General features: G+C 61.3%; 203 protein-coding genes, 1 tRNA gene, 3 pseudogenes and 2 riboswitches (2 of these 209 running past the window's edge). Of the genes and pseudogenes, 107 read left to right on the forward strand and 100 right to left on the reverse strand.

Going from position 1 to position 230,686, the window contains the following annotated elements; genetic code table 11:
- The 8 genes from AB4N80_RS23460 to cobW all read right to left on the reverse strand — a co-directional run.
- A protein-coding gene (locus AB4N80_RS23460) for an amino acid ABC transporter permease (RefSeq protein WP_122568207.1) crosses the window boundary here: on the reverse strand, positions 1-623 show its 5' portion. Its footprint begins 40 nt before the window's first position; the window shows 623 of its 663 coding nt (coding positions 1-623); the start codon lies at positions 621-623; the stop codon falls past the left edge of the window.
- A gap of 54 nt (positions 624-677) precedes the next feature.
- A complete protein-coding gene (locus AB4N80_RS23465) occupies positions 678-1,526 on the reverse strand; it encodes a transporter substrate-binding domain-containing protein (protein ID WP_060738109.1) in 849 nt (282 codons plus the stop codon).
- Between the two features lie 426 nt (positions 1,527-1,952).
- A complete protein-coding gene (locus AB4N80_RS23470) occupies positions 1,953-2,294 on the reverse strand; it encodes a YdcA family protein (protein WP_305470504.1) in 342 nt (113 codons plus the stop codon).
- A 55-nt stretch (positions 2,295-2,349) separates the two neighbouring features.
- Complete coding sequence (locus AB4N80_RS23475; RefSeq protein ID WP_305470503.1) at positions 2,350-3,996, reverse strand: phospholipase D-like domain-containing protein; 1,647 nt, start codon at positions 3,994-3,996, stop codon at positions 2,350-2,352.
- 207 nt (positions 3,997-4,203) lie between these two features.
- Positions 4,204-4,758: a vWA domain-containing protein gene (locus AB4N80_RS23480; RefSeq protein ID WP_460079067.1), complete on the reverse strand. Its 555-nt coding sequence runs from the start codon at positions 4,756-4,758 to the stop codon at positions 4,204-4,206.
- Positions 4,759-4,859: 101 nt separating this feature from the next.
- Positions 4,860-5,864, reverse strand: a complete 1,005-nt coding sequence (locus AB4N80_RS23485; RefSeq protein ID WP_305492082.1) for an ATP-binding protein — start codon at positions 5,862-5,864, stop codon at positions 4,860-4,862.
- Between the two features lie 209 nt (positions 5,865-6,073).
- The gene (gene cobN, locus AB4N80_RS23490; protein ID WP_460090379.1) at positions 6,074-9,847 is read right to left on the reverse strand and encodes a cobaltochelatase subunit CobN; all 3,774 of its coding nucleotides are present in this window, start codon (positions 9,845-9,847) and stop codon (positions 6,074-6,076) included.
- A gap of 3 nt (positions 9,848-9,850) precedes the next feature.
- Entirely contained in the window at positions 9,851-10,915 is a 1,065-nt protein-coding gene (cobW, locus tag AB4N80_RS23495) for a cobalamin biosynthesis protein CobW (protein WP_122568199.1), read from the reverse strand.
- A 98-nt stretch (positions 10,916-11,013) separates the two neighbouring features.
- A riboswitch (cobalamin riboswitch) is annotated at positions 11,014-11,228 on the reverse strand.
- A gap of 196 nt (positions 11,229-11,424) precedes the next feature.
- A riboswitch (cobalamin riboswitch) is annotated at positions 11,425-11,647 on the forward strand.
- A 101-nt stretch (positions 11,648-11,748) separates the two neighbouring features.
- Between cobW and AB4N80_RS23500 the strand changes: the two genes are divergently transcribed.
- The 4 genes from AB4N80_RS23500 to cobM all read left to right on the forward strand — a co-directional run bounded on the left by AB4N80_RS23500 (position 11,749) and on the right by cobM (position 13,869).
- The gene (locus AB4N80_RS23500; protein WP_014338677.1) at positions 11,749-11,937 is read left to right on the forward strand and encodes a CbtB domain-containing protein; all 189 of its coding nucleotides are present in this window, start codon (positions 11,749-11,751) and stop codon (positions 11,935-11,937) included.
- An 11-nt stretch (positions 11,938-11,948) separates the two neighbouring features.
- A complete protein-coding gene (locus tag AB4N80_RS23505) occupies positions 11,949-12,644 on the forward strand; it encodes a CbtA family protein (protein ID WP_122568198.1) in 696 nt (231 codons plus the stop codon).
- Positions 12,641-13,045 (forward strand): cobalamin biosynthesis protein, encoded by a 405-nt coding sequence (locus AB4N80_RS23510; RefSeq protein ID WP_122568197.1) that lies wholly within the window; start codon positions 12,641-12,643, stop codon positions 13,043-13,045. The genes AB4N80_RS23505 and AB4N80_RS23510 overlap by 4 nt, the downstream gene beginning before the upstream one ends.
- Before the next feature lie 77 nt (positions 13,046-13,122).
- A complete protein-coding gene (gene cobM / locus AB4N80_RS23515) occupies positions 13,123-13,869 on the forward strand; it encodes a precorrin-4 C(11)-methyltransferase (protein ID WP_122568196.1) in 747 nt (248 codons plus the stop codon).
- A gap of 308 nt (positions 13,870-14,177) precedes the next feature.
- Here cobM and nfuA read toward each other — a convergent pair whose 3' ends face one another.
- On the reverse strand, positions 14,178-14,762 hold the full coding sequence (gene nfuA, locus AB4N80_RS23520) for a Fe-S biogenesis protein NfuA (protein ID WP_003182850.1): 585 nt from the start codon (positions 14,760-14,762) through the stop codon (positions 14,178-14,180).
- Positions 14,763-14,877: 115 nt separating this feature from the next.
- A complete protein-coding gene (locus AB4N80_RS23525; protein ID WP_460079071.1) occupies positions 14,878-17,169 on the reverse strand; it encodes a fatty acid cis/trans isomerase in 2,292 nt (763 codons plus the stop codon).
- Positions 17,170-17,325: 156 nt separating this feature from the next.
- Here AB4N80_RS23525 and metH point away from each other — a divergent pair, with 156 nt between their 5' ends.
- Entirely contained in the window at positions 17,326-21,036 is a 3,711-nt protein-coding gene (gene metH, locus AB4N80_RS23530; RefSeq protein ID WP_354336888.1) for a methionine synthase, read from the forward strand.
- A 130-nt stretch (positions 21,037-21,166) separates the two neighbouring features.
- Here the strand turns inward: metH and AB4N80_RS23535 are convergent, their stop codons facing one another.
- Complete coding sequence (locus AB4N80_RS23535) at positions 21,167-22,645, reverse strand: hypothetical protein (protein ID WP_163006835.1); 1,479 nt, start codon at positions 22,643-22,645, stop codon at positions 21,167-21,169.
- A 227-nt stretch (positions 22,646-22,872) separates the two neighbouring features.
- Here AB4N80_RS23535 and AB4N80_RS23540 point away from each other — a divergent pair, with 227 nt between their 5' ends.
- Positions 22,873-23,091 carry a DUF2970 domain-containing protein gene (locus AB4N80_RS23540; RefSeq protein ID WP_122568192.1) on the forward strand — a complete coding sequence of 73 codons (219 nt, stop codon included), beginning with the start codon at positions 22,873-22,875 and terminating at the stop codon, positions 23,089-23,091.
- An 86-nt stretch (positions 23,092-23,177) separates the two neighbouring features.
- On the opposite strand, the gene AB4N80_RS23545 is transcribed toward AB4N80_RS23540, so the two are convergent.
- Entirely contained in the window at positions 23,178-24,317 is a 1,140-nt protein-coding gene (locus AB4N80_RS23545) for an ABC transporter substrate-binding protein (RefSeq protein WP_122568412.1), read from the reverse strand.
- Between the two features lie 503 nt (positions 24,318-24,820).
- On the opposite strand from AB4N80_RS23545, the gene AB4N80_RS23550 reads away from it, so the two are divergent.
- Together AB4N80_RS23550 and AB4N80_RS23555 are read left to right on the forward strand one after the other, a co-directional pair.
- A complete protein-coding gene (locus tag AB4N80_RS23550; RefSeq protein ID WP_122568191.1) occupies positions 24,821-26,479 on the forward strand; it encodes a nitrite/sulfite reductase in 1,659 nt (552 codons plus the stop codon).
- Entirely contained in the window at positions 26,463-26,957 is a 495-nt protein-coding gene (locus AB4N80_RS23555) for a DUF934 domain-containing protein (protein WP_053121484.1), read from the forward strand. The genes AB4N80_RS23550 and AB4N80_RS23555 overlap by 17 nt, the downstream gene beginning before the upstream one ends.
- Positions 26,958-27,298: 341 nt before the next feature.
- Here the strand turns inward: AB4N80_RS23555 and sohB are convergent, their stop codons facing one another.
- A complete protein-coding gene (sohB, locus tag AB4N80_RS23560; RefSeq protein ID WP_122568189.1) occupies positions 27,299-28,330 on the reverse strand; it encodes a protease SohB in 1,032 nt (343 codons plus the stop codon).
- A gap of 226 nt (positions 28,331-28,556) precedes the next feature.
- On the opposite strand from sohB, the gene AB4N80_RS23565 reads away from it, so the two are divergent.
- From AB4N80_RS23565 to AB4N80_RS23580, 4 genes are all read left to right on the forward strand, one after another.
- Positions 28,557-29,267: a histidine phosphatase family protein gene (locus AB4N80_RS23565; RefSeq protein ID WP_460079077.1), complete on the forward strand. Its 711-nt coding sequence runs from the start codon at positions 28,557-28,559 to the stop codon at positions 29,265-29,267.
- 51 nt (positions 29,268-29,318) lie between these two features.
- Positions 29,319-29,636, forward strand: a complete 318-nt coding sequence (locus AB4N80_RS23570) for an SCP2 sterol-binding domain-containing protein (RefSeq protein WP_122568187.1) — start codon at positions 29,319-29,321, stop codon at positions 29,634-29,636.
- A 216-nt stretch (positions 29,637-29,852) separates the two neighbouring features.
- The gene (locus AB4N80_RS23575) at positions 29,853-31,571 is read left to right on the forward strand and encodes a hydrogenase maturation protein (RefSeq protein ID WP_122568186.1); all 1,719 of its coding nucleotides are present in this window, start codon (positions 29,853-29,855) and stop codon (positions 31,569-31,571) included.
- Between the two features lie 271 nt (positions 31,572-31,842).
- Positions 31,843-32,706, forward strand: coding sequence for a LysR family transcriptional regulator (locus tag AB4N80_RS23580; protein WP_305481333.1), 864 nt, complete (start codon positions 31,843-31,845; stop codon positions 32,704-32,706).
- A 149-nt stretch (positions 32,707-32,855) separates the two neighbouring features.
- Here the strand turns inward: AB4N80_RS23580 and AB4N80_RS23585 are convergent, their stop codons facing one another.
- The gene (locus AB4N80_RS23585; protein WP_122568184.1) at positions 32,856-33,098 is read right to left on the reverse strand and encodes a YdcH family protein; all 243 of its coding nucleotides are present in this window, start codon (positions 33,096-33,098) and stop codon (positions 32,856-32,858) included.
- A 216-nt stretch (positions 33,099-33,314) separates the two neighbouring features.
- Here AB4N80_RS23585 and AB4N80_RS23590 point away from each other — a divergent pair, with 216 nt between their 5' ends.
- Positions 33,315-33,836, forward strand: coding sequence for a DUF4142 domain-containing protein (locus tag AB4N80_RS23590; protein WP_354336882.1), 522 nt, complete (start codon positions 33,315-33,317; stop codon positions 33,834-33,836).
- 98 nt (positions 33,837-33,934) lie between these two features.
- Here the strand turns inward: AB4N80_RS23590 and AB4N80_RS23595 are convergent, their stop codons facing one another.
- On the reverse strand, positions 33,935-34,720 hold the full coding sequence (locus AB4N80_RS23595) for a pyrroline-5-carboxylate reductase family protein (RefSeq protein WP_354336880.1): 786 nt from the start codon (positions 34,718-34,720) through the stop codon (positions 33,935-33,937).
- Positions 34,710-35,414 (reverse strand): TetR/AcrR family transcriptional regulator, encoded by a 705-nt coding sequence (locus AB4N80_RS23600; protein ID WP_122568181.1) that lies wholly within the window; start codon positions 35,412-35,414, stop codon positions 34,710-34,712. The genes AB4N80_RS23595 and AB4N80_RS23600 overlap by 11 nt, the downstream gene beginning before the upstream one ends.
- A 654-nt stretch (positions 35,415-36,068) precedes the next feature.
- Here AB4N80_RS23600 and AB4N80_RS23605 point away from each other — a divergent pair.
- A pseudogene (locus AB4N80_RS23605) lies at positions 36,069-36,268 on the forward strand (2Fe-2S iron-sulfur cluster-binding protein); the annotation flags it as partial.
- Positions 36,269-36,338: 70 nt separating this feature from the next.
- Here the strand turns inward: AB4N80_RS23605 and AB4N80_RS23610 are convergent.
- On the reverse strand, positions 36,339-36,779 hold the full coding sequence (locus AB4N80_RS23610) for a hotdog fold domain-containing protein (RefSeq protein WP_122568180.1): 441 nt from the start codon (positions 36,777-36,779) through the stop codon (positions 36,339-36,341).
- A gap of 162 nt (positions 36,780-36,941) precedes the next feature.
- On the opposite strand from AB4N80_RS23610, the gene AB4N80_RS23615 reads away from it, so the two are divergent.
- The 3 genes from AB4N80_RS23615 to AB4N80_RS23625 all read left to right on the forward strand — a co-directional run bounded on the left by AB4N80_RS23615 (position 36,942) and on the right by AB4N80_RS23625 (position 38,127).
- Positions 36,942-37,562, forward strand: a complete 621-nt coding sequence (locus AB4N80_RS23615) for a TetR/AcrR family transcriptional regulator (RefSeq protein ID WP_122568179.1) — start codon at positions 36,942-36,944, stop codon at positions 37,560-37,562.
- Between the two features lie 133 nt (positions 37,563-37,695).
- The gene (locus AB4N80_RS23620) at positions 37,696-37,959 is read left to right on the forward strand and encodes a hypothetical protein (RefSeq protein ID WP_003203536.1); all 264 of its coding nucleotides are present in this window, start codon (positions 37,696-37,698) and stop codon (positions 37,957-37,959) included.
- 81 nt (positions 37,960-38,040) lie between these two features.
- Positions 38,041-38,127, forward strand: coding sequence for a small membrane protein YohP (locus AB4N80_RS23625; RefSeq protein ID WP_442087941.1), 87 nt, complete (start codon positions 38,041-38,043; stop codon positions 38,125-38,127).
- 134 nt (positions 38,128-38,261) lie between these two features.
- Here the strand turns inward: AB4N80_RS23625 and AB4N80_RS23630 are convergent, their stop codons facing one another.
- Entirely contained in the window at positions 38,262-38,534 is a 273-nt protein-coding gene (locus tag AB4N80_RS23630; protein WP_122568411.1) for a ribbon-helix-helix domain-containing protein, read from the reverse strand.
- Positions 38,535-38,659: 125 nt separating this feature from the next.
- Between AB4N80_RS23630 and AB4N80_RS23635 the strand changes: the two genes are divergently transcribed.
- Positions 38,660-40,681 (forward strand): DKNYY domain-containing protein, encoded by a 2,022-nt coding sequence (locus AB4N80_RS23635; RefSeq protein WP_460079085.1) that lies wholly within the window; start codon positions 38,660-38,662, stop codon positions 40,679-40,681.
- Here AB4N80_RS23635 and AB4N80_RS23640 read toward each other — a convergent pair.
- The 10 genes from AB4N80_RS23640 to thrS form a co-directional block, all read right to left on the reverse strand.
- Positions 40,678-41,718, reverse strand: a complete 1,041-nt coding sequence (locus AB4N80_RS23640; RefSeq protein WP_460079088.1) for a zinc-dependent alcohol dehydrogenase family protein — start codon at positions 41,716-41,718, stop codon at positions 40,678-40,680. The genes AB4N80_RS23635 and AB4N80_RS23640 overlap by 4 nt on opposite strands.
- 290 nt (positions 41,719-42,008) lie before the next feature.
- Positions 42,009-42,085 (reverse strand) — tRNA-Pro (locus AB4N80_RS23645).
- An 89-nt stretch (positions 42,086-42,174) separates the two neighbouring features.
- Entirely contained in the window at positions 42,175-42,531 is a 357-nt protein-coding gene (locus tag AB4N80_RS23650; protein WP_003179985.1) for a MerR family transcriptional regulator, read from the reverse strand.
- Positions 42,512-42,814 (reverse strand): integration host factor subunit alpha, encoded by a 303-nt coding sequence (gene ihfA, locus AB4N80_RS23655; protein ID WP_002553164.1) that lies wholly within the window; start codon positions 42,812-42,814, stop codon positions 42,512-42,514. The genes AB4N80_RS23650 and ihfA overlap by 20 nt, the downstream gene beginning before the upstream one ends.
- Positions 42,815-42,817: 3 nt before the next feature.
- The gene (gene pheT / locus AB4N80_RS23660; RefSeq protein ID WP_122568173.1) at positions 42,818-45,196 is read right to left on the reverse strand and encodes a phenylalanine--tRNA ligase subunit beta; all 2,379 of its coding nucleotides are present in this window, start codon (positions 45,194-45,196) and stop codon (positions 42,818-42,820) included.
- A gap of 36 nt (positions 45,197-45,232) precedes the next feature.
- A complete protein-coding gene (pheS, locus tag AB4N80_RS23665) occupies positions 45,233-46,249 on the reverse strand; it encodes a phenylalanine--tRNA ligase subunit alpha (RefSeq protein ID WP_003203624.1) in 1,017 nt (338 codons plus the stop codon).
- Between the two features lie 109 nt (positions 46,250-46,358).
- On the reverse strand, positions 46,359-46,715 hold the full coding sequence (gene rplT / locus AB4N80_RS23670) for a 50S ribosomal protein L20 (RefSeq protein WP_002553161.1): 357 nt from the start codon (positions 46,713-46,715) through the stop codon (positions 46,359-46,361).
- A gap of 30 nt (positions 46,716-46,745) precedes the next feature.
- Positions 46,746-46,940, reverse strand: coding sequence for a 50S ribosomal protein L35 (gene rpmI, locus AB4N80_RS23675; RefSeq protein ID WP_002553160.1), 195 nt, complete (start codon positions 46,938-46,940; stop codon positions 46,746-46,748).
- A gap of 60 nt (positions 46,941-47,000) precedes the next feature.
- Positions 47,001-47,552 (reverse strand): translation initiation factor IF-3, encoded by a 552-nt coding sequence (gene infC, locus AB4N80_RS23680; RefSeq protein WP_169432615.1) that lies wholly within the window; start codon positions 47,550-47,552, stop codon positions 47,001-47,003.
- Positions 47,552-49,474 carry a threonine--tRNA ligase gene (thrS, locus tag AB4N80_RS23685; RefSeq protein WP_014337550.1) on the reverse strand — a complete coding sequence of 641 codons (1,923 nt, stop codon included), beginning with the start codon at positions 49,472-49,474 and terminating at the stop codon, positions 47,552-47,554. The genes infC and thrS overlap by 1 nt, the downstream gene beginning before the upstream one ends.
- A 371-nt stretch (positions 49,475-49,845) precedes the next feature.
- On the opposite strand from thrS, the gene AB4N80_RS23690 reads away from it, so the two are divergent.
- Together AB4N80_RS23690 and AB4N80_RS23695 are read left to right on the forward strand one after the other, a co-directional pair.
- Entirely contained in the window at positions 49,846-50,148 is a 303-nt protein-coding gene (locus tag AB4N80_RS23690) for a hypothetical protein (protein WP_122568172.1), read from the forward strand.
- Positions 50,149-50,437: 289 nt separating this feature from the next.
- Positions 50,438-50,650 carry a cold-shock protein gene (locus AB4N80_RS23695; protein WP_007905882.1) on the forward strand — a complete coding sequence of 71 codons (213 nt, stop codon included), beginning with the start codon at positions 50,438-50,440 and terminating at the stop codon, positions 50,648-50,650.
- A 67-nt stretch (positions 50,651-50,717) separates the two neighbouring features.
- On the opposite strand, the gene AB4N80_RS23700 is transcribed toward AB4N80_RS23695, so the two are convergent.
- On the reverse strand, positions 50,718-51,032 hold the full coding sequence (locus AB4N80_RS23700; RefSeq protein WP_122568171.1) for an I78 family peptidase inhibitor: 315 nt from the start codon (positions 51,030-51,032) through the stop codon (positions 50,718-50,720).
- Between the two features lie 156 nt (positions 51,033-51,188).
- Positions 51,189-51,494 (reverse strand): hypothetical protein, encoded by a 306-nt coding sequence (locus AB4N80_RS23705; protein WP_305492064.1) that lies wholly within the window; start codon positions 51,492-51,494, stop codon positions 51,189-51,191.
- Positions 51,495-51,624: 130 nt separating this feature from the next.
- On the opposite strand from AB4N80_RS23705, the gene AB4N80_RS23710 reads away from it, so the two are divergent.
- Positions 51,625-51,822, forward strand: a complete 198-nt coding sequence (locus AB4N80_RS23710) for a hypothetical protein (RefSeq protein ID WP_122568169.1) — start codon at positions 51,625-51,627, stop codon at positions 51,820-51,822.
- A gap of 45 nt (positions 51,823-51,867) precedes the next feature.
- Here the strand turns inward: AB4N80_RS23710 and AB4N80_RS23715 are convergent, their stop codons facing one another.
- The 8 genes from AB4N80_RS23715 to AB4N80_RS23750 form a co-directional block, all read right to left on the reverse strand.
- Positions 51,868-52,896: a nucleoside hydrolase gene (locus AB4N80_RS23715; RefSeq protein WP_072339745.1), complete on the reverse strand. Its 1,029-nt coding sequence runs from the start codon at positions 52,894-52,896 to the stop codon at positions 51,868-51,870.
- A 30-nt stretch (positions 52,897-52,926) separates the two neighbouring features.
- A complete protein-coding gene (rbsD, locus tag AB4N80_RS23720; RefSeq protein ID WP_122568168.1) occupies positions 52,927-53,331 on the reverse strand; it encodes a D-ribose pyranase in 405 nt (134 codons plus the stop codon).
- Positions 53,328-54,242: a ribokinase gene (gene rbsK, locus AB4N80_RS23725; protein WP_305470483.1), complete on the reverse strand. Its 915-nt coding sequence runs from the start codon at positions 54,240-54,242 to the stop codon at positions 53,328-53,330. Before rbsK ends, rbsD begins: the two co-directional genes overlap by 4 nt.
- Positions 54,243-54,265: 23 nt before the next feature.
- On the reverse strand, positions 54,266-55,285 hold the full coding sequence (locus AB4N80_RS23730; RefSeq protein ID WP_122568166.1) for a LacI family DNA-binding transcriptional regulator: 1,020 nt from the start codon (positions 55,283-55,285) through the stop codon (positions 54,266-54,268).
- A 3-nt stretch (positions 55,286-55,288) separates the two neighbouring features.
- On the reverse strand, positions 55,289-56,266 hold the full coding sequence (locus AB4N80_RS23735) for an ABC transporter permease (RefSeq protein WP_018608928.1): 978 nt from the start codon (positions 56,264-56,266) through the stop codon (positions 55,289-55,291).
- Positions 56,263-57,816: a sugar ABC transporter ATP-binding protein gene (locus AB4N80_RS23740; protein ID WP_122568165.1), complete on the reverse strand. Its 1,554-nt coding sequence runs from the start codon at positions 57,814-57,816 to the stop codon at positions 56,263-56,265. The genes AB4N80_RS23735 and AB4N80_RS23740 overlap by 4 nt, the downstream gene beginning before the upstream one ends.
- A 55-nt stretch (positions 57,817-57,871) precedes the next feature.
- Complete coding sequence (locus AB4N80_RS23745) at positions 57,872-58,831, reverse strand: sugar ABC transporter substrate-binding protein (RefSeq protein WP_122568164.1); 960 nt, start codon at positions 58,829-58,831, stop codon at positions 57,872-57,874.
- 133 nt (positions 58,832-58,964) lie between these two features.
- Positions 58,965-59,417: a hypothetical protein gene (locus AB4N80_RS23750; protein WP_354336873.1), complete on the reverse strand. Its 453-nt coding sequence runs from the start codon at positions 59,415-59,417 to the stop codon at positions 58,965-58,967.
- 205 nt (positions 59,418-59,622) lie between these two features.
- On the opposite strand from AB4N80_RS23750, the gene AB4N80_RS23755 reads away from it, so the two are divergent.
- Together AB4N80_RS23755 and AB4N80_RS23760 are read left to right on the forward strand one after the other, a co-directional pair.
- On the forward strand, positions 59,623-59,922 hold the full coding sequence (locus AB4N80_RS23755; protein ID WP_122568162.1) for a DUF1654 domain-containing protein: 300 nt from the start codon (positions 59,623-59,625) through the stop codon (positions 59,920-59,922).
- Positions 59,923-59,927: 5 nt separating this feature from the next.
- Complete coding sequence (locus AB4N80_RS23760; protein WP_122568161.1) at positions 59,928-60,617, forward strand: endonuclease; 690 nt, start codon at positions 59,928-59,930, stop codon at positions 60,615-60,617.
- A gap of 149 nt (positions 60,618-60,766) precedes the next feature.
- Here the strand turns inward: AB4N80_RS23760 and AB4N80_RS23765 are convergent, their stop codons facing one another.
- Positions 60,767-61,132, reverse strand: a complete 366-nt coding sequence (locus AB4N80_RS23765; protein ID WP_305470480.1) for an SPOR domain-containing protein — start codon at positions 61,130-61,132, stop codon at positions 60,767-60,769.
- Between the two features lie 247 nt (positions 61,133-61,379).
- On the opposite strand from AB4N80_RS23765, the gene csrA reads away from it, so the two are divergent.
- Positions 61,380-61,574 carry a carbon storage regulator CsrA gene (gene csrA, locus AB4N80_RS23770; RefSeq protein ID WP_003179932.1) on the forward strand — a complete coding sequence of 65 codons (195 nt, stop codon included), beginning with the start codon at positions 61,380-61,382 and terminating at the stop codon, positions 61,572-61,574.
- 194 nt (positions 61,575-61,768) lie between these two features.
- Here the strand turns inward: csrA and AB4N80_RS23775 are convergent, their stop codons facing one another.
- The 3 genes from AB4N80_RS23775 to AB4N80_RS23785 form a co-directional block, all read right to left on the reverse strand.
- Positions 61,769-62,224 (reverse strand): DUF2214 family protein, encoded by a 456-nt coding sequence (locus tag AB4N80_RS23775; RefSeq protein WP_354336869.1) that lies wholly within the window; start codon positions 62,222-62,224, stop codon positions 61,769-61,771.
- Between the two features lie 331 nt (positions 62,225-62,555).
- The gene (cysS, locus tag AB4N80_RS23780; protein WP_460079103.1) at positions 62,556-63,938 is read right to left on the reverse strand and encodes a cysteine--tRNA ligase; all 1,383 of its coding nucleotides are present in this window, start codon (positions 63,936-63,938) and stop codon (positions 62,556-62,558) included.
- A gap of 21 nt (positions 63,939-63,959) precedes the next feature.
- Entirely contained in the window at positions 63,960-65,657 is a 1,698-nt protein-coding gene (locus tag AB4N80_RS23785; RefSeq protein ID WP_460079106.1) for a glutamine--tRNA ligase/YqeY domain fusion protein, read from the reverse strand.
- Between the two features lie 249 nt (positions 65,658-65,906).
- On the opposite strand from AB4N80_RS23785, the gene AB4N80_RS23790 reads away from it, so the two are divergent.
- Positions 65,907-66,410 (forward strand): peptidylprolyl isomerase, encoded by a 504-nt coding sequence (locus AB4N80_RS23790; RefSeq protein ID WP_122568409.1) that lies wholly within the window; start codon positions 65,907-65,909, stop codon positions 66,408-66,410.
- Positions 66,407-67,174, forward strand: coding sequence for a UDP-2,3-diacylglucosamine diphosphatase (gene lpxH / locus AB4N80_RS23795; RefSeq protein WP_460079109.1), 768 nt, complete (start codon positions 66,407-66,409; stop codon positions 67,172-67,174). The genes AB4N80_RS23790 and lpxH overlap by 4 nt, the downstream gene beginning before the upstream one ends.
- 145 nt (positions 67,175-67,319) lie before the next feature.
- Here the strand turns inward: lpxH and AB4N80_RS23800 are convergent, their stop codons facing one another.
- The 7 genes from AB4N80_RS23800 to AB4N80_RS23830 all read right to left on the reverse strand — a co-directional run bounded on the left by AB4N80_RS23800 (position 67,320) and on the right by AB4N80_RS23830 (position 78,546).
- Positions 67,320-68,849, reverse strand: coding sequence for a DHA2 family efflux MFS transporter permease subunit (locus tag AB4N80_RS23800; RefSeq protein ID WP_460079111.1), 1,530 nt, complete (start codon positions 68,847-68,849; stop codon positions 67,320-67,322).
- Positions 68,850-69,024: 175 nt separating this feature from the next.
- A complete protein-coding gene (locus AB4N80_RS23805; RefSeq protein WP_122568154.1) occupies positions 69,025-70,224 on the reverse strand; it encodes an efflux RND transporter periplasmic adaptor subunit in 1,200 nt (399 codons plus the stop codon).
- Between the two features lie 15 nt (positions 70,225-70,239).
- Positions 70,240-71,709: an efflux transporter outer membrane subunit gene (locus AB4N80_RS23810; protein WP_122568153.1), complete on the reverse strand. Its 1,470-nt coding sequence runs from the start codon at positions 71,707-71,709 to the stop codon at positions 70,240-70,242.
- Positions 71,706-72,179: a MarR family winged helix-turn-helix transcriptional regulator gene (locus AB4N80_RS23815; RefSeq protein ID WP_122568152.1), complete on the reverse strand. Its 474-nt coding sequence runs from the start codon at positions 72,177-72,179 to the stop codon at positions 71,706-71,708. Before AB4N80_RS23815 ends, AB4N80_RS23810 begins: the two co-directional genes overlap by 4 nt.
- Positions 72,180-72,419: 240 nt before the next feature.
- A complete protein-coding gene (locus AB4N80_RS23820; RefSeq protein WP_122568151.1) occupies positions 72,420-76,106 on the reverse strand; it encodes a translocation/assembly module TamB domain-containing protein in 3,687 nt (1,228 codons plus the stop codon).
- Positions 76,103-77,830 carry an autotransporter assembly complex protein TamA gene (locus AB4N80_RS23825; RefSeq protein ID WP_305492056.1) on the reverse strand — a complete coding sequence of 576 codons (1,728 nt, stop codon included), beginning with the start codon at positions 77,828-77,830 and terminating at the stop codon, positions 76,103-76,105. Before AB4N80_RS23825 ends, AB4N80_RS23820 begins: the two co-directional genes overlap by 4 nt.
- A gap of 65 nt (positions 77,831-77,895) precedes the next feature.
- Positions 77,896-78,546, reverse strand: a complete 651-nt coding sequence (locus tag AB4N80_RS23830) for a GNAT family N-acetyltransferase (protein ID WP_122568149.1) — start codon at positions 78,544-78,546, stop codon at positions 77,896-77,898.
- A gap of 177 nt (positions 78,547-78,723) precedes the next feature.
- Between AB4N80_RS23830 and xthA the strand changes: the two genes are divergently transcribed.
- The 3 genes from xthA to AB4N80_RS23845 all read left to right on the forward strand — a co-directional run bounded on the left by xthA (position 78,724) and on the right by AB4N80_RS23845 (position 81,907).
- Positions 78,724-79,536: an exodeoxyribonuclease III gene (gene xthA, locus AB4N80_RS23835; RefSeq protein WP_305470472.1), complete on the forward strand. Its 813-nt coding sequence runs from the start codon at positions 78,724-78,726 to the stop codon at positions 79,534-79,536.
- 206 nt (positions 79,537-79,742) lie between these two features.
- Positions 79,743-81,077: a substrate-binding domain-containing protein gene (locus AB4N80_RS23840; protein ID WP_460079118.1), complete on the forward strand. Its 1,335-nt coding sequence runs from the start codon at positions 79,743-79,745 to the stop codon at positions 81,075-81,077.
- A 488-nt stretch (positions 81,078-81,565) separates the two neighbouring features.
- Positions 81,566-81,907 (forward strand): DUF6124 family protein, encoded by a 342-nt coding sequence (locus AB4N80_RS23845; RefSeq protein WP_122568146.1) that lies wholly within the window; start codon positions 81,566-81,568, stop codon positions 81,905-81,907.
- A 335-nt stretch (positions 81,908-82,242) separates the two neighbouring features.
- On the opposite strand, the gene AB4N80_RS23850 is transcribed toward AB4N80_RS23845, so the two are convergent.
- A complete protein-coding gene (locus tag AB4N80_RS23850) occupies positions 82,243-83,481 on the reverse strand; it encodes a M20/M25/M40 family metallo-hydrolase (RefSeq protein WP_122568145.1) in 1,239 nt (412 codons plus the stop codon).
- An 85-nt stretch (positions 83,482-83,566) separates the two neighbouring features.
- Positions 83,567-84,652: a diguanylate cyclase gene (locus tag AB4N80_RS23855; RefSeq protein WP_122568144.1), complete on the reverse strand. Its 1,086-nt coding sequence runs from the start codon at positions 84,650-84,652 to the stop codon at positions 83,567-83,569.
- Between the two features lie 297 nt (positions 84,653-84,949).
- Between AB4N80_RS23855 and AB4N80_RS23860 the strand changes: the two genes are divergently transcribed.
- The 6 genes from AB4N80_RS23860 to AB4N80_RS23885 all read left to right on the forward strand — a co-directional run bounded on the left by AB4N80_RS23860 (position 84,950) and on the right by AB4N80_RS23885 (position 92,097).
- Positions 84,950-85,879 (forward strand): alpha/beta fold hydrolase, encoded by a 930-nt coding sequence (locus tag AB4N80_RS23860; protein ID WP_122568143.1) that lies wholly within the window; start codon positions 84,950-84,952, stop codon positions 85,877-85,879.
- Positions 85,880-86,029: 150 nt separating this feature from the next.
- Positions 86,030-87,529, forward strand: a complete 1,500-nt coding sequence (gene glcD, locus AB4N80_RS23865; RefSeq protein ID WP_122568142.1) for a glycolate oxidase subunit GlcD — start codon at positions 86,030-86,032, stop codon at positions 87,527-87,529.
- Positions 87,529-88,587, forward strand: a complete 1,059-nt coding sequence (glcE, locus tag AB4N80_RS23870; RefSeq protein ID WP_460079125.1) for a glycolate oxidase subunit GlcE — start codon at positions 87,529-87,531, stop codon at positions 88,585-88,587. Before glcD ends, glcE begins: the two co-directional genes overlap by 1 nt.
- A 1-nt stretch (position 88,588) precedes the next feature.
- A complete protein-coding gene (gene glcF, locus AB4N80_RS23875; RefSeq protein ID WP_460079128.1) occupies positions 88,589-89,809 on the forward strand; it encodes a glycolate oxidase subunit GlcF in 1,221 nt (406 codons plus the stop codon).
- 88 nt (positions 89,810-89,897) lie between these two features.
- Positions 89,898-91,280 (forward strand): 2-oxoadipate dioxygenase/decarboxylase HglS, encoded by a 1,383-nt coding sequence (gene hglS, locus AB4N80_RS23880; protein ID WP_460079130.1) that lies wholly within the window; start codon positions 89,898-89,900, stop codon positions 91,278-91,280.
- Between the two features lie 298 nt (positions 91,281-91,578).
- Positions 91,579-92,097, forward strand: coding sequence for an Hcp family type VI secretion system effector (locus tag AB4N80_RS23885; RefSeq protein ID WP_122568138.1), 519 nt, complete (start codon positions 91,579-91,581; stop codon positions 92,095-92,097).
- A gap of 507 nt (positions 92,098-92,604) precedes the next feature.
- Here AB4N80_RS23885 and AB4N80_RS23890 read toward each other — a convergent pair.
- From AB4N80_RS23890 to AB4N80_RS23915, 6 genes and pseudogenes are all read right to left on the reverse strand, one after another.
- Complete coding sequence (locus tag AB4N80_RS23890; protein WP_163006834.1) at positions 92,605-92,778, reverse strand: hypothetical protein; 174 nt, start codon at positions 92,776-92,778, stop codon at positions 92,605-92,607.
- A gap of 26 nt (positions 92,779-92,804) precedes the next feature.
- On the reverse strand, positions 92,805-93,047 hold the full coding sequence (locus AB4N80_RS23895) for a hypothetical protein (RefSeq protein ID WP_122568137.1): 243 nt from the start codon (positions 93,045-93,047) through the stop codon (positions 92,805-92,807).
- A gap of 65 nt (positions 93,048-93,112) precedes the next feature.
- Complete coding sequence (locus AB4N80_RS23900; protein ID WP_460079134.1) at positions 93,113-94,183, reverse strand: lipocalin-like domain-containing protein; 1,071 nt, start codon at positions 94,181-94,183, stop codon at positions 93,113-93,115.
- On the reverse strand, positions 94,173-96,641 hold the full coding sequence (locus AB4N80_RS23905; protein WP_460090581.1) for an ABC transporter permease: 2,469 nt from the start codon (positions 96,639-96,641) through the stop codon (positions 94,173-94,175). The genes AB4N80_RS23900 and AB4N80_RS23905 overlap by 11 nt, the downstream gene beginning before the upstream one ends.
- A gap of 231 nt (positions 96,642-96,872) precedes the next feature.
- Positions 96,873-97,385 (reverse strand): annotated as a pseudogene (locus AB4N80_RS23910) (ABC transporter ATP-binding protein); the annotation flags it as partial.
- Between the two features lie 625 nt (positions 97,386-98,010).
- On the reverse strand, positions 98,011-99,708 hold the full coding sequence (locus tag AB4N80_RS23915; protein ID WP_122568133.1) for a sulfatase-like hydrolase/transferase: 1,698 nt from the start codon (positions 99,706-99,708) through the stop codon (positions 98,011-98,013).
- Between the two features lie 375 nt (positions 99,709-100,083).
- Between AB4N80_RS23915 and AB4N80_RS23920 the strand changes: the two genes are divergently transcribed.
- From AB4N80_RS23920 to AB4N80_RS24000, 17 genes and pseudogenes are all read left to right on the forward strand, one after another.
- Positions 100,084-101,448, forward strand: a complete 1,365-nt coding sequence (locus AB4N80_RS23920; RefSeq protein WP_122568132.1) for a UDP-glucose dehydrogenase family protein — start codon at positions 100,084-100,086, stop codon at positions 101,446-101,448.
- Positions 101,445-102,500: an NAD-dependent epimerase gene (locus tag AB4N80_RS23925; RefSeq protein WP_305470460.1), complete on the forward strand. Its 1,056-nt coding sequence runs from the start codon at positions 101,445-101,447 to the stop codon at positions 102,498-102,500. Before AB4N80_RS23920 ends, AB4N80_RS23925 begins: the two co-directional genes overlap by 4 nt.
- Complete coding sequence (locus AB4N80_RS23930; protein WP_122568130.1) at positions 102,497-103,243, forward strand: sugar transferase; 747 nt, start codon at positions 102,497-102,499, stop codon at positions 103,241-103,243. Before AB4N80_RS23925 ends, AB4N80_RS23930 begins: the two co-directional genes overlap by 4 nt.
- The gene (locus tag AB4N80_RS23935; protein ID WP_122568129.1) at positions 103,244-103,888 is read left to right on the forward strand and encodes a CpsD/CapB family tyrosine-protein kinase; all 645 of its coding nucleotides are present in this window, start codon (positions 103,244-103,246) and stop codon (positions 103,886-103,888) included.
- A gap of 20 nt (positions 103,889-103,908) precedes the next feature.
- Positions 103,909-104,931: a polysaccharide biosynthesis/export family protein gene (locus AB4N80_RS23940; protein ID WP_122568128.1), complete on the forward strand. Its 1,023-nt coding sequence runs from the start codon at positions 103,909-103,911 to the stop codon at positions 104,929-104,931.
- A gap of 15 nt (positions 104,932-104,946) precedes the next feature.
- Positions 104,947-106,539: a GumC family protein gene (locus tag AB4N80_RS23945; RefSeq protein WP_122568127.1), complete on the forward strand. Its 1,593-nt coding sequence runs from the start codon at positions 104,947-104,949 to the stop codon at positions 106,537-106,539.
- Positions 106,524-107,639, forward strand: a complete 1,116-nt coding sequence (locus tag AB4N80_RS23950; protein ID WP_436278752.1) for a glycosyltransferase family 4 protein — start codon at positions 106,524-106,526, stop codon at positions 107,637-107,639. Before AB4N80_RS23945 ends, AB4N80_RS23950 begins: the two co-directional genes overlap by 16 nt.
- Complete coding sequence (locus tag AB4N80_RS23955; RefSeq protein WP_122568125.1) at positions 107,636-109,006, forward strand: O-antigen ligase family protein; 1,371 nt, start codon at positions 107,636-107,638, stop codon at positions 109,004-109,006. The genes AB4N80_RS23950 and AB4N80_RS23955 overlap by 4 nt, the downstream gene beginning before the upstream one ends.
- Positions 109,003-109,971, forward strand: coding sequence for a glycosyltransferase (locus tag AB4N80_RS23960; RefSeq protein WP_122568124.1), 969 nt, complete (start codon positions 109,003-109,005; stop codon positions 109,969-109,971). Before AB4N80_RS23955 ends, AB4N80_RS23960 begins: the two co-directional genes overlap by 4 nt.
- Complete coding sequence (locus tag AB4N80_RS23965; protein ID WP_122568123.1) at positions 109,964-111,100, forward strand: glycosyltransferase family 2 protein; 1,137 nt, start codon at positions 109,964-109,966, stop codon at positions 111,098-111,100. The genes AB4N80_RS23960 and AB4N80_RS23965 overlap by 8 nt, the downstream gene beginning before the upstream one ends.
- Before the next feature lie 9 nt (positions 111,101-111,109).
- Positions 111,110-112,126, forward strand: a complete 1,017-nt coding sequence (locus AB4N80_RS23970) for a polysaccharide deacetylase family protein (RefSeq protein ID WP_122568122.1) — start codon at positions 111,110-111,112, stop codon at positions 112,124-112,126.
- On the forward strand, positions 112,123-113,427 hold the full coding sequence (locus AB4N80_RS23975) for an oligosaccharide flippase family protein (protein WP_122568121.1): 1,305 nt from the start codon (positions 112,123-112,125) through the stop codon (positions 113,425-113,427). The genes AB4N80_RS23970 and AB4N80_RS23975 overlap by 4 nt, the downstream gene beginning before the upstream one ends.
- 242 nt (positions 113,428-113,669) lie before the next feature.
- On the forward strand, positions 113,670-115,565 hold the full coding sequence (locus AB4N80_RS23980) for a hypothetical protein (RefSeq protein ID WP_460083154.1): 1,896 nt from the start codon (positions 113,670-113,672) through the stop codon (positions 115,563-115,565).
- A complete protein-coding gene (locus tag AB4N80_RS23985; protein WP_122568119.1) occupies positions 115,562-116,251 on the forward strand; it encodes a GNAT family N-acetyltransferase in 690 nt (229 codons plus the stop codon). Before AB4N80_RS23980 ends, AB4N80_RS23985 begins: the two co-directional genes overlap by 4 nt.
- A gap of 5 nt (positions 116,252-116,256) precedes the next feature.
- Positions 116,257-117,432: a GNAT family N-acetyltransferase gene (locus AB4N80_RS23990; RefSeq protein ID WP_122568118.1), complete on the forward strand. Its 1,176-nt coding sequence runs from the start codon at positions 116,257-116,259 to the stop codon at positions 117,430-117,432.
- Positions 117,404-117,876, forward strand: a pseudogene (locus AB4N80_RS23995) (ChbG/HpnK family deacetylase); the annotation flags it as partial. The gene AB4N80_RS23990 and the pseudogene AB4N80_RS23995, both read left to right, overlap by 29 nt.
- Before the next feature lie 168 nt (positions 117,877-118,044).
- On the forward strand, positions 118,045-118,983 hold the full coding sequence (locus AB4N80_RS24000; RefSeq protein WP_305470457.1) for an alpha/beta hydrolase: 939 nt from the start codon (positions 118,045-118,047) through the stop codon (positions 118,981-118,983).
- Positions 118,984-119,172: 189 nt separating this feature from the next.
- On the opposite strand, the gene AB4N80_RS24005 is transcribed toward AB4N80_RS24000, so the two are convergent.
- Positions 119,173-119,886 (reverse strand): FadR/GntR family transcriptional regulator, encoded by a 714-nt coding sequence (locus AB4N80_RS24005; RefSeq protein WP_122568117.1) that lies wholly within the window; start codon positions 119,884-119,886, stop codon positions 119,173-119,175.
- 423 nt (positions 119,887-120,309) lie between these two features.
- Between AB4N80_RS24005 and gudD the strand changes: the two genes are divergently transcribed.
- On the forward strand, positions 120,310-121,611 hold the full coding sequence (gudD, locus tag AB4N80_RS24010; RefSeq protein WP_305471173.1) for a glucarate dehydratase: 1,302 nt from the start codon (positions 120,310-120,312) through the stop codon (positions 121,609-121,611).
- A gap of 280 nt (positions 121,612-121,891) precedes the next feature.
- Here the strand turns inward: gudD and glgB are convergent, their stop codons facing one another.
- The 3 genes from glgB to AB4N80_RS24025 form a co-directional block, all read right to left on the reverse strand.
- Complete coding sequence (gene glgB / locus AB4N80_RS24015) at positions 121,892-124,126, reverse strand: 1,4-alpha-glucan branching protein GlgB (protein WP_305492042.1); 2,235 nt, start codon at positions 124,124-124,126, stop codon at positions 121,892-121,894.
- 11 nt (positions 124,127-124,137) lie between these two features.
- Complete coding sequence (treS, locus tag AB4N80_RS24020) at positions 124,138-127,482, reverse strand: maltose alpha-D-glucosyltransferase (protein WP_305481311.1); 3,345 nt, start codon at positions 127,480-127,482, stop codon at positions 124,138-124,140.
- 181 nt (positions 127,483-127,663) lie between these two features.
- Complete coding sequence (locus tag AB4N80_RS24025) at positions 127,664-129,661, reverse strand: alpha-1,4-glucan--maltose-1-phosphate maltosyltransferase (RefSeq protein ID WP_460079149.1); 1,998 nt, start codon at positions 129,659-129,661, stop codon at positions 127,664-127,666.
- A gap of 211 nt (positions 129,662-129,872) precedes the next feature.
- On the opposite strand from AB4N80_RS24025, the gene AB4N80_RS24030 reads away from it, so the two are divergent.
- Positions 129,873-130,037: a hypothetical protein gene (locus AB4N80_RS24030; protein WP_163006832.1), complete on the forward strand. Its 165-nt coding sequence runs from the start codon at positions 129,873-129,875 to the stop codon at positions 130,035-130,037.
- Positions 130,038-130,163: 126 nt separating this feature from the next.
- Here AB4N80_RS24030 and AB4N80_RS24035 read toward each other — a convergent pair whose 3' ends face one another.
- Complete coding sequence (locus AB4N80_RS24035; protein ID WP_122568113.1) at positions 130,164-130,670, reverse strand: MgtC/SapB family protein; 507 nt, start codon at positions 130,668-130,670, stop codon at positions 130,164-130,166.
- A gap of 138 nt (positions 130,671-130,808) precedes the next feature.
- On the opposite strand from AB4N80_RS24035, the gene AB4N80_RS24040 reads away from it, so the two are divergent.
- From AB4N80_RS24040 to mapR, 3 genes are all read left to right on the forward strand, one after another.
- Complete coding sequence (locus AB4N80_RS24040) at positions 130,809-131,042, forward strand: DUF3203 family protein (protein ID WP_122568112.1); 234 nt, start codon at positions 130,809-130,811, stop codon at positions 131,040-131,042.
- Positions 131,043-131,328: 286 nt separating this feature from the next.
- Positions 131,329-132,741, forward strand: a complete 1,413-nt coding sequence (ccoG, locus tag AB4N80_RS24045; protein ID WP_305481309.1) for a cytochrome c oxidase accessory protein CcoG — start codon at positions 131,329-131,331, stop codon at positions 132,739-132,741.
- Positions 132,742-132,924: 183 nt separating this feature from the next.
- Entirely contained in the window at positions 132,925-134,334 is a 1,410-nt protein-coding gene (mapR, locus tag AB4N80_RS24050) for a GntR family transcriptional regulator MpaR (protein ID WP_305481308.1), read from the forward strand.
- Positions 134,335-134,484: 150 nt separating this feature from the next.
- Here mapR and AB4N80_RS24055 read toward each other — a convergent pair whose 3' ends face one another.
- Together AB4N80_RS24055 and AB4N80_RS24060 are read right to left on the reverse strand one after the other, a co-directional pair.
- Positions 134,485-135,231 (reverse strand): SDR family oxidoreductase, encoded by a 747-nt coding sequence (locus AB4N80_RS24055; RefSeq protein WP_122568108.1) that lies wholly within the window; start codon positions 135,229-135,231, stop codon positions 134,485-134,487.
- 78 nt (positions 135,232-135,309) lie between these two features.
- Entirely contained in the window at positions 135,310-136,188 is an 879-nt protein-coding gene (locus tag AB4N80_RS24060; RefSeq protein ID WP_354336833.1) for a Dyp-type peroxidase, read from the reverse strand.
- 228 nt (positions 136,189-136,416) lie between these two features.
- Between AB4N80_RS24060 and ampC the strand changes: the two genes are divergently transcribed.
- Positions 136,417-137,565: a class C beta-lactamase gene (gene ampC, locus AB4N80_RS24065; protein WP_460079156.1), complete on the forward strand. Its 1,149-nt coding sequence runs from the start codon at positions 136,417-136,419 to the stop codon at positions 137,563-137,565.
- Between the two features lie 167 nt (positions 137,566-137,732).
- Here ampC and AB4N80_RS24070 read toward each other — a convergent pair whose 3' ends face one another.
- The 3 genes from AB4N80_RS24070 to AB4N80_RS24080 all read right to left on the reverse strand — a co-directional run bounded on the left by AB4N80_RS24070 (position 137,733) and on the right by AB4N80_RS24080 (position 140,181).
- On the reverse strand, positions 137,733-138,281 hold the full coding sequence (locus AB4N80_RS24070; RefSeq protein WP_122568105.1) for a DUF4174 domain-containing protein: 549 nt from the start codon (positions 138,279-138,281) through the stop codon (positions 137,733-137,735).
- A 302-nt stretch (positions 138,282-138,583) separates the two neighbouring features.
- A complete protein-coding gene (locus AB4N80_RS24075) occupies positions 138,584-139,369 on the reverse strand; it encodes a sulfite exporter TauE/SafE family protein (protein WP_122568104.1) in 786 nt (261 codons plus the stop codon).
- A gap of 107 nt (positions 139,370-139,476) precedes the next feature.
- Complete coding sequence (locus tag AB4N80_RS24080) at positions 139,477-140,181, reverse strand: hypothetical protein (RefSeq protein ID WP_240998508.1); 705 nt, start codon at positions 140,179-140,181, stop codon at positions 139,477-139,479.
- Positions 140,182-140,522: 341 nt separating this feature from the next.
- On the opposite strand from AB4N80_RS24080, the gene AB4N80_RS24085 reads away from it, so the two are divergent.
- Both AB4N80_RS24085 and AB4N80_RS24090 read left to right on the forward strand, forming a co-directional pair.
- Positions 140,523-141,674, forward strand: a complete 1,152-nt coding sequence (locus AB4N80_RS24085) for an aldose epimerase family protein (protein ID WP_460079160.1) — start codon at positions 140,523-140,525, stop codon at positions 141,672-141,674.
- Positions 141,675-141,856: 182 nt separating this feature from the next.
- Positions 141,857-142,678, forward strand: a complete 822-nt coding sequence (locus AB4N80_RS24090) for an aldo/keto reductase (RefSeq protein WP_460079163.1) — start codon at positions 141,857-141,859, stop codon at positions 142,676-142,678.
- 178 nt (positions 142,679-142,856) lie between these two features.
- Here the strand turns inward: AB4N80_RS24090 and AB4N80_RS24095 are convergent, their stop codons facing one another.
- On the reverse strand, positions 142,857-145,220 hold the full coding sequence (locus AB4N80_RS24095; protein ID WP_122568099.1) for a DNA polymerase II: 2,364 nt from the start codon (positions 145,218-145,220) through the stop codon (positions 142,857-142,859).
- A gap of 312 nt (positions 145,221-145,532) precedes the next feature.
- Here AB4N80_RS24095 and AB4N80_RS24100 point away from each other — a divergent pair, with 312 nt between their 5' ends.
- The 5 genes from AB4N80_RS24100 (at position 145,533) to AB4N80_RS24120 (ending at position 149,488) form a co-directional block, all read left to right on the forward strand.
- Entirely contained in the window at positions 145,533-145,973 is a 441-nt protein-coding gene (locus tag AB4N80_RS24100; protein ID WP_122568098.1) for a CBS domain-containing protein, read from the forward strand.
- Between the two features lie 69 nt (positions 145,974-146,042).
- Positions 146,043-146,639 (forward strand): paraquat-inducible protein A, encoded by a 597-nt coding sequence (locus tag AB4N80_RS24105; RefSeq protein ID WP_122568097.1) that lies wholly within the window; start codon positions 146,043-146,045, stop codon positions 146,637-146,639.
- Positions 146,636-147,295, forward strand: coding sequence for a paraquat-inducible protein A (locus AB4N80_RS24110; RefSeq protein WP_122568096.1), 660 nt, complete (start codon positions 146,636-146,638; stop codon positions 147,293-147,295). Before AB4N80_RS24105 ends, AB4N80_RS24110 begins: the two co-directional genes overlap by 4 nt.
- Positions 147,276-148,934, forward strand: a complete 1,659-nt coding sequence (locus tag AB4N80_RS24115) for a PqiB family protein (protein ID WP_354336826.1) — start codon at positions 147,276-147,278, stop codon at positions 148,932-148,934. The genes AB4N80_RS24110 and AB4N80_RS24115 overlap by 20 nt, the downstream gene beginning before the upstream one ends.
- Before the next feature lie 17 nt (positions 148,935-148,951).
- The gene (locus AB4N80_RS24120; protein WP_122568094.1) at positions 148,952-149,488 is read left to right on the forward strand and encodes a PqiC family protein; all 537 of its coding nucleotides are present in this window, start codon (positions 148,952-148,954) and stop codon (positions 149,486-149,488) included.
- A gap of 95 nt (positions 149,489-149,583) precedes the next feature.
- Here AB4N80_RS24120 and AB4N80_RS24125 read toward each other — a convergent pair whose 3' ends face one another.
- Positions 149,584-150,213, reverse strand: a complete 630-nt coding sequence (locus tag AB4N80_RS24125) for a glutathione S-transferase family protein (RefSeq protein ID WP_460079169.1) — start codon at positions 150,211-150,213, stop codon at positions 149,584-149,586.
- Between the two features lie 232 nt (positions 150,214-150,445).
- On the opposite strand from AB4N80_RS24125, the gene AB4N80_RS24130 reads away from it, so the two are divergent.
- Complete coding sequence (locus AB4N80_RS24130) at positions 150,446-150,919, forward strand: phage infection protein (protein ID WP_460079172.1); 474 nt, start codon at positions 150,446-150,448, stop codon at positions 150,917-150,919.
- A gap of 194 nt (positions 150,920-151,113) precedes the next feature.
- Here AB4N80_RS24130 and AB4N80_RS24135 read toward each other — a convergent pair whose 3' ends face one another.
- The 7 genes from AB4N80_RS24135 to AB4N80_RS24165 all read right to left on the reverse strand — a co-directional run bounded on the left by AB4N80_RS24135 (position 151,114) and on the right by AB4N80_RS24165 (position 159,562).
- Positions 151,114-152,208, reverse strand: a complete 1,095-nt coding sequence (locus AB4N80_RS24135) for a DUF1615 domain-containing protein (protein WP_460079174.1) — start codon at positions 152,206-152,208, stop codon at positions 151,114-151,116.
- A 273-nt stretch (positions 152,209-152,481) separates the two neighbouring features.
- On the reverse strand, positions 152,482-153,456 hold the full coding sequence (hemB, locus tag AB4N80_RS24140; RefSeq protein ID WP_460079177.1) for a porphobilinogen synthase: 975 nt from the start codon (positions 153,454-153,456) through the stop codon (positions 152,482-152,484).
- A 116-nt stretch (positions 153,457-153,572) separates the two neighbouring features.
- A complete protein-coding gene (locus AB4N80_RS24145) occupies positions 153,573-154,430 on the reverse strand; it encodes a PhzF family phenazine biosynthesis protein (protein WP_460079180.1) in 858 nt (285 codons plus the stop codon).
- Entirely contained in the window at positions 154,427-155,125 is a 699-nt protein-coding gene (locus tag AB4N80_RS24150) for a glutathione binding-like protein (protein ID WP_354336816.1), read from the reverse strand. The genes AB4N80_RS24145 and AB4N80_RS24150 overlap by 4 nt, the downstream gene beginning before the upstream one ends.
- Before the next feature lie 271 nt (positions 155,126-155,396).
- Entirely contained in the window at positions 155,397-156,563 is a 1,167-nt protein-coding gene (locus AB4N80_RS24155; RefSeq protein ID WP_354336815.1) for an alkaline phosphatase family protein, read from the reverse strand.
- A gap of 9 nt (positions 156,564-156,572) precedes the next feature.
- A complete protein-coding gene (locus AB4N80_RS24160) occupies positions 156,573-158,012 on the reverse strand; it encodes an FAD/NAD(P)-binding protein (protein ID WP_354336813.1) in 1,440 nt (479 codons plus the stop codon).
- Positions 158,009-159,562 carry an AMP-binding protein gene (locus AB4N80_RS24165; protein ID WP_460079186.1) on the reverse strand — a complete coding sequence of 518 codons (1,554 nt, stop codon included), beginning with the start codon at positions 159,560-159,562 and terminating at the stop codon, positions 158,009-158,011. Before AB4N80_RS24165 ends, AB4N80_RS24160 begins: the two co-directional genes overlap by 4 nt.
- A gap of 956 nt (positions 159,563-160,518) precedes the next feature.
- On the opposite strand from AB4N80_RS24165, the gene AB4N80_RS24170 reads away from it, so the two are divergent.
- Positions 160,519-161,193 (forward strand): histidine phosphatase family protein, encoded by a 675-nt coding sequence (locus AB4N80_RS24170; RefSeq protein WP_122568087.1) that lies wholly within the window; start codon positions 160,519-160,521, stop codon positions 161,191-161,193.
- Between the two features lie 147 nt (positions 161,194-161,340).
- Here AB4N80_RS24170 and mnmH read toward each other — a convergent pair whose 3' ends face one another.
- A complete protein-coding gene (gene mnmH, locus AB4N80_RS24175) occupies positions 161,341-162,444 on the reverse strand; it encodes a tRNA 2-selenouridine(34) synthase MnmH (RefSeq protein ID WP_305470443.1) in 1,104 nt (367 codons plus the stop codon).
- Positions 162,444-163,478: a selenide, water dikinase SelD gene (gene selD, locus AB4N80_RS24180; protein WP_460079190.1), complete on the reverse strand. Its 1,035-nt coding sequence runs from the start codon at positions 163,476-163,478 to the stop codon at positions 162,444-162,446. The genes mnmH and selD overlap by 1 nt, the downstream gene beginning before the upstream one ends.
- Before the next feature lie 297 nt (positions 163,479-163,775).
- On the opposite strand from selD, the gene AB4N80_RS24185 reads away from it, so the two are divergent.
- From AB4N80_RS24185 to AB4N80_RS24195, 3 genes are all read left to right on the forward strand, one after another.
- Positions 163,776-164,726, forward strand: coding sequence for a nucleoside-specific channel-forming protein Tsx (locus tag AB4N80_RS24185; protein ID WP_460079193.1), 951 nt, complete (start codon positions 163,776-163,778; stop codon positions 164,724-164,726).
- A 46-nt stretch (positions 164,727-164,772) separates the two neighbouring features.
- Positions 164,773-165,798, forward strand: coding sequence for a purine-nucleoside phosphorylase (locus AB4N80_RS24190; protein WP_460079196.1), 1,026 nt, complete (start codon positions 164,773-164,775; stop codon positions 165,796-165,798).
- A gap of 111 nt (positions 165,799-165,909) precedes the next feature.
- Positions 165,910-166,191: a hypothetical protein gene (locus AB4N80_RS24195; protein ID WP_305470439.1), complete on the forward strand. Its 282-nt coding sequence runs from the start codon at positions 165,910-165,912 to the stop codon at positions 166,189-166,191.
- A 5-nt stretch (positions 166,192-166,196) separates the two neighbouring features.
- On the opposite strand, the gene AB4N80_RS24200 is transcribed toward AB4N80_RS24195, so the two are convergent.
- Positions 166,197-166,649: a DMT family transporter gene (locus AB4N80_RS24200; RefSeq protein WP_305470438.1), complete on the reverse strand. Its 453-nt coding sequence runs from the start codon at positions 166,647-166,649 to the stop codon at positions 166,197-166,199.
- A gap of 2 nt (positions 166,650-166,651) precedes the next feature.
- On the reverse strand, positions 166,652-167,149 hold the full coding sequence (locus AB4N80_RS24205; protein WP_305471171.1) for a DMT family transporter: 498 nt from the start codon (positions 167,147-167,149) through the stop codon (positions 166,652-166,654).
- Between the two features lie 111 nt (positions 167,150-167,260).
- Here AB4N80_RS24205 and AB4N80_RS24210 point away from each other — a divergent pair, with 111 nt between their 5' ends.
- Together AB4N80_RS24210 and AB4N80_RS24215 are read left to right on the forward strand one after the other, a co-directional pair.
- The gene (locus AB4N80_RS24210; protein ID WP_460079200.1) at positions 167,261-168,193 is read left to right on the forward strand and encodes a LysR family transcriptional regulator; all 933 of its coding nucleotides are present in this window, start codon (positions 167,261-167,263) and stop codon (positions 168,191-168,193) included.
- 143 nt (positions 168,194-168,336) lie between these two features.
- Complete coding sequence (locus tag AB4N80_RS24215) at positions 168,337-168,924, forward strand: DcrB/PsbP domain-containing protein (protein WP_460079203.1); 588 nt, start codon at positions 168,337-168,339, stop codon at positions 168,922-168,924.
- 165 nt (positions 168,925-169,089) lie between these two features.
- On the opposite strand, the gene AB4N80_RS24220 is transcribed toward AB4N80_RS24215, so the two are convergent.
- From AB4N80_RS24220 to AB4N80_RS24235, 4 genes are all read right to left on the reverse strand, one after another.
- On the reverse strand, positions 169,090-169,806 hold the full coding sequence (locus tag AB4N80_RS24220; RefSeq protein ID WP_460079205.1) for an alpha/beta hydrolase: 717 nt from the start codon (positions 169,804-169,806) through the stop codon (positions 169,090-169,092).
- Positions 169,807-169,871: 65 nt separating this feature from the next.
- Positions 169,872-170,984 (reverse strand): M14 family metallopeptidase, encoded by a 1,113-nt coding sequence (locus AB4N80_RS24225; protein WP_305470434.1) that lies wholly within the window; start codon positions 170,982-170,984, stop codon positions 169,872-169,874.
- A 103-nt stretch (positions 170,985-171,087) separates the two neighbouring features.
- A complete protein-coding gene (locus AB4N80_RS24230; protein WP_460079208.1) occupies positions 171,088-171,867 on the reverse strand; it encodes an ABC transporter substrate-binding protein in 780 nt (259 codons plus the stop codon).
- A gap of 378 nt (positions 171,868-172,245) precedes the next feature.
- Positions 172,246-172,680, reverse strand: a complete 435-nt coding sequence (locus AB4N80_RS24235) for a rhodanese-like domain-containing protein (RefSeq protein ID WP_122568079.1) — start codon at positions 172,678-172,680, stop codon at positions 172,246-172,248.
- A gap of 103 nt (positions 172,681-172,783) precedes the next feature.
- On the opposite strand from AB4N80_RS24235, the gene ftrA reads away from it, so the two are divergent.
- On the forward strand, positions 172,784-173,743 hold the full coding sequence (gene ftrA, locus AB4N80_RS24240; RefSeq protein ID WP_460079211.1) for a transcriptional regulator FtrA: 960 nt from the start codon (positions 172,784-172,786) through the stop codon (positions 173,741-173,743).
- Positions 173,744-173,888: 145 nt separating this feature from the next.
- On the opposite strand, the gene cobF is transcribed toward ftrA, so the two are convergent.
- On the reverse strand, positions 173,889-174,647 hold the full coding sequence (cobF, locus tag AB4N80_RS24245) for a precorrin-6A synthase (deacetylating) (RefSeq protein ID WP_460079213.1): 759 nt from the start codon (positions 174,645-174,647) through the stop codon (positions 173,889-173,891).
- Positions 174,644-175,222, reverse strand: coding sequence for a histidine phosphatase family protein (locus tag AB4N80_RS24250; RefSeq protein WP_460079216.1), 579 nt, complete (start codon positions 175,220-175,222; stop codon positions 174,644-174,646). Before AB4N80_RS24250 ends, cobF begins: the two co-directional genes overlap by 4 nt.
- A 299-nt stretch (positions 175,223-175,521) precedes the next feature.
- Here AB4N80_RS24250 and AB4N80_RS24255 point away from each other — a divergent pair, with 299 nt between their 5' ends.
- The 8 genes from AB4N80_RS24255 (at position 175,522) to AB4N80_RS24290 (ending at position 183,763) form a co-directional block, all read left to right on the forward strand.
- Positions 175,522-176,376: a MurR/RpiR family transcriptional regulator gene (locus tag AB4N80_RS24255; RefSeq protein WP_122568075.1), complete on the forward strand. Its 855-nt coding sequence runs from the start codon at positions 175,522-175,524 to the stop codon at positions 176,374-176,376.
- A gap of 2 nt (positions 176,377-176,378) precedes the next feature.
- Positions 176,379-177,023 carry a cysteine hydrolase family protein gene (locus tag AB4N80_RS24260; RefSeq protein WP_122568074.1) on the forward strand — a complete coding sequence of 215 codons (645 nt, stop codon included), beginning with the start codon at positions 176,379-176,381 and terminating at the stop codon, positions 177,021-177,023.
- Entirely contained in the window at positions 177,020-178,369 is a 1,350-nt protein-coding gene (locus AB4N80_RS24265) for a type I glutamate--ammonia ligase (protein WP_460079219.1), read from the forward strand. The genes AB4N80_RS24260 and AB4N80_RS24265 overlap by 4 nt, the downstream gene beginning before the upstream one ends.
- A complete protein-coding gene (locus tag AB4N80_RS24270) occupies positions 178,353-179,105 on the forward strand; it encodes an N-formylglutamate amidohydrolase (protein WP_122568072.1) in 753 nt (250 codons plus the stop codon). The genes AB4N80_RS24265 and AB4N80_RS24270 overlap by 17 nt, the downstream gene beginning before the upstream one ends.
- A gap of 73 nt (positions 179,106-179,178) precedes the next feature.
- Positions 179,179-180,528, forward strand: a complete 1,350-nt coding sequence (locus AB4N80_RS24275) for an APC family permease (RefSeq protein WP_122568071.1) — start codon at positions 179,179-179,181, stop codon at positions 180,526-180,528.
- A 110-nt stretch (positions 180,529-180,638) separates the two neighbouring features.
- Entirely contained in the window at positions 180,639-181,655 is a 1,017-nt protein-coding gene (locus AB4N80_RS24280; RefSeq protein ID WP_460079224.1) for an arginine N-succinyltransferase, read from the forward strand.
- 61 nt (positions 181,656-181,716) lie between these two features.
- Positions 181,717-182,751, forward strand: a complete 1,035-nt coding sequence (gene astA / locus AB4N80_RS24285; RefSeq protein ID WP_122568069.1) for an arginine N-succinyltransferase — start codon at positions 181,717-181,719, stop codon at positions 182,749-182,751.
- Positions 182,752-182,893: 142 nt separating this feature from the next.
- A complete protein-coding gene (locus AB4N80_RS24290; RefSeq protein ID WP_122568068.1) occupies positions 182,894-183,763 on the forward strand; it encodes an isocitrate lyase/PEP mutase family protein in 870 nt (289 codons plus the stop codon).
- 140 nt (positions 183,764-183,903) lie between these two features.
- On the opposite strand, the gene AB4N80_RS24295 is transcribed toward AB4N80_RS24290, so the two are convergent.
- Positions 183,904-185,133, reverse strand: a complete 1,230-nt coding sequence (locus AB4N80_RS24295) for an acyl-CoA dehydrogenase (RefSeq protein ID WP_122568067.1) — start codon at positions 185,131-185,133, stop codon at positions 183,904-183,906.
- A gap of 177 nt (positions 185,134-185,310) precedes the next feature.
- Here AB4N80_RS24295 and AB4N80_RS24300 point away from each other — a divergent pair, with 177 nt between their 5' ends.
- The 3 genes from AB4N80_RS24300 (at position 185,311) to AB4N80_RS24310 (ending at position 187,778) form a co-directional block, all read left to right on the forward strand.
- Positions 185,311-186,240 (forward strand): LysR family transcriptional regulator, encoded by a 930-nt coding sequence (locus tag AB4N80_RS24300; protein WP_109751673.1) that lies wholly within the window; start codon positions 185,311-185,313, stop codon positions 186,238-186,240.
- Positions 186,241-186,428: 188 nt separating this feature from the next.
- The gene (locus AB4N80_RS24305) at positions 186,429-186,830 is read left to right on the forward strand and encodes a MerR family transcriptional regulator (RefSeq protein ID WP_460079228.1); all 402 of its coding nucleotides are present in this window, start codon (positions 186,429-186,431) and stop codon (positions 186,828-186,830) included.
- Positions 186,831-186,878: 48 nt separating this feature from the next.
- Complete coding sequence (locus AB4N80_RS24310) at positions 186,879-187,778, forward strand: hydroxymethylglutaryl-CoA lyase (protein ID WP_122568065.1); 900 nt, start codon at positions 186,879-186,881, stop codon at positions 187,776-187,778.
- 653 nt (positions 187,779-188,431) lie between these two features.
- Here AB4N80_RS24310 and AB4N80_RS24315 read toward each other — a convergent pair.
- Complete coding sequence (locus tag AB4N80_RS24315) at positions 188,432-190,129, reverse strand: AMP-binding protein (protein WP_305470423.1); 1,698 nt, start codon at positions 190,127-190,129, stop codon at positions 188,432-188,434.
- Between the two features lie 329 nt (positions 190,130-190,458).
- Here AB4N80_RS24315 and AB4N80_RS24320 point away from each other — a divergent pair, with 329 nt between their 5' ends.
- The 4 genes from AB4N80_RS24320 to AB4N80_RS24335 are packed head-to-tail and all read left to right on the forward strand — an operon-like array spanning position 190,459 to position 196,019.
- Positions 190,459-191,622: an isovaleryl-CoA dehydrogenase gene (locus AB4N80_RS24320; protein ID WP_122568063.1), complete on the forward strand. Its 1,164-nt coding sequence runs from the start codon at positions 190,459-190,461 to the stop codon at positions 191,620-191,622.
- Between the two features lie 11 nt (positions 191,623-191,633).
- Positions 191,634-193,241, forward strand: a complete 1,608-nt coding sequence (locus AB4N80_RS24325) for a carboxyl transferase domain-containing protein (RefSeq protein WP_305492019.1) — start codon at positions 191,634-191,636, stop codon at positions 193,239-193,241.
- Between the two features lie 13 nt (positions 193,242-193,254).
- Entirely contained in the window at positions 193,255-194,070 is an 816-nt protein-coding gene (locus tag AB4N80_RS24330) for a gamma-carboxygeranoyl-CoA hydratase (RefSeq protein WP_122568405.1), read from the forward strand.
- Complete coding sequence (locus AB4N80_RS24335; RefSeq protein WP_305470420.1) at positions 194,070-196,019, forward strand: acetyl/propionyl/methylcrotonyl-CoA carboxylase subunit alpha; 1,950 nt, start codon at positions 194,070-194,072, stop codon at positions 196,017-196,019. Before AB4N80_RS24330 ends, AB4N80_RS24335 begins: the two co-directional genes overlap by 1 nt.
- Before the next feature lie 29 nt (positions 196,020-196,048).
- On the opposite strand, the gene AB4N80_RS24340 is transcribed toward AB4N80_RS24335, so the two are convergent.
- On the reverse strand, positions 196,049-196,696 hold the full coding sequence (locus AB4N80_RS24340) for a LexA family protein (RefSeq protein WP_460079235.1): 648 nt from the start codon (positions 196,694-196,696) through the stop codon (positions 196,049-196,051).
- 130 nt (positions 196,697-196,826) lie between these two features.
- Between AB4N80_RS24340 and AB4N80_RS24345 the strand changes: the two genes are divergently transcribed.
- Together AB4N80_RS24345 and AB4N80_RS24350 are read left to right on the forward strand one after the other, a co-directional pair.
- The gene (locus AB4N80_RS24345) at positions 196,827-197,168 is read left to right on the forward strand and encodes a DUF6124 family protein (RefSeq protein WP_122568059.1); all 342 of its coding nucleotides are present in this window, start codon (positions 196,827-196,829) and stop codon (positions 197,166-197,168) included.
- A 493-nt stretch (positions 197,169-197,661) separates the two neighbouring features.
- Positions 197,662-198,813, forward strand: a complete 1,152-nt coding sequence (locus AB4N80_RS24350) for a M14 family metallopeptidase (RefSeq protein ID WP_122568058.1) — start codon at positions 197,662-197,664, stop codon at positions 198,811-198,813.
- 187 nt (positions 198,814-199,000) lie between these two features.
- On the opposite strand, the gene AB4N80_RS24355 is transcribed toward AB4N80_RS24350, so the two are convergent.
- Positions 199,001-199,537 carry a cytochrome b gene (locus tag AB4N80_RS24355; protein ID WP_122568056.1) on the reverse strand — a complete coding sequence of 179 codons (537 nt, stop codon included), beginning with the start codon at positions 199,535-199,537 and terminating at the stop codon, positions 199,001-199,003.
- The gene (locus AB4N80_RS24360) at positions 199,534-200,616 is read right to left on the reverse strand and encodes a catalase family peroxidase (protein ID WP_122568055.1); all 1,083 of its coding nucleotides are present in this window, start codon (positions 200,614-200,616) and stop codon (positions 199,534-199,536) included. Before AB4N80_RS24360 ends, AB4N80_RS24355 begins: the two co-directional genes overlap by 4 nt.
- A gap of 168 nt (positions 200,617-200,784) precedes the next feature.
- On the opposite strand from AB4N80_RS24360, the gene AB4N80_RS24365 reads away from it, so the two are divergent.
- Both AB4N80_RS24365 and AB4N80_RS24370 read left to right on the forward strand, forming a co-directional pair.
- Complete coding sequence (locus AB4N80_RS24365; RefSeq protein WP_122568054.1) at positions 200,785-201,291, forward strand: sigma-70 family RNA polymerase sigma factor; 507 nt, start codon at positions 200,785-200,787, stop codon at positions 201,289-201,291.
- Complete coding sequence (locus AB4N80_RS24370; RefSeq protein ID WP_122568053.1) at positions 201,288-202,040, forward strand: anti-sigma factor; 753 nt, start codon at positions 201,288-201,290, stop codon at positions 202,038-202,040. The genes AB4N80_RS24365 and AB4N80_RS24370 overlap by 4 nt, the downstream gene beginning before the upstream one ends.
- Before the next feature lie 145 nt (positions 202,041-202,185).
- On the opposite strand, the gene AB4N80_RS24375 is transcribed toward AB4N80_RS24370, so the two are convergent.
- Complete coding sequence (locus tag AB4N80_RS24375; RefSeq protein WP_354336791.1) at positions 202,186-203,022, reverse strand: IclR family transcriptional regulator; 837 nt, start codon at positions 203,020-203,022, stop codon at positions 202,186-202,188.
- Between the two features lie 247 nt (positions 203,023-203,269).
- Between AB4N80_RS24375 and AB4N80_RS24380 the strand changes: the two genes are divergently transcribed.
- The 8 genes from AB4N80_RS24380 (at position 203,270) to AB4N80_RS24415 (ending at position 211,656) form a co-directional block, all read left to right on the forward strand.
- On the forward strand, positions 203,270-204,295 hold the full coding sequence (locus AB4N80_RS24380; protein ID WP_122568051.1) for an ABC transporter ATP-binding protein: 1,026 nt from the start codon (positions 203,270-203,272) through the stop codon (positions 204,293-204,295).
- Positions 204,292-205,161 carry an ABC transporter permease gene (locus tag AB4N80_RS24385; RefSeq protein ID WP_122568050.1) on the forward strand — a complete coding sequence of 290 codons (870 nt, stop codon included), beginning with the start codon at positions 204,292-204,294 and terminating at the stop codon, positions 205,159-205,161. The genes AB4N80_RS24380 and AB4N80_RS24385 overlap by 4 nt, the downstream gene beginning before the upstream one ends.
- Positions 205,162-205,167: 6 nt before the next feature.
- A complete protein-coding gene (locus AB4N80_RS24390) occupies positions 205,168-205,962 on the forward strand; it encodes an ABC transporter permease (RefSeq protein ID WP_072405341.1) in 795 nt (264 codons plus the stop codon).
- Positions 205,963-205,969: 7 nt separating this feature from the next.
- Positions 205,970-206,260, forward strand: coding sequence for a (2Fe-2S)-binding protein (locus AB4N80_RS24395; RefSeq protein WP_122568049.1), 291 nt, complete (start codon positions 205,970-205,972; stop codon positions 206,258-206,260).
- A 301-nt stretch (positions 206,261-206,561) separates the two neighbouring features.
- Positions 206,562-207,917, forward strand: coding sequence for an NAD(P)/FAD-dependent oxidoreductase (locus AB4N80_RS24400; RefSeq protein ID WP_122568048.1), 1,356 nt, complete (start codon positions 206,562-206,564; stop codon positions 207,915-207,917).
- Positions 207,914-209,029 (forward strand): NAD(P)/FAD-dependent oxidoreductase, encoded by a 1,116-nt coding sequence (locus AB4N80_RS24405; RefSeq protein WP_122568047.1) that lies wholly within the window; start codon positions 207,914-207,916, stop codon positions 209,027-209,029. Before AB4N80_RS24400 ends, AB4N80_RS24405 begins: the two co-directional genes overlap by 4 nt.
- 18 nt (positions 209,030-209,047) lie before the next feature.
- On the forward strand, positions 209,048-210,109 hold the full coding sequence (locus AB4N80_RS24410) for an ABC transporter substrate-binding protein (RefSeq protein ID WP_122568046.1): 1,062 nt from the start codon (positions 209,048-209,050) through the stop codon (positions 210,107-210,109).
- A 221-nt stretch (positions 210,110-210,330) separates the two neighbouring features.
- On the forward strand, positions 210,331-211,656 hold the full coding sequence (locus tag AB4N80_RS24415) for a leucine-rich repeat-containing protein kinase family protein (RefSeq protein ID WP_305470410.1): 1,326 nt from the start codon (positions 210,331-210,333) through the stop codon (positions 211,654-211,656).
- A gap of 189 nt (positions 211,657-211,845) precedes the next feature.
- Here the strand turns inward: AB4N80_RS24415 and AB4N80_RS24420 are convergent, their stop codons facing one another.
- On the reverse strand, positions 211,846-212,550 hold the full coding sequence (locus tag AB4N80_RS24420) for a YebC/PmpR family DNA-binding transcriptional regulator (protein WP_003183149.1): 705 nt from the start codon (positions 212,548-212,550) through the stop codon (positions 211,846-211,848).
- A 219-nt stretch (positions 212,551-212,769) separates the two neighbouring features.
- Between AB4N80_RS24420 and AB4N80_RS24425 the strand changes: the two genes are divergently transcribed.
- Together AB4N80_RS24425 and AB4N80_RS24430 are read left to right on the forward strand one after the other, a co-directional pair.
- On the forward strand, positions 212,770-214,176 hold the full coding sequence (locus tag AB4N80_RS24425) for a type VI secretion system tip protein TssI/VgrG (RefSeq protein ID WP_122568043.1): 1,407 nt from the start codon (positions 212,770-212,772) through the stop codon (positions 214,174-214,176).
- A gap of 127 nt (positions 214,177-214,303) precedes the next feature.
- Entirely contained in the window at positions 214,304-214,852 is a 549-nt protein-coding gene (locus AB4N80_RS24430) for a cytochrome b (protein ID WP_460079248.1), read from the forward strand.
- A 7-nt stretch (positions 214,853-214,859) separates the two neighbouring features.
- Here AB4N80_RS24430 and AB4N80_RS24435 read toward each other — a convergent pair whose 3' ends face one another.
- Both AB4N80_RS24435 and AB4N80_RS24440 read right to left on the reverse strand, forming a co-directional pair.
- Positions 214,860-215,768 carry a 1-aminocyclopropane-1-carboxylate deaminase/D-cysteine desulfhydrase gene (locus AB4N80_RS24435; protein ID WP_122568041.1) on the reverse strand — a complete coding sequence of 303 codons (909 nt, stop codon included), beginning with the start codon at positions 215,766-215,768 and terminating at the stop codon, positions 214,860-214,862.
- Between the two features lie 188 nt (positions 215,769-215,956).
- Positions 215,957-217,996, reverse strand: a complete 2,040-nt coding sequence (locus AB4N80_RS24440) for an oxidoreductase (protein ID WP_460079252.1) — start codon at positions 217,994-217,996, stop codon at positions 215,957-215,959.
- Positions 217,997-218,236: 240 nt separating this feature from the next.
- On the opposite strand from AB4N80_RS24440, the gene AB4N80_RS24445 reads away from it, so the two are divergent.
- From AB4N80_RS24445 to AB4N80_RS24455, 3 genes are all read left to right on the forward strand, one after another.
- The gene (locus AB4N80_RS24445) at positions 218,237-219,454 is read left to right on the forward strand and encodes a DUF3422 domain-containing protein (RefSeq protein WP_122568039.1); all 1,218 of its coding nucleotides are present in this window, start codon (positions 218,237-218,239) and stop codon (positions 219,452-219,454) included.
- 172 nt (positions 219,455-219,626) lie between these two features.
- A complete protein-coding gene (locus AB4N80_RS24450) occupies positions 219,627-220,757 on the forward strand; it encodes a carbon-nitrogen hydrolase family protein (protein WP_460079256.1) in 1,131 nt (376 codons plus the stop codon).
- Positions 220,758-220,759: 2 nt separating this feature from the next.
- Complete coding sequence (locus AB4N80_RS24455) at positions 220,760-221,797, forward strand: AraC family transcriptional regulator (protein ID WP_122568037.1); 1,038 nt, start codon at positions 220,760-220,762, stop codon at positions 221,795-221,797.
- A gap of 268 nt (positions 221,798-222,065) precedes the next feature.
- Here the strand turns inward: AB4N80_RS24455 and AB4N80_RS24460 are convergent, their stop codons facing one another.
- Positions 222,066-222,953 carry a DUF2242 domain-containing protein gene (locus AB4N80_RS24460; RefSeq protein WP_460079261.1) on the reverse strand — a complete coding sequence of 296 codons (888 nt, stop codon included), beginning with the start codon at positions 222,951-222,953 and terminating at the stop codon, positions 222,066-222,068.
- 457 nt (positions 222,954-223,410) lie between these two features.
- On the opposite strand from AB4N80_RS24460, the gene AB4N80_RS24465 reads away from it, so the two are divergent.
- Positions 223,411-224,586 carry an integrase core domain-containing protein gene (locus AB4N80_RS24465; protein WP_122567194.1) on the forward strand — a complete coding sequence of 392 codons (1,176 nt, stop codon included), beginning with the start codon at positions 223,411-223,413 and terminating at the stop codon, positions 224,584-224,586.
- A gap of 71 nt (positions 224,587-224,657) precedes the next feature.
- A complete protein-coding gene (locus AB4N80_RS24470; protein ID WP_460083212.1) occupies positions 224,658-224,783 on the forward strand; it encodes a hypothetical protein in 126 nt (41 codons plus the stop codon).
- Between the two features lie 605 nt (positions 224,784-225,388).
- Here the strand turns inward: AB4N80_RS24470 and AB4N80_RS24475 are convergent.
- The 4 genes from AB4N80_RS24475 to clpX all read right to left on the reverse strand — a co-directional run.
- Complete coding sequence (locus tag AB4N80_RS24475; RefSeq protein WP_460079263.1) at positions 225,389-227,260, reverse strand: SurA N-terminal domain-containing protein; 1,872 nt, start codon at positions 227,258-227,260, stop codon at positions 225,389-225,391.
- Positions 227,261-227,484: 224 nt separating this feature from the next.
- Entirely contained in the window at positions 227,485-227,757 is a 273-nt protein-coding gene (locus AB4N80_RS24480) for an HU family DNA-binding protein (protein ID WP_002552737.1), read from the reverse strand.
- A gap of 149 nt (positions 227,758-227,906) precedes the next feature.
- Positions 227,907-230,303, reverse strand: coding sequence for an endopeptidase La (lon, locus tag AB4N80_RS24485; RefSeq protein ID WP_122568034.1), 2,397 nt, complete (start codon positions 230,301-230,303; stop codon positions 227,907-227,909).
- A gap of 161 nt (positions 230,304-230,464) precedes the next feature.
- Positions 230,465-230,686, reverse strand: partial view of an ATP-dependent Clp protease ATP-binding subunit ClpX gene (gene clpX, locus AB4N80_RS24490; RefSeq protein WP_024778305.1) — the 3' end only. Its footprint extends 1,062 nt past the window's final position; 222 of the gene's 1,284 nt are visible here — the last part of the coding sequence; its start codon lies off the right edge, out of view — the gene reads right to left on this strand; its stop codon occupies positions 230,465-230,467.

Genomic DNA, 230,686 nt, shown 5'->3' on the forward strand with positions numbered 1-230,686 from the left:
ACCATGGCAATGAGGTAACAGGCCGCGACATACAGGGCCGTGGTCACCAGCCAGGTTTCGATCACCCGGTAGCTCTCCACGTTGATCTTGCGGGCGTAATAGGTCAGCTCCGGCACGGCAATCGCCGCCGCCAGGGAAGTGTCCTTGAACAGTGAGATGAAGTTGTTCGACAAGGCCGGCAACACGTTGCGCAGCATCACCGGCACGGTGACGTAGGCCTTCACCTGCCACTCGCCCAGGCCGATGGCCAGCCCCGCTTCCCGCTGCCCCTTGTGAATGCTCAACAACCCACCGCGAAACACCTCGGTCAGGTAGGCCCCGGCATACAGCGAGAGGGTGATGACGAACGACGGCAACTTGTCCAGGCGGATGCCCAGGCCCGGCAAGGCGAAGTAGATCAACAGGATCAGCACCAGGATCGGCGTATTGCGGATCACCGTGACATACACCGACGCCAGTACCCGCAGGACCCGATGTTTGCTGAGCAGCGCGAACGCCATCGCCAGGCCGATCACGCAACCGATGGCGATCGACACCAGCGCCAGGGAAAGCCCCAGCCCCAGCCCCGCCAGCAGGGTGTCGAAATCGCGCCAGACGGCGGCAAAGTTCAACTGATAATTCATGGTCGGCAGTACCTTCGACGGAGCGCCCGCAAGAGGCGCCCCGGGCTCACAGGGTCATTTGAATTCAACGGGGAAACCGATCGCCGGCGACGGCAGCTCGACGCCGAACCACTGCTTGAAGGACGCCGCGTAGGTGGGGAATTCCACGCCGGTCATGGCTTCATGCAAGGTGGTGTTGACGAAGTTCAGCCAGTCCTGGTCGCCGCGCTTGACCGCACAGGCGTAGGTTTGCGGGCTCCACGCGTAGGCCGGGCTGCGGTAGCGCCCAGGGTTCTGCACCATCAGGTATTTGACCGAGGACTGGTCGGTGGCGGCGGCATCGGCGCGGCCGGAGTTCACCGCCTGGTACATCAGGTCGACGCTGTCGTACTGGTCGACCTTGGCCTTGGGCAGCGCCTGGTGCACCAATTCTTCGGCGTAGACGTTCTGCAGCACCGCCACGGTGACGTCATCGCCCGCCGCCTTGAGGTCTTCGATTTCCTTGTACTTGCTGTTGGCCGGCAGCAGCAGGCCCACGCCTTCGCGGTAGTACGGCAGGGTGAACGCCACTTGCTGGGCGCGACTGGCGGTGACGGTGATGAATTGGCAGCTCATGTCGACCTTGTCGGTCAACAGGTTGGGAATCCGTGCATCGGACGACTGCACCACGAACTCGACTTTCTCCGGGTCATTGAACAGGCCCTTGGCGACCATACGCGCGATATCGATATCGAAGCCCTGCAACTTGCCATCCGCTCCCTGGAAGTGCCACGGCGCATTGGTACTGCCCGTGCCCACAATCAATTTCCCCCGCTGCAGCACGCTGTCCAGCTTGCTGTCGGCCGCCTGAGCGACCCCCATGGCAGCCGTCGTGGCCGCAAAGAGAAAAACACACGCTTTGAACAAGGAAGGTCGGCGTTGCATGGCAAGCACTCCAGAGTGAGTTTATTCCGCTATACCGGAATATGGTATGTAACAACGGAATAGACAGCAGAAAGTGTGCCACAGGCTTGAGGGCCATGGGTGAGGAAAATGGAAAGTGAGGGAAATCAGGGGGATGGGGAAAACAGACCTGCGGACGGCGGCGTCCGTGTGCAAATGCTGTTGCTACCGTTGGCCACGACGCACGGGTAACAAGGCCCCAAACCGGAGCTGCACCGGGTGGCACTGCACCGAAACGAAACGGGCGTGCGCTAAACGCAGAAGTGGAATTGTGAATGAGTACCTGTGGGAGCGGGCTTGCTCGCGAAGGCGGCGTGTCAGTCAACCAAGAAGTTGAATGTGCCGCCCCCTTCGCGAGCAAGCCCGCTCCCACATTATGTTCGGTGGTGTTGCTGAAAGGTAGGCGGCCTACTTGCGCTTGTAGCTCTTGCTGCCGCCAGGCGTGAGGCAATAGACCCCCCCCCTGGGGCCGACGCAATAATTGCCACTGCCGCATTGGCAACCGTCGGCGGACTTGAGCAACGACTGCGGCCGGGCCTCGTTCCGAAGCCCCAGCACAGCGGAACAGGACTTTTTCGAAGCACTGATGGAGCCGTCATTGCACAGGAAGGTATCCCCGTCACACCCGGCAATCCCGCCCTTGCGCCCGGAACACGGTTGATTGGCGGCAAGGGCTGAAGTGCCCAGGGTCAACAACAGGATCGCGACACAGGCGCGAAGTAAGGTGGACGGTCCGTGACAGTGCTTCATGGCAGCTTCCAGGCTGATAGATGGCCCTATGCTAGCACCGCATCAGCCACCGCGCCTAACGCCCGCAAAACCTCACCCGGGACAACATCCGCAGATCTCCCTCGCGGTAATAGTCATCGCTCCAACTGTCATCCACCGCCAGCGGCTTGACCTGCTTGAGGGCGAGTTTTTTCGCGAAGTAGCGAAAGCGGTAATGCTCATAGAAACGCAGCAGTTCCAACCCGTAGCGGTCGGCCAGGTCGGTGTCGCCCTGGATGATCAGGTAGTTCTCGTCGTTGCCGCTGCTGGCCGCGGCGCTCAGGTTATGGCTGCCGCTGAGGATGGTCGGCGTGTCGCTGGTGAAGTCGGTGACGATGGCTTTGGTGTGCACCAGCAGGTTGCCCTTCTGGCCTTTCATGTTTTCCCGTAGCCAGCCTTCCAGGCCGGTGTTGAGCAATGCGGTGGCGGCGAATTCAGCGGTGCGGTCGGCGTGAAAGCCGGTGATGCGGCTCTTGGTGTTTTGCAGGCCGTAGCGCAACACGTCGTCATTGGGTGCGCCGAGCAAGGCGTCGAGAATGCGCTCGGGCAACACAAAAGCGGTGACGAACAACAGGTCCTTGCGCGCCCCCTTGATGATGTCGACGAAGCGGTCCAGGTCGCCCTCCCCGGTGCGCGGCGAGAATCCGGCGAATAACGCCTCTTGCGGCGCCATGGCATTGTTCAGCGTCAGCCACTGGCGAGTGGCATCGACGTCTCGGGGCGTTGCCCAGATTTGCTCGAATACCTGAAGATAGCAGTGGCTAACCCGAGGGTCGTCCAACACATGCACGACGTTGGCCTGGCGGTAGATACCGTTGGCGGTGAAGTTGGTGCTGCCGCACAGCACGGCTTCAGGTTGCAATGAGCCGCCGGCCTCCACCTTGCTCAGCACAATGAATTTGTTGTGGAAAATGTTGTGGGTGACCCGTCCACGTTTGTTGGCCGCCGGCATGTGCTCGAGACTGGCCTCGTTGCGCGCCGTGGTGTCGTCTCCCGGCTCGGCGTGATACAGCACCCGCACCTGGGCGCCACGAGCGTGAGCAGCAGTCACTGCGTCGACGATCACCGGCAGCTCGTATTCATAGATGGCGACGTCCAAGGCCCAGCTGGCATCCAGCGCCCGGTCGATGAAACCGGTCAAGCGACCCAGCAAGCCGTTTTCCAACCAGCGACGCGGTGCGTCGGGCCAGTCATCGATGGACAGGTGCTTGTTGGCATCGATCAGCGCGTCCACTTCGGGAAACTTGCGCTGGAACGCCTGGCTGGCGGCTACGGCACGGTTGAAGATAACGCCCTGGTTGGCCGGCTGGCCGTCGTCGCTGGTGACGGTGACGGCCAGTGACTCGCCCAACTGCGGTGCATCGGAGCTGCCATAGGCCAGGTGCACGCGGTAGTGGATCGTCACGCCGGGGTTGACGGCGTAGTCGGCCCAGCGAAATTTCTGCAAGGGCGCCTTGTCGCTGGGGGTGGCGTGGAACTGGGGAAAGGTGTGGGCCTTGTCGGGGAAGGTCAGGCTGTTGAACAAGAACAACCAGGGCTTGTCGCCCTGCTGCTTCTCGATGGCAAAGCCCAGCAAGCCCTTGCGCCGGGATTCAGCCAGGTCCATGGCGAGCAGCACGCCATTGGTGCCGGCATAGGCCTTGACCCGAAAATCGTCCTGGGCGTTGGTGACGAGTACGCGCATGGTTCACTCCTGTGAGGGGGCTGCCTGAGCATAGTGCAGTGATGCGGGTTGAGGGGGGCAGATCCGGGACCGAGGTGATGCCTTCGCGAGCAAGCCCGCTCCCACATTTGATCTCTGTGAACAGATGATGCGTGAACACCGCAGAACCAGTGTGGGAGCGGGCTTGCTCGCGAAGGCGTCCGACGAGACACCTCGCACTCAACCCCATCACACCTCATCGATATGCCGATACTCAGCCCCCAACCGCCCCGCCAACTGCCGGGCCCGGCCCAGGCGAATCGGGCCTCTTTCGATGTCGATCAACAGGCATGGGCAATCGAGAAGCGGCGGTGAAAGCCCCTGCTTGACGCGTCCGTCGGTCATCACCAAGACCCGTTGCTGCTCCGCCGGGTAGCGCTTGCGCCGCGCCACCAGCCAGCGCCCGGCCTCGTTCAGCGCCGCCAGCAACGGCGTTCCGCCACCGGCGCCCAAGCCATCAAGCCAGTCGCGCAGACCGGCCGAGGCCTTGAGCCCTTGTACCTGCCAGTTCGGCTGCATGCCGCTGGCCGTCAACAGCGCCAGGCGGGCGCGCTGTCGGTAGGCGTCGTCGAACAGTTGCGCCAACAGGCCTTTGCCGTCACTCAAGGCGCGATGACGACGGGTCGAGGCCGACGCATCGACGATGACCAGCCACAGCTCATGGGGCGAGCGATGGCGAGCGTGCCAGCGCACGTCTTCATGGCGGCGTGGCCGGCCATTGAGCAACGTCCCCGGCCAGTTCACCGCACCGCTGGCCGCCGCTTTGCTCCGGCCCTGGCGGCCCTGGTCGAGTCGCCCGGCACGGGGTCTGGCATTCGCCCCCGCTGGCGAGCGGGGGCGAATGCCTAGGGCTTTTTTGGCCAGCTCGGCACGTCACGCCGAGCCCCGGTTGGCAACGTCCGGGCCGGCAGGTCGCCCCACTGGCCCTGGCCTTCATTGGGTTCAGCGGTTTTTTCCGCCCCCGCTCCCGTCGGCGCCTGGGACGGTGCCGGTGCCGAATGCCCCCGCCGCCGGTGACGCAAGGCAAATTCGCCGACCGCCTCGATGTCTTCATCGGCAATCGCGTCGGCACCGCGCCAGGCCGCATGGGCCCGGGCCGCCCGCAGCCAGACCAGGTCGGCGCGCAAGCCATCGACCCCGGCGGCAAAACAACGCTCGGTAATCTGCGCCAATGCCCCGTCATCCAGGGCGATCCCGGCCAAGCGGTCGCGCGCCTGCTGGCAACGTTCGCGCAGCTGCTGTTGGGCCATCTCCCACTGCCCGCAGAACGCCAGCGGATCGCTGTCGAAATCCAACCGCCGCCGGATGATCTGGCCGCGTTCAGCCGGTGCGGTGTGACCGTCAAGGGCGACGTTCAGGCCAAAACGGTCGAGCAACTGCGGACGCAGCTCGCCCTCTTCCGGGTTCATGGTGCCGATCAGCACAAAGCGCGCCGGATGCCGATGGGAAATGCCGTCGCGCTCGATCAGGTTGGTACCACTGGCGGCCACATCGAGCAGCAGATCCACCAGGTGATCGGGTAGCAGGTTCACTTCATCGACGTAAAGTACGCCACCGTCGGCCTTGGCCAGCACGCCGGGAGAAAATTGCGCGCGCCCTTCCCCCAGCGCCGCGTCCAGGTCCAGGGTGCCCACCAGCCGCTCTTCGGTGGCACCGAGGGGCAAGGTGACGAACTGACCGCTGGCCAGCAGATCCGCCAAGCCCCGAGCCAACGTGGACTTGGCCATGCCCCGCGGGCCTTCGATCAGCACGCCGCCGATTTTCGGGTCGATCGCGGCCAGACACAGGGCCAGTTTCAGGTCATCGGCACCGACCACGGCGGAGAGCGGGAAATGGGGGGTGTGGGTCATATCTAATTCTCAAGAGTGGTCGGTAACGTCAATGCGAACAGAGTACTTGTGGGAGCAAGGCTTGCCCGCGATGAACGAAAACGCGGTTTAGCTGCTAAACCGCGGCGCGACCATCGCGGGCAAGCCTTGCTCCCACAGGGTGGAGATAAATCCCTTTGCCACAGGTCAACCCATCACAGGGGTTGTGTCTCGCCTGTTGAGTAGGCACGTCAGCCATCTTCTTCTATGTCCAACAACAAATTCTCCAACGCCTCGCGATACTCCCCCGGTGCCTGCCACATCCCCCGCTGCTGCGCTTCGAGCATGCGCTCGGTCATGTCTCGCAAGGCGTCGGGGTTGTGCTGGCGGACGAAGTCCCGGGTGTCTGGGTCGAGCAGGTAGGCATCGGCCAGCAACGCGTACTGGTGGTCGTCGATCAACCGGGTGGTGGCGTCGAAGGCAAACAGGTTGTCCACCGTCGCCGCCAGCTCGAACGCACCTTTATAGCCGTGCCGCTTCACGCCGTCGATCCACTTCGGATTCGCCGCGCGGGAGCGGATGACGCGGTTGAGCTCTTCCTTCAGGGTGCGGATCCTGGGCAAGTCCGGCTGGCTGTGATCGCCATGGTAACTGGCCGCCGCGGCGCCACCGAGGGTCTCGACCGCTGCCAGCATGCCGCCCTGGAACTGGTAGTAGTCGTTGGAATCGAGCAGGTCGTGCTCGCGGTTGTCCTGGTTCTGTAGCACCGCCTGCACCTGGCTCAAGCGCCGGGAGAACTGATCGCGGGCGGCGGTGCCTTCATCGCTGGCACCGTAGGCGTAGCCACCCCAGTTCAGGTACACCTCGGCCAGATCCTCGCGGCTCTGCCACAAGCGACCGTCGATCGCGCCCTGCACGCCCGCGCCATAGGCCCCGGGCTTGGCACCGAAAATCCGCCAGCCGGCCTGGCGTGCCGCGGCATCTGGCTCAAGACCCGAGACTAGCAAGGCTTCGCGCTCACTGCGCACCTTGGCTGCCAACGGATTCATATCGTCCGGTTCATCGAGGGCGGCGACGGCCTGCACGGCGGCATCGAACAAGCGGATCAGGTTGGCAAAGGCATCCCGGAAGAACCCGGACACGCGCAAGGTGACATCGACCCGAGGCCGGTCCAGCAGGCTCAGCGGCAGGATCTCAAAGTCATCGACCCGCTGGCTGCCGGTGGCCCACACCGGACGCACACCCATCAACGCCATGGCCTGGGCAATGTCGTCGCCACCGGTGCGCATGGTGGCGGTGCCCCACACCGACAGGCCAAGCTGGCGCAAGTGATCGCCGTGGTCCTGCAAGTGCCGCTCAAGGATCAAGTTGGCCGACTGGAAACCGATGCGCCACGCCGTGGTGGTGGGCAGGTTGCGTACGTCCACGGAAAAGAAATTGCGCCCGGTCGGCAATACGTCCAGGCGCCCACGGCTCGGCGCGCCGCTGGGGCCGGCCGGCACGAAGCGCCCGCTCAAGGCATCGAGCAGACCGCGCATTTCCGCCGGGCCGCAGGCGTCCAAGCGCGGAGCGACGACGGATCGCAGGTTTTCAATGATGCTGCCCACCCCTTCCCAGCCCGGCGCGTCGAGCTGCTCGACCGTGCCGTCCAACGCCTGCTCGATCAACTGGGCAGCGAACAGCTCCAAGCGCTCACGGGTATCGCCAGCGGTGCGCCAAGGCTCGGCGCTGACCCGGCGCAACGCTTCGGGACGATCGCCGGCCCAGGGCTCGGCCAAGGCACAATCCAGCGGATCGAAACCCAGCCCGAACGCCTTGGCCAGCGCCCGCAACAAGCTCGACTGCGCGCCTTTGCCGTCGCCCCTCGGAATGCGCAGCAACGCCAGCAAGGTGTCGATGCGCAGCCGCCCGCTAGGCGATTCACCAAAAATGTGCAGGCCGTCACGGATCTGCGACTCCTTCAGATCACACAAATATGTGTCCAGGCGCGGCAGCCAGATTGCTGCGTCAGCATCGCTGTCGAGGCCGGCATCCAGTTGCAACTCGCGGTCGATATGGGTCTCGCGCACCAGGTTGAGGATGTCCCGTTGCAGCTCCCGGGCGCGACGCGGATCGAGCAATTGCGCCTCGTAGTACTCGTCCGCCAACAGCTCGAGGTTGCGCAGCGGTCCATAGGTTTCGGCCCGGGTCAGCGGCGGCATCAAGTGGTCGATGATCACCGCCTGGGTGCGACGCTTGGCCTGGGCACCCTCGCCCGGGTCGTTGACGATGAACGGATAGATGTTCGGCAGTGGCCCCAGCAGCACGTCCGGCCAGCAGTTCTCCGAGAGCCCGACACCTTTGCCCGGCAGCCATTCGAGGTTGCCGTGCTTGCCGACGTGGATCACCCCGTGGACGCCGTAGGTGTGGCGCAACCAGAAATAAAACGCCAGGTAACCGTGGGGCGGCACCAGGTCCGGGTCGTGGTACACCGCACTCGGGTCGACCTGGTAACCCCGCGCCGGCTGGATGCCGACGAAGGTCAGGCCCAGGCGCAGGCCGGCGATCATCAGGCGGCCGTCGCGGTACATCGGGTCTTTGTCCGGCGCACCCCAGCGTTCCAGCACCGCTTGGCGATTGGCCTCGGGCAGCGCGTCGAACATGACCTGGTAGGCATCCAGGGGCAGGCTCTGGTGACACGGACGCGCGTCGAGGCTATCCAGGTCGTTGCTGACGCCACCGAGCAATTGCTGGATCAGCGCAGTGCCGCTCTCAGGCAATTCGGCCGGCAGCGGATAACCTTCGGTTTGCATGGCGCGCAGGATATTCAGCGCCGCCGCCGGGGTATCCAGGCCGACCCCGTTACCGATACGTCCATCCCGAGTCGGGTAGTTGGCGAGGATCAGCGCCACGCGCTTTTCTGCGTTGGGCAGGCGCGCCAGGGTGGTCCAGCGCTGAGCCAGTTCGGCGACAAAATCCATGCGTTCGGGCACAGCGCGGTAGCAGACCACGTCGCTCTGGCTGCGCTCGCTGCGCCAGGCCAGGTCCTTGAAGCTGATCGGGCGGCTGATGATCCGGCCATCCAGCTCCGGCAAGGCAATGTGCATCGCCAGGTCCCGTGGTCCCAAGCCCTGTTCGCTGGCACGCCAGCCGGGTTCGTTGTCCTGGGCGCAAATGGCCTGGATCACCGGGATGTTGCGGCGAAACGGCCGCAAGTGCGGGGCTTCGGGGCTGGATTGAGCGAAGCCGGTGGTGTTGAGGATCACCCCTGCTTCCACTTCGTCCAGCCAGTCCTCTACCAGCGCCAGGCAAGCCGGTTCCTTGAGGCTGGCCACGGCAATCGGCAGCGGATTGAGCCCCGCCGCTTGCAGGCGCTGGCAGAACACGTCGATGAACGCGGTGTTCGCCGCTTGCAGGTGGGAGCGATAGAACAGCACCACCGCCACCGGTTGATCGACCTGCCAGTCGGCCTGCCAATCGCCGAGGCTGGCGTTGGTGTTTGCGGGATGATAGATCGCCGTGCGCGGCAGGGCCTGCGGCTCGGCCCACGGGTAGTCGCGGCCGAACCATTGACTGCCGAGGTTGTGAAACAAGTCCAGGGCATTGCCCAGGCCGCCCTGGCGCAAGAACTGCCAGAGCCGGTCGCGGTCCTCAATGGGTACGTTGCTCAGGTCACTGAGTTCCGGGTCGGGACGATCATCCCCCGGCACCAGGATCAACTTCACCCCGCGCCCGGCCAATTCCATCAGACGCTCGATGCCGTAGCGCCAATAGCCGATGCCGCCGTGCAGCGACAGCAGGATGACCTTGGCATGACGTAGCACGTCCTCGAAGTACAGATCCACCGAGGCGTGGTTCTGCACCTGCATCGGGTTGGCGAGGCGAAACTGCGGGTAGTCGTCCGGCAACTGCCGCGCCGCTTCGGCCAACAGCGCCAGGCTGGAGTCGCCACTGCACAGGATCACCAGTTCGGCGGGGGTTTGCCCCAGGTCGGCAATGTTGTCGTCCGATACAAAACCGCCGGGCTGGGTCCTGAGCAGGTGCATGGCTTAGGCGCTGAGAGCGGCGCGCAACTGCGCTTCGAGCAATGCGGCATCCAGCGCCTGGCCGATCAGCACCAGACGGGTGACCCGCACTTCGTCGGCGCCCCACTGGCGGTCGAAATGTTTGTCGAAACGCGTGCCAACGCCTTGGATCAGCAGGCGCATCGGCTTGTTCGGAATTGCCGCGAAACCCTTGACCCGCAGCACGCCGTGCTGGACCACCAGTTGCGTCAGCGCGTCCAGCAACAGGCTTTCGTCGGCCTGGGGCAGTTCGATGGAAATGGAATCGAAGGCGTCATGATCGTGGTCGTCATCGTCACCATCGTGGTGATGGTCGTGATGACTGTGGCGGCCGTCGATGTGTTCTTCGGAACCGGCCCCCAGGCCGATCAACACGTCCAGCGGCAGGCGACCGCTGCTGGCTTCGATGACCTTGACCGCCGGTGGCAGTTCTTCGGCGACTTCCAGGCGCACCTTGGCCAGGTCTTCAGCGCTGATCAGATCGGCCTTGTTGAGGATCACCAGGTCGGCGCTTGCCAGTTGGTCGGCGAACAGTTCGTGCAGCGGCGATTCGTGATCCAGGTTCGGATCGAGTTTGCGCTGGGCATCGACCTGGTCGGGGAAGGCGGCGAAGGTACCGGCGGCCACGGCCGGGCTGTCGACCACGGTGATCACCGCATCGACGGTGCAGGCGCTGCGGATTTCCGGCCATTGGAAGGCCTGGACCAGCGGCTTGGGCAGGGCCAGGCCAGAAGTTTCGATGAGGATGTGGTCGAGGTCACCACGCCGGGCCACCAGCTCACGCATCACCGGGAAGAACTCTTCCTGCACCGTGCAGCACAGGCAACCGTTGGCCAGTTCGTAGACGCGGCCGTTGGCTTCTTCTTCGGTGCAGCCGATGGCGCACTGTTTGAGGATCTCGCCGTCGATGCCCAGCTCGCCGAACTCGTTGACGATCACGGCGATGCGCCGGCCCTGGGCGTTGTCGAGCATGTGCCGCAGCAAGGTGGTCTTACCCGAGCCGAGGAAGCCGGTGACGATGGTGACGGGGAGTTTGGCCAGTGTTTTCATCGGATGCCCTTTGGCAAGGTGGCGGGCAAACGGGACGACAACCGCTGGCACAAGCGCGAGCGGAAGATTTCGCCACCGGATCACCCCGCCCGGTTGTAGTGAGAATCTGTCTCGAGGCAGGTCTCCTGGCTGACGGCGGGCCAGTCTCTCGACTGGCAATTGCTGCGCCTTCCCGTGCGCCATTGGTAAAAGGGCATGCACAGTGGCCTTGCAGAAACCTCACCGTTCACAGTTGCGGGGGCAGCCGCGGCTTGGACCGCGTTCCCTTCTTAGCTTCGGCGCATGCCGAAGAACCTCGAAGGCGCAAGGCTACGCAGGGTGTGGGGGCGGGTCAATCTCCGGAGCGTTTTGCGGTGCATGGGCTGCCGTCATCGCGAGCAAGATCGCCCCCACAGTGGATCTGCATTGGCATTGAATTTTGGGCCCGAGAAAATCCCTGTGGGAGCGAGCTTGCTCGCGATTGGGCGCAACTCGGTGCGAGATTGACGCCCTACCCCCGCCCATGCTCTCCTGTGTGCCTAGTTACGGGTGCCCTTCACAGGGTGAAACGGGAAACCGGTGAATCGTGTGCTTTACTTCAAAGCCACGTCAGTCCGGTGCTGCCCCCGCAACGGTAAGCGAGCGAAGCGTCTGAACCACTGTGTCCAAGGACATGGGAAGGTGACGCTTGCAGGCCAGGCACAAGCCCGGCCCCTCGCGAGCCCGGAGACCGGCCCATGACTCAAGCATCAACAAACCCGCGGTGGGCGGGCGCTGTTCGAACCTTGGCGGGCTTTCGCCCGGGGTCTCATTGCGCTCGCATCCCCCACGGAACAAAAACAGAGGGAAGCGCCATGTCGACCATCAGCAGCACCGCCCGCACCGCCAGCAGCACCACCACCCTGAGCCAACGCCTGAGCGCCGCGATCCTGGCTTCGATCCTGGGCGCGGGACTGGTCTATTTCGCCGGTTTCTCCCACATCGAAGCGGTGCACAACGCCGCCCACGATACCCGCCACAGCGCCGCCTTCCCGTGCCACTGAGAACTGACGACATGATCAAGCGTATCGCGCAGACCGCCGGTTTCAGTGGCTTGCTGGCGGCCCTGCTGCTGACCCTGCTGCAAAGTCTCTGGGTATCGCCGCTGATTCTCCAGGCGGAAACCTTCGAGAAAGCCCCGGCGACCGAGGTCCATGAACACGCCGATGGGGCCGCCCACAGCCATGACGCCGAAGCCTGGGAGCCGGAAGACGGCTGGCAACGCGTGCTGTCCACCACTGGCGGCAACCTGGTAGTCGCGGTGGGTTTCGCCCTGATGCTGGCGGGCCTGTACACCTTGCGCGCACCGACTCGCACCGCCCAGGGCCTGCTTTGGGGCCTGGCCGGTTACGCCACGTTCGTTCTGGCGCCGACGCTTGGTCTGCCGCCGGAACTGCCTGGCACAGCGGCGGCCGACCTGGCCCAGCGGCAGATGTGGTGGATCGGCACCGCGGCGTCCACGGCGGTGGGCATTGCCTTGATCGCCTTCGGCCGGCATTGGCTGCTCAAGGTGCTGGGTGTGGCGACGTTGCTGGTGCCCCACGTCATCGGCGCACCGCAGCCTGAAGTCCACTCGATGCTGGCGCCCGAGGCGCTGGAAAGCCAGTTCAAGATCGCCTCGCAGGTGACCAACGTCGCCTTCTGGCTGGCTCTGGGCCTGATCAGCGCCTGGCTGTTTCGCCGTGACGGCCAGGCCCGCCACGACGCATGAGCACCGAGCCGATCCTGGTGATCGGCCTGGGTTGCCAGCGCGGTTGCCCGGCCAGCACGCTGCGAGCGCTGCTCGAACAGACGCTGCTGGCCCACGGCATCGGGCTTCACCAGGTGCGGGCTTTGGCCAGTATCGACCTCAAACGTGACGAGCCCGGACTGCTGGAACTGGCCGGGCAACTAGCCCTGCCGCTGACCTGCTTCAGTGCCGAACAGTTGTCGGGCTACGAGCAACGGCTCAGTCACCGCTCCGAGATCGCCTTCGAGCGAACCGGTTGCTACGGCATCGCCGAAAGCGCTGCCCTGGCCTTGGCCGACCAGTTGGGTACGCCGCCAGCAACGCTGCTGGTTCCTCGTCAGAGAGGCCCCATGAGCACGTTGGCATTGGCGGTCGTGGCGTAAATCCCGATAATCGGCGTCCAGGATCATGAGCGTTCTTCATCTGGGCGCCACTCACCCACCTTCCACAGGAGCCGGTCATGACCGTGTACTTCATCGGCGCCGGCCCCGGCGACCCGGACCTCATCACGGTCAAAGGCCAGCGACTGATCCGCCAGTGCGCGGTGATCATCTACGCCGGCTCGCTGGTGCCGACCGCCGTTCTCGAAGGGCACTGTGCCGAACAGGTGATCAACAGCGCCGAGCTGCATCTGGAACAGATCATCGAATTGATCAGGAGCGCCCACCTCAAGGGCCAGGACGTGGCCCGGGTGCACTCCGGCGACCCGAGCCTGTACGGCGCCATCGGCGAGCAGATTCGTTGTCTGCGGGAGCTGGGCATCCCTTTCGAAATCATCCCGGGCGTGACTGCGACCTCAGCCTGCGCCGCCCTGCTGGGCGCCGAACTGACCTTGCCGGACATCTCCCAGAGCCTGATCCTCACCCGTTACGCCGACAAATCCCCGATGCCTGCTGGGGAAGAACTGGGCAGTTTGGCGCAGCACGGGGCGACCATGGCGATTCACCTGGGGGTCAATCACCTGGAAAAAATCGTCGATGAACTGCTCCCCCACTACGGCGCCGACTGCCCGATTGCGGTGATTCACCGGGCGAGCTGGCCGGATCAGGATTGGGTGGTGGGGACGCTGGCTGATATCGCCGAGAAGGTGCAGGCCAAGGGTTTTCGCCGTACGGCGCTGATTCTGGTGGGGCGTGTGCTGGGTAATGAGGTGTTCAGCGAATCGTCGCTGTACCGCGCCGGGCATGCGCATCTCTACCGGCCTTGACCCGCTAGAGAATCCACCTGCCCCCCCCTGTGGGAGCGAACCCGTGGGAGCAAGGCTTGCCCGCGAAGGCGTCGCCTCGGTCTATCAGCTACACCGAGGTGTTTGCATCGCGGGCAAGCCTTGCTCCCACAGGGTTACGGACTGATCGCAAGATGATATCGGCGCAATCTTAGTGGCGAGGGGATTTATCCCCGTTGAGGCCACAAGCAACCCATCAAAACTACCTGGCATACCTGAAACACAGGGCTTGGGGCTGCTACGCAGCCCAGCGGGGCGGTGCGACGTTTCGCTAAATCCCCTCGCCACAATCAGTAGTAAGCGTTTTCTTTCTGCGTATGGTCGGTCACGTCGCGCACGCCCTTGAGCTCTGGAATGCGCTCGAGCAAGGTGCGCTCGATGCCTTCCTTCAAGGTCACGTCAGCCTGGCCGCAGCCCTGGCAGCCGCCGCCGAACTGGAGTACGGCGATGCCGTCTTCCACCACGTCGATCAGCGAAACCTGGCCGCCGTGGCTGGCCAGCCCCGGGTTGATTTCGGTTTGCAGGTAATAATTGATGCGCTCGTTGACCGGGCTGTCGGCATTGACCATCGGCACCTTGGCGTTCGGCGCCTTGATGGTCAGTTGGCCGCCCATGCGGTCGGTGGCGTAGTCGACCACCGCATCGTCCAGGAAGGCTTCGCTGAACGAGTCGATGTACGCGGTGAAGCTCTTGAGCCCCAACGCAGTGTCTTCAGGTTTTTCTTCTCCCGGCTTGCAGTAGGCAATGCACGTCTCTGCGTACTGGGTGCCGGGCTGGGTAATGAAGATGCGGATCCCGATACCCGGGGTGTTCTGCTTGGACAGCAGGTCGGCCAGGTAATCGTGGGCGGCATCGGTAATGGTAATGGCGGTCATGGAAACTCCTCGCAGGCTTGCCGGCAGTTTACGCCAATCATGGCGCCGGACAAAGTCCTAGTATTTTTGTCAGGAAAGCGTCCGACGGCAGGGGGTCTGCCGCCGGACAGGCCGATCAAAGGTTCTGGTAGCGATTCATGTCCAGCACACCGCTTTCCACGGGCTCCGTCTCCAGGATGTACTGGCTCAGGTCATGGAAGTAGTACCAGAACTGCGGATGGCTGCGGCGAATTCCCCAGCGCTCGACAATCCGCTCGAACGCCGGCCCATCCTGGGCGCCTTGCATGGCTTCGACGAATGCCGGCACTTGCCCGGCCGGAATGTTGAACATGAAGTTCGGATAGCTGCTGAGCACGCCCGGGTAGACCGTCAGCGTGTCCAGCCCCGGCTGGTAGCGCCGCTCCTCACCCAGCAGAAACGCGACGTTGCTGTGGGCACGATTGCGCAGCAGGCTGTAGATCTCTCGGTGACCGCTGGCGGTTTCGATACGCAACAGGGTCGCTTCCGGCAGTTGGTCGATCACCTTGAGCCCCGCCGCCGGGCGTGACACCAGCCGACTGAGGGCCTGCTCGGCGTTTTGCAGCGTCGGGTCGATGTTCGGACGCGAGCAATAGGCTCCGTCGCAACGGTTGATCGGATCGGGGCGCGCGTTCAACTCGCCATAACGGGCCAGCAATTGCTGGGTGAAATCACCCTTGGGGTCGCGCTCGTCAAGCTTGAGGGCGGTCGGCTTGTCATCGTCGATGGCCTCGTAATCGAGCCACATCTTGAATTTGCCACCGGCCTGGTACCAATCGTCAAGGTAGCCTTCCCGGGAGTCGGCCGGCATCAGGCGCAGGAAGTTCTGTTCCGCACCGTTGCGGATCAAATCGAAATACAACCGGGTCTGGGCTTGATGGGAGACGTTGCCGAACACGTCGAAATTCACCGCCAACTGATAGTAAGTCCGCTCCAGCAACGGGAAGTCGAACAACCACATCGTCTGCGGCACCTCTCCGATCAGCCCCTTGGTGACCGAAGCACTGTCGAAATGCCGGAAAATGCTCAGCAGCGCGTTGTCGTTGCCGGCCCACAGCGTCGACCAGCTCGGCGCCGGCAGCTCGGCATAGTTGTCGCGGCGCAAGGCCTCGTACTCGTTGCGTTTGTCGCGGTAGTCGAGCCACAGGCTGAGGACGCTGCCCACGTCATCGTTCTGCCCCGGCATCGCCAGCAGCGGCGTGGCCTGACCGCGGTAGTTCGGGTCGGTGATGTACAGGTCGTGTTCGGGGTCCTGGAACAGCGCCCAGAAATTGTCGCGGATCACGTCGGTAGCAATCTGGCCCCGGCACACCGGCCCGCGAATGAAGGTGCGCACGAAATATTCGGCGTTATCGAGCATGAATTGGTAGCGGGCCTGGGCCGGGATCGCTTCGAAGGTGGAAAACGGATTGGCCCGGCGCTCCGGACCGTACCCCGGCAACGCGGCGACCTGCCACTTGCCGCTGTAGAACAGGCTCTTGATCCGCGCCATCTTCGCCGCGCTCAAGCCGTAGGTGATGTGGGTCTTGTGCACGATCACCCCTTGCACCGGCCAGAGCCGATAATAGACGCGGGTGCCGGGATCGTCGTTCGGGCGGCGGGTGTTGATCAGGTCGATGGGCTGGCCCGTGGGCGTGCGCGAACGCACCCATTGGAAGAAATGCCCCGATTCGCCGTCCTTGAAATAGATGTGCGCCAGGAACCAATGCTCGAATAACCAGCGAGCCACCAGGCTTTCCCGGGCACCGGGGGCGTTGAGCAGGTTTTCCCATTGCACCACTTGCAAGGCTTCGGCGGCACTTGGGGCCAGGGCCTGCTGATCGATGGGTGCGCCGGCGGCCAGCCAGCGCTGCAGGGTCTGGTATTGCTGGTCGGTCAGGCCGGTGACGGCCAGGGGCATGCCTTCCTTGGGATGGCTGCCTGCGTATTCGTCGAATTGCCCCGGCATCGGGCAGCTATTATCCCGGTTGAGCCCGAGCACGATGTCTTCCGGTAGCTTGGCGTTGGGCTGCAGCGGCGTGCGGTGGCCCAACTCCAGCATGCGCGCCATCAGCGCAGCCTGGCTGCCCTGGGCGTCGAGCACAGAATAGAAGCCCTTGCGTTGCCAGGCATGCGGGCCAGAGGCGTCATAGAACAAGCGGGTCGGATCGGCCGCCTGGCCCCTCTCGCCGTCATACACCGACAGCTTGCTCGCGCCCCGTGCCGCACCTTCGCCGCTGCCCAGGTTCAACTGGCAGGCGGAGTCATAGCAGGCATGACAGGCCACACATTTTTCCGTGAAGATCGGCTGGATGTCGCGGGTGTAGGAGATCGCGGGAGCGGGATTCCCGGCGGCTGCGCTAAAAGACAACGACAGCAACAGACTGCCGAATAAGACGCGGTACGGCATGTCTCGGGTCCCTAAGAGATAATCCGCCGATTCTACCGGGCCAGCATCGCCTTGCAAACATGAGCGATATTCATGCAAAAGTCCCTCATGATCAAATCCTACGCAGGTTTGCTATTATCCCGGCCTTCGTAATGGTCTTTTTTTCCAGGTAGTCCTATGTCCGATCGCAGCGCTCGCCTTTATCTTCTCCAGCAAGCCCTCAAGGAACGCATCCTGATCCTCGACGGCGGCATGGGCACGATGATCCAGAGCTACAAACTGGAAGAACAGGACTACCGCGGCAAGCGTTTCGCCGACTGGCCGAGCGACGTCAAAGGCAACAACGACTTGCTGGTGCTTAGCCGTCCCGACGTGATCGGTGCCATTGAAAAAGCCTACCTGGATGCCGGCGCCGACATTCTGGAAACCAACACCTTCAACGCCACCCAGGTGTCCCAGGCCGACTACGGCATGCAGGGCCTGGCCTACGAGCTGAACCTGGAAGGCGCGCGCCTGGCCCGCCAGGTAGCCGACGCCAAGACCCTGGAAACCCCGGACAAGCCGCGCTTCGTCGCTGGCGTGCTCGGCCCGACCAGCCGCACCTGCTCGCTGTCGCCGGACGTGAACAACCCCGGCTACCGCAACGTGACCTTCGACGAACTGGTGGAGAACTACACCGAGGCCACCAAAGGCCTGATCGAAGGCGGCGCCGACCTGATCCTGATCGAGACCATCTTCGACACCCTGAACGCCAAGGCGGCGATTTTTGCCGTGCAAGGGGTCTATGAAGAACTGGGCGTCGAACTGCCGATCATGATCTCCGGCACCATCACCGACGCCTCCGGCCGCACCCTCTCCGGCCAGACCACCGAAGCCTTCTGGAACTCGGTGGCCCACGCCAAGCCGATCTCCGTGGGCCTGAACTGCGCCCTCGGCGCCAGCGAATTGCGCCCCTACCTGGAAGAGCTGTCGAACAAGGCCAGCACCCACGTCTCGGCCCACCCCAACGCCGGCCTGCCCAACGAATTCGGCGAATACGACGAACTGCCGGCCGAGACGGCCAAGGTCATCGAAGAGTTTGCCCAGAGCGGCTTCCTGAACATCGTCGGCGGCTGCTGCGGCACCACCCCGGCGCACATCGAAGCCATCGCCAAGGCTGTGGCCGGCTATGCGCCGCGGCAGATTCCAGAGATTCCCCGGGCTTGCCGCCTGTCCGGCCTGGAACCGTTTACCATCGATCGCAGCTCGCTGTTCGTCAACGTTGGCGAGCGGACCAACATCACCGGTTCCGCCAAGTTCGCCCGGCTGATCCGCGAGGACAACTACACCGAAGCGTTGGAAGTGGCCCTGCAACAGGTTGAGGCCGGCGCCCAGGTGATCGACATCAACATGGACGAGGGCATGCTCGATTCGAAGAAGGCCATGGTGACCTTTCTCAATCTGATTGCCGGCGAACCGGACATTTCCCGGGTGCCGATCATGATCGACTCCTCCAAATGGGAAGTGATCGAAGCCGGCCTCAAGTGCATCCAGGGCAAGGGCATCGTCAACTCCATCAGCATGAAGGAAGGCGTGGAGCAGTTCATCCACCACGCCAAACTGTGCAAGCGCTACGGCGCCGCCGTGGTGGTGATGGCGTTCGACGAAGCCGGCCAGGCCGACACCGAGGCGCGCAAGAAGGAAATCTGCAAGCGCTCCTACGACATCCTGGTCAATGAAGTCGGCTTCCCGCCGGAAGACATCATCTTCGACCCGAACATCTTCGCCGTCGCCACCGGTATCGAAGAGCACAACAACTATGCTGTGGACTTCATCAACGCCTGCGCCTACATCCGCGACGAACTGCCGTATGCGCTGACCTCCGGCGGCGTGTCCAACGTGTCGTTCTCGTTCCGCGGCAACAACCCGGTGCGCGAGGCGATCCACTCGGTGTTCCTGCTGTATGCGATCCGCGCGGGCCTGACCATGGGCATCGTCAACGCCGGCCAACTGGAGATCTACGACCAGATCCCGGTGGAACTGCGCGACGCCGTGGAAGACGTGATCCTCAACCGCACCCCCGAAGGCACCGACGCCCTGCTCGCCATCGCCGACAAGTACAAGGGCGACGGCAGCGTCAAGGAAGCCGAAACCGAGGAATGGCGCGGCTGGGAGGTGAACAAGCGCCTGGAGCACGCGCTGGTCAAGGGCATCACCACCCACATCGTTGAAGACACCGAGGAATCGCGGCTGTCGTTCGCCCGGCCGATCGAGGTCATCGAAGGCCCGCTGATGGCCGGCATGAACATCGTCGGCGACCTGTTTGGCGCCGGCAAAATGTTCCTGCCCCAAGTGGTCAAGTCCGCCCGTGTGATGAAGCAGGCCGTGGCCCACCTGATCCCGTTCATCGAGGCGGAAAAAGGCGACAAGCCGGAGGCCAAGGGCAAGATCCTGATGGCCACGGTCAAAGGCGACGTCCATGACATCGGCAAGAACATCGTCGGCGTTGTGCTCGGCTGCAACGGCTATGACATCGTCGACCTGGGCGTGATGGTGCCGGCGGAGAAAATCCTGCAGGTGGCCAAGGAGCAGAAGTGCGACATCATCGGCCTGTCCGGCCTGATCACCCCGTCCCTGGATGAGATGGTGCATGTGGCGCGGGAGATGCAGCGCCAGGACTTCCATCTGCCGTTGATGATCGGTGGCGCCACCACCTCCAAGGCCCACACGGCGGTGAAGATCGAGCCCAAGTACAGCAACGATGCGGTGATCTACGTCACCGACGCCTCCCGTGCCGTGGGCGTGGCGACCCAGTTGCTGTCCAAGGAACTCAAGCCGGCGTTCGTCGAGAAAACCCGCCAGGACTACATCGACGTACGCGAGCGCACGGCCAACCGCAGCGCCCGCACCGAACGCCTGAGCTACCCCGCCGCCGTGGCCAAGAAGCCACAGTTCGACTGGAGCAGCTACCAACCGGTCAAGCCGACGTTCACCGGCGCCAAGGTGCTGGACAATATCGACCTGAACGTCCTGGCCGAATACATCGACTGGACCCCGTTCTTCATCTCCTGGGACCTGGCCGGCAAGTACCCGCGGATCCTCACCGACGAAGTGGTCGGCGAAGCGGCCACCGCACTGTACGCCGATGCCCGGGCGATGCTGCGCAAGCTGATCGACGAGAAACTCATCAGCGCCCGCGCCGTGTTCGGCTTCTGGCCGGCCAACCAGGTGCATGACGACGATCTGGAAGTCTACGGCGACGACGGCAAGCCACTGGCGCGCCTGCATCACCTGCGCCAGCAGATCATCAAGACCGACGGCAAGCCGAACTTTTCCCTGGCCGACTTCGTCGCGCCAAAGGACAGCGGCGTGACCGACTACGTTGGCGGCTTCATTACCACCGCCGGCATCGGCGCCGAAGAAGTCGCCAAGGCCTACCAGGAGGCCGGCGACGACTACAACTCGATCATGGTCAAGGCACTGGCCGACCGACTGGCCGAAGCCTGCGCCGAGTGGCTGCACCAACAGGTGCGCAAGGAGCATTGGGGTTATGCCCAGGAAGAGAGCCTGGACAACGAGGCGCTGATCAAGGAGCAGTACACCGGCATACGCCCTGCCCCCGGCTACCCAGCCTGCCCGGACCACACCGAGAAAGCCACCTTGTTCCGCCTGCTCGACCCCGAGGCCAGCGAACTGAAGGCCGGACGCAGCGGCGTGTTCCTCACCGAACACTACGCGATGTTCCCGGCGGCAGCGGTCAGCGGCTGGTATTTCGCCCATCCCCAGGCGCAATACTTCGCCGTGGGCAAGATCGACAAGGACCAGGTCCAGAGCTATACCGCGCGTAAAGGTCAGGACTTGAGTGTGACGGAGCGCTGGTTGGCGCCGAATTTGGGTTACGACAACTAAGTTCGCGGGGATTGGCTATGCTCTCCACACACGACCTTGCGTATGGAGAGCATCATGGACGAACCGTCTGAAAACAAGGCGCCAACCCTCTGGCAAATGCTGCACATATGCAAGACGTATAACGTCCACTCTACCTCTTGACTGAAATTGCGATATTAATGGGTACCTTCCAGCTGGTGAGATCCGGGCTTCTGGCTTCAAGTTTCAGGAGCCCATTGTAATAACCTGCCAGTCCCGGATTATCCGCAGGGTTATATCTTATCCGAAGACTCATTGCCCGTTTGCTCTTACAATTAGTCACATTCATGTTTGTTTCGCAGACCCCTCGTACCCGCTGCGCCTGCAGTACCACGGCAACATCGCTTCCTCCCGCACTTCGCAATGGCACATTCAATCGAGTCCAGGTACTGTTTGGAATCGGTATTAATTCAACGGGCCCCACAGATGAGTTCAATGCAACGACACCCGCTGGGAACAAGGAAATATCGGGCAATGGAATGTCCAGTTCCGATATCGCTTCTGTTGGCGCCCCAGATGGACTGACAAGCATCATACGCAGCCCTGGCAGCTCTGCATTATAACCAGTCAGACGCGTGGTATTTTCCCGCCAAACTCGAGCCATATCGGCAGTTTTTGCATTACCCAATGGCAAACCATGCGCATCAAGGACATCAGGCGTCGAATAATAAAAAGCACGATCGCCATAACACAGATTGGTTTTGGTCTTGCCGTTGTCATGGCCGAAATTATAGTTGACCCCATCTTGAAGGAAGCAGTGATGCCCTCCAGCGTTGTGCCCTATTTCATGAGCGAACGTCGTGGGTGCCCACCAAGCATTAACACTTGTGTATCCTGGTCGATACGCCCTACCCGCCTCGGCGTCTGATCCGGTAATGGCGGCACTGACATCGGTTTTGTATAACGCTCTGTAAGGACTTAAAAGGCTTTGCCAATTACTCAGCCCTTCAGACGACGTGTCAAGAACCCTATTGCTGTTATCAAATACAGTAACCGCAGCAAGTCTCAGGGACACGTCGGTTATCCGAGAATTGCGTAGGCTGAGATTAACAGTTTCAGTTTGTGCTAACGCATAAGCTATCGCATCGGCGTCCAATTTTCCGAGAACGTAAGGTATGTAAGCAAAAAGAATATCGACATACCGATGCTCCCCTGCTTTTTTCGAATCGAGGCCCATTGGCTCGCCTGATTCGATTACATCATTTCCCCGGGCGTCGGCATCGGTAATTGGCTCCTCAGTAAACGTGCTTTTGCCTTGAGCATTGACCGTCAACAAACCGCGCTTGTCGGGAGAATTGACTATTACAGTCACGGAACCGCTAGGTGACCGGACCACCACCAATGAGCCAGTATCACCGTCACGAGTATATAAATTGCCGCTTTCTACCGTATAACCCTGCTCAACCTTGATCGCCGAACGCTCAAAGCGTGCGCTACCGATCACATCGGCATACACGCTGGAAGACGTTGCTTGTGGCGATTCCTCACGACTATTGGTTGTCGCGCTGACGAGGCTGGGTAGAGCGAGCGCAAACGCAAGCGCAGCCAAACGGGAAAAACCCGCTGCTGCGAACGAATTTCCAATGTTCATTGCGTAGTCCTTGTATGACAAGAACCGTGAGGCTGATCCCATTACACCTGGACAGCCACTGTCAGAAATGACAGTGGCGACGAGAGGTTCACAAGATTTGGATTCCGCTATTCACCTCGGCCGGAGCAAACACCTTGAAGGTCAACGCCAGTCGTTGACGATTGGGCTACCGCAGGCTGCGATCTTTTGTCTATGCTTGTCCCAAACACATGGCAGACGAGGGATTTATGGACGATCCAGTCGACAACAAGCCGCCAACCCTCTGGCAAATGCTCCACAGCGTGGGAGCGGCGGCCTTTGGCGTGCAAAGCGGCAAGAACCGCGCCCGCGACTTCACCCACGGCAAGCCGAGTCACTTCATAGTCCTCGGCATCCTGTTTACGGTGGTTTTCGGGTTGACGTTGTATGGGATCGTCAATTTGGTGCTGTACTTTGCGGGTGTATAGAACGTATCTGCACAGTATGGAACTCGGTCTCTTTCGAACCGAAACAGTCACATTGCCCGTCTCCCCTCCCGTACTGAGCCGCCGTACTAGCGACGCCCCAGCGCATCGAGCGAAAAGGCATAGCGCTCGCCATCCGGGTGGGACACCAGGCTGAAGCGCTTGAAGTCCAGGCGGTAGTCCTTTGCGGGATTCATGTTCAACCAAATGCGGGCGCGGGCCGGATCGAGGGATTGCATCAGGTCGACCTGCTGGTTGTAGCCGCCATGGCGTGCGAGGTCGACGCCTCGGGCGTGATCATGGAGCAGCACCATGGCAAAGCCACCCAAGCTGAAATGGCCGGTGAACAGAACGCTCAAGCGCCCGTCGATACGTGCCTGGAGGGCCGCCCTGGAGCTGTTCATCGCGCTGAACAACACATCCTTGCCTGGCTGGCGACCTGCCTCCTCGAACGCCTGCATGACACCCAGGGCCATTTCATCGTTGGCCGACCAGACCAGCTCGGTCCGCGGATAGCGCTTGACCAACTGGCTCGCCTGATCATGAGCCCGTTCGCGACTCCACTCGCCATAGACCAATTGACGCAGATGCACTTGCGGGTGCTCGGCCAACGCCCGGAGCAGGCCTTTCTCGCGCAGTTGCGCCGAAGGGGTGAATTTCCTCCCGGAAAAGGCCAGCAAGTCGAGCGTCTGCCCAGGCGCCAGCGGCCCGTATTGGCGCAAGAGTTCCTTGAGCATCAGGTAACCACTGCGTTCGTCGTTGGGCACCAGGCTGCCTAGCAGCTCGGGAGGCGGGTTACCGCTCTCTGCCAGCAGGCGACTCTGGTCACTGGTCAAGGTGTTGTTCACCAGGAACAGCTTGACCCCACTGCCCTGCGCCAACTGCAAGATTCGCGGGGCGACATACTGTTCGTTGACCAATACCAGATAGTCTGGACGGTCTTTCGCCGTGACGGCTTCGCGTGCCTGGCGAATCATCGCCTGGGGATCGCGCTCGGCATATTCCACGCGCAGCCGCAAACCCAGTCCGCTTGCCGCCGCTTGCATGAATTCGGTGTAGTTGACCCAGAAGGGCTCGGTGGAGTGCCCCGGGTTAAGGAACACGACTGAAGGGGCAACCGACCCGGCGGCCAAAACCTCGGCCGAAGCGGACACCGCATTGGCGGTCTGGGCTTGAGCCCAGAATGACAGGCATAACAGCCCAAATAGCCTGCAGATAAACTTCGACATCCCGCCCGCCCCGAATAATACGCCACCCAGTATAACGACCCGGGTGGCGAACGGGCACATGAACACGAGACCTTCATGTGGCCTGCAACGGCTCGCACTTATTGATGACTGACCCAGAATACTGCGGTGCCCACCACCAGGATAATCAGGAACAAAATGGCCCAGGCATCAACAGTACTGTCGCTTTTCCTTGCTTTGGTCGGATTGCTCATTGCATCGCCTCTTGTCGGTTTTGTAGGTGATTGCATAGGGACTCGACCACAGTTAAGACGATGATTGCCCGTACGACAAATGTGGGTTAGGCAATAATCAATCTCATTAGTCGATTTGGTTCTTTACATATACTCAAACATCACTTTTGCGCATAACTCAAAACAGGTATCTTGCACCGGCTCCCCTAGGAGTGCGCGGCCGTGCGCGCAGAATTGCCGAGGCAGAACCCGATTCCAGCGAGCCAACATGCAGCTGTTTCTGATCGGCCCAAGCCTGAGACCGAGACTTATATGTACGTATATGACGAGTACGATCAGCGAATCATCGAGGACCGCGTCAAGCAGTTCCGTGATCAGACCCGACGCTATCTGGCAGGCGAGCTGAGCGAAGAAGAATTCCGCCCTCTGCGCTTGCAGAATGGCCTGTATATCCAGCGCTTCGCCCCGATGCTGCGCGTGGCTGTGCCTTACGGCCAGTTGACTTCGCGCCAGGTGCGCAAGCTGGCGCAAATTGCCCGTGACTATGACAAGGGCTATGCCCACATCAGTACCCGGCAGAACGTCCAGTACAACTGGCCGGCCCTGGAAGATGTGCCCCAGATCCTGGCCGAGCTGGCCACCGTGCAGATGCACGCGATCCAGACCAGCGGCAACTGCCTGCGCAACGTCACCACCGACCAGTTCGCCGGTGTCGCGGCCGACGAGTTGATCGACCCGCGGCCATGGTGCGAAATCGTTCGCCAGTGGACGACGTTCCACCCGGAATTCGCCTACCTGCCGCGCAAGTTCAAGATCGCCATCAACGGCTCGACCTCGGACCGTGCGGCCATCGAAGTCCATGACATCGGCCTGGAGACGGTCTACAACGCGGCCGGCGAGCTGGGCTTCCGTGTATTGGTGGGCGGCGGCCTGGGGCGTACCCCGGTGGTCGGCGCGTTCATCAACGAGTTCCTGCCGTGGCAGGACCTGCTGAGCTACCTCGATGCGATCCTGCGGGTGTACAACCGCTACGGCCGGCGCGACAACAAGTACAAGGCGCGGATCAAGATCCTGGTCAAGGCCCTGACCCCTGAGGTGTTCGCCGAGAAGGTCGAAGCCGAGATGGCTCACCTGCGTGGCGGCCAGACCACCCTGACCGAGGCCGAAGTGCATCGCGTCGCCAAACATTTCGTCGACCCGCAGTACAAAGCGCTGGGCAACCAGGACGCAGAGCTGGCGGCCCTCGACAAGGAACACCCAGGCTTCGCCCGCTGGCGCACCCGTAACACCCTGGCCCACAAGAAGCCGGGTTATGTCGCGGTGACCCTGTCCCTGAAGCCGACCGGCGTCGCGCCGGGCGACATCACCGACAAGCAACTGGACGCCGTGGCCGACCTGGCCGAGCGCTACAGCTTCGGCCAACTGCGCACCTCCCACGAGCAGAACATCATCCTGGCGGACGTTGAACAGAGTCAGTTGTTCACCTTGTGGGGCGAGCTGCGCGAGCAAGGCTTCGCCACCCCGAACATCGGCCTGCTTACCGACATGATCTGCTGCCCCGGCGGCGACTTCTGCTCGCTGGCCAACGCCAAGTCGATCCCTATCGCCGAATCGATCCAGCGTCGTTTCGACGACCTGGACTACCTGTTTGACATCGGCGAGCTGGACCTGAACATTTCCGGCTGCATGAACGCCTGTGGTCACCACCACGTCGGCCACATCGGCATCCTGGGCGTGGACAAGAAAGGCGAAGAGTTCTACCAGGTCTCCCTGGGCGGCAGCGGTAGCCGCGACGCCAGCCTGGGCAAGATCCTCGGCCCGTCGTTTGCTCAGGATGACATGCCTGACGTGATCGAGAAGCTGATCGACGTGTACATCGAGCAACGTACCGAAGACGAGCGCTTCATCGACACTTACCAACGTATTGGCATCGACCTCTTCAAGGAACGCGTCTATGCAGCGAATCATTAAGAACAACGAGGTCATCGACGAAACCTGGCACCTGCTGCCCAAGGACGCGACCTTCGATGGCATCTCCAACTGTGACGACCTGATCGTGCCCTTGGCCCTGTGGCGCGATCATGCCCACGCCCTCAAGGCCCGCGACGGCGGCCTGGGTGTCTGGCTGGACGCCGACGAGGAAGCCGAGGAAATCGGCGACGACGCCAATCAGTTGCAGGTCATCGCCCTGAACTTCCCGGCCTTCACCGACGGACGTAGCTACTCCAACGCCCGCCTGCTGCGTGACCGCTATGGCTTCAAGGGTGAACTGCGGGCGATTGGCGACGTGCTGCGTGACCAGTTGTTCTACATGCGCCGTTGCGGTTTCGACGCCTTTGCCTTGCGCGCCGACAAAGACCCTTACGAAGCCCTCGAAAGCCTCAAGGACTTCTCGGTGACCTACCAGGCTGCCACTGACGAGCCGCTGCCACTGTTCCGTCGTCGCTGAAACAGCCCCATGAAAAAGCCCTGATCCGGGTGTGCCGGTTCAGGGCTTTTTTGTTTTCGGTGTCTTGATCTACCACCGCCCCCCCTGTGGGAGCGAGCCTGCTCGCGATGGCGGTGGGTCAGCTTGCATGCATCTCTGTTGGATGTGCCGCCGCTATCGCGAGCAAGCTCGCTCCCACAAAGAGATAGCGGTGAGCCCGGCGCTTCAGCCCACCTCAGACCCACTGTGGGAGCGAGCTTGCTCGCGATGGCGGTGGGTCAGCTTGCATCTCTGTTGGATGTACCGCCGCTATCGCGAGCAAGCTCGCTCCCACAGGGGTTAGCGGTGAACCCGCTCCTGAATTACCAGAACCGCTGCTGGGTCAGGCGGCTCCACCAGCTGAGCAGCACGCGGTCCACCGAACCGCTGGCCGCCATGCCAATGCGTTCCTGCAGGCTTTTGCGTTCGGCGTAGTGCAGGTGGTACAGCTCGGCGCCCTTGGCCCGTTCGGCCAGGTACTCATCGCTGGTTTTCAGCTCGTCCACCAGATGTTTGCCCAGCGCCGCGACCCCCAGCCAGACTTCACCTGTCGCCACTTCATCGATGGCCAGTTGCGGGCGATAGTTGGACACGAAGTTCTTGAACAGCTCATGGGTGATGTCCAGGTCTTCCTGGAATTTCTCCCGGCCCTTCTCGGTGTTTTCGCCGAACACCGTCAACGTGCGTTTGTATTCGCCGGCCGTCAACACTTCGAAATCGATGTCATGTTTCTTCAGCAGACGGTTGACGTTGGGCAATTGCGCGACGACGCCGATGGAGCCCAGGATCGCAAAGGGCGCGCTGATGATCTTCTCGCCGATGCACGCCATCATGTAGCCGCCGCTGGCCGCGACCTTGTCGATGCAGACGGTCAGCGGCACGCCGGCCTGACGGATTCGCGCCAGTTGCGACGAGGCCAGGCCGTAGCTGTGGACCATTCCGCCGCCGCTTTCCAGGCGCAGCACCACTTCATCCTTGGGCGTTGCCAGGGTCAGCAGCGCGGTGATTTCATGACGCAGGCTCTCGGTGGCCGAGGCCTTGATGTCACCGTCGAAGTCCAACACGAACACCCGTGGCTTGGCCGCCGGCTTGTCCTTGCTTTTTTTCCCGGCCTTTTCAGCCTTGCCTTCGGCCTTGCGCAGGGCCTTGAGCTGATCCTTGTCCAGCAGCGTCTGCTCCAGGCGCTCGCGCAGCCCCTTGTAGAAATCGTTGAGTTTGCTCACCTGCAACTGGCCGGACGACTTGCGCCGCCCCTTGCTGCGCAGCGCAGCAAAACTGGCCAGCACCACCAGGATGGCGATCACCAGCGTCACGGTCTTGGCCAGGAAACCGGCGTACTCGATGAAAAACTCCACAGCAACTCCTTAAATGCAATGCGCCACTGAACGCAGGCGCGTAACGGTCCCAGCATACCCATGCGCCTGCGCCGCGACCAGCCAAGAAACCTATGGTTACCTTGACGCGAGCGAGGCAAGACAAGGCTGCAACGGACATTTCAAACAAGCGTATGTTTTTTCATTGACAGCTCACCGCCATCCCCATAACCTCGCCAAACCTTCAACGTACCGGGATGACGCGGACGTGGGCAGTATCTATCTGATTCGACATGGCCAGGCCTCCTTTGGTGCGGACGACTACGATGTCCTCTCGCCCAATGGCGTACGTCAGGCGCAAGTGCTCGGCGGCCATCTGGCCGAGCTCGGTGTCGTATTCGACCGCTGCCTCTCGGGTGACCTGCGGCGCCAACAGGATACCGCCGTCGGTGCGCTGGGCCAGATGTCCGCCGCCGGCATGCCGGTCCCCGAGCTGGAAATCGACCCGGCGTTCAACGAGTTCGATGCCGACGCGGTCATTCGCGCCCTGCTGCCGGACATGCTCCCTCAGGAGCCCGAGGCGCTGCATATCCTGCGCAACGCCGCGCAGAACCGCGCCGAATTCCAGCGCATCTTCGTGCTGATCGTCGAGCGTTGGCTCAGCGGCCGGTATGACCCACCCGGTCTCGAAAGCTGGCTGGGGTTCGTCGAGCGGGTCCAGGCGGGCCTGCAGCGCATCCTGGAGCAAGCCGACAACACCCACAAGATCGCCGTATTCACCTCCGGCGGCACCATCACCGCCCTGCTCCACCTGATCACCCAGATACCGGCCCGACAGGCCTTCGAACTGAACTGGCAAATCGTCAACACCTCGCTCAACCACCTGAAATTCAGGGGCCGCGAGGTGGCCCTGGCTTCCTTCAACAGCCATGCCCACCTGCAACTGCTGAAGGCCCCGGACCTCATCACCTTTCGCTGAGTCCGGATTACTGTAGACCCTTGCTGTACCACCCAAATAAGGATCGAAACCATGACCTCCGTAGCCGACGCCGTACAAGCCATGAAAGCCAAGTTCAACCCAGCCGCCGCTGCCGGCCTGGACCTGGTATTCGGTTTCAACATCACCGACGAGGACAAGCAGTACGCCCTGATCGTCAAGGACGGCACCTGCGAACTGCAGGAAGGCGAGAATGTCGATGCCAACTGCACGCTGATCATGGACAGCGAAACCCTCAAGGGCATCGTCAGCGGCGATACCGATGGTATGCAGGCATTCATGGGCGGCAAGCTGCGCGTTGAAGGCGACATGATGCTGTCGATGAAACTGTCCGAGCTGTTCCCAGCCTGAGATTGAGTTCGCCTTCCTCGCGAGCCCTTTGATTGCAAACGAATCCCGCCCCCGTGGCGGGATTCGTGTTTTTGCCCTTCCTTGATTTCGCCCCGTACACAACCTTGATCCCTGTCAGTTCCCGCTCACCCTCCAACCGCTAACGTAGCGCTTCCATCAAGGCCAGGGACGGCTCATCGGGAGCCTGCGCCCGCTCATCTCAAGGAAGAGAGACTCATGCCCCCACTGAAGATCATTCTGCTGTCCAGCGCATTCAACGGCCTGACCCAACGCGCCTGGCTGGACCTGCGCGAGGCCGGTTATCGCCCCAGCGTGGTGCTGTTCACCGATCCGGCCTCGGTCTGCCGACAAATCGAAGAAAGCGGCGCCGACCTGGTGATCTGTCCGTTTCTCAAGGACCGCGTACCCGAGCAGTTGTGGCGCAACCCACGGCGGCCGGTGATGATCATTCATCCGGGGATTGTCGGCGACCGCGGTGCCAGTGCCCTGGACTGGGCGATCACCCGGCAACCCGAGCGCTGGGGCGTCACCGCTTTGCAGGCGGTGGAGGAAATGGACGCCGGGCCCGTGTGGGCCACCTGCGAATTCGACTTGCCCAAAGGCCTGCGCAAATCGGAGCTGTATAACGGCCCGGTCAGCGACGCGGCCATTCGTTGCATCCGCGAGGTCGCGGAAAAATACCTTGGCGGTTTCGTCCCGGTACCGTTGGACTATGGCCGCCATGACGTGATCGGACGCCTGCAACCGAACATGACCCAGGACGATCGCAGCTTCAGCTGGCACGACAGCACCGGTTTCATCAAGCGCAGCATCGACGCCGCGGACGGTCAACCCGGTGTGCTCGCCAGCCTGGCCGGCGAACAGTTTTACCTGTACGACGCCCACCCGGACGTTCGCCACGGCCTGCCCGGCGAGCTGTTGGCCGTACGTGACGATGCGGTGCTGGTGGCGACGGGGGATGCCAGCCTGTGGATCGGTGCCCTGCGTCGCAAGCCGCAGCTCGGCGAACAGACCTTCAAGCGCCCGGCGCGCCATGTACTGTCGAGCCGCCTCGAAGGCATCCCGGTGCTCGACAGCTCCCTGGCCCGTGAGCCGTTCAGCGACGAGCCCTATCAACCCATTCGCTACCGGGAATGTGGCCATGTCGGAGAGCTGACGTTTGAGTTCTATAACGGCGCGATGAGCACTGAGCAATGCCAGCGCCTGGTGGCGGCATTGCGCTGGGCCAAGTCCCGGGACACTCAGGTGCTGTTGGTTCGAGGCGGGCGCGGCAGCTTTTCCAACGGCGTGCACTTGAACGTAATCCAGGCCGCCGCCGAACCCGGCCTGGAAGCCTGGGCCAACATACAAGCCATCGACGACGTTTGCCTGGAGTTGTTCAGCGCCCGGCAACTGGTGGTCAGCGGCCTGACGGGAAGCGCCGGGGCCGGTGGTGTGATGCTGGCCCTGGCCGCCGATATCGTGCTGGCGCGCCGTGACATCGTGCTCAATCCTCATTACGCGACCATGGGCCTGTACGGCTCTGAATACTGGACCTACAGCTTGCCCCGTGCGGTCGGTCCGGACATGGCCTGGAAACTCACCCAGGACTGCCTGCCCATCAGCACGCTACAGGCGTTGCGCTACGGCATGATCCAGGAGATCGGTCCGCGTTGCCCCGACGAGTTTGGCTTGTGGTTATTGCAACGAGCCAACCGCGCGCTGCTTGATCCGACCTATGAAAGCATCCGGGTGCGCAAGGCCGAACGAAGCCTGTCGGCGATCCAGGCGTGTCGCGATGACGAACTCGCGCAGATGCGCCGCGACATGGTGGACAATCGTCACGGCTTCGCCGACAAGTGCCGTCGTTTCGTCTTCAAGCACAAGGCCTGCGGTACGCCCGAGCGCCTGGTCGCGCCCTGGGCGCGGACAAAACAGCCCCAAGCCGTCGATTAACAGCCGGTATCGAGATAATACTGTTCACTCAAGAACAACGATGCCCCCTGTGGCGAGGGGATTTATCCCCGTTGGGCTGCGCAGCAGGCCTAAAGCAGTGAACTCAATCTCCCTGGCACATCGCGCTGCCTGGTTTTGGGGCCACTGCGCAGCCCAGCGGGGATAAATCCCCTCGCCACAATGAATCGAAAAAGCCTTGTGAACGGTACTACGGTATCGGGGAAGGCTTGGCAGCTCTTACAATGCCCGCTTCCCCCGCATCGGCCTGAACATGGACATCGACCTCGCCCGCACCTTCCTGGAAATCGTCCGCCACGGCAGCCTCGCCGCAGCGGCCGAAAAGCTGCACGTGACCCAGACAGCGATCACCGCCCGGGTCCAGAAGCTCGAAAGCCAGCTCGGCTGTGCGCTGTTCGTGCGCAACCGTGCCGGCGCGCGCTTGACCGCCGACGGCGAGGCCTTTGTGGTTTACGCCAACCAGTTGGTGCAAACCTGGGAAGCCGCCCGCCGGGACTTGCCACTGCCCGAAGGCTATCGCAACGTCCTGCATCTGGGAGGCGAGGTCAGCCTGTGCAACCCCTTGATGCTCGCCTGGGCCGGAGAACTGCGCCAGAAGATCCCCGGTCACGCCCTGCGCATGGACATCCGCGACGGCGAGAAACTGCTGCAGCAGTTGGAACTGGGCCTGCTGGATGCGGCGGTGGTCTATCAGCCTGAATACTGGCCGCGCCTGCAGGTGGAACAGCTGCTGGAAGAAAAACTCATCCTGGTGCGCCTGGCCGCCCGTCCCGAGCCCTACGTGTACATCGACTGGAGCGCGGACTTCCGGCGCCAACACGACACCGCGCTGCCAGACAAGGCCAAGGCCGCCGTGACCTTCAACCTCGGCCCCCTGGCCCTGCAATACATTCTGGAAAACGGCGGCAGCGGTTACTTCCGCACGCGGGTCGTGCAGAGCTACCTGGACAGCGGCATCCTGGAGCGGGTGCCCAAGGCACCGGAATTCAATTACCCGACCTACCTGGTCTACTCCCGCGATCGGGATTCAGCGGCATTGCAGCAGGCCTTCGAAGTGCTGCGAGAGATCGCCAAGACCGGCAGCGACTGGTCGCAGCGCTGGGATCCATTGACCTGACAGGTTGGGCGACAAGGCATGGGAACCGTTGTGGCCAGAGCTTGCCCCCGTCCGAGTGCGCAGCGCTCGCAAAACCCAGGGGCAGCTACGCAACCCAGCGGGAGCAAGCTATGGCCACAACAGCCCTTCGCGAAACGAAGGATCGGGTTCTATCGCTCGCTCTGCATGTGAGACACGATCTCGTCCTTGATCAGCAATCGCTTCTTCTTGAGCGCCTCCAGAACCTCGGCGGGCAGCGCGGCGGAGGACGGCTTCTCGGCGTCGACCACCTCGGCATCCAGTTGAGAATATTTTTGAAGTAACGAGTCGAGCCTTGGATTCTCGCTGCGTTTTTGCTGAATTTGATCTTTGGTGTAGTTGAGATCCTGGCACAAATCGTGGGACACCGGCATGGAACACCTCCTTTGATGGATCGGTGGCAGGCGTCCTTTCAACGCCCGTCGATTATCAGGATGGCCTCGTTGACGGGGTTCTGTCGACCGCCAATCCGACCAGCGGTGACCGTTCGTCGTACCGCATCGCTTGGCGATCAAACCTTTGCCCGGGCACAACCCTCCATTGATCAGAGACGACAAGAATCGCTCGTTCACCTGTATGGAGACTTACCTATGAACACATTTATCCTGCGTCAACTCGGCCTGGCAGTGGCCCTGAGCACCAGCATGGGCATGGCCTGGGCCGCGACGTCCAACGACTTCGTCGACGACGCGGCGGTCGGTGGCATTGCGGAAATCGAAAACAGCAAACTGGCCTTGGAAAAAAGCCAATCGGCGGACATCAAGACGTTCGCCAACACGATGATCACCGACCACACCAAGGCCAACGAAGAACTGAAGGCGCTGGCGAAAAAACATGACATCGAAGTACCCGACGACACCTCGCTGATGAATAAAGCCAAGGAGAAGATTCTCGAGGTGCGCGATGAGTCCTTTGATGCGGCCTACGCCAATAACCAGGTCAAGGCCCACGAAGAAACCATCGAGCTGTTCAAGAAAGAAGCCAACACCGTTACCGACGACAAGAAAGCTGGCAACACCGAACTCAAGGCGTTCGCCCAGAAAATGCTGCCGGCCCTGCAACACCACCTGGAGGAAGCCAAGAAACTTCAGGCGGCCCATCCAAGCAAGTAAGGGCTAGCCCGCCCCTTGAGCGGCCATAGGGCTCGCTCAAGAAAAAACGGCGCTTCTCCCAAGAGTGGAAGGCGCCGTTTTCGTACCCCACACTTTTATCAGGCCTCAAGCCCCTTGCGCGCAACCGCAGCGCCCGCCTGCAACGCCCTGCCAACCTGCCCTTCGAAATCCCCCAGGCTCATCACCTGCAAGGCAGCGGCCGTGACACCCCGGTAGGCCACCAAGGCATCGATCATCTGCTGGGCGTCACGGCTCGCCAGCAACTGGCTGCTGTTGACCACGACACTTTTCGCCGCCAGCTCTGCGATGTCGCCGGGTATGCCGGCCTGCATCGCCTGATTAGCCAGCGCCGTCATCAACAGGGCCGGAAAGGCCGGGCCAGTGCCCGAAAGCGCAGAGAGGTAATCAATGAAATCTTCTTTCTCGACCTCAGCCGCAGTGCCCACACATTCGAACACCTGCTGCACGAGGCTTTTCGTCGTCGGCGCTATCGCGCCAAAGCCATACCAAGGGGTAAAGGACTGCTCGATTTCCACCGCCGCGTTGGGCATCGCCCGCACGACCGCTGAAGCCGAGGTCTGCGCAGCAATCGCCTGCGCCGTGATCCCGGCCATCAGGGAGATCACCGTTTTACCCGTCGCATCGATGCCCAGGCTGGCGAAATGCTCGGGGCGAACCGCGAGGATTACCACGTCGCTGCGATCCACCAGGTCCTGATTGTCCGTGACCAGGCAAGCACCTTGTTGAGCCAACGGATGGTTGCCCGAGCGATTGGAAATGATCAGGTTTCCCGCCGGCACCAGTCCCTTCGCCAGGACCGCCTTGGCAATCGCACCGCCCAACCAGCCAGTGCCGCCAATGATCCCCACGGTCTCAGTGATCATCGCCGTTGCTTTCGAACGTGTCGGTCAAGGGCACAAAGACCCCGGATTCTTTTTCGGCATAGCCGAACTTCCCGTAGAAACGATCCAGCTCACGCTGCTTGGGGACTTTGCCGGTGAAGATGCTCACGTAATGCGGGATGCGCTGGAAGCGCACGGTGATCAACTCAGTCGTGTTCATGGTGATGTAGCCGATCTGCGTCAGGTAGATCGTTCGGGCCCGTGTATCAGCCCCCTGGTTGTCGTAGCCAAAGCGCTTGAACATGTTCGCCAGGGCGTTCATGCGCTGCTCGTCCACCACCGCCACCTCTTGGGCCACTTCAGCGGACTGAAGCGCCCAACTGCGCACGGCGAACTCGAACTGCGAGTCGAACAGCTGCGGGTTGAGCCAGCACTCGAACACATTCAGGATCGCCTCGGAAATGCTCTCGGCATAGCTTTCACTTTGCCGTATCAACCCCCCCGTGTTGGTCTCCCGCCAACGCGACAGCAACGCAGCCAGCAGTTGCTCGCGGTCCTCGAAAAACCAGTAGAAGCTGGTGCGTGACAAACCCAGGCGCTTGGCCAGTGGCATGACCCGGACCGCATCGATGCCCGACTCCTTCAGGGCCTCGTAGGCGGCTTCCAGCCAACCCTCCGGCGAGCCTCGCCAGCCCGCGTCCTGGGCCTTACTACGGGCCTTCCCTACCTGCGGCATCGTGCGCCTCCGTCTTCAAATACGTGATAGAAATGTACCCTGATGATCTCTTAATGTACACATGAGTACATTTCATTGACCCGACAGTCCTCAGCGCTTAAAGACCAGCAGTATGGAGCCCCGACCACCGTTCCAGTCGAACAAGCCGGACGCAGGCATGAAACAACATCTCCGTGAGGCGCGCTTGGTTGTATCTCCAAGAGGCAAGGACTCTAAAACAACAACGAGCCGCCATTATGATTTTTTTGCTGAACACCGCCGAAAGAACTTCGCCATCCGGCCAAAGAATGCCGGAACGACTGCCTTTGTCATACCGCTCATCTGTCATCCACTGCCCAAATCCAGATAACGGCCAACGCGAGTTCATCGTGCAGGCGCTCTGTGCCGCTTGAACCCTTGGCCCACGGATATCAACCATTTGAAGCGAGGCCATCGATGCTCGAGCCAGGACAGAACCTAGCCCCGCCAGGTAATGCATCGCCAAGCGATAACAGCACTTCAAGCCTGCCGTGCGATTGGGTCAGCCATCCAATCCCGTGCCCGGGTGGTTGCAGTTGTTGTACCTGCCGGCCGGTTCCGGCGTAACGCCCATGATGTCGATGACCCGGGCCGCCCGCGACATGGTCGGCAATCTCGACATCGTGTTTGTGCACCAATCAGACCGCGCTGTCTGCCACCAAGAAAGCCCGCCCTCCTCCTGCAGCCAGGGTGTTTGTGGCACCTGCAAGACCGTCCTGCTCCAGGGTACGGTGGAGATGAACCACAACGGCGGCATCAGGCAACGGGAAATCGACAAAGGCCTGCGCTTGCTGTGCTGCAGCAAGCCCACTTCTGATTTGGTTCTCGATCTTTAGCCTTGCTTCAAGCGTCAGCCGCTTCCGTCAGTGGCTGGGGAAACGGTCGACGCTTGATGGACCGGGCGACCTAGCCGACTTTCACGTTCATGGTGATGCGCGCCGTGAAGACCTTCACACCACCCTCGTCGAAGATCTCGACCGGGACAACCTTGTCCCCCGAGGTCTGCCAATCGATGTCGCTACCGTCGGCAATGGCGTGGATAGATGTCTTGGCCTTGGCCAGGTATTCGACGGTCATGCCCTTAGGGATCCAGCGGGCACCACTGGGGATGGACACCTCGGTCATCATGCCGCCCGCCAGTTCTGCCGCGTTGCACAGCGCGATCGCGTGAACGGACGCCAGGTGATTGGTGATTTCCTTGCGAAACGGCACCCTCACTTCACCGCGCCCGGGCGCCAACACCGAAATTTCCGGGTTGATGGTGCCGAAGTACGGTGCCATCTGGCAGGCCATATTGCTGAAGGCGGACGGACCAACGCTTTGGTACATGCTGAGAGTCTGGCTCATGGGGTATCTCGGGTCAGGTGGCTGAAGTCATGAACAGAATATTACTCTTTTACAGAATACCACTCTGTTACAGAACATTATTCTGTATATATCCACCCTGTCAATCGCTCGTGTCGAGTCTGCGTTTCAATTACCATGGCCCCTTTTTGACTGGGCCGAAAAATGGAACCTGTCGATCTCCTCGAGCGCTGCTACCCAGGGCGTCGTGCCGAGTCCAAGCGGCACATCCTCCGATGTGCCCTGGCGCTGTTCAACCAACAGGGCATAGAAGCAACCACCATCGACATCATCCGTGCCGAAAGCCAGATGAGCGTGGGGGCCATTTATCACCATTTCGAGAACAAGGAAGGCTTGGTCGCGGCGTTATACATGACAGCCCTGGATGATCAGGCGCGGCTCAGGGACAGCTACCTTGGCGCTGTCACGTCGACCCGCGAATGGGTGCATGCCCTGGTGTTTAGCTACGTGGATTGGGTGGTCAGCCAACCCGACTGGGCACGATTCCAGTACCAGGCGCGCTTTGCAGTGGCGCGCAGCAGCTTCAACGAACGGCTCGCCGAGGCGAATCTGGCCAGGAACGCCGCACTCAAGAAATGGTTCAGCGACCCGGCCCACCAGCAGGATTTGCAGGACCTGCCTTTTGAGCTGATCCCGTCACTGATCATCGGTTCTGCGGAGAGCTACTGCCGTGCCTGGCTCTCTGCCCGCGTCAAACGCAACCCTGAAGCCTACCGGCAGCAATTGGCCGAGGCCGCCTGGCGCGCCGTTGGCGCCGGCGAGTGAGCCATTCGTCCTGCGTTTTTCCCGATCCCGCCATACTCGCCACTTATCAATAAATCTCAAAAACAGCCAAACACGGCCGATACCCAGGATAAGACCCCGCCACTGGGGCGCAGGACGGAACGGTAGGTCAGTTATGACAGAGATTTATTTGCTGATAGCGCACGGCACGGATCAGGGCGAAGCTTACGTGCTGGGCTGGTTCGATGACCGGAGCAAGGCCCGGGAAGTGGCCGAGCAGAAAGAATGGGAGGCGTACCGCGCCAGCCTGAAGGAAAAACATCCATGGTCCAGCCACAAACCATTGGCACCGGACCAGACGGACTATCGCCGCTACTGGATCAAGACCATTTCAAAATTCGAGCATGTGCCAGTGCCAAGGTCCTTTGCGGTTCATTGATCACCACGAATGAATATTCAACGAAACGAGCGTTATCGGTGGCGGTCTAGACGATTAAGCCCATCCGATGAGAGCGTGATTATGTTGAAATTCCTTGGCGGCACCGTAGGTATCATTTTCCTGATTGGCCTGATCGTGGTGATTGCGCTGTTCAAGTTCATTTTTTGAACGTGGCAGCGGCGGTCTTTGGCTCGGCTCTGTAGGAGGTGGCGAAGCCTGCGATTTTTTGATCTTTCGCTTGGGACTCAAGTGGCTAGGGAAAGATCGCAGCCTCGTTGCACTCGTCAGCTCCTACACGGCTGCTACAGGCTTAACGGGGTTTGGCTCTGTAAGTTCGCGGACCTCATCCTCACCCTTACTTTGGCCCGTAGGGATTCAAAGTAGTCGCCATTCACTGGAACAGTGGGAGCCGACTCGGCCCCGTCCAATACCAAGCCACGCTGGTGCTGCCGATTCTGATCCTTGCGAATCAGTTCCCGTACATATTCACTACGGGTACTGTAGCCTCGCTGCCTAACCTGATCGTCTATGAAGGATCTGAGAACGTCCGGCAGGGTGATGTTCGGGGTAGTCATGGCTTCGACTGCTTTTGACAAACATTTGTCGAACCTAACACCCTCGAGCCTGCCTCGCCAGGTGTCGAGTTCGCGGCAAAACTTGTAGTCCTTGGCCAACCATCAAACGCTCCGGTCGCATCGACATGACAGACAGAGACACGGCTCTTGCTGACTGGGAACCGCTGCAGCTTGAATGGCATCAAGGCTTCGCGTTCATGGAAGGTCGGCTGCTGGGCGACGGGCAAGTGCCTGATGTGTACATCATGCTCAACCCTGAAGGCGCACGACCCGACGAGTTAGCCCAAGCTGCCAGCGCTGGGCATTATCCGTCCTCGCCCTTGCTGGCCGGTCAGCCGGTGTGGCGGCATCGACGAAACCCTTGGGTCCTGCGCGACGCCCTGCGTGATTACTACCTGCTTCCGGCCTACCGGGAGCGCCATGGCTACCACGCGCTTCAGGCCCTGCCGTTTCGGTTCGACAAAGGCCTGGAAAACCTCGGCCACCAGTACTGGCGTGACGCAACCGGCGCCTATTGGTTCGGCGAGTACGCGATCAGCCAAATTCCCGAGGCACGCCCCGACAGCCTGACCCTGCTGACATCGTCCCCCGCCTCGGTAACTTCAGCGTCCGCCCTGTTCAGCGACGGGGTCAATATCTTTTTGCAGGGGCAATTTATCGCCAGCGCCACGGCGCGGGTGCGGTATTGCAACCATCCGTCCTATCGAGTGATCGACGATCAGATCTACAAGGGCTTCAAGCCCCTGCACCAGAAGGACGGCACGCCGCTGCCGGTCGCAAATCCGGACGACTTCCAGATGCTCGCCCATCGCTGGGGCACCGATGGGCAGTCGATCATCGTGCAAGCACAGCAAGGTTCGAGCATTTCCTATGAATACTTCTACCGCATCGACAATGCCGACTTGGCGACCTTCACCGTGCTTAACGAACGCTACGCCAAGGACAAGCAACGCGCCTATTACCTGACTGGCAAGACCATCCGCTACGTTGGCGATTTCCACCTGCTCAAGTGCAGGCAGCCGGCGTTCGATGAGTACGGCCGCGTGGTCAGCGCCGCTGAATACGAGGATGACTATTTTGCCGTGGACGACAGTTTCGTCTACGCCGCCGGGACCCGCTTGCGTGACGCCCATGGCCCGAGTTTTCGCCACTTGGGTTTCGACTATTACCGTGATCACCAGCACGTCTACAGGCGCCAGAAACGCCTCGATGTCGACGCGGAAAGCTTCGTCGTGACCCAGCTTTGTCGCAATGACCAGGATTACTCCCCTGTGCTGGCAGGTGACAAGCACGGCCCACTGGGCTCTGGCGGCATCATCGATGCGGCCATGCAAAAGGCGTGGGCTCCTTACTTCGAAGCCCATCCGCAGTTGGAAGGTTATTGGTGGCACCGTTTGCAGACAACGACTGAGGCCGCGCAAACGCACACGGAAACGCTGCCGTTACGGGCCATCGGTCTCGGTTTTGAACTGGGCGACCAAGTGTATTTCCATGGACGCGTGATCAACGGGCTGGACGCAGCGAGTTTCAAATTGCTCGACACGCACCTGTGCGGCGATGCCCAGGGCTTGTATCTGATCCCGTTTCATAACGCGCAAACGGAAGTGCCCGAACGGTTTTCCCAAGAACCCGCGGAGCACTTCCGCTCACTCGGGTCGCCCTACCTGACAGACGGCAAAACCGTGTTCTGCCACCGGGTTTTCTATCATCCCCCCGAACCGATTCGTAAGGCCCACGCGGCCACTTTCGAGTCCTGTGGGCATGGTTGGGCCAAGGATCGGGATGCGCTGTATTACTACGGCGAGGCGAAAAAACGGCTACACCCCTCTGAGACCAGCATTCTTGGTACCTATGCCGTCAGCCCTACCCTGATCCTCTCGGAAGGCAAACCGTTGGATGTGGCGTTCGACCCCGATGAAGTCCGCGTGCCCCATCCCGATTTCCTGCAACTGGGCACGCGCAAATTGTTCTGCCACCGACGCCCGTTGAGCGCCAAGCGTATCGACCTGGCCAGCTTCGAATTCCTGACGGACCGCTATGCCCGAGACAGGCACCGAATCTACCACTACGACGGTTATGCGACCCTGACCGAAGTTGATGAAGCGCATTATCAGGAATCTCTCGGCCAGTCGGCGGCAAGCGTCTAGAACTGGGTCACGACCGTAACCCCTGCCGTGTCAAACCGATCCATGTTCATGAGCGCATCAACCGATTGCTCAAGGCTGATGGTCTTGCCCACCAGTTTTTCAGGCGCCAACTTGCCGGACGCGATCATTTCCATCATCGCGCCGTAACGGTGAGCCTGCATGCCATGGCTGCCACAGATCTCCAGCTCGTAGGCAATGACCTTGCTCATTGGGATTGCCGGCGTGCTGTGGTCGGCCAGCATCAAACCGACCTGGACATGCCTGCCACGACGTCTCAGATTATTGATGGAGTTGAAGCAGGTTGCTGGATGACCCAGGGCATCCAGGGAGACGTGAGCGCCGCCCTTCGTGATCTCAAGCACCGCCTCGGTGACATCCGCCACACGGCTTGCGTTGACCATCGCGACGGCACCGAGCGACTGGGCAAGCTTGAGCTTATCGTCGCAGATATCGATGGCAATAACATTCGCCCCGATAGCATGAGCAATCATCACCGCGGACAACCCCACACCACCACAGCCATGAACCGCCACCCACTGGCCCGCCGTGACCTTGCCTTGATCGACAACCGCACGAAACGACGTGACGAAGCGACAACCCAGGCTCGCCGCCGTGGCGAAGTCCATGTTTTCCGGCAGCGCAACCAGGTTCAAATCCGCCTTGTGAATCCCCACATACTCGGCGAAAGAACCCCAATGGGTGAAACCCGGCTGAAACTGGCTGTGGCACACCTGCTGGTTGCCGCTATTGCATTCCGGACACGCGCCACAGCCACCGACAAAAGGCACGGTAATGCGATCACCCACCTTCCATCGGGTGACATCCCGCCCCACCTGCGCCACGATTCCCGCCAGTTCGTGACCGGGCACATGGGGCAGCCGAATGTCAGGATCGTGACCTTTCCAGCCATGCCAGTCGCTTCGGCATACGCCCGTGCCAAGGACTTGAACCACCACACCGTGATGCTCGGAGGTCGGGTCCTCGACCGTCATTAAACGAGGGGGTTGAGAAAAGGCTTCGTAAACTACGGCTTTCATGAGGATCCCTCTACTTTAGAAAAGCGCTCTGTCTGGATACTGGTTCGCGGACCGACCTGGCCACGAAGCAACGCCAACAGTAACCACAAATCCCCCGGCACGTAAGAATCGCTGGCGCTTAGAGGTTGCAGCTGTACTGATATTCGAAGGGGAAGAATACGGTATCGACCACCCATGAAAAGGGTGGGTCCAGGTTGCTAACCTGGCTTTGGAGGCCTTTGCAGATTTTGCGCAGCCTGAAACGAAAAAGGGGACCAAGCCAGTGAATGGCTTGATCCCCTTTCAAAATATGGTCGGGACGGAGTGATTCGAACACTCGACCCCTAGCACCCCATGCTAGTGCGCTACCGGACTGCGCTACGCCCCGACTAGGCGTGAATCTTGTTCCGCTTCTCAACGGAACGCTCAGGAATATATCGCAAGCTTTTGAAAACTGGAAGATTTAAAAGCAGAAATTTATTTCTTGAGCACCACCAGCACATCTTCGAGCTCGGCGATCATCTGGCGGATCATCTGTTTGTACTGGGTTGTATCGTCCTTGGCCTCATCACCGGAGAGGCGCAAGCGCGCGCCGCCGATGGTGAACCCCTGGTCGTACAGCAGCGCGCGGATCTGTCGGATCATCAGTACGTCTTGTCGCTGATAATACCGGCGGTTTCCGCGGCGCTTGACCGGGTTGAGTTGAGGAAACTCCTGCTCCCAATAGCGCAGCACGTGCGGTTTTACCGCACACAGCTCGCTGACTTCACCAATGGTGAAGTAGCGTTTGCCCGGGATGACGGGTAGTTCGTCGTTATGACTTGGTTCCAGCATAAGCCTCAACTCGGGCCTTCAACTTCTGCCCTGGACGAAAGGTGACCACACGGCGAGCCGTGATCGGGATTTCTTCTCCCGTTTTCGGATTGCGGCCAGGCCGCTGGCGTTTGTCCCGAAGGTCGAAATTGCCGAAACCGGACAATTTGACCTGTTCGTTGTCTTCCAGAGCGTGCCTGATTTCTTCGAAAAACAGTTCGACCAATTCTTTGGCCTCCCGTTTATTCAGGCCCAGCTCCTCATACAGACGTTCCGCCATCTCAGCTTTCGTCAGAGCCCCCATACGTCACTTCCTTAACGTGGCGTTCAACCTGTTTTCGAGCGAGGTGAGGATGTTCTGCGTTGCGGTATTCACCTCATCGTCATTAAGAGTGCGCGATGGATGCTGCCAGGTCAAGCCGACTGCAAGGCTTTTTCTATGCGGATCAATGCCTTTACCCTGATACACGTCAAATAGCCTGAGGTCCGTGAGCCATTCGCCTGCATTTTCACGGATTACGTCCAGCACAGCGCTGGAAGCAACGTCGCGATCGGCCAGCAACGCCAGGTCACGCCGCACTTCAGGAAAGCGCGATAACTCCTGGAATTTCGGCATTTTCCCCTGGGCCACTTCGGCCAAGACCAGCTCGAAGACGAATACCGGACGATCAAGGCCGAGGGTTTTCGCCAGTTCAGGGTGAATAGCGCCCACATAGCCGACTTCGCGCCCGTCCCGCTCAATGCGTGCGGTCTGCCCCGGGTGCAACGCAGGATGCTTGCCCGGTACGAACGTGAACGCGTCGAGTGCGCCGGCGAAGCCCAGCACCGCTTCGACGTCAGCCTTGACGTCGAAGAAATCGACGACATCGCGACCTTGCGCCCAGCCTTCCGGCAGGCGACTGCCACAGACGACACCGGCCAGCATCGGCTCTTGCTTCAAGCCTTCCAACTGACCGACAAAACGCAGGCCGCTTTCGAACAGACGCACGCGATCCTGCTGGCGGTTCAGGTTGTGCTGGAGCGACTTGACCAGGCCCGGCCACAGGGACGAGCGCATGGCGGCCATGTCATTGGAAATCGGGTTGGCCAGCAACAGCGGCTCGACGCCCGGATTGAACAGCTCGAACTGGCGTGGATCGATGAAGCTGTAGGTGATCGCTTCCTGATACCCACGGGCCACCAGCAGGCGGCGCAGTTCAGGCAGGTCGCTACGGGCTTCAGCCTTGGCCTGTGGGGCCAGGCGCGCTTGCGGGTAGCGAACCGGTAGGCGATTGTAGCCGTACAGGCGGGCCAGTTCTTCGATCAGGTCGACTTCCAGGCTGATATCGAAGCGATGGCTTGGCACTTCGACGCGCCACTGCCCTGCCCCGTCGGCGTTGATGTTCAGGCCCAAAGCACTGAGCAGGCGTTCGACTTCGGCCGGGGCCATTTCCATGCCCAGCATCTGAGTGATGCGCTGGGCACGCAGGGTGACCGGTGCAATCTTGGGCAGGTGCTGTTCGCTGACGGTCTCGATGATCGGGCCGGCTTCACCGCCAGTGATTTCCAGCAGCAGGCCAGTGGCGCGCTCCATGGCTTCACGGGCCAGCTGCCAATCCACACCACGCTCGTAGCGGTGCGAGGCGTCGGTGTGCAAGCCATAGGAACGCGCCTTGCCAGCGACGGCGATCTGGTCGAAGAACGCGCTTTCCAGGAATACATCGCGGGTCGTGGCGGATACGCCACTGTGCTCGCCGCCCATTACGCCGGCAATCGCCAAGGCGCGGGCGTGGTCGGCAATTACCAGGGTGTCGCTGCGCAGGGTCACTTCCTGGCCGTCGAGCAGCACCAGCTTCTCACCCTCTTCGGCCATGCGTACGCGGATGCCGCCGTTGATCTCGGCGAGATCGAACGCATGCAGCGGTTGACCCAGCTCCAGCATCACATAGTTGGTGATGTCCACGGCTGCGTCGATGCTGCGCACGTCGGCGCGACGCAGGCGCTCCACCATCCACAGCGGCGTCGGCTTGGACAGATCGACGTTACGGATCACACGGCCCAGGTAACGCGGGCACGCCGCCGGCGCCAGGACTTCAATCGAACGCACTTCGTCATGCACGGCCGGCACGGTCGCGACCACTGGACGCGTCACGGGGGCGGCATACAACGCGCCGACTTCACGGGCCAGGCCGGCCAGGGACAGGCAGTCGCCGCGGTTCGGCGTCAGGTCGACCTCAATGCTTGCATCGTCCAGGCCCAGGTATTCACGGATGTCTTGGCCCACCGGCGCATCAGCTGGAAGCTCCATCAAGCCATCGTTGCCTTCGCCAACCTGCAGCTCGGCCTGTGAACACAGCATGCCGTTGGACTCGACGCCACGCAGCTTGGCTTTCTTGATCTTGAAGTCGCCCGGCAGTTCAGCACCGATCATGGCGAACGGAATCTTCAGGCCCGGGCGCACGTTGGGCGCGCCGCAGACGACTTGGAAGGTTTCCGCACCATTGCTGACCTGACAAACCCGCAGTTTGTCAGCGTCCGGGTGCTGCTCGGTGCCCAGCACCTCACCCACCACCACGCCACTGAAATCACCGGCGGCCGGCGTTACGCTATCGACCTCAAGGCCGGCCATCGACAGGCGAGCAACCAGCTCGTCCCGACTTACCTGCGGGCTTACCCAGCCGCGCAGCCATTGTTCACTGAATTTCATCCTGCTCTCCTAATAGATTCGTTACGGACTAGCGACCTAGCGAAATTGCGCAAGGAATCGCAAGTCGTTGTCGAAGAACAGGCGCAAGTCATTCACACCGTAACGCAGCATGGCCAGGCGCTCGACGCCCATGCCGAAAGCAAAGCCCGAGAATTCTTCCGGATCGATCCCGGACATGCGCAGCACGTTCGGGTGAACCATGCCGCAGCCCATGACTTCCAGCCAGCCAGTCTGCTTGCAGACGCGGCAGCCTTTGCCGCTGCACATCACGCATTCCATGTCGACTTCAGCCGACGGCTCGGTGAATGGGAAGTACGAAGGACGGAAACGCACGGCCAGTTCTTTTTCGAAGAACACCCGCAGGAACTCTTCGATAGTGCCTTTCAGGTCGGCGAAATTGATGTCGCGATCAACCAGCAGGCCTTCGACCTGGTGGAACATCGGCGAGTGGGTGATATCGGAGTCGCTGCGGTACACACGGCCTGGGCAGACGATGCGGATCGGCGGCTGCTGCGATTCCATGGTGCGGACCTGTACCGGCGAGGTATGGGTGCGCAACAGCATGTTCGCATTGAAATAGAAGGTGTCGTGCATCGACCGGGCCGGGTGATGGCCTGGGATGTTGAGCGCCTCGAAGTTGTGGTAGTCGTCTTCGACCTCAGGGCCTTCGGCAATGCCGTAGCCGATGTGGGTGAAAAATTGCTCGATGCGTTCCAGGGTCCGGGTTACCGGATGCAGGCCACCGGAAGTCTGGCCACGGCCAGGCAGGGTCACGTCGATGGACTCGGCGGCGAGCTTGGCAGCCAGATCCGCCTCCTCGAACAACGCCTTGCGCGCATTGAGGACTTCTGTGACACGCTCCTTGGCAACGTTGATCAGCGCACCGACCTGCGGACGCTCTTCGGCTGGCAGGTTCCCCAGGGTCTTCATCACCTGAGTCAACTCGCCCTTCTTGCCAAGGTAGTGAACCCGGATTTGCTCCAGGGCATTGATATCTTCAGCGCTTTGCACAGCCTCTAGTGCTTGAGCGACCAGCGCGTCCAGGTTTTCCATGTACAGACTCCAGATACAAAATAGGGGAAGAGCTTTAAGGCTCTTCCCCTATTTATGACGTTTGACACCTGGGCCCACAGAGGTGAGCCCTGGTGACTGCCGGGGGTACTTAAGCCAAGGTGGCTTTAGCTTTCTCGACAATCGCAGCAAACGCCGCTTTTTCGTTCACTGCCAGATCAGCCAGAACCTTACGGTCGATCTCGATGGACGCTTTTTTCAGGCCAGCGATGAAACGGCTGTAGGACAGACCGTTAACACGAGCACCAGCGTTGATACGAGCGATCCACAGAGCGCGGAACTGACGTTTTTTCTGACGACGGTCACGGTAGGCGTATTGGCCTGCCTTGATTACCGCTTGCTTGGCAACACGGAATACGCGAGAGCGCGCGCCGTAGTAGCCTTTAGCAAGTTTCAGAATTTTCTTGTGACGCTTACGGGCAATGACGCCACGCTTTACACGAGCCATGAGTTACTTCCTCTATTCTTGATCCAAAAATTAACGAAGGCGCAGCATGCGCTCGACTTTTGCCACGTCAGACGGATGCAGCAAGCTGCTACCGCGCAGTTGACGCTTACGCTTGGTCGACATTTTGGTCAGGATGTGGCTCTTGAAAGCGTGCTTGTGCTTGATACCGTTAGCAGTTTTCAGAAACCGCTTAGCAGCACCACTTTTGGTCTTCATCTTTGGCATGTTCGGATACTCCGCATTCAGTTGATAAACATAATCGCAAGGCCTGCCGTGCCCTGGTGATTACTTCTTCTTTTTCGGGGCGATGACCATGATCAGCTGGCGTCCTTCCATCTTAGGATGCTGTTCGACCGAACCGTACTCGAGCAGGTCTTGTTCAACCCGCTTGAGGAGTTCCATCCCCAGCTCCTGGTGGGCCATCTCACGGCCGCGGAATCGCAAGGATACCTTGGCCCTGTCCCCATCACTCAGGAAACGTACCAGGTTGCGCAGTTTTACCTGGTAATCCCCTTCCTCCGTCCCTGGACGAAACTTGATTTCTTTTACCTGAATCTGCTTCTGGTTTTTCTTCGCCGCGGCAATCTGCTTCTTCTTCTCGAAGATCGACTTGCCGTAGTCCATCACCCGGCAAACCGGTGGGACTGCGTCTGCGGAAATTTCTACCAGATCAAGCTTGGCTTCTTCAGCAATACGAAGCGCTTCATCAATCGAGACGATGCCAATCTGCTCGCCGTCAGCGCCAATTAACCGAACCTCGCGTGCCGAGATATTCTCGTTGATCGGGGCTTTCGGTGCAGCTCGTTTATCTTGTCTCATTTCACGCTTAATAATAATTACTCCAAATCTGGGCGACCACGCCGGGAAACCGCTTGCGCGAGAAACTCAGCGAATTCGGCGACGGGCATCGAGCCCAGGTCAGCACCTTCACGAGTACGCACAGCGACAGTCTGCATCTCGACCTCCCGATCTCCAATAACCAAGAGAAAGGGAACCTTGAGCAAAGTATGCTCGCGGATTTTAAAGCCGATCTTTTCATTTCTCAAGTCGGACTTGGCACGAAATCCGCTTTGGTTGAGAGTTTTTTCGACTTCGGCGGCAAAATCTGCCTGTTTATCAGTGATATTCATGATCACTGCCTGGGTCGGCGCCAGCCACGCGGGGAACGCACCCTCGTAGTGTTCGATCAGAATCCCGACGAAACGCTCGAACGAACCGAGGATCGCGCGGTGAAGCATGACCGGGTGCTTGCGGCTGTTGTCTTCGGACACGTATTCGGCGCCAAGACGGATCGGCAGGTTAAAATCGAGCTGCAGGGTACCACACTGCCACACGCGACCAAGGCAATCTTTCAGCGAGAACTCGATCTTCGGCCCGTAGAAAGCCCCCTCGCCAGGCTGCAGGTCATACGCAAGGCCCGCGCTATCGAGGGCGGCGGCCAGGGCCGCTTCGGCGCGATCCCACAACTCGTCGGAGCCCACGCGTTTTTCCGGACGAGTGGACAGCTTCATCTCGACCTCGGTGAAGCCGAAGTCCCGGTAGACGTCCATGGTCAGCTTGATGAAGGCGGCGGATTCGGCCTGCATCTGCTCCTCGGTGCAGAAGATGTGCGCGTCGTCCTGGGTAAACGCACGCACGCGCATGATGCCGTGCAGCGCACCCGACGGCTCGTTGCGGTGGCAGGCACCGAACTCGGCCAGGCGCATCGGCAGCTCGCGGTAGCTTTTCAGGCCTTGGTTGAACACCTGCACGTGGCACGGGCAGTTCATCGGCTTGATGGCGTAGTCGCGGTTTTCCGACTGGGTGGTGAACATGTTGTCGGCGTAGTTGGCCCAGTGCCCGGATTTCTCCCACAGGCTGCGGTCGACCACTTGCGGCGTCTTGATCTCCAGGTAGCCGTTCTCACGCTGGACCTGGCGCATGTACTGCTCGAGCACCTGGTACAGGGTCCAGCCGTTCGGGTGCCAGAACACCATGCCCGGGGACTCTTCCTGGGTATGGAACAGGCCTAGGCGCTTGCCGATCTTGCGGTGATCGCGCTTCTCAGCTTCTTCGATACGCTGGATATATGCCGCTAGTTGCTTCTTGTCCGCCCAGGCGGTGCCATAGACGCGCTGCAACTGCTCGTTCTTCGCATCGCCACGCCAGTAGGCGCCGGACAGCTTGGTCAGCTTGAAGGACTTCAGGAAACGCGTGTTCGGCACGTGCGGGCCGCGGCACATGTCGACGTATTCTTCGTGGTAGTACAGGCCCATGGCCTGCTCGTCCGGCATGTCTTCCACCAGACGCAGTTTGTAGTCCTCGCCACGGGCCTTGAAGACTTCGATGACTTCGGCGCGCGGGGTGACTTTCTTGATGACGTCGTAATCTTTCTCGATCAACTGCTGCATGCGCTGTTCGATGGCCGCCATGTCGTCCGGCGTGAAAGGACGCTCGAAGGCGATGTCGTAATAGAAGCCTTCGTCGATGACCGGCCCGATGACCATCTTCGCGCTCGGGTACAGCTGCTTGACCGCGTGGCCAACCAAGTGAGCGCAGGAGTGGCGAATGATCTCCAGCCCCTCTTCATCCTTGGGCGTGATGATTTGCAGCGTGGCGTCGCTGTCGATGACGTCACTGGCGTCGACCAGCTTGCCGTTGACCTTGCCGGCCAGGGTGGCCTTGGCCAAGCCCGCGCCGATGGATGCGGCGACCTCGGCTACGGAAACCGGATGATCGAACGAACGTTGACTGCCGTCGGGAAGAGTAATAGTTGGCATGGCGCCTCCTCTCCTAGTGGTGACCCCTACCAAAGGTCACGTGGGTTGGGATGAGCCAGTACAAGATCCAGTCCAGGCCATTCAATGACGAACGCCTGCCTTACAGCGGCAGGAGCCTTGCGGCCAACCGGGGAAACCGAACCAGAGTGACTGGGATTCAAATCAGGGTTATTCGGGGTCTTTGCCACCGGGACGAATGATCATCCACAGCCTGGAAATAGCCGAGCCCGGCATGCTAGCACAGATGAACGGTCATCGCCGCGCGGGAATTGAAGCTGGCGTAAATCCAGGGTTTTTATGCCAGAGTGCTGAACTGAACCGAGCGCAACGCCTCAGATAACAAGACATTGACCCAAAAGGAGCATCTTCGCATGCGTCTGAACACATTGTTTGCAGTAGTCGCCCCCCTCGCCCTGTTGCTGCCACTGACCGCCCATGCCGACTGGCCCAAGGGCGAGCGCGAAAAATACATGGCCCAATGCACGCAAGCCGCAACGCCCCAGATCGGCGCGGCCGCGGCCAAGTCCCATTGCGCCTGTGGCGCCGATGCGATCAAGTCCTACCCTGCCTCGGACATCCAGGCCTTGATGGACAACAAGGCCACCCCGGAGCTGCAGCAAAAGGCACTGGGGCAGATCGCAAAATGCAAAGCCGATAACAAGGCGAAAAAGTAAGAAAACAGGCCTCCTGAACGGGCCCGACAGGGTTGAAAAACCCTGATTTCAGGCTTTTTCGAACGATTTATTCAGGTTTTACAGCTTTTTTTATCGTCTTTACTTTCGGCTCAAAGCCTTTAAAACCGGGCCTTTCAGCGGGTAAAGGCGATAAAGCAAACACGACTGATTGGCAAACAGCGCCTGCGGGGGGCTCCCAAATCGAACATTTCGACTATGATACCCGGGTGTGCCCAGTTGGCCTGAGCAGCACAGTACACTGAAAATATATGTTTCTTGGAGATACACCATGTCTAATCGCCAAACCGGCACCGTTAAATGGTTCAACGATGAAAAAGGCTTCGGCTTCATCACTCCTCAAGGTGGCGGTGACGACCTGTTCGTACACTTCAAAGCTATCGAAAGCGACGGTTTCAAAAGCCTGAAAGAAGGCCAGACCGTTTCCTTCGTGGCTGAGAAAGGCCAAAAGGGTATGCAAGCTGCACAAGTTCGCGCTGAGTAATTTCTCCGCGTACTAAAAAACCCCGTCCATGTGACGGGGTTTTTTATGGGCGATTGAAAATCATCGATCAGCCGCAGTTCACCCGGTCGACCACCATGTTGGCATCGGTATTGAGGTTCAGGCGATCGGAGCGGTATTCAAGCGTCACCATGTCGTTGGGCTTGAGGATCCGGGCATTCTGCGCGCCAGCACGGGTACGGGCCTGCTCCAGCAACTGCGGCGAAGCCTTTTTGCCAATGACAAACTCGGCGGCTTTTGCTTCGCAGCGGCTGTGACCGGTCTCGCCCGCCACAGGTTCGGGGGTCGATTCAGAGGTGCTGCTGCAACCGCTCAAGAGCATGGCGGCCAGCAAAGTACTCAATGACGCGAGCTTCCAAGGCATGAAGCCTCCTTTTTTCGATGAATAAACAGAGAGCGTGCGACAACCCAATCGGCGCTTGGTTTCAACACCGCCGCCATCAGTCTGGGGAAAGCTGGCAGTTTGCCTGAGCCCGTTCCCGCTGTTCAGGCATGAATCGTGACTGAATATGAACGACGCTCAATAAACGTCAATGTAATCAAAAGGTGGATTCGGCCAGTTGTCCTTCAGCGCATTGTAGATCTGCATGACCCAGACCTCGTCGCTGGCAGCGACCCGCCCGACGTAGCCTGAACCCTTCGCCCAGGTCTCGAGCCGAAAGCGCAAACCCTCGATGTCTACGCCACCGACCACACCCGAGGACAAATAGGCGATGCCGCCCTTGGTCACGCGCAGCTGGGTATGCTCGTCGTCACTGGCCGAGGCCAGCAATTGACGAACCGCCTCGAGGGTCAGGCCGCCAGGAGCGTTCAAATCGATCTGCACGGGCGGGGCTCCTTCTGAAAACAAAAAAACAAGTGTCGCACAGCCCTCCCCCAATGCCTAAGTCGCAGTGCCAAATCCCGGGCAAAAATGTTTAACTCAGCCTACAGACCTTCAACTCGCGAGCCCGACCATGAGCACCGTCAGCATCGAAGCCACCATCAATGCCAAATGGTCGGAGGGCCACAGTTCCTATAGCCCGGGCAGCCCGGAGGAACTGGCAATCATCTGCATAGACTTGTTGGTGAAGGAGTTGGGGACGGACGTCGCCCGCAACTTCATCCAGCAGACGTTCGAGCGCTACTCGAGCATCGTCGACGCCGTGGATTGAGGCACGCGCCCGCAGGTCCAGCCTGCGGGTGCATAGCCAGGCGGGTTACTTGAGGCGCGCCAGGCGCTCGGTCAGCAGGTCGAAGAACCCCTGGGCATCACCGTTTTCCACCCAGAACGCGTTCTTCGGCGCCTTCAGGCCGTCATACCAGTCGACGATGGTCTGCCCGAACGTCGGACCCTCGCGACTGTCCACGACGACATTGACCGAACGGCCGGTGAACAGTTGTGGCTTGAGCAGGTAGGCAATCACGGTTGCGTCATGCACCGGCCCGCCCGTCATGCCGTAGTGCTCCATATCGCCCTTGACGTATTCGTTGAGGATATCGCCCACCAACTTGCTGGCGTTGTTGTTCAGCGCCGCGATCTGCTTCAGGCGCGCTTCGCTGGTGAGGATCTTGTGGGTCACGTCCAGCGGCAGGTAGGTCAGCTTCACGCCGCTCTTGGCCACCACCTCGGCCGCCTGCGGGTCGGCGAACAGATTGAACTCAGCCACCGGCGTGATATTGCCGCCGTTGAAGTGCGCACCGCCCATGATCACCACTTCCTTGATGCCTTGGACAATGTCCGGCTCCTGGACCAACGCCAGCGCCAGGTTGGTCTGCGGCCCCAACATGGCAATGGTAATGCTGTGGGGCTTGGCCGCCTTCAGCGTGTCGATCAGGTAGTTGACGGCATTGCCCTCGGCCAGCCCCTTCTTCGGCTCGTGCACCGTGACACCCGACAGGCCTTCCTTGCCATGGATGTTTTCTGCGTAGATGGGCGTGCGCATCAACGGTTTCGGCGCACCGGCGTAGACCGGCACGTCTTCGCGCCCTGCCCACTCACGGGCCAGGCGAGCGTTGCGCGAGGTCTTGTCCAGGCGCACATTGCCGGCGACGGTGGTCAGCGCACGGATATGAAGTTCCTCGGGCGATGCCAGGGCGAACAACAGCGCCACCACGTCGTCGGCGCCTGGATCGGTGTCGATGATCAGGTCGATCTTTTCCGCCGCCTGGGCGCTCGTTGCGGTGATCAATGACAAAAGCAGCAGACTCCGGATCAGTTGGTGCATTTTCTCAGCATAGCGGTGCATGGCGCATTCCTTGTGCAGGGTTGAACAGGGTTAGAACGTCACTCCAGAGACCAGCACGATATTGCAGTACGGCGAGCATTCGCCGGTGCGAATGATCGCCCGTGCCTGTTGGCTGATGACCTTGAATTGTTCATGACTGACCAACGCCCGCTCACCCAGCGCACCCTCGGCATGTAGCGCCTCCAGGGTCGTCAGGGCCGAAGGTTGCTTATCGAGGATTTCCTCGGCCAGGACATGGCTTTCCACCTGCATTTCGCTGAGCACCACCTTCAAGGTGCTGACAAAATCAGGAATGCCATGGGTCAGGGCCAGGTCGATCAATTCGACCTGGGGCGGCACAGGCAGGCCGGCATCACCGATGACCACCTTGTCGCCATGGCCGAGGGAAGCGATCAGTCGCGACAGTGCCACATTCAACAACGGCGTCTTTTTCATGATTTGAAAGCCTGCACTTCCAGCAACGTGGGGATTGAAGGTTGCGCGCCGGATCGGGTGACCGACAGCGCGGCGGCGACCTGACCGAAACGAATCGCATCGACCTCGCTCTTGCCGCTGGCCAAGGCTGCCGCGAAGCCGCCGACAAAGGTGTCTCCGGCCGCCGTGGTGTCCACCGCCTTGACCCGCGGGGCCGGGAAGTGTTCGAAGCTGGCGCCATTGGCGAACATCAGCCCCTGGGCGCCGAGGGTGACGATCACCTTGCCGGCACCGGCGGCGATCAGATGCGCCGCCGCGGCTTCGGCGGTTTCCAGGGAGTCCACCGCCAGCCCGCTCAGCACCGCTGCTTCACTTTCATTGGGAATCAGGTAATCGACGCAGGCATACCAGTCGGCCGGCAACGTATGGGAAGCCGGCGCCGGGTTGAGGATGACGATTTTGCCCAACTCACGGCCGCGCTTCAGGGCATGGCCGACGGTGGCATCCGGCACTTCGAGCTGGCAGATAATGACATCGGCGCTTTGCAGCACTGCATCGACACCGTCCAAGACCTCGGCAGTGAGCGCTCCGTTGGCACCGGCGACGATAACGATGGCATTCTGGCTGTTGTCATCGACAACAATCAGCGCCACGCCGCTGGAATCCTCCACCACACGCACCGCCTGGCAGTCGATGCCCTCGGCCAGCAGTGCGCCGCGCAATTGCTCGCCGTAGGCATCGTTGCCCACGCAACCGACCATCGACACCTGCGCTCCCAGGCGCGCGGCGGCCACCGCCTGGTTGGCGCCCTTGCCGCCCGGGATGGTGGCGAACGACTCGCCGATCAGTGTTTCACCGCCACGGGGCAAGCGCGGCGCCCGGGTCACCAGGTCCATGTTCAGGCTGCCTATTACCACTACTTTTGCTGGCATACATCACTACTCATCAATTCGGTTCAGCGGTATTGGGCGAATGTACCGGACAGCGGTGCAGTCGACTCACGCAAGACAATACTTGGCGTCACGATCCGCTGGTCGGTGGCAAGGCTCGGTGTCGCGATACGCAGCAGCAGCACTTCGGCCGCCATCTCGCCGAGCTGCAGGATCGACTGCCCCACCGTGGTCAACGCCGGGTAGACATAACGGCTCATCTGGATGTCGTCGAAACCAATGACCGACAGCTCGCTGGGTACGCGTATGTTGCGTTCAGCGGCGGCGCGCAGCACACCGATGCCGATCATGTCGTTGGCCGCAAAGATCGCACTCGGCGGCTGCAGTTCAAGCAATTGCGCGGCGGCGCGGTAACCGCCGGTACTGGTGAAATCGCTCTCGAGCATGCGCTCGACGGGCAACTCGATCCCGGCCTCTTTCAGTGCTCGGCAGTAACCGGCCAAACGCATCTGCGCCACGCTGGTGTTGGCCGGGCCGCCGATGAAGGCAATATCGCGGTGCCCCAGCTCCAGCAGGTGCCGGGTCGCCAGGTAGGCGCCGTATTCATGATCGATGCGCACCAGGTCTGCGTCGACGCCATCGAGCCCGCGGTCGACGATCACCATGGGCGTGCGCACGTTGGCCAGCCCCTCGGCCAGGCCGACATCACCGCCAGCGGACGCGAAGATCAGGCCATCGATGCGTTTTTCCAGCAGCACACGCAGGTAGCTGCGTTGCTTGTCCGGGTTGTCGTCAGAGTTGCACAGGATCACGCAATAGCCGTTGCGCTCACAGTAATCCTCGATGCCCCGGGCCAACTCGGCAAAGTAAGGGTTGAGGCTGTTGGGCACCAGCAGGCCGATGGTCGCCGTGGTCTTGGCCTTGAGCGACCGGGCCACGGCGCTGGGCACGTAGTCCAGGCGCTCGATGGCCGCCTCGACCTTGAGCCGCACTTCTTCGCTGACCGGCCGCGTCTTGTTCACCACGTGGGACACGGTGGTGTAGGAAATCCCCGCGAGCGCTGCTACATCCTTGATCGTCGCCATGGTTCAGCCCCGCCGACTGGCGCGCTGGCTGCGATAGGTATCGAGCACGACCGCCACCACGATCACCGCGCCGGTAATGATGCGTTTGGTCGGTTCGGTAGCGCCGATCTGCGCCAGGCCCGCCGCCAGCACGGAGATGATCAGCACGCCAAAGAAGGTGCTGATGACCGAACCGCGCCCACCCATCAGGCTGGTGCCACCGATGACCACCGCAGCGATCACCTGCAGCTCCAGCCCTGAGCCGGCGTTCGGGTCCGCGGCCTCCAGGCGAGAAATCTGGAACAATGCCGCCACACCGGCCAGCAAACCCATCAGGCTGAACACCAGGATCTTGTAGGGCTTTGGGTTGATGCCGGCCAGGCGCACGGCTTCTTCATTGGTGCCGATGCCGATCAGGTAGCGACCGAACACCGTACGAGTCAGCACCGCCTGGGCAATGAAGATCACCAGCAAAGCGATGATGAACGAAGGCGAGATACCAAAGGCGATGGGGTTGGAGAGCCAGGCGAACGAGTCGCCGATGTAGGCGGTCCGCGAACCAGTCATCTGGTACGCCAGGCCCCGGGCCATTTCCAGCACGCCGAGGGAGACGATGAACGATGGAATCCGCCACGCCACGGTGATCGAACCGGTGACCGTACCCGCCAACGCCGCCACGGCCATGCCGAGCAAGGCCGATGGCCAGACACTCCAGCCCCAGCCGAGCACGGCCACGCTGACCGTCGAGGCCGCCAGTGCCAGCACCGAGCCCACCGACAGGTCGATGCCGCCGATGATCAGAATGAACGTCATACCGACCGCCAGCACCATGAGGTCGGGAATCTGGTTGGCCAAGGTACTGAAGGTGTCATAGGACAGGAAATGGCTGCTCAAGGCCGAGAACAGCGCGATCATGGCCAGCAGCGCGCCGGCCAGGCCCAGGTAGGTCCCGAGGCCGTAGAAGTTGCCACTCGATTTGCCGACGGCAGATGCGGTTTTCATGAAAGATCCCTAGGCGCTGCTTCGTTGAGCAACGCATCACGTTTCTGGTAGCCGGCGAATGCGGCGGCAAGCAAGTCATCCTGGGTCCAGCTGTCGCGCTCGAAGGTGTCGATCAGGCGCCCGGCGGACAGCACGCCGATCCGGTCGCAGATCAACATCAGTTCCCGCAGGTCACTGGACACCACGACCAGCGCCTTGCCCTGGCGAGTCAACTCGCCGAGCAGCGCATAAATGTCGAATTTGGCGCCGACATCGATGCCACGGGTCGGCTCATCGAACAGCATGACTGCGCAATCGCGTTCGAGCCAACGACCGATCACGACTTTCTGCTGGTTGCCGCCCGACAGCTCGGACACCAACTGGGTCGGGCTGGAACTGCGGATGCGCATGGCATCGACCTGCCGCTGCGCCAAGGCCAGTTCGGCGCTGCCATTGACCAGGCCGGCGCTGGAAATCTCCGGCATGTTACCCAGGGCAATGTTGGCGGCGATGGATTGAGTCAGCAGCAGGCCTTCGCCCTTGCGGTCTTCGGTGATCAAGGCGATGCCATGGGCCACCGCATCGGACGGGGAGCGAATGCTAACGACCTGGGCCGGCGAACCCAGCGCCACCGTGCCGCTGTCGGCCGGATCGGCACCGAAGATCAGCCGCAACAATTCGGTACGCCCTGCCCCGATCAGGCCGGAGATGCCGAAGATCTCGCCACTGCGGACTTCGAAGGACACGTCGCGGACCTTGTCGGAACGGGTCAGGCCTTTAACGGTCAACGCCGGCGCGCCGATCTGGCGTGGACCGAGATCAATGTGCTCGCCCAACTCCCGACCAACCATCAGGGTCACCAGTTGCTCGCTGTCGTAGTTGGCCATCGGCTCGACGCAGACCAGGTTGCCGTCACGCAGTACCGCAATGCGTTGGGCGACCCGCGCCAGCTCTTCGAGACGATGGGAAATGTAGATGATCGATACGCCACGCGCCTGCAGACGAGTGATCTGCTCAAAGAGCATTTCAACTTCGCGGGCCGTCAGCATGGCGGTCGGCTCATCGAGAATCAGCACATGGCAATCGCCGATCAGGTTGCGCGCGATCTCGACCATCTGCTGGTGACCGATCCCCAGCTCGCCGACCAGCGTGTCAGGATCGATTGCATCGAGCCCCACCTGAGCCATGGCTTCGATGGCCGACTTGCGCAATTGCTTGCGGCTGATCCAGCCGCCATGGCTGGGCAGGTTGTCGAGGAACAGGTTCTCAGCCACGGACAGGGTCGGCAGCAGGTTGAGTTCCTGCATCACCATGCGCACGCCCAGCTCTTCTGCCTGGGTCCGGCTGCCAGGGCGATAATCCTGCCCTTGGAATTGCATCTGCCCGGTCGTCGGCGTCACCAGCCCGCCGATGATCTTGGACAGGGTGCTTTTGCCGGCGCCATTTTCACCGGTCAGCGCCAACACCTCACCGCGCATCAACGTCAGGCTGATGTCGGTCAGTACCGGCTGGGCATAGGTCTTGCCGATACCGCTGACGCACAGGACAGCGTTCGGGTCGCGAACGGACATAACAAACTCTCCAATGCGCTCGCCCGGATGAGCGAGCACCGTTGTGTCGCCAGGGTTACGGCTTGGTCACCAGCTCGACCGGAGTTTCGATAACGCCGTTGGTGCCGCTGTCGACTTTTTCGCCCTTGAGGATCTTCAGCGCCGTCTCGATCCCGAAGACAGCCTGCTTGGCGGCGAACTGGTCGGCCGTCGCCAGGACACGACCGTCCTTGAGCATCGGCTTGATGGCATTGATGTTGTCGTAGCCGACCACCTGCACCTTGCCCGCCTTGCCCGCCGCGCGCACGGCCGAGACCGCGCCGACCGCCATGCTGTCGTTACCAGCCAGCAGAGCCTTGATGTTCGGGTATTCGCTGAGCATCGACGCGGCAACCTGGTTGCCCTTGTTGATTTCCCAGTCGCCGGATTGCAGGGAGACGACCTTGACCTGCGCCGCCTCCATCGCATCCTTGAAGCCCGCGGTGCGTGCCTGGGCGTTGGTGGTGGTGGACACGCCTTCGATGATGCCGACTTCGTCACCGGCCTTGAGCTGCTTGGCCAGGTACTCACCGACCAAACGTGCACCCTTGCGGTTGTCAGGGCCTACGAACGGCACCTTGATGTTCTTGCTCTTGACCACGTCCGGATCGAGCTGGTTATCGATGTTGATCACGGTGATGCCGGCGTCGACGGCTTTCTTGATCACCGGCACCATGGCCTTGGAATCCGCTGGCGCGATGATGAGGGCATTGACCTTGGCCACGATCATCTGCTCGACAATGCGGATCTGGTTGGCGGTGTCGGTTTCATCCTTGATCCCGTTGGAGATCAGCTCGAAATCGGCGGAGTGTTCCTTCTGATAAGCCTTGGCACCGTCTTCCATGGTCAGGAAGAATTCGTTAGCCAGGGATTTCATGACCAGGGCGACCTTGGGTTTTTCTGCGGTCTGGGCAAATGCCGAGGAGATAGGCAGCGCAGCGGATGCGGCCGCGAGCATGGCAACAGCGAGAAGGCGTCCAGCGAATGGCAACTTCATGGGTTCACTCCGATCTTATGATTATTGTGAGCAAATCAATGCACGGAACGCCGCGCAAACGTTTGCGTGAAGTGAACTATGGTAAGGCTTCAAAGATTTGTCAACGTTGCGGTTTGATCCGCAACGTCGAGGCTCAAGCCGTCGTGTTGACCACCGAACCCGAACTGGCGCCCTTGGCCAGCTCCGTGACCAGGTGGCCGGTGACTTCCAGCAAGGCGCCACTGGTGTCGGCGATCTGCCCTTGGACCGCCATCACCGCCGAGGCCTTGGCCTCCTCCGTTGGATAGTTGCGCGCCTCGGCGGCAGCCAGTTGTTGTTGCTGCTCCCTGAGCTGCTGCTGAAGCTCTTGCATCCGTTTGAGCAGCACCTGGACCGCCACGCTCTGGGTGCTACCGCCCTCCTGCGCCTGGCCGGTCGCTTCAGCGCCTGCGCCCACGACTGCGCGGACCTTGCCCGAGGTTTGCGCTGTACCCAGGGCCTCATCGGCGGCCTGGGCTTCTGATTCGCTCAGGGCCTTCAGAGTGGCTGCGGATTTGCCACCGATGGTCACGGCTGCCGAATTGGGAAAGCCGATGGAAAACGACATGTCAAAACTCCATAGAGAGGGATTCCTACGAAGGACATCGCCCGCCGAAGCCGTTTCTTTAGCGCCCACTGAAATCAGTCTATAGCTTCGCCATCCTGAGCGGATGACGCCTGTTTACGCCAGCCGATAAAAAACTCCTTTTTCCCACACCAAAACGAAAAAAGCGCTGTCAGACGGTTTTCTTGAATTTTAAGCAGTTGCGTAAATGCCTACAGTTAAATACTGTATGCCCGTACAGCTTAATAAGGATAATCCTTTGGCCACCCCCTCCGCTGCAACTGCCCCCCTAGATTCCTATACGCGACTCGGTCTTCGGGTCTCGAAAATCATCAACGCCCCCACCGCGCAAAAAGCCAAGGCCGCGCTGATCTTCCGTCTGCCCGACGAGCCGGTGGATGAGTGGGAGCGCCTCCTGGAAGAAATCGACGAGAACGACAACGTAACCCTCGCCTATCGCGACGATGGTGGTGTGCAGGTTTTCTGGGTAGTGCCGAAGGAAGATTGAGCCTGATGAGTGTTCGCTGTTTAGCTTTTTTGCTTGTGTTCATCGCCTTGGGCGCACAGGCCGGTGCCCCGCGCACCTTCAACGAAGCCAAGAAAATCGCCTGGAAACTCTACGCCCCGCAATCCACCGAGTTCTACTGTGGCTGCAAATACACCGGCAACCGCGTGAACCTGGCCGCCTGCGGTTATGTACCGCGCAAGAACGCCAGCCGTGCCGCTCGCATTGAGTGGGAGCATATCGTTCCGGCGTGGCAGATCGGCCATCAGCGCCAATGCTGGCAACAAGGCGGTCGCAAGAACTGCACCCGCTATGATCCAGTCTATCAACGGGCCGAGGCCGACCTGCACAACCTGGTGCCGAGCATCGGGGAAGTGAATGGCGATCGCAGCAATTTCAGTTTCGGCTGGCTGCCAGAGCAAAAGGGCCAATACGGCTCATGCCTGACCCAAGTGGATTTCAAGGCCAAGAAGGTCATGCCCCGCCCTTCCATCCGAGGGATGATCGCCCGGACCTATTTCTACATGAGCAAGCAATATGGCCTGCGCCTCTCGAAGCAGGACCGGCGCCTGTATGAAGCCTGGGACAAGACCTACCCGGTCGAAAGCTGGGAACGCCAGCGCAACCAGAGCGTGGCGTGCGTCATGGGACGCGGGAACGAGTTCGTGGGGCCGGTGGACATGAAGGCCTGCGGTTGACCTCGCATTCGTGACCAGCACAAACCCACTGTGGGAGCGAGCTTGCTCGCGATAGGGACATGTCAGTCAACATAGATGTTGGCTGATCCACCGCTATCGCGAGCAAGCTCGCTCCCACAGATTTTACTGGCTTTTTTGCTCTACCCCGATCATTGGGCCGTCGGGTAGTCCACCACCAACGTCTCGATGTTGCGTTTCTTCGCCCGGACCAGTGCGGCCGTGACCTGTTCCTGCTTGGCTTGGGCTTCGGCCTCGGAGCTGAAAGGGCCGACCAGGACGCGCTCCTTGCCGTTTTCCCGCACCACGTTCGACATGAAACTATGCTCGATGAGCCAACCGGTCAGGTCGCTGACAGCCTGCGGTGTCTGGCCGCGAACCTCGACGGCCCACTGCGGCGCGGCAGCGACGGCCGGTGCGGAGGTCGCGGCGGGTTTGGGCTTCGGTGCTTCGACGTCACGCCCTTCACCGCATCCTGCCAACGCCAATACCGCGATAACCCAAGCCAATTTGCGCACAACGTTTCCCCTGGAAGACATGAGGTATGGATTTTAGCACCCGTGCCCGTCAAGATCGCCGCCAACAATGCTCAAAACACGAGAATCCTGCTCGGCGTCTCTGTATAGTCGCACCCTGGGAATTAATGCTGCATCTGCACGTCAGAAAGAGGCACCCACATTGTGACACTTAGCACTAATCTATAAGCAGTACCGACATCTGCACTGTCTGAATCAGGTGCCCTATAAAGCAATCAAGGAGAACACCATGCTGATACTCACCCGCAAAGTCGGTGAAAGCATAAACATTGGTGACGACATCACGATCACCATTCTGGGCGTTAGCGGCCAACAAGTACGGATCGGCATCAACGCCCCGAAAAACGTTGCGGTGCATCGTGAAGAGATCTATCAGCGTATTCAGGCCGGCCTTACCGCCCCCGACAAGCCGCAAACTCCCTGAACATTGCAGCAGTCCGCAGCCAGCCCGTTTGCATCGTCGCAATGGCTGGCTAAAGATTCTGGCCGACCGCGCCATACTTCGCCCCACCCTCGCCTTCGTTCGTCCCACCCGTGAACCGATACTAATGGCATGGCGCTGAGCATGGCTGTCAGACGTTTCGTTTTAATGATGACGAAGCAGGCGTTCGCGGCCGGTCAGCCCAGACCCACGCCGCGCGCCATGCCTGTGGCGGCGACGACCATCAAGATCAGCAATAAGGCTTCGATATGGCTGATCCGCGCAAGTCGGCCGGCTTTCGAAGGATCGATCGCCGCCCCTTTGCCCAGCGCCATCCGCCATTTGATCAGGGCGATCATCGGTACGATTTCAAGCAACAGGATCAACAGCAGCAACGTCATCTTCAGATGAAACAGCGGTTGATGCAGGTAATAGTCCGTGCCTTTTTCGTACCCGCCGAACGCTCGCATCCCACCGGTCACCAACAGCACCAGCGCCGACAGACCCCACAGATTGTCAGCCACCAAGACACTCCGCACCGCGTCCACACCGCCCGCCAGGCGTCGTAGTGCCGTGCCGCGCGTCAGCACCGCCCAGAACCCGAGGGCGAACGCCAGCAGATGAATTGCCGCAAGCGACCAATGAGCCAACATGGAAGAGCCCTGTCATAGAACGTCGAATCGACCTGACAGTACTAGCTCATAAAGGGATGATTGCCAGGCTGAGCACAAAAAATTGTGGGAGCGAGCTTGCTCGCGATGGCGGTGTATCAGTCGACAAACATGTTGTCTGACACTCCGCTATCGCGAGCAAGCTCGCTCCCACAGGAATTGGAGGCGGGCAAAAATTGGGGACCACAGCAGATCCAATGTGGGAGCGGGCTTGCTCGCGAATGCAGTGTGTCAGTCAACAAATCACTAACTGATGCACCGCCATCGCGAGCAAGCCCGCTCCCACAAGGGGAATTGTGCGCGCTAAGAAATCTTAGTCCGCCAACCGCCAGGTCGTCCCACCCTTCCCGTCTTCCAGCACCACGCCCATGGCGGTGAGCTGGTCGCGGATGCGGTCGGATTCGGCCCAGTCCTTGTTCGCCCGCGCAGTCAGGCGCGCCTGGATCAAGGCCTCGACCTGCGCGGCGTCCACGCGACCTTCGGCGCCGGCCTGCAGGAAATCATCGGCTTCGAGCTGCAACACACCCAGCACGCTGGCCAGTTCTTTCAGGCGGGCCGCCAGGCCAGCCGCGGCATTGAGATCGCTCTCGCGCAGGCGGTTGATCTCGCGCACCATCTCGAACAGCACCGCGCAGGCTTCCGGCGTGCCGAAGTCGTCGTTCATCACTTCGGTGAAACGCGCCACGAACGCTTCGCCACCGGCGGCTGGCACATTCGGCAGGCCTTTCAATGCGTGGTAGAAACGCTCCAGGGCACCCTTGGCGTCCTTGAGGTTATCTTCCGAGTAGTTGATAGCGCTGCGGTAGTGACTCGACACCAACAGGTAACGCACGACTTCCGGGTGGTACTTGTCGAGCACGTCGCGGATGGTGAAGAAGTTGTTCAAGGACTTGGACATCTTCTCGCCGTTGATCCGGATCATGCCGCAATGCATCCACGCGTTGGCGTAGGTCTTGCCGGTGGCGGCTTCGCTCTGGGCGATTTCGTTTTCGTGGTGCGGGAATTCCAGGTCGCTGCCGCCCCCATGAATGTCGAACGTCTCGCCCAGGCAGCAGGTGGACATCACCGAGCATTCGATGTGCCAGCCCGGACGCCCGGCGCCCCATGGGGATTCCCAGCTCGGCTCACCCGGCTTGGCCGCCTTCCACAGGACGAAGTCCAGCGGGTCCTGCTTCGACTCGTCGACTTCGATGCGCGCGCCGATGCGCAGGTCTTCGATCTTCTTGCGCGACAGCTTGCCGTAGCCCATGAACTTGGCGACGCGGTAGTACACGTCGCCATTGCCCGGCGCGTAGGCATAGCCCTTGTCGATCAAGGTCTGGATCATCGCCAGCATGCCCGGGATGTGGTCCGTGGCACGAGGCTCCAAGTCCGGCTTGAGGATATTGAGGCGCGCCTCGTCCTCGTGCATGGCCTTGATCATGCGCTCGGTCAGCGCATCGTAAGGCTCGCCGTTTTCACGGGCACGGTTGATGATCTTGTCTTCGATGTCAGTGATGTTGCGCACGTAGGTCAGGTCATAACCGCTGAACCGCAGCCAGCGGGTCACCAGGTCGAAGGCGACCATGCTGCGACCATGACCGATGTGGCAGTAGTCGTACACGGTCATGCCGCAGACGTACATGCGGACCTTGTTGCCATCCAGCGGCTTGAAGACTTCTTTGCTCTTGGTGAGCGTGTTGTAGATCGTAAGCACAGGGTTTCCCTTAAGACTTGATCACTGACCCCAGGAATCGCGCAAGGTCACGGTACGGTTGAATACCGGAGCACCGGGTTTCGAGTCCTTGATATCCGCGCAGAAATAACCTTCGCGCTCGAACTGGAAACGGTCTTCCGGCTGTGCGTTGCCCAACGAAGGCTCGGCACGACAACCCGTGAGTACTTGCAGGGAGTCAGGGTTGATGTTGTCCAGGAAGCTGGCGCTGTCTTCAGCCTTTTCCGGATTCGGCGAACGGAACAGGCGATCGTACAGGCGCACTTCGCACTCGACGCTGGCGGCGGCCGGCACCCAGTGGATCACGCCCTTGACCTTGCGACCTTCCGGGTTCTTGCCCAGGGTGTCGGGGTCATAGGAGCAACGCAGTTCGACGATGTTGCCGTCGGCGTCCTTGATCGCTTCGTCGGCGCGGATCACGTAGCTGCCGCGCAGGCGCACTTCGCCGGCCGGCTCCAGGCGCTTGTAGCCTTTTGGCGGCTCTTCCATGAAGTCATCACGATCGATGTAGATTTCCCGGGCGAACGGCAGGACGCGCACGCCCATGTCTTCTTTCGGGTGACGCGGCAGCTCGAGGTTCTCGACCTGGCCTTCCGGGTAATTGGTGATCACGACTTTCAGCGGACGCAGCACGCACATGGCGCGCGGAGCGCTGTGGTCGAGGTCATCGCGGATGCTGAATTCCAGCATGCCGAAGTCCACCACACCGTCGGAACGGTTGGTGCCGACCATCTCGCAGAAGTTGCGGATCGACTTTGGCGTGTAGCCACGACGACGGAAGCCCGACAGCGTCGACATGCGCGGGTCATCCCAACCGTTGACGTGCTTCTCGTCCACCAGTTGCTTGAGCTTGCGCTTGCTGGTGATGGTGTAGTTCAGGTTCAAGCGGCTGAATTCGTACTGGCGCGGGGTGGCCGGCACGGGCAGGTGCTCGAGGAACCACTCGTACAACGGGCGATGGCTTTCGAACTCCAGGGTGCAGATCGAATGGGTGATGCCTTCGATGGCGTCCGACTGACCATGGGTGAAGTCATAGTTGGGGTAGATGCACCATTTGTCGCCGGTCTGGTGGTGATGGGCGTGACGGATGCGGTACATGATCGGGTCGCGCAGGTTCATGTTCGGCGAGGCCATGTCGATCTTGGCGCGCAGCACCCGTGCACCGTCCGGGAATTCACCGGCGCGCATGCGGGCGAACAGGTCCAGGTTCTCTTCCACGCTGCGTTCACGGAACGGGCTGTTCTTGCCTGGCTCGGTCAGGCTGCCGCGGTATTCCTTGGCCTGCTCGGGGGTCAGGTCACACACGTAGGCGTTGCCGGACTTGATCAGTTCGACCGCCCAGTCGTGCAACTGGTCGAAATATTGCGAGGCGTAGCGCACCTCACCGGACCATTGGAAACCCAGCCACTTGACGTCGCTTTCGATCGCGTCGATGTATTCCTGGTCTTCCTTGGCCGGGTTGGTGTCGTCGAAACGCAGGTGCGTGACGCCGCCGAACTCCTGGGCCAGGCCGAAATTCACGCAGATCGACTTGGCATGGCCGATGTGCAGGTAGCCGTTGGGCTCCGGCGGGAAACGAGTGACGATCTGTGTGTGCTTACCCGAGTCCAGGTCCGCCTGGATGATCGGGCGCAGGAAATTGACCGGCACGGCCGGGCCGGTCTTGGAATTCGAGGTAGGGTCGACAGTGGGCTTGCTCATAGGATCCTTGAACGTACAAGTGCGCGGCCGGGTGCGGCCTGATAAATCAAAGCCCGTATCATAGCCGATGCTGTCAAGTACCTGACAGGCCAGGCCGGCAAACGATTGAATTTAATCGACGGCCAGATGAAAAACAGCCTCGAAATTCGTGCCCGGCGCGCTAAACTGCCCAGCCTGGCCCATTACAGCCAGACCGGTTGCGGGCATCACAGCCCCGAAACCCACGAATTCCTTGAAAGAGTACCGACCATGAGCAAAGTCAAACTGTCCACCAACCACGGCGACATCGTCCTGGAACTGAACGCTGAGAAAGCGCCGCTGACCGTGGCCAACTTCATCGAATACGTCAACGCCGGCCACTACGAAAACACCGTTTTCCACCGCGTCATCGGCAACTTCATGATCCAGGGCGGCGGTTTCGAGCCAGGCATGAAAGAAAAGAAAGACAAGCGCCCAAGCATCCAGAACGAAGCCGACAACGGCCTGCCGAACGAAAAGTACACCGTTGCCATGGCCCGTACCATGGAGCCGCATTCGGCTTCCGCGCAGTTTTTCATCAACGTGGCGGACAACAGCTTCCTGAACCACAGCAGCAAGACCACCCAGGGCTGGGGCTACGCAGTATTCGGCAAAGTGGTTGAAGGCACCGATGTGGTCGACAAGATCAAAGGCGTTTCCACCACTTCCAAGGCCGGCCACCAGGACGTGCCAGCAGAAGACGTGATCATCGAGAAAGCCGAGATCATTGAGTGATACTGCTGATTTCAGATTTGCATCTGGAAGAGGAGCGCCCGGACATTACCCGGGCGTTTCTGGATTTGATCGCCACACGCGCCCGCTCGGCGCAAGCGTTGTACATTCTGGGCGATTTTTTTGAAGCCTGGATCGGCGACGATGCCATGACGCCGTTCCAGCGTTCCATCTGCCAGGCCCTGCGCGAATTGAGCGACAGCGGCACGGCCATTTTCCTGATGCACGGCAATCGCGACTTCATGCTGGGGCAGGCCTTTTGCAAAGCGGCTGGCTGCACCCTGCTCAAGGACCCGAGTGTCGTGCAGCTCAACGGCGAGCCGGTGCTGCTGATGCACGGCGACAGCCTCTGCACCCGCGACGAAGGCTACATGAAACTGCGGCGCTGGCTGCGCAACCCGGTCACGCTGTTCATCCTGCGCCACCTGCCGCTGGGCAGCCGCCAGAAACTGGCGCGCAAACTGCGCAGCGAAAGCCGCACGCAGACACGCATGAAAGCCAATGACATCGTCGACGTCACGCCCGAAGAGATCCCGCGGATCATGCAGCAATACGGCGTGAGGACCTTGGTCCACGGCCATACCCACCGCCCCGCCATCCACAAGCTGCAACTGGGCGAACACGCAGCGAGACGCATCGTGCTGGGGGATTGGGACAAGCAAGGCTGGGCGTTGCAGGTGGATGAACAGGGGTTTGCGTTGGCGCCGTTCGGGTTTACTCCGCCGCCGCTGCTACCGGCTCCGGACACCCTCCCCAGCCCCACATGACCCCTTGTGAGGACAAGCTTTTTGTGGGAGCCGAGCTTGCTCGCGATGAGGCCCTTCCAGTCAATATCTCTGTTGTCTGTTACGTCGCCATCGCGAGCAAGCTCGGCTCCCACAAAAGCTCGCTCCCACAGGGGGCTGTGTTGTTTCAATGACCGCTGGCGGCAGGCCCCGCCTTCGCCGCAAACGGCGGTTTGGCCAGCCACACCAGCACGATCAACCCCATGAACGCCCAACCCAGCAGCGTGAAGTAATCCACGGTGGAGAGCATGTATGCCTGGCTGTTGAGGACCTGCTCAAGCCGGGCATAGGCTGGTGTACTCGCGCCACCCAGCTGGTTGAGCGCCTCGCGGGTGGCCGGCTCGAAGGTGCTGATGCTTTCGCTCAGGTAGGCGTGGTGCTGGTCGGCCCGGCGGATCCAGATCCAGGTGGTCAACGACGCGGCAAAGCTGCCGCCCAGGGTTCGCAGGAACGTCGCCAGCCCCGCGCCGTCGGCAATCTGGTGCGGCGGCAGGTCCGACATCAGGATGCTCAGGGTCGGCATGAAGAACAGCGCCACGCCGATGCCCATGAACAACTGCACCAGCGCGATGTGCTGGAAATCCACCTCGTTGGTGAACCCGGCGCGCATGAAGCAGCTCAGGCCGATGGCCAGGAACGCCAGCCCCGCCAGCAAGCGCAGGTCGAACTTGTGGGCGTACTTGCCGACGAAGGGCGACATCAATACCGGCAGGATGCCGATGGGCGCCACCGCCAATCCGGCCCAGGTCGCGGTGTAGCCCATCTGTGTCTGCAACCACTGCGGCAGGATCAGGTTGATGCCGAAGAACCCGGCATAGCCGCCCACCAACACAATGGTGCCGATGCGGAAATTGCGATAGGCGAACAGGCGCAGGTTGACCACCGGATGGCGATCGGTCATTTCCCAGATCACGAACACCGCCAGGGCAATGACTGAAATCAGCGCGCCAATGATGATGAAATTCGACTCGAACCAGTCCAGGTCGTTGCCCTTGTCGAGAATCACCTGGAGCGCACCGACACCGATGATCAGCGTGATCAACCCCACGTAATCCATCGGTTGGCGACTGGTGACCACCTCTCGCGCCTTGAGCTGCTGACGCACCACCATCACCGCGAAAATCCCGATGGGCACGTTGATGAAGAAAATCCACGGCCAGCTGTAGCTATCGGTGATCCAGCCGCCGAGGATCGGCCCGGCAATCGGCGCCACCACCGTGACCATCGCCAGCAACGCCAGGGCCATACCGCGCCTGGCCGGCGGGTAGACGGCAATCAGCAAGGTCTGGGTCATCGGGTACAGCGGTCCGGCCACCAGCCCTTGGAGTACACGAAAGCCAATCAGCTCGGGCATCGAGGTAGAAATGCCGCACAGGAAAGAGGCGAGCACGAACAGTATGGTTGCCCACAAGAACAGCTTCACCTCGCCAAAACGCCGGCTAAGCCAGCCGGTGAGCGGCAGGGCGATGGCGTTGCTCACCGCGAACGAGGTAATCACCCAGGTGCCCTGCTCCGAGCTGACGCCCAGGTTGCCGGAAATGGTCGGTAAGGCGACGTTGGCGATGGTGGTGTCGAGCACTTGCATGAACGTCGCCAGCGACAGCCCGATGGTGCTGAGCAACAGGCTGGGCGGCGTGAAGGACGCGTTATTGCTCATTGCGAAATCCTATGAAGCAGAGGTGGCGAAATCCCTTAGGGCAAGACACAAACCCTGTGGGAGCAAGGCTTGCCCGCGATGGCGTCCTACCAGTCAATATCGCTGTTGACCATCACACCGCCATCGCGGGCAAGCCTTGCTCCCACAGATTTCAGAGGTTGGCCTGCAATTGCGATCAGCGCTGCGCGGTCTTGCTCGCCGCGGCACTGTTGTCGTGGATCAGCCGCGTGATCATCGCGTCGGCATCGGCCAACTGCCGGTCATAGACCTGGGTGCTGAACGAGGCTTTCTGCGGCGGCTGCTGGGCCAGCACCGGACCGCTCTGGTCGTGCAGGTTGACGCTGACCTGGGTCGACAGGCCGACCCGCAACGGATGCTTGGCCAACTCCTGGGCATTGATGTGAATGCGCACCGGCACCCGCTGGACGATCTTGATCCAGTTCCCCGTGGCGTTCTGCGCCGGCAGCAAGGCAAACGCACTGCCGGTCCCGGCGCCCAGGCTGTCGATGGTGCCGCTGTACTTCACATCGCTGCCGTACAGGTCGGCTTCGATGTCCACCGGCTGGCCAATGCGCATGTCACGCAGTTGGGTTTCCTTGAAGTTGGCGTCGATCCACAGCTGATCCAGCGGGATCACCGCCATCAAGGCCGTGCCCGGCTGCACCCGTTGGCCCAATTGCACGGTGCGCTTGGCGACATAACCGGTGACCGGCGCGATCAAGGTGCTGCGGGCGTTGGTCAGGAAGGCCTGGCGCAATTGCGCGGCGGCGGCTTGCACGTCGGGATGGGACGACACCACGGTATCGTCCACCAAGGCGCTGCTGGTCTTGAGCTGTTGCCGGGTATTGGCCAAGGCGTTCTGCGCCGAGGTCAGGTCATCCCGGGCGTGGGACAGCTCTTCCTGGGAAATCGCCCCGCCGGCCGCCAGGTTCTTGCGTCGGCTGTAGTTTTCCTGGGCTTTTTGCACCTCGGCCTCTTGGGCATTGACCTGCGCCCGCATGCCGTCGACGTTGCTGTACAAACCACGCACCTGGCGCACGGTCCGGGCCAGATTGGCCTGGGCACTTTGCAGCCCGACTTCGGCGTCGTTCGGGTCGAACTGCACCAGCACCTGGCCTTCACGCACCAAATCACCATCGTCGGCACCGATGCTCACTACGGTCCCGGTGACCTGCGGGGTGATCTCCACCACGTTGCCGTTCACATAGGCATCGTCGGTGCTTTCGCTCCAGCGGCCATACAGTTCATGCCAGCCCCATACACCCAGGCCCGCGAGAATGACGATCAGCGCCAGTGCCAATAGCATGACCTTGCGCTTGCGTGGGTTGCCGCTGTCTTGCGTTTGTTCGGATTGAGTCGTTTCGGCAGTCGCCATGACAAGTCCCTCGAATCAGTGGGTCGGCGTGGCAGCGGTCGGCGTGGCCGCCGCCAGGCTCTGGGCTTCGAAACCACCGCCCAGGGCCTGCATCAGTTGGATCGACAAATCGATCTGTTCGGCATTCAGGTTCGCCAGTTGGCGCTGGGCCTGGAGCAGTTGCTGCTCGATGCTCAACACGTCCAGGTAATTACCGATGCCCGAGCCGTAGCGCTGGACCACGGTGTCGTAGGAGTTCTGTGCGATGTCGGTGGCATGTTGCTGGGCACCGATCTGACGAGCGATGTCGCGCAACTGGTTGATGGTGTCGCTGACATCGCCAAGGGCCGTGACCAGGCTCTTGTTGTACTGCGCCACCGCCAGGTCGTAATCGGCGTCCCGGGCATCCAGGTCCGCCCGCAAACGGCCGCCATCGAAGATCGGTAGCGACACGGTCGGCGCCACGTTGAAGAAGCGGCTGGCCGAACCGAACATCGCATCGCCGAGCAATGACTGCACCCCCGCCGCCGCACTCAGGTTGAGGTTGGGGTAGAAATTGGTCTTGCCGGCTTCGATGTTCTTGCTGGCCGCCTCGACCCGCCAGCGCGCCGCGACCAAGTCCGGACGGCGACCCAGCAACTCGGCCGGCAGGTTCGACGGCAAGGCGACCGCGCTGGCTTGCAGCACATTGGGCCGGGCGATTTCATTGCCGCGATCCGGGCCCTTGCCCAGCAATACCGCCAGGGCGATCTTGGCGCTTTGCAGGCGTTTCTCGGCGTCGATCAGAGTCGCATCGGCGCTGGCTTCCAGGCTTTCGATCTGCTGGAACTGGTACTCGCTGTCGATCCCGGCGCTGAGGCGGCGCTTGCCCAGGTCGAGCATCTGCCGGGTGCGCTTGAGGTCTTCGGCGGCCAGATCATGAATGATGTGGGCCTGGCCCAGGTCGCTGTAGGCCCGGGCTACGTCGGCGGCCAGGGTCAGTTGCGCGGCCTGGCGATCGATCTCGGCGGCGCGGGCCTGGCCCAGGGCGGCTTCCCAGGCGGCACGCTGGCCACCCCAGAGGTCGAAGTTGTAGTTGAAGTCCACACTCAGCGAACGCAGGGTGCTGTACGCCCCGCCCTGCCCTTGTGGATCCTGGTCACGGGCCAGGCGCGAACGGCTGACGCTGCCACTGGCATCCAGGGTCGGCAGGCGCGCCGCGTTGGCGGCATAGGCCGCGGCACTGGCCTGGTGGACCCGGGCGCTGGCGACCTGCATGTCCGGGCTGTCGCGCAGGGCTTCACGGATCAGGCCGTCGAGTTGCGGGTCACCGAGGCTTTTCCACCAGTCGTTTTTCGGCCACGCGGCCGGCGACAGCGTGACCCCGGTCAGGGACTGTCCAGCCTGGAGGCTCTTGGCCTCGAGGCTGACGCCTTCGGTCTTCAGGCCGCTGTAGCTGGCACAACCGGCGAGGCTCATGGCCAACAGCACCAGGCTCAAGCGGGCACGCAAGGTTTGACGTTTCATTTCTCCCCCAATCGCAACACAGTGATGGGATCACCGGCGGCGAGCAGTATTTTCTTGAGGATGTCTTCGAGGGTTTGCAGCTCCTCGCGGCTGATGGCGCCGGCCAGCTGGTTCATGGCGTCGGCACCAATGAACGGCAGGCGATCGGCGAGGGCCTGGCCGGCTTCGGTCAGTACCAATTGCACCTGGCGCCGGTCCTCTGCCGAGCGTTGGCGGACCAGGAAACCTTTCTGCTCCAGGCGATCGAGCATCCGCGTCATCGAGCCGCTGTCCAGGGACAGGTAGCGACACAGCTCGACCGGCGTGTCGATGCCGTGCTGGGCCATGATGATCAACACCTTGAACTGCGCGGCGGTGATGCCGACGGGCTCCATGTGGGTGTCGATGATCCGGTCCTTGAGCAGCGCGGCGCGGCCGAGCAGCATGCCGAGGTGGCAATTGTGAAAGTCGTCTGGGGTGAAATGCTTCATCTGAGCACCGTTTGCTGCCTAGGCAGTGAATGTATGTCGAAATATTACTGCTTAGGCAGCAAATGTCAAACAAATAGTTAGCTTGCTACTAACCAGCAGACGAAATGCCGACAAACCTGTGGGAAAAACCAATGTGGGAGCGAGCTTGCTCGCGATAGCGGTGGATCAGCCAACATGACCGTCAACTGACATACCGCTATCGCGAGCAAGCTCGCTCCCACAGGGGGATTGGGGAAGGGTTTAGAAATCGCGCTTGTAGAAGATATCCAGCGAACTGGCGACGCCACTCGCGGCTTCGAGGTAGACCTTCTTGCTGAGCTTGTAGCGCAGGGCGATGGTGTTGGCCGGTTCGAACACGCCGACGCCGTAGCGCAGGCTGAGTTTTTCCGAGAGGTTGCCGCTGGCGACCACGCTGGTGGTGTTGCCGCTGCCTTGGGTGTCGAGTTGGAAATCATCGATACCCAGGTTACTGGCCAGGCTGCTGGTCACGCCCGAACTGCCCATCAGCCCCAGGCCCAGCGCCGCCTGGGCAAGCATGTTGTTGTCCTCGCCCGTGGTGCTCAGCGGCCGGCCCAGTACCAGGTAGGACAACGCCTGCTCCTGGCTCATGGCCGGCTCGGAGAAGATCTGCGTGGTCGGTTGCTCGGCGCTGCCGCTCAAGCGGATGCCGGCGATCACGTCGTCGGTCTGGCGAATCGCTTCGATGTCCAGGTAGGGCTGGTCGATGGGGCCGGCGAACAGCAGCCGTGCCCGGCGCACCGTCAGCCGTTGCCCGTAGGCCCGATAGCGGCCGTCGTTGAGCCACAGTTCACCGCGGGTGTCCATGTTGTCGCCGATGTGCACCTGGCCTTGCACGTTGGCCGTCAGGCCGAAACCCGAGAACGCGAGCTTGTCCTGGCCGACGATCACGTCGATGTCCATCGCCATGGCTATCGGCGCCTTGCCCTCCTCGGTCTGGTGGCCGACGATCACCGTATCATCCGACACCTTGACGGTGGACGGCGGCAGTTCGCGGACGGTGATCTCGCCTTTGGGCACTAGGACCTTGCCGGCAATGGAAAGCTGCTCGCCCTGCATCGTGATGTTCAGGTCCGGGGCGACATCGAGCACCGCGTACGGTTCGACGGTAACCGGCAACTGCGAGCCCTTGAGGGCCAGGTTCAGGGTCAGGGCCTCGCCCCAGCCGATGTTTCCCGTCAGGCTGCCCCGCCCACTCTTGCCGCTTTTCCAGTTGCCGTCGAGCCGTACCGTTTCGCCGGCAATCATCGCCCGCACCTGCAGGGCTTCGAGGCTGACCGGCAGTTCCGGCCCGGAGACTTCGCCGTCGCTGAGCACCAGGTTGCCGTTGACCTGGGGCGCGAGCAAGCCACCGGACAACGTCCCGCTGCCGTTCAGGTGCCCCGTAAGGGTTTCCACCATCGGCATGAACGGCCGGGCCACGGACAGGTCCACACCGGTCAGGCGGAACGAGCCGCTCAAGGGCTTGCTCGCCGGCAGCGGGTTGATCTGCGCCTGGAGCATCAGTTCGCCGAGCTTGGCGCCGACGAAATTCAGGTCGGTATCGATGCGCTTGGGGGTCAGACGACTGTTGAGCGTCAGGGTCTGATAAGGGAAGTCCAGCCATTGCGGCTTATCGCTCTCCTTATCCCGAATCCGCAAAGTACCGCCGCTGGCGTCCACCTGGATCCGGCCATTCGGGCCGCTGGCCGGCAAGTCAAGTTGCAGGTCCGCGTTGAGCCGGCCCTGCCAGGCAAAATCCTTGGGCATCCACTGGGCCAGGCTTTCGATGGGGAATTGTTTGAGGTGGTAGCGCAGCTTCGGCTCCGGCATCAGCCGTTGGTCTTCACCGCACAGGCTGGCATCAAAGGAACGCCAGCAATGGGCGCCGACGTTGAGCGTGCCATCGGCCAGGCGCTCCAGTTTCGCCGGGGCTTGCAGGCGCCAGGCTTGACCGCCGGCCTGCACCGCGCCGCTGGCCAGGCGTCCGCGCCAATTGCCCTGGTCGAGGGCGCCGTCGAGCGCCAGGGTCGTGTCGAGCTGCGGCCCCTGCAAGTCCAGGTTGAGTGTTTGCCGTTTGATGTCGCCCTGCCCGCTGACGGTCAGCACGCCCAACGAAGTTTCACCGGCGCGGATACCGCTGGCCTTGAGGTCGAGCTTGCCGCGCTGGGCACTGTCGAGGGTCGCGTCCAGGTTCAGGCTTTGCAGGCGATTGTCCTGAAATGCCAGTTGCGTGCCTTGCAGGCCGAGCTTGCCTTGGGGCGCCTTGAGTGTGCCGGCGACATCGACCCGGCCGACCACTTGGCCGCGCAGTTGCGGCCAGAGCTGGGCCAGGCGGGCGAGCTTGATGTCGATCTGGCCGGTGAGCTTCTGTTGCAGGCTGCCGCTGCCGTTGATGCGGTTGTCCCCCAGGCGGATGTCCAGCGCGCTGAGGTTCCACTGCTCGCCGGCGCCGCTGGCCTTGGCCTGGAACAGCGCCGGTTGGCCACGCAGCTGGCCCTTGAGATCCAGCTCTGCGTCGAGGTCGAGGCGCTCGTTCTTCATTGCCCCTTTGCTGCGCAACGGCCCGGCCAGGGTCCCGGGCAGTTCACCGAGCCAGTACGCCGGGTTGATGGCCGACAGTTGCAGCGCCGTGTCCCAGGCGATGCCGTCGGCAAATTGCAGGCTCAGATGCCCTTCGGCCTTACCCTGCCCCGCGGCGAGCTTGAGCTGCGGCAGGTGGATTTGCGTCAGGTCGCCGCTGAACGGGCTGTCCAGGCTAAAGGCCCCGGCGGGTCCGTCCAGCGCAGCCTGGAAATTGCCCAGGTAGTTGCCATCGGTGTACGAGACTTCGCCATTGAAGCTGCGCAACCTCACCTGCGGCTCGTCGATCAGCGGATACAGGCGATGCCAGGGGAAATCCAACCAGGCGACTTTCGCCTCGGCACTCAGGCCTTCGCGCCAGTCCACTTGACCGCTGAGTTTCAGGCTTTGCTGATTGCCGGCATCCAGATCCAGGCCGGCGATCCGGGCGCCATCGGCGTCCACGGTGCCTTGCAGCAGCAACGCGACTGGCCCTTTTTCGGCGGGCAATGTCGCCTTGCCGAGCAATTGATAACCCTTCTTCAGATCGCCTTCGCCGGTCAGTTCCAGCTGATTGAGCAACAAGGTGTCCGGCAGATCGGCGCTGGCCTTGAAGCCGTCGGCGGTGATGCGCACCTTGGCGGGTAGGTTGTCCGCCAGCGGTTGCAGCTCGCCGGTCAACTGGCCTTGCAGGTAACCGCTGCTGTCGGCCTTGAGGTTGAGGGTCTTGAGCAGGTTGCCGTCAACTTTCAGGTCCAGGGCCCAGGGCGTGGCCCCCGGCGCCGGCAAGGTCAACCGGCCTTCGGCATTCAATGGCCAGTCGCCGCCGGGCTTGAGCAAGCCGGACAGCGTCAGGCCCAGTTCGTCGCGCTGCAATTGCACCGAGTCAATCTGCAGACCCTCAGCAGTCCAGTGGGCAACCAATTGCAGGCCCTTGAGCTGCTCGCTGCCGTTGAACGACAGACTGCCGACCTGCACATCGCCCAGTTCGATGGCGAGCGGCAAATCCAGGTCCGGCAAGCTGATCGGACCGCTGCTCGGCTCATCGGCCGAGGCTGGCAACTGCAAGGCGACCTGATCGGCCTTGAGCTGTTCGATGCACAGGGTCATGCGCGCCAGGCACAGCGGTGACCAGGCGAATATCAGCCGATCCACCTCCACCCGACTGTCGCCTTGCTGCCACAGCAGGTGATCGGCGCTCCACTGCCCGCCCAGCCGACCCTGGAAATTCTCCACGTTCAGCCCCGGCACCAGGCCAAGGGCCCAGCGGCTGCCAAAGGCCGTGCCCAGCACCACGCTCAAGGCCAGCACGACTGCCACCAGCACCCCGGCGAGCGCTAACAGCGTCCTCTTCACACCACGCGTCACAACTCAGGCCCCATGGAAAAGTGCAATCGAATGCCGCCTTCATCGTCCATCGCATGGGCCAGGTCGAGGCGGATCGGCCCCACCGGCGACACCCAGCGCACGCCGACACCTACGCCGGTCTTCAAGCTCGGCAGCTCAAGGCTGTTAAAGGAGTTGCCCTGGTCGACGAACGTCGCCACCCGCCATTTTTCCGCGACGGAATATTGGTACTCAAGGCTGCCGGCGACCATGTAACGTCCGCCGATACGGTCGCCCTCGGCGTTTTCCGGCGACAGGCTCTGGTAGTCGTAACCCCGCACACTCTGGTCGCCACCGGCGAAAAAACGCAGGGACGGCGGGATGGATTTGTAGCCATTGGTGGCGCTGCCGCCGATCTGCGCCCGAGCCAGCAGGCGATGTTTGTCGAACACCGTGGTCAGGCCCTTGACCATGGCGGTGCCGTATACCAGGTTGTTGTCCGAGCCCAGCCCTTCCTTGGCGACCTTGGTGTCGAACTGCAAACGGTAGCCGTTGTGCGGGTCGATGCGGTTGTCGCTGCGCAGGTAGGAATAGCTCACGCCCGGCATCAACAGCGTGCTCAGCCCCGCATCGTCGCCGAGGCGATACTCCTCGCGCTGCCACTTGAGCGACACCACCCGCTGCCAACCGCTGGGCAACTTGCTGTGCCATTCCGGGCCCACGGTGAGCAGTTTGCTGAGGCTGTCGGTGCCGGCCAGTTCTTCATATTGATAGCCGCCGGCATAGCGCATCTTGTCGGTCAGCGGCGGGTCCAGCGGCACGTCGTACCACAGGCCGACGTTCTGCCGGGGCGCCGACACTTCCGCTTCCCAGCCATAGCTGTGGCCCTGGGGGTTGACCCAGTGGCGCGTCCAGTTGGCTTTGGCCCGGGGGCCGACGTCGGTGGAAAAACCCAGGCCCAGGCCCATGGTGCGCGGCTTGCGCGTATCGAGCTTGACCGCCACCGGAATGACATTGTTGGTGGCTGCGGTGGGGGCCGCATCCACCCGAACACCTTCAAAATAGCCGCTCGATTGCAAGGCCTGGTTGAGTTCGGCAATCAGCTCGGAGTCGTAGGGCGCACCCGCCTTGAACGGCACCATGCGTCGCAGCAGGTCTTCGTCGAACGGCGTGTCGCCCTCGAAGCTCACCGGGCCCAAGGCATAGCGCGGGCCACTGTCGTAGACCAGTTCGATGTCGGCGATGCCCGCCTGGGGGTCCACCAGGAGTTTCTGCTGGGTGAAGCGCCCGCTGAAATAACCATAGCGCGAGGCCTGGTTCTGGATCACCCGCTTGGCGTCTTCATAGCGACCATGGTTGAGCACTGCGCCGGGTTTCAGGGCGGCGTTGCTGGGTACGCGAAAGGCCTTGAGCGCCGCCGCCGGGCCATCGATGCGCACGGTGACGTTGCGCAGGTGCACCGGCTCGCCGGGGTCGATGGTGAGCACCAGGCGTGGGTCCTTGCCGCCCTTGACCTCACTGTCGATCTGCGGCTGGTAGTAGCCCAGCGCCTGGGCGGCCTTGCGCGCCTGCTCCTCGGCGCCGCGACTGAAGCGCAGCAAGGCCTCCTCATCACGATCACCCAAGCCACCGATGTAACCTTCTACGTTGGCCTTGAGTTCGTCGTTGGACGGCTGGACGCGTACTTCCAATTCACTGTTTGCCAGCGCCGCGCAGCTGAGGGACAGCAAAAGCGCGCCACGGGTCATTCTTCCTGAGAGGTTCATGGCGCGGATGCTATCACGAGCGTAGGTGCCTGATAGAGCCGGACATTTCGCAAAAGTTCGACCGATTAGCCCGTTGCGCTTTGCAGAACCTGTGGGTTGGCGTGGAAGAACACATGCTCGCGGATCGGTCCTACCGCAACCTCACCGATTTCCTCGTAACCCTGGCGTTTATAAAACTCAAGATAACGCGGGTTGCCAGTGTCCAGCACCACCCCTCGGGAATGCTCGTCCACCGCACACCAGTTATGGACCGCCTCGAGCAACTGCTCGCCGAAATGCTTGCCCTGGAACTGCGGATGAATCCCCAGCAGCGGCAATACATGGACCGCATCCGACGGCAGGCAGGCCAGCACCGCCGCGTGGTACTCCAGATAGCGCCGAGTGCAACGGAAACCAGTGCTCAAGACCATGCGCAGGCGCCAGGCCCAACTTTCGGTGATGCCCAAGCGCCGCTGTGGCGGGGCGATCAGGGCGATGCCGATCAGGCGGTCGTTGACCAGAAGGCCAATGGCCGGCAGGTCCTGGAGAAAATGCTGCTTGACCAGCTCACGCACCGTAGCCCGCACCCGCTGTTCATAACCGGGACGCTCGGATTCGAACAGGTAGCTGAAGGTCGGCTCATGGCGATAGGCCTGGTACAGCAACGAACGGGCTTCACGGGAATAACCACTGTCGAGCATATGGACGTCGGCGATGGCGGTTGCAGTTTCAGGCATGGTGTTGGATCTCCTGGGGCGAGGCTCGGTGAGGCCCTGCTCTTATTGAGTACGAACCCGAGAGGGTCGTGATCGTTCCTACATGCAAAGGACATTAGCAGCGCATTTGTCCTACTGCCACGCTGGCTCCCTTCCCACATGTCAGCTAGCATCGCAGTTTTGCCAGGACAGCCGACCATGAAGATCGTCTCCTTCAACATCAATGGGCTGCGCGCCCGCCCCCATCAGCTGGCGGCGCTGATCGAGAAGCACCAGCCGGATGTGATCGGGCTGCAGGAAACCAAGGTTCACGACGAGCAATTCCCCCTGGCCGAGGTGCAGGCCCTGGGTTATCACGTGCATTACCACGGGCAAAAAGGCCACTACGGCGTCGCCCTGCTCTCCCGCCAGGCGCCGCTGAGCCTGTACAAAGGCTTCGACAGTGACGACGAGGACGCCCAGCGGCGCTTCATCTGGGGCACCTTCGCCGATGCCAACGGCGTGCCGGTGACCATCATGAACGGTTACTTCCCCCAGGGTGAAAGCCGCGACCACCCGACCAAATTCCCGGCCAAGGAGCGTTTCTATAGCGATTTGCAGCAACTGCTGGAAAGCCGCTTCAGCAACGACCAGCCAGTGGTGGTAATGGGCGACGTGAACATTTCCCCGGAAGACTGCGACATCGGCATTGGCCCGGACAACATGAAGCGCTGGCTGAAAACCGGCAAGTGCAGCTTCCTGCCGGAAGAGCGCGAATGGATGGCCCGCCTGAAGAACTGGGGCCTGGTGGACAGCTTCCGCCACCTGAACCCGGACGTCACCGACCGTTTCAGCTGGTTCGACTACCGCAGCCGCGGTTTCGAGGACGAGCCCAAACGCGGCCTGCGCATCGACCTGATCCTCACTTCCCACGGCCTGCTGCCACGGGTCAAGGACGCTGGCGTGGACTATGAGCTACGGGGCATGGAAAAACCATCGGACCATGCGCCGATCTGGTTGCAACTGAGCTGATCCAAGCCATATACAACTCCCCCTGTGGGAGCGAGCTTGCTCGCGATAGCGGTGTAACTGCCAAGATTGATATTGGATGTGCCGCCGTCATCGCGAGCAAGCTCGCTCCCACAGTGGATTTCGGTGCCCCGTCGCCCCCCTGTCACCTTTCAGTAACCTGACTGACTTAATCTTCCGGCACTTCCTCGGGTTCAGAAGGTGCCGGCATGCGGCTGTGTGTTGTGGTTTTCATGGGCCTCTGGCTGCCGTTCGTGGCATGGGCCGGCAAGTTGCCCATTCCCGAACAGGGCCCAGCCTTGCGCCTCCAGGGCTCCAATACCATCGGCGCGGCGCTGGGGCCGGCCCTGGTCAGAGGCTTGATGGAGGATCAGGGCCTGCGCAGGGTCAGCAGTGAAATCACCGGGCGTGACAACGAGCAACGCATCGTCGGCCAGACTGCCGATGGCCGGCGGGTGGAAGTCGACATCGCGGCCCACGGCTCCAGCACCGGTTTCGCCGCCCTCAAGCAGGCCAGCGCCGACCTGGCCGCCTCTTCCCGGCCGATCAAGGACAGTGAACTGAAGGAATTGTCGTCCCTGGGCGACCTGAAAAGTCCTGCCGCCGAGCAGGTCATCGCCATCGATGGCTTGGCGATCATCCTTCATCCCCACAACCCGCTGCAGCAACTCGATACCGTGCAACTGGCGCGGATATTCAGTGGCGAGGCGAAAACCTGGGAGGCCGTCGGCGGGACGGGCGGGCCGATTCATCTGTATGCCCGGGATGAACAGTCCGGCACCTACGACACCTTCAAGGAGTTGGTGCTCAGCCGACAGGGCAAACGCCTGGATCCTAGCGCCCGGCGCTTCGAGTCCAGCGAACAGTTGTCCGACGCTGTCAGCCAGGACCCACAAGGCATCGGTTTCATCGGTTTGCCCTACGTGCGCCAGGCCAAGGCGCTGGCCATTGTCGACGGCGCTTCCCAACCCATGCTGCCGCTCAACCACCTGATCGCCACCGAGGACTACCCACTCTCCCGGCGCCTGTTCTTCTATTTGCCCCCCTGGGGCACCAACCCGTGGGCCGAGGCCTTGGTGGCGTTCGCCCAAAGCGACAAGGGCCAGGCCATCGTCGCGGCCAACGGGTTCATCGCCCAGACCGTCCAGGCCATGGCCGTCACGCCGAATGCACTGATGCCCGAGGGCTACCAGGCCCTGAGCCGCCACGCCCAACGCTTGAACGTGAATTTCCGCTTCGAAGAAGGCAGCGCCAGCCTGGACAACAAGGCCCACCAGGACCTGGGCCGTGTGCTCGACTATATAAAGCAGCACGGCAAAACCGATCGACGCGTAACGCTGGTGGGTTTTGGCGACGCCAAGGACGACCCGGCGCGGGCCGACCTGTTGTCCAAGCTGCGGGCCATGGCGGTGCGGCGGGAGCTGGTCAAATACGGTGTGGCGCTCCGGGAAGTGCGTGGGTTCGGCGCCTTGATGCCGGTGGCGGCCAACAGCGAGGATGAGGGTCGGGTTCGGAATCGGCGGGTGGAGGTTTGGGTTTACTGAACCCGCCAAGCGGCGCAACAAAAATCCCGGTGGGAGCAATGCTTGCTCGCGATGCAGGCACCTCGGTTCGCCAGGAGACCGCGTCATCTTCATCGCGGGCAAGCCTTGCTCCCACAGCGGGGCGGTGCGACGTTTCGCTAAATTCCCTCACCACAAACGCCTGGATGTTTACCTCATTACTCCTGATGTAAGACCGAACGACCTCACCTTGCGCCATTGCCTACAACTGCGCCAGAATCCGCCGGCTTGTGCGCCTTGGGGCCAGGGCTTTATCGTTTTCGGGTCGCTGACGAATCAGCGATCGGGTTTGGTAGCCCGGGTAAAACTAAGGCGCACAGCTCCGGCATATTCATTATGGCGGCTGTGCGCGGGGCGCCCTTGTGGCGCGCTGGGTTTGCCTTGGTACCCGGTCTACCAACCTGCGTATAGCCGCCACCTAATGTTTGGTAGCAAAAGGTTGCGGCTCCAATTACCAAGGAGTTTCGTCCATGTTCAAGCCAACACCGAACCCACCGGATACCGATCCATCATCAAAAGCGTTCGACAAAGCCGCCGACCGCATCCTCGACCACTACCTCAAGCCCAAACCCAGCAAACCCGAGGCTGATCCCGGCCAACTCTTCACGGTCGTCAACGGTCTCGACACCGAATCCCTGCTCGCCAACCTCAGCGAAACCCTCGCCTCGGCCACCGCCATGCTCAGCGACCTGGCCTTCGACCTGGAAGGCTCAAGGCGCCACATTGCCCTGGGCATCCACCAATTGATCGAATTGAGTGGACAGCTGGCAAACCGAGCACTGGACAACGTCGAAGCGCGCCCTTCGACATAGCGCATCCCCCTGTGGCGAGGGAGCTTGCTCCCGCTGGGTCGCGAAGCGGCCCCAAGCATTTTGTGCTGAATCAAAAAACTTGGGCCTGCTGCGCAGTCCAGCGGGAGCAAGCTCCCTCGCCACAAAAGCCTTGTGTTTATCGTATTAGCATCGGTATAGGAGCGAACCACCGAGTCTTGCAGCACATCTCCCCTGTGGGAGCGAGCTTGCTCGCGAAGGCGGTGAATCAGTCGACATCATCGTTAACTGACACGCCGCTATCGCGAGCAAGCTCGCTCCCACAGGGGTTAACCGTTCACCCTATACCCTGCCAGCGCTACGAACGGCATAGCGCGTTACCGCCCCGCCAACTCCATGATCATCCGCGACAACAGATAAATCCGTGGCACCACGCTCTCGACTTCGGCATATTCCTGCGGCGTATGAATGTTGCCGCCGACAATGCCAAACCCATCCAGCGTAGGCGTGCCGACGCCGGCCGAGAGGCTGGCGTCCGCCGCGCCGCCGCTGCCCTCTTCAGTGAGCTTGCGCCCCAGCTCGCCATAGATGCCTTGGGCCATGGCCATCAACCGGTCCGATTCCGCCGTCTGTGGCATCGGCGGCAAACCGCGCTTGAGGCTGGTGGTGACCTCGGTGTCGGCGATTAGCTTGTCCTGGGACACCCGGGCCAGGTCTTTTTCGATGCGGTCGAACTCTTCCGGCACCGCCGCCCGCACATCGGCCTTGGCGCTCGCCTGATCGGGAATGACGTTGGTCCGGTCGCCAGCCTTGAGCACCGTGAAGTTGATGGTGGTTTTCTTATCCGCATCGCCGAGCTTGCCCAATTGCAGAATCTGGTGCGCGGCTTCCATCGCCGCATTGCGCCCCAGTTCCGGCGCGACACCGGCGTGGGATGCCTTGCCCTTGACCTCCACCAGCGCCGTGGCACTGCCCTTGCGCCACACCACCAGACCGTCGGCCGGGCGACCCGGCTCGAGGTTGAGGGTCACGTCATGGGCCTTGGCGGTTTTCTTGATCAGGTCGGTGGCCACATCCGAACCGGTTTCTTCACTGGCGTCGAGCAGGAAGGTGATTTGCGCGTAGTTCTTGAAATCGAGGTTCTTGAGAACTTTCAAGGCGTAGATCCCGGCGACGATGCCACCCTTGTCGTCCATCACCCCCGGCCCGTAGGCGCGGCCATCCTTGATGTGGAACGGACGCTCGGCGGCCGAACCTTCCTTGAACACCGTGTCCATATGGGCCATCAGCAGAATTTTCGCTTTACCGGTGCCCTTGAGAGTCGCCAGGATGTGCTGGCTACCGTCCGAGTTCGGCACCTGCTCGATGGTCGCACCCAATTTTTTCAGTTCGTCGATGGTAATGTCGCCGACCTGGGTCAGCCCCGGCACATACCCGGAGCCGGAGTCGATATTCACCAGCCGCTCCAGCAGCTTCAGGGCTTCGTCCTTGTACTGCTGCGCATCGGTCAGGATTTGTTGATGGGGTTGCGCCAAAGCTATGGGGGTGAAGGCGCACAGGGCCAGGCTCAGGCCGAGACTGACGGCCAGACGGGAGCGAACAGCGGTCATCGTCATGATTTCATCCTTGTTCCGTATCGAGGGAGTGCCCTGGGCACCCTACCCGACAATCGAACAAGGCTCTAGACAGCAGGTGGCCATCTCACAGGGAAACGACCGATTCCTCCAACACCTGCCGATTCCGGTAACAGGTGACCCGGTTGCGCCCGCCGGTCTTGGCGTCGTAAAGCGCCTGGTCGGCATCATTGAGCCAATGGGTCGCATCGCCATAGGCCGGGTTGAAGGCCGCCAGGCCAATACTCAGGCTCGCCTTCAACGTCGGGTTCTGTTCGTAGCCGAGCATCGCGAAGCGCTCACGCAAACCATCCATGGCCCGTACGGCATTGGCCAGCGTCAGGTCCGGCAGAATCACACAGAACTCATCGCCGCCATAACGCCCGACCACGTCGGCAGCCCGCAGGTTCTGATTGAGGATCTTGCCAAGCTGGCGCAGCACGATGTCGCCAGCCACATGGCCATAGGTGTCATTGATGGCTTTGAAATGATCGATGTCGATCAGCGCAAGTACGCCGCGCCCTGGCCCGTCATTTGGGTGACGCAGGCAGCGCTGGAACTCCTCGTTGAGGCGATCTTTCCAGGCGCCATGGTTAAGCAACCCGGTCAAGCTGTCGGTACGGCTCAGGGCCAGTAACTCGCGCTTTTGCCGGCCCAGGATGTAGGCCTGGCGATAGCAGAACCAACCCAGCGCCATCGGATACAGGCACAGCAGCGGCAGACAGGCGTAGATCTGCGCCGGGCTGGTCATGGGCACGCTGGTCAGCGGGAAGATCAGCACACCCACGACAATACCGGCCACTTGGGCCAGCGCCCCGATCAGCAGGAAACGCAGGCCGCCGATGGCAACGTTATTCATCGCCATCATCGCCAGCGTAACGGCCGTGGGCAATGGGTTGAACTGCATCGCCGCGACCCAGAAGCCGCCGAGCGCCGCATCGATCAATAAATTGAGGTGTTCTGTGCGGTACGGCCTCGAGCAATGTCGGCCCCACCAGTAGGCCACGTGTGGCCAGAGCAGGCCGTTGAACAGCATGAAACCCCAGACCCACGGTGCCGGTTCAAGGGGAAAGACGGCAGCACTCACCAACAGCAACCCCAGCGTCAGGCCCAGAAAGCGCGATATATAGAGCCTCCTGGCCAACGTCCGTCCCTTTTTTCCCGTTTTTTGCATAGAAGCCTCTGCACCGCGGGTTTTCCAAGTCACTGGAACGGGGGGTTACCTGGAGTCTATCAGGGCGGAATCAAATAGCCACTACTGAATGCAGGGGTATTTATTCTCCTTCAAATGCAGCGCCCTGCCGCAGATTTTGGCTATACATGACTCATCCGGCGGCTGTCATAGTTGGTATCAAAGCAAAAACGGCCATGTCATCGCGATGTGCTCGGGTTTCAGCTTCACTTAACACTGTCTGACCCGTCGACTCAGACTGGCCGATCACATTCTGTCCTGACCCATGGAGGGCAAAACATGCTGGTGTTGTGGGTAGTCCTTGCTGTGTTTATCGCCTGGAGCTGGTTGACGTATCCCGGCATCGGCCATGTGCTGTACGACATGGGCATGGCGCTGGAGGCACGTCTCTACAGGTTGCACAAGATCACCGTCCCCATCAGCGAGATGACCGTGTCAACCTGGCAAGGCGGGCCCTATGAAGCGTCCGGCAGCATCCTGATGCTGCATGGCTACAGCGCTGACAAGAATCTCTGGCTACGCTTTGCCCGGCACTTTGTCAGCGACTACCGGGTGGTGGTGCCCGACCTGGCCGGCCATGGCGAAACCGGCTTCAAGGCTGGCGGCGGCTATGACATCCCGACCCAGGCCCGGCGGGTGATCGAGCTGCTCGACGCCTGTGGCCTGGACAAGGTCCATGTGATCGGCAATTCCATGGGCGGTTACCTCGCTGCGTGGCTGGCGGCCACGTCGCCCGAGCGCGTACTGACCCTGGCGCTGATCGACCCGGCCGGTGTCACCGCCCCCCAGGCCAGCGATATGGAACGCCACCTGGCTGCCGGGCATAACCCGTTCCTCGTCGACTCGCGGGCTGATTTCGCGCCGTTCTATGCAATGACCATGGCCTCCCCGCCCTGGGTGCCCAGCGTGGTGCTGGCGGCAATGGCCGAACGTTACGAACGGCGCCGCGATGAACTGGCGGAGATCTTCGTCGACTTTCGCGCCAGCCCGCCGATGGAGCCGCGCCTGGCCGACATCCGCGCGCCGTCGCTGCTACTCTGGGGCCGCAAGGACAGGCTGATCGACGTCAGCAGCGTGCCGGTGTGGAGCAAGGGCATCGCCGACTTGCGGGTGGAAATCTGGGACGGTATCGGCCACATGCCCATGGTTGAACGACCGGGGAAAACCGCGGCGCTGTACCGGGAGTTTCTCAAGGGGTTGGGGCAGTGAGCGCGATGTATAAAACAACATGAACCCAGTGTAGGAGCGAGCTTGCTCGCGATAGCGGCGACACATTCAACACTGATGCAAGCTGACCCACCGCCATCGCGAGCAAGCTCGCTCCCAAAGAATTCGTGGCGACTGAGGGGTATCGACTCCATGAACATCCTCTACGACGAACACCTCGACGGCCCCTTGCCGAAGGTGGAGAAACAGGCTCTGCTGCAAGCCCTGCAGGCACAGGTGCCAGACCTGGACATCCTGCACCGCGAGGAAGACCTCAAGCCCTACGAATGCGATGGCTTGTCGGCCTATCGCACCACGCCCCTGCTGGTGGTCTTGCCCAAACGGGTCGAGCAGGTGCAAGCGCTGCTCAAACTCTGCCATGAACAGCACGTCCCGGTGGTCGCCAGAGGCGCCGGGACCGGTCTGTCCGGCGGCGCCCTGCCCCTGGCCAGCGGCGTGTTGCTGGTGATGGCGCGGTTCAACCAGATCCTGCACATCGACCCCGACGCCCGCACCGCAAGGCTTCAGCCGGGCGTGCGCAACCTGGCGATCTCCCAGGCAGCGGCGCCGTTCGGGCTGTATTACGCGCCGGACCCGTCGTCGCAGATCGCTTGTTCCATTGGTGGCAATGTCGCGGAGAATGCCGGCGGCGTGCACTGCCTCAAGTACGGCCTGACGGTGCACAACCTGTTGAAGCTGGAAATCCTCACCGTCGAAGGCGAACGCCTGACCCTGGGCAGCGAAGCCCTGGATTCGCCGGGCCTGGACCTGCTGGCGCTGTTCACCGGTTCCGAAGGCCTGCTCGGGGTCATCACCGAAGTGACGGTCAAGCTGTTGCCCCGGCCCCAGGTCGCCAAGGTGCTGCTGGCCAGTTTCGACTCGGTGGACAAGGCCGGGCGGGCGGTGGCCGACATCATTGCCGCCGGCATCATTCCCGGTGGCCTGGAAATGATGGACAACCTGGCGATCCGCGCCGCCGAGGACTTCATCCACGCCGGCTATCCGGTGGACGCCGAAGCGATCCTGCTGTGCGAGTTGGACGGGGTCGAGGCCGATGTCCATGACGACTGCGACCGGGTCCGCCAGGTCTTGGAGCAGGCCGGGGCCACCGAGGTGCGCCAGGCGCGGGACGAGGCCGAGCGGCTGCGGTTCTGGGCCGGGCGCAAGAACGCCTTCCCGGCGGTTGGCCGCCTGGCGCCGGATTATTACTGCATGGACGGCACCATCCCCCGTCGCGCCCTGTCCGAGGTGCTGCAGCGCATTGCCAGCCTTGGCGCCGAACATGGCCTGCGGGTCGCCAATGTGTTTCACGCCGGCGACGGCAACATGCACCCACTGATCCTGTTCGATGCCAACCAGCCTGGCGAACTGGAGCGCGCCGAAACCCTGGGCGGGAAAATCCTCGAATTGTGTGTCCAGGTGGGCGGCAGCATCACCGGCGAGCACGGGGTTGGCCGGGAAAAAATCAATCAGATGTGCACACAGTTCAACAGCGACGAACTGAACCTGTTCCACGCGGTAAAAGCGGCGTTCGATCCCCAAGGCCTGCTCAACCCCGGCAAGAATATTCCTACCCTGCACCGCTGCGCCGAGTTCGGTGCCATGCACATCCATGGCGGGCAGTTGCCGTTTCCCGAACTGGAGCGTTTCTGATGAGTGGCGAAGCCGACCAGGACGCCAGCGACCTGTTGCTCGATCAGGTCAATCGCGCACGGGCCAACACCACGCCGCTGCGCATCCAGGGTTCGAACAGCAAAGCCTTCCTGGGGCGGGAAGTGGCCGGCGAAGTGCTGGACACCCGCGTGCACCGTGGCATCGTCCATTACGACCCCACCGAGCTGGTCATCACGGCCCGGGCCGGCACCCCGCTGCGGGAACTGCTCGCCGCCCTGGAGGCCGCCGGGCAAAGGCTGCCCTGCGAACCACCGGCGTTCGGCGACAACGCCACGGTCGGCGGCATGGTCGCCTCCGGGCTGTCGGGACCGCGTCGCCCGTGGGCCGGTTCGGTGCGCGACTTTGTCCTGGGCACGCGCCTGATCAGTGGCCACGGCACCTTGCTACGCTTCGGCGGCGAGGTGATGAAAAATGTCGCCGGCTATGATCTCTCGCGCTTGCTGGCCGGCAGTTTCGGTTGCCTGGGGGTGATCACCGAAGTGTCCTTGAAGGTCCTGCCCAAGCCCCGTCACAGCCTGAGCATCCGCCTGGAACTGGACAGCAGCGAAGCCTTGGAAAAACTCGCCGAATGGGGCCGCCAGCCCCTGCCCATCAGCGCCGCCAGCCATGACGGCGACTGCCTGCACCTGCGCCTGGAAGGGGGCGAAGGCTCGGTCAGCGCCGCTCATCAGCGTTTTGGTGGCGAGGTGATCGACGATCAATACTGGACCGCACTGAATGAACATCGGCTGGCCTTCTTCGACGAAGGCTTGCCGCTGTGGCGCCTGTCGTTGCCCAACCATACCGGACCACTCGCCCTGCCCGGCGCGCAGTTGATCGACTGGGGCGGCGCGCAACGCTGGCTGAAAACCGATGCCGACACAGTGCAAGCCCTGGCCCATGAAGTGGGCGGTCATGCCACCTGCTATCGTCAGGGTGCCAGCGATACACCGTTCCAGCCGCTGGTACCGGCGCTGCTGCGCTATCACCGGCAGTTGAAGGCCCAGCTCGACCCGCTCGGGCTGTTCAACCCTGGCCGGATGTACCCGGAGATCTAGCATGCAGACTCGGTTCAGTGAGGAAAGCAAAAATCTGCCCCGCGCCGAAGAAGCCGAACGGATCCTGCGCAGTTGCGTGCATTGCGGTTTCTGCAATGCCACCTGCCCCACCTACCAATTGCTCGGCGATGAACTGGACGGCCCGAGAGGCCGCATCTACCTGATCAAGCAGGTGCTCGAAGGCCAGCCGGCGACAGCCAGCACCCAGTTGCACCTGGATCGCTGCCTGTCGTGTCGCAACTGCGAGACCACCTGCCCGTCCGGCGTGGATTACCACAACCTGCTGGACATCGGCCGGGCGGTGGTCGATCGCGCCGTGCCGCGCCCCGCCGGCCAACGTGCATTACGCCTGGGGTTGCGCAGCCTGGCCGCCAGCCCTGAACGGTTCAAGGCCTTGCTGCGCCTTGGCGCGGTCTTCCGTCCGTTGCTGCCGCCGAACCTGAGCGCCAAGTTGCCCCACCCCGCCCCGTCCCACACCGAGCGCCCACCGCTGCGGCATGGGCGTAGGGTGTTGATGCTCGAAGGCTGCGTGCAACCAGGCCTGTCGCCCAACACCAATGCCTCGGCCGCGCGGGTGCTGGATCGACTCGGCATCAGCGTGATCCCCTGTGGGCAGGCCGGCTGCTGCGGCGCACTGGATTATCACCTCGACGCCCAGGCCACCGGGCTGGACCGCGCCCGACAGAACATCGACGCCTGGTGGCCGCACCTGGAAAACGGCGCCGAAGCCATCGTCCAGACGGCCAGCGGTTGCGGCGCCTTCATCAAGGACTACGGGCACCTCCTGGAACATGACCCCGCCTATGCCGCCAAGGCCAGACAGGTCAGCGAACGGGCGCTGGACCTGGTGCAAGTGCTCGGCAAGGAACCGCTGGAACAGATTTGCGCGGCCAGGAACCAGCGCATCGCCGTCCATTGCCCGTGCACCTTGCAGCACGCGCAGAAACTCGGCGGCAGCATCGAAGCGCTGCTGACGCTGCTGGGTTTCAACCTCACTGCGGTGCCCGACGACCATTTGTGTTGCGGTTCGGCCGGCACCTATTCGCTGACCCAGCCGGCCTTGGCGCGGCAGTTGCGCGACAACCGCCTCAATGCCCTGGAAAGTGGCCAGCCGGAGATGATCGTCACGGCCAACGTCGGCTGCCAGAACCACCTCGACGGCGCCGGTCGCACGCCCGTGCGGCACTGGATCGAGCTGGTGGATCAGTCCCTGGCAGAATGAAGTCCTGAAGATTCTTCGTTTGCCGGGACCGGCGAAGGCTGCGATCTTTCGTTCAACTTTCCCACAGCCCCCGCCAGGAATTCTCACGATGAACTTCGTCAGCCCCGACCTGATCCGCCAACGCTTCTCCAGAGCGATGTCCGACATGTACCGCGACGAGGTGCCGCTGTATGGCGCGCTGATGAAGTTGGTGGAACACACCAACGCCCAGGTGCTGGCCGAACAGCCGCCACTGGCCGCCCACCTGCGCAGCACCGGCGAACTCGAGCGCCTGGACCTGGAACGCCACGGCGCGATCCGCGTCGGCACCGCCGCCGAGCTGGCGACCCTGGGGCGGCTGTTCGCGGTCATGGGCATGCAGCCGGTGGGCTATTACGACCTCACGCCGGCTGGGGTGCCGGTGCATTCCACAGCGTTTCGCGCCGTGCATGAAAGCGCGTTGCAGGTCAGCCCGTTCCGGGTGTTTACCTCGCTGCTGCGCCTGGAACTGATCGAGCATGCCGAGCTGCGGGCCTTTGCCGAGTCGGTGTTGGCCAAACGGCAGATCTTCACCCCCGGCGCCCTGGAGCTCATTGACCTGGCCGAGCGCCAGGGTGGCCTGACGCAAGCCCAGGCCGAGGACTTCGTCCTACAGGCCCTGGAAACCTTTCGCTGGCACCACAGCGCCACCGTCACCGCCGAACAGTACCGGCAACTGAGCGCCCAGCATCGCCTGATCGCCGACGTGGTGGCGTTCAAGGGCCCGCACATCAATCACCTGACGCCGCGCACTCTGGACATCGACATCGTCCAGGCGCGGATGCCCGAGCATGGCATCACCCCCAAGGCCGTGATTGAAGGTCCACCCCGTCGCCGCTGCCCGATCCTGCTGCGCCAGACCAGTTTCAAGGCACTGGACGAGCCCGTCGCCTTCACTGAGCAGCCCCAAACCCAGCCCCAAGGCAGCCACAGCGCCCGCTTCGGCGAAATCGAACAACGCGGCGCCGCGCTCACGCCCAAGGGCCGCGCGCTCTACGACCAATTGTTGAACGCCGCACGCGATGCGCTGGGGGCGTTTCCCAACGAAGCCAACGCTGAACGCTACAACGCGCTGATGGCCGAACACTTTGTCGCATTCCCGGATAACCACGATGAGCTGCGCCAACAGGCATTGGCGTATTTCCGTTATTTCCCGACGCCCAAGGGCCTCGCCGCCAAGGGCACCCTCGGGCAAGCAGCGTCCCTGGAACACTTGCTCGAACAGCAATACCTACGTGCCGAGCCTTTGGTGTACGAGGACTTCCTACCGGTCAGCGCCGCCGGCATCTTCCAATCGAACCTCGGCGATGCCGCCCAGAGCCATTACGCCGGTCAATCCAACCGCCAGGCCTTCGAAACGGCGCTGGGGCGAGCGACCATTGATGAGCTGGGACTGTATGCCCAGACGCAACAGCGTTCCATCGATGAGTGCAGGACTGCGTTGGGCGTGTAGGAACGAGCTGAAGGATAAGACGGCAAGAAGTTGCCTGACAGGCGCGCAGCGCGGCGCGCCTTTCTCGGTGATTCTGCTCGGGTAAAGCGGTGTCCGGGTAGGTCGCGAATATCTGCAATGGGCTGGGCAAGGGTTTGTGCGTTTTGTTGTCCTTCTGGAGGAAATAGCCGCCCACTTTTAAATCAACTTATTGATATATAAAGTTTTTTTGAAAATGGCATAACACTTGATAACCACCAGGCCACCTCGGGGCGATTTCCGTCCCAGGCCCTTAGTTATCCAGGAAGGAGAGCACCCCTTGGCTACCCCCGCATACATGGCCATCGTCGGCACCAAACAAGGTCTGATTACCGCTGGCGCGTTTACCGCAGACTCGGTGGGCAATACCTATCAGGAAGGTCACGAAGACCAAATCCTGGTACAGGGCTTCCAGCACCAGATAATCATCCCGCGCGACCCCCAATCCGGCCAGCCAACCGGCCAGCGCCTACACAAACCCTTGGTTATCACTAAGGTGTTCGACAAAGCCTCACCCTTGTTGCTGGCGGCCCTGACCAGCGGTGAGCTCATGGAAGAGGTTTCAATCCAATGGTTCCGCACTTCGAAGCTAGGCGCTCAGGAACACTACTTCACGACCACGTTGTTCGACGCGATCATCGTAGAAATCCAGGATTACATGTTCAATTGCCAAGACCCCGCGAACGCTCACTTCACCCATCTGGAAGACGTGCATTTCACGTATCGCAAAATCACTTGGACCCACGAAGTCAGCGGCACCTCGGGCTCCGATGACTGGCGTTCACCCGTCGTCGACTGACACTGGAGAGCAGCCGCTCACGCATCGGCCAACGCTGTTGGTCAATGTGCCTTCAAATAATTGACAGTTATTGATTCAGGACGGTGTTCGCCCAGTGCGACGGCCTCGGCAATCCATGCACTGGTAAAGAGCCTGACACTGGGCGAACGGGGACAATAATAATGGAACTTTCAGAATATGTCCGCGAGACTGTTTAAATAATTGTTTATGTTTATTGTAACTGCCCACGACTGATCATGACTCACGCGTTCATACAGTTACATTTGAGGACTGGCCCTGACCCGTGGCGAGGGAGCCTGCTCCCGCTCGGGCGCGCAGCGGCCGCTTTTGGGGGCTGCTTCGCATCCCCGCGGGAGCAAGTTCCCTCGCCACAGTATTTGGATGACAACTCATACGCTCGCTGTACAAACACTTATACAAAACATGGACAATACAAAAAAGTTATCCACGTAAAAACATTAAACAGTCATTAAAAACTCTTTTTGATACCAGCCGACGTGACGCACTTCAGCCACGCCGTCCGGTTTTTTGCGCATCGGTGTCCCCCGCTTCAGGGTCACCCTGTTGCTGTTTGCGCTTGGCCGGATCATTGGGCCGCAAGGCATCGTTATCGCGCTCCACTTCACCAGGCAACGCGGGCTCGTCCGGGTTCTGCGACGGTTGATCGGGGCTGTGCTTCATGACGAACTCCTTGGGTCTTTCGGGATTCAGGCATCGGGGTCGGCGACTTCTTCAGCGACATTGGCATCCGGAGAGCGCTGGTGCAGTTGCTCGGCCTGGTTCTTCAAATCCTGCCAACGCGCCAGATCGATGGCGCCCCGGCCGAACAGGTCATTGGCCACTTGCATCAGCTCGGTGAAGTGGGCATCGGGGGACTGCTGCCAATAGGCCTTGTCGTCGAACAACTGCTGCCAGTCGGCCAACGATGCAAGTTTGAGGTCATCGCTCATGGCGGGCTCCTGCTAGGCATTCATCAGTTATGAGGGTCGACATTCGCGGGGAGTTCCGGCGATTCTCAGTAGCCGGTCATTTCCAGGTAACCCGTGCCGCCCTGGTTACCACTGAGGCGTACCGGGCCCTCCCAATAGGGAATGCGCAGGTCCATCCAGGCCTTGGGATTGAGTGCCTGGGTGGTGATGTCGAGTTGCTTGCCGAGGATCTTGATGGCCCAACGCACCGGCATCGAGCGCCCGGCGACCTTGGCGGAGTCCAACGGCACGAGGCTGATCTCCCCGGCCTGCAGGGTTTGCGCCTGGCCCTGGGCGTCGATCCAGGTGCCCGTCAGGTAAGGCGCGCCGTCCTTGTGGCGCATGCGATAGAGCATCACGTGCTCGCCGTTGTCCAGGTGCAGGGAGAACCAGTCCCAGCCGGTCTGGTTGGCGGTCAGGGGCTGGCTGCTCCATTCGCGGTCGAGCCAGGCCGGGCCGCTGACCATGTAGCGTTGACCGTCGATTTCCAATTCACCGCTGGCCTGGAAAAACGGCTGACTGTAGTAGTACGACGCCTGCCCCTGTTCGGACTTCTGGCTGAAACCTTGATCGCCCTGCAACACCAACGGGCGGCTCGACGTCAGCCGCAAGGCATAGCTGAAGCGTCGGTCGCGAGCCTTCAATTGCATGTCCGCCAACGGCTCGGCCGCAGCAGCCTGACTGGTAAACTGCCAGTCGTCGATCCAGGCATCGAAGGGCTCCGCCCGCACCCCAGCCTGCCCCACCCCGCCCCGGGCATAACGCTCGGCGGCATGGTGCGCGGTGGCGGAAGTGACCGCCGCGTGGCCGAGCCAGATTGTCTGGTTGCGCCACCCGCTGGCTTGGGGCGCGGCGTTCAAAGCGCTGCGAAACAGCGTCCATTGCACGCCGAATTCCCGGCCCTGGGCGTCCTTGAGATTGGCGGTGACGTACCACCACTCGATGCGGAAACCGTCATGAAGGCCATGGTCGGCCGGGAAACTGAACACCCGCCCAGGCACCACCGGCGTGAACGCGACAGCCTGGTCGCCGAGACCAGCAAAGCCCTTTTGCGTCGGCGCCGAGTCATCACAACCGCTGAGCAAGGCCAGCAGCAACACGCCGATTTTAATCTTCATGGGCAAAGGTCCTCAGCAAATCCGCCGGCTGCGTGCGGTACAACGCATACAGCGGCCAGGCCGATGCCAGCAGCGTGGCGAGCATCGCCAGGGCCAGCAACTGCACCAATTGCAACGGGAACACCCGCAACGGCAGCCGCCAGCCGAAGGCCTGCACATTGATCACCGCGTCCAGACACCAGGCCAGGGCAATGCCCAGCGGCAAGGCCAGGACCAAGGTCAGCAGCGCCAGCAACCAGGTTTGGCCGAGGTTGAGCAACATCAATTGTCGGCGCGTCACCCCCAGCGCCCACAGCGGCGCCAACTGGCCGAGGCGACTCTGGCTCTGGGTCAGCAGGCTGATGAACAACGCCACCCCGGCCACCGCCAGGGTCAAGCTGTTAAGGGCCGCGGTGGCGGCGAAGGTGCGTTCGAACACCTGGGTCGACCAGCCCTTGAGCCGGGCCTGGTCGACGATGCGGCTGTCATCCAGGTTGAACCGGCCTTGCAACGCAGTCAGCAGCGCCGGGATCGCGGGCGGTTCGATGCGCAGGTTGAACCGGTTCGGCGTCAGCTGCGGCCAGTGCGCCAGCAAGTGATCGGCGTTGACCAGCACATGGCCCTTGGGATTGCCGTAGTCAGCGTAGATACCGATGATGCGCAGTGCCCAGGGGCCCTGTGGTGTCGGCAGGGTCAACTGATCGCCGATCCTCACCTTGAGGCGCCGGGCCAGTTGTTCGCTGAGCATGAGGGTGTCGGCGCCGGCCAGTTGCTCCCACGGCTTGTCGCCGGACGATTCCAGCAGCGGCCAATGCTGGCGATAGTGAGGGTGATCGATGATGCCATGGATGTCCGTCGGCCAGCCCTGCAACGGGATCGAGACTTGCCAGAGGGGCACGACGGCCGTGATCGCCGGTTGCTGCTTGAGCCAGGTGTGCAGTTGTTCCGCCTGCGCCGGGGTTTGCGGGTTGATGTACAACTCGGCGCTCAGCCGTTGTTCGAGCCAGTTGCTGAACGTCTGGCGGAAACCGGCGGTCATGCTGCCGGCGCCGATGTTCGCCGCCAATGCCAACAGCAAAGCCATCAGCGCCAGGCTCAGCGTCGGCAATTGCTGGCGGCAATCGGCGAGAAACCATTGCCCGAGCACCGAGCGATTGCGGCGCAGCAGTTGCTTCAGCGCACTGTTGAGCAATACCGGCAAGGCCAGCGCCGCACCTAGCAACAAGGCGGTCATCAGGACAAAACCGCTGGCCAGGCTGTCACCCCAGATCAACGCCGAGGTGGCAATCAATGCCGCCCCTGTCGCCACCCAACCCTGGCGACGCAGCCAGCGCCCATGGGCCTGATGCCAGGCCTGGGGATTGGCCAGCGCCAGCAAGGGCAGGCGCGCCGCCCGCAACAGGCTGTCGGCGCCGGCCAGCAGCGCGCCGAGCAGGCTCAGGCCGACACCGCTGAGCCACCACCCCGGGCTGAGGTTCAAGTGCCCGGCCACTTCGGCACCGTACAAACCCCGCAGGCTCGCCGCGACATCGGGCAACAACAGGCTCGCCAGCCAATAGCCGCTGAGCACCCCGGCGATCCCCCCCAGCAAGGCCAGCGCGCCCAATTCGATGGCCAGACTGGTGACCAGCACCCGCGCACTGACGCCACAGGCCCGCAGGGTTCGCAGTAGGCTGCGGCGCTGTTCGAGGGCCAGGCCGATGGCCGCGTGAACGATGAACAACCCCACCACGAACGATAAAAACCCCAGGGCGTCGAGGTTCAGGTGAAAACTTTCGGTCAGGCGCGACAGGTTGTTTTCTTCATCGGCACGCTTGAATTGCAGCCGATCGCTGAAGGCCTCCGGCAACGCGGCGTTGAAGGTGGCGGGCAATAACAGCCGCGACAGCTGTTCCGGCAAGCCGAGTACCGCTTGGGCAAAACCGATGTCCATCAACAGCACGCCGGGCGCCATGTCCACCTGGACGTGCAGCGGCGGCAGGGCTCGCCCATCGACTGTACGAGGCCGGTCGCCCTCCCCCAGCCCCAAGGCCTGCAAGGTCTGCGGGGCGATCCAGGTGCGACCGGGGTCGGTAAAGAATTCCACCACCTCGCTCATCTCCCGCGCCTGCCCCGCCAGTGCCGCACCGGGCGGCAACGATATCGGGTCGATGCCCATCAGTTGCAGGCGCTGATCCTCGTGCCCCTTGAGCTGCACCCGAGCTTGCAACACTGGCGACACCGGCCAGCCCTGGCGCCGCAAATCGACAAACCATTGCTGGGGGAAGGTGCCGCCACCGGGTGCATTGAGGCTGGCCTGGGGTTCGCCGCCGATCAGTTGGCTGGCCCGAGCGTAGCTGTCCCGGGCCTGACTGTTCAGCGCTTGCACACCGGTGAGCAGGCTGGTGGCGAGCCAAAGGCCGGTCAGCACGCTGAAAAACTGCACCGGGTGTTGGCGCCAATGACTGAGCAAGGCCTTGAGGGCTTGGCGAAAGATCATCACCCCCTGGGCCACCTGCGCCAACCGTCCGCCGTGCAACTCCACGCACTGGGCCAGGCGCGCCGCCACCCGTGGACTGTGGGTCACCATCAGCAGGCTGGTGTGGCTGCCCTCCAGCAGTTCCAGCAACAGTTGCAGCACTTCGTCGCTGGTGGCTTCGTCAAGGCTGCCGGTGGGTTCGTCGGCCAGCAACAAGGGCGGTCGCGAGGCCAGCGCCCGCCCCAGCGCCACCCGTTGCTGCTGGCCGCCGGAAAGCTGCTCGGGATAACGCCGCAACAGCGCTGCAAGCCCGAGCCGCTGTACCAGATGGGCTTGCCAGGCCGCGTCATAGCGGCCGCACAGGCGCGCCTGGAACGCCAGGTTGTCCTCCACCGACAAGCTGCTGATGAGGTTGAACTGCTGGAACACCAGGCCGATTTCCGTGCGTCGCCAGTTCGCCAACTGACTTTCGCTCATGCCGTCGAGCCGATAGTCGCCACTGCGGATGCTGCCGCGATCGACTTTGTCCAGCCCGGCGACCAGGTGTAGCAAGGTGCTCTTGCCACTGCCCGACTCCCCCATCAGCGCCAGGCTGCTGCCGGGCATCAGGGTCAGGTCGACACCCTGCAACACCGGCAACGGGCCTTGGGGCGTGGGGTAGCTTTTAAAGACATCGCGGACTTCAAGCATGAAAAGGCTCGATGGATGAACGTGAGGCTCAGGATAGCGGAGTTGAGGGGCGGTCCCACTCACGGGTTTTCTCATCGCTCGTCGGGTTGGGGGTGTATATCCGTTTCTGCGGTAACGGCTGCTGGCGGTTCCGCTCTTACAGCGGGTCACTTTTGAAGAGCCCGGAAGCCGGCCCAGTCAAAAGTAACCAAAACGCTTTTGCCCCACCACTCGGTGCCTCGCCTAGGCTCGGCATGCCGGAACAAAGGCATTGCTCCGTGGGCCGCCGCGAGGCGGCCTGATAGCCGACCTGGCTCTGGGTGATCGCGTTTCTCCTGTGGGAGCGGGCTTGCTCGTGAAGGCGGTGTATCAGGTTGCAGTGATGTTGGATGTGCCGGCGTCATCGCGAGCGAGCTCGCTCCCACAGGGGGGCTGGGTGCACATGGATTTTGTGTCTGCTGAAGATCCAATGTGGGAGCGGGCTTGCTCGCGAAGGCGGTCTATCAGGTTGCAGTGATGTTGGATGTGCCGGCGTCATCGCGAGCGAGCTCGCTCCCACAGGGGGGCTGGGTGTACATAAAATTTGTGGCCGCTGAAGATCCAATGTGGGAGCGAGCTTGCTCGCGAGGCGGTGTCACAGTCGATGAAGATGTTGGATGTGCGGGCGTCATCGCGAGCAAGCTCGCTCCCACAAAGAGCCCAGCGCATAGGGGGTCTCCAGTCAATGCCCCACCGCCATTTCAACCTGGCCAACAGACGGCGTCACAATATGGTCCAGATCAATATGTTTCCAAGCCGGTTTCGCCCCCAACCGTGCATTGAAGCGATAGTTGAAGGTGAAATCATCATCGGTCGCTTGGCTCAGGGATTTCCCATAGACCGATTCAACCCCAACCGGGTCATACCCCATCAACTGCAACAGGGTCGGGAAGATGTTGTAGTGGCTGGAGCGATCCTTGTTCCGGGCCCAGGCGTCGCGCCAATCGAGGCTGTGCAATGAGCTGCCCTGGATCACCACCAACGGAACCAACCCTTCCTCGGCCACCGGTTCACCGCCGCAATGGGTGTTGAGCCCAGGGTTGCCACGCTCGTGCAGGTCCTGTCCATGGTCGGAGGTGTAGATCAACACAGCATGGCTCAAATCGGCCTGCTGAAAGATTCGCTTGAAGAACTCGCCGACATTCCACAGCAAGGTGTTCTGGTAGGCGTTGCGGTACAACAGCCAATCATCTTTCTGCCCATTGAAGCCGTCGCGGCTGCCGGTATCGGACACTTCCTGGAACTGCCCCCGCGGCAAGGCCGGCCGGTAGTTCATGAAGTCGTCGGGGTATTTGTCGTGTACCGGAAAATGCGCCCCCACCTTGTTGATCACCACCAGTTCGGCCTGATTGTCGCCCAGCAGTTCGATCAACTTCGCCGCCGCCGCCATGTCGCGGTCGCGCACGCTGGTTTGGTCGAATTGGACGAACTCATCGATGTCCTGTTTTTCCAGTTTGGTCATCAGGTTCTGCAGGTTGCCGCCGGTGCGTTGAGCGTCGATGTAGACGGTGCGCAAGCCGGCCTGCTTGGCGTACTGCCAGATCGACGGCCGGGTGCTGTTGATGCGCACGTAGTCGGCGCGTGTACCACCGTAACGCAAGGTGACATTGGTGTCGGCGCTGCAATTGGCGATGGATGCCGCGTAGCCGAAATTGAAAATGTCCACGCCCTCGGGCGGGGTCTTCAAGCCGCTGTGCACGCCAAACGGCGTGTTGATATCCAGGTAGTTGCCACCAACGCTTTCATCGATGATCAGCACGATGTCCTGCTCGATCAAAGACGATCGCCGCGTCAGGGTGACCGGCTCCCGGGGGCCAATGGTGTTGTGCAAGGACTCATAGGCAAAGAGATTCAAATAGGCCAGCGGCGTATACATCACCGGCAGGCCGCGCGCGCCCTCGCCCGCCCGCACGAACAGCACGCCACTGAGCAACACCACGCCCAGCACGGGTGCGAGCACCGGCAGATAACCGGGTACTCGCAGCGCCCGCCGAGGCTTGAGGGCGATGCCGAACAACAGCAACAAGCCGCCAATCACCGCATTGATGATCACCTCACGATACTGGTAGGCCGCCTCCTGGATGAACCCACCCGAGTACACCAGCGAGACGAACTGGCTGTAGGTCAGGTAACTGTCCGTGACCTGGGTGTACACCTCGAAAAACACCGCTGAAACAAACAGCGCCAAGGCAAACACATGCCTCACCAACGTCTGGCGTATGTAAGCGCTCATCCACAGCGCCACCACCAACAGCACGAACATGGCGCCGAACAACAAGGTTGCCAAGCCCAGGCCCAACGCGTCGAGACGGTCGAGGTAATAGGCGTACCCCTTGAACAGGTACGAAAACAGCAGCAACTCCTTGAGGTAGCGGGCCATGTTTTCCTCGACCGGATCGCAATATCGAAAGTGCTTCGTTCCTGCACGTTAGCAGCCGATTTTCAAAGCGCAAGAAATGCCTCCATCAGCTGAGCGTCAAAAAAAAGTTACCCCAAAAACGACACGAAAACCCGTCACAAAATGTAAAAACCTATGGATAACGACCGTTTATCGCTTTGTTAAATGCCAACTATCCCCAGTAAAACAGCCACTTTGCTAGACCAGTCAATGACTTGATATCAAAAGGCCCGATTTCACATGAATTGCCAACACTGACAACTGTCATTTTGCTGACACGCTTTTCTGAAGCTGCGCTATACCCCTCTAAACAGTTTCATCCGAGTTACATCATTCGGTCTGCGAGGCGCGCCAAAAATGGACGTGAGCGTATTTGGTACGGGGTATGTCGGGTTGATCCAGGCGGCCGCAATGGCCGATGTCGGACACCGCGTTTTGTGCATCGACATCGACCCGAACAAGATCCGGCAACTGCAACAGGCCGTACCGACCATCAGCGAGCCGGGGCTGTCCAATCTGCTCGAAGACAACATCAAGGCCGGCCGCCTGTCGTTCAGTTCCCAGGCCAGCGACGCGGTCAATCACGGCGAGCTGATTTTCATCGCCGTCGGCACCCCCGCCGATGAAGACGGCTCGGCCGACCTGAGCCATGTGCTGGCCGTCACCCGGCAGATCGCCGATTTCATGGACAGCGACCGCACCCTGATCATCAAGTCCACGGTGCCGGTGGGCACCGCCGACAAGGTGACCGAATGCGCTCGTCAGGCGCTGGCCCGGCGGGGTCTGAAACAGCTGAACGTACGCGTGGTGTCCAATCCCGAATTTCTCAAGGAAGGCAGCGCCCTGGCCGATTGCATGCGTCCGGACCGGATCATCGTCGGCACCGCCGACCCGGTGGCCCGCGACCAGATGACGGAGCTCTACGCGCCCTTCTGCCGTAACCACGAAAAACTGATGTTCATGGACAACCGCAGCGCCGAACTGACCAAGTACGCCGCCAACGCCATGCTCGCCACCCGCATCAGCTTCATGAACGAACTGGCCAACCTCACCGAACGGCTGGGCGCCGACATCGAGGCGGTGCGCAAGGGCATCGGCTCGGACCCGCGCATCGGTTATCACTTCATCTACCCCGGCTGCGGTTTCGGCGGTTCGTGCTTTCCCAAGGACCTGCGGGCCCTGCTGCACACCGCCGAACAAAGCGGCATGCCGCTGCGCCTGCTGCGCAGCGTCACCGACGTCAACGACAGCCAGCGGCACATCCTCTTCGAGAAACTGGCGAAGCAATTCCCGGATGGCCTGGCTGGCAAATCGATTGCCATCTGGGGCCTGGCGTTCAAGCCCAATACCGATGACATGCGCGAAGCCCCCAGCCGCTACCTGATGGAAGCGCTGTGGCGCGAAGGCGCCCGGGTCCAGGCCTATGACCCGGAAGCCATGTCCGAATGCCGTCGTCTCTACGGCTATCGCAAGGACCTGAACCTCTGCGCGACCCGCGATGACACCCTCGAAGACGCCGACGCCCTGGTGATCTGCACCGAGTGGAAGAACTTTCGCGTGGTGGATTTCGACCTGTTGGCCAGCAAGTTGCGCGCCCGGGTGATCATCGATGGCCGCAACCTGTACAACCCAGAACACCTGGCCGCCGCCGGGTTGTTGTATCGCGGTATCGGGCTGCGCCACACCGTGCCTGGCACTCCTGCACCAGGGCTGCAAGCGTGAACATCCTGGTCACCGGCGCAGCCGGTTTCATCGGCGCCCATGTCGTGCTGCGGCTGCTGCGCGACGGTCATCGGGTGTGCGGACTGGACAATTTCAATGGCTACTACGACCCGCAACTCAAGCACGACCGCGTGACCTGGGTGCACGAACAGGCCGGCGAATTCCCCTTGGCGCGGATCGACCTGGCCGACGCGCCGGCCGTCGACGAACTGTTCCAGGCCAGGCGCCCGGACGTGGTGATTCACCTCGCGGCCCAGGCCGGCGTGCGTTACTCCCTGGAAAACCCGCAGGCCTATGTCGACAGCAACATCACTGGGTTCCTGAACATCCTGGAAAACTGCCGCCGGTATCCGGTCAAGCACCTGATCTACGCCTCCTCGAGCTCGGTATACGGTGCCAACTCGCGCACCCCTTATTCGGTGCAGGACAACGTCGACCACCCACTGTCGTTGTACGCGGCCAGCAAAAAAGCCAACGAATTGATGGCCCACAGCTACAGCCACCTGTTCGGTATTCCCTGCACTGGCCTGCGGTTCTTTACGGTGTACGGCCCTTGGGGCCGGCCGGACATGTCGCCGATCCAGTTTGCCCGCGCCATCGTCGAAGACCGTGTGCTGCAGCTGTTCAACCACGGTGAGCACCAACGGGATTTCACCTACATCGACGACATCGTCGAAAGCATCGCCCGCCTGATCGAACGTGCGCCCCAGGTCACGCCCCTGCTGGATCACGAACAACCGGATCCGGCCACCAGCCGCGCGCCCTGGCGGATCTACAACATCGGCGGACAGCACCCGGTGGCGCTGCGCACCTATGTCGCGCTGCTGGAAAAACACCTGGGACGCACCGCCCGCGTCGAGCTGCGGCCCCTGCAAGCGGGCGATGTGCTCAACACCTGCGCCGATGCCAGCGACCTGGCACGGGCCACTGGCTTCCAGCCGGGCATAGAACTGGACGACGGTCTGGGCCGCTTCATCCAGTGGTTCCTCGAGTATTACCCACTGCCTGCCCACGCGCCGCTTGCGGCCCAACCTCAGCGGAGGAGTCTATGACCCGACATGAGCAAATCATTGCGATCAACGCCCCCGGACGCGACAAGCGTGTCGATCCCGACCACCGCAGGCGCCTGGACGCGGCCATCCACCGTCAGGGCCGTGGTTGGTTGACCGGTCGCGACGGCGGCCGACCCTGGACGGTCTCGCGCACCAACCGCGTAGTGGCTTGCCTCGGCGCACTGGCGATCCTGCTGGTGTTCTGTCCGCTGCTGCTGGGCCTGGCGCTGCTGGTCAAGTTCTCCAGCCCCGGTCCCGTGCTGTTCATACAGAAACGCACCGGTTATCGCGGCAGGGTCTTCGGCATGTACAAGTTCCGCACCATGGTCGCCGACGCCGAAGCCCTCAAGGAGTCGCTGCGCCACCTCAACAAACACGGCGCCGATGCCATCGATTTCAAGATCGATAACGACCCGCGCATCACGCCCATCGGCCGGTTCCTGCGTCGCAGCAGCCTCGACGAACTGCCGAACCTGATCAACGTAGTGACCGGCGACATGCGCCTGGTGGGCCCGCGGCCGACCTCGTTCAACGCCTATCGCTACAAGGACAATCATCTTGTGCGCCTGAGCATCTACCCCGGCATGACCGGCCTGTGGCAGATCTCCGGGCGTAGCAATATCGACTTCGACCAGCGCGTGGAATTGGACCTCAGCTACATCGCTGAACAAAGCCTGTGGCTGGACTTGAAGATCCTGATGCTTACCCCCTTCAAAGTTTTCAGCGGCCACGGAGCGAGTTAAATGGACGGTTCGACGAATATCCTCACCATAGCCAGCCCGAGCGAGACCAACCTGACCTCGACCGTGCTCGACCCGGATCTGCGGATCCTTCTCATGACAGCCGCCAACATTGGCACCGGCACGAGCACCAGCGCCATGGCGCTCGCCGCTCAACTGGCGCAGATGAGCACCGGACGGGTGTTGCTGGTGGATGCGAGCCAGTCGCCGCGCAACCTCAGCCAGCAACTGTCGCTGCACAAAGAGCGCGGCTTCAGCGACCTGTTGTTCAACACCCTCGCCCCACCGCTGTTGCAGGACTGCGTGGTGCAGGTTTCCAGCCTGCCCTTCGACGTGCTGCCCCATGGCCGCCTGGGACATAACGCCGAACGCCTGAGCCCCGAGCGACTGCGCCCATTGTTCAGGCAACTGGGGGCGCAGTACCGCTTCGTGGTGATCGACGCCGACGCGGTGTATTCGGCCACCGACACACTGGTCATCAGCACCCAGGTGGACGGCGTGGTGCTGGTGGTTCGCGGAGAGGACACCCGCTGGGAAGTGGCCCAAGCCGCCCGGCAACGCTTGGTCCAGGCGGGCGCGAAGGTGGTCGGCAGCGTGTTCAATCGCCGCAAGTACTACATGCCCAAATGGCTCTACAACAACCTGTAAGCCCGCAAAAGGATGACGAGATGAACGCCAGAATGCTTGTCCTGCTGTTGCTGCCGCTTGCCGGTTGCTCCAGCACCACCGATACCCGTTCGATGCCGGTGCAGATCCTCACGGCCGCGCCGGCCAACGCCCAAGCCACCGACATGCCCAGGGTCGAACAGACCCTGAGGCCCCAGGATGTGCTGGATGTGATTTTTCACATCGACACCACTTCTTCCCAGGCTTACCGCGTGCAGCCGGGCGACCAGGTTGCCCTGAGCTTCACCGCCGCCAGCCAACTCAACGGCACGCAACAGGTGATGCCCGACGGCAGTATCGAACTGCCGGGCGCCAACACCTCGGTGAAAGTCTCCGGCCTGACCACCGACGAGGCGCGCCTGGCAGTGCAACGTGCCTACAACCAGAAGATGCTGTTCCAGCCCAATCGCAACCAATTGACCGTAATGGTGACCAGCCCGCTGTCCGGCGAGACGAACCTGCGCAACACCTTGACCCACCCAGCCACCGGCATGAGCCGGGAAATCATCGTGGGCCGGGATGGCTACGCCAGCTTCCCGGAAATCGGCTCGGTGCCGTTGCAAGGCATGACCGTCACCCAGTTGGAGACTTTCCTCAACGAGCGCTACGCCCAACTGCCCGGCCACATGACGGTGGATGTGCTGCTCAAGTCCACCGCCGGTAACGAGATCTATGTCCTCGGTGAAGTGGCCCAGCCTGGCTCCTACCCGATCCGCCGGCCGATCTCCGTTCTCGAGGCGCTGACCCTGGCCCGGGGCACGAACGTCAAGGCAAGGCTCGACTCGGTGGTGATCATGCGTCGCAACGGCAATCAGGTTGAAGCCCGCCACTACGACGTCGAGAAGGCTCTGAGCGGCGACGCCTCGCAGATCGCCTACCTGCAACCGGAAGACATGTTGTACGTGCCCAAGACCGGCCTGGCCAAAGCCGGTGAAATGGCTCGGCAACTGGCCGACGTGGTGCTCTTCCAAGGCGTTGGCGTCAGCTTCGGCTACGACCTCGACAAAAGCAGCGACAGCAACTGACTCAGGTGATCGATCATGAACCCCAAGGAAAACTATCTGCACGAGTTCTTCAGGATCTTCTTCGCCAACAAGCAGTGGGTGAAGCGCGTCTTCCTGATTTTCGCCGTGATCGCCCTGGTGCTGCCGTTGATGCTCAAGCAGAGCTTCGATATCACCGCCCAAGTGATCGTCCAGTCGAAAAAGCTCTCCCAAGGCGACGCCACGACTTCGCTGAACCAGGAAAACGCGACGTTCGTTCCACCGTCCCTGGCGGACATGGAAACCGAGAGCAACATCCTGCGCTCGCCGGCGTTGATTCGCGAAACCATCAAGACCCTGCGCGACCAGGGCGAGTACACCCCAAGCCCAGGCGTCCTCAACAAGTGGGTGAGCGAACCACTCAAGCGCTACGTCACCCAGCCATTGCGTGAGTACGTCATCAATCCACTGCGCGACGGCTTGGGGCTCGAGGTCGATCCGGTACGCGACACCGTGCTCGATACGCTAACCGACGAGGCCATTGAGAACCTGAAGATCGAGACATTGCCCGGCTCCAACGTCATCTCCATCGTCTACAGCTTCGGCGACCCGGCCCAGGGCACCCGGTTCGTGGCGCAACTGCTGGAAAACTACCTCACCGGTCGCCAGGACCTGCAATCGATAGAGTTGCCCCAGACGTTCTACGAGCAGAAAAAAGTCCAGTACCAGGCTCGGCTTGACGGCTTGGAGGGCAACCGCCTGACGCTGCTTGAAGGCGTCGGTTCTTCCGATCCCAAGGAAGAAATCACTTTTCGCTTGAATGCGATCAACACCGAGGAGCAGGCCCTGAACCTGTACCAGGACCGTCTGCTGCAAGGCCAACGCTGGCTGGATTACCTCAAGACCAGCCTGGCGGCGGCGAACAGCTCGCGATTCAACGACTACACCTTCCCGTTCACCTTCACCACCACCGTGGACAACGTCGCCTTCGACGATCGGGAAATCAGGCAAATGGGCGAGCAATTGACCAGCCAGGTCAGCCGCTACATGAACGACCTGGCGATCTTCCAACCCAGCAGCGAACCGATGTTGCTGGCTCGCGAGCAGATCATGCGCACCCGCCAGCAATTCCTCAAAGTGGTGAACAACCGCATCCAGGAACGCACCACCGACCTGGCGGTGGTCAACTCGGTGATCAATCAGAAAGTCGAACGTATCGCCGCCTTCAAGGAACGTATCCACCAACTTCAGGAAACCCAGAGCAAGCTGCGGCAGATGGACACCGAGATCAACGCCCTGCATGCGGCGTTCTCCACCTATGCCCAGCGGTTCGCCGAAGCCAGCTCTACTCGTTCGCTGGATAACGACCTGTCCAACGCCCGAGTCTTGAGCCCACCATTCGAACCCACCGCTGCGGCGTTTCCCAAGCCGGTGCTGATCATCGCGTTCGGCTTGTTCAGCGGCCTGCTATTGGCGATCGCCCTGGTCTATGTACGAGAGTTCTTCGACCATCGCTTCAAGCATCCGGCGCAAATTGGCCACCAATTGGATCTACCGGTGCTGCTGGTGATCAACGAGCAGTCGCCCGAGCAGGTCAACCCGCACCGCAACTGGAGCGTGCCCAGCCTTGTCCATTGGGTGAAAAATTGAACGCGCCATTCAGCCAGTCCCACCGCAGCCTCCCCCTGTCGATCATTCATCTGCTCGGCAGCGGTGGCTTCTATGGGGCCGAGCGGATGCTGCTCGATCATTGCGTGGCGACACCCGGCCAGCATCAGGTGCTGTTCCTGGGGGCGCCGCCGACCTTGATCACGCGGTTCCGCCAGGCCGGGATCGACTGCCACCACTGCGCCAGTTGGCCCGAACTGTTGCAGCATTTGAGGCAACGGCGCGCCGAGCGCCCGCTGATCAATACGCACAACTTCAAGGGCCTGGTGTTCGGCTGGGCCGCGGCGACCCTGTTGCGCCTGCCGCTGGTGATCACCCAGCACGGCTTCACGCCACGCAGCCCCAAACAACGCTTCTATACGTGGTTGAGCCTGCAACTGTGCCGCACCGCGCCGGTCAAGCGAGTGGTGTGCGTGGCTGAAAGCATCGCGGCGCTGCACCGCCAGGCCAGCGTGAACGCGGAAAAACTCGACGTGATCCCCAACGGCCTGCCGGCCGTCACGACGCCGCTGCCTCATCGTGACGACAGGCAACGCTGGCGGGTCGGCTACGTCGGCCGCTTGAGCAGCGAGAAAGGCCCGGACCTGTTCCTCGACGCGATGATCCCTTTGTGCCAGCGCCATGCGTCGCTGCACGCGGTCATGCTCGGCGACGGCCCGGAACGCCAGCCCTTGCTCAAGCGCATCGTTGACGCGGAGCTGCCCACGCGCATCGAATTGCCCGGTTATCAGACGGACATGAACGACTGGTGGAGCCGCCTCGATGCACTGGTGATCAGTTCACGCACCGAAGGCACGCCGATGATCCTGCTCGAAGCCATGCAGGCCGGCGTGCCGGTGGTGGCGTTCGGCGTCGGTGGCATTCCCGATGTATTGCAGGACCGCCACAACGGCCTGCTTGCCACGCCGGCCGACAGCGAGGAGCTGGCACGCCAGATCGAAACGCTGTTCAGCGAACCGCCCCTGGCGCGGATCCTCGCCGACAACGCGCGCCGCACCCAACGCGACCGCTACGACCTGCGCACGCTGGCCGAACGCTGGTCGCAACTCTATATCCGCACGGCGCGGGAGGCTCAGCCATGATTGTCCCGCTCTCGATCGTCAGTCTGCTGGGGCTGGTGTGCCTGGCATTGCTGGCCAGTCCTTATCCGTTTCTCGCACCGGGTGCTGTGCTTGGGCTGGTGGGCGTCGCCATGCTGTACCGCAAGCCCGGCTGGGGTTTGCTGGGCATTGCCGCGCTGCTGCCGCTCGAAGGCCTGTTCAAGGACAACGCGTTTTCCGGCAGCAAATTCCTCGGCGTGGCGCTGATCCTGATCCTGATGCTGCAGTTGGCCTTGCATCAGATCCCTGCGACGCGCTTGCGTAGCAACATCTGGAAGCCGTTGCTCGGCTTCATGGTGTTGTATGGCCTGAGCCTGTTGATCTCGGAAAACATGGACCTTTCCCTGATGCATCTGCGTGAACTCGCAGTAGGGCTGATTCTGTTCGTGATCACGTTGTTGATCGGTCGCGAGCTGAACCTGGAGATGTTCGCCCGGCTGATGACAGTGAGCGTCGCCACGACCTGCGTGCTCGCAATGTTTTCAGCCAAATACCAGGATCAGGGTCGCGCCTCCGGTTTGCTGGAAGACCCGAACGCCTTTGCGCTGTTGATTGCGTTTACCGTACCGCTGGCATTGTTGTTGACCATACGCAGCCAGAACCTGCTGCAACGGTTGTTCTGGGCGGGCGGTTGCATCCTGTTGTTGGGTGGAATGACCAAGACCGAATCGCGTTCAGGACTGGTCGTGCTGCTGCTCACTCTGATGATCGGGTTGTATCACTATCGGGCGCAGCTACCACGCGTGCGTCCCCGGCACCTGGGGTTCGCGATGCTCGGCCTGGCACTCATGGTCCCGGCGACAATCGCCTTGATGCCTGCCGGCTACGTGGCACGCATCCAGACATTGAGCATTCTCAGCTCCGGCACCAACGACCACAAGGACGGGTCCTTGGGTCGCCGCGCCTCGTACATTGTGGTGGGCAGCCAGATGATCCGCGAGAAGCCGATACTCGGTTCGGGGCCTGGGACGTTTCCGGAGCACTACGCCCCCACCGGCTACGCCAAGGCATTCTCGGCCAATCGCAAACGAGGGGATCTGTACCGCCAGGCCCATAACACCTACCTGGAAATCTTCAGCGAAATCGGCGTGCCAGCCGGCTTGATGTTTGTCGGCACGATTGGGCTGGGCCTCTACAACCTGATGCGCACGCGCCAACTCTGGCTCCAGCGTCGGGACTGGGCCCAGGCGGACCTGTTGACGCACCTGGGCATGAGTTTCCTGTCGCTGGCGTTGTTCCTGATGTTCCTCAGCGCGCCGAACCACAAGTTACTGTGGATCATGCTCGCCTTGACCAGCATATTGCGCTACGACGCCGAACAGTCCACGCCGCGGGAGGCCCGTTCATGAGCCGCATCAGTATCGTCATACCGATGTACAACGAGGCCCGGCATATCGCCCGCACGCTGCTCGCCGCACAACGCGCCGCCAATGCCGCCAGTCTTGCATGCGAGTTGATCGTGGTCGACAACGGCTCGCAGGATCAGGGCCCGGAGATTGCCCGGCAGTTCGGTGCGCAGGTCCTGGTGATTCCAGACGTGCTGATCGGTGCCCTGCGCAATCGCGGAGCGCAGGTTGCCACTGGTGAATGGCTGGCCTTCATCGACGCCGACATCGAAATGCCCGAGGACTGGCTGACGCATCTACTGGCGCTGGAGAACGCAGACATCGCCGACGTCTTCGGCCTGGACCTGTACACCCCCGCGCAGGCACCCTGGTACGCCACGGCCTGGCATCGGCGGACCTCGCTCCCCTCGCGACATACCGTGCAACGCGTGGATTGGCTGCCCACCGCCAACCTGCTGATGCGCCGCCAATGGTTCGACAGGGCCGGCGGGTTCAACGAGACGCTGCGCACCGGCGAAGACAAGGACTTGACCCTGCGCCAGACGGCCAAGGGCGCACGGTTACTGTCGGTCAATGAATACACCGCCCTGCATTGGGGCTACGAAATGAACTGGCGCGAGTGGATGGGCAAGGAATTGTGGCGCCAGGGCAGTCTGGTGCAGTTGCTGCGTACCAATGGCTTGAGCCTGCGTCTGTTGCGCTTCCCGATGTTGGCCGTGCTCGTCTGGCTGCTGGACTTCCTGGCGCTCTGCGCGCTGGTCACTGGCGCTCCTCAACATGCACTCATGATGGGGCTGTTGACGACCGTACCGGGATTGGCGCTGAGCTTGCACCAGAGCCACAAGCACCGTAACCCATGCCTGACCCTGCAGCTTTGGGGCCTGCACTGGGTGCGCCTGCACCTGGCCGGCGTCGCGCTCATCCTCAGCCTTTGTCATTGGAAAGCAAGGAGGCCTGCCCGTGGCTGAGTTCATTTTCTGGTTGTGCCTGTTACTGCCGGTATACGCCTACCTGGGTTACCCATTGCTGCTGACGCTCGCCGGGCCATTTTTTCCCAGACTCAGGCCTGAGCCTCTGCCTGCGCAACGGGTCAGTGTGATCGTTGCCGCGCACAACGAACAACGCAATATCGAGAGCAAACTGCGCAATCTGCTGGCCCAGGACTATCAGGCCGCCAGCCTGCAGATCGTTGTCGCCAGCGATGGCTCCACCGATCAGACCGTGGCCCTGGCGCGCAGCTTCGAAGATCCGCGCATCGAGGTGCTCGACCTGCCGCGCCAAGGCAAGAACAGCGTGCTCAACGCCGCGGTCAGTCATTGCACGGGCGATATCCTGGTGTTTACCGATGCTGATGTTCACTGGCTCGACGGCACGTTTGAGCGTCTGCTGGCGCCATTTTCCGATCCTCGGGTCGGCGGTACTGTCGGCAATATGAACATCCCCGTCCCGGGTTCAGGCCTGAGCGTGGGCGAAAGCCTGTACCGTCACTACGAAGCCTGGCTGCGCCGAGTGGAAAGTCGCGTCGGTTGCACGGTCTCGGCCGATGGTGCGCTGCAGGCGTTGCGTCGCGAGCTGTACCAACCGATTCCAGCCATGGTCAACGACGATTTTTTTATCAACACCTGCGCACCGATCACTGGCAAACGCGTCGTCTACGTCGACGACGCCAAGGTGCTCGATCAAGGCGTGGACGAAGCCGGCCGACAATTCAGCCGCCGCCAGCGCGTCACCGTCGGCGGCCTGATCAGTCTGGCGGCCCGGCGTGAGCTACTCAACCCGCTGTGCCATGGCCTATACGCCATCGCATTGATTAGCCACAAGCTGATCCGCCGGCTGGCGCCAGTGCTGTTGCTGCCCCTGCTGGTGGCTAACCTCTGGCTGCTAAATGAGCATGGCTTCTACCGCCTGGCCTTGTCTGCCCAACTGCTCGGCTACGCCTTCGCCGTGGCCGGCCTGCTGGATGTGCGTCATCGCTTGCCTAGACCGTTTCGCCTCGCCGCGTTCGTGCTGGTGACCCTGGCCGGCATGGTCGCCGGCCTGTGGCAGTTCGTGCGCGGACACAGCTACAACCAATGGAACCCCGATCAGACTCGATGAGTGCCTGACATGCCGATCAATACTCACATCAAGACCACCATCAAGCGCACCGGCGGCTGGTTGTACCTGAACACGTCCCTGGGTCGCCATGCATTACGCGGCGCCGGCGTCATTCTGATGTTGCACCGGGTACTGAACAACGACCGCGCCGCCGAATTGCCTCATCGCAACGAGCTGTGCGTGGGGCCCGAAGCGTTCGAACACTTGTTGATCTGGCTGCAGCAACATTTTGAATGCGTGCCGTTGATGACCTTGTTGCTGGCCGACCCTGAAAGCGTCCCGAACCGTCCCCGGGTGGCCCTGACCTTCGACGACGGCTGGCGCGACAACGCCATGAACGCCTTTCCTCTGCTGCGCCAGTACCAAATGCCGGCGAGCATTTTCCTCTCCACCGACTTCGTCGGCAGTCGCCAGCATTTCTGGTGGGAGAGCATCGGAGAAACCTTGTGGGGCAGCCATGGGCAGCTGGCGCGGCGCTCGTTGATCGAGCATTTGCAGCACGCCGGCCGGCCGTTGCCGGTGCTGCTCGACGATATCGACGACGAGCGCCGCAGCCTGGCGCTGACGCATTACCTGCAAAGCCTCAAGAGCCTCGATCCACGTACCTTGAGCGACCTCACCGACGCCTGCCCGCAGGGTTCCCAACCCCAAGCCCTGGACTGGTCCCAGGTGCGCATGCTCGAAGATTCCGGACTGGTGCGCTTCGGTCCCCATGGCGCCAGCCACGCGATCCTGACCGGGCTGGACGACCAGCGCCTGCATGAAGAACTGTCCCGCAGTTGGACCGCGTTGGAAAATGGCTGTGCCCAACCCTTGCCAGTGTATTGCTACCCCAACGGTGACAATGACGCCCGTGTGCGCGAGCAGGTGGCGGCCCACGGTTTTTCGTTCGCACTGGGCACCGAGGCCGGACTGTATCGCCATGACGGCGACCCTCTGAACCTGCCACGTTTCGGCGTCAGCCAACGCAACGCCTGTCACCCTGAGTTATTGGCCTGGCGTATTCGCCGAGGAGTCCGTTCATGAACCGTGCACGTTACCTCAGGCTCTTGGTAATGAGCATGGGCACTAGCCTGGCGATGATCGGCCTGCGCCTGCTGCGCAACGTGTTGCTGGCACGGATCCTGGGGCCCAGCGAACGCGGGCTGTTGGCGCTGCTCAGCACCCTACCGGACCTGATCAGCGCCACCACCAGTGGGGGCCTGAATTCCGCCGTCGGTTATCAGGCGGCGCAGCATCGCTCAATGAGCCTGTTGCTCAGCCACGTGCTGGTCTTCGGTTGTCTGCTGGCGGGGTTGCTGACGCTGCTGGTGGTGGCGCTGGTGCGTGAGTTCGGCGCCGAACTGGACATCACCACGCAACTGGGACTGCTGGCCTGGCTGCTGTTGCTGGCCGTGCCGCTGGCGGCGCTCAAGACCGGCCTGCTGACCCTGCACAATGCCTCCGGCGGCGTCGGCGTGTTCAACGCCTTGCGGCTGATGGAATCTTTGGTCCCGCTGTTGCTGTTCGTGGCGCTGTTCTGGATGTGGAAAGACACGGCGCTGGAAGCGGCGCTGATCAGTTGGCTGGCGGGCCTGAGTCTGGTGGTGCTGGCGGGTTGGATGTGGTTGCGTCGCGATCACGCGGTCACCCTGCGCTGGGATCGCGCCGGCCAGACCGAACTGTTGCGTTACGGTGCCCGCAGTCATCCGGACCTTTTGTTCCAGCAACTGATGACGCGCTCGGATTACCTGTTCATCGGCGCGCTGTTGGGCAGCACGGCGCTAGGGCACTACGCCATGGCCAGCGCGGCGGCCGAACTGCTGCATATCGTGCCGGAAGCGGTCACCACGCCGCTGATGAAACGCCTGCTGCAGCAGGACAGCGACATGAAACGCCTGACCCCGCTGGCCTTGCGCCTGACCGCCACGGCCATGCTGGGCGCCTGCCTGGGCATGGTACTGGTGGGCGAATGGCTGATCGTTACCCTGTTCGGCATCGCCTATCAACCGGCGTACCCGGCCCTGCTGGCGCTGCTGCCAGGGGTGTTCGGGTTGTGCTATGCGAGCATCCTGCGCCTGGACCTGCTGGGCAAGAACCGCCCCGGCACCGTTTCGCTGCTGATGGGCGGGGGGGCGCTGTTGAACCTGGCGCTGAACCTGATTTTAATCCCGCGCTACGGCATCGTCGGCGCTGCCGCCGCGTCCTCGATCGCCTACTTGGGTGTCACCCTGGCCATGCTTGTCATGTATTGCCGCCTCAGCGGCGTGGCGTTGTGGCGGACACTGATCATCCTGCCCAGCGATTTGCTGCCGATGCGTCAGATGCTGTTGGGGAAATCCGCGTGAACACCGTCGTCAGCAAAACCGCCATCGCGAGCAAGCTCGCTCCCACAGGGTCCGGTGTAGGACGTGGCATCTGCACCCACCGCAGATCCACTGTGGGAGCGAGCTTGCTCGTGATGGCGGTGGGTCAGTTGGCGATGATGCTGCGGATGAAGACCTCTTCGCGAGCAGGCTCGCTCCCACAGTGGAAGATCGGCGCGTGCCTTTGTTTTCTCGCGCTGGCAACCTCGGTCCATGGCGCGTCCATGCAATGGACCGGCATCCGTGACGGCAGCCTGTACCTGCAAACTGACCGTCAGGACGCTGTCACCGTGCGCTGGGTGCCCGCCTGGCAAGCCGAGGCCAATGCCGAACATCTGTATCTGCTCGATGGCCAGGGACGATTGGCGGGTGAGCGCCTGGTCAAGGCGGATCAGCCCCGCGGCGAACAGCAGTGGCCGCTGCCGCCGGGGGCCGCCAGTTATCGCCTGGAAATCCCCGGCTACAGCTTCCGTCGCTACACCGTTGAGCACGACGCACGCACCCGCGCCCTATTTGCCCCGGCAAAGGTGCATTTCAATGCCGAAACCCACGACGGCGACGAGCTGTATTTCAAGGTAGCGGCTGGCGAACAGGCGGTGCTGGCAGGCAAGTTTCACGGCGGCGTACGTGCGCTGCAAGCCCGACGCGTCGGCGACGGCAAGCAGTTGCAACTGAACCTCAAGCCATACCGGGCTTATTGGCGGTTCGATCAGGTCGCCCTGCCGATAGCTGACGTCGAACAAATCTGGCGCTTGCGTCTGCTGGGCAACGGCAAGGCCGCGTTCTGGCTGGACGGCACCGCCAACCTGTTCGCCCAGGACCCGGCACACCTGCTGCCACTGCGCGAAGATTCAGGTCAGACTCACCTGAAACTGTATGACGAGGCGCTCGGCACCACCCCCAAGCTGGGCACAGCGCTGCCCTACGAGTTATTGCCGCCGCCCACCTACGCCGTGCTCGATGCGCTCAAACCCCAGGCGGCGACCCTTTACAGCTTCGTCGATATCACGGCGGCCAGGGGCACTTATGAAGATACCTTCCGACGCTTGTACCAGGACCGCTTCGCCATCAGCCAAAACATCACCCTGTTGGCCCGCAGCCAGCGCCAGGTAGAGCTAAAGGACGACCGGACCAGTCACAGCGGCTTGCAAGCCTGGCTCACGGCGACCCGTGCTTTGGGCGGCAATGGCCTCCATTACCTCAGTTTTGCCGATGAGCCGAACCTCAATTACCCCGACTTCGCCAGTTTCCAGCAACTGTTCCAGAGCATGGCTGCCCAAGTCCGCGCCGATCCCGCCAACGCACGTGCCGGTGTCCGCATCGCCATGCCGGCCAGCTCCCAGTTCACCAACGGCCCCTTCATTGAAAATGCCGCTGACAAGCGCGGGATCGACTGGGCACGGCGCCTGCTGGCGACGTCCGACGACCAGATCGACGCCCTGGCCTGGCATGAATGGATGATCCGCGACCTGCTGGCGACCCGGGTCTACCGCGACAGTGTCCGTCAGGCCGCCAACCTGGTGGGACTGGACAGCCAAGGTCGGCCGCGCAAAGCCTTGCTGTTGGACCAGACCAACATGTCCGCCGGTTCGAGCCTGAGCCCTTACGACCAGGAAACCCACTACGCCGCCCTCTGGTGGACGTCGGTGGTCATTAACGCCTCGGCCGACGGCTGGCTGGACATGCTCAACTGGTTCATGGCCGCCGACGAACCGGAGTATCCCAAAGGCATGGTGCGGGTGCTGGACGATCAGCGCTTCGAGCTCAAGCCCGTGGGCCTGGCCCAGCAGTTCATTCAACAGCACTGGCTCGACCAGGTGCTGCGCCTGGACAACGACGCGTTTGAAGTCGATGTGCTGGCCATGGCCACCGGCAAGCAACGCAATCTGCTGGGCGTGAACAAAAGCACACGAGCCCATCAAGTCAGCCTCGACGGCACGGCCTGCCCTCAGCCAGCCATGACCCTGCTGTATTTCGGCCCGGACAACCGCAGCCACAACGTTGCGTTTGACTGCAAGGGCGGCCAGGTCAGGTTTCTCCTGCCAGGGGAAACCGTGTTCGCCCTCAGTTGGACAGCTCCCCTTTCCCCCCAACCTGCCACCCGTCAGGAGGCACCATGAACGCTCTGCAAACATTGCGTGATCGCATTCAGAAAAAAGGTCTGCGCGCTGTCCTAAAACAGCTATGCAGACGCTACGTATTTTCCCACACCCGACTGGTGTGGCTGGAGCATGATATACGGACCCCGCTCCCCCCCCATAACCTCAAGCCCTACCCACCGATGCGCCTGGAGTCCATCACGGTCAGCAACGCCGATGCTTTTGCCCGGCACTTCGGCAACCGCGTCGAAACCATGCGCGAGTTGGCGGCCGAAGGCTACACAGGCTTGATGTACCTGGATGATCAGGGCGACACCGTGGGCTTCGCCTGGGCCAGTACACGGGACTATTTCGACCGCCATTTCTATCGCTGCAACTTCCCGATCAAGCCTGGCGAGTACTTTCAGTTCGGCGGCGAGGCGATTCGTGAATACTGGGGTACCCGTATCTCGGCGGACATGCAGTTGGAAGTGTGGAAAGTCATGGCGGACCACGGTTGCAACACAATGGTCGATGTCTGCGATTTGCAAAACATCCAGGCGATCAAGATGCATATCCGCATGGGCTTCCAAGAGCGCGGGCAGATCACACACATATACCGTTTGCTCGGTCATTGGCGTTTTTTGCGCAATACGTCTTACACCGGCACGGCACTGGACGCCTTTCGTAAACCGGCGCAGCCGGCTGCCTCGACTTCGGCGGCCTGATCCCCATGGCGATCCGGTTCCAATGGTGTCGCTCCCTGGGCGCGGCGGACTTTCCTGCACCAGCTTATGAACAGCTGCGAACCCAGGTGGCCGACGCAACACCGTTCAACACCCTGGCCTGGCTGCAAGCGGCGGAATTCGCCCTGTTGCCCGAGCAGCAATTGCATGTGCTGCTGGGCTGGCAGGACCAGACCTTGTGCCTTTGCCTGCCCCTGGTATCAGGACTTGAACGTATCGGCGGGCTGCGGTTCCGGGTGTTGCATCACTTGGGTTTTCCAATGACCGACCGCATCGCCCTGCTGGCGCGCCTGGACACCGAAGACATGGGCCAGGCGCTGATGCAGATCCGTCAGCACTTGCCTCACACGTTGCTGCAATTGAATGAAGTGATCGAGCCGGTCGGTGAGCAAAGCGTCCTCAGCGCCTGGATGGCGCTGAGTTCAACCGGGGAACGGCGGCTCAGTTGCCGGGTTCCGGTGCACTTGATCGATGACAGTGACCGTCAAGAGATATCCGGCGATCCACGCTACAAATTGCGCCGGGCGCGCAAGCGAATTGCCGCTTGCGGTGCCGAAATCCACCGAGTGACGCCAGACGCCATCAGCATGGGACAGCTGTTGCGGGCACTTGCCAGTGTCGAGGCTGCTAGCTGGAAAGGTGATGAAGGTGTCGGCATCTTCGCCGACCCCAGACGCCAGCAATGGATGAACCACGCCTTCACTGCCCTCGCCGCCCAAGGCCTGGTGCGGGTGGTGCTGTTGGAACTGAACGGCGAATGCATCAGCTATCGCCTCGGCCTGCTGGACCAGGGGCGGCTGTATGACTACAACCTGGCGTTCCTGCCGCAGCATGCCGACCTGGGCAGCGGCCGGGTACTGCTCGAAGAGTGGATTCACTGGGGGCTGGACGAGAACTGGCGCTGGATCGATGCATCACGGGTCAGCCTGGAGAACTCCAGCCATCAATTACACGAACGCATGACGGGCCAACTGGAACACTGGCGCTGGAGTTTTTATTCATGGCAGCCCGGTGGCTTGTTCCTGGGATTTGCCTTGAGGCTCTGGAAAAGCTTGAAGCCATGGCTTGGCAAACGCCGGACCAAACCGACCGCGACGACGGCATCGTCCTCCCCAAAGAACCAGGAGAATACGAATGCCTCGTCAAGTGACCGTCAACGCTGACGACTTCGGACTCAGCCTCAGCGATAACGCACTGATCCTGCGGGCCTTCGAGACCGGCGTGATCAGTTCCGCCACGGCCATGGCCAACATGCCGGGTTTCGAGCCAGCCTGTGAACTGGCCCGGCAACCGCTGCTCAATGGCCACGTTGGTTGCACTTCAGTCTCAGCTATAGCCCGCCGCTGGGCCAGGTGATCGCATCGCGCCCGGTTTTTTGCGATGCCAATGGCCAGTTCGACCTGAACCTGTCGCGCTATTGCCTGCGCCTGGGCTCAAAGGACTTGGCGGCGGTGAAGGATGAACTGCAGGCGCAATGGCAACACTGACTGGACCGCGGCCTGCGTCCCAGCCACCTCGACGCCCATCAACATGTGCATAACATCTGGCCCATCGGCGAACTGGTGGACCGCTTCGCCGCCCGGCAAGGTGTGCCCATGCGCCTGGCGGGCGTGCCCAAGGTCGCGCATGACCGAACCATGGGGATGCGCATTGACGGGGACGCAGGAGGTTGTTTGTGGCGAGGGAGCTTGCGCCCGCTCGGCTGCGCAACAGTCGCAAAACGGTGGAGGAATCTGCTACAAGGCATCTTCGGTTTCGAGTAGCGAATGGCATCGATGGCTTCACTCTTGTTTTCTGGCCTGAAACGCCGCTGGTTGGCCTGGCTGTGCATGAGCGCATTGGTCGTCGGCCTGCCAGTGGGCTGCGCCGTGTTGCAGCATAAAGAGCGGGAACTGGTCTTTCGCATCGAGCCGGGGACAGCGAGCTGGTTCAGTGGGCTGCCCAGCAGTGTGCAGGAGTTCGACCTCAAGCCAAACAGCTTCAAGGCCGGGGAAAATATCCACGGCTGGTGGTGGCCGGCCGAACGCAAGAACGCGCCGGCCATCCTGTATTTGCACGGTGTGCGCTGGAATTTGACCGGCCAATTGTTTCGTATCCAGCAACTGCGGGCGCTGGGCTATTCGGTACTGGCCATCGATTACCGGGGCTTTGGCAAAAGTCATGGGGATCTGCCCTCGGAAGCCAGCGTCTATGAAGATGCGCGCATCGCCTGGGAGCGTCTCGAAGTGCTGCAACCGGACCCAAGCCTGCGGCTGATCTATGGTCATTCCCTGGGCGGCGCCGTCGCGGTGGACCTCGCTGCGCAGCTCGGTCAGCAGGCGGCGAAGGATGGCAAAGCCCAGGTCCGAGGCCTGGTGATCGAATCCACGTTCACCTCCCTGGGCGATGTCGCCACCGCGATGGCGAATACATCCCTGCCAGTGCGCTGGTTGCTGTCGCAGAAGTTCGACTCCATCGACAAGATCGGCGAGATCAACATGCCGCTGCTGATTGTCCATGGCGCCGCCGACCGCTACGTGCCGCCACGCTTCAGCGAGCAACTGTTCAACGCCGCCCGGGAACCCAAGCGCCTGCTGCTGGTGCCCGGGGCGACGCATAACAACAGCATGAGCCTGGCAGGCAAGCACTACCGGCAGGCCTTGGATACCCTGATGAAAAGCGCCCCCACCCCCGTGGCCGGAAACGCCCCCGCCGGCCCGGCCAAAGCGGGCTGATCCACCGAACTATCCTCGCCCCTCCTGTGGGAAGCGGTGGGTCAGTTATGGAGATGTTGTGCTGCCGCCATCGCGAGCAAGCTCGCTCCCACAGGGGTTCCGAGGTGTTCTCAGGTAGCAAATGCACCACAGATCCCTTGTGGGAGCGAGCTTGCTCGCGATGGTGGTGGGTCAGGCGACGATGAACCGTCAGGCCCCCGCGCCAAACCGGTCACGGCTGTTGGTCAGGTGCAGCCACATGGCGGCGCGGGCGGCGTCCGGGTCCTGGCGTTTGATGGCGTTGAAGATCGCCTCGTGCTCAAGGTTGGCCCATTGTGCCAGCTTGCTCAGATCGGCCTGGCCACGCTCGGCCACGTTCACTCGGGTCCTGGGGATCATCGCACTGCCCAGGTGCTGCATGATTTCGACAAAACAGGCATTGTTCGTAGCTTCGGCGATGAGCAGATGGAAACGCCGGTCGGCTTCGACACAGCTGTCGTTGTTGTTGGACAACCGCTGATAGTCGTCCAGCGCCTGGCGCATCTGCTGCAGCTGGTGTTCGCTGCGGCGCTGGGCCGCCAAGGCGACGGCCTGGGTTTCCAGGCCCAGGCGCAGTTCCAGGATCGCCCGCACCCCTGCCGCAGTGTCGACATTAAGGCGCAACCCTGGCTCGCCGGTTTGCGCCAGCACGAAGGTGCCGATGCCGTGCCGGGTCTCTACCAGCCCCGAAGCCTGCAATTTGGAAATCGCCTCGCGCACCACCGTCCGGCTGACGCCATGGGCCTGCACAATGGCCCCCTCCGATGGCAGCTTCTCGCCCGGCTTCAACTGCCCCAGCAAGATGCTCTGGCTCAGCTTCGTCACCAGGTCATGGGCCAGGTTGTGGGTACGCTTGCGCAGGGGCGCGTCGGTGTCTTGCGGCATCGCGGGGGTTCCTTGAAAACAGGCTGTCTGATCGTATCACCAGCGAGCGCGGTAAATCTCACCGCCGAGCCATCAACTTGTATGACAACACTCAAGATCAGCTCATTTCAGCCTGAGATCATCTTTTAAAAAACGGCTTCGCACGGGCGATAAAAACGCTGAATAAAATCATAATAGCCGGAAAAACCCAGCAAACACGGCATAAAACCCCGATTCACCCAATCCAATGATGCTGAAAAACAGCTTGTTATTCGAAAAAATCAAGTTGTATGATGTCCATCAACATCAGCACCTGTGCGATGCCCCGCATAAAAATAACGAGTGGGAGAAAAACCAGTGAACACATCCAGCTTCAACGCGAATACCGAAGCAGGTCCGGTGGCGAGCCTTTCAGAAACCAGCAAAGCCCCGATCATCACCAGCATGCAGGTCGTGCCGGTGGCCGGCCATGACGGCATGCTGCTGAACCTCAGCGGCGCCCATGGCCCGTTCTTCACCCGCAACATTGTCATTCTCAAGGACAACGCCGGCCACACCGGCGTGGGCGAGGTGCCCGGCGGCGAGCGCATTCGCCAGACCCTCGAAGACGCCCGCTCGCTGGTGGTCGGCAGCCCCATCGGCACGTACCAGAAGATCCTCAACACGGTGCGCCAGGCCTTCGCCGACCGCGATGCCGGCGGCCGTGGCTTGCAGACCTTCGACCTGCGCATCACCATCCACGCGGTCACCGGCCTGGAAGCGGCGCTGCTGGATCTACTCGGCCAACATCTGGACGTACCGGTCGCCGCCCTGCTCGGCGAAGGCCAGCAACGCGACGAAGTGAAAATGCTCGGCTACCTGTTTTACGTCGGCGATCGCCAGCAGACCGACCTGGCCTATCGCAGCGAACCGGACGCCGACAACGACTGGTTCCGCGTCCGTCACGAGAAGGCCCTGGACGCCGCCGCCGTGGTCCGCCTGGCCGAAGCGGCCCAGGCTCGCTATGGCTTCCAGGACTTCAAGCTCAAGGGCGGCGTGCTCCAAGGCGACGCAGAAATCGAAGCGGTCACGGCACTGGCCGAGCGCTTTCCCCAGGCACGCATCACCCTGGACCCGAACGGCGCCTGGTCACTCAAGGAAGCGATCCGTTTGTGCCGCGACCAACATAAGGTGCTGGCCTATGCCGAGGACCCTTGTGGTGCCGAGAACGGCTATTCGGGGCGCGAGGTCATGGCCGAGTTCCGCCGCGCCACGGGCCTCAAGACCGCGACCAACATGATCGCCACCGACTGGCGCGAGATGGGCCACGCCATCACCTTGCAGTCCGTGGACATTCCCCTGGCCGATCCGCATTTCTGGACCATGCAGGGTTCCGTGCGAGTGGCGCAGATGTGCAACGAATGGGGCCTGACCTGGGGCTCGCACTCCAACAACCACTTCGACATTTCCCTGGCGATGTTCACCCACGTGGCCGCCGCCGCACCGGGCGACATCACCGCCATCGACACTCACTGGATCTGGCAGGACGGCCAGCGGCTGACCAAGGCGCCCTTGCAGATCCAGGGCGGCTGCGTGCAGGTGCCGAAAAAACCGGGGCTAGGGATCGAGCTGGACACCGACCAACTGGCCAAGGCCCATGAGCTGTACAAAGGCATGGGCCTGGGGGCGCGGGACGATGCGGTAGCGATGCAGTTCCTGATTCCGGGCTGGACGTTCAACAACAAGCAACCGTGCCTGGTTCGTTAAAGCGACCAATACCCCTTGCTTGAAGTCACCCACGACTTCTTGTGGGAGCGAGCTTGCTCGCGATGACGGTGGGTCAGCCACATTGATGTCGACTGACACTTCGCTATCGCGAGCAAGCTCGCTCCCACATTGGGTCTATGGAGCCCATGAGCTGGAAGTCACCCATGACTCCCTGTGGGAGCGAGCTTGCTCGCGATGACGGCGACACATCCAACATCGCCTTCTCAGGCAGACCGCATCGCGAGCAGGCTCGCTCCCACAGGGGACTGTGTAATCAGATCTAGCCCTCCGGCCGCAGGATCAACACCGCCAACGGCGGCAGGTTGAGTTCCAGTGACAAGGCCTGGCCGTGGCTGGGCACTTCTTCGGTGGAGGCACCACCGCCGTTGCCGTAGTTGGAACCGGCGTAGGTGTCGGCATCGCTGTTGAGCAATTCGACCCAGCGCCCGGCGAACGGCACGCCGACCCGGTAGGCCTCGCGCGGCACCGGGGTGAAATTGGCGACCACCAGCACCGGCCGGCCCTCCTTGCTCCAGCGCAGCCAGGCGTAAACGCTGTTGAGCGCATCGTCGCCAATCAACCATTGAAACCCCTGCGGCGCGTCATCCTGGTCATGCAGCGCCGGCTCTTCCCGATAGAGCCGGTTCAGATCGCTCACCAGCTTCTGCACGCCCCGGTGCTCAGGATATTGCAGCAGGTACCAGTCCAACTGCTGATCGTGGTTCCACTCGCGCCATTGGCCGAACTCACAGCCCATGAACAACAGTTTCTTGCCGGGATGGCCCCACATGAAACTGAGGTAGGCCCTGAGGTTGGCGAATTTCTGCCAGCGGTCACCGGGCATCTTGTCGATCAGCGAGCGTTTGCCATGGACCACTTCGTCGTGGGAAATCGGCAGCACGAAACGCTCGGACCAGGCATATACCAGACCGAAGCTCAGTTCGTTGTGGTGATGGGCGCGGTACACCGGGTCTTGCTGGATGTAATGCAGCGAATCGTGCATCCAGCCCATGTTCCACTTGTAGGCGAAACCCAGGCCACCTTGCTGGGTGCTCTGGCTGACCCCCGGCCACGCCGTGGACTCTTCGGCGATGACCAGCGCGCCAGGAGTTTCCAGCGCCACCACATCGTTGAGGTGCCGCAAAAAATCGATGGCTTCAAGGTTTTCCCGGCCGCCGTGGCGGTTGGGTACCCACTCGCCAGCCTTGCGCGAATAGTCGCGGTACAACATCGAGGCCACGGCATCCACCCGCAGGCCATCGACGTGGAAATGCTTGAGCCAGTGCAGCGCCGACGCCAGCATGAAACCGTGCACTTCGGTGCGGCCCAGGTTGTAGATCAGCGTGTCCCAATCCTGGTGGAAACCCTCCAGCGGGTTGCCGTATTCGTACAGTGCGGTGCCGTCGAACTGGGCCAGACCGTGGGTATCGGTGGGAAAATGCGCCGGCACCCAGTCGAGGATGACCCCGATATTGGCCTGGTGGCAGGCGTTGATGAACGCGGCGAAATCGTCGGGCGAACCGAAGCGTGCCGTTGGCGCGAATTGCGACAGCGGCTGATAGCCCCAGGAGCCACCAAATGGGTGTTCCATGATCGGCATCAGCTCGATGTGAGTGAAGCCCAAATCCTTGACGTACGGAATCAGCCGCTCGGCCATTTCATGCCAGTTGTATTGCCGGGCCACCTCCCCCGCTTCGTCGATTTCGCACTGCCAGGAGCCGGCGTGCAATTCATAGATCGACAATGGCGCGCCCGGTAGCTGGCGTTCGCGACGGTTTTGCATCCACTCGTCGTCCTGCCACTCGATCTTCAAAGGTGCAGCGACTTTCGACGCCGTATCCGGCGGCATTTGCGTGGCCAACGCCACCGGGTCGGCCTTGAGGGGCAGAATGCCGTGGGCCCCAAGGATTTCATACTTGTAGCCTTCGCCGGAGCCAAGCCTCGGGATGAAGATCTCCCACACGCCGGATGGATAGCGGATACGCATCGGATGCCGGCGCCCATCCCAGACGTTGAAATCCCCGACCACCGAGACACGCCGGGCATTCGGCGCCCAGACCGCGAAACGCACGCCGTCGATACCGTCGACGGTGGTCAGTTGCGCGCCGAGGCAGGAGCTGAGGTCGCGGTGATTACCCTCGGCAAACAGGTAAAGGTCCATCTCCCCCAGCAGCGGCCCGAAGCTGTACGGGTCCTCCGCCACTTGCTCGCCGCCGGCCCAGCGAGTGCGCAGCAAGTACGCCTGGGCGCGATCGAAATGGCCGACGAACAACCCCGGGGTTTCGGTCTGTTGCAGGTCACCGAGCTCTTCACCGCCGTCGCGGGCGAGCACCTGCACGCTCAACGCGCCGGGCAGGTAAGCCCGGATGAATTGCCCGCCCGCACCGTCGCCATGGGGGCCAAGGATGGAAAACGGGTCATGGTGTTCGGCGCGCACCAGCGCGTCGATGTCATGGGGGGCCGGCAGCAATGACTCTTTGGCCTGCCCCTGGGGTTCTTTGTTCGAGACACTCATGATTCTCTCCACTAAATCGGTCCGGCTAAGTCGGAAAAGGGTTTCAGCCCACTCAATAACCCGTACAGACCGTGCAAAGGCACGGGCAGCCAGGCGGGGCGATTCTCGGCTTCATAGGCCACTTCATAGGCCGCCTTCTCCAGGCCGAACAACGCCAGCGCAGCGTCTTCGCCTTCAGCATCCTTCCATTCATGAGCAAGACTAGCTGCCGCCAGTCGATATGCTTGGACAAATGCCTCGCGGGCCTCTTTTAAATAACGATCTGCCACCCGTTGCCGCGCCGCATCGGCATCGGCGGTGCTGTCGACAGTGTTCAAATGGATCGCCATGGCGGCAGCGTAATCGAAGGAACGCAATACGCCACTGACGTCCTTGTACGGGCTGTGCTTGCCCCGACGTTCATGCAGCGGCCGTGCGGGCTCGCCTTCGAAGTCGATCAGGTAGGCGTCGCCCTTGATCACCAGCACCTGCCCCAAGTGCAGGTCGCCGTGGACGCGGATACGCAAGCCACCGACAGCCTTGCCGGCCAACGCCTGGATATGGGCCAGGACGGTTTTCTTGTGCTCCAGCAAACGTGCGACCATGGCCTGGTCCGCCGGGTTCAATTGGCCCTGGTTCTGCTTGAGCAGACGCAAGGCGTTTTCCACTTGCGCGGTCACGTCCTTGCCGATGGCCTGGGCTTCCTTGGCATTGGTGGCCTGGGGAGCGAAGTCCGGATCGTCGGTGGCTTGGGCCAGCACCTGGTGCATTTCCCCCAGGCGTTGACCGAGCATGCCGGCAAAATCCTTCAACTCGCCCAAGGCATTGTAGTGTTGCTCCTGTTCGGACACGGCATCGGCCAACTCATCACGCAACGCACGTTCGAGGTTGTTCTGGGTCCATTCCCACGCATCGCCCTGGTTGCTCAAATAGCCCTGGGCAATCATCAACAGCGCATCCTCGCCCTGGGCATCGCGGCGTATCACCGACCCCAGCAGCGGTGAGATATTGCTGAAGCCCGCGGCCGTCAGATAGGCACTCATCTCCAGTTCCGGATGCACGCCCGAGGCGACTTTGCGGATCAGCTTGAGCACCAGGCTGCCGCCGACCACCACCGAACTGTTGGACTGCTCGGCGGACAGGTAACGCACTTCCGGCTCAGCCCCCAGGTTCAACGCGCTCAGGCCTTCGGTGGGCTCGAACCGCAATTCACCTTCGGTGCAGGGCAGCACCGTACCGGCCTGCATGCCTTGCAGCACGGCCCGTATGAAATGTTCCAAGCTGAACGCATCGGTGATCAAACCGACTTGGCGAACCCTGCGCACGCGGGACAATGCCAATTGCTGTGGCAACGCCGCGCCCACCTGATCTTCAGGTAGCAGGCCGAACGGCAGTTGATAGCGCAAGGTCTGGCCAGCACTGGTGACGTCGATTTCGCTGAGCAGCACCGGATGCTGCGGATCGCCGAAGCGCACGCCATAGACAATATTGACCTTCTCGATCGCACTGTCCTTGCCAGCGAACCAGCGGCGGTTCTGCAACCAGCTCGGCAGGATGGTCTGCTCCAGGGTGGTGCGCGACGGCGCTTCGAGCAACTCTTCCAGGCGTTTTTTCAACACCAGGGTGGTGAAGTCCGGCAGGCTTTGGGCCGGTTCCACATGCCAGCTCGGCATCTGGTTTTCGGCGGCCAGGGCGAACCAGTAGAAGCCGTACGGTGGCAGGGTCAGCAGGAAATTCAGCTGGCCGATGGGTGGGAAGGCATTGCCGCCCAACATTTCCACCGGGACCATGCCGGCATAGGCCGACAGGTCCAGCTCGGCAGCCTGGGCACTGCGGGACACGTTGGCCACGCACAGGATGATTTCGTGCTTGCCATCGGGCCCGGTGTATTCGCGGGTATACGCCAGGATCCGACGATTGCTCGGCGAGAGCATCTTCAACGTGCCCCGGCCGAAGGCCTTGGATTGCTTGCGTACCGCCAGCATTCGCCGGGTCCAGTTGAGCAGCGAGTGCGGGTCGCCGGCCTGGGTTTCGACGTTGACCGACTGGTAGCCGTATTGCGGATCCATGATCGGCGGCAGCACCAGGCTGGCCGGGTCGGCCCGGGAGAAACCGCCGTTGCGGTCAATGGACCACTGCATCGGTGTGCGCACGCCATCGCGGTCGCCCAGGTAGATGTTGTCGCCCATGCCGATTTCATCGCCGTAATACAACGTCGGCGTGCCGGGCATCGACAGCAGCAGGCTGTTGAGCAATTCCACGCGGCGACGATCACGCTCCATCAACGGTGCCAGGCGTCGGCGAATCCCCAGGTTGATCCGCGCCCGACGATCGGCCGCGTAGTAGTTCCACAGGTAATCGCGCTCCTTGTCGGTGACCATCTCCAGGGTCAGCTCATCGTGGTTGCGCAGGAAAATCGCCCACTGGCAGTTGGCGGGGATCTCCGGAGTCTGGCGCAGGATGTCGGTGATGGGGAAACGGTCTTCCTGGGCCAGCGCCATGTACATGCGCGGCATCAACGGGAAGTGGAACGCCATGTGGCACTCGTCACCATTCATTCCCTCGGCATCCACATCGCCGAAGTACAGCTGGGTATCTTCCGGCCACTGGTTGGCTTCGGCCAGCAACATGCGGTCGGGGTAGTTGGCGTCGATCTCGGCACGGATCTGCTTGAGGACGTCGTGGGTCTCAGGCAGGTTTTCGTTATTGGTGCCGTCGCGCTCGATCAGGTACGGAATAGCGTCCAGGCGCAGGCCGTCGATGCCCATGTCCAGCCAGTAGCGCATCACCGACAACACGGCCTTGATCACCTGTGGATTATCGAAGTTGAGGTCGGGCTGGTGGGAGTAGAAACGGTGCCAGAAGTACTGGCCGGCCACCGGGTCCCAGGTCCAGTTGGATTTCTCGGTGTCGAGGAAAATGATCCGCGTACCGTCGTACTTGTGATCGTCGTCGGACCACACATAGAAATCCCGCGCTGCCGAACCCGGCTTGGCCTTGCGCGCACGCTGGAACCACGGATGCTGATCCGAGGTGTGGTTGATGACCAACTCGGTAATGACCCGCAGGTTGCGCTTGTGGGCTTCGGCAATGAACCGCCGCGCATCGGCCATGGTGCCGTAGTCGGGGCTGACGCCACGGTATTCGGCAATGTCATAACCGTCGTCGCGCCGAGGCGAAGGATAGAAAGGCAACAGCCAGATGGTGTTGACGCCCAGGTCGGCGATGTAGTCGAGCTTCTCGATCAGGCCGGGGAAATCGCCGATCCCGTCGTTATTGGAGTCGAAATAGGATTTTACGTGGACCTGGTAAATCACCGCGTCCTTGTACCAGAGCGGGTCTTTGATAAAGGTGGCAGACCGGGGTTTCTTCGCCATTTGCAACTCCTGATAATTCATTAAAGCCGCGGGATACAGGCTTGTGAGATCTTTTTGTGGCGAGGGGATTCAGCGAAACCGTACCGCTTTGTGGGAGCAAAGCTTGCTCGCGATACAGGGCGCCTCCGTTCCTCAGGAGACCGCGTCATCTTCATCGCGGGCAAGCCTTGCTCCCACAGCGTCACGCCACACTGATCCGCCAGATCCCGAACGGCTGGTTCGCCGGGTCAATGCGCATGAACTGATACTTGCCATACCAGGTCCAGCGGTGCCCGCTCATTAAATCCTCGCCCTGGGTCTGGGCATCGTCCGGCAAGCCCATCTCCCACAGCGGCAATTCGAAATTGGCTTCCTGCGGGTTGTGCGGATCAAGGCTCACCGCCACCAGGATGAAATTGCTGCCATCGGCTGTGCGCTTGCCGAAATAGAGAATGTTGTCGTTCCAGGCGTTATAGATTTTCAGGCCCAGGTGGCTATGCAGCGCTGGGTTCTGTCGGCGGATGCGGTTGAGCTGGGCGATCTCGGCAACGATGTTGCCCGGCGCGGTGAAGTCGCGAGGACGAATCTCGTACTTCTCCGAATCGAGGTATTCCTCCTTGCCCGGTACCGGGGCCGATTCGCACAGTTCGAAGCCCGAATACATGCCCCACAGGCCTGAGCCCATCGTTGCCAAGGCCGCACGGATCAAGAAGCCCGGGCGCCCCGACTCATGGAGAAAGGCCGGGTTGATGTCTGGCGTGTTGACGAAAAAATTCGGTCGGTAGCATTCGCGCCAAGGCGATTCATTGAGTTCGCTGAAGTAAGTCGCCAGTTCGGCCTTGCTGTTGCGCCAGGTGAAATAGGTGTAGCTCTGGGAATAACCGACCTTGCCCAGGCGCGCCATCATCGCCGGGGTGGTGAACGCTTCAGCCAGGAAGATCACTTCGGGGTATTGAGCCCGGACATCGGCGATCAGCCATTGCCAGAACGGCAGCGGCTTGGTGTGCGGGTTGTCGACGCGGAATATCTTCACGCCTTCCTTGACCCAGCCCACCACGATGTCCCGCAACTCCACCCACAGGCTGGGAATCGCATCGGCCGCGTAGAAGTCGACGTTGACGATGTCCTGGTATTTCTTCGGCGGGTTTTCCGCGTATTTGATCGTGCCGTCCGGCCGCCAGCTGAACCAGCCCGGGTGCTGCTTGAGCCACGGGTGATCCTGGGAACACTGGATCGCAAAGTCGAGGGCGATTTCCAGGCCGTGGTCCGTAGCTGCCGCCACCAGACGCCGGAAGTCCTCGCGGCTGCCCAATTGCGGGTGAATGGCCTCGTGCCCGCCCTCCTCGCTGCCGATGGCATAAGGGCTGCCCGGGTCGTCGGGGCCGGCGGTGAGGGAGTTGTTCGGACCTTTGCGGAAACTGCGACCGATAGGGTGGATCGGCGGGAAGTACAGCACGTCGAAGCCCATATCCTGGATCATCGCCAGGCGCGAATGCACGTCGTTGAAGGTGCCGTGGCGAGCGGGATTATCAGTGATCGAGCGCGGAAACAACTCGTACCAACTGGCGAATTCGGCCAGTTTGCGCTCCACGTCCAACGGGTACTGAGGGCTGATGCTCAGATAAGGCCGGTGGTCGGCCTGTGACATGAGATCGGCGCTGCGCGGCGCCAGGAACAATGCTACCTGTTCGGCCGGCAACAGGCCGGAGAGTTCATGGTGCAATGCGGCCAGCTGTTCGCTCAGCTCGCCTTCGCTGCGCTCGGAGGCCATCTGCACTTGATTGCGCCCTTCCTGCAGCTCCAGGCTGATAGGCACCCCGGCGCCGAACTTCTTCTCCAGTTCGTAGCGAAAGCTGGCGAACTGATCGATCCAGGCTTCGATACAGAACACATAACGGCCCTGCTCCGGCACAGTGAATTGACCGTGCCAGCCGTTATTGCCCAGGTCACTCATGACCTCGCTGTTCCATACCTCGTCCTGCTGCGAACGCCAGCGAATTCGCACCGCCAGCTTGTCGTGACCGTCGGCGAACACTTTACTGGTCACCGTCACGTCCTGTCCGGCCACGGCCTTGGCGGCAAATTGCCCGCCGTCGATCACTGGCATGGTGTTTTCAATCGCGATACGCGGTAACAACAAGGCTTGAGACAACGGCAAATGCGGGTTGTAGGCCAGGTCAGACGGGTGTTCAGCAGTCATCGAGCATCGCTCCTTTTACGCCCCATGGACGCGCTTGTGGCGGTAAAGGCCCAACGGGTCCCTGAAAAAAACTCACTTAAACTCCGAACCGGGACGACGGCTAAAAGTTCAGCGGGATTTGCCCTCGATGCATCCGGGATCAAAGCCGGCGCAGGATGGTCAACAACAATAAGCACGACTCAAGCCATGTGCGTTACGGAGACCCGTCCCGATGAACATTCCCATCCCGGCCGAAACACCCGATCCGAACATCGACGACCCGACCTTGCCCCCGCCCGGCCCTGATCCGGAACCGATTCCAGAGAAAGACCCACCGCTGGACCCACAACCGCCCAAGGGTGACCCGCCCAACGAGAATGTGCCAGAACAGGCTTGAATCAATGGCCTGATGGCAATTCCCTGTGGGCGCGAGCTTGCTCGCAATAGCGGAGTGTCATTCAGCATAGTGGCTGGCTGATCCTCCACCATCGCGAGCAAGCTCGCTCCCACAGGTTTTATGTATTCAGGCTGATGGTTTGTCGTCCTTCTCCAGCGCCCGGACAATCACCGGCATCACACTGAAGATCGCCAGCGCCAGCACCGTGCTGAGCACCGCGGTGGCTTCCCGGCCCAGCCCGGCCGCAACGCCGATTGCGGCGGTCATCCAGAGGCCGGCCGCCGTGGTCAGGCCTTTGACGTGACTTTCGTCGCCATCGTTGTTTTTCAGGATGGTGCCGGCGCCAAGAAAACCGATGCCAGCGACCACGCCTTGGATCACCCGGCTCATGGCGTCGGCCTGGGACCCGGACATCTGTGGCACCAATACAAACAGCGCCGCCCCCAAGGCCACGAGCATGTGGGTTCGCACGCCGGCGGCCTTGCCCTTGTGTTCGCGCTCGAAACCCAGGATGCCGCCCAGCAACGCGGCCATGACCAGGCGCACCGTGACCCGGGTCATCTGCTGGGCATCGGTGATATCGGCGAACTCCGCCTGCAGGGTTATCCAGACTTCATGCCACCAGGCTTCCATGGACCGTCCTCTTTTTCCATTCGATAAACGATGGACCGCAAGCGAAGCCAGAGGTGCGCCTGACCGCTGATCAGGCGCGACGAACCCTGGCTACCGGGCCGCGCCTAATGTTCAGGACATAACGAAGGAAGTGCTGCCATGCCTATAAGTATCAAAAACCAGACCTGCCATTTCGACAGCCTCCCCGGCTCGCCACAGCGCCCCGCCAGCGAGCTGACCATCATCACCGACCCGGACAAGGCCATGTCCGCCGTGGAGATCAATGGCGACCGGGTCTACATCACCGAGGCCGAAGCCGAAGCCCTGACCGTGGCCGGCGCGACCGACGGGCGCAAGCACCTGAAGGCCACGGACAGCGGCTCGGCGATCTGAGCCTGTTGACGCCTCTGCGAGGTATTCAATCTGTGGGAGCAAAGCTTGCTCGCGATAAGAACAACACGATACCTCTTGAACCGAGGTGCCTGTATCGCGAGCAAGCTTTGCTCCCACAGATCCTTGGCACAGATGTTGTTCGCTCCCCCTCGGGTGCATCAAAGTGTCGCAGCGCCTGGGCTTCGCGGCATCTGATCCGGTTTTTATCGAAACACCTGAGTCTGTTATGCAAACAGTTCCATGGTCATAGTGCACCGGCCAGATAGAGGCTGATGAGCGACCGACCATGAGCGATAGAATCCCCGTCCAGTTGATACAGACGTTCGAACCTGCGCCAACGAAGATCAAGGCCAGGACCACCGACAACCTGATCCACACCCGCAGCTTCACCGGCTTGTTCCGCACCTTGCGCATCAGCGGTGCGGGGGTTCTGTTCTTGCTGTTCTTTGGCACGGTGTGGTTGAACTGGGGTGGCCGCCAGGCGGTGCTCTGGGACCTTTCCGAAAGCAAGTTCCACATTTTTGGCGCGACCTTCTGGCCCCAGGATTTCATCCTGCTGTCGGCCCTGTTGATCATCGCCGCCTTCGGCCTGTTTGCGATCACCGTGTTTGCCGGTCGCGTGTGGTGCGGCTACACCTGCCCACAGAGCTCCTGGACCTGGCTGTTCATGTGGTGCGAGAAAATCACCGAAGGCGAGCGCAACCAGCGGATCAAGCTGCAAGCAGCCCCCTGGGGCCTGAACAAACTGTTGCGCCGCAGCGCCAAGCACACTTTGTGGCTGGCCATCAGCCTGCTCACCGGCCTGACGTTCGTGGGCTACTTCACACCGATCCGCCCCTTGGCCGAAGAACTGCTGACCTTGCAAATGGCGGGCGTGAGCCTGTTCTGGGTGCTGTTCTTTACCGCCGCCACCTACCTCAACGCCGGCTGGCTGCGGGAAGCGGTGTGCATGCACATGTGCCCCTATGCACGCTTTCAGAGCGTGATGTTCGACAAGGACACCTTGACCATCTCCTACGACACGGCCCGCGGCGAAATCCGCGGCCCGCGCAAACGCGAGGTGAAGCCGGCCAATATCGGCCTGGGCGACTGCATCGACTGCCAGATGTGCGTGCAGGTCTGCCCCACCGGCATCGACATCCGCGACGGCTTGCAGATGGAATGCATTGGCTGCGCGGCCTGCATCGATGCCTGCGACTCGATCATGGACAAGATGGGCTACGCCCGTGGCTTGATCAAATACACCTCCGAACATCAATTGCAGGGGGGCAAGACTCACCTGCTCAGGCCTCGGCTGATCGGCTATACCGCCGTGCTGCTGGTGATGATCGGCGCACTGGCCGTGGCCCTGGTGCAACGGCCCATGGTGTCGCTGGATGTCAGCAAGGACCGTGGCCTGTTCCGCGAAAACAGCGCCGGCCAGATCGAGAACATCTACAGCCTGAAAATCATCAACAAGACCCAGCAGCGCCAGGACTATCACCTGTCCCTGGTGGACGGCGACGGCTTCGTCCTGCAGGGCAAGACCCAACTGAGCCTGGCCCCGGGGGAAATCGTCGATGTGCCGGTGTCGGTGGCGATGCTCAGCGAACGGCCCGACAAAGGTTCCCAGGCAATGACATTCAAGGTCGTCGACAGTGACGAGCCGGGCATCTACAGCGTGGCCCAGAGCCGTTTTGTCGCACCGATGAATCGTTGAAGCTTTAAGATGCGAGCACCCTGTGGGAGCGAGCCTGTGGGAACAAAGCTTGCTCGCGATACAGGCGACACAAAATCAACAGTAAGGTCGCATCATCGTTCTTCGCGAGCAAGCTTTGCTCCCACAAGCTCGCTCCCACAGTTTAAAAGCGCAAATCACGCGTCACTCGAGACTGAGCCTGCCATGAAACGCTACGAGAAATTTGCCGACGACATCGCTGAACTGATCCGCTCGGGCATGCTGGGGCCGGGCCAGCGCGTGCCGTCGGTGCGCTACGCCAGCCAGACCTACGGCGTCAGCCCATCTACCGTGTTCCAGGCCTACTACCTGCTTGAGCGACGCGGCATGATCCGGGCCCGGCCGCGCTCCGGCTACTTCGTCAACACCCATGCACCGAGCCCGTTTTCCGAGCCGGCAATCAGCAGCCAGGTGCACGAGTCCACCGAAGTCGACGTCAGCGAACTGGTGTTTTCGGTCCTGGACTCGATCAAAGACCCGGCCACCGTACCGTTCGGCTCGGCATTCCCCAGCCCGACGCTGTTCCCGCTGCAACGGCTGTCCCGCTCGCTGTCCAGCGCAACACGGGACATGGACCCAAGGGTCGTGGTCACGGACATGTCGCCAGGCAATCCACAATTGCGTCGCCAGATCGCCCTGCGCTACATGGTCGGCGGGCTGATGCTGCCCATGGAGGAACTGCTGGTCACCAACGGTGCCCTGGAGGCCTTGAACCTGTGCCTGCAAGCCGTGACCGAGCCCGGCGACCTGGTGGCGATCGAGGCACCGGCGTTCTATGCCAGCCTGCAGGTGCTGGAACGGCTCAAGCTCAAAGCCGTGGAGATTCCCGTCCACCCACGCGACGGCATCGACCTGGACGTGCTGGAGCAGACGCTGGAGCGTCACCCGATCAAGGCGTGTTGGTGCATGACCAGTTTCCAGAACCCCATGGGCGCGACCATGCCCGAGGAACGGAAACAGGCATTGGTGGAACTGCTGCGCCGCCATCAAGTGCCGCTGATCGAGGACGACGTCTACGCCGAACTCTATTACGGACAACAGGCCCCCAAGCCCGCCAAGGCGTTCGACACTGAAGGATTGGTGATGCATTGCGGTTCGTTCGCCAAGAGCCTGGCACCGGGTTATCGCATCGGCTGGGTCGCCGCCGGGCGCTACGCGCAGAAGATCGAACGGCTCAAGCTCATGACCTCGCTGTGCGCCTCGATGCCAGCCCAGGCCGCCATCGCCGACTACCTGCAACACGGCGGCTACGACCGTCACCTGCGCAAACTGCGCTACGCCCTGGAAGAACAGCAAAACGCAATGCTCGCCGCCATCGCCCGCTATTTCCCGGCCCAGACTCGGGTCAGCCAGCCGGCGGGCGGTTACTTCCTGTGGCTGGAGCTGCCGGAGCGGATGGACTCGCTGAAGCTGTTCCAGATGGCCCTGGCCCAGGGCATCAGCATCGCCCCGGGGCCGATCTTTTCACCGACCCGGCGTTTCAGGAATTGCATCCGCCTGAACTATGGCAGCCCGTGGACCGAAGTCTCGGAAAAGGCCATGGAGACGTTGGGGCGGATTATTCGGTCGTTTTGAATGCTGTGTCGATCTGACTATCGCTTTCGCGAGCAAGCCCGCTCCCACATTGGATTTGCTGTGTAGCCACAATCATTGGTTCACCACAGTCCAGTGTGGGAGCGGGCTTGCTCGCGAAGAGGTCGGTACTGTCAACGACAAACCAGAGGTTTACCGCCCGCCCCCCAAATCCACAAACGTCCCGGTCGCATACGAAGCCTTGTCCGACAGCAGCCAGATAATCGCCTCGGCCACTTCATCCGGACGACCGCCCCGGGCCATGGGAATCGCCGACTCCAGCTTGCTGACCCGGTCCGGGTCGCCGCTCAGGGCGTGGAAATCGGTGTAGATATAACCGGGACGCACCGCGTTGACGCGGATACCTTCGCCGGCCACTTCCTTGGACAGGCCAATGGTGAAGGTGTCCAACGCGCCCTTGGAGGCCGCGTAATCGACATACTCCCCCGGCGCCCCCAGGCGGGCAGCCACCGACGAGACGTTGACGATGCTGCCGCCCTGCCCGCCATGCTTGGGCGACATGCGCAGCACCGCATGCTTGGCGCACAAGATCGGCCCCAACACGTTGGTCTTCAGGATCTTGAGAATGCGGAATTCGGACATCTCATCAAGCCGGGACTTGTGGGCAACCGTGCCGGCGTTGTTCACCAGGGCGGTGACGCGGCCCAGTTCGGCGTCCACCCGGTCGAACAGGCCGATCACTTCGTCTTCGATGCTCACATCGGCTCGCACGGCAATCGCCTGCGCGCCCTTGGCCCGGACCTGTTCAAGCACCTCTTGCGCGGCACTTTCATCGGACTGGTAGTTGATGCAGATCCGATAGCCCAACTCGGCAGCCAACAGCGCCGTAGCGGCCCCGATTCCGCGGCCGCCACCGGTGATGACGATGACTTTATCCACGCTTGCTTCTCCCATTCCACGGATAGAGGTCCGGCCCAAGAATAGCGTTCACGTCACGCTTTGCACAAACCGCTGCGCTTACCGGGCCAGGGCACGCAGATCCAGGCGTCCGTCCAACACCGGCGGGCACCAGTAATAACCGCCGGTGATCGGTCGGCTCATGCGATACAGGCCGTCGGTGATGCCGTCCTCCAGGCCACTCATGCGCCGCAATTGGGCCTCGAAGGCGTCGAGGGAAAAACCGAATGCCAGGAACATCAGCCCTGCACGGTCGCCCTCGATCCAAGGCATGGAACGACGCACCACGAACGCTTCCGGAGCGAAACTTTCCTGGGCGGTGCGCTTGACGTGGGCCGACTCCGGCGCGTCGTCGATTTCCTCGTTGTCGCTCAGGCGCCGGCCCATGATGTTGTCGCGCTCATGGGGCTGCATCGCCGCGAAACCGTCCAGATCGTGCTGCCATTGCTGGATCGCGGCGAAACTGCCACCGCGTACCCCGACGGCGCCCTGGGTCAGGGCGGCGGCGATGGCCGCTTCGTCGTGCGGATTTTCGGTGCCATCTTCATAGCCGGTCAGGTCGTGGCCGGTCATGTGGCGGAAGGTTTCGTTCATCTGCACCAGGCGCAGCGCCGGGGCCAATGCGGCTTCGATGGCGCGGCTACGGTGCATCAACTCGCCGCGGTCTTCACCGTGCAACCAGCACCACAGGGCGTGTTGGGTCGAGGGGTTGTCCACGCCTACGCCAGCCAACGCAGGAAAAGCCCGCAGGCCATCGACCTGGGCGCCCAGCGCCTGGATCAGCGACTCGCCAAAGCCGACCACGGCCCGGCCATCGAGCAGCAACAGGAGTTTGTCTAGCGCAGCCGGCAGTGCCTCGACCGATTCCAAGGCAAAAAACAAATGACGGGCCTGAGGCGGAACAGGGGTGGCGAGAATGCCGGGCTGGTAGTAACTCATGGGAACTCCTTTAGAAAGAGCGCAAGTTTACCCGGCAGCCGCCGCTTTGTGTGGTTTGGCTTGAGGTCTGACCGCCTAGGATAACCGGGCCGTTTTGTAGGAAGGTTCTCGCGCCGCTATCAGACGACTCAGAAACACGTCTCGGCCCGATAGCCTCGGATTGCCGGGCAGCCAAAAACGCCCTAGATTGACCACCCCCTCAAGGAAGGCCAACGAGAGCGCTGCACTATGCAAATTGCCAGATCGATACTCGCCGGGACTTTTTTCCTGGTCTGCGGGACGCCCGTGGGCTTTGCCCAGGAGCGCATTGAAGACACGGTCAATGCCGTCATCCAGCCCTTGATGAAACAACAGGACATCGCGGGCATGGCGGTCGCGATCACGCACAACGGCCAACGCCAGTTCTTTAATTATGGCGTCGCCGCCAAGGACACGAAAAAACCGGTCTCCGACCAGACCCTGTTCGAAATCGGTTCGGTCAGCAAGACCTTCACCGCCACCCTCGGCGCCTATGCCCAGGCCCAGGGCAAACTGTCCCTGGCGGATCCGGCCAGTCGCTTTGCACCCGAGCTGCGCGGCAGCGCCTTGGAGGGCACCCGCCTGCTCGATCTCGCCACCTACACCGCTGGCGGCCTGCCGCTGCAGTTTCCCGAGGAGGCGGATCACCCAGACCGGATGTTCAATTACTACAAGACCTGGAAGCCGCTCTACCCGGCCAGCACCCAGCGGCTTTATTCAAACCCGAGCATCGGGCTGTTCGGCTATCTGGCGGCCCGCAGCCTGGGGCAGCCCTTTGACGCGGTGATGGAGCGCACGCTGATGCCAGGGTTGGGCCTCAAGCACAGCTATGTGCGGGTGCCGCAGGATCAGATGGGCCGATACGCCCAAGGTTATGCAAAGGATGGCAAGCCCGTGCGAGTCGGCAGCGGCGCATTGGATTCCGAAGCCTACGGGGTCAAGACCAGCTCAACGGACCTGATTCGCTTCGTCGAGGCCAACCTGCGACCTGAAAAACTGGACGCGGAACTGAAGCAAGCCATCGCCACGACGCATACGGGTTTCTACAAGGTTGGCGGGATGAATCAAGGGCTGGGCTGGGAGTTCTACCCCGCCCCATTCACCTTGGACGACCTGCTCGCGGGCAACACACCGCAGATGGCCCTGACTCCGCAAAAAGTCGAACCGCTCGACCCGCCTCGCCCGGCACCGGACGGCGCCTGGATCAACAAGACAGGATCCACCAACGGTTTCGGCGCATATGCGGCATTCGTGCCTGGAAAGGACATGGGAATCGTGATGCTTGCCAACAAGAACTACCCGATCGAGGAACGGGTGAAGGCGGCGCATCGGATCCTGATGGCGTTGGACGCTCAATAAAGGACGACGAGTCCCCCTGTGGCGAGGGGATTTATCCCCGCTGGGCTGCGCAGCAGCCCTCCTAAGCGCCCCCCAATCTGCCTGACACACCGGTTCGAGGGGGCCGCTTCGCGCCCCAGCGGGGATGAATCCCCTCGCCACAAAAGCGGCCTCGGTGCTATCGGAAATCAATCATCCAACGGTTTCGGCGGTTCCGTCGGTTTGACTGCCTTGCCAGGCTTGGTGCCTTTCGCATCCTTGGCCGGTGCAGGCTCCGGCGCGGGAGGTGGCGCCGGGGGCGTCGCTTCTTTTTCCGCTGTGGGGAGCTTATCGACGGTGTCGAAGAGGTCTTTCAATTCGATCGCCCCGGAATGCTCAAGCTTCTTTTCCCCGTCCTTGCCCACCAGGATGATCTTGGTCTGGGCCCCGGCGCCCAGCTTGAGGGAGCGGATCAGCGCCATGGTGCTTTGCGGGTCCAGATCCTTGCCATCGCGCTGCCCAATGGTATTGAGCACGGTGTAGAGCACCATGTTGCGCTCGGAAAAACCCTGCTTGCCCGCCGGTTCATCCAAGGCTTTTTTCAGGCTGACCCAGGCCGGGTCGACTGTGCTGGGCGCGATGACGATCAGGGGACGTGCCCTGCCTGCATCCGCCACCAAGGGTGAGTCGCCATCGGCAGCGAACAGGGGGCCGGCGATGGCCAGCAAGGTAGCGAAGGTCAACGACCGAATGAGCATGCGCCTCTCCTTTTGATATTTACGCTGTACTGATTGCACAGGGCGGCGATTGTTCCGCGAGAGTCGCTCGATACTGCGCCTGCCTGCCTTGAAGCTTAGGCCAGGGGGATCATTGCGCAACCACAGGAAAGGAAAAGCAATTTTGGTACGAGAGTTTGGCGAGGGACTGTTGTGGGAGCGAGCTTGCTCGCGATGACGATTTGCAAGTCGATATCAATTTGGCTGACACACCGCTATCGCGAGCCACCTCGCTCCCACATTGGATCGGTGAGAACCCATAGATTTATTTTCGAACTGGGTACTCAGAACGCCAACTTGAACCCGATCATCGCCAGCATCACCGCCAGGCAGGGGCGTAGCAGCTCGTCGGAGATACGTCCCGACAAATGACTGCCCAGGTAGATCCCCGGCAACGAACCGATCAGCAGGAAACCCAGGATGTGCCAATCCATGTTGCCCATGCTCGCATGGCCCAGGCCAGCGACCAGGGTCAGCGGCACGGCATGGGCGATCTCGGTGCCCACCAGGCGCTTGGTGACCAGGAACGGGTAGAGGATGAACAACGCGACAGTGCCCAGGGCGCCGGCGCCGATGGACGTCAACGCAACCATCGTCCCCAACACCAGACCGGTGATGACCGTGAGCACATTGAGACGCGTACCGGAGGGGTTGTAGTGACCGCCGGCACGGTCGTGGGCGAATTGCAGCAAGCGTTTCTTGAACAGGATGGCCAGGGCGGTAGCGAACAACACAAAGCCCAAGGCTTGCTTGATCACCGCATTCATGGCGTCGGGCGAACTGTGCAGGCTGCTGAGGAACCACAGGGTCAAGCCGACCGCCGGCACGCTGCCCAACGTCAGCCAACCGGTGATGGCCCAGTCGATGTTGCGGTTCTTGGCATGAACCAGTACACCGCCAGACTTGGTAATGGCCGCGTACAGCAGATCCGTACCCACCGCTGTCGCCGGGTTGATACCAAACCACAACAGGATCGGGGTCATCAGCGAACCACCGCCGACGCCGGTCATACCAACGATGAAACCGACCACCAGACCCGCAACGACTAAACCGACATTACCGAAATCCATTAAACCCGTCTCAGCACGACCGCATGAAAAATCTGGCCGCGAGCATAGCGATTTTTCTTATAACTCCCTATATCGATGTGATCTATCTTTATTCCTTTTCTCTCTTTTCACTGGACCGGCAGGAAGTTGAGGAATAACAGGCTCTGGGCATAATTCAAGCCGATACGCCGGTAGCGCTCGTCGAGCATCTGGGTCAGCAGGTCCAATCGGGCGACGATTTTGCCGAACTCCACGGCGAAACTCAGGTTGCTGCCCTCCTCCGAAATCTCATTGGAAAACAGCAACGGCGTGCCGTCCTTATTCTGCCGCTGGCTGAGCAGCCAGGTGGCCTTCTCGATGTTGCGCGCCGCATTGCTGACAAAACGCGGATCGATGGTGTCGGTCATGTAGAACTCGAGGCGATTGCCATGGGCGGTGACCAGCATGCTGCCGATGGCATAGATGAACGCCCCGACCCGGTCACCGAGAAACTCCGGGCTCATGGCATAGCTCAGGGCGGCCAGGTCCTTCTTGCCACCCAAGGTCGGCAAGGGTTGTTGCTGCTCAATGGCCATGCGCACCTGTTTTTCCGCGGTGCGGGCGTCGAGAAAGCCGGATTTGCGCAGTTCCTCGGGGTTGCGCAGGTAAAGCTTGCTCATCAGCAGGTAGAGGCTTTGCAGGTTGTCGTGCATGGCCAACGTAGCCATGCGGTCAACACTGGTCTGCAAGAACTCCTGGGGCTTGGCATTGCTGAACTGCGTGACCATGTCCTGCCCCTGTTGATGGCTGCAGCCGCCGCCAAACAGCAGCGACACACCGACCAACCCTGCCATGCAGGCACGGCGCAACCTCGTCACAGAAGAAAAAACACCGGCCATCGAGTCTCAATCTGGGCAGGGGGAAGCGATGGGGGTCACCGCTTCCAGGCCATGGATAGAGCGGCAAAAGTCGTAAAAGTGCAGTGCACGGAGAAAATCCTCGACCTTCAGCAAGGTCTTTCTTGGCTAATTAGTCTTACTTTTTAATTGATAAATCTTCATTTTTGGCTATAAATCCCTTCTCATCCTTTAAATAGAAAGACTACTAGACACGAAAGCCTTCATCGCTGTCCGACCAGTAACGGACTCGACCCGCGTTAAAACAACAACAAAACAACAGGAAGGAAGGTCATACCATGCTTGAATCCAGACAACTGCTCACGGCCCTCGGAGTGTCTCTGATGATCGCCACCTCGGCTTCCCAGGCTGCCGGCCTGACCAATGAACGCGGTGCATTCGGCAAGACCGACGACGGCACAGCGGTGGAAAAATTCATACTGCGCAACAGCCATGGCATGGAGGCTACGGTCATCACCTACGGCGGCATCCTCCAGTCATTGAGCGTGCCGGACAAAAACGGCAAGGCCGCCGACATCGTGCTCGGCTTCGACGATGTGCAGGGCTATCAGAAGAACGGCAGCGTGTATTTCGGCGCGACCATCGGCCGCTTCGGCAATCGCCTGGCCGATGGCGCCTTCGAGCTGGACGGCAAGCGTTACCAAGTGCCGCAGAACGACCATGGCAACTCCTTGCACGGCGGGCCGCAAGGGTTCGACAAGCGTGTCTGGAAGGCCCAGCCCCATAATGCCAAGGACTCGGTGGGCGTCACCCTGACCTACCTGTCACCCGATGGCGAGATGGGCTTTCCCGGCGCGCTGAAAACCGACGTCACCTACAGCCTCAACGAACAGAACGAGTTGCGCATCGAGTACAAGGCCACCACCGACAAGCCCACGGTGCTGAACCTGACCAACCACAGCTATTTCAACCTGGCCGGCGCAGGCAACGGCGACATACTCGAGCAGGTCGCGACCTTGAACGCGGCCCACTACACGCCGGTCACCGGCAAACTCATTCCCACCGGCGAACTGGCCCCCGTGGCCGGCACACCGATGGATTTCACCCAGCCCACCGCCATCGGCACCCATATCAAAGCTGATCACCCACAACTCAAATTCGCCGAACCGAAACAGGGCGGCTTCGATTTCAACTGGGCGCTGGACGCCAAGGGCGACGTGACCAAACTGGCCGCCGAGGTGTATGACACCGAATCCGGACGCCGCCTGCAGCTCTACACCACCGAGCCTGGCGTGCAGTTCTACACCAGCAACTTCCTCGACGGCACCGTCAAGGGCAAGCAAGGCAAGGTCTATCCGCATTGGGGCGCGTTCACCCTGGAAACCCAGCACTACCCCGATTCGCCAAACCAGCCGAACTTCCCTTCGACGCGGCTTGATCCAGGCCAGACCTACACCCAGACCATGGTGTTGAAGTTCTCCGCCAAATAACCCCCTCGCCGAATCGTTCCCACGCTGCGCGTGGGGAACACCTTCTGTGACGCTCTGCGTTACGCTTTGAGGATGCAGAGCCTCCCGGTTGAATTCCCACGCAAAGCATGGGAACGATCAATGCGTGAACACTTGGTCTATCCTGCTGCCACACGTCAAAGCTCAAAAAACAGGAGATAGACATGAGGACGCTGGAATTGGCGGGTGTGTCCGTACCGGTAATTGGCCAGGGCACCTGGCGCATGGGTGAAGAACCGTCCCATCACAAGAAAGAAGTAGCGGCCTTGCGGTTGGGGATCGAACTGGGCATGACCCTGATCGACACGGCGGAGATGTATGCCGAAGGCGGCGCCGAGACCGTCGTCGGCGAAGCGATCACTGGCCTGCGCGACCAGGTTTTCCTGGTGAGCAAGGTCTACCCCCACAACGCCAGTCGCAAAGGCATCCCCCTGGCCTGCGAACGCAGCTTGCGCCGGCTCGACACCGATTACATCGACCTTTATTTGTTGCACTGGCGCGGGCAGTACCCCTTGGAAGAAACCGTCGAAGCGTTTGAGCGCCTGCGCGAAGAAGGCAAGATCGGCCGTTGGGGTGTGTCGAACTTTGACGTCGATGACCTTGAGGAGCTGGCCTCGCCGACCTGCGCCACCAATCAAGTGCTGTACAACTTGCAGGAACGTGGCATCGAATTCGACCTGTTGCCCTGGTGCCAGCAACAGCGCATGCCGATCATGGCTTACTGCCCGGTCGGCCAGGGCGGGCACCTGCTCAAGGATCACACCCTGGGACAAATCGCCGAACGCCATCGCGCAACGCCGGCGCAGATCGCACTGGCGTGGTTGCTGCGTCAGGACAATGTGATTGCCATTCCCAAGGCGGTGAAACCCGAGCATGTACGTTTGAATGCCGAGGCGGCCAACTTCCGGCTCGAGCCTCAGGACCTGGCCGCCCTCGACCTGATATTTCCCCAGCCCCAGGGCAAGCAGCGGCTGGCGATGGTTTGACATCCAATCCTGGGATTCACACCGACCTGTGGTGATGGAGTTTTTCTGTGGGAGCAAGGCTTGCCCGCGAGCGGACACCTCGTTCCCCCCAGGACACCGCGTCGTCTTCATCGCGGGCAAGCCTTGCTCCCACAGGGGATAGGCCTTGATCACAGCTCGGCCTGAATACCTGGGAACTTCAGAACAACCCCATCTGCCCCCCCACCAACGTCGAAAAATCATCGTCCACAAACGGCAGGATCGCGTCCGCCACCGGCTGTAGCTGCTTGGTCACGTAGTGGTCGTAATCGATTGGCGCACTGCGAATTTCCAGCGGCTCGGGGCCGGCGACGGTGATGACGTAGCTGATCCAGCCGCCATTCTGGTATTGCCGCGGACGGCCCTGGCGCTGGTTGAACTCATCGGCCAGCCGCGCGGCCCGCACGTGGGGTGGGACGTTGCGTTCGTAGTCGTCCAGCGGCCGCCGCAGGCGCTTGCGGTAGACCAGCCGCTCATCGAACGCACCGGCCAGGGTCTGTTGCACATAATCGCGCACATAATCCTGGTAGGGCTTGCGGTGGAAGATCCGCCCGTACAACTCCTGCTGGAACTGCCGGGCCAGCGGCGACCAGTCGGTACGCACGGTCTCCAGGCCCTTGTAGACGATTTCGTCGCTGCCGTCGGCGCGGGTCACCAGCCCGGCGTAGCGTTTCTTGCTGCCCTCCTCGGCCCCCCGGATGGTCGGCATCAGAAAGCGCTTGAAATGCGTTTCGAACTGCAGCTCCAACGCACTTTCCAATCCGAACTCGGCACGCACCTGCTCACGCCACCATTGGTTGACGTGTGCCACCAACTCGCGACCAATCCTCGCCGCTTCCTCCTGACCATGGGCACGACGCAACCAGACGAAGGTGGAGTCGGTATCGCCGTAGATCACCACATGGCCCTGGGCTTCAATCAACTGGCGGGTGCGCTGCATGATCTGGTGGCCGCGCAGGGTGATGGACGAGGCCAGGCGCGGATCGAAGAAGCGGCAACCACTGGAGCCGAGCACGCCATAAAAGGCGTTCATGATGATTTTCAACGCTTGGGACAGCGGTGCATTGTGCTCGCGCTTGGCGGTCTCCCGGCCTTCGGAGACCCGCGCGACGATGGCCGGCAGGCAGTGCCGGCTTCGGGAGAAGCGCGCCCCACGAAAGCCCGGCACCGATTCAGGGTCATCCGGGTGACGCAGCCCCTCGATCAAGCCCACCGGGTCGATCAGGAAGGTGCGGATGATCGACGGATACAGGCTCTTGTAGTCCAGCACCAGCACCGACTCGTAGAGCCCCGGCTGGGAATCCATGACAAACCCACCCGGGCTGGCCTCGGGCGGACGCTGGCCGAGATTGGGGGCAACAAAACCCTGGCGGTGCATCAACGGCATGTACAGGTGCGTGAAGGCCGCCACCGAACCGCCGCTGCGGTCCGCCGGCAGGCCGGTGACGCTGGCCCGTTCCAGCAGGAACTTGAGCAGCTCGGTCTTGGCGAAGATCCGCGTCACCAGCTCGCAGTCCTTGAGGTTGTAGCGGGCCAGGGCCGGCTTGTCCTCGGCGAACATGCGATTGATCTCGTCCATCCGCTGATACGGGTTGTCGATGGACTTGCCCTCCCCCAGCAGCGTCTGGGCGACATTTTCCAGGCTGAACGACGAGAAGCTCCAGGTCGCCGAACGCAGGGACTCGATGCCATCGATAATCAACCGACCGGCCGCCGAGGCGAAAAAGTGGTTGTTGCGCGCGCCGTGCTCGCGCCATTGCATTTCTTCGCCGCCGCGCCCCAGGCGCAACGGCACGGCCAGGCGCCGGGCGTGTTCATGCAGCACCCGCAGGTCGAACTGCACCAGGTTCCAGCCGATGATCGCGTCCGGGTCGAAACGGGCGAACCAGTCGTTGAGTTTCTTCAACAGCAGCGTGCGCGATTCGCAGTATTCCAGCTGGAAATCCACACCAGTATCGTCGCCATTAGGCGGCCCGAGCATGTAGACCTGGCGCTCGCCGCAGCCTTCCAGGGCAATGGAATACAATTCGCCCTGGGCGGTGGTTTCGATGTCCAGGGACACCAGGCGCAACGGTGGACGGTAGTCGGGCGCTGGTTTCATCTGGGCATCGACCAGCAGGCCATCGGCGGCCGGTGTACCGCCGAACCACACCGGGGCGGTGATGAAACGCTCCATCAGGTAGCGCTCCGGTGGCCGGATGTCCGCTTCGAACACCTCCACACCGGCGCGGCGCAAGGTGCCGTCCAGGCGCATCAACTGGGCATGTTGCTGGCAATACAGGCCCAACACCGGACGATGCTCGAAATCCAGCAGGTCCAGGGGGCGCAGCTCTATGTCCTTTTCCCCTTGCAGCAAGGCTTCAAGCTGGCCGCGCTGGACCTGCGGCACAAAGGCCACCGACGTCTGCACCGGCAGGCGTACGCGCCGGGGACCGGCGTCGGTCGCCAGCCAGAACTCGACTTCGGTGCCGGCCGGGGTATCGCGCCAATGCCGGGTCAGGACGAAGCCCTGCTGTAAATCCACCGCTGCAACCTCGAATTTTGCGTGTGCCGCGATTCTACCTGTGACGAGGGGATTTATCCTTCTGTGGGAGCAAGGCTTGCCCGCGATGCAGGCGCCCCGTTTCCTCTGGGAGACCGCGCCGGCGCCATCGCGGGCAAGCCTTGCTCCCACAGAGGGACTCCCCTCGCCACAGGGGTGCATGGCGTCACTTCGGTGGTAAATTCACCGGCAATGACGCTTTTGGACGATTGGCCGCCGCTTTACCGCTTGCTCTGCGCCGTTGGGTCTACGATGCTTTAACAACCAGCAAAAACAACACCCCGAGGCTTCCCCATGAAAACCGTCGCGCAGTTGCTCCGGATGAAAGATGACAAGAACCAGCAAGTGCACACCATCTCACCGGACGACATGGTATTGCAGGCCCTGATGCGCATGGCCGAGAAGAACGTCGGCGCCTTGCTGGTGGTGAAAGACGACAAAGTGCTGGGGATCATCAGCGAGCGCGACTACGCCCGCAAAATGGTCCTGCACGGTCGCTCGTCGGTGGGCACGAAAGTGAGCGACATCATGGTATCCCCGGTGATCACCATCGACCCGCACCAGAATGTCGAGACCTGCCTGAGCATCATGACCGAAAAGCACTTGCGCCATTTGCCGGTGGTAGAAGACGGCAAGCTCGTCGGACTGCTGTCCATCGGCGACCTGGTCAAGGAAGCGATCGCCGAACAGGCCGATCTGATCCGACAACTGGAGCAATACATTCGCGGCGAATGATCCCGGCCGGCGGGTTGCTCATTCTCAACACACTTCTATATTGAAGGGGTTGTTCCTGCGAGCATCCCAATGGCCGCCACCGACCGACTGATCATTTGTGAACATTGCGATGCGGTGTACGAGCCGGTTGTGCTCGCCCCGCACCAGAAAGCCGCGTGCGTGCGCTGCCACGCGGTTATCCAGCGCTACAACGGCCTGACCATCGAACAACGCCTGGCCCTGAGCGTGACCGCCGCGGTGCTGTGGGCTTTCGCCAACATCTACCCGGTGATGAGCATCCGCCTCCAGGGCCTGAGCAACAGTGCGACGTTATGGGACTCCATCGTGGCGCTGAGCCAGGGCCCCATCACCTTCATCGCCCTGGTGACAGCGGTGGCGATCATCATTGCACCGGCCTTCCAACTGGCGCTGCTGCTTTGGGTGCTGGGGCATGCCTACCTCCAGCGACGGGCACCAGGGTTCAGCCTGTGCATGCGCAGCCTGGAAACCCTGCGACCCTGGAGCATGCTGGAAGTGTGCTTGCTGGGCGCGCTGGTGGCGGTGATCAAGCTCGCCGGCCTGCTGGACGTACTCCCGGGCATCGGCCTGTTCGCCCTGGCGGCCCTGAGCCTGCTGATGATCCGCATTGCCGGACGCGATGTCCGTGACTTGTGGGACAGCCTATGAACGGCCAGCCGCTGGACACCCCGCCAGACGCCCGCGACTTGAACCTGTGCCTGTGCCACAGTTGCGGCCTGGCCTGCGACATGAGCGACGAACCCCAAACCTGCCCGCGTTGCGATGCCGCCCTGCACCGACGCAAACCCGACGCCATCACCCGCACCTGGGCCTACATGCTCGCGGCGCTGGTGTTCTACATTCCGGCCAACCTGCTTCCGGTCATGAATACCCAGATGCTCGGAGAAGGCGCCGACAGCACCATCATCAGCGGTGTCATCGAGTTCTGGCAAAGCGGCGCCTGGGACATCGCCCTGATCATCTTCATCGCCAGCATCGCGGTGCCCGGCATCAAGTTCGTGGTGCTGACCCTGCTGCTGGTGACCGCACAGCGGCGCAGCACCTGGGCCCAGCTCCAGCGGGCGAAGCTGTACCGGCTGGTGGAAGTCATTGGCTACTGGTCGATGCTCGATGTGCTGGTGGTGGCCCTGGTGGCCGCCCTGGTCAAGTTCCAGGCACTGAGCGATATCGAACCGCGACCGGGCATCCTGTTCTTCGGCCTCGTGGTGCTGTTCACCATGCTGTCGGCCATGAGTTTCGACCCCCGGCTGATCTGGGACACCCAACGATCCGAGGAGGTCATGGATGAAGTCGCAAGCCACTGACGGGCAACAACCCGTACCCGGCCAGGCCCACGTCACCACCCGCCGCTGGACGGTGTCGCTGGTGTGGATCGTGCCGATCATTGCGGTGCTGGTGGGTGTTTCCCTGGTGGTCCACAACTGGCTGCAGGAAGGTCCGACCATCACCATCACCTTCAAGACCGGCCAGGGCCTGACCGCCAACAAGACCCAGGTGAAATACCGCAACGTGGTCATCGGCCAAGTCACCGACGTGCAACTGAGCGAGGACCAGAAGAACGTCACCGCCACGGTCAAGCTCGCCAAGACCGCCGACACCTTCACTCACGAAGACTCGGTGTTCTGGGTCGTACGGCCGCGCATCGGGGCCGGCGGGATCTCGGGGATCGACACGCTGCTGTCCGGTGACTTCATCGGCGCCGACGCCGGCCAGTCGAAAGTGCGCGCCAAATCCTTCACCGGCCTGGAAGCCCCGCCGCCAATCACCTACGGCGAACCGGGCAAGCGCTTCACCCTGCACTCCCAGGACCTCGGCTCGCTGGACATCGGCTCTCCGGTGTACCTGCGCAAGATCCCGGTGGGCCAGGTGGTGTCCTACGCCTTGGACGCCGACGGCAAAGGCGTCAACATCGACGTGTTCGTCAACGCACCCAACGATGTGTATGTCACCGAAAACACTCGGTTCTGGAACGTCAGCGGCGTGGACGTGAACGTCGGTGCCAACGGTTTCGCCGTCAAGACCGAATCGCTCTCGGCCTTGCTGCTGGGCGGCATTGCGTTCCGGGCGCCGGAATACAACCCCAACGACACCGCCGCCAGCGAAGACAAGACCTTCGAACTGTTTGCCGATCAGCAAAGCGCCCTCGCCCCGCCCGATGGCAAGGGCCAATACCTGGCCCTTCGATTCGACCAGGCACTGCGCGGGTTGCGCGTCGGTGCGCCGGTAGAGTTCCTCGGCGTGGAGGTCGGCAGGGTGGTGGCCATCAACCTCGACTTCGATGAAAAGCAACGCAGCTTTCCGCTCAACGTCGGCGTGGTGATCTACCCTCAGCGCCTGGGCAAGGCCCATGAAAAACTGCTCAAGACGCTCAATCACGACCCGGAGGACGAAGCCGCCTCTGCCCGCCTGATGGGCAGTTTCGTCGATCGTGGCCTGCGCGCCCAGGCCCGCAGCGGCAACTTGCTGACCGGGCAGTTGTACATCTCGCTGGACTTCTACCCCAAAGCCGAAAAAGTGGCCTTCGACCCCAGCGCCCGCCCTGTGCGTATCCCGACCCTCCCGGGCAGCCTCCAGCAATTGCAGGAACAACTGCAGACGATGGTCGAGCGAATCAACAAACTGCCGCTGGAGAGTATCGCCGGCAACCTGGATGGCAACCTGGTGGAGCTGCGCAAAGGCCTGGCCCAGTTCAACCGCAAGACCCTGCCAGGCGTGCAAAGCACCTTGCAGGACGTCAGCAAGACCCTGCAATCGGCCAACTCGACCCTGGCCGAAGATTCACCGCAACGCGAACAACTGACCCAGACCCTGGATGACCTGGGGCGCATGTCGCGCTCGCTGCGCGAACTGTCGGACTACCTGAGTCGCCATCCCGAATCGCTGCTTCGCGGTCGTCCCAAGGACGCACCGGCACAGAACCTCACATTGCCGGTGAAAGAATGATCACAGGAGCCCGTCCCATGCCACTGACGCTGAAATTCACCCTGGTTGCCGTGGCGCTGCTGCTCGGTGCCTGTCGCAGCGATCCGATTCACTACCACACCCTGAGTCCGGCTCAGCCGACAGGCCAGTCACGCGCCGGCGTGGACATCCAGATCGAACAGGTGAGCGTCCCGCCCCAGGTGGATCGCACCCAGATGGTCATTCGCCAGGGCAACAGCGGGTTGGCGATCCTGGAAACCGAATGGTGGGGCGCCAGCCTTTCAGATGAACTGCACAGCAGCCTGGACGAACAACTGAGCAACCCTGGCGCGCCGAAATCATCGCTGCGGGTGGACGTGCAGCGCTTTGACTCGATCCCCGGACGCTATGCCCGCATGGACGCGCAATGGCGCCTGCGCAACCTGGGTAGCGACGCCCGCCCCCTCACCTGTCGCAGCAGCCTGCAGACACCGGCGGGGGCCAGCATCGACGAACTGGTGGCGGCGCATCAGCAAAACGTCCGGCAATTTGTCGACCTGGTTGAGCAGGCGGCTGTACGCAAGGCGTGTCCTTGACCTGTAGGAACTGCCGAAGGCTGCGATCTTTTGATCTTTCGCTTGAGATTCAAGCGTCAGCGCAAAGATCGCAGCCTCGCTTCGCTCGACAGCTCCTACAAAGGCCAATGCAACGACAGCATCGGTGCAACGCGCGGATGGTGGTCGATGCGCTCCAACAATCCGTAGAACTCCGGACGGGCGTTCAGCATGGCCTCCCGCGTGTTTCTCCACTTCGTGATCACCGCCGCCAGGATATCGAGCGCCCCCGGCTCGGCACCGCCGAGAAACGGCTGGGCCGGGAACTGGTCGGCAAATAGCGCCCAGTTGCGGTACAGCCGTTGCTGGGTGCCCGATACCAAGCGCTGCCGAGTCGCTTCGTCCGCATCGTCCAGCCAGCGTTCCGGAAAATCGATGATGCCGATGGGCGTGTAGCAATTGGCCGCGATATAGACCAGCCCTCGTATGGCTTGCGCACGTTGGGCTGCATCGTCAGGGAGCAGCTTCGAGGCGGGATAGTTCAGCCCGAGGTGAATCAGGATCGCCGCCGCCTCGGTCAGCACCGAGCCGTCCGGCAACTGCAGGGTCGGGACCTGTTTCTGCGGGTTGAGCGCCTCGAGCGCTTTCGCGGCGTCGCTGTCCTGCGTCGAATAGGCATCGACCCGCCGATAGGCCACATCGCAAAGATCCAGGGCAATCTCCACCGCCGCGGAGCCGGATTGTCTGTAACCGAATAACTGATACATGAACTTGCCTCCTGCCTGTGGGTTACCCGGTAGAGCCCACAAACCTGGCAGTGTTCCACCCGCAGGACGATGCGCACGGCGTGGCGTCGCCTCGCTGGATCAACCGGCATCGATGCACTGACGAGCTATCACTGCCGTCGATGTTCACCATCATGCCAATGAAGTTCTCTTGATGATCGCCCGGGACAACAATGGCCCCACACAAACAACTGCACCCCCGGAGCACACCATCATGAAACGCCAAGTCATCCTCAGCCTCGCTTTCTCCGTACTGGCCGCCAACGTATTTGCCGCCTCCTCGCAACCCGTCGTCGCCGAAGGCGGTTCTGATCGCCTGATCGAAAACCGTGTCGCCGAAGGTGGCTCTGATCGCCTGCTGGAACGCCGCGTCGCCGAAGGTGGCTCCGATCGTCTGATCGAAAACCGCGTCGCTGAAGGCGGCTCTGATCGCCTGATCGAAAACCGTGTCGCCGAAGGTGGCTCTGATCGCCTGCTGGAACGCCGCGTCGCCGAAGGTGGCTCCGATCGTCTGATCGAAAACCGCGTCGCTGAAGGCGGCTCTGATCGCCTGATCGAAAACCGTGTCGCCGAAGGCGGCTCTGATCGCCTGCTGGAACGTCGCGTCGCTGAAGGTGGCTCCGATCGTCTGATCGAAAACCGTGTCGCTGAAGGCGGCTCCGATCGTCTGATCGAAAACCACGCATGAGTAGCTTGACCGTAACAATTGATCGACAACAAACCAAGTGGCAAGGGAGCTTGCTCCAGTGCGCAGCGGCCGCAACCTTCACGGAACCGCTGCGCAGTTCACCCGACACACCGTTCCAGAACACTCCCGAACCAAACCCATCACAATAAAAGCCCGGCCTCATCCGCCGGGCTTTTTCATGCCCCAACGCCTGGCTAGCGCCCAGACGCCCGCGTCATACAGCGCTGATAACGCTCATCCACCCGCTTGGCAAACCACGCCGTGGTCAGCTTGCGCGTGATCTTCGGGCTCTTGAGCACGATCCCCGGCAATACCGCCCGTGGCAGCGGCTTGCCCTCGGCCCGCTCAGCCAGTTCGAACACACGCTTGTAGAGCTTGCTGTCCTCGAACGCCAGGCTGTCGCCCTGCTCCAATTGATCACGAATGGTCGGGTTGCGCAGGCCCAACGACTTGCCCAGCGTGCGCACCGCCAGCTCCGTACTGCCCGGCATGATTGAATCGTGCGCGATCAGATCGCCATCCAGCGCCAGGGAAATGCCCGACGCCACACTCACCGCATGCTGGAAAGCCGCGTTGCGACTGGCGTACCACCCGGCATTGAAATCGGCGAAACGATACAACGGCTCGGTATAGCTCACCGGATAGCCCAGCAAATGCGCGATACCGAAGTACATCCCGCCACGGCGACTGAACACTTCGCGACGAATCGAGCCATCCACTGTGTAGGGATAATCCCGCGCATTGGCTTGGGCAAACGCGATGCTGACCTGCATCGGCCCACCGGTGTGCACCGGATTGAAACCGCCAAACAGGGTCTTGCCCAGCGGCACCATGCCGATGAAATCATCGAAAATTCCGCTCAGCTCTTTCTCGCTACGGGCCGCGTTGAGCCGATCGCTGTAGCTTTTGCCATTGGGCGAACGCACCTGGAGCGCGCCACTGACCAACAGCTCCGGAATGTGCACCTTCGCCGCACGGCGGTTGATTTCCTGACGGGCGATTTTGCCCAGCCCCGGCACCGGCGGGTCGGCCTGGAATGTCGACTCCTGCTCGGTCACCGCCAGGACTGCGCAGATATTCTGCGTCGTGGAGGAAATCTGCTGGGCCGCAAAGGCCACGTAGATGTCCGTCGCCCAACCTTCGCGATCCACCGTCTTGGCCGGCAACAGCTGCACAATCTGCTTCTTGACCTCAGCGGGCTGGCGCTCGGGTTCCTGGGCCTGACGGCTGCCGCAACCGACCAGGGCCAGCAACGCCGCGAGGCTGATCATCATTCGGTTGAATTGCATGGTGCTCCATCGCTTCATTATTCCGGAGCAACCATACGATCAAAAGTGGATGCGGGCTATGCCCAATGTGGGAGCGAGCCTGCTCGCGATGGCGGCGGCACAGCCAACATTGATGCAAGCTGACCCACCGCTATCGCGAGCAAGCTCGCTCCCACAGGAGAACGGCGGTGTACCTAAATCGCCCATACACCCCAAAACCAATGTGGGAGCGAGCTTGCTCGCGATGGCGGCGGCACAGGCAACATTGTTGATGCAGGCAGAAGCAGCGCGGGATCAGATCCCGCTCAGCGCCAGGTCCATGGCGAAGTAGGTGAAGATCAGGTCCGCCCCCGCCCGCTTGATTGCGCCCAGGCTCTCGCGGACCACGCGGGCTTCGTCGATGGCGCCGGCCTGGGCGGCGAATTTGATCATCGCGTATTCGCCACTGACCTGGTAGGCCGACAGCGGCAGGTTCGAAGCCTGGCGAATGTCACGGATGATGTCGAGGTAGGCACCGGCCGGCTTGACCATCAGCGCATCGGCACCTTCCTGCTCGTCGAGCAGGGATTCGCGCAAGGCTTCGCGGCGGTTCATCGGGTTCATCTGGTAGCTCTTGCGGTCGCCTTTCAGCGCGCTGCCGCCGGCCTCGCGGAACGGCCCATACAGCGCCGAGGCGAATTTGGTGGAATAGGCCATGATCGCCGTCTGGCTGAAACCGGCGTCATCCAAAGCCTTGCGAATCGCCTGGACCTGACCGTCCATGGCCGCCGATGGCGCGATTACATCGGCACCGGCGCGGGCCGCCGCCACGGCTTGCTTGCCCAGGTTGACCAAGGTCCGGTCGTTGTCCACTTCATCGCCGTGGAGCACGCCGCAGTGACCATGGTCGGTGTATTCACAGAAACAGGTGTCGGACATCACGATCATTTCCGGCACCGCGTCCTTGCAGATCCCGGCCATGCGTGACACCAGGCCGCGGTCGCTCCAGGTGTCGCTGCCATCATTGTCCAGGTGATGGGACACCCCAAAGGTCATCACCGACTTGATGCCGGCACGGGCATAGCGCTCGATCTCACCAGTCAGCTTCGACTCAGGAATGCGCAACACGCCGGGCATGCTCTTGATCGGCACAAAATCATCGATTTCTTCTTCGACGAAAATCGGCAGCACCAGATCGCTCAACGTGAACTCGGTTTCTTGGAACAGGCTGCGCAGGCTTGCATTGCGACGCAGGCGGCGTGGACGGGCTTCAGGGAACTGGCTGGACATGAGACTCCTGGGCAAAAAATGCTGCTCGATCACAGGGGGCAAAGCTTATGCCCTGGCCAGCCAGGGCACAAACGCCCGCTGGAAAACAGAGTGTTACCCGCCGGGTAATAATCGCCTCACAAGGCCAACGAGCCATTGATGCACGTCACGACGGCGCCACCAATCCAGACCTCTTGCCCCAACTGCTCGACATGAATTCGTCCGGCCCGGCCCATCGTCAATCCCTGGCTGACCACGTAGGACGCAGGCGCCAACCCTTTGCCCAGCATCCATTGGGCGAGCCCGGCATTCAGGCTGCCGGTGGCCGGATCCTCGGGCATGCCATCACCGGCAATGAAGCCGCGCACTTCGAAGTGGGCCTCATCGCCATCCACGGCCCGATCCCAGGGTGCGATCACGCCCACGGCCAGATCCAGCAACTGAGAGTAATCGGGCTCAAGCGTCAGGACTTGCTGGCGATCCTTGAGCATCAACGCCAGCCAGCCGGCACCGTTGTCGACCCATTGCGCCTCGACAATCGCCTCGGCTGCGAGCCCCAGCCCCTTGCGCACCCGCTCCAGCAGCTCGGCGTCCAGCGGACCGGACTTAAGCAAGGGCGGCGCGAGGAACGCCAACCCATGATCGCTGCGGCGAATCCTGACCAAGCCGACGCCACATTCCTGCACGATCTCCTGCCCTTTCGGCACGCCGCCGGCTTCCAACCAGGCGTGACAACTGCCCAGGGTGGGATGCCCGGCAAATGGCAACTCGGTGGAAGTGGTGAAAATACGCACCCGGTAATCGGCTTCCGGGTGCTGCGGCGCCAACAGGAACGTGGTTTCGCTGAGGTTGGTCCAGTTGGCGAAAGCAGCCATGCGCGCGTCACTGAGCCCATCGGCCCCCAGCACCACCGCCAGCGGATTGCCCTTGAGCGGCACATCGCTGAACACATCCAGTTGCTTGTAATCGAATCGGCTGGTCGTCGGCTTGCTCATTCCGGAATTTTCAACCCGCGGGCCACGGCCGGCCGCGCCAGGAAGCGCTCCAATACTCGCGTCACATTGGGGAAGTTCTGGATACCCACCAAATCACCGGCTTCATAAAAACCGATCAAGTTGCGCACCCAGGGGAACGTGGCGATATCGGCAATGGTGTAGCGCTCGCCCATGATCCAGTCCCGCCCCTGCAGACGGCCATCGAGGACCTTGAGCAGGCGCTTGCTTTCCTCGACATAACGATCCCGTGGCCGCTTGTCCTCGTAGTCCTTGCCGGCGAACTTGTTGAAGAACCCCAACTGCCCGAACATCGGCCCGATCCCACCCATCTGGAACATCAGCCACTGGATCGTCTCGTAGCGCGCCGCCGACTCCTGGGCCAGCAACTGTCCGCTCTTGTCCGCCAGATAAATCAGGATCGCCCCTGACTCGAACAACGCCAACGGCTGGTCCCCCGGCCCATGGGGATCGAGAATCGCCGGGATCTTGTTGTTGGGGTTCAGGGAAAGGAACTCGGGCGACAGCTGGTCATTGCTGGCGAAGTCCACTTTGTGGGGCTCGTAGGGCAGGCCGATCTCTTCCAGCATGATCGAAACCTTCACGCCGTTGGGAGTTGGCAGGGAGTAGAGCTGGAGCCACTCCGGGTATTGGGCGGGCCATTTTTGGGTGATGGGGTATGGCGTCAAGTCGGGCATGAGCTGGATTCCAAGTGCTATCTAGAAAGCTGGAGCATAAATCAGATGACTCAGCTTTTGGATCCGGGATCACGCCTGCGACACATGGCTAATCAAAAAGCCGAAAGGGGAAGAGACCTAGTGCAAGTCCCTACCGGGTGCGATTTAAGCTGCTTGACCGCTGGTTAAAAATACGCGTCACCAACTCCTGCGAATTTTATGCATCAGAACAGCCTATCGTTGGTTGAATAGGTAGGTCCGTGGCTCTGAGGGCGAGCCACGGCCTATGGGATCATCCTTTGGAGTAAATCAAAAGCGGAGAAAGCTGATCCTCTTCAGTCAAAGCCCCGTGATGCCCTTTCCATGACGTTTGGTTTTTTTCCGTAAGGCTCTGGACGATGCCACCCCGTCCTGTCGGATATACAATCAAATCTCCCAAGCGCTGTTCAAAGGAGACTCTCACAGCCCCCCCGAACAGACCCTCATTAATCGCCTGACTGCGAGGAAGCACCATAAAATCGTCACCGAGTTTGTTCTTCCAGCGCTCCAATACAGCACTCGTTTTTCCAGCCTCTGTGTAAATGTGCCGGGCACGAATATCACCCGCAATCCACGCCACGTCCTCTTGAAGACCAGGGTCGGTATCAAAGTCGAAAGTAGCTTCGGAAGAAAGGGTTGTCATGCCGTGGTCGGCGGCGACTAGTAGTTTTGTTCCCCTAGCAAGCGCGCTGGCCGTTGAGGCAATCAGAGTGTCTACCTGCCGCAAACTATCGAACCAGGCTTCTGAGTCCGTGCCATAGACATGACCCGCATAATCCAACTCACCCAGATAAACGTAAATCAACCGTCGCGACGATTTTTTTAGCGCCCCCCTAATTTTAAAACCACAGTGCCAATAGTCCATATAGGGAGTAATTGTGACACCTTTATAAATGGCTTTACTGTAACGGGAGTTAGCTATTTTTAACGGGAGTATACATTCTATGTTCAGACCCAGTTCGCCGGCAGTTTCCCAAGCTGTCTTTTCAATCGCAAGAATCGGAAGTTCAGCTGAATGAGTGCCGCTTGTTTGAGTACGACCAATACTGCTCATTTGCCATGACAATGGGGAAAATGCGGTCCGATTATTCAACGCAAAGCGGCTCCCAACTATGCCGTGCTGGCCGCTTCCTTGCCCGAGAGCAAAGGAAGCCAAACTGGTCGCGGTAGTGGCAGGAAATCCGACTCCAAAGGACCGACCTGTGCTAAGCAGTGTTTTCAGGAATGGTGCATGGAACTGATGCTCATCGAGCAATAGCTGCCCCAATCCGTCAACAATAAAAATGACCAGTCCATTTGTAGGTTGGAGGTCGAATCCAGAGTCAAACGTGGGAATACCCAGACTCGCCAAAATGGCATGTGACAGTTGAGTCAGTCCGGACTTTGGAGCGTGACTCGCGTTTTGAGTCGATATCTTCATGTCGCGGCCTCAAGAAAGGATAGCGGAGCTGGCAGCGACGCTGTGCATGACGTTGCGGACTACATCAGTGGTGGCCAGGAACTCTCCCTTTGTCAAATCACCCACGACAAAGAGCCCAGGGATTTCACTACGACGGTTGGAGAGTGCTTGATAAGTTAGCGGGTTTATGGAGATACCACCCAATGGGTGGGTCGTGACCGAGCCATTGGCTAACATATTCCTCAACAAGGGCACTTCTTTTAGGTCCTTCTCCCCATAACCAACACCACGTCCATCGATCAAATATTGGACATTTAAGCATTCGTTTCGCCCATGATAAATATCAAAACCCTGCTCAGTTGCTTCGACCCCCTGTAAATCAGAGTAAACCCCTAATTGCTCGCATTGCATTAACTGCAGTATACGCACAGCACTAGGCACAGGGAACGCTGCCAAATACGTCATCCAAGGCCCATAGTATTTTTCCATGAACGCGGTTTTTTCTTGATCACTTAGTCTCGCCCATAACTTGTCTATAACCGAATAAGAGGCTAACAAAACGCTTTGCCACAGATGATTACCCTGCGAGCAATTGCTTATTTCGCATTCAAGCTCCTCGGTCCGTGTCGCTCCGGGTTTTGCTAGTGCATCCCAGTCAATGAGACCATTTGTGACCCTATCGAGTTCTTTTTTATGGCGCGCAAGAATGGACTCAAGCGTTTGGTCGTTCTCATTCAGCAGAGCTGTGATAAACGTGCTTGGGTCATAACCGGAGTGCTCCGCAATAACCTTAGGTAGTTTGCCAGTTCTGGATACCATGGTTATTTTTCCGACATGACCTTTTTCTTGGAGTGCCAGCGCTGCATCAATCGCCGTTAACCGAGAACCGATAATCCCCACCGTGGCGTGGCTCGGTATATCCATAGCTTGGTAGGGAGAGCAGAAAAATTTTGGGGATGCACTGGATAGCAATGGGAACCTAGGCGCATGCCCGATACAAATAATTACCTTGTCAAAAATCTCCCTGGCGCCGTTGCTAAACTCCACGGAAAATTTCCCAACAGACTGAATAGGTGTCACACAGGAAACCGACGTATTAATAAGTTCCGCAAAGGAGGCGCCATTCAACGCATTTTGCAACTGATGGCCTACATACAACCCAAACAAGCGTCGCGACGGAAACTCCGACCATACCTGTTCTTCATCTGAAGAAGCTTCTTGCCATAACGATTGATTTTTTGCGCGCCACTCGACGAATTCTAGAGGATTATCAGGATTAATACTCATGACTGAAGCAGGCAGATTGATAAGATGACTGCTGTAGCCGGTACCAAAAGCTAGACCCGAACCCGGTTTTCGCTCATCAGCTATAACGTACTCAAGTACGGAATATTGTCTCTCAAGCTGAGAGCATAGCTGAATGAATAGACTAACTCCCGTGGGGCCCGCACCAACTTGAAGAACTCTCATTTGCCCGCTCCCGCTTGCAGTGTGATGGCTATCCTATTAGCTTCAACTCGATCTATCTTGCCACTTATGGTCACCGGCAAGTCCTTAGCAAAGTAAATATCGTTACTGCTGACAGGATAATCCTCAAGATTGGAAACATGCCGAACGATTGCTTTGCGCTTTAGCGCGACACTAGTCGGCTTGAGCTTTACCAACAAAAGTATTTTTTTATCTGAGTCATGCAGTGTTGTGGTGGCGACGCACTCCAATACATCTTCATGGGCGCGTAAGTGCGCCTCTAACTCTGTGAGATCTATGAGTTTTCCGTGTACTTTAATCCGAGCATCGGCGCGACCATGAAGATTGACGTTTTGTCCATCATATGAGGCCAGGTCGCCCGTCCGATACCATCGAGCATGGCGCCCAAGCGGTAGACGACGCAGATATCGACCTGAGGTTCTGACGTCATGGTGCAAATACCCCTGACCAACACCACCTCCACCAATGTAGAGTTCTCCTATCTCATGAATATCAGCATGCGTACCGTCATCCTTTAGGATCGCAATTAGAGTGCATGGAAAGGGCACACCAATAGGAAGAGGAGCATCATTTTGGAGCTCATTTAGCGCTTCACGGGTAGCCTCAAAATAGGTGCTATCTATGGTTGTTTCGGTGGTTCCATATGAAAACACTAATCGACAGTCGTCAGAAATTATTTTACGAACATCCTTAAACTCTCTAACACGCATAACATCAGACCCAGCAATCAGCAGTTTAAAGCTGCTCAGCTTGACGTTATTTTTTAACGCATAATTGCAGAGTTCCCTAAGAATGACTGGAGTAAACTCAGCGCACTCTATCTGGTGGGCGACAATAAAGTCAGCCAAATTTCCAACAACATGTTTCTCGGTTGAAGAAGGCACATAGATTATGGCTCCGGAGCAAAGCCCACGAAGCCAGTCACCAGCAAACACGTCAAAGGAAAGGCTGGCGAATTGGAGATGCCTTTTGAGTTTTTTCAATTGATAGACCTCGTCCCACCCCCGGAATATCTCAATCAGATTGGCATGCCCAATAGCTACTCCTTTGGGGTCTCCAGTTGAGCCAGAGGTGAACATGATGTAGGCCAAGGGATGGTAGCGTTGTGTGAGAGCAGTATAGGATGCAGGTGTAGGCAGCTCCTTATAGTGGACAAACTCAGGATCATCGCTTTGCCAAATATAAGGAAGGCTTTGTTCGGATAGAACGAACTCGACATTGGCTACGGCAAAGGTACGTTGTATTTTTGCAGGAGGCATAAAGGAGTCTATAGGGCAGTAAATGCACCCCGCGTGTAGACATCCCAACATAGAGGCAAGCGCATCACCAATATTAGTTTGCATAATAGCGATGACGCTTCCGACTTCTACACCTCTGTCCTGAATATATGCAGACACCTTGCATATCTTATCTCTTAGTTCTTGATATGTGACAACATTATCACCCACCACAATAGCTACCGCATCAGGTGATGAACAGCAGTGACCCAACACAAGATCAAGTATCGAATCATGAGGAACTGCCTGAGACATAAAGAAACCCTTATATTTATAATTTGGCGCATCAAGCTTTAAGCGTGACACCATCAACCAAAGAGCGCCCTGACCTAGAAGTTAGAAACAAGACACACCAGTGCCAGGCTTAACTTACTAAAGGCATACCTGAATCAGATATTTCGTGCAAAACATAAATTCCGAAGACCGCAGCAAATCATCCACCCCTGTAGAGTGGTGAGCCGTAGACACACACCGATGTAAATAATCAGGGAGAGAGTTTGTTAAGACAACAAACATACGCGAGACAATACCCAGGCGTTATCCTAATCATTTTCCGCCTTCCTTGGCTGTCATCTGAACCCAATATTTAGCGGTTGTTGATTTTCCTGTCAACCCTCAACTTTTTGTTTAGGCGAACTAACCATACACAGCGGGCGTTTCAAAGTTATTCGCAAAAGCTACAAAATGTAACAGCACCTTCGCAAATTACTGAGGAGCTGCCAAGCCTCATGCAAAAGATATATCGAAAGTAAGCATCATCAAAAAAGTACAACACCAACATTTTGCAGGTCTAGGTAAAAATGCCTGTCAGACAAATACGACAGTTAATGAAACAAGAGAGCTTTGAGTAGCTGAGAGGCAGAACCTTGCAGTGCCGGACGAACACGAGACTTTGTCAAGGCTGAGGAGACAAGTCAGGAAAAGAAGCTGTGAACGCATACGATTCGCTAAATTCAAATTCCATGGACCCGTCACAGAATTCACATCGGCCCTTCTTAAATCCGCAACATCCTGTCGCTAACATTCGCCCTACCTCCCCGCAGGAGGCCTTACAGTGCAGCCAGAATCGAACCAAAGCGCTCAAAGGGACTCTGAGCAATGCCTCCGAGGAATCAGCGAGGCGTAACGACAGGGAAAACACCCGAGGCCAAGCGCTTCGCGGTGCCAGGGTTTGTCAGCCTGACTCACGCGTGCTGAAGACTACTTATTCGATGATGAACCCACTGAATTTCGCCAGACGTTTCAAACACCGTTCGTGGCTGATGCTACCGACGCTGCTTGTGGTCTGTGGCCTGGTGTTGTCGCTGGAATCCAGCGTCAGCCGCGCCCAGCCAGCCGACGGTGTACAGACCCTGGTGTTCCTGCGCCACGCCGAGAAACCCGCCGGCGGCCTGGGCCAGCTCAACTGCCAAGGCCTCAATCGCGCCATCGACCTGGCCACCCTGCTGCCGGAAAAATTCGGCAAGGCCGACTATGTGTTCGCGGCCAACCCTACCCGCAATGTCGAAGAGGGTGAGCTGGACAACTCCTACAGCTATATTCGCCCGCTGATGACCATCAGCCCCAGCGCCATCAAGCTCGGGTTGCCGGTGAACATCAATTTTTCAGCCAACGACACCAGCGACCTGGCTGACGAACTGCTGCACGACAAGTACCACAACTCCACCATCTATACCGCCTGGTCCCATGGCTACCTGCCGGAGCTGATCAACAAGGTCGCCGGTGAGGCGGTGGGCAAGGAGCAGACCATTACCGAAGACTGGGCCTCGGGAGACTTCGATTCGCTGTATGTGCTGACCCTGACCTGGCACAACGGCAAGGCCAGCCTCACCAGCCAGAGCTACAAGCAAGGTTTGGACAATGGCCAGGAAACCTGTCCGACCTGATCAAAAAGTCGCCACATCTCTTTGTGGGAGCGAGCTTGCTCGCGATGGCGTCAACCCCATTGGCATTGATGTAGCTGACACACCGCTATCGCGAGCAAGCTCGCTCCCACAGGGGTAGCAGTTTAAGGCTGGCCTGAACTTGCGAGTTCACCTGCCCCGGGCCGCCCGCTCGCGCAAATACGCCAGCACCGCCGCCTGCTCCCCCGAGAACTCGATCCGCAAGCCCTTCTTTTCCCGCTGGAACACGTACATCGGGTCGTAATACTCACGCAGCAAGCCCTCGATCCAACCGCGATGCACGTCGACGGCGCCGTTGTGGGCCTGCTCGGCCAGGGCGGTTTCCAGGATGTCCTTCAAACGCCGGTGACGGTCGCCACCCAGGCGTTTGTGGATGTTGTCCAGGCTTGCCAGCAATCGCTCGGAAAACAGCGAGAAACCTTCGTCGCCATGTACCGCGACAAATTCCGCGCACAGGTCAATGACGTAATCTTGCAGGATCCGTTCGACCCGGCGCTCCAGGCTGTCTTCCAGCCAAACCATCGGAACCTGCTGCATGCGCTGGTACAAAGACAGCGGCAAGGCGCAACTGCCGACCGCGCGGCTCTCATCTTCCAGCACAAACTGTTCGATGCCAGCGGCACGTTTTTTCAGCACGTCCACGGCCAGACGGTTTTCGAAATCGATGTTGGAAGGCTGGCCGGTAGCGCGTTTACCGAAGCTCGAACCGCGATGGTTGGCATATCCTTCCAGGTCCAGGCTGTTGCTCAACTGGCCCAGCGCTTCGGTCTTGCCGGTACCAGTCATGCCGCCCAACAGCACCAGGTCACACTGGGCGACCGCATGCTCGACAGTGTCCAGCAAAAACGTGCGCATGGCCTTGTAGCCACCGCCGACCCGGGGGTAGTCAATGCCCGCTTCGTCCTTGAGCCATTGCTGGACGATCTGCGAACGCAAGCCGCCGCGAAAGCAATACAGCAGACCGTCGGGATGGGCCTTGGCGAACGCCGCCCAGGCCTGGATGCGCTGGGCCTTGGTCTGGCCGGACACCAGTTGATGCCCCAGGACGATGGCGGCCTGTTGCCCCTGCTGCTTGTAGCAGGTCCCGACCCGTTGCCGTTCGTTGTCGGTCATCAACGGCAAATTGACCACGCCGGGGAACGCGCCCTTGATGAATTCGACCGGGGCGCGTGTGTCCATCATCGGTCGGTCATGGAGGAAGATATCGCGGTAATCGGTGATGTCATGGCTCATCAAGACACCTCGACCGCGTGACTCTGTCGCTCGACCAACTCGCCAATGGGCTCCAGCGCCAGGCCGAGTTCAGCGGCCACCCGCAGGAATTCGCCCTCGCCTTCGGGGGTGACGGCAATCAGCAGGCCGCCACTGGTCTGTGGGTCGCAGAGCACGCGTTTGTGCAGTTCCTGGACTCGACCGACCTTGCTGGCGTAGCTGTCATAGTTGCGCAGCGTACCGCCCGGCACGCAGCCCAGGTCGAGGTAGTATTCGACACCCGGCAGACGCGGCACCGCGTCATAGCGGATGCGCGCGGTCAGTTGGCTGCCGTCGGCCATTTCCACCAGGTGCCCGAGCAGGCCGAAACCGGTGACATCGGTCATCGCGGTCACGCCGTCGAGCTTGCCGAAGCGGCTGCCAGGTTTGTTGAGGGTGCACATCCAGTCACGGGCCAGGCCAACATCGGCGGCGCGCAGCTTGCCTTTCTTTTCCGCCGTGGTGAGGATGCCGATGCCCAGGGGCTTGGTCAGGTACAGGCGGCAACCGGCGGTGGCCGTGTCGTTGCGTTTCATGTGGCGTTTGTGTACCAGGCCCGTGACTGCCAGGCCGAAAATCGGCTCAGGCGCGTCGATCGAATGCCCGCCAGCCAGGGGAATACCGGCCTCGTCACACACGGACCGACCGCCGCGAATCACCTCCCGGGCGATTTCCGGGGCCAATACGTTGACTGGCCAGCCGAGAATCGCGATGGCCATCAGCGGGTCGCCGCCCATGGCGTAGATGTCGCTGATGGCATTGGTGGCGGCGATGCGACCGAAATCGAAGGGATCGTCGACAATCGGCATGAAAAAATCGGTGGTCGAGACCACCCCGCGTTCCTCGTCGATGGCATACACCGCGGCATCGTCGCGAGACGCATTGCCGACCCACAGCTTGGGATCGAGGTTCTGCGCACCACTGCCGGCGAGGATCACTTCCAGCACCTGGGGCGAAATCTTGCAGCCGCAACCGGCGCCGTGGCTGTACTGGGTCAGGCGAATCGGCTCGCTCATGGACATACCTCTGGTCAGTCAAGGGGTCGATTCTAACAGCAACGCCACCGACTCAGTGCCGTGCCGAGCATTCGCCCGTGCAACACGTTGGTGCCACTTGAGGCGATTGTGAAGCATCCAGCGCACCCAGCCTGACCAATAGGACAGGAAAACCGCTTCAATTCCAGGCTTTTCAAGCCACTGCGAAAAACTGGTACGAGATGTGCAAACGTTTGCGCGATCGATCGCCGCTAGCGGATCGACGGTTTTTTTCAATCACGGAACACGGGCTTCGGCCCGCACGAACAAGGACTTTCCATGCTCTTCACTTCCCGGTATCGCGCCACGCCCGGCCTATTGGCAGCCACCCTGCTACTGACCGCCGTTACCGGACTACTCAGCGCCACGACCCAAGCCCAACCCACCGAGGTGTCCGCCCAAGGCGAAGCCCTCAGTGCTGAGGCCGCCCCTTCGAAAAAAGGCGCCTACCTGTCGGACTGGTACAACCAGGACCTCACGCTCATCGGCAGCAAGGACATCAGCTTCGGCCCGCAACCGGTCGACGATATCTACCTGGAATATGAATACTTCGGACGCAAGGGGCCCTTCGAGCTCTATGGCTACGTCGACATTCCGAAGATTTTCAACATTGGCAACAGCCACGACAAGGGCGTGTGGGACCACGGCTCCCCCGTGTTCATGGAACACGAACCGCGTATTTCCATTGACTACCTGGCCGGCCGCAGCCTGGCCATCGGGCCGTTCAAGGAATGGTATGTGGCGTTCGACTGGATCTACGACCACGGCAGCAACAGTGCCAATCGCGCGAACACCTTGTACAGCGGCCTGGGCACCGACATCGACACTCACTCGAAGGTTAATCTGTCGGCTAACTTCTATGGCCGTTATCAATGGGAAAACTATGGCGCCAGCAATGAATATTCCTGGGACGGCTACCGCGCCCAACTCAAGTACATCGTGCCAATCAGCCAGTTCAGCAATGGTGCTTCGCTGACGTACATTGGCTTCACCAACTTCGACTTCGGCTCGGACCTGCACAACGACAACCCCGCCCGCACCGCCAACGCCACGGTCTCCACCAACGTCTTGCTGTACGCGTTCACCCACGTGCGTTTCACCCTGGTGGGCCGCTACTTCCACAACGGCGGCAACTGGCAGGATGGCAGCGAACTCAACTTTGGCGATGGCAACTTCCGCGCCCGCTCCGATGGGTGGGGATACTACGCTGGCGTTGGCTATCAGTTTTGAGCAAACCGTAGCAGCACCCTTTCGAATCCATGGAGGTCACGAACACATGATCAATCGCCTGTTTGCTTCAATCGGCCTGGCAAGTACTGCACTCTTCGCGGCAACCGCCGGGGCCGCGCCGCCGCTTCAACCCAAAGTGGTGTTGATCACGATGTTCGCCCCCGAGGCGCAGAACTGGATCGAACGCTTGCAGCTCAAGGAGGAAATCCGTCTACCGGGGTTGTCCGCCGAGTACCCGACGATCCGCTGCAATGCCGAACGGGTCTGCCTGCTGATTACCGGCATGGGCCAGACCAACGCGGCGGCTTCGACCCTGGCCCTGGCGCTCTCCCCGAGCGTCGATCTGCGCAAGAGCTATTTCCTGGTGGCCGGGATCGCCGGCATCAACCCGCACCACGGCACGCTCGGCACAACCGCCTGGGCCCATTACCTGGTGGAGTTCGGCACCCAATGGGAGCTGGATTCGCGGGATGTGCCCAAGGATTGGCCCACCGGCTACCTGGGCATCAACACCAAAGGGCCAAACGAAAAACCGCCGCTGGACTACAAGACGGAAGTTTTCGAACTCAACCCGGCCCTGCAGGCCAAGGCCTTCGCCCTCAGCCAGCAGGTGACCTTGGCCGAAAGCAAGGAATCGGCGGCCTGGCGCTTGAAGTACCCGTATGCCCCGGCCAACCAACCGCCGGTGGTGACCCGCTGTGACACCCTGGCGGGCAATACCTGGTTCTCCGGCACGCGCCTGAGCGAACGCGCCGAAGTCTGGACCCGCCTGCTCACCGACAACAAAGGCGTCTACTGCACCACTCAACAGGAAGACAACTCGACTTACGAAGCCTTGCTACGGGCCAGTCGTGAAGGTCGGGTGGACATCAATCGACTGGCCGTGCTGCGGGCCGGGTCCGACTTCGACCGTCCCGAGCCCGGAGGCAATGAAGTGGACAACCTGCTCAAGTACGCCGACCAGGGCGCGTTCGTCCCGGCCCTGGAAAACCTGTTCCGCACCGGCAACCCGCTGGTGCAGGACATTGTGAAAAACTGGTCGGTGTGGAAAAACGGGGTGCCGGGCCTTTGATCTGTCGGGGCTCGGATGGCGGGGGCGCTAATCTCCAGTGTTCACCCGATGGAATTTTCCATTCCTGGCAGGATCACTTGAACATCCACCGAGCGCCCCAGGAGACCGCCGATGCACATGCCCCTTGCTGCCGACAGCACTCACTTCTATTACGGCCTGGACTCGCTGCTTGGGCACCAGACCCAAAGTGCCACTTGCCAATTCGACGTCAAACGCTTCGACGACGCCGAACCGGCGTGGTATGTGCTGCACGTACGCCCACCGCTGCCGGACGACCTGGACAAAGCCCAGATCGTGGTGTTCAGCGCCGAAGGTCGGCAAATCAGTGGCATCGTCCGGAGCACCGAGCGCCTGGACGATGGCAGCCTGCGACTGAACGTCGAACCCAGCTGAGACCTTCAGGCCTGCCGTGCATTGCTGCGATACATGAACACCAGCGCCAAGGCCAGGCAGGCCATGGCCAGGATCCGGCTACCGGACAACTCGATGGCCGGGTTGCCCAGCCAGCCGAAGTTGTCGATCAACATGCCCATGCCCAATTGCCCGACGATCACCGCCACCGTCGCCACGCCAGCCCCCACCCGCGGCACCGCACCGACCATCACCATCATGTAGACAACGCCGAACAACGCACCGCTGAGCTGCCATTTCGGCACATCCAACAAGGTGACCGCGTGGGCCGGTTCGAAAAACACAATCAGCAACCCGGTGGTCACCGTGCCCACCGTAAACGTCAGCAGGCTGCTGCGCAGCACACCGACCGTCTGGCCCAGGCGGCCGTTGATAGCCGCCTGCACACTCAGCACCGCACCCGCAGCGACAACCACCAGCAGTAAAATAAACAGACTCATATTCAACCTCGGGCAATCAGGACAAGGGCCACGACTATCAGTGCCAACGCCAGCCAACGTTCGCCGTTGACCCGCTTGCGGCTCGCACCGAACCAGCCGAAATGGTCGATCAACACACTTTTGCCCACCTGACCGGAAAGGATCGCGACCATGGTCATGGCGATCCCGATGTGGGGCGTGGCGAGTGTCAGCACCACTACGTAGACGGGCCCCAGGAAACCGCCGATCAGTTGCCAGCGTGGCAGTTCATTCAAGGCCGGGCCCTGTTGCCGACCGCTAAGCAGTAACAGCAGGAAGAGAATCGCCGAGCCGACGCCAAAGATGCTCAGGGTGGCCCACAAATGCCCGACTTGCACCCCGAGCGGCCCCAGCAGGCCGGCCTCTACGGACAAGCCCATACCGGCCAGGATCACCACGGGCAGCAATAGCCAGCGCAAGAACGACCGCGGTTGGGCGGCAGCCGTCACCGGAGCGGCCTCGTTCAATGAGGAAACCTGCACAGTCATGACCCACTTGGAAAAGGATGGCCGGCATTATCGGCTGGTGCGTCTGTGCGATAAATGGGAGTATCCAGACAACACTTTTGCGTAGTACGCACAGGACAGCCACCCATGCACGGCCTCAATGAACTTGGCTTCAAGGCGCTTCGCCTGTTTGTCGCGGTGCTCGATCACGGCAGTTTCTCGGAAGTGGCCCGGCGCGAAGGCCTGGCCCCGTCATCGATTTCCCGACAGATCCAGCTGATGGAGCAGGCCCTGAACCAGCAGTTGCTTTATCGCCACACCCGCGCCGTCTCCCCCACTGAAGCCGGCCGCCTGCTGGGGCATCATGCGCGGCTGTTACTGGTGCAATTGGAGGAGGCCGAACAAGCCTTGCAGGAACAGCACAGCGAGCCCTCCGGGCTGGTGCGGATCAACGCCCCAGTAGTGTTCGGCCAGCGCCACCTGACGCCGTGGCTGGGCCAGTTATGCGAACGCTACCCAAAGCTGCAATTGGAGATCCAGCAGACCGACAGTTACGTCGACCCACTGCAGGAAGGCGCAGACCTGCTGTTTCGGATCGGCCCGTTGCATGACTCAGGCATGCAGGCGCGGGTCGTCGCCCCCCATCGTTTCCAGATCGCGGCCAGCCCCGCTTACCTGGCTCGCCACGGCGCGCCGCTCAAACCCCAGGACCTGGCGGCTCACCAATGCCTGGCCTACAAAGGCGTGACCGGCCAGCAGCGCTGGTTCTTCCGCCGCCCGGGCCAGGCCTGGACACCCTACAGCGTCAAGGGCCCGATCACCGGCAACCACGCCGACACCTTGACCCAGGCCGCCGAACAAGGCCTGGGGTTAGTGATGTTTCCGTCCTGGCTGATCGGCGAAGCGTTGCGCAACGGTACGCTGGTCTCGGTACTGGAGGATTACCAGGCCTCCAACAGCCTCGAACCCCAACAGATCGCCATCCTCTGGCCGGGCAGCCGACGCCTGTCGGTGAAGGTCCGCACCGTCATCGATTTCTTCCTGGCGTGTTTTGGCGAAGTGCCCTACTGGGATCGCTGACCGCAGTGTGGCGCTCCTTTATTGACTTCATCACTGAGCATTTCGAACGCGAGGGGCCGGCCAGGCGTTCCTGCGCGCTGGAATCCAGTGCAGCGCCCATGGGATGATCAGCCTCCGAGCACGACCATCCGTGGAGCGTTTCAATGTCATTGCTGAGTAAACAAGCCGCTGCCCTGTGGCTGACGGTCATCGCCAGCCTGGTCGTGGCAACCGCCCATGCGGCCCCGGCCAAAACCACTGGCGATGCACCGGCGCAGAAGATTTCGTTGCTGGGTGGCAAGCTCAATTTCACCCTGCCCAAGGGTTTCACGGCGACGCCACTGCCCGCCGGTGAACTGACCCAGGGTACGGCCGGAGCAACGGGCATAATGTATAGCAATGCCACCCGTAAAACCGTGGTGATCACCGCTGAAAACACCATCGTCAACGGCGCGAATGTGAAGGACAACGACAATGCCTTTCTCGACATCACCTTCGCCGACTTCGCCGTTCAGAAAACCAAAGCCTTGCCGGACGCCAAGATCCTCGGCGAAAAAAGCCTGACCCAGAAAGGCACAGGGCTGGGTCTGCGCCAACTCGACACCAGCGCCACCCAGGGCGGCGGGCCAACCCTGGACACGACGTTGATAGGTGCCTCCGGCACGCGCATGGCGGTGGTGCAGATCATCTCCCGGGCCAGCGACAAGACCGGTCATGAGGCGTTGGTGAAACAGATCGCCAGCGGTCAGTGACGGGCACCGCATAGCCCTCAATCGCGAGCAAGCTCGCTCCCACATTGGCTACCCGACACCCTGTGGGAGCGAGCTCGCTCGCGATGACGTCGGCACAGCCAACTTTGATGCAAGCTGACCCACCGCTATCGCGAGCAAGCTCGCTTCCACAGGGATTTACAGGGGTCAGGGGTTGAGACGCTCCAACCAGGCTCGCAGGTCCTGCACCTCCTGCGCACTGATGCTGTGGCCCAGGCCCAGGTAGGCATGGAATTCCGGTTCCAGTGCCAGGGTCTTCAGGAAGGTGTTGGCCTCGGTGCCATCGTGGTAGGGAATGATCGGGTCTGCCGTGCCATGGCCGATGAACACCGCCAGTGTCCGTCGCGACTCATCGGGGGTCAGTTCCGCCCGCAGCACCGATAGAACTCGCCCGCCCATCGCGGCAATGCCACCGACGGCTTCGGGGTGTCGCAAGGCCACTTCGTAGCTCATCATCGCCCCCTGGCTGAAACCCACCAGGTAGACCTTGCTCGCGTCGGTCGAATATTTGGCCCGGGCCTTGTCGATGAAATCCAGCAGCATCTGGCCGCTGGCCTTCAGGTCCGAGGTGTCACCGTCATAGGCGCCCTCGCCCTTTTTGGCGAACCACTGGTAACGGTCCTGCTCCGTGCTCTTGGGCGCCCGCACCGAGAGGTAGTTGTAATCCCGCGGCAACTCGTCCTTGAGTGCGAACAGGTCCTGCTCGTTACTGCCGGAACCGTGCAGGAAGATCACCAGCGGTCGGTTCCGGGCTTGCTCATCGATTTGGGCCAGGTAGTTGAGCGGCAGGTCCGTGTGCAGCGAGGGTTGGGCCTGCAACCCGGACGAGACCAGCAACAGAAACAGGGCGAGCGCTTTGAACATCGATCTTCCTCCATCGTTTCGATAGCCGCGCGGCAACGCACGTGCGGTGAGGTAGACAGCAGTTATCAGTCGTTGATCAATTTCCCCGTACGAATCGGTTCACGCCCGGCGACTTTTGCCTGCCAGATCCCCGGCTGGGTATAGCGCCCACGGTCCAGGGCAAACAGCACGCCGCTGGTGCCGGCCCGCACGGTGGTGACCCGATCACTCAACGGATCGACCACTTCGAACAGCGGATCGCCCCGCTCCACCCATTCGCCAGCCTCCCGCAGGAAACTCACCACGCCATGGTGCGGCGCGAACAGGTATTGGGTGCCTTCGAACGGGAAGCCTTCACAGCACTGCGCCGGCGCCGGCAGCCACTCCCCGGCGATGAAACCTTGCTCGGCCAGAAACCCGAGGATGGCTTCACAATTGGCCTGGGCCTGCTCCACCCGGGTATCGCCCATGCTGCCCAGTTCCAGGGTCGTCGCCAGGTTCGCCGCAGGGATCGCCGCCATGGGAAAGGCCTTGGCCAAACGCAACCAGGGCGAGGAGCAGGACTCGTCGAACGAACTGCCGCCCGAATCCTCGCACAACAACGCCACACCGGCTTTCAAGCGTGCGGCCAGGGAGCGCCATTGCGGCCACTGCTGCGGCAAGGCGTACAAGTGGATCGCCGCCTCGAAATCACAATGCAGGTCCAGGGTGATGTCGGCGTCGCAGGCATGGCGCAGCAGCAGGCGATGCAGCGCTTCGAGTTGCGAAGGCGGTGCTGGCAAGTCATCGAGTACCTCAGCCATGGTCTGGCGGATCAGGGTGATATTGGCGGCCGGGTCGTCACCCAAGCGATCACCGATGCGTTGCGCCACCGGTGCGCTCAGCTCCACGAAGGAACGGTTGAAATTCTTGCCGCTGCCCAGTTCGAAACGCCCCATGTGGGCGCTTTGCAGATGTTGATCCAGGCCAATGGGGTTGGCCACCGGCACCAGTTCGATCACACCTTTGAGCAAGCCCTGGGCCTCAAGATCGTTGAGCCGCTGCTTCAGCTCCCAGGCGGTGCGCATGCCCGGCAGTTCATCGGCGTGCAGGCTGGCCTGGATGTAGGCCTTGCGCGGCCCATGGCCGTAACGAAACACACTGAGTCGGCGCTCGGTGCCCAGGTGGCTCCATGGCAAGGTATGGTCGATGCGTTGCATGAGGGGCTCCGAATGGCGGCATTACGATAGGCGCAGGGTAAACAATCGCCCATGAAAAAGGTGGCCGGCCGGGTCAATGGCGGGCCACCTTGGGGTTCAGCGATTAATGGCCGTAGACGTCAAAGGCGAAGTATTTGTCCTGCACCTTCTTGTATGTGCCGTTGGCGCGGATTTCGGTGATGGCCGCGTTGAACTGATCGGCCAGGGCCTTATCGCCCTTGCGCACCGCAATGCCAGCACCGCCGCCGAAGTATTTCGCGTCTTCATAGGTCGGGCCGACGAAGGCAAAGCCTTTGCCGGCGTCGGTTTTCAGGAAACCTTCGTCGAGGTTGACCGAGTCGGCCAGCATGGCGTCGAGTCGGCCGGCGACCATGTCCAGGTTGGCTTCCTGCTGGGAGCTGTAGCGCACCAGGTCGATACCGGCAGGCACCAGCACTTCGGTGGCGAAACGGTCATGGGTACTGGCGCGCAGCACACCGACTTTCTTGCCCTTGAGCTCTGCCAATGGATCCTTGACGTTGGAGCCTTCCTTCATCACGAAGCGCGCCGGGGTGTGGTAGTACTTGATGGTGAAATCGACGTTTTTCTTGCGATCGTCGGTGATGGTCATGGACGACAGGATCGCGTCGATTTTCTTCACTTTCAGCGCAGGGATCAGACCGTCGAACTCCTGCTCGACCCAGACGCACTTGACCTTCATCTGTGCGCAGAGCGCATCACCGATATCGACATCGAAGCCGGCCAGCTTGCCGTCGGGGGTTTTCATCGAAAAAGGCGGGTAACCGGCTTCGATCCCGAGGCGGATCGGCTTGGCGTCTTCGGCCACGGCCGACAGGGACAACACGGACAGTGCCAGGGCACCGAACATGGCTAGCTTCTTCATTTTCGCTCCTGAGTGTGCAGGTATTTTATTGGATCGTTATGGGCAGATTCGTCGGCAGTGTTCGGTCAGCAAAAACCGAAGTGGCCGGGAGTCTAGAGGGGCACTCAGGAGGGGAATTATGTTGAAGCGACAAATAGTTATAAAAACAGCCAGGTGCGGCTGGCGGTCAGAGGATTTGCGAAAAACCTGACAGGTAAACATCCCCGGGACAGGCAAATACCCCTGTGGCGAGGGAGCTTGCTCCCGCTGGGCTGCGCAGCAGCCCTTGATGTCCGTCAGATGAAGGCATCGTCACCCTTATTAGGGCCGCTGCGCGCCCCAGCGGGAGCAAGCTCCCTCGCCACAAAAGCCTGTTTGCAATCTGCTTGTGACGCAGAATCAACAGTCGCAGCGGATCGCCTCGTCCGCCACGCGCTCCACCGAGCCGGTCAGGCGAAAGCCTTCATCGAGCCAACCCATGACGCCACCGATCATTTCCTTGACCGGGTAACCCAACGTTGCCAGACGCACCGCCGCCTTGTTCGCGCCATTGCAATGGGGACCGGCGCAATACACCACGAACAGGGTGGTCTTGGCATAGGCGGCCAGCGCCTGGGCGGTGAGCGTGCGGGTCGGCAGGTTGATCGCCCCGGGTACGTGACCGCGCTCATAGGCCAGCGGTCCGCGTACGTCCACCAGCACAAAATCGACGCTGCCGGCCTGTTGGCTGGCGTGAACGTCGGAACAATCCGTTTCGAATGACAGACGACGGCTGAAATGCTGCAGGGCGATATCGGCAGGGGCGGCAGGCACTTCGCGAACCAGGCTGGTCATGGGGATGTACTCCAGGGGTAGAGAAAGGCATGAAGAGACTTTATCCCCCCGATGCTTGCCGCTACAGTGGCGTACAAGACACTCTGTGGGAACTTTCCGACAAATGCAGCCTTTCCCGGGTCTGGTCGCGATCCTCGCCTACGACGGCCTGTGCACCTTCGAATTCGGTGTCGCCGTCGAGATTTTCGGATTGGAGCGCCCGGAATTCGATTTCCCTTGGTACGAACATCGGATCGTCGCGGTCGATGACGGCCCGATGCGCGCCATGGGCGGCTTCCAGGTATTGGCCGATGGCGGCATGGAACTGCTCGAAACCGCCCGGACCATTGTCGTGCCAGGCTGGCGCAGCCGCAGCGAGCCCCCCTCCCCGGCGTTGCTCGACGCGCTACGCCGGGCCCACGCCCGTGGTGCGCGCCTGCTGTCCATCTGTTCCGGGGCCTTCGTACTGGCCGCCGCAGGGCTGCTCGATGGCCTGGGCGCCACGACTCACTGGCGCTACACCGACGAGTTGGCCGAGAGCTTTCCCGCCGTTCGGGTCGACCCGGATGTGCTGTATGTCGACTCAGGACAGGTCATCACTTCGGCGGGCAGCGCCGCCGGCATCGACGCCTGCCTGCACCTGGTGGCACGGGACTATGGCGTCCAGGTCGCCAACACGGTGGCGCGCCGGTTGGTGATGTCGCCGCAACGTACGGGCGGCCAGGCGCAGTTCATTCCCTCGCCGGTCAGCCGTACGCCACGCAGCGACCTGTCGAGTGTCATGCAATGGGCCCGCGAGCGCCTGCACGAGCCTCTTGGCGTGCGCGAACTGGCCAGCCAGGCGGCCATGAGTGAACGCACCTTCCTGCGCCATTTCACCCAAGCCTGCGGCGTGTCGCCCAAGGCCTGGCTGCAACACGAACGCCTGGCCCGGGCCCGCGAGTTGCTGGAAAGCACCGGGAACAACACCGACAACATCGCGCAACTGTGTGGCTACCGCTCGGTGGAGAGCTTTCGCGTGGCGTTTCGCAGCGTGGTGGGGTTGGCGCCGTCGGTGTATCGGGAGCGGTTTGGGCGGGGATAAATAGCCTACTGGTGATGAGGGCATTTATGTGGGAGCAAAGCTTGCTCGCGATATGAGCGCCTCGATTTCTGGAAGACCGCATCGCCTGTATCGCGGGCAAGCCTTGCTCCCACATGCCCTCTCGCCACAGGTTGATGTGCAAGCGTCATTGAGGTTTACGCAACAAATAAGTATCCATGATCCAGCCATTGGCCTTTCGCGCGGCCTTGCGGGTGCGCTCGATGTCATCGGCCACATCCCCCAGCCGCCCGGCAATGAGGATTTCATCCGGTGTCCCCACATAGGCGCCCCAGTAAATCTGCGTATCGGGATCACTCACCTGGCGGTAGGCGTCCTCGGCATCGAGCATCACCACCACGCTCGCCGCATCGCCCACCTGCCCCGCCGCCAAGCGGCGTCCGGTGGTGATTTCCAGCGAACCGCCAATGCTGTTCAACGGCACTTTGTGCCGGGCGGCCAGGGCCTGGACACTGGTGATACCAGGGACCACCTCGAATTCAAAATCGCAGCGGCCCGCGTCGAGCATCGCCTGCAAGATACGCACGGTACTGTCGTACAACGCCGGATCGCCCCACACCAGAAAACCACCTCGCTGCCCGTCGGACAGTTCTCCATCGATCAAGCGTTCGAAGGTGGCTTGTTTGGCGCGGTTCAGCGCTTCGACGCTGTCCTTGTAGTCCAGCTCGCCGCGTTGGCGCTCCGGGCTGTAGGCTTCGACGAAACGGTAGGTGCGATCAACGATGTAGCGTCGACAGATTTCGCGCCGCAGGTCCAACAGCTTGTCCTTGGCAGGGCCCTTGTCCATGAGGAAGACCACGTCCAAGCGGTTCAAGGCTTTGACTGCCTGCATCGTCAGGTGATCCGGATCGCCTGCCCCAATGCCAATGACTGACAACTTCTTCATCGCGGCGACTCCTGGCCAGGTCCCTCGGCGCGCAATCGCCATACGCCGTTGAAACGCAACTCAAGGGTGGACAACGGTTCAATGTCGATCCGGTTGAATGTGGCGGCCGGGCAGCCCAAGACATTCATCAAGGCTGCGCGGATCACAAAAGGGTGGGTGACGGCCAGCAGGTGCCCCGGTCGGGTTTCCAGGCGGGTCAGCCAGTCTCCGACACGCCGACACAACTGGACGACGGACTCCCCACCATGGGGGGCCGCCTCGGCATCATCGAGCCAGGTTTGCAGGGCGTGCGGTTCAACCTTGAGCAATTCATCGATGGACGACCCGCGCCAGCGTCCCAGATCGCAATCGGCCAGGGCCGGGTCCACCTGGGGCTCGTCGCCGAACAGCGCGGCGGTCTGGCGGGTGCGCAGTTCCGGCCCGCACAGCAGTTGCCGGACGTTTCGATAGCCGTGCTCGACCTGCCCACGGCGCGCCAGCCAGTCGGCGTCCAGCGCTTCGTCCAGACCGAAGTGCGCCAACTTCTGGGCGGCGGTGCGGGCATGGCAGATCAACGTCAGGCGAGTGGTTTGCACACTGGATTCTCGGGTAATCGAACGGGTCCCATGGGCGGGATATTCACAGGTTTAGTTGTACAGCACCTTATACGAAATCAAATAAGTGAGACAAAAAGGCGTTATGTCCCACATATCCAGAAGTATCGACTGACATATCGGTTCCACCTGGCCGCGGCCAACTCCTACAAGGCTTTCGCACAATTCTGGAGCATTTTAAACGGAACGTAAAAACCACTGGACATGTAGCACCAGCTACATAAATACTGTTTTCAGGAGTTATGAAAGAAAACCAACATTCATCCAGGCAAGGAGCACGGATGCCGCCCCTCAGAGACCTGATTACCGATCCCGGCCTGATTTTGACGCCGTCGGAACGCAAGGTCGTACGTGCCCTGCTCGATCACTACCCACGCAATGGCCTCGGTCCGATGTCACGTCTGGCAGACCATGCCGGCGTCAGCGACCCGACCATCGTGCGGCTGGTGAAAAAACTCGGGTTTGGCGGTTATGCCGAATTCCAGGATGCACTGCTCAGTGACATGGACCATCGCCTGCGCTCCCCTCGCACGCTGTTGCAACCGCGGGCCAAATTGCAGCAAGGCGATACCTGGAGCCAGTACCTGGCCGCCAGCCAACGCAACCTCGTCGACACCCAGGCCCTGACCCAACCCGAAGACGTGCGCATTCTCGTGCAGTGGTTGCTCGACAGCCGCCATCAGGTGCATTGCTTCGGCGGGCGCTTCAGCAGCTTCCTGGCCCACTACCTGCTCAACCATTTGCGATTGCTGCGCGCCGACTGTTTTGCCCTGGAAGATAACGCCCAGCTACCTGACCGGCTGTTCGACGTGCAGCGCCAGGACGTGGTGCTGATTTTCGATTACCGCCGCTACCAGGCCCAAGCCCTGCGTGTGGCCAGCGCGGCCAAGGCGCGGCACGCCCGGGTGGTGCTGTTCAGCGACGTCTATGCTTCGCCGTTGCGCGAGCTGGCCGACCTGATCATCAGCGCCCCGGTGGAATCGGTCTCGGCCTTCGACAGCCTGGTGCCGGCGCTGGCCCAGGTCGAAGCCCTGATCGCCTGCCTGACCCTGCAATGCCCCGAGCTGGCCGAACGCCTGGAAGGCATCGACGCCTTGCGCACGGAATTCAACACGCACCTGTTGGAGGAAAAATAAGGATGTTCTCGCTCCCCCACCGCTCCCCCCGGGATTTGCCGTTCACCCGCCAGCACACGGCGTTGCTGTTGGTGGACATGCAACGCGCCTGGCTGGAACCGCAATTCGATGCCCACCTGCACCGCCCCGAGGCCGAGTATTTCCTCCATCGGGCCCGCCAACTGGTCATTCCCAACCAGCAGCGTTTGCTCGATGCGATGCGAGATGCACAGCACAACGTGTTGCACACCCACATCGAAAGCCTCACCGCCGATGGCCGCGACCGTTCCCTGGACCACAAGCTGTCGGACATGCACCTGCCCAAAGGCAGCCCCGAGGCGCAGATCATTGTCGAGCTGACGCCGCAGGAAAACGAAATCGTGCTGCCCAAGACCTCCTCCGGGGTGTTCAATTCCACCAACATCGATTACGTGCTGCGCAACCTGCAGACCCGGCACCTGATCGTCGCCGGGATCGTCACCGACCAGTGCGTCGACATGGCCGTGCGTGACGCCGCCGACCGTGGCTACCTGGTCACGCTGGTGGAAGATGCCTGTGCCACCTACACCGAACAACGGCATCTGGCGTGCCTGAACGCGATCAAGGGCTATTGCTGGATCACTGACACCGACACCGTACTCGCTCGTTTGCGGGAGATGCAGCCATGAGTCACCTCGACGCCGCCCTCCTCGCGCCGCTGCCGGTCACGACCCTGGTGACCACCGACCTGATCGGCGTGACCCGCGGGCGCTCGTTTCCCAGCGATGAATTGCCCCACTACGTCACCGCCGGTTGTGGCTGGGTGCCGGCCAACAGCGCGTTGACGCCCCAGGACATCATCGCGTCGACCAACCCCTGGGGCGCCTATGGCGACCTGCGCCTGGTGCCGGACCTGTCCAGCCGGGTAACCGTCAACAATGGGCCCGACACCCAAGCGCCGGCCCTGGACTTCATTCATTGCGACATTCGGGAAACCGACGGCCGTCCCTGGAGCACCTGCCCGCGCACGCTGCTGCAGGGCGAAGTGGAGCGTTATCGCAGCGAACTGGGCCTGCAGGTTTTCGCCGCGTTCGAGCATGAATTCAACCTTGCCACCACGCCTGCGCAGCCTGATCGCCTGGCCTTCAGTCTCCAGGCCCAGCGCCAGCAGGCCGGGTTCGCCGGGTGGTTGCTCAGTGCCCTGCGAGCCGGCGGCGTCGAACCGGAAATGTTCCTGCCCGAATACGGCAAGCAGCAATACGAAATCACCTGTCGCCCGACCCTGGGCGTGGCCGCTGCCGACCGGGCGGTGAACGTACGGGAAATCACCCGCGAGATCGCCCGGCAGATGGGCCTGGACGTGAGCTTTGCCCCCAAGACCTCGGAAAATGCCGTGTGCAACGGCGTGCATCTGCACCTGAGCCTGCAAGACCTGAGCGCGGACCCGGTGCTGCATGACGCCGCCAGCAGCAATGGCTTGTCCAGCCTTGGCCAGCATTGGGCAGCGGGTGTGCTGCATTATCTGCCGGCGCTGTGCGCGCTGACGGCGCCGACGCCGTTGTCCTACGAGCGCCTGCAACCTCATCATTGGAGCGCCTCCTATGCGTGCCTGGGACAGCGCAACCGCGAAGCGGCGCTGCGCATCTGCCCGACCGTGAGCCTGGGTGGCAAGCCGCTGGCAAACCAGTACAACCTGGAGTTTCGCGCCATGGACGCCACCGCCTCGCCGCACCTGGCGATGGCGGCGCTGTTGATTGCCGGACGGCTGGGCATCCAGCAACGGCTGCCATTGCAGGCTGTCACCGATGAAATACCCGATGAGCTGGATGAATCACAACGTCGCTCCCGTGGCATTATCGCCCTGCCGACAACCCTGGCCCAGGCACTGGACTGCCTGCGCCACAGCGGGGCACTGCTCGAGACCCTGCCCGGCCCGCTGGCCGAAACCTATTTCGCCTTGAAGGCCCAGGAGCTGGCCTTGACCCAGGCGCTCTCACCTGCCGAGCGTTGCGAGCACTATGCACGAATCTATTGAATGCGCTGAATCAGGCCTCTACACCAGGCCGGCCTATCGATTGACCCGGGAGGAATCCGATCACCCGGTGTTGCTGGTGTGCGAACACGCCAGCCGTTTCATTCCCGTGGCGCTGAATGACCTGGGCCTGGATGAAACCGCGTCCCAGGAACACATCGCCTGGGACATCGGCGCCCTGCTCCTGGCTGAACGCCTGTCCGAAACCCTCGGCGCGACCTTGCTGTCGGCCAATTACTCACGGCTGTTGATCGACCTCAACCGCCCGCTGCATGTGCCGGACAGCATTCCGGCCCAGAGCGAGATCTACCAGGTCCCGGGCAACCACGACCTGGACGAGGCCACGCGCCAATACCGTCAGCAGCGCCTGTTCCATCCTTTCCATGACCGGTTGCGGGCGTTGATCGACCAGCGCCTGGCCGCCAACCGGCCGGTACGCGTGGTGGGCATCCATAGCTTCACCCCGGTGTTCTACGGCCAGCCACGCGCCCTGGAAGCCGGCGTGCTGTTCGGCGAAGCCAAGGAGTACGCCCAGCACATCGTCGACGGGCTGAGCCGGCATTCGCTGCGGGCAGCGGGCAACCAGCCCTACAAGATCAACCCCCTGACCGACATGACGGTCCCGGTGCACGGCGATGGCCGCGGCCTGGACTCGGTCTTGATCGAAGTGCGCAATGACCAGTTGCGCAGCCCCGAGGGAGTAAGGACCTGGAGCGCCTACCTGGCGCCTCTGCTGTAGATAGGCAGCGGCAAGTTTCCAGCGACAGACAACAAGCAAGCGCAACCCACACAGCTGAAAAGGAAAACGGCTCATGAGCATCGAGGCATTTGGCTACAAACAGGAATTGAAACGCGGCCTGTCGCTGACAGACCTGGTGGTATACGGGATGATTTTCATGATCCCCATCGCACCGTTCGGCGTGTATGGCTACGTCAACGCAGAAGCACCGGGGATGGTGCCGCTGGCCTACATCATCGGCATGCTGGCAATGCTGTTTACCGCGTTGAGCTACGGCAGCATGGCCCGGGCCTTTCCGGTGGCAGGTTCGGTCTATTCCTACGCGCAGCGGGGCCTTAACCCACACGTCGGGTTCATCGCCGGCTGGTTGATGCTGCTGGACTACCTGCTGATCCCGCCGCTGCTCTATGTCTACGCCGCCATGGCGCTGAACCATTTGTACCCGGACATTCCCAAGGTCGGTTTCATCCTGGCCTTCCTGGTAAGCGCGACTTTCGTCAACCTGCGGGGCATCACCTTCACCGCGCGGATGAACATCATTTTCTTGCTGGCACAGCTGGTGGTGCTGGGGATTTTCCTGTTCTACGCCTGGAATGCCCTGCACGGCGGGGCCGGTCACGGCCAACTGACCCTGGCGCCGCTGTACAGCCCGGAACACTTCAACTTCGCCCTGCTGATGCAAGCCGTGTCCATCGCGGTACTGTCGTTCCTGGGCTTCGACGCCATTTCCACCCTGGCCGAAGAAATCAAGGGCGACCCGGGCCGCAGTGTCGGCAAGGCAGCCTTGGTGACCTTGCTGGTGATGGGAGCGATTTTCGTGATGCAGACCTGGATCGCCACCGACCTGGCAGCAGGCATGGGCTTCAAGTCCGCCGACACCGCATTCTATGAAATCGCCGAATTGGCGGCCGGCAGTTGGCTGGCCACCTTGACCGCGGTGGCCACAGCCCTGGCCTGGGGCGTGGCGGTGGCGATCACCTCCCAAGCGGCAGTGTCGCGCCTGTTGTTCGGCATGGCCCGGGACGGCCAACTGCCCAAGGTGCTGGCCAAGGTCCATCCGAAACATAACACCCCTTACATGAGCATCTACCTGGTGGCGGTGTTGTCGTTGCTGATCTGCTACCTGTTCATCAACGCCGTGGACACCCTGACCTCCCTGGTCAACTTCGGTGCCCTGAGCGGCTTCATGTTGCTGCACATCACGGTCATCAACCACTACTGGCGCCGCCAGCAGTCCGGCCAATGGATTCGCCACCTGATCTGCCCGCTGATCGGCTTCGTGATCGTCGCGGCCATCCTGTACAACATGGGCGTGGCCGCGCAAAAGCTCGGCCTGATCTGGATCGCCGCGGGTGTGGTCTATCTGTGCCTGCTCAACAAATTCGGCAGTCGTACTGCCTTGCCCGATCCGGCGGGCCAATGAGAGGCGGCGGTCGAAGGGTTCGGCCAGCCGTGGTGACAACGCGTGGACATCGACAGTGATCGTCAAGCCCGGTGCCAGTCACCGGGCTCCCTGGAACAGGAGTGCAATCCATGCTGGCCTTACGTCCAGTTCAATTAGCCGATCTGCCGCAACTGCAACAACTGGCCCGTGCCAGCCTGGTGGGCGTCACGTCGCTGCCGGACGATACCCGGCGCCTGGAGGAAAAAATCCTCGACTCGTGCGCCTCGTTCGCAGTCGATGCGCAAGAGCCGGGGGCGGAGAATTACTTTTTTGTCTTGCAGGATCTGGAGTCCGGGCGCCTGGTCGGCTGTTCGGAAATCCTCTCCAGCACCGGTTGCAACGAACCGTTCTACAGCCTGCGCAACCGACCGTTTTCCAGCGAATCCCGGGAGTTGAATATCCAGCATGGCGTACCCGCCTTATCCCTGTGCCAGGACCTCAACGGGCAAACGCTGCTGCGTGGCTTCCACATCGACGCCGAACGGGTGCGCACGCCGGAATCAGAGCTGCTGTCCCGGGCCCGGCTGATGTTCATCGCCGCCCACCCCCAGCGCTTTGCCGAATCGGTCATCACCGAAATCGTCGGTTTCAGCAGCGAAGACGGCCAGTCGCCTTTCTGGGACGCCATCGGCCAGCACTTCTTCGACTTGCCTTATGCCGAAGCCGAACGGTTGTGTGGCTTGCAGAGCCGGACCTTTCTCGCCGAGCTGATGCCGCAATACCCGATCTACGTGCCCATGCTGCCGCCCGCAGCCCAGGCCTGCATCGGCCGGGTTCATCCCGACGGCCAGGAAGCCTTCGACATCCTCGAACGCGAGGGTTTCGAGACCAACAGCTATGTCGATATCTTCGACGGTGGGCCGACCTTGCATGCCCGTATCGTCAATATCCGTTCCATCACGCAAAGTCGCATCACCACGGCCAGGCAGAGCCCGCAGATTGACGCACGGGGCCTGTACCTGGTGAGCAACGAGCGCCTCGGCGGCTACCGGGCCATCGTCGCCGAACTGGACGTTAACGCCGACGGCCCAGTGGCCCTGTCGCCCGCCATGCTGACCGCCCTGGACATCCAGTCTGGCGCGCGGATCCGGGTGGTTGCCCTATGAACCTCAATCGATCCCATGGCCTGCACCGACGTTTGGACCGACACGATGAAGGAGTTGCAGCATGATTGTCCGTCCGGTGGCCATCACCGATCTGCCTGCCTTGCTGGACCTGGCCCGTTGCGCGGGTCCCGGGTTCACCAGCCTGCCGGCCAACGAAGAGCGCCTGGCCCACCGCGTTCGCTGGGCCCAGCGGACCTTCGCCGGCCAAGTCGAACGTGCCGACGCCGACTACCTGTTCGTGCTCGAAGACGATGACCGGCAGGTGGTGGGCATCAGCGCCCTGACCGGGGCGGTGGGGCTGCGTGAGCCTTGGTACAACTATCGGGTCGGGGTCACGGTCAGCTCGGCGCCGGAGCTGGGAATCCAGCGGCAGATCCCGACGCTGTTCCTCAACAACGAGATGTCCGGACAATCGGAAATCTGCTCGTTGTTCCTGCACCCCGAGCAACGCCACGGCCACAACGGACGCTTGCTGTCCCTGGCGCGCCTGCTGTTCGTGGCCGAGTTTTCCCAGCTGTTCGGCGAAAAACTCATTGCCGAACTGCGGGGCCATGCCGACGAACAAGGTTGTTCACCGTTCTGGGACAGCCTGGGACGGCACTTTTTCCAGAAGGATTTCAGCTACGCCGACCAGTTGTCCGGCATGGGCAACAAGTCGTTCATCGCCGAGCTGATGCCACGCCAGCCGCTGTACACCTGCCTGCTCACCGAACAAGCCCAGGCGGTGATCGGCAAGGCCCACCCGAACACCGAACCGGCCCTGAAGATCCTCAGTGCCGAAGGCTTCAGCCATAGAGGCTATATCGACATTTTCGACGGCGGCCCAGTGATCGAAGCACCGGTGTCGAAGATCCGCAGCGTACGCGACAGTCAGGCGCTGACCCTGGCCATTGGCACCCCGGACGAACGGGCGCCGATCTGGCTGATTCACAACCGGCGCCTGGCAAACTGCCGCATCACCAGCGCCCGCGCGCACCTGCATGGCCACAACCTGCTGGTCGATCGCCTCACCGCCAAACGCCTGCAAGTGCAACCGGGCGACACGGTGCGCGCCGTGGCATTACCCAGGCAGGGGCAACAGGCGGTGGCGGCCTAGTGGTCTATGGTCTCGCTTGATGCCATAACAGCATCGCCCATACACATTCGTCATCATCTTTGCGCTTGCCACGTGATAGCCTTTGGATCTTTCGGCGTTGACACTTTTGCTCAAGCCTTTCCATTCCATTGGTGGAACTCATATGTCCAGGCTTTCCCATCAAGATTTGCGTCGTAACTTTCGTCAACTGCTGGCTTCCCAGACCTGCTACCACACCGCCTCGGTGTTTGACCCGATGTCGGCGCGCATCGCCGCCGACCTGGGTTTTGAAGTAGGCATCCTGGGAGGCTCGGTCGCGTCGTTGCAAGTATTGGGCGCGCCGGACTTCGCCCTGATCACCCTCAGCGAATTTGCCGAACAGGCCACCCGTATCGGTCGCGTGGCCCAGCTGCCAGTGATTGCCGACGCCGACCATGGCTACGGCAATGCCCTGAACGTGATGCGCACCATCATCGAACTGGAGCGTGCCGGCGTGGCGGCACTGACCATCGAGGACACTTTGCTGCCAGCCCAGTTCGGGCGTAAATCCACCGATTTGATCGGCGTGGCCGAAGGTGTCGGTAAGATTCGTGCGGCCCTGGAGGCGCGAGTCGATTCGGAAATGGCGATCATTGCCCGTACCAACGCAGGAATTTTGCCGGTCCAGGAAATCATCAGCCGCACCCAGCAATACGAGCGTGCCGGGGCGGATGGGATTTGCATGGTGGGTGTGCAGGACTTCGAACACTTGGAGCAAATCAGCGAGAACCTGACGCTGCCGTTGATGCTCGTCACCTATGGCAACCCGAAGTTGCGCGACGACAAGCGCCTGGCCGAGTTGGGCGTGCGCGTGACCATCGATGGCCACGGCGCCTATTTCGCCGCGATCAAGGCCACCTACGACAGCCTTCGTGAACAACGGCAGATCTTCACCCAGGCGTCGGATCTCAGCGCTACCGAACTGACCCACACCTACACCCAGCCCGAGGAGTACATCCGCTGGGCCGAGGAGTACATGAGCGTCAAGGAGTAAGCGAATTCGCTGCCATAGGATTAGCCTGTGGGAGCAAAGCTTGCTCGCGATAGCGGTGGGTCAGCTTGCATCAATGTGGGAGGTACCACCGCCATCGCGAGCAAGCTTTGCTCCCACAGAGGCCCTTGGTGGGCCAGATCCTAGCCCTTGCTGCGCAGCATTTCCTTGGGCACGTATTTGCCGATCTCGAACTTGCCGATCGCGGCGCGGTGGACTTCATCCGGGCCGTCGGCCAGGCGCAGGGTGCGTTGCATGGCATACATGTAGGCCAGCGGGAAATCGTTGGAAACCCCGGCGCCACCGTGGATCTGGATTGCCCGGTCGATGACCTTCAAGGCCACGTTCGGCGCGACCACCTTGATCTGGGCAATTTCGCTTTTCGCCACTTTATTGCCGACGGTGTCCATCATGTACGCCGCCTTCAACGTCAGCAGGCGCGCCATGTCGATCTCCATCCGCGAGTCGGCGATCTTGTCGATGTTACCGCCCAGACGCGCCAGCGGCTGGCCGAAAGCGGTGCGGCTGACGGCACGCTTGCACATCAATTCCAAGGCGCGCTCGGCCATGCCGATGGAACGCATGCAGTGGTGAATCCGGCCTGGGCCGAGTCGACCCTGGGCAATTTCAAAACCGCGGCCTTCGCCCAGCAGGACGTTTTCGTACGGCACCCGCACGTTATCGAACAGCACTTCGGCATGCCCGTGAGGCGCATCGTCGTAGCCGAACACCGGCAACGGCCGGACGATCTTGACCCCGGGGGTGTCCACCGGGACCAGGATCATCGAATGCTGGGCATGACGCGGTGCATCCGGGTTGCTCAGGCCCATGAAGATCAGGATCTTGCAGCGCGGGTCGCACGCGCCTGAGGTCCACCACTTCTTGCCGTTGATCACCCATTGGTCGCCGTCACGCTCGGCGCGGGCGGCCATATTGGTGGCGTCCGAAGAGGCCACGTCCGGCTCGGTCATGGCAAAGGCCGAGCGAATCTCGCCGCGCAGCAGTGGCTCGAGCCAGCGTTGCTTTTGTTCTTCGTTGGCGTAGCGCACCAGCACTTCCATGTTGCCGGTGTCCGGCGCCGAGCAGTTGAACGGCTCCGGCCCCAGCAACGAGCGCCCCATGATCTCCGCCAGCGGCGCGTATTCCAGGTTGGTCAGTCCAGCGCCCAGCTCGGATTCCGGCAGGAACAGGTTCCACAGGCCCTCTGCCTTGGCCTTGGCCTTGAGCTCTTCCATGATGGCCGTGGGTTGCCAGCGGTCGCCCTCGGCCACTTGTCGTTCGAACACCGCTTCGGCCGGATAGACGTAGGCATCCATGAACGCCGTGACGCGTTCACGCAGTTCCTGAACCTTGGGGGAATAGGCAAAATCCATGAGCAGCACCTTCTGGGCAGAGGTTGTTTTAGGTCATGAAATCGATGCTAGTTCAGCTACGAAAATTTACCTAACCTATTCTCGGCGTGTATTAACATTCATCACCGATATATGTTTCACTGATTCTCATCGCCACCCGGCACCTCACAACAAGCCCAAGAACAAGAGTGCAGCGCCATGAATCTGAGCAAGGTCGACCTCAACCTTTTCATTGTCTTCGATGCGATCTACACCGAAGCCAACCTGACCCGCGCCGGGCAGATCGTCGGCATCACTCAGCCGGCCGTGTCCAATGCCCTGGCGCGTCTGCGCGAGACTTTCAACGACCCGCTCTTCGTGCGCACCGCCCAAGGAATGGTGCCAACGCCCATGGCCCAGAACATCATCGGCCCGGTGCGCAACGCCTTGTCGCTGCTGCGGGTGTCGGTGCAGGAAAGCCGGATCTTCAACCCATTGCAGGCCGTCAAGACCTACCGCATCAGCATGACCGACCTCACCGAAGGCGTGATCCTGCCGCTGCTGTTCCAGCGCCTGCGCCGCCTGGCCCCGACCGTGGCGATCGAGAGTTTCCTGTCCAAGCGCCGTGAAACCACCAAGGAACTGGCCGCCGGCCGCCTCGACTTCGCCGTGGATGCACCGCTCAACACCGACCCGCAGGTGCGCCACGTCAAGTTGATGGAAGATCGCTACGTGTGCGCCATGCGCAAGGGCCATCCGTTGGCAGGCAAGGAAAAGATCAGCCTCGACGATTACCTGGCCCAGACCCATGTGCACATTTCCAGTCGCCGCAACGGGTTGGGTTATGTCGACCTGGCCCTCGGCAAGATGGGCATCCAGCGCAAGATCGCCCTGCGTTCCCAGCATTACCTGATGGCGTCCCAGGTGCTGCAGCAGACCGACATGGTCATGACCGTCCCCGAGCGCTTTGCACGGCGTCACGATTTGCACGCCTTCCTGCTCCCGGTCAACGACGTGCCACCGGTGGAAACCCATCTCTACTGGCACGAAAGCACCGACCAGGACCCGGCCAACCGCTGGATGCGCGAGCAGATGATCGAGCTGTGCCAGCAGGTGACGGCCCATGAGAAAAAGCTCGACACGGTTTAGAAGATCAAAATTGTGGGAGCGAGCTTGCTCGCGATAGCGGTAGGTCTGCTCATATCAATGGCGACTGATCCGACGCTATCGCGAGCAAGCTCGCTCCCACAGGTTTTGTGTGCAATACCTCATTGCTTGACGCGAACGTCAACCTGCCTTTAGCTTAGCGCCAGCCCCTTTCGTTTTCGAGCGCTTCCATGAGCAGCCAGACCTACAGCATCTCCGACCTCGCCCGCGAACTGGATATCACCACCCGGGCCATCCGCTTCTATGAAGAACAAGGCCTGTTGAGCCCGGAGCGACGGGGCCAGGAGCGCATTTATTCGCCGCGGGACAAGGTCAGCCTGAAGCTGATCCTGCGCGGCAAGCGCATTGGCTTTTCCCTGGCCGAGTGCCGCGAGTTGATCGAACTCTACGACCCTTCCAGCGGCAATCAGAAACAGCTGCACAGCATGCTGGCGAAAATCGCCGAGCGCCGGGAACAGCTCGAACAGCAATTGCTGGACATCGAACAGATGAAACTGGAACTCGACACCGCCGAAGAACGCTGCATCCAGGCGCTGGAACAGACGATCAAAAGCGAGGAAATCGTCCAGTAACACACCATCGTTCTCGATACTTTGGCAACTCACCACAGGTCAATCTCCATGTCCCTCCCCTCCTTTGTACGCTTGATCGAAGTCGGCCCCCGCGACGGGCTGCAGAATGAAGCCCAGCCCATCAGCGTCGCCGACAAGGTGCGCCTGGTGGATGCCTTGAGCGCCGCCGGCCTGGGCTATATCGAAGTCGGCAGTTTCGTCTCGCCCAAGTGGGTGCCGCAGATGGCGGGGTCCGCCGAGGTGTTCGCGCAGATCCAGCGCAAGCCCGGCGTGACCTATGGCGCCCTGGCGCCGAACCTGCGGGGTTTTGAAGATGCGCTGGCGGCGGGCGTGAAAGAAGTGGCCGTGTTCGCCGCCGCGTCCGAAGCGTTTTCCCAGCGCAACATCAACTGCTCCATCAAGGACAGCCTGGAGCGCTTTGCGCCGATCATGGCGGCCGCCAAACAGCACGGCGTCAGTGTGCGCGGCTACGTATCCTGCGTGCTGGGCTGCCCGTATGAAGGTGCGGTCAAGCCTGAGCAAGTGGCTTGGGTCGCCCGGGAACTGTACGCGATGGGCTGCTACGAGGTCTCCTTGGGCGACACCATCGGCACGGGCACCGCGGGCGCTACCCGCAGGCTGTTCGAGGTGGTGGGCGCCGAGGTGCCACGGGACAAACTCGCCGGACATTTCCACGACACCTACGGCCAGGCCATGGCCAACGTCTACGCCAGCCTGCTGGAAGGCATCGCGGTGTTCGACAGCTCCATCGCCGGCCTCGGCGGCTGCCCATATGCCAAGGGCGCCAGCGGTAACGTCGCCACCGAAGACGTGCTGTACCTGCTCGATGGGTTGGGTATCGAAACCGGTGTCGACCTGGACGCACTGATCGCCGCGGGCCGGCAGATTTGTGATGTGCTCGGCCGCCCTACGGGTTCGCGCGTGGCCAAGGCCCGCAACGCACAGTGAGGTGTTACCGCCGGCTTTGTAACAGCGACGAAACGAGTAACACGGAAACAATTTGTCAGGTTTGGCCTGACATATTTTTCAGACGAAAATCACAACATATTGATTTATATGGATTTTTAAAAGTTGGCACGCCACCTGCTATATCTCTGGCATAACAAGAATAAAAAAACGCAGCAAACCCAATAAAAACAAGACGAAACGACTCTGACATAACAAAAACAACACGGCAGAGACGCAGCTAACAGATTTTTTTGGAGAAGATGGGCTTTTCAGGGTGCTTCCAGGAGCAACCCGCAACCGGGCAGAGAATAATAAAACTACCTTCAGGTAGCGCCCGAATCGGTTGGATCGCAAAGCGAAAAAGCAAATCAGCGCTCAAAAAAATACGTTTGCTCTTGATCCCGGATGGGGATCGCCAAAAACAGCGGTAAAGGGCCACGGCTACCAAAAACAACAACAGGCCGCCCCTCAATAATAAAAAAGAGCACGCGACGACAAAATTAAAGGGGAGCTTCGGCTCCCCTTTGTGCTGTCTGGGGTTTGGGTTTTTCGTGTGGGAGCGAGCTTGCTCGCGAAGACCGCGGCACCGTCAACATGTATGTCGCTTGGCACACCGCTTTCGCGAGCAAGCTCGCTCCCACAGGAGATTTTGCTCAGCCTTCTCTATCGCGCAGTTCTTCGATGCTGATTTCGCGCATGCGGAATTTCTGGATCTTGCCAGTGACCGTCATGGGGAATTCTTCGACGAATTTGAAATGACGCGGCGTCTTGAAGTGGGCGATGCGCGCCTTGCACCAGGCTTGCAGTTCTTGCTCGGTGGCGCTGTGGCCGGGATGGAACTTGATCCACGCCACGATTTCTTCGCCATAGCGTGAACACGGGATGCCGATCACTTGCACGTCCGCCACCGCCGGGTGGGTGAAGAAAAACTCCTCCAGCTCGCGCGGGTAAATATTCTCCCCACCACGGATGATCATGTCCTTGTTGCGCCCGACGATGCGGACGTAGCCCTGTTCGTCCATGGTTGCCAGGTCGCCGGTGTGCATCCAGCCATCCGCGTCGATGGCATCGGCGGTTCCCTTGGGGTTGTTCCAGTAACCGAGCATCACGCTGTAGCCGCGGGTACACAATTCGCCGACGGCGCCACGTGGAAGGAGATTGCCCGCCTCATCGATAATCTTGCTTTCCAGTTGCGGCTGGGTACGGCCGACAGTGGTCACACGCAGCTCCAGTTCATCTGAAGGACCGGTCTGCAACGACACCGGGCTGGTTTCCGTCATGCCGTAGGCAATCTGCACTTCGGCCATGTGCATTTCGTTGATAACCCGCCGCATCACTTCGATGGGACATGTCGCCCCGGCCATGATGCCCGTGCGCAGGCTGGACAGGTCGAAGTCACCCCGCTGCGGCTGGTCCAGCAGGGCGATGAACATGGTGGGCACGCCATACAGCGCAGTAGCTTTTTCCTCGGCCACGGCCTTGAGCGTCAGCAACGGGTCGAAGGCATCGTTGGGGTAGATCATGGTGCTGCCATGGGTCATGCAGCCCAGGTTACCCATGACCATGCCAAAGCAATGGTAGAGCGGCACCGGGATCACCAGCCGGTCGCCAGCTGTCAGGCCCAGGCTTTCGCCCACCATGTAACCGTTGTTGAGAATATTGTGATGACTGAGGGTCGCGCCTTTGGGAAAGCCGGTGGTGCCGGAGGTGTACTGGATATTCACCGGCTCATCGAAGTGAAGACTGGATTGGCGCTCGGCCAGTTGTCCAGGCGTCACCGCCGCCCCCAGGGCGGCCAGTTGCGACCAGGGCAGAAAGCCTGACGGCGGTTGGGCATCGAGGCTGATCACGCCGCGTAAATCCGGCAAGCGCTCGCTCTGCAGGTGGCCGATCGATTGCTCTCCCAGCTCCGGCGCCAGCGCTTGTAACATGGCGTGATAATCCGAGGTCTTGAACGCGCCGGCGCATACCAGCCATTGGCATCCAGATTGTTTGAGCACGTATTCGAGTTCAGAAACGCGATAGGCCGGATTGATGTTGACCAGAATCACGCCGATCTTCGCACTGGCGAACTGGCTGATGCACCACTGGGCGCAATTGGGCGCCCACACGCCGAGGCGGTCGCCGGTTTTCAAGCCCAGCGCCAACAACGCCCTGGCGTGCAGATCGACGGCCTCGGCCAGTTGCTGCCAGGTGTAACGCAGCGATTGATGGCGAACCACCAACGCCTCGCCCTCTGGATAACGGGCCACCGTCTGGTCGAAAACCTCGCCGATGGTTTGGGCCAGTAAAGCCTTGTCCTGCGAACCTTGGGTGTAGCTGAGTTGCGAATGCGAACCGGATTGATCCATGACGCCCCCTCTTATCTTTATTAGTGGGTTGCTACGCTTGGAGATGAACCTATAGCGTTAAAGCTTGCCAGCAACCTGTGGGAGCAAAGCTTGCTCGCGACGAAAACACCCCGGCCTATCTTTCGGAGACCGTGTCATCGTTCATCGCGAGCAAGCTTTACTCCCACATCGGGCATGCCTCTTCGCCGCCAGTGCCTGACTTACTCTGGCTCAAGTTGACGTTAACGTAAAGGACGATTGACAGCTTCTCATCGCAGGCTTACGTTAACGTAAAGGTGAGAGCCATTCCCCCACTCTCCACACCCGATAAAAAAAGCCAAAGGTGTCCCATGAGCTACCCATCCCTGAACTTTGCCCTCGGCGAAACCATCGACATGTTGCGCGACCAGGTGCAGGCCTTCGTCAAGGCCGAACTGGCGCCCCGCGCGGCGCAGATCGATATCGACAACCTGTTTCCCGCCGACATGTGGCGCAAGTTCGGTGACATGGGCCTGCTGGGCATCACCGTCCCGGAAGAATACGGCGGCGCTGGCCTGGGCTACCTGGCACACGTGGTGGCGATGGAGGAAATCAGCCGCGGCTCGGCCTCGGTCGCCCTCTCCTACGGAGCCCACTCCAACCTCTGCGTGAACCAGATCAACCGCAACGGCAATCACGAACAGAAAACCAAGTACCTGCCCAAGCTGATCAGCGGCGAACACATCGGTGCCCTGGCGATGAGCGAACCAAACGCCGGCTCCGACGTGGTGTCGATGAAACTGCGGGCCGACAAGCGCGGCGACCGTTACGTGCTCAACGGCAGCAAGACCTGGATCACCAACGGTCCCGATGCCAACACCTACGTGATCTACGCCAAGACCGACCTGGAAAAAGGTCCTCACGGCATTACCGCCTTCATCGTCGAACGCGACTGGAAAGGCTTCAGCCGTAGCAACAAGTTCGACAAGCTCGGCATGCGTGGCTCCAATACCTGCGAGCTGTTTTTCGATGACGTCGAAGTGCCGGAAGACAACATCCTCGGCGCGCTCAACGGTGGCGTGAAAGTCCTGATGAGCGGCCTCGACTACGAGCGCGTGGTGCTGTCCGGTGGCCCGACCGGGATCATGCAGGCTTGCATGGACTTGATCGTGCCCTACATCCACGACCGCAAACAATTCGGCCAGAGCATCGGCGAATTCCAGCTGATCCAGGGCAAGGTCGCGGACATGTACACCCAGCTCAACGCCAGCCGCGCCTACCTGTATGCGGTGGCCCAGGCTTGCGAGCGCGGCGAAACCACCCGCAAGGACGCCGCCGGGGTGATCCTCTACAGCGCCGAACGCGCCACGCAAATGGCCCTCGACGCGATCCAGATCCTGGGGGGCAATGGCTACATCAATGAATTCCCCGCCGGTCGTCTGCTGCGAGACGCCAAGCTGTACGAAATCGGTGCTGGCACCAGTGAGATTCGTCGGATGTTGATCGGCCGCGAACTGTTCAACGAAACCCGCTAACGGAGCTGACCATGACCACGCTGCACACTCAGCTCAACCCACGCTCGCCGGAGTTCATCGCCAACCGCGAGGCGATGCTCGTACCCGTCGAGGCCCTGCGCACCCTGCTCGCGCAAATCCGCCAGGGCGGCGGTCCCAAGGCCCAGGAACGGCACACCTCGCGGGGCAAGTTGCTGCCCCGTGAACGCATCAACCGGCTGCTGGATCCGGGCTCGCCGTTTCTGGAAATCAGCCCGCTGGCGGCCCACGAGGTCTATGGCGAAGACGTGCCGGCGGCCGGCGTGATTGCGGGTATCGGCCGCGTGGAAGGCGTCGAATGCATGATTGTCGCCAACGACGCGACGGTCAAAGGCGGCTCCTATTATCCGCTGACGGTGAAAAAACACCTGCGCGCCCAAACCATCGCCCAGCAGAATCGCCTGCCGTGCATCTACCTGGTGGATTCCGGCGGCGCCAACCTGCCGCGTCAGGATGAAGTGTTCCCAGACCGCGAGCACTTCGGTCGGATCTTCTTCAACCAAGCCAACATGAGTGCCCAGGGCATCCCGCAGATTGCGGTGGTCATGGGTTCCTGCACCGCCGGTGGCGCCTATGTGCCGGCCATGGCGGACGAGGCGATCATGGTCCGTCAGCAGGCAACGATTTTCCTCGCCGGCCCACCGTTGGTGAAAGCCGCCACTGGCGAGGTGGTCAGTGCCGAAGACCTGGGCGGTGCCGATGTGCACTGCAAGATCTCCGGTGTGGCGGATCACTATGCCGACAGCGACGAACATGCCCTGGCCCTGGCCCGACGCAGCGTGGCCAACCTCAACTGGCGCAAACTCGGTGAGTTGCAGCAACGCCACCCCATCGCCCCACTGTATTCAAGCGATGAGCTGTACGGCGTGGTGTCGGCCGATGCCAAGCAGCCCTTCGATGTGCGGGAGGTGATCGCGCGCCTGGTGGACGGTTCAGTGTTCGATGAATTCAAGGCGCTGTTCGGCACGACCCTGGTCTGCGGTTTCGCGCATTTGCACGGCTACCCGGTCGCGATCCTGGCCAACAATGGCATCCTCTTCGCCGAGGCCGCGCAGAAAGGCGCGCACTTCATCGAACTGGCCTGTCAGCGGGGCATTCCCCTGCTGTTCTTGCAGAACATCACCGGCTTCATGGTCGGACAGAAATACGAAGCCGGCGGCATCGCCAAACATGGCGCAAAACTGGTGACCGCCGTGGCCTGCGCCAAGGTGCCGAAATTCACCGTGATCATTGGTGGCAGTTTCGGTGCGGGTAACTACGGTATGTGCGGCCGTGCCTACGATCCGCGGTTCCTGTGGATGTGGCCGAACGCGCGGATTGGCGTGATGGGCGCCGAACAGGCGGCCGGCGTGCTGGTGCAGGTCAAGCGTGAACAGGCCGAACGCAGTGGCCACCCCTTCAGCGCCGAGCAGGAAGCCGAGATCAAGCAACCGATCCTCGATCAGTACGAAGAACAGGGTCACCCCTATTATTCCAGCGCACGGCTGTGGGACGACGGTGTCATCGACCCGGCCCAGACCCGCGACGTACTGGGCCTGGCCTTGTCCGCGTCACTGAACGCGCCTATCGAACCGAGCCGCTTTGGCGTGTTCCGGATGTAAACGGGGAATGTCCATGGATAATTTCAACACCCTCGAACTGCACACCGACCCACGGGGCGTTGCCACCCTGTGGCTCAGCCGCGAGTCGAAAAACAACGCGTTCAACGCCGAAATGATCCGCGAACTGATCCTCGCCCTGGACCAGGTCGGCAGCGATCCAAACCTGCGCTTTCTGCTGATCCGCGGTCGCGGCAAGCATTTCAGCGCCGGTGCCGACCTGGCCTGGATGCAGCAATCGGCCGAGCTCGACTACCACACCAACCTCGATGACGCCCGGGAACTGGCGGAGCTGATGTACAACCTCGCCAAACTGAAAATTCCTACGCTGGCCGTCGTCCAGGGGGCGGCGTTTGGTGGCGCGCTGGGGCTTATCAGTGCTTGCGACATGGCCATTGGCGCCGATGAAGCACAGTTCTGTCTGTCGGAAGTGCGCATTGGCCTGGCGCCGGCAGTGATCAGCCCGTTCGTAGTGCAAGCCATCGGCGAGCGGGCGGCGCGGCGTTATGCGCTGACGGCGGAACGCTTCGACGGGCAGCGTGCGAAAGAAATCGGTTTGCTGTCGGAAAGTTACCCGGCCGAGACCCTGGACCAGCAGGTCGAACAGTGGATCGACAACCTGTTGCTCAACAGCCCGGCGGCCATGCGCGCCAGCAAGGAACTGCTGCGTGAAGTCGGCAACGGCGCCCTGACCCCGGCGCTGCGACGCTACACCGAAAACGCCATCGCCCGCATCCGCGTCAGCCCGGAGGGCCAGGAAGGCCTGCGGGCCTTCCTGCAAAAACGCGCGCCGAACTGGCAAGCCGAATCGAACAATAAGGAGCCGCGTTGATGAGCGCCCCTGCCCTCACCACATTGCTGGTGGCCAACCGTGGCGAAATCGCCTGCCGTGTAATGCGCACCGCCAAGGCCATGGGCCTGACCACCGTTGCCGTACACAGCGCCACCGACCGTGATGCACGCCACAGCCGCGAAGCCGACATTCGCGTCGACCTGGGCGGCAGCAAGGCCGCCGACAGCTACCTGCAAATCGAAAAATTGATCGCCGCAGCTAAAGCCAGCGGCGCCCAAGCCATCCACCCCGGTTATGGCTTCCTGTCCGAGAACGCCGGGTTCGCCCGGGCGATTGAAGACGCCGGACTGATCTTCCTCGGCCCTCCGGCCTCCGCCATCGACGCCATGGGCAGCAAATCGGCGGCCAAAACGCTGATGGAAACCGCCGGCGTGCCCCTGGTACCCGGTTATCACGGCGAAGCCCAGGACCTGGAGACCTTTCGCGACGCTGCCGAGCGCATCGGCTACCCGGTGTTGCTCAAGGCCACCGCTGGCGGTGGCGGCAAGGGCATGAAAGTCGTCGAGGACGTCAGCCAACTGGCCGAAGCCCTGGCCTCGGCCCAGCGCGAAGCACAGTCCTCATTCGGCGACTCACGGATGCTGGTGGAAAAATACCTGCTCAAGCCGCGCCATGTGGAAATCCAGGTATTTGCCGACCAACAGGGCAACTGCCTGTACCTCAACGAGCGCGATTGCTCGATCCAGCGGCGCCACCAGAAAGTCGTGGAAGAAGCCCCCGCCCCCGGCCTGACCCCGCAACTGCGCCGGGCCATGGGTGAAGCCGCCGTGCGCGCGGCCCAGGCGATCGGTTATGTCGGGGCCGGTACGGTGGAGTTCCTGCTGGATGCCCGGGGCGAGTTTTTCTTCATGGAAATGAATACTCGGCTGCAGGTCGAGCATCCGGTCACCGAAGCGATCACCGGGCTGGACCTGGTGGCCTGGCAGATCCGCGTCGCCCAAGGCGAGCCATTGCCGATCACCCAAGCGCAAGTGCCGCTGCTCGGTCACGCCATCGAAGTGCGGCTGTATGCCGAAGACCCGGTCAACGATTTCCTGCCGGCCACCGGGCGCCTGGCGTTGTATCGCGAATCCGCCGAGGGGCCGGGTCGGCGAGTCGACAGCGGGGTTGCAGAAGGCGATGAAATCTCGCCGTTCTACGACCCGATGCTCGGCAAGCTGATTGCCTGGGGCGAAGACCGTGAACAGGCGCGCTTGCGGCTGTTAAGCATGCTCGACGAATTTGCCATTGGCGGGCTGAAAACCAATATCGGGTTCCTGCGCCGGATCGTCGCCCATCCCGCCTTCGCGGCGGCAGAGCTGGACACCGGATTTATCCCACGTTACCAGGCGCAATTACTGCCAGAGCCTGGCGAATTGGATGACGCGTTCTGGTTCGCCGCCGCCCAGGGATTCGCCTTGAGCCTGACGCCACGTGCGCGCTGCGACGATACTGGCTCTCCTTGGGCCAGCACCACCGGGTTACGCCTGGGGCTGCCCAGGGAAACCACCTTGCACCTGAGCTGCGAAGGCCAGGATCGTGCGCTGACGCTGGACGTTAGCGCCCATTGCGCGGAACTCAAGGGCGAGCAACTGGTGATCGAACACCACGGCCTGCGCCGCAGCCATCGGGCCATTCGCCAGGGCGACAGCCTGTACTTGCAATGGGAAGGAGACCTGCACCGGATCGACCTGTATGACCCGCTGGCCGCCGCCGAAGCCAGCCACAGCCATCAAGGCGGCCTGGCCGCGCCCATGAACGGCAGCATCGTGCGGGTATTGGTGAGTGTTGGCCAGACGGTGGAGGCCGGGGCTCAACTGGTGGTACTGGAGGCCATGAAAATGGAGCACAGCATTCGTGCGCCCCAGGCCGGTGTGATCAAGGCGCTGTATTGCCAGGAAGGCGAAATGGTCAGCGAGGGCAGTGCCCTGGTGGCGTTCGAAGAATAGGAATCGGCCCGCTCCCAGGGCCGATCCAGTCAGAACCTGATGGTGGCCTGCACCACCACACCGATGATGCGGCATTGTTCGGTGTACAGGTTTTTCGGGTAAGTCGGATTGAGCGGAACCAGGTAACGCTGCCCGCTCTCTTCGATCAATTTGCGAAAGGTCGCGTCACTGCTGCCGTGCAGGCAGGCAACCACCAGTTTGCCGGGCACCGCCTCGATGGCCGGATCCACCAGGATCGACATGCCCTCGGGAATACTCAACCCACTGGGTGCGGTCATCGCGTCGCCCATCACTACCAGCCAGAACGCGGCTCCCAGGGCGTGGTAGTCCGTCAGTTCGTAGCGCGCCCGGCTGTAGGCATCAGGATCACCTTCGCGAACCTCGCCCACCTCGTGCCACTCACTGACCGGGTAACGGAAGTACGGGTTGTACTTCTGCGCCAGGGCCATGCCTTCTTCGGTGGAGGTGTCCGGCTCGCGGATCACCATCGCCACTTCCAGAAACTCCAGCCCCAACTCCCGCAGGACCCGGTTCATGTCTTCGACACTGGGCTGCCGGCGCTTGGTCAGCCAATGGCCAACGCCGCCCTGGGACATGCCCAACCGCTCTGCGAGCACCACTTGCGTGATGTGCAGCTCCTTCATCTTGGCCTTGACCAACTCTATCCATTTATCCATGTGCGGCACGATACGTGGGTGACCCCGACCCTCAAAACACAAATTGTAGTATTTAATTTGTCGTCACAATTACGGTAAGTACTATTCTGGATTCAGGAGTTCAGCCCCTCACACGGAGATTTTTATCACCATGGACACACCCAATACAGACCAACCCCGCAGCCCTTTCGACGGCACATTCCCGCCACTGCAGGATTGCCCGGCAGCCAAACGTGCCCTCGATTACTACTTGAAACCAGCTGTTTCGCCAGCCCAGGCAGAACATCGCTTCTTCGAGGTCAGCCACAGCGTCAGCGCGGAAGAAGCCCTCGTCCACGCATGCGACCTGCTGCGTTGTGCAGCGGCGACCGCCCATGAGTCGGCCAACCAGTTGGATGGTTCGAGCCGTGACCTGGCGTTTTCGGTGGTGCACATGATCGATCTGGTCAAGGTGATGCTTGACCGATCTCTGGATGGCTACCCTACTCGCTAGCGGTAACCCTTGGGAATGTCGTCGCGAATGCGGACGACGAGAAAAAATTTCCAATCGATACGATCAAATCATTTGACTTCCAAATGATAATGATTATTATTGCATCAGCTGGTCGCGAGATCAGTCGATAGACCAGAAGACCTTAGGTCGGACTTCTGGAATATCTCCTCATCAGGCTAATCACGGTTTTTGACCCGGCTTTTTGCCGGGTCTTTTTTTGCCGATTTTCGGCTTATGTCTTCAGGCTAATGAAGTCTTTTTGGGTGCTGCCAATTCGATGGCGGCGATCATAGCAAATGACTATCCGTTTACAAGCATCCCCCGCCCCACAGGCGAAAACTATCGACAACCAGCACTTGAGAATCAATTGCAGACTCTCTAAGCTGGCCCGGCGTCCAGGGAGGACGCCCCCCTCGTTTACGTGACGTAAATCGTCCCGGTTTCCCCTTTCTTGCGTGTAAAGTAACGGCCATGAAAATCCTTTCCAGGAACCGTGACCGTGGCTAAATCTTCCTTTGATATCAGTGCCAATTTCGACAGCGGCAACATCGAGGTCGTCGACATCAGCAACCCGTTGCAGTCGTTGCTCAAGATCCGGCCCGATACCCGCAGCGCCCATTTCCAATGGTTCCACTTCAAGGCCAGCGGTTTGCACGTCGGCCAGGAGTATTCCTTCCGCCTGCTCAACGCCAGTCAATCGTCTTACAACAAGGCCTGGACGGGCTACCAAACCGTCGCCTCCTACGATCACGTCAATTGGTTCCGCATTCCGACTCAGTTTGAAGGCGACGCCCTGCGCTTTCATCTGGAGGCTGAACAACCCCATGCCTGGTTCGCCTACTTCGAACCTTACAGCCGTGGGCGTCATGACTGGCTGATCGAACAAGCGCAACACAAGGCCGGCATCGAACTAGTGGCCGTTGGTAAAAGCGTGGAAGGCCGTGACATTCAACTGCTGCGCAAGGGCAACGGTGCCGAAGGCCGGCGCAAAATCTGGATCATCGCCCAGCAGCACCCCGGCGAGCACATGGCCGAGTGGTTCATGGAAGGCGTGATCGAACGCCTCCAGCAGCATGACGATGCGCAACTGAACCGGTTGCTCGCCAAGGCCGATCTGTACCTGGTGCCGAACATGAACCCGGACGGTGCGTTCCACGGGCACCTGCGTACCAACGCCATGGGCCAGGACCTCAACCGCGCTTGGCAGAACGCCAGTCCGGAAATCAGCCCCGAAGTCTTTTTCGTACAGCAGCAAATGGAAAAGTACGGCGTCGACCTGTTCCTCGACGCTCACGGCGATGAGGAAATCCCCCACGTATTCACCGCCGGTTGCGAAGGCAACCCGGGCTACACGCCGCGCATCGCCGAGCTCGAAGAGCGCTTGCGTAGCCACCTCAAGCACCAGACCAAAGACTTCCAGACCGCTCACGGCTACACCCGCGACGAACCGGGCCAGGCCAACATGACCCTGGCCTGTAACGCGGTCGGGCAGAAATATGACTGCCTGTCCCTGACCCTGGAAATGCCGTTCAAGGACCACAACGATCACCCGAACCCAATCACCGGTTGGTCCGGCAAACGCTCGATGCAACTGGGCAAGGATGTGTTGAGCACTATCGAGGCCATGGTCGACGAGTTGCGCTGATCCAACGACCTGAACAAATCCTTATGGCAAGGGAGGTGGTGCTTGGGTGGAATGATCAGTCTGTGAGCGCCAGAAAAACCTGTGGGAGCGAGCTTGCTCGCGATGGCGGTCGCACATTCAATATTTTCGTTGATTGTCACACCGCTATCGCAAGCAAGCTCGCTCCCACAATTGATAGGTTCGTGCTTCAACCCTTGCCACGCAACATACTGTCCAACACCTCATCCCGGCGCACCCACGCGTGAAACAACGCCGCCGCCAGATGCACCAGCACGGTCAGGAACAACAGGTAAGCCAAGTACCCGTGGGCCTTGCGCAGCAGGGCGAACGTCTGTGCGTGCGCTGGCAGGATCGAAGGCAGTTGCAGCCAGTCGCCAAGCATCACAGGATCCCCCGCCGCCGAAATCATGCCCCAGCCCAACAGTGGCAGAACCAGCATCAAGGCGTACAACAGCACATGGGAGGCGTTTGCCGCCAGCACTTGCCAGCCCGGCAGATCGGCCGGCAGCGGCGGTTGACGGGTAGTAAAACGCACCACCAGGCGCACGATCACCAGCAGCAAAATCGCGATGCCCAACGGTTTGTGCAACTGCAGCAGCCATTCATGGCGTTCGGACACCGAAGCGACCATGCCGGCGCCGATAAACAGCATGGCGATGATCATCAATGCCATCAGCCAGTGCAGCAGCCGAGCCAGCGGTGCGAAGTGACGAGGGGCGCTCATGGGCGAGACTCCTGGGTGGCGGGCAATTGATTCACTTCACTGGTACGGCGCAGATAGGAACTGGCATAAGCAGCGGAACGCGCAACCAACAACGGATCGTCAGAACCTTCGATCCCTTGGGGCAGGATCAGCGGGTCATAGTTGATGTCGCGGCATTCGCCGTTGTCCTGCGCCTGGGTGCGCTCCAGCACCAGCGTGCCGGCGTTGAGCACCTTGCGGTCAGCAGGCCAGGCCTTACTGGCGTCATTCACCGGGTCACCTGGGTTGGCCAGGGTGATGTTCAGTTGCCAGCGCAACGGCCCGGCGGCGAGACGCTTCGCCAAGTCTTGCTCAAGGAAGTCGGCGCCCTGGGGTGGCGTCGCATCGGCAGCGTCCTGGCCCAGCGGCACCACACCCCAGCGCACGGCCTGGCGCTGTCCGGCAGGGTTGACCAGATAGAAGGCATTAATGCCGTTGTAAGTTTCGGTGGCGTAACTGGCCGACGGCTTGGCGGTCTTGATCCACTGCAGGAACGGCACCGCCTCGGGGTGCGCGGCAAAGAACGCCGGTACCGCCGCTGGATTCGGTTTTCCTGTGGCAGGGTCCGGCGACTGGGCTTGCTGGAGTTGGTAGAAGGCTTCGGGCGTGCCCACTGGAAACACGGGCATGCTGTTCATGCCGGTGCGCCATTGCTGGCCGTTGGCCTGGGTAAAACGCAGCGCCAGACTGCGAATCGGCACACTGCCGTCCGGTGCATAAGGGTTGCCGCTGGGCAAGGCGAAACGCCCAACCACTGGCGTTTGCGGCTGCGAAAACACCTGGGCGCTGGAATAGGCGCTCGCCTCGCCCGTGCTTTGGAAATAGCCCGCGACGCAGACCCCTTTTGAATGGTTGCGTCGAAAGCCCGGGTGAACGCCGTTGTTTTTTTCCAGGACATTGACCAGCGCCGCCGGTGTCAGGCGCTGTGGGTCAAGGCTGCCATTGACGTAGGCAAACGCCCCGGCCAGCGCGGCAACAATCACGGCGATGCCGCTCAGGCGCAGTGTCAGGGCGGCGGCACTCAAGGGCGGCCGGCTCGATGAGGGTGAAGGATCAACCATGAGAAAGCTCCAGGGCTCGAGGCCATTCGTTGGAAAGTACCCGTCAGACGAAGGCCTGGCAGCTTTATTCCCACGCCTCGTATTTATTTTTCCTGCACTGGAATAATCTCGTTCGTGGGGCGTCTTTCCAGTCCCGACGCAGTGACTGCCCACAGAAGCCACACTTTCATGAACGCACTCGACGAACAGTTGCGCGAACTCATTCCCAGGCTACGGCGTTTTGCCGTGTCGCTGACGCGCAACCCGAGCAACGCCGACGACCTGGTGCAGATGTGCCTGGAACGGGCGTTGTCCAAATGGAACGACAAGCGCCCGGACGGCGATCTGCGGGCCTGGCTGTTTTCGATCCTGTATCGGCAGTTTCTCGACAGCCATCGCCGCTCCCGCCGGTATGCGCGCATGCTGGAATTTTTCACCGGCCGCGACGATGCCCACCCTTCGGCCGAGCGCAGTGTGATCGCGCAATCGTCCTTGCAGGCCTTCGATCAGCTCACGACGGAACAGCGCGCACTGTTGCTCTGGGTGTCGGTGGAAGGCCTGAGCTACCAGCAAGTCGCCGATATCCTCGGCGTACCGACCGGCACGGTGATGTCCCGCCTGTCCCGCGCCCGCCAGGCCCTACGCCAACTCAGCGAGGGCGAAATCACCCGCCCCACCCTGCGGATACTCAAATGATCAGCATGCCCCCCAGCGACAGCGACCTGCACGCCTATGTCGATCGCCAACTGAGCGAGGCCGACCGGCGCCTGGTCGAGACCTACCTGGCCAACCAGCCTGACGTCGCCGCCCGGGTCCGGGCCTGGCAACAGGATGCGCAGCACCTGCGCACGGCCCTGAGCGGTGGCTTGCAACAGCCGCACAACCCGGAGCTCGACCCGGCCATGATTCGCCAGCGCCTGAAACATCGCTCCCGTCGCCACCTGGCCAGCGCCGCGGTGTTGCTGCTGGCCGTCAGTGTGGGTGGCTTCGGCGGCTGGCAGGCGCGGCAAATGACCCTGCTCAGCGCCGCCGCGCCCATGGCCGATGCCCTGCAGGCGTACCGATTGATTGCCCAGCAGGGCATCCTTCCAGCCGATTACCAAGCTGGCGACGAGCAGCACATGCAAGATTGGCTCGACCGCTACTTCACCCAGGCCGACCGGCTGCCCGACCTGTCCAGCGCGGGCTTCAAGCCGGTCAGCGGGCGCTTGCTCAGCACCGAACAAGGCGCGGCGGCGATGGTGGTCTACCAGGATCCGAGCGGTCAGAAAATCAGCTTCTATGTGCGTCCACCCGGCCCGAAAAACTTCCTGCTGCCCCGGGGCAGTCGCCGCGATGGGGAACTGCAGGCCGAGTACTGGTCCGGGCCGGGCTACAACTATGCGATGGTCATCCCCAGTGATACGCCGGCGGCGCAGCGGCTCAAGCAGACCCTGAACTTCTGATCACCGTCCTCCCTTGTGCCCCCCTTGTGGGAGCGAGCTTGCTCGCGATAGCGGTGTATCAGTCGACATCATTTCTAACTGAACCACCGCTATCGCGAGCAAGCTCGCTCCCACGGGGGAGATGGGCTACCCCTAGGGAGTGTATTCAGCCCTGCCCAAACACCTGCGAAGGCCTGCGCAGCAACGGATCGAACGGGTTGATCCGCGGCCCGATCAGGGCCGCTTCGCGCTTGAGCATGTCCACCACCGTCGGCAGTCGATCTGGCCCCAACCGGTCGCTCACAGTTGCCACGCTCAAGGCGGCCACGGCCCGGCCATCACGGTCGAGGATCGGCACGGCCACCCCGGCCATGCCCTGCAATACACCGGTGTTGCGCCCGGCGTAGCCCAGTGTGCGCACGTTCTCCACTTCCGAACGCAGGAAGACTTCGTCGTACAAATGGAAATCCTTGAGCCGCGGCAGGTTGTATTGAATCACCGTGTCGCGCTCTTCTTCCGGCAGAAACGCCAGGATCGCCAGGCTGCCCTGCCCCACGCCCAACGCCACGCGGCCACCAATGTCGCCGGTGAACGTGCGGATCGGAAACGGCCCCTCGCTGCGATCCAGGCAAATGGCATCGAAACCACTGCGGGCGAGCAAAAACAGCGAGTCGCCCAAGGACGCCGACAACCGCAGCATGGCCGGGCGCACCAGTTCGCGCAGGTTGCCGGTGTTGCCGGCGCGGGCCGCCAGGGCGAAAAACTCCAGGCTCAGGCGATAGCGCTTGCTGCGTGCGTCCTGCTCAACCATGCCCTCGTCCATCAGGCTGCGCAGCAAGCGATGCGTGGTGGGCTGGGACAGGCCGATGCGCAGGGCCAATTGCGTCACCCGCTCACCGCCTTCGACGGTGTCACCCAGGCTGCGCAACACGGCAAATAGTCGGGAGACCGCACCGACACCTACCTCACCCTTCTCATTATTCCGATCAGTGGAATTAATCATGCTTTTTCTCATCATTTAATTTATTCACTGAATGAAATTGAAAATAGTCTTCGCTTCAGTGAAATAGTCCATTGAGCCCATCCTATTCTTCGTCCTACTCTTCGTCCAGACAGGGGCGATTCGAACAACAGCGGCAGCCGACTTGAGGTCGAGCGCCAACGCACCCCAGCAGCACCCTTTCGTATCTGCCCATACAAAAAAGCGCGCCCTTGCGGCGACGCATAACAATCCCAGGTGGAGCGCAGCGATGGCTTTTGTGCAACTTGAAGGACTTGGCAAACGTTACGGCGACATCGACGCCGTGGTCGCCACCAACTTGTCGGTGGAAAAAGGCGAGTTCGTCTCGCTACTGGGGCCTTCCGGCTGCGGCAAAACCACAACCTTGCAGATGATCGCCGGCTTCGTCGAAGTCAGCAGCGGGCGCATCCTGCTGGACGGTCGCGACATCACCCACGCCAAGCCCGCCAGCCGTGGCCTGGGGGTGGTGTTCCAGAGCTACGCGCTGTTTCCCCACATGACCGTCAAGGACAACGTCGCCTTCGGCCTGCGCATGCGCAAAGTAGCCAATGACGAACTGCAACAACGGGTGGACCGAGTGTTGAAATTGGTCCGCCTGGACCGCCACGCCGACCGCTACCCACGAGAACTCTCGGGCGGCCAGCGCCAACGCGTGGCACTGGCCCGGGCGCTGGTGATCGAGCCACCGGTGCTGTTGCTCGACGAGCCGCTGTCCAACCTCGACGCCAACTTGCGCGAAGAGATGCAATACGAAATCCGCCGTATCCAGCGCGAAGTCGGGATCACCACGCTGATGGTGACCCACGACCAGTCCGAGGCCCTGTCGATCAGTGACCGGGTGGTGGTCATGCAGGCCGGGCGCATCACCCAGATCGACGCGCCGTACACCCTTTACGAGCACCCGCGCACCGAATTCATTTCCGGCTTCGTCGGCAAAGCCAACCTGCTGCCCGGCAGGCGGGATAGCGCGGGCATCGTCCAAGCCTGCAGCCCGGCCGATGGCGAGCTGACCCTGAGCCTGCGCCCGGAAAAGATCGACCTGCGCGAGGCCGGTTCAGGGCGATTGCAGGGCACCCTCGTCAGCCGCTTCTTCCTGGGCAGCCAATGGCTCTACGGCGTTTCCACGAGCCTGGGTGAACTCTGCGTGGTGCGCCGCAACGACGGCTCCGCGCCCTTGGTCGAAGGCACGGCGGTGGGCTTGGATTGGGATCCGGCCCTGCTGCGGGTGCTGAGCGTGGACGAGGTGCCGGCATGAAGCTGATCGACGCGATGCGCCGTGGCCGACAGGGCTACCTGATGTCCGCGCCGGCCCTGGCCTTGTACCTGGGCTTGCTGGTCATCCCCTTGGGCTTGACCTTGGTCCTGTCGTTCAACGTCTTCGACTACAGTTCGGGCATCAATGGCGACGCCTACACCTTCGAGCACTACACCAGCCTGTTGGGCGATCCGTACTTCTACGAAATCTTTTTGCGCACCTTCTGGATCAGCGCCCTGACCACCCTCCTGTGCGTGCTGATCGGCGTGCCCGAGGCATACATCCTCAGCCGCATGGGCGCACCGTGGCGCTCGATTTTCCTGATCCTGATCCTCACGCCGCTGCTGATTTCAGTGGTGGTGCGCGCCTTCGGCTGGAGCTTGTTGCTCGGTGCCGACGGCCTGGTCAACCAGGCCCTGCAAGCCTTCGGCGGTGCGCCGATGAAGCTGCTCTATACGCCGTTCGCCGTGGTCATCGCCCTGGTCCACGTGATGTTGCCGTTCATGATCATTCCCGTCTGGACCTCGCTGCAGAAACTCGACCCGGCCGCCGAACAGGCCGCGCTGTCCCTGGGGGCGAGCCAGTTCACGGTGATCCGCAAAGTGGTGTTGCCGCAGATCATGCCCGGCGTGCTGTCCGGCACGCTGATTGTGTTCGGCCTTGCCGCCAGCTCCTTCGCGATTCCCGGCCTGCTCGGCGGACGGCGCTTGAAGATGGTCGCTACGTTGATCTACGACCAGTACCTGTCGGAGCTGAACTGGCCGATGGGCGCCGCCATTGCCGTCGCGCTGCTGCTGCTCAACCTGCTGATCATGCTGTCGTGGAACCGGATGATCGAAGGCCGCTACAAGAAGTCACTGGGGTAATGGGTCATGTCTAGAAACGGTCCTTTCGCATTGCTGTTCCACGCCTTGGTGGTGGTCTTCATGCTCGCGCCGCTGGTAGTGGTCTGCCTCGTCGCCTTCACCCCGGAAAACACCCTGAGCCTGCCGACCACCGAGTTTTCCCTGCGCTGGTTCCGCGCGGTGTTCGAGCGCGCGGATTTTGTCGACGCGTTCTACAACAGCCTGGTCCTGGCGTTCTGCGCGGCCTCGTTGGCGACCTTGATCGCGGTGCCGGCGGCCCTGGCGATCACCCGGCTCGAGTTCCCGGGGCGGGACTTCTTCAACGGCCTGTTCCTGTCGCCGATCATCATTCCGCACCTGGTGCTGGGGGTCGCATTGCTGCGCCTGTTTGCCCTGATGGGCGTGAACGGCAGCTTCGCCTGGCTGATCTTCGCTCATGTGCTGGTGATCACGCCCTATGTGCTGCGCCTGGTGCTGGCCTCGGCCATCGGCCTGGATCGCAGCGCCGAACAGGCCGCGCAATCGTTGGGGGCCGGACGCTTCACGCTGTTCCGGCAAATCACCTTGCCGATGATCCTGCCAGGGGTGGCCGGGGGCTGGCTGCTGGCGTTCATCAACAGTTTCGATGAAGTCACGCTATCGATCTTCGTCACCTCGCCGGCCACGCAAACCTTGCCGGTGCGCATGTACGTGTACGCCACCGAATCCATCGATCCGATGATGGCGGCGGTGTCGGCGCTGGTCATCGGGCTCACCGCGCTGACCATGATTCTGCTCGACCGGGTCTATGGCCTGGATCGGGTCCTGGTAGGCAAACAATGAGGGTGTCATGGCACTGCTGAAACGACTGGCCGAAGGCGACCGCCCGGCCCTGGACTTCACCCTCGATGGCCAGCCCGCCACCGGGCTGCTGGGGGACACGCTACTGACCGCCGTACTGACTTGCAGCGAACACCTGCGCGGCAGTGACTTCAGCGCCGAGCCCCGTGCCGGTTTCTGCCTGATGGGCGCCTGCCAGGACTGCTGGGTGCGCCTGGGCGACGGCCGCCGCGTACGCGCCTGTTCGACGCTGCTCGAAGCCGGGCAACACATCAACCGCGAACCGGGGCGCCAGGTATGAACACGCTCGACAGGCATGGCCTCATCGCGAGCAAGCTCGCTCCCACAGGGGAGCTGCGGCGTGCACAAAACCAACATCCACAGCCGATCCAATGTGGGAGCGAGCTTGCTCGCGTTAGCGGTCGGTCAGGTAACAGCAATGTCGACTGGCCCAGCCTTATCGCGAGCAAGCTCGCTCCCACAGGGGGAGTGCGGCGTGCACAAAACCAACATCCACAGCCGATCCAATGTGGGAGCGAGCTTGCTCGCGATAGCGGCTTCAATAGCGCCACTAAGCCCACTGCATCATCAACGAGGTGGCCATGAAACCCATAGCCATCATCGGCGCCGGCCCGGCCGGTATCCGTGCCGCGCAAACTCTGGTCGCCCACGGCCTGTATCCCGTCCTGCTGGACGAAGCCACCCGCGGTGGCGGGCAGATCTATCGGCGCCAACCGGCCCATTTCAAGCGCTCGCCTGACAAGCTCTATGGCTTCGAAGCCCACAAGGCCAACGCCATCCACCAGACACTCGACGCATTGCGCGAACAGCTCGATTACCGTCCCGACACCCTGGTGTGGAACGCCGAGGCCGGCCTGCTCGATACCCTGCATGAAGGCCGCGCCGGCCGCCTCGAGTACGCCAGCGTGATCGTCGCCACCGGCGCCACCGACCGGGTCCTGCCCGTACCGGGGTGGACCCTGCCCGGGATATACAGCCTGGGTGCGGCGCAGATCGCCCTGAAATTCCAGGGTTGCGCCATTGGCGAACGGGTGGTGTTCGCCGGCAGCGGTCCCTTGTTGTATCTGGTGGCCTATCAATACGTCCGGGCCGGCGCCCATGTGGTCGCCGTCCTCGACAGTTCGCCCTTTAGCGCCCAAGTCCGCGCCCTGCCCGGCCTGCTGGCACAACCGGCCACCCTCGCCAAGGGCCTCTACTACCGCGCCTGGCTGGCCGCCCGCGGCATCGCCGTGCATCAAGGCGCAAGCCTGGCGCGTCTCGATGGAGAACGCCGGGTGCAATCGCTGCAATGGCGCAACGCAAGCGGCGAACACACCCTCGACTGTGACGCGGTGGCCTTCGCCCACGGCTTGCGCAGCGAAACCCAACTGGCCGACCTGCTGGGCTGCGCGTTTGCCTGGAACGCCCTCAACCGCGCCTGGTTGCCCCACCGGGACCGCGCCGGGCGCAGCAGCGTGCCGGGGATTTACCTGGCCGGTGACGGTGCCGGGATCATGGGCGCCGACGCGGCGGAAATGGCCGGTGAACGGGCGGCCTTGGCCTTGCTCGAAGACCTCGGCTACTCGACCGACCCGCAACGTTGCACGCAACTGGAACAAACCCTTGAACGCATCGGCCAGTTCCGCGAAGGCCTGGAGCGCGCGTTTGCCTTTCCTGAACACTGGGCCGCCGACGCTGCCGATCACCTGATGATCTGCCGCTGCGAAGAAGTCAGCGCTGGCGACATCCGCCGGGTGGTGGGCGAAGGCCATTGGGAGATCAATCGGGTCAAGGCCCATTGCCGGGTCGGCATGGGCCGCTGCCAGGGGCGGATGTGCGGCGCCGCCGCCGCGGAAATCATTGCCTGCGAAAGTGGCCGCGCCGTCTCCAGCATCGGCCGCTTGCGGGCCCAGGCGCCGATCAAACCCGTGCCGTTCGGCCTGGAGGTCGAGCCATGATCGAAGTGGATGCAGTGATCATTGGTGGCGGCATCGTCGGCGCCTCGGCCGCGTTGTTCCTGAGCCAGGCCGGACGCCGGGTGGCGTTGTTGGAACGCGACTTCTGCGGCTCACACTCCAGCGGCGTGAACTACGGTGGCGTGCGTCGCCAGGGCCGACCGCTGTCGCAACTGCCGTTGTCGCAACGGGCCCATGAAATCTGGTGCCAGTTGCCCCAATTGATCGGCATCGACGGCGAGTACCAGCGCAGCGGTCATTTGAAGCTGGCCCGCAGCGCTGAGGACCTGCAAGCGCTGCACGACTACGCCGTCGCCAGCCAAGGCTTTGGCCTGGATTTGCAACTGCTCGATCACACGGCCCTGCGCGCGCGTTTTCCATGGGTCGGCGCCGTCGCGGTGGGGGCGTCGCTGTGCCCGGACGACGGCCATGCCAATCCGCGCCTGGTGTCCCCAGCCTTTGCCCAAGCCGCTCGCCGCCAGGGTGCGCAAGTCCACGAACAATGCGCCGTCAGCAACGTTGTACATGATGGCCAGCGCTTCGCCGTGCACACCGCAACAGGCCTGACGTTTCACGCGCCCTGGCTGCTGAACTGCGCCGGAGCCTGGGCCAGCCAGTTCGCCGCGCAATTCGGCGAAGCGGTGCCGATGCACGCCGGGCACCCGGCGATGCTGGTCACCGAACCCTTGCCCTTGGTCATGGACGCCAGCACCGGCGTCGAGGGGGGCGGTATCTACGCCCGCCAGGTCTCGCGCGGTAATTGCGTGCTGGGCGGCGGCCAAGGCTTTGCATTGGACACCGCTCGCGCCCGGCCCGGCCAGAACGCCGTGCTGGAGATCCTGCGCCAGGCCGTCGAGCTCTACCCATTCCTGGAAGGCGCCCAGGCGATTCGTACCTGGAGCGGCACCGAAGGTTACCTGCCCGATCGCCAACCGGTGATCGGCCACAGCAGCACCCAGCCCGGTCTGTTGCACGCATTCGGCTTTGCCGGCGCGGGCTTCCAGATCGGCCCGGCGGTGGGCCAGGCGCTCACCGAGATCATCTGCAGCGGGGCTTCGACCACGCCGCTGGATGCGTTTTCCATCACCCGGTTTCACTCCATCTCCGTTGCTTGATAGAGGAAGGTCGCGCCAATGAATAACGTCAAACGCAGTGCACTGTTCGGTTTCTGCTCGCTGGGTTGCGCTTGCCTGGGCGCCCTGCTCCCGGCTACCCAGGCGTTGGCCGAGCCGACGCTTTACCTGGGCATGAACGGCGGCACCATGGAGCGGCTCTACGCCGACAAGGTCTTGCCGGCTTTCGAGAAAGCCAACAACGTCAAAGTGGTCATCGTACCCGGCACCTCCGCCGACATCCTGGCGAAGGTCCAGGCCAGCAAAGGCAACCCGCAAATGCACGTGATGTTCCTCGACGACGGCATCATGTACCGCGCCATCGCCATGGGGCTGTGCGACAAGCTCGAGGACAGCCCGACCCTGGCGCAGATCCCGGCCAAGGGGCGTATCAAGGATCAGGCCGTGGCCGTCAGCCTCGGGGTGACAGGGCTGGCCTACAACACCCGGCTGTTCAAGGAAAAAGGCTGGAATACGCCCACTTCATGGATGGACCTGGCCGATCCACGCTTCAAGGACAAAGTGGTGTTCCAGTCGATGGCCTCCTCCACTTTTGGCCTGCACGGCTTTTTGATGTTCAACCGGATCCAGGGCGGCAGCGAAACCGACGTCGAGCCGGGCTTCAAGGCGTGGCCGAACACGGTGGGGCGCAACGTGCTGGAGTACATCCCGAGCTCGGCGAAGATATCCGAAATGCTGCAGACCGACGAAGCGGCGCTGTTCCCGCTGACGCCGACCCAGGTGACCGCGTTGAAACTCAAGGGCATGCCAGTGGAATATGCCCAGCCGAAGGAAGGCGCCGTAGTCCTCAACGTCGCCGAATGCGCCATCGCCCAAAACACCCAGCCGGAACTGGCGCAAAAGCTCGCCGCTTTCCTGCTGACCCCGCAAGCCCAGGCCATTGCCCTGGAAGAAGGCGACCAGATCCCTTCCAACCCCAACACCCCGACCACCGACAAGACTCGTGGCCAGGTGGAAGCGATGAAGCAATACCTGGAAACAGCGATTGCCGTGGATTGGGACCAGGTCAACGAACAACGCCCGGCCTGGAACGCCCGCTGGAACCGCAGCATCGAGCGCTAGAGCGATCGACTGTGGCGAGGGGAGCAACACTGCTGTGGGAGCATGGCTTGCCCGCGATGCAGACGGCGCGGTCTCTGAGAAAACGAGGCGCCTGCATCGCGGGCAAGCCTTGCTCCCACAGATAAATCCCCTCGCCACAGGGTGTTGTACTGAGCTGATTATTGGTTAACTGTCTGGCTATGGGCGCCAGAGCCTCCCCTTGACCAACAGCGAACCCTCCCATGCACACCCTCGCCCAACTCCGCGCCGGCCAGCTCTCAGGCATCACCCGACTGGACCTGGCCTGCGGCTTGACGGAGTTTCCCCGGGAAATCTTCGAACTGGCCGATTCCCTCGAGATTCTCAACCTCAGCGGCAATCAGTTGGACTCGCTGCCCGACGACCTGGATCGGCTGCCCCACCTGCGCGTGCTGTTCTGTTCGGACAACCGTTTCACCGAACTGCCCGAATGCCTGGGCCGTTGCAGCGCGTTGACCATGGTCGGCTTCAAGGCCAACCGCATCACCCGTGTCACGGGCGACGCGCTGCCACCCCGGTTGCGCTGGCTGATCCTGACCGACAACGACATCAGCCAGTTGCCGGATGAACTGGGCCAACGCCCACACCTGCAAAAACTGATGCTGGCCGGCAACCGTTTGCAGCAGTTGCCGGCGAGCCTGGGCCAGTGTCATCGCCTGGAACTGCTGCGCATTGCCGCCAACCAACTGACCGAACTGCCGCAATGGTTGCTGGAGCTGCCGAGCCTCAGTTGGCTGGCCTACGCCGGTAACCCGCTGGAAACCCAGGCCGATGCCGCAGCCTTGAACACCACAACGCCCATCGATTGGTCGCAACTGGCGCTGCGACGACAACTGGGCGAAGGCGCTTCCGGGGTGATTCACCAAGCGCTCTGGCAGGCGCCCGACCAGGTGGCGCGAAGCGTCGCGGTGAAGTTGTACAAAGGCCAGATGACCAGCGACGGCTCGCCCCTGCATGAAATGCATGCCTGCATCACGGCCGGTCGACACCCGAACCTGATCGACGTATTGGGTCAGATCGCCGGGCACCCCGAGCGACAGGACGGGCTGGTCATGGCCCTGGTCGAGCCCAGCTACCGCAACCTCGCCGGGCTGCCGAGCCTGACGTCATGCACTCGCGACGTGTACGCCGATGAACTGCGCCTGAGCGCCCCGGTGGCCTTGCGCATCGCCCACGGCATCGCCTCGGTGGCGGCGCACTTGCACCGCCAGGGCATCACCCATGGGGATCTGTACGGGCACAACATCCTGTGCAACGACCAGGGCGATTGCCTGCTGGGGGACTTTGGCGCGGCGTCGTTCCACGCCACTACGGACACCGTGCAAACCCGCGCACTGCAGCGCATCGAGGTACGGGCCTTCGGGATTTTGTTGGGGGAATTGCTGGCGCGAATCGAACCGGGGCTCAGTGCTGAGGAACTGGCAGCGTTGCAGGATCTGCAAGCGCGTTGCTGTCAGCCGGATGTACTGGCACGGCCAGGGTTTGATGAGATTGAAAGGTTGCTGAGCGAGTTCAAACACATCGACTAAACCAGCCCCCAAACTAACAAGCACGCCGCCTATTGTGGCGAGGGGATTTATCTGTGGGAGCAAGGCTTGCCCGCGATGCGGACACCTCGTTTTCTCAGAGACCGCGTCGTCTTCATCGCGGGCAAGCCTTGCTCCCACAGAGTGAACCGCACCCTGGGATAAATCCCCTCGCCACAGGGGGTGTAGTGCTTAACCGGCCAACCCGACAAACATGTCCTGCACGTCATCGTGGTTATCGAGGCCTTCGAGGAAGGCTTCGACTTCAGCCATCTGCTCGTCGGTCAGCCCGCTGACCGGGTTCTTCGGCTGGTAGCCCAACTTGGCCGACAGCACAGTAAAACCCTGCTCCGGCAACGCCTTCTGTACCGCATCGAGGTCGGCAGGATCGGTGAGGAACAACGTCGCGCCGTCTTCGCCCGGCTCGAAATCCTGGGCACCGGCCTCGATGGCGGCCATTTCCGGATCGGCGTCCGGGCTGTCCGGCGCGGCTTCGATCATGCCGACATGGTTGAAGTCCCACGCCACCGAACCCGAGGCGCCCAGTTGGCCCTTGCGGAACGCGACGCGAATTTCGGCGACGGTACGGTTGATGTTATCAGTCACGCATTCAACGATCAGCGGCACCTGGTGCGGCGCGAACCCTTCGTAGGTGACGCGGTGGTATTGCACGGTTTCGCCGAGCTGGCCAGAACCTTTCTTGATCGCACGTTCCAGGGTCTCGCGGGGCATCGAGGCCTTCTTCGCCTGCTCGACCACCAGTCGCAAGTGCGCGTTGGTCGCGGTATCAGCGCCGTTGCGCGCGGCAATGGTGATTTCTTTCACCAGTTTGCCGAAGATCTTGCCCTTGGCGTTGGCAGCCGCTTCTTTGTGTTTAACCTTCCACTGTGCGCCCATTACTCACTCTCTTGTCTGACGCGCCGAGACATCTGCCGGCCGGCGCTGTGGCGCAAGTTTATACGGCCTAAACCGGCTGATCGACCAAAAAATTCACCCTACCGAATCGACATTTTCACAGTGTGTTGTAGGGCTTTTCTGAAATAGCGGCTCGCAAGCACCGTTCCTTCCCGTGGTTTCGTACCCTCTGCGCCTCTGTCCCTGCCAGTAGGAGGCGCAATGCGCAACGACACGGAAAGTCCCTTCAGCCTGACGCTCACGCAAAACGACCTGCTGTTGCAAGTCTTGCGTTTTAATGGCCGAGAAGCCCTCAACCAGCCGTACCGCTTCGACCTCGAACTGATCGGCCTGGCCCCGCCGATAAATCCCGACCTGCTACTGGGGCATCCGGCCTTCCTGCGCCTGGACGGTGAATCGGGCATCCATGGGATTGTCCACAGCGTCAGCCTGAGTGCTTCGGCCCCGCGACGCATCGGCTATCGCCTGACGTTGGTTCCCTACCTGCAGCAACTGGAACAAGGCCCGCGGCGTCGGGTTTTCCATCGGCTCAGTGTGGTGCAGGTGCTGCAACGCCTGCTGGAAGACCATGCCCTGCCCGCCGACAGTTACCGTTTCGAGCTGCCCCATGGGCAGTACCCATGTCGCCCATTCTGCATCCAGTACGACGAAAGCGACCTGACCCTCCTGCAACGGCTGTGCGAGGAGGAAGGCATTCATTACCACTTCGAGCACGCCCTCCAGGGCCACGTCCTGGTGTTCGCCGAAGACCCGAAGAGTTTCCCCGCGCGCCCCATCGAGCTGCCCCTGCACCCGAACGACAAACTGATACCGACCATCAAGCGCGTGTATTTGCGCCACCACGCGATGATGCCTGGCTTGCCTGTCGGGTTCAGTGACCGGGCCACGACCGAAACCGAAGTCTCGGCGGAGAATCAACCCCTTGAGCAGATCGATCATGAAGCCCAGCGTGGCAACCCCGCCTTGATTCACCGTTACCAGGCCGGACGCCGCCATCTGGAACGGTTGCGCTGTCGGCAACGGGAAATCCATGGCCACAGTGATCAACCGGCCCTGCACGGCGGCGACATCGTGCAGATCAGCGAACACCCGGTTTCCACCTTCAACGATCAATGGCTGATCACCGAGGTCCAGCACCGCGGGCGGCAGTTTTCGATCCTGGAACCGGACCTGCCCGCCACGCCCTCGGCCCGTGACTACCGTAACCGGTTCACCGCCATTCCCTGGTCCACCGTGTTCAGGCCGGCCCTCAAGCATCCCAAGCCGCGCATTCCCGGGTATCACCTGGCCCATGTACTCGGCCATGCCGGCCAGCCGGCCCAACCCGATGAATGCGGCCAAGTGAGTGTCAGCCTCTGGGCGCCGGACCAGGAAGGCATCACGCTGCCCGTATCGCGACTGACGCTGGGCGACAGCCCTTCCCTGATGGCGGGCAGCGAAGTGCTGGTGAGTTTTCTCGATGGCGACCCCGACCGACCGGTGCTGTGCCCAGGGGCGGTCGATACCGGCGCAGGACACGCCGCTGCCCCACCGAAACCGTCCCGTGGCAATCACGATGCCGGGCTGCTGTTGGACTGGCTGTTGAACCCGCCCGACTTCACACCCTGATCCTGCCCTTTTGGCTTCTTGCCAGCAAACCTGATCTGGCTCATGCAAACCCAGCGAAACGGGCTTACAGTAAAGACACAACGCCGCGCTAGACGGCGCTCTACCCTGATTGTTGGAGATACCCGCAATGCCCTGGAAAAACTCGGAAAACCGCTACAGTACCGTCACGGTAAACCTGCACTGGCTGATGCTGGTCCTGCTGGCCGTGGTTTATGCCTGCATTGAGTTGCGGGGAATTTTTCCCAAGGGCAGCGGCGGCCGGACATTGATCAAGGAAGCGCATTTCATGCTCGGCCTGACGGTGTTCCTGTTGGTTTGGCTGCGCCTGTTCGCCCGCAGCATGGGCAAGGCACCGGGGATTTTCCCGGCATCACCTGCCTGGCAAACCGTCCTTGCCCGCCTGATGCACTGGGCGCTGTACCTGTTCATGATCGCCATGCCGCTGCTGGGCTGGCTGATCACCAGCGCCGAAGGACACCAGGTGATGTTCTATGGTTTCGATTTGCCGTTGCTCGTTGATCAAGACAAGGATTTTGCCAAGCAACTGGAAGGCTGGCACGTGCTCGGCGGCACCATCGGCTATTGGCTGATCGGCCTGCATGCCTTGGCGGGGCTGTATCACCATTACGTGGTGCGCGACAACACGCTGTTGCGGATGATGCCCAAACGCGGCTGATCGTCCGTTAATCGAACCCTCGGCGGCCTTGCAAACCGCCGGTGTGGACAAAGACCAGGCGGGTGCCGGGGGCAAAGCCTCCCGCCTCGACCCGCGCCTTGAGCAGCATCAAGGCCTTGCCGGTGTACAACGGCTCCAGTTCGATGGCCGCCGTGGTTTCGATGAAGTCGGTGAGTTCGGCATCGACCCGGGCGAAACCGCCACGGCTGCCGTCGAACAATTCATAACACGGGCTGGAAAGCTCCGCCTCCGCCACGATGCGCTCGACCTGCTGGGCCACGCCATGGTCCGGGGGCACCGCCAGCACGCCGTAGACCGGGCGCTCGCCCGCTTCGGCCAGCACCAGTCCGGCCAGCGACGTTCCAGTTCCGCAGGCCAGCCACCAGCCGTGATAATCCGCCCACCCCAATGTCACTAATTGCTCACGAACACTGGCCGCCCACGTCATGCAACCTTGTGCCCCAGGTAATCCTGAACCACCCTCGGGCACCGGGTGCAAATGTGGATAGCGGATCAGCCACGGCCCCCAGAAATCCGCTGCGTGCCGCTCTCGGTATCCGCCATAACCCAACCAGTGCAGGTCCATGCCGAACGCTTTCAGGTCGCGCACCGTCGGCGTGTCCTGGGGATGACCGCGCAACAGCCCGGCCGTGGGAAAGCCGAAGCGCTTGCCGGCCGCCGCCAGCGCATGCAAATGGTTGGAATAGGCCCCGCCCAGGCTCATGACCCCTTCGGCACCGGCCTCATGGGCGGCGCGCAGATGATGGACCAGCTTGAACCACTTGTTGCCGCTGATCAGCGGATCGATCCGGTCCAGGCGCAACACCGCCACTTCGACACCGGCACGGGCGAGCCAGTCCATGTGAAGAGGTTCGAGTCGGGGTTGGGGGTGCCAGTCGAGGGCGGGAAGCAGCATGGCGGCAGGCCTGGGAAAAGATGCCGGCATCTTAGCAGCTTGCCGGCCGGTGACTTCAGGTGCACCACCACCCTACTGTGGGAGCGAGCTTGCTCGCGATAGCGGTTAGTCAGCAGCATGAATGTTGACTGACCTGCCGCTATCGCGAGCAAGCTCGCTCCCACAAGGTTTTTTGCTGGGATTGTGCCTTACAACTGCGCCGCCAACCGCGAGCCCTGGTTAATCGCCCGCTTGGCGTCCAGCTCCGCCGCCACGTCGGCACCGCCGATGAGGTGAACCGTCTGCCCCGCCGCTTCCAGGCCTTCCTGCAACTCGCGCAGCGGATCCTGGCCGGCGCAGATCACGATATTGTCCACGGCCAGCACCTGCGGCTCGCCGGCTTCACCGATACGAATGTGCAGGCCGTCATCGTCGATCTTCAGGTACTCGACGCTGTTGAGCATCTGCACCTGCTTGTTCTTCAGGCCCGTGCGGTGAATCCAGCCGGTGGTCTTGCCCAGGCCGTCACCGACCTTGGAGGTCTTGCGTTGCAGCAGGAACACCTGGCGCGCCGATGCATGGGGTTCGGCCTTGATCCCGGCCACGCCGCCACGAGCCTCAAGGTGCGTGTCAATACCCCACTCCTTCCAGAACGCCTCACGGTCCTGGCTGGTGGCAACGCCTTGGTGCACCAGGAATTCCGACACGTCGAAGCCAATCCCTCCGGCACCGATCACCGCGACACTGCGGCCCACTGGCTTGCGTTTGAGGATCACGTCCAGGTAGCTCAACACCTTGGCATGCTCCACCCCAGGAATCGCCGGCACGCGTGGGGCGATGCCGGTAGCGAGGATGATCTCGTCGTAACCGCCAGCCACCAATTGCGCCACATCCACCCGGGTGTCGAGGCACAGCTCGACATGGCTGGTCTGCAATTTGCGCTTGAAGTAGCGCAGGGTTTCGAAAAACTCTTCCTTGCCCGGCACGCGCTTGGCAACGTTGAACTGGCCACCGATTTCACTGGCCGAATCGAACAGCGTCACCTGGTGCCCACGCTCGGCCGCCACCGTGGCTGCGGACAACCCCGCCGGGCCGGCACCGACCACAGCGATTTTCTTCACCTGGGTCACCGGCAGGTAGTTCAGCTCGGTTTCGTGGCAGGCCCGCGGGTTGACCAGGCAACTGGTGAGCTTGCCGCCAAAAGTATGGTCCAGGCACGCCTGGTTGCAGCCGATGCAGGTGTTGATTTCATCGCTGCGACCGGCAGCGGCCTTGTTGACGAACTCCGGGTCGGCCAGGAACGGCCGCGCCATGGAGACCATGTCGGCATCGCCTTCGGCCAGGATCTGCTCGGCCACTTCCGGGGTGTTGATGCGGTTGGTGGTGATCAGCGGGATATTCACCGAACCGCGCAGCTTGGCCGTGACCTTGCTGAACGCCGCCCGCGGAACCTTGGTGGCAATGGTGGGAATTCGTGCTTCGTGCCAACCGATACCGGTGTTGATGATCGTCGCGCCGGCCTGCTCGATGGCCTTGGCCAACAGGACGATTTCGTCCCAGGTGCTGCCGCCTTCCACCAGATCGAGCATCGACAGGCGGAAAATGATGATGAAGTTCGGGCCTACCGCTTCGCGCACCCGGCGGACGATTTCCACCGGCAGACGCATACGGTTTTCATAGCTGCCGCCCCAACGGTCGGTGCGGTGGTTGGTATGGGCCGCCAGGAACTGGTTAATGAAATAACCTTCCGACCCCATGATCTCAACGCCGTCGTATTCGGCCTTCTGGGCCAGGACCGAGCAGGTGACGAAATCGCTGATCTGCTTCTCGATACCTTCCTCGTCCAGTGCCTTGGGCTTGAACGGGTTGATCGGCGCCTGGATCGCGCTCGGTGCCACTTGCTTGGGGCTGTAGGCGTAGCGCCCGGCGTGAAGAATCTGCATGCAGATCTTGCCACCGGCCTCGTGCACCGCCCGGGTCACGATTTGATGCTTGAGCGCCTCGTCTTCCGTGGTCAGCTTTGCGGCGCCGGAGTAGACACCGCCCTCGTCGTTCGGCCCGATCCCACCGGTGACCATCAGGCCCACGCCGCCCCGGGCGCGCTCGGCAAAGTAGGCTGCCATGCGTTCGAAGCCACCGGGTTTCTCTTCCAGCCCGGTGTGCATCGAGCCCATCAGGGTACGGTTGCGCAACGTGGTGAAACCCAGATCCAGCGGGGCCAGCAGGTGCGGGTAATGAGAGGCGGTCATCGGTAGCTCCACAACGGGCGATCACGGAAAAAAGCGCAAGCTCTGCGGCTTGCGTCTGTCATGGCTCACAGCGTAAGAGTCAGGGTGCGGGCGCTCAATGACCGTAACTGACAACTTAATGATCCAAATGTGCAAGACGCCGATCAGTCGTGGGTGACTCTCAGCGGGGTGAGCCAGTCCTATCAACGCTGGCTCAGGTGCTCAACCCTAAAATAACGCTGATCACACGGTTGTCATTGCATGCATCCCCAACGAAAAATGCTGCACAACGAGTTGCACGCCCGCCCGTCGTTGTATTTCGACGAACCGGCCCACGTCTTCCACCTGGCGTTTCTGGGCGACAACGGCCAGTGCAACGCGCTGCTCGAGCGACTGTGCCCTGATACCGTCACAGCGGAAGCCGCGCAAGGCATCACCCGCCTTGAAGGTCATCCGCTCAAGTGGGAGCGCCACGCCGAGTTCTTCACCTTGACCCTGGTCGTGCCGGCCACGAGCAATGAGTTGCAATGGACGACGCTGCCCGAAAGCCTTGCCCGGGGGATCGAAGGTCACGCCCAACACCTCATCAATGCCGTTCAGGTGGTGGTGCGCGCAGAGACCGGTCTCGACCTGCCCAGCTACGGTTTCAAGGACCCTTGCGGCTCATGCGTGGGCGGTGGCGATGCGGTGGTCTGGAGCGATTTTCGCCTGACCGAGGACGGCACCAATCGCCTGCTGTTCATCAACCGACGGCTCAACGCTTATCGCCAGGGCCGCATGATCCGGCGCCTGCTGGAAATCGAGACCTACCGGATGATGGCGTCCTTGTCGCTGATTATCGCCAAGGCACTGGACCCGCAACTGAATGAATTCGATCGCACCCTGGTGAGCCTGTCCGAACGCAACGCCAATGCCAGCGGTGTGCACGCCAAGGCGCTGCTGGAGGACATTGCCCTGCTGTCTCGCCAGGTGGTCAGCAGCACGGTCAGGAATCGCCACCGATTCAGCGCGACCCGCGCCTACGCACAACTGGTGTTCGAGCGCCTGGGGGAGTTGCGTGAAAGTCACCTGGGGGACTGCCAGCGACTGGGCGTGTTCATCGAACGGCGTTTCAAGCCCACGGTGCGTTATTGCGCAGCCACCGAACAGCGCCTCGAACAACTGGCCATGAGCGTCGCCAACCTGGGTGACCTGCTGCAAGCCCGCGTGCAAGTCGAGATGGAAGACCAGAACGCCGAGATCCTGCGCAGCCTCAATGCCCGCGCCGATGCCCAGATCAAGATCCAGCGCGCGGTGGAAGGCTTGTCGATCATTGCCATCACCTACTACCTGATCAACCTGTTCAAGTTGGTCTACAGCGGGTTGCACACCTTGGGCGCAAACCTCTCGGCCCGCGAAGCGCTGCTGGGCATGACGCCGCCGGTGCTGTTGATCATGCTGCTGATTCTGATCCGAATCAGGAAGGCCAAAAACCACTAGCGCGCCTTGCCAGCGCAGAGAGCGTCCAAGGGGTCTTTGGACGACTTGGCGTTTACTTGCCGTGCGCACAAATCAGCTCCCGAGCTTCGCTAATCCCTTGTTTTACCGTACCCTGCCCCGTAGCTCCTGATGAAAAATCACGAACCTGCACACGGCCGCTGACTGTTCCCCCATGCGCAAATTTCTGTACCTGCTGTTTTCACTGGCCTTGATTGCCGCCCTGGTCACCTACGCACTGTGGACGACCGAGCGTCCGGCGGGTCACTACCTGTCAGACCTGCGCATCAACCTGGCGGTCGACCAGGGCACGCCCGCCGACCGCGGCAACCTGCTGGGTATCCAGCCCGAACTGTTCCCCACCGACTACCAGAGCCCCGAGCGCCTGCACCGCAAGCTGGCGGCCTATCTGCAAGCGGCTCGCGACATGGGCTTTCTCAATGCCAAAACCGTGGTGGTGCTGCCCGAGCACATCGGTACCTGGCTGATGGTCGGCGGCGAAAAAGACGAGTTGTACCAGGCCACGACTCTGAAGGAAGCCATGCACTGGCTGGCGGTCAGCAATCCGCTGGCGTTCATCCAGGCGCTGGTCAGCGCTCAAGGCGATAACCGACTGGACGATGCCTACCTGCGCATGAAAGCCGAACGCATGGCCCATGACTATCAAGCGCTGTTCGGTGGGCTGGCCAAGGAGTTCGGCGTAACCCTGGTGGCAGGCTCCATCGTGCTGCCCGAGCCCAGCGTCAGCGAAGGCGAGCTGAAGATCGGCCGTGGCGCGTTGTACAACAGCAGCCTGGTGTTTGGCAGCGATGGCCGGCCGATTGGCCAGCCACAACGCCAGCGACATCCGGTATTTGAACAGCGGGATGTACTGGGCGCCGAACAGCCAGCCGCTCCCCTCGTCATCGACACCCCAGCCGGACGCCTGGGTGTGCTGATCGGCAGCGACAGTTGGTACCCGCTCCACTACCGGCAGCTCAACGAACAGGGTGCGCAACTAATCGCAGTGCCTGCCTTCGTCATCGGTCGCGGCGCCTGGGACAAACCCTGGAGCGGTTATAAAGGCCTGTCCACACCGAGCGAAGTGAGCCTCAAGCCCGGTGAAGTGAGCGAGGGGCAAGCCTGGCATCGCCTGACACTGACCGGCCAATTGCCCATCAGCCACGCCCGGGGCGGCATCAGCGTGTTCCTGCGTGGCCAGTTCTGGGACAGCGGCAGCGCCGGCCAGAGTTTCATCAGCCACAACGGGCAACACTTTCCCGATGGCGAAATCCGTGGCGCGCGCCTGCTGAACCTGTGGTTGTGAACATGAAACCGCAGCCGATGCGCCTGGGGGACCTGTCAGTGGGCTTCGTCCATAGCCTGGCTGACGCGGTCGCCAGCCATGGGCAAGACCCCAAGCCTTTGCTGGAACAGTACGGCCTCGATGCCGCGCGCCTGGCCGAGCCCGGAGCACGCCTGTCGATCCCACGCTACATGCGCCTGGGCCACGCCGCGATTCAACAGACCCAAGACCCGGCCCTGGGCCTGCGCATGGGCCAGCTCGGGCGCTTGAGCCAGGCCGGGCTGGCGGGCGTTACCGCCGCCCAGGCGCCGACCGTGCGCGAGGCGGCCCGCTGCATGACCCGCTTCGAGCCGCTGTATGGTTCCAACTATCGCGGCCAGTCGAGTTTCCATGAGGATGCCCGCGGCGCCTGGCTACGGTTCTATTCCATCAGCCCCTATAACGCCTACAACCGCTTCGTCGTGGACTCGATCATTGCCGGCTGGCTGGCGCAATTGTCCAGCGTCAGCGGCGTCGCGCTGCGACCCGAACGCATCGAAATCGAATTCGAGGAGCCGGCGTACCTGGAAGCCTACCGCACCCTCGGTGACTGCCCGATCCAGTTTGGCGCCGAGCAGAATCAACTGCGCCTGGACCTGGACAGCCTCGCCCAGCGCAACCCACAGCATTGCCCCAGCACCTGGCACTATCTGGTTCAGTTGTGTGAACGGGAACTGGAACAATTGACCCGCACCCGCAGCCTGCGTGAGCGCATCATCCAACTGCTGGGACCGTTGCTCAGCGGCGGCCGGGAACCCGACCTGGAAGAAGTGGCGACTCGCCTGAAGCTGCCGACCTGGACCCTGCGTCGCAAGCTGGCCGAGGAAGGCACGCAATTTCGCGCCATCCTCAACGACACCCGCCGAGACCTCGCCATGACCTACATACGCGATACCGAACTGGCGTTCGGCGAAATCGCCTACTTGTTGGGTTTTGCCTCAGCCGAGGCCTTTCAACGAGCCTTCAAGCGCTGGAACGACCAGACGCCTGGGGAGTTTCGTCGTAGTCACAGAGGGCGCTGAGCTTCACGCTCTCTTACAACTCCGTTGCATCTTCGGCGGGTTCCAACGGGTCCAGTTCATAGGCCTGGTATTCCAGCAGCTCTTCCTGATAATCATCCATTACGTGTCCTTCCCCTGTCATTGAATCCAATGCCTGATGGCGCTGGCATCAGCATAAAGCTGCTTTATGAACAAAACATGAAGCAAAGGCTTCATGAATTAAACGTAGCACAGGGTCGGAAAATTACCGCGTGAAGTGTGACAGGGCGTAACGCCCCGCCACGGGACCTCAGGAGGCCGGAAGCGGCTGGATCGGCTCGCTCGGGGCCGGCAACGAGCTGGAAGGTGGTGGTGGCGGCGTCACGGTTTCCGTCGTCGGCGCAGACTCGAACGACTCAGGCGCAATCGGCGCGGGCTCGCTCGGTGGTGCGACGGGCTCCGACACCGCAGGAGCGGTTTCGGCAGGGGCCGGCGCGGCCTCCTCTACCGGCGTGGCTGCTGCGGGTGCAGGTGCAACAGGTTCCGACGCAGGTGCTGCAACGGGAGCCGGGGCCGGCATCAAGGCGGCCGGTTCAGCCTTGGTTTCCGGGATACCCAGTTCAGCCTTCGGCTTATCGGCGTTCTCAGCCTTCTCGGCAGCTTTCTTCGCCTCGGAGGGCAGGAACAGCTCCACCAGGGCAAAGAAGCGCTCATAGAACTTGGCCGCCGATACGGTTTCGCTGGCGACCTTGACCATCGAATCATCCGAGGAGCCGATCGGCATCGACACCGAACCCAGCACGCCCACACCCAGGCTGGCGGAGTTGTTGGTTTTCTTCAGGGCATAACGGTCCTGCAAGGCGTTGGCGAACATGGTCGCACGGTGTCCGGCACCGCCGTCCTCGGCACAGACCAGATTGAAACTGATCTCCATGTGGGTCTCGCCGGTCTGCTGGAAGCTCTTGTGGCCACTGACCAGCTTCGGATCGCTGCTGGTGATGATGTAGCCCTGGCTGAGCAACGCCCGCCGCCCGGCCTCGCAGGTCGCCGCGTCACTCACCGGGTACGTGCGCGAGAACGTGCCCGAATCATCGAAGTTCTCGTGCTCGTAGATGGCGGCTTTCTTCGACGAGCAACCGGCTGCGGCGGCCAGCACCAATGCAAGCCCGACGGTGCGCATGTGAAATGATTTGAACATTGAACATCCTGAGAGAAACGGTCCGGGGCGTATTGTGCAACAGAACGCGACCTGGCAGCGTGGCTAATCTTGTTTCAAGGGGGTTACAAGTTTACTGGGGGTTGTTTGCAGGAAAAAGACGCTGATCTGGTAGATCGACGGAATACCCTGCTTTTGGGCAATAAGCGGACACAAAGAACCCTGGTGTTTTGGCCTAATGCCGTCCACTTGAGCCGTTAATGAAGATTTTGATAATCCGTTCCGAGAGGCGTAGGTTTTACTTGGATTGGCGTGTATATCCGTTTCTTCGGTAACGGCTACTGGCGGTTCCGCTCTTACAGCGGGTCACTTTTGGAAAAGCGCCAAAAGTAACCAAAAACGCTTTGCCGGTATGACTCACCCACATGGGTTACAAATCAGTTCACGCACATAGGTAACAGTTTTTAACTGGCATGGTCGATTTCGCGAGGATTTGACCATGCCTTGGAGAGAGCTGAAACCTATGGACCTCAAAGTGATGTTCATCGCTGAATATCTGTCTGAAAAGCACAGCTTTAGCCGGCTGTGCCAGGACTATCAGATCAGCCGAAAGACCGGCTACAAGTGGGTTGAGCGCTATGAACTGGAGGGCCCCAGTGGGCTCGACGAGCGCAGTCGCCGACGGCACAACCAAACCTATGTGGTGCCGCTGGTTGTGAGACAAGCAATCATTGAGCTTCGCTCTACTGGCGAGACGGTTCCGGGGCCTAAAAAGATCCAGAGCGACCTGATAAAGCGTTTTCCGGGGCAGGATCCGCCGTCGAAAACGACCATCTACAACATCCTTAAGGCAGCGGACTTGATCGCGCCTCGGCCGTTGCGCCGGCGTGTCGCTGTCTACCCCAAACCTTTGCGTAAGGCCGAAACGCCTAACCAGCTCTTCAGTGCAGATTACAAAGGCCAATTTCTCACCGGCGCGGGTGTCTGGTGCTATCCGCTGACGATCATGGACCATGCCAGTCGCTTCTTACTTGCCTGCGAGAGCATGGCTAACACCAATCTCAAGGAGACCCAGCAAACCTTCGAGCGCGTTTTTCGGGAATATGGGATGCCTGAGCGCATCCGCACCGATAACGGCGTGCCGTTTGCCAGTACGGGTCGTGCGGGGCTGTCGCAGTTGTCGATCTGGTGGCTACGCCTTGGGATTATCCCCGAGCGAATTGAGCCCGGTCGGCCAGATCAAAATGGGCGTCATGAGCGTATGCACCGGACGTTGAAAAGTACGCTTCCCAAACCACCAGCCGTTGCCTGGGAGGCCCAGCAAAAACACTTTGATCGATTTATGCAGCACTACAATCACGAGCGGGGACACGAGGCGCTCGGCCAGCAAACCCCGGCCTCCTGCTATACACCCTCAACCCGAGCTTACCCGGAAAAATTACCGGAAATGGGGTATGCGAGCCATGTTGAGTGTTACCTGGCTGATAGTTGCGGAATCATTAGTCGAGATGGTCTGCGGATATACGTGGGGAACCTGCTCAGGCATCAAACTATTGGAATGGAGATGATCAAAGACGGAGTATGGAATGTGATCTTCGGCCCGGTGATCCTAGGTCACGTCAATGCCAGGGACGCAAAGAACGGCTACGTTTCAATCAAAGTGTCACCTATGTGAATGCACTTTTTTGTAACCCATGTGGTTGTCCCGTACATGCCCCACCACTTGGTGCCTCGCTTAGGCTCGGCATGCCCTCACTCCGGCATTGCTCCGTGGGCCGCCGCGAAGGGCCATCCATGGCCCAGCGCGGCTATCCCGGCATCCATGCCGGGTTGCCCACTGCGCAATGCCTGCGTTCGGCCAGCGTGGTTTAACGGGGCGCCCAGATCAAGATCAAAAGCAAAGCAAGAGCGAGACACATGCCGGCATCTATGTGGCTGGGCCACCGCTATCGCGAGCAAGCTCGCTCCTACATTGGATCTTTGGCAGGCACAAAATTCATGTGCACCGCAAAACCTGTGGGAGCGGGCTTGCTCGCGAAGAGGCCGGCCCATCCAACATCTTCATCGACTGTGACATCGCCTTCGCGAGCAGGCTCGCTCCCACAATGGGCCTGCGGTGAACACAAGACTCATGAACACCCAAGATCCCCTGTGGGAGCCGAGCTTGCTCGCGATGAGGCCGACACATCCAACATCACCCAAACTGACCCTCCGCCTTCGCGAGCAAGCCCGCTCCCACGATTGGATTGAGTACACCCGCAAAAGCCAGGTTAACCACGATGGCTGAACGAAGGGATTGCGCCGTGGGCACGGAGCGATGCCTTCGTTCAGGCATCCCGGAACCATAAGTAGCCGTTACCGATGAAATGGATATACACCCAAACCCAAGCCAAAAAAAAAGGCGCTCCCATTTCTGAAGAAGCGCCGTTTCTTTAACTGAGCAGCATCACAGCCAGGTTTAAAAAAGCATCAAGCCATTAGAAACGCTTGATCTCCGCCTGACTCTCCAACTGCTTGCGATAGGCCGCAAAGTCCTGCTGACCCACACGGGACGCAAGGTAGCGGCGATATTCAGCCTTCTCTTCGTCAGTCGGCGCCGCCGCTTCGTTTACGCCATTCAGACGCACGACCACCAGGCTGCCGTCAGGCAAGGTCACGCTGCTGAACGTCGGCTTGTCCTTGGACTCAGGCTTGGGCATGCGGAACAGCGCTTGCAGCACCGCCGGGTCGATGCCTTCCTGGTTGCGGGTGGCCGCCTCGGTGGCTTTCCAGCCTTGGCCGTCAACCGGCTTGTCCAACGCAGTCTTGCCGTCGCGCAGGCTGGTGATCAACTCGTCGGCGCGGGTCTTGGCCGCTGCGCTGGCGTGTTCCTTGGCCAATTGAGCGCGAATGGGCCCGGACACCTTGTCCAGCGGCAGTTGCTCAGGCTTGCGGTGCTCCTTGGCACGCAGCACCACGACGGTTTCCGGGTCCAGCTCGATGGCGGTGCTGTTGGCACCTTCATCCAGCACTTCCGGACTGAACGCCGCTGTGACCACGGCACGATTGGCCGCAATTCCTTCGCCGCCTTCACGACCGAACGGGGCCGATGTGTGGACGGTCAGCTTCAGGTCCTGAGCCGGTTGCGCCAGGTCGGACGCTTCGAACGAGGCATCCTCCAGTTGCTTGCTCGCCTCCACGAAACGCTGCTCCACCTGCTGAGTCTTCAGCTCGCGAGTCAGCTTGTCCTTGAGACTGGCAAAGGTCGGCACTTCAGGCGCTTCAACACCCAGCAGCTTGATCAGGTGCAGACCGAAGTCGGTGCGGACCGGTGCCGAGACCTGATCCTTGCTCAAGGCGTACAAGGCCTTTTCGAATTCCGGATCGTAGACGCCCGGGCCGGCATAACCGAGATCACCACCGTTGTTCGCCGAACCCGGATCCTGGGAAAACTCCTTCGCCAGGGCCTCAAACGACTCGCCTTTGGCCAGGCGAGCCTGGATCTCTTCAATCTTCGCCTTGGCCTGGGCTTCGGTCACCTTGTCGTTCACTTCGATCAAGATGTGCGCAGCGCGACGCTGTTCGGACAGGTTGGCGATTTCTTTCTGATAGGCCGCTTGCAGGTCTTCGTCCTTGACGCTGACCTGATCAAAGAAAGAGGCTTTCTTCAGCTCGAGGTAATCGATGACCACCTGGTCAGGCGTCATGAATTCCTTGGCGTGTTGGTCGTAGTAAGCCTTGACCTCGTCATCGGTCAGCTTCACCGACGCAGGATCGGCCTTGATGTTCAAGGTGGCGAAATCACGGGTCTGCTTTTCCAGGCGGGCGAATGCCAACACTTGGGCATCGGTGACAAAACCGCTGCCCGCCAGGCCTGCGCGCAACTGACCGATCAGCATTTCCTGAGCCAGCATCTGGCGGAATTGCATACGGCTGTAACCCAGCTGGCGGATCACTTGATCGAAACGCTCAGCGCTGAATTTGCCATCGACCTGGAACTCAGGCGTTTGCAGGATTACTTGATCGAGCGCAGCTTCGGAGAAAGCGAATTTCGCATCGTGTGCACCTTGCAGCAACAACTTGCGGTCGATCAGGCCCTTGAGCGCCGAATCGCGCAGCATTTTTTCGTCCAGCAGGGAGGCGTCGAAATCCTTGCCCAACTGTTGCATGAGCTGACGGCGTTGCATGTCGACCGCCTGGCTCAGCTCGTTCTGGCTGATTTTTTCGCCGTTGACCTTGGCCGCGTCATTGCTATTGGTGGTGGCTTGAAAAATGGCATCGAAACCGGTCAACGCCATCAATGCGACGATGACCCCGATGATGGTCTTGGCAATCCAGCCTTGTGAATTGTCCCTGATATTCTGCAGCATGCGTCCCCCAGAAACGGTTGAACTTCAAATTTAGGCAACCGTGGAGCGTGGGTAGAATCCGGATAGAAGAAAGGCGCATCCGAGGATGCGCCTTCTCGTAACTGGCGGAGCGGACCGGGCTCGAACCTGCAAGCCCTGGCGTGCCAGACCGGTTGCAACCGGCCGTATTACCGCTCCGCTGCCAAGCCAGGCATGACCCCGACCCGGATAAACTCAACGAAACCTTAGTTAACGGCTTCTTTCAGTGCTTTACCAGCTTTGAAGCCTGGCTTTTTGGCAGCAGCGATTTCCAGCGTCTTACCGGTCTGCGGGTTGCGACCGATACGAGCAGGACGATCGGTCACGGAGAAGGTGCCGAAACCAACCAGAACAACGGAGTCGCCAGCCTTGAGAGCGCCAGTGACGGATTCGATTACAGCGTCCAGCGCACGGCCAGCAGCAGCTTTCGGGATATCAGCGGATGCAGCGATAGCATCAATCAGTTCCGACTTGTTCACTCTAAGTCCCCTTATATCTATTTGAGATGATTCTAAGTTTTTTTGGTGAAAGCAAAAACGAGTGCTGAATGGCCTGCAGACACTTAAGAGCCGCTTTATAACAAGGGCTCTAAAAAACTGTCAAGGAAGGCCCCCCAGGCAAATGCGTATTAATGCGTGCTAATTCTTTCCTTAGAGTCAGACTCTCGCTTTTCTTCCTTCGCGACAATCTCCGGAGCCACATCCGGCAAGGGCTCCGGCGCGTATTGCAGCGCAATTTGCAGGACCTCGTCAATCCATTTAACCGGTTTGATCTGAAGATCTTGCTTGATGTTGTCAGGAATTTCCTTCAGATCGCGGACATTCTCTTCGGGAATGATCACGATCTTGATCCCGCCACGGTGTGCCGCCAGCAGTTTTTCCTTCAAGCCGCCGATCGCCAGGACCTGGCCGCGCAGCGTGATTTCACCCGTCATGGCGACGTCGGCGCGCACTGGGATACTGGTCAACGCCGAGACCAGGGCCGTGCACATGCCTACACCGGCGCTTGGGCCGTCCTTGGGCGTAGCCCCTTCGGGCATGTGGATATGCGTGTCGCGCTTCTCATGGAAGTCCAGGGGAATGCCCAGGCTCCGGGCGCGGCTGCGCACCACCGTCAGCGCCGCGGTGATCGATTCGACCATCACGTCGCCCAGGGAACCGGTCTTGATCAGTTGACCCTTACCCGGTACCACGGCCGCTTCGATGGTGAGCAACTCACCACCGACCTGAGTCCACGCCAGGCCAGTCACCTGGCCGATCTGGTCCTGCTGCTCGGCCAGGCCGTAGCGGAACTTGCGCACGCCCAGGAAGTGCTCCAGCAGGTCCGCAGTGACCTTGACCGCGAAGCGTTTTTCCAGCGCATGTTCCTTGACCGCCTTGCGGCAGACCTTGGCAATCTGCCGCTCCAGGCCCCGCACACCAGCTTCGCGGGTGTAGTAGCGGATGATGTCGCGAATCGCTTCCTCGTCGAATTCCAGTTCGCCTTTTTTCAGGCCGTTGGCCTGGATCTGCTTGGGCGAAAGGTACTTCACGGCGATGTTGATCTTCTCGTCTTCGGTGTAGCCCGGCAGACGAATCACCTCCATCCGATCCAGCAATGCCGGCGGAATATTCATGGAGTTGGAGGTGCAGAGGAACATCACGTCCGACAGGTCGTAGTCGACCTCCAGGTAGTGATCGTTGAAGTTGTGATTCTGCTCAGGATCGAGCACTTCGAGCAACGCAGAGGCGGGATCGCCGCGCATGTCGCTGCCCATCTTGTCGATTTCGTCCAAAAGGAACAGCGGATTGCGCACGCCGACTTTTGTCATCTTTTGAATCAATCTTCCCGGCATCGAACCGATATAGGTCCGGCGATGACCACGAATTTCCGCTTCGTCGCGCACACCACCCAAGGCCATGCGTACGAATTTGCGGTTGGTCGCGTGGGCAATCGACTCCGCAAGGGAGGTTTTACCGACCCCGGGAGGACCGACCAGGCACAGGACCGGACCGCGAATCTTTTTCACACGTTTCTGCACGGCGAGGTACTCAAGGATGCGTTCCTTGACCTCTTCCAGACCGTAATGGTCGGCGTCGAGGATGTCTTCGGCGCGTGCCAGGTCCAGACGCACCTTGCTCTGGGCCTTCCACGGCACCTGGACCAGCCAGTCGATGTAGGAGCGCACCACGGTGGCTTCGGCAGACATCGGCGACATTTGCTTGAGCTTGTTCAACTCAGCCTGGGCCTTGGCCAAGGCGTCCTTGGGCAAGCCGGCGGCATCGATGCGCTTTTTCAGCTCCTCGATTTCGTTGTGGCCCTCGTCGCCATCGCCCAACTCTTTCTGAATGGCCTTCATCTGCTCATTCAGGTAGTACTCGCGCTGGCTGCGCTCCATCTGCTTCTTGACGCGACCGCGAATGCGTTTTTCGACCTGCAACAGGTCGATTTCGCCGTCGAGCAACGCCAGCACGTGCTCGACACGGGCCGACAGATCGATGATCTCGAGAATTTCCTGCTTCTGCTCGATCTTGAGGGCCATGTGGGCCGCCATCGTATCGACCAGCCGCCCAGGCTCGTCGATGCTGTTAAGCGACGACAGGACCTCTGCAGGCACCTTCTTGCCCAACTGCACGTATTGTTCGAACTGTGACAGCAGGCTGCGGACAAACACCTCTGATTCACGCTCGGGCGCATCGACTTCTTCGATCAGCGACACTTCGGCCCGGCAATGGCCGTCCACTTCGCTGAAACGTTCAACAGTACCGCGCTGCTCGCCTTCGACCAGGACCTTGACGGTACCGTCGGGCAACTTGAGCAATTGCAGAACCGTTGCAATCGTACCCACGCGATACAGTGCGTCTTCGCCGGGATCATCGTCGGCTGGATTTCTCTGAGCCAGCAGAAGAATCTGCTTGTCACCCGTCATCGCAGCCTCGAGGGCTTCGATGGACTTCTCGCGCCCCACGAACAGCGGGATAACCATGTGCGGATACACCACGACATCGCGCAATGGCAGGAGAGGCAATTCGATGGTTGTCTTCATGATTTCGCCTCTACGGCGGCCCTAGGGCCGGAAACAGATGGAAGTAAGCTTGAAACCAAGATGGGGGCAGCCTTGAAAAAAAACAAGCGCTAAGACACGTCTAAAACACGCTAAAAGCAAAGGGGCCCGAAGGCCCCTTCTTTGTTCCGGCAGCAGGACGCTTATGCGTCCGGAGCGGCCTTGGCAGCCGGCTCACTGTTTTCATAGATATACAGTGGCTTGGACTTGCCTTCTATAACGCTTTCATCGATCACGACTTTACTCACCTCGGACTGCGAGGGGATTTCATACATCGTGTCGAGCAATACGCCTTCGAGAATCGAGCGCAAACCACGGGCACCGGTCTTACGCTCCAGGGCACGTTTAGCGACAGATTTCAGCGC

The sequence above is a fragment of the Pseudomonas sp. H3_A02 genome, assembly GCF_054671965.1.

Bases quoted from the DNA above. Each gene is read 5' to 3' on its own strand.
- AB4N80_RS23485 (WP_305492082.1), bottom strand. From the start codon at position 5,864: ATGACCCACACCCCCCATTTCCCGCTCTCCGCCGTGGTCGGTGCCGAT.
- thrS (WP_014337550.1), bottom strand. From the start codon at position 49,474: ATGCCAACTATTACTCTTCCCGACGGCAGTCAACGTTCGTTCGATCAT.
- AB4N80_RS24405 (WP_122568047.1), top strand. From the start codon at position 207,914: ATGATCGAAGTGGATGCAGTGATCATTGGTGGCGGCATCGTCGGCGCC.
- AB4N80_RS24125 (WP_460079169.1), bottom strand. From the start codon at position 150,213: ATGTATCAGTTATTCGGTTACAGACAATCCGGCTCCGCGGCGGTGGAG.
- AB4N80_RS23955 (WP_122568125.1), top strand. From the start codon at position 107,636: ATGATTGTCCCGCTCTCGATCGTCAGTCTGCTGGGGCTGGTGTGCCTG.
- AB4N80_RS23850 (WP_122568145.1), bottom strand. From the start codon at position 83,481: ATGACGATGACCGCTGTTCGCTCCCGTCTGGCCGTCAGTCTCGGCCTG.
- ftrA (WP_460079211.1), top strand. From the start codon at position 172,784: ATGCAGCCTTTCCCGGGTCTGGTCGCGATCCTCGCCTACGACGGCCTG.
- AB4N80_RS24135 (WP_460079174.1), bottom strand. From the start codon at position 152,208: ATGCAATTCAACCGAATGATGATCAGCCTCGCGGCGTTGCTGGCCCTG.
- AB4N80_RS23585 (WP_122568184.1), bottom strand. From the start codon at position 33,098: ATGCCGGTGTCCCACGATTTGTGCCAGGATCTCAACTACACCAAAGAT.
- AB4N80_RS24280 (WP_460079224.1), top strand. From the start codon at position 180,639: ATGCTGGCCTTACGTCCAGTTCAATTAGCCGATCTGCCGCAACTGCAA.
- AB4N80_RS24470 (WP_460083212.1), top strand. From the start codon at position 224,658: ATGCCCTCACTCCGGCATTGCTCCGTGGGCCGCCGCGAAGGGCCATCC.
- AB4N80_RS23760 (WP_122568161.1), top strand. From the start codon at position 59,928: ATGAGTGTTCGCTGTTTAGCTTTTTTGCTTGTGTTCATCGCCTTGGGC.
- AB4N80_RS23960 (WP_122568124.1), top strand. From the start codon at position 109,003: ATGAGCCGCATCAGTATCGTCATACCGATGTACAACGAGGCCCGGCAT.
- AB4N80_RS23940 (WP_122568128.1), top strand. From the start codon at position 103,909: ATGAACGCCAGAATGCTTGTCCTGCTGTTGCTGCCGCTTGCCGGTTGC.
- xthA (WP_305470472.1), top strand. From the start codon at position 78,724: ATGAAGATCGTCTCCTTCAACATCAATGGGCTGCGCGCCCGCCCCCAT.
- AB4N80_RS23985 (WP_122568119.1), top strand. From the start codon at position 115,562: ATGAACGCTCTGCAAACATTGCGTGATCGCATTCAGAAAAAAGGTCTG.
- AB4N80_RS23650 (WP_003179985.1), bottom strand. From the start codon at position 42,531: ATGCTGGAACCAAGTCATAACGACGAACTACCCGTCATCCCGGGCAAA.
- AB4N80_RS23915 (WP_122568133.1), bottom strand. From the start codon at position 99,708: ATGGCCCGCTACCTCAAGGAGTTGCTGCTGTTTTCGTACCTGTTCAAG.
- AB4N80_RS24060 (WP_354336833.1), bottom strand. From the start codon at position 136,188: ATGAGTTACTACCAGCCCGGCATTCTCGCCACCCCTGTTCCGCCTCAG.
- AB4N80_RS23640 (WP_460079088.1), bottom strand. From the start codon at position 41,718: ATGAAAGCCGTAGTTTACGAAGCCTTTTCTCAACCCCCTCGTTTAATG.
- AB4N80_RS24230 (WP_460079208.1), bottom strand. From the start codon at position 171,867: ATGAAGAAGCTAGCCATGTTCGGTGCCCTGGCACTGTCCGTGTTGTCC.
- AB4N80_RS24000 (WP_305470457.1), top strand. From the start codon at position 118,045: ATGGCTTCACTCTTGTTTTCTGGCCTGAAACGCCGCTGGTTGGCCTGG.
- AB4N80_RS24070 (WP_122568105.1), bottom strand. From the start codon at position 138,281: ATGCTCATTCGGTCGTTGACCTTCGCTACCTTGCTGGCCATCGCCGGC.
- AB4N80_RS24170 (WP_122568087.1), top strand. From the start codon at position 160,519: ATGATGAACCCACTGAATTTCGCCAGACGTTTCAAACACCGTTCGTGG.
- AB4N80_RS24475 (WP_460079263.1), bottom strand. From the start codon at position 227,260: ATGCTGCAGAATATCAGGGACAATTCACAAGGCTGGATTGCCAAGACC.
- gudD (WP_305471173.1), top strand. From the start codon at position 120,310: ATGCAGGTCGTGCCGGTGGCCGGCCATGACGGCATGCTGCTGAACCTC.
- AB4N80_RS23550 (WP_122568191.1), top strand. From the start codon at position 24,821: ATGTACGTATATGACGAGTACGATCAGCGAATCATCGAGGACCGCGTC.
- AB4N80_RS24005 (WP_122568117.1), bottom strand. From the start codon at position 119,886: ATGCCGCAAGACACCGACGCGCCCCTGCGCAAGCGTACCCACAACCTG.
- AB4N80_RS23535 (WP_163006835.1), bottom strand. From the start codon at position 22,645: ATGAACATTGGAAATTCGTTCGCAGCAGCGGGTTTTTCCCGTTTGGCT.
- AB4N80_RS23945 (WP_122568127.1), top strand. From the start codon at position 104,947: ATGAACCCCAAGGAAAACTATCTGCACGAGTTCTTCAGGATCTTCTTC.
- AB4N80_RS24075 (WP_122568104.1), bottom strand. From the start codon at position 139,369: ATGGATTTCGGTAATGTCGGTTTAGTCGTTGCGGGTCTGGTGGTCGGT.
- hglS (WP_460079130.1), top strand. From the start codon at position 89,898: ATGAACTTCGTCAGCCCCGACCTGATCCGCCAACGCTTCTCCAGAGCG.
- AB4N80_RS23595 (WP_354336880.1), bottom strand. From the start codon at position 34,720: ATGATCACTGAGACCGTGGGGATCATTGGCGGCACTGGCTGGTTGGGC.
- ccoG (WP_305481309.1), top strand. From the start codon at position 131,329: ATGAGCGATAGAATCCCCGTCCAGTTGATACAGACGTTCGAACCTGCG.
- nfuA (WP_003182850.1), bottom strand. From the start codon at position 14,762: ATGACCGCCATTACCATTACCGATGCCGCCCACGATTACCTGGCCGAC.
- AB4N80_RS23860 (WP_122568143.1), top strand. From the start codon at position 84,950: ATGCTGGTGTTGTGGGTAGTCCTTGCTGTGTTTATCGCCTGGAGCTGG.
- AB4N80_RS24460 (WP_460079261.1), bottom strand. From the start codon at position 222,953: ATGTTCAAATCATTTCACATGCGCACCGTCGGGCTTGCATTGGTGCTG.
- AB4N80_RS24360 (WP_122568055.1), bottom strand. From the start codon at position 200,616: ATGGTTGATCCTTCACCCTCATCGAGCCGGCCGCCCTTGAGTGCCGCC.
- csrA (WP_003179932.1), top strand. From the start codon at position 61,380: ATGCTGATACTCACCCGCAAAGTCGGTGAAAGCATAAACATTGGTGAC.
- AB4N80_RS24215 (WP_460079203.1), top strand. From the start codon at position 168,337: ATGTCATTGCTGAGTAAACAAGCCGCTGCCCTGTGGCTGACGGTCATC.
- AB4N80_RS23715 (WP_072339745.1), bottom strand. From the start codon at position 52,896: ATGCACCGCTATGCTGAGAAAATGCACCAACTGATCCGGAGTCTGCTG.
- AB4N80_RS24320 (WP_122568063.1), top strand. From the start codon at position 190,459: ATGAGCTACCCATCCCTGAACTTTGCCCTCGGCGAAACCATCGACATG.
- AB4N80_RS23855 (WP_122568144.1), bottom strand. From the start codon at position 84,652: ATGCAAAAAACGGGAAAAAAGGGACGGACGTTGGCCAGGAGGCTCTAT.
- AB4N80_RS23990 (WP_122568118.1), top strand. From the start codon at position 116,257: ATGGCGATCCGGTTCCAATGGTGTCGCTCCCTGGGCGCGGCGGACTTT.
- AB4N80_RS23750 (WP_354336873.1), bottom strand. From the start codon at position 59,417: ATGTCGTTTTCCATCGGCTTTCCCAATTCGGCAGCCGTGACCATCGGT.
- AB4N80_RS24115 (WP_354336826.1), top strand. From the start codon at position 147,276: ATGAAGTCGCAAGCCACTGACGGGCAACAACCCGTACCCGGCCAGGCC.
- AB4N80_RS24390 (WP_072405341.1), top strand. From the start codon at position 205,168: ATGTCTAGAAACGGTCCTTTCGCATTGCTGTTCCACGCCTTGGTGGTG.
- AB4N80_RS24195 (WP_305470439.1), top strand. From the start codon at position 165,910: ATGCACATGCCCCTTGCTGCCGACAGCACTCACTTCTATTACGGCCTG.
- AB4N80_RS23505 (WP_122568198.1), top strand. From the start codon at position 11,949: ATGATCAAGCGTATCGCGCAGACCGCCGGTTTCAGTGGCTTGCTGGCG.
- AB4N80_RS24165 (WP_460079186.1), bottom strand. From the start codon at position 159,562: ATGTCTCAGGCAGTTCCTCATGATTCGATACTTGATCTTGTGTTGGGT.
- AB4N80_RS24315 (WP_305470423.1), bottom strand. From the start codon at position 190,129: ATGGATCAATCCGGTTCGCATTCGCAACTCAGCTACACCCAAGGTTCG.
- cobF (WP_460079213.1), bottom strand. From the start codon at position 174,647: ATGAAGAAGTTGTCAGTCATTGGCATTGGGGCAGGCGATCCGGATCAC.
- AB4N80_RS24420 (WP_003183149.1), bottom strand. From the start codon at position 212,550: ATGGGCGCACAGTGGAAGGTTAAACACAAAGAAGCGGCTGCCAACGCC.
- AB4N80_RS24110 (WP_122568096.1), top strand. From the start codon at position 146,636: ATGAACGGCCAGCCGCTGGACACCCCGCCAGACGCCCGCGACTTGAAC.
- AB4N80_RS24415 (WP_305470410.1), top strand. From the start codon at position 210,331: ATGCACACCCTCGCCCAACTCCGCGCCGGCCAGCTCTCAGGCATCACC.
- metH (WP_354336888.1), top strand. From the start codon at position 17,326: ATGTCCGATCGCAGCGCTCGCCTTTATCTTCTCCAGCAAGCCCTCAAG.
- AB4N80_RS23805 (WP_122568154.1), bottom strand. From the start codon at position 70,224: ATGGCGACTGCCGAAACGACTCAATCCGAACAAACGCAAGACAGCGGC.
- AB4N80_RS23970 (WP_122568122.1), top strand. From the start codon at position 111,110: ATGCCGATCAATACTCACATCAAGACCACCATCAAGCGCACCGGCGGC.
- AB4N80_RS24150 (WP_354336816.1), bottom strand. From the start codon at position 155,125: ATGCCCGACTTGACGCCATACCCCATCACCCAAAAATGGCCCGCCCAA.
- AB4N80_RS24030 (WP_163006832.1), top strand. From the start codon at position 129,873: ATGAACATTCCCATCCCGGCCGAAACACCCGATCCGAACATCGACGAC.
- AB4N80_RS24325 (WP_305492019.1), top strand. From the start codon at position 191,634: ATGACCACGCTGCACACTCAGCTCAACCCACGCTCGCCGGAGTTCATC.
- AB4N80_RS23615 (WP_122568179.1), top strand. From the start codon at position 36,942: ATGGAACCTGTCGATCTCCTCGAGCGCTGCTACCCAGGGCGTCGTGCC.
- AB4N80_RS24185 (WP_460079193.1), top strand. From the start codon at position 163,776: ATGCTCTTCACTTCCCGGTATCGCGCCACGCCCGGCCTATTGGCAGCC.
- AB4N80_RS24290 (WP_122568068.1), top strand. From the start codon at position 182,894: ATGTCCAGGCTTTCCCATCAAGATTTGCGTCGTAACTTTCGTCAACTG.
- AB4N80_RS23745 (WP_122568164.1), bottom strand. From the start codon at position 58,831: ATGAAGTTGCCATTCGCTGGACGCCTTCTCGCTGTTGCCATGCTCGCG.
- glcF (WP_460079128.1), top strand. From the start codon at position 88,589: ATGCAGACTCGGTTCAGTGAGGAAAGCAAAAATCTGCCCCGCGCCGAA.
- AB4N80_RS24120 (WP_122568094.1), top strand. From the start codon at position 148,952: ATGCCACTGACGCTGAAATTCACCCTGGTTGCCGTGGCGCTGCTGCTC.
- rbsD (WP_122568168.1), bottom strand. From the start codon at position 53,331: ATGAAAAAGACGCCGTTGTTGAATGTGGCACTGTCGCGACTGATCGCT.
- AB4N80_RS24155 (WP_354336815.1), bottom strand. From the start codon at position 156,563: ATGAAGATATCGACTCAAAACGCGAGTCACGCTCCAAAGTCCGGACTG.
- selD (WP_460079190.1), bottom strand. From the start codon at position 163,478: ATGAGCGAGCCGATTCGCCTGACCCAGTACAGCCACGGCGCCGGTTGC.
- AB4N80_RS24145 (WP_460079180.1), bottom strand. From the start codon at position 154,430: ATGAGCAAGCCGACGACCAGCCGATTCGATTACAAGCAACTGGATGTG.
- AB4N80_RS24310 (WP_122568065.1), top strand. From the start codon at position 186,879: ATGTCCCTCCCCTCCTTTGTACGCTTGATCGAAGTCGGCCCCCGCGAC.
- AB4N80_RS23790 (WP_122568409.1), top strand. From the start codon at position 65,907: ATGAGCAAAGTCAAACTGTCCACCAACCACGGCGACATCGTCCTGGAA.
- AB4N80_RS24190 (WP_460079196.1), top strand. From the start codon at position 164,773: ATGATCAATCGCCTGTTTGCTTCAATCGGCCTGGCAAGTACTGCACTC.
- AB4N80_RS24340 (WP_460079235.1), bottom strand. From the start codon at position 196,696: ATGGATAAATGGATAGAGTTGGTCAAGGCCAAGATGAAGGAGCTGCAC.
- ihfA (WP_002553164.1), bottom strand. From the start codon at position 42,814: ATGGGGGCTCTGACGAAAGCTGAGATGGCGGAACGTCTGTATGAGGAG.
- AB4N80_RS23570 (WP_122568187.1), top strand. From the start codon at position 29,319: ATGACCTCCGTAGCCGACGCCGTACAAGCCATGAAAGCCAAGTTCAAC.
- AB4N80_RS23545 (WP_122568412.1), bottom strand. From the start codon at position 24,317: ATGTCGAAGTTTATCTGCAGGCTATTTGGGCTGTTATGCCTGTCATTC.
- AB4N80_RS24370 (WP_122568053.1), top strand. From the start codon at position 201,288: ATGATCAGCATGCCCCCCAGCGACAGCGACCTGCACGCCTATGTCGAT.
- AB4N80_RS23630 (WP_122568411.1), bottom strand. From the start codon at position 38,534: ATGACTACCCCGAACATCACCCTGCCGGACGTTCTCAGATCCTTCATA.
- mnmH (WP_305470443.1), bottom strand. From the start codon at position 162,444: ATGAGCCATGACATCACCGATTACCGCGATATCTTCCTCCATGACCGA.
- AB4N80_RS24450 (WP_460079256.1), top strand. From the start codon at position 219,627: ATGCGCAAATTTCTGTACCTGCTGTTTTCACTGGCCTTGATTGCCGCC.
- cobW (WP_122568199.1), bottom strand. From the start codon at position 10,915: ATGAAAACACTGGCCAAACTCCCCGTCACCATCGTCACCGGCTTCCTC.
- mapR (WP_305481308.1), top strand. From the start codon at position 132,925: ATGAAACGCTACGAGAAATTTGCCGACGACATCGCTGAACTGATCCGC.
- AB4N80_RS24100 (WP_122568098.1), top strand. From the start codon at position 145,533: ATGAAAACCGTCGCGCAGTTGCTCCGGATGAAAGATGACAAGAACCAG.
- AB4N80_RS23540 (WP_122568192.1), top strand. From the start codon at position 22,873: ATGGACGATCCAGTCGACAACAAGCCGCCAACCCTCTGGCAAATGCTC.
- AB4N80_RS23975 (WP_122568121.1), top strand. From the start codon at position 112,123: ATGAACCGTGCACGTTACCTCAGGCTCTTGGTAATGAGCATGGGCACT.
- AB4N80_RS24385 (WP_122568050.1), top strand. From the start codon at position 204,292: ATGAAGCTGATCGACGCGATGCGCCGTGGCCGACAGGGCTACCTGATG.
- AB4N80_RS23600 (WP_122568181.1), bottom strand. From the start codon at position 35,414: ATGCCGCAGGTAGGGAAGGCCCGTAGTAAGGCCCAGGACGCGGGCTGG.
- AB4N80_RS24395 (WP_122568049.1), top strand. From the start codon at position 205,970: ATGGCACTGCTGAAACGACTGGCCGAAGGCGACCGCCCGGCCCTGGAC.
- AB4N80_RS23800 (WP_460079111.1), bottom strand. From the start codon at position 68,849: ATGAGCAATAACGCGTCCTTCACGCCGCCCAGCCTGTTGCTCAGCACC.
- lon (WP_122568034.1), bottom strand. From the start codon at position 230,303: ATGAAGACAACCATCGAATTGCCTCTCCTGCCATTGCGCGATGTCGTG.
- AB4N80_RS23500 (WP_014338677.1), top strand. From the start codon at position 11,749: ATGTCGACCATCAGCAGCACCGCCCGCACCGCCAGCAGCACCACCACC.
- AB4N80_RS23625 (WP_442087941.1), top strand. From the start codon at position 38,041: ATGTTGAAATTCCTTGGCGGCACCGTAGGTATCATTTTCCTGATTGGC.
- AB4N80_RS23840 (WP_460079118.1), top strand. From the start codon at position 79,743: ATGCGGCTGTGTGTTGTGGTTTTCATGGGCCTCTGGCTGCCGTTCGTG.
- AB4N80_RS23930 (WP_122568130.1), top strand. From the start codon at position 102,497: ATGACCCGACATGAGCAAATCATTGCGATCAACGCCCCCGGACGCGAC.
- AB4N80_RS23575 (WP_122568186.1), top strand. From the start codon at position 29,853: ATGCCCCCACTGAAGATCATTCTGCTGTCCAGCGCATTCAACGGCCTG.
- AB4N80_RS24300 (WP_109751673.1), top strand. From the start codon at position 185,311: ATGAATCTGAGCAAGGTCGACCTCAACCTTTTCATTGTCTTCGATGCG.
- AB4N80_RS23755 (WP_122568162.1), top strand. From the start codon at position 59,623: ATGCCTACAGTTAAATACTGTATGCCCGTACAGCTTAATAAGGATAAT.
- AB4N80_RS24435 (WP_122568041.1), bottom strand. From the start codon at position 215,768: ATGCTGCTTCCCGCCCTCGACTGGCACCCCCAACCCCGACTCGAACCT.
- AB4N80_RS24355 (WP_122568056.1), bottom strand. From the start codon at position 199,537: ATGAGCGCCCCTCGTCACTTCGCACCGCTGGCTCGGCTGCTGCACTGG.
- glcE (WP_460079125.1), top strand. From the start codon at position 87,529: ATGAGTGGCGAAGCCGACCAGGACGCCAGCGACCTGTTGCTCGATCAG.
- AB4N80_RS23620 (WP_003203536.1), top strand. From the start codon at position 37,696: ATGACAGAGATTTATTTGCTGATAGCGCACGGCACGGATCAGGGCGAA.
- AB4N80_RS24080 (WP_240998508.1), bottom strand. From the start codon at position 140,181: ATGGCAGGGTTGGTCGGTGTGTCGCTGCTGTTTGGCGGCGGCTGCAGC.
- AB4N80_RS23690 (WP_122568172.1), top strand. From the start codon at position 49,846: ATGCGTCTGAACACATTGTTTGCAGTAGTCGCCCCCCTCGCCCTGTTG.
- AB4N80_RS23590 (WP_354336882.1), top strand. From the start codon at position 33,315: ATGAACACATTTATCCTGCGTCAACTCGGCCTGGCAGTGGCCCTGAGC.
- AB4N80_RS23730 (WP_122568166.1), bottom strand. From the start codon at position 55,285: ATGGCGACGATCAAGGATGTAGCAGCGCTCGCGGGGATTTCCTACACC.
- AB4N80_RS24200 (WP_305470438.1), bottom strand. From the start codon at position 166,649: ATGAGTCTGTTTATTTTACTGCTGGTGGTTGTCGCTGCGGGTGCGGTG.
- AB4N80_RS23900 (WP_460079134.1), bottom strand. From the start codon at position 94,183: ATGAAGATTAAAATCGGCGTGTTGCTGCTGGCCTTGCTCAGCGGTTGT.
- AB4N80_RS24025 (WP_460079149.1), bottom strand. From the start codon at position 129,661: ATGACTGCTGAACACCCGTCTGACCTGGCCTACAACCCGCATTTGCCG.
- AB4N80_RS23830 (WP_122568149.1), bottom strand. From the start codon at position 78,546: ATGCCTGAAACTGCAACCGCCATCGCCGACGTCCATATGCTCGACAGT.
- glgB (WP_305492042.1), bottom strand. From the start codon at position 124,126: ATGAGTGTCTCGAACAAAGAACCCCAGGGGCAGGCCAAAGAGTCATTG.
- AB4N80_RS24265 (WP_460079219.1), top strand. From the start codon at position 177,020: ATGAGTCACCTCGACGCCGCCCTCCTCGCGCCGCTGCCGGTCACGACC.
- AB4N80_RS24345 (WP_122568059.1), top strand. From the start codon at position 196,827: ATGGACACACCCAATACAGACCAACCCCGCAGCCCTTTCGACGGCACA.
- AB4N80_RS24105 (WP_122568097.1), top strand. From the start codon at position 146,043: ATGGCCGCCACCGACCGACTGATCATTTGTGAACATTGCGATGCGGTG.
- AB4N80_RS23935 (WP_122568129.1), top strand. From the start codon at position 103,244: ATGGACGGTTCGACGAATATCCTCACCATAGCCAGCCCGAGCGAGACC.
- AB4N80_RS23555 (WP_053121484.1), top strand. From the start codon at position 26,463: ATGCAGCGAATCATTAAGAACAACGAGGTCATCGACGAAACCTGGCAC.
- AB4N80_RS24130 (WP_460079172.1), top strand. From the start codon at position 150,446: ATGAAACGCCAAGTCATCCTCAGCCTCGCTTTCTCCGTACTGGCCGCC.
- rplT (WP_002553161.1), bottom strand. From the start codon at position 46,715: ATGGCTCGTGTAAAGCGTGGCGTCATTGCCCGTAAGCGTCACAAGAAA.
- AB4N80_RS23845 (WP_122568146.1), top strand. From the start codon at position 81,566: ATGTTCAAGCCAACACCGAACCCACCGGATACCGATCCATCATCAAAA.
- AB4N80_RS23710 (WP_122568169.1), top strand. From the start codon at position 51,625: ATGAGCACCGTCAGCATCGAAGCCACCATCAATGCCAAATGGTCGGAG.
- AB4N80_RS23890 (WP_163006834.1), bottom strand. From the start codon at position 92,778: ATGAAGCACAGCCCCGATCAACCGTCGCAGAACCCGGACGAGCCCGCG.
- pheS (WP_003203624.1), bottom strand. From the start codon at position 46,249: ATGGAAAACCTGGACGCGCTGGTCGCTCAAGCACTAGAGGCTGTGCAA.
- AB4N80_RS23905 (WP_460090581.1), bottom strand. From the start codon at position 96,641: ATGATCTTTCGCCAAGCCCTCAAGGCCTTGCTCAGTCATTGGCGCCAA.
- AB4N80_RS24235 (WP_122568079.1), bottom strand. From the start codon at position 172,680: ATGACCAGCCTGGTTCGCGAAGTGCCTGCCGCCCCTGCCGATATCGCC.
- AB4N80_RS23510 (WP_122568197.1), top strand. From the start codon at position 12,641: ATGAGCACCGAGCCGATCCTGGTGATCGGCCTGGGTTGCCAGCGCGGT.
- AB4N80_RS24430 (WP_460079248.1), top strand. From the start codon at position 214,304: ATGCCCTGGAAAAACTCGGAAAACCGCTACAGTACCGTCACGGTAAAC.
- AB4N80_RS24160 (WP_354336813.1), bottom strand. From the start codon at position 158,012: ATGAGAGTTCTTCAAGTTGGTGCGGGCCCCACGGGAGTTAGTCTATTC.
- AB4N80_RS23470 (WP_305470504.1), bottom strand. From the start codon at position 2,294: ATGAAGCACTGTCACGGACCGTCCACCTTACTTCGCGCCTGTGTCGCG.
- cobM (WP_122568196.1), top strand. From the start codon at position 13,123: ATGACCGTGTACTTCATCGGCGCCGGCCCCGGCGACCCGGACCTCATC.
- AB4N80_RS24220 (WP_460079205.1), bottom strand. From the start codon at position 169,806: ATGTTCAAAGCGCTCGCCCTGTTTCTGTTGCTGGTCTCGTCCGGGTTG.
- AB4N80_RS23980 (WP_460083154.1), top strand. From the start codon at position 113,670: ATGCAATGGACCGGCATCCGTGACGGCAGCCTGTACCTGCAAACTGAC.
- AB4N80_RS23580 (WP_305481333.1), top strand. From the start codon at position 31,843: ATGGACATCGACCTCGCCCGCACCTTCCTGGAAATCGTCCGCCACGGC.
- treS (WP_305481311.1), bottom strand. From the start codon at position 127,482: ATGGCGAAGAAACCCCGGTCTGCCACCTTTATCAAAGACCCGCTCTGG.
- glcD (WP_122568142.1), top strand. From the start codon at position 86,030: ATGAACATCCTCTACGACGAACACCTCGACGGCCCCTTGCCGAAGGTG.
- AB4N80_RS24380 (WP_122568051.1), top strand. From the start codon at position 203,270: ATGGCTTTTGTGCAACTTGAAGGACTTGGCAAACGTTACGGCGACATC.
- AB4N80_RS24375 (WP_354336791.1), bottom strand. From the start codon at position 203,022: ATGATTAATTCCACTGATCGGAATAATGAGAAGGGTGAGGTAGGTGTC.
- pheT (WP_122568173.1), bottom strand. From the start codon at position 45,196: ATGAAATTCAGTGAACAATGGCTGCGCGGCTGGGTAAGCCCGCAGGTA.
- AB4N80_RS23475 (WP_305470503.1), bottom strand. From the start codon at position 3,996: ATGCGCGTACTCGTCACCAACGCCCAGGACGATTTTCGGGTCAAGGCC.
- AB4N80_RS23700 (WP_122568171.1), bottom strand. From the start codon at position 51,032: ATGCCTTGGAAGCTCGCGTCATTGAGTACTTTGCTGGCCGCCATGCTC.
- AB4N80_RS24040 (WP_122568112.1), top strand. From the start codon at position 130,809: ATGCCTATAAGTATCAAAAACCAGACCTGCCATTTCGACAGCCTCCCC.
- AB4N80_RS24035 (WP_122568113.1), bottom strand. From the start codon at position 130,670: ATGGAAGCCTGGTGGCATGAAGTCTGGATAACCCTGCAGGCGGAGTTC.
- AB4N80_RS24330 (WP_122568405.1), top strand. From the start codon at position 193,255: ATGGATAATTTCAACACCCTCGAACTGCACACCGACCCACGGGGCGTT.
- AB4N80_RS23825 (WP_305492056.1), bottom strand. From the start codon at position 77,830: ATGAACCTCTCAGGAAGAATGACCCGTGGCGCGCTTTTGCTGTCCCTC.
- AB4N80_RS23525 (WP_460079071.1), bottom strand. From the start codon at position 17,169: ATGCCGTACCGCGTCTTATTCGGCAGTCTGTTGCTGTCGTTGTCTTTT.
- AB4N80_RS23465 (WP_060738109.1), bottom strand. From the start codon at position 1,526: ATGCAACGCCGACCTTCCTTGTTCAAAGCGTGTGTTTTTCTCTTTGCG.
- AB4N80_RS23810 (WP_122568153.1), bottom strand. From the start codon at position 71,709: ATGAAACGTCAAACCTTGCGTGCCCGCTTGAGCCTGGTGCTGTTGGCC.
- ampC (WP_460079156.1), top strand. From the start codon at position 136,417: ATGCAAATTGCCAGATCGATACTCGCCGGGACTTTTTTCCTGGTCTGC.
- rpmI (WP_002553160.1), bottom strand. From the start codon at position 46,940: ATGCCAAAGATGAAGACCAAAAGTGGTGCTGCTAAGCGGTTTCTGAAA.
- AB4N80_RS23895 (WP_122568137.1), bottom strand. From the start codon at position 93,047: ATGAGCGATGACCTCAAACTTGCATCGTTGGCCGACTGGCAGCAGTTG.
- AB4N80_RS24295 (WP_122568067.1), bottom strand. From the start codon at position 185,133: ATGGATTTTGCCTATTCCCCCAAGGTTCAGGAACTGCGTGAACGCGTC.
- AB4N80_RS23815 (WP_122568152.1), bottom strand. From the start codon at position 72,179: ATGAAGCATTTCACCCCAGACGACTTTCACAATTGCCACCTCGGCATG.
- AB4N80_RS24440 (WP_460079252.1), bottom strand. From the start codon at position 217,996: ATGACCGCCTCTCATTACCCGCACCTGCTGGCCCCGCTGGATCTGGGT.
- AB4N80_RS24445 (WP_122568039.1), top strand. From the start codon at position 218,237: ATGCATCCCCAACGAAAAATGCTGCACAACGAGTTGCACGCCCGCCCG.
- AB4N80_RS24210 (WP_460079200.1), top strand. From the start codon at position 167,261: ATGCACGGCCTCAATGAACTTGGCTTCAAGGCGCTTCGCCTGTTTGTC.
- AB4N80_RS23695 (WP_007905882.1), top strand. From the start codon at position 50,438: ATGTCTAATCGCCAAACCGGCACCGTTAAATGGTTCAACGATGAAAAA.
- AB4N80_RS24335 (WP_305470420.1), top strand. From the start codon at position 194,070: ATGAGCGCCCCTGCCCTCACCACATTGCTGGTGGCCAACCGTGGCGAA.
- AB4N80_RS23920 (WP_122568132.1), top strand. From the start codon at position 100,084: ATGGACGTGAGCGTATTTGGTACGGGGTATGTCGGGTTGATCCAGGCG.
- AB4N80_RS24090 (WP_460079163.1), top strand. From the start codon at position 141,857: ATGAGGACGCTGGAATTGGCGGGTGTGTCCGTACCGGTAATTGGCCAG.
- AB4N80_RS24255 (WP_122568075.1), top strand. From the start codon at position 175,522: ATGCCGCCCCTCAGAGACCTGATTACCGATCCCGGCCTGATTTTGACG.
- hemB (WP_460079177.1), bottom strand. From the start codon at position 153,456: ATGTCCAGCCAGTTCCCTGAAGCCCGTCCACGCCGCCTGCGTCGCAAT.
- AB4N80_RS23735 (WP_018608928.1), bottom strand. From the start codon at position 56,266: ATGAAAACCGCATCTGCCGTCGGCAAATCGAGTGGCAACTTCTACGGC.
- AB4N80_RS23740 (WP_122568165.1), bottom strand. From the start codon at position 57,816: ATGTCCGTTCGCGACCCGAACGCTGTCCTGTGCGTCAGCGGTATCGGC.
- AB4N80_RS23775 (WP_354336869.1), bottom strand. From the start codon at position 62,224: ATGTTGGCTCATTGGTCGCTTGCGGCAATTCATCTGCTGGCGTTCGCC.
- AB4N80_RS24400 (WP_122568048.1), top strand. From the start codon at position 206,562: ATGAAACCCATAGCCATCATCGGCGCCGGCCCGGCCGGTATCCGTGCC.
- AB4N80_RS24455 (WP_122568037.1), top strand. From the start codon at position 220,760: ATGAAACCGCAGCCGATGCGCCTGGGGGACCTGTCAGTGGGCTTCGTC.
- AB4N80_RS24225 (WP_305470434.1), bottom strand. From the start codon at position 170,984: ATGCAACGCATCGACCATACCTTGCCATGGAGCCACCTGGGCACCGAG.
- AB4N80_RS24275 (WP_122568071.1), top strand. From the start codon at position 179,179: ATGAGCATCGAGGCATTTGGCTACAAACAGGAATTGAAACGCGGCCTG.
- AB4N80_RS24410 (WP_122568046.1), top strand. From the start codon at position 209,048: ATGAATAACGTCAAACGCAGTGCACTGTTCGGTTTCTGCTCGCTGGGT.
- AB4N80_RS24085 (WP_460079160.1), top strand. From the start codon at position 140,523: ATGCTTGAATCCAGACAACTGCTCACGGCCCTCGGAGTGTCTCTGATG.
- astA (WP_122568069.1), top strand. From the start codon at position 181,717: ATGATTGTCCGTCCGGTGGCCATCACCGATCTGCCTGCCTTGCTGGAC.
- AB4N80_RS24305 (WP_460079228.1), top strand. From the start codon at position 186,429: ATGAGCAGCCAGACCTACAGCATCTCCGACCTCGCCCGCGAACTGGAT.
- AB4N80_RS23610 (WP_122568180.1), bottom strand. From the start codon at position 36,779: ATGAGCCAGACTCTCAGCATGTACCAAAGCGTTGGTCCGTCCGCCTTC.
- AB4N80_RS24465 (WP_122567194.1), top strand. From the start codon at position 223,411: ATGCCTTGGAGAGAGCTGAAACCTATGGACCTCAAAGTGATGTTCATC.
- cobN (WP_460090379.1), bottom strand. From the start codon at position 9,847: ATGCACCTGCTCAGGACCCAGCCCGGCGGTTTTGTATCGGACGACAAC.
- AB4N80_RS24365 (WP_122568054.1), top strand. From the start codon at position 200,785: ATGAACGCACTCGACGAACAGTTGCGCGAACTCATTCCCAGGCTACGG.
- rbsK (WP_305470483.1), bottom strand. From the start codon at position 54,242: ATGCCAGCAAAAGTAGTGGTAATAGGCAGCCTGAACATGGACCTGGTG.
- AB4N80_RS23785 (WP_460079106.1), bottom strand. From the start codon at position 65,657: ATGAGCAAGCCCACTGTCGACCCTACCTCGAATTCCAAGACCGGCCCG.
- AB4N80_RS24270 (WP_122568072.1), top strand. From the start codon at position 178,353: ATGCACGAATCTATTGAATGCGCTGAATCAGGCCTCTACACCAGGCCG.
- AB4N80_RS23635 (WP_460079085.1), top strand. From the start codon at position 38,660: ATGACAGACAGAGACACGGCTCTTGCTGACTGGGAACCGCTGCAGCTT.
- AB4N80_RS24425 (WP_122568043.1), top strand. From the start codon at position 212,770: ATGCGCAACGACACGGAAAGTCCCTTCAGCCTGACGCTCACGCAAAAC.
- AB4N80_RS24260 (WP_122568074.1), top strand. From the start codon at position 176,379: ATGTTCTCGCTCCCCCACCGCTCCCCCCGGGATTTGCCGTTCACCCGC.